The sequence below is a fragment of the Pseudomonas sp. Con_6 genome (assembly GCF_059379395.1).
In genome coordinates, this window is the sequence record NZ_CM182011.1 from 5774899 (window position 1) to 6002230 (window position 227332).

The 227332-nt window shown below is 63.7% G+C and carries 215 protein-coding genes and 1 tRNA gene (2 of these 216 running past the window's edge); 93 read left to right on the forward strand and 123 right to left on the reverse strand.

What is annotated here, in order from left to right; translation table 11 throughout:
• From AC5QPF_RS26045 to AC5QPF_RS26060, 4 genes are all read left to right on the forward strand, one after another.
• On the forward strand, positions 1-1635 hold the 3' portion of the coding sequence (locus AC5QPF_RS26045; RefSeq protein WP_494960532.1) for a 2Fe-2S iron-sulfur cluster-binding protein. 399 nt of this gene lie to the left of the window's left edge; the window shows 1635 of its 2034 coding nt (coding positions 400-2034); its start codon lies beyond the left edge, outside the window; the stop codon is at positions 1633-1635.
• 15 nt (positions 1636-1650) lie between these two features.
• Positions 1651-2115 carry a DUF1348 family protein gene (locus AC5QPF_RS26050; RefSeq protein ID WP_494960533.1) on the forward strand — a complete coding sequence of 155 codons (465 nt, stop codon included), beginning with the start codon at positions 1651-1653 and terminating at the stop codon, positions 2113-2115.
• Positions 2116-2230: 115 nt separating this feature from the next.
• Positions 2231-3124 carry a LysR substrate-binding domain-containing protein gene (locus AC5QPF_RS26055; protein WP_494960534.1) on the forward strand — a complete coding sequence of 298 codons (894 nt, stop codon included), beginning with the start codon at positions 2231-2233 and terminating at the stop codon, positions 3122-3124.
• Positions 3125-3186: 62 nt separating this feature from the next.
• Positions 3187-3816, forward strand: a complete 630-nt coding sequence (locus tag AC5QPF_RS26060) for a hypothetical protein (protein ID WP_494960535.1) — start codon at positions 3187-3189, stop codon at positions 3814-3816.
• A gap of 63 nt (positions 3817-3879) precedes the next feature.
• Here the strand turns inward: AC5QPF_RS26060 and AC5QPF_RS26065 are convergent, their stop codons facing one another.
• From AC5QPF_RS26065 to AC5QPF_RS26090, 6 genes are all read right to left on the reverse strand, one after another.
• Entirely contained in the window at positions 3880-5739 is a 1860-nt protein-coding gene (locus AC5QPF_RS26065; protein ID WP_494960536.1) for an amidohydrolase family protein, read from the reverse strand.
• Between the two features lie 285 nt (positions 5740-6024).
• Positions 6025-7602 carry a glutamine-hydrolyzing GMP synthase gene (guaA, locus tag AC5QPF_RS26070; protein ID WP_316919148.1) on the reverse strand — a complete coding sequence of 526 codons (1578 nt, stop codon included), beginning with the start codon at positions 7600-7602 and terminating at the stop codon, positions 6025-6027.
• 80 nt (positions 7603-7682) lie between these two features.
• On the reverse strand, positions 7683-9152 hold the full coding sequence (gene guaB, locus AC5QPF_RS26075) for an IMP dehydrogenase (protein WP_494960537.1): 1470 nt from the start codon (positions 9150-9152) through the stop codon (positions 7683-7685).
• A gap of 85 nt (positions 9153-9237) precedes the next feature.
• Positions 9238-9795, reverse strand: coding sequence for a sugar ABC transporter ATPase (locus AC5QPF_RS26080; protein WP_494960538.1), 558 nt, complete (start codon positions 9793-9795; stop codon positions 9238-9240).
• Positions 9796-9835: 40 nt separating this feature from the next.
• Positions 9836-10456: a hypothetical protein gene (locus tag AC5QPF_RS26085; protein WP_494960539.1), complete on the reverse strand. Its 621-nt coding sequence runs from the start codon at positions 10454-10456 to the stop codon at positions 9836-9838.
• Between the two features lie 122 nt (positions 10457-10578).
• Positions 10579-11343 carry a TSUP family transporter gene (locus tag AC5QPF_RS26090; protein ID WP_494964251.1) on the reverse strand — a complete coding sequence of 255 codons (765 nt, stop codon included), beginning with the start codon at positions 11341-11343 and terminating at the stop codon, positions 10579-10581.
• 116 nt (positions 11344-11459) lie between these two features.
• Here AC5QPF_RS26090 and AC5QPF_RS26095 point away from each other — a divergent pair, with 116 nt between their 5' ends.
• Positions 11460-12344, forward strand: a complete 885-nt coding sequence (locus tag AC5QPF_RS26095; protein WP_494960540.1) for a LysR substrate-binding domain-containing protein — start codon at positions 11460-11462, stop codon at positions 12342-12344.
• Between the two features lie 51 nt (positions 12345-12395).
• Entirely contained in the window at positions 12396-13175 is a 780-nt protein-coding gene (locus AC5QPF_RS26100; protein ID WP_494960541.1) for a transglutaminase domain-containing protein, read from the forward strand.
• Between the two features lie 137 nt (positions 13176-13312).
• Here AC5QPF_RS26100 and AC5QPF_RS26105 read toward each other — a convergent pair whose 3' ends face one another.
• The 8 genes from AC5QPF_RS26105 to AC5QPF_RS26140 are packed head-to-tail and all read right to left on the reverse strand — an operon-like array spanning position 13313 to position 23660.
• Entirely contained in the window at positions 13313-14533 is a 1221-nt protein-coding gene (locus AC5QPF_RS26105) for a DUF1302 family protein (protein WP_494960542.1), read from the reverse strand.
• A gap of 4 nt (positions 14534-14537) precedes the next feature.
• Entirely contained in the window at positions 14538-17687 is a 3150-nt protein-coding gene (locus AC5QPF_RS26110) for an outer membrane lipoprotein-sorting protein (RefSeq protein ID WP_494960543.1), read from the reverse strand.
• A gap of 29 nt (positions 17688-17716) precedes the next feature.
• Positions 17717-18766, reverse strand: coding sequence for an NAD(P)-binding domain-containing protein (locus AC5QPF_RS26115; RefSeq protein ID WP_494960544.1), 1050 nt, complete (start codon positions 18764-18766; stop codon positions 17717-17719).
• Positions 18767-19111: a phosphopantetheine-binding protein gene (locus AC5QPF_RS26120; protein ID WP_494960545.1), complete on the reverse strand. Its 345-nt coding sequence runs from the start codon at positions 19109-19111 to the stop codon at positions 18767-18769.
• Positions 19108-20886 carry an AMP-binding protein gene (locus AC5QPF_RS26125; protein WP_494960546.1) on the reverse strand — a complete coding sequence of 593 codons (1779 nt, stop codon included), beginning with the start codon at positions 20884-20886 and terminating at the stop codon, positions 19108-19110. The genes AC5QPF_RS26120 and AC5QPF_RS26125 overlap by 4 nt, the downstream gene beginning before the upstream one ends.
• Complete coding sequence (locus AC5QPF_RS26130) at positions 20883-22073, reverse strand: aminotransferase class V-fold PLP-dependent enzyme (RefSeq protein WP_494960547.1); 1191 nt, start codon at positions 22071-22073, stop codon at positions 20883-20885. The genes AC5QPF_RS26125 and AC5QPF_RS26130 overlap by 4 nt, the downstream gene beginning before the upstream one ends.
• 10 nt (positions 22074-22083) lie before the next feature.
• Positions 22084-22443 carry an iron-sulfur cluster assembly scaffold protein gene (locus AC5QPF_RS26135; RefSeq protein ID WP_494960548.1) on the reverse strand — a complete coding sequence of 120 codons (360 nt, stop codon included), beginning with the start codon at positions 22441-22443 and terminating at the stop codon, positions 22084-22086.
• Between the two features lie 32 nt (positions 22444-22475).
• Positions 22476-23660, reverse strand: coding sequence for a LuxE/PaaK family acyltransferase (locus tag AC5QPF_RS26140; protein ID WP_494960549.1), 1185 nt, complete (start codon positions 23658-23660; stop codon positions 22476-22478).
• A gap of 417 nt (positions 23661-24077) precedes the next feature.
• Between AC5QPF_RS26140 and xseA the strand changes: the two genes are divergently transcribed.
• The 4 genes from xseA to AC5QPF_RS26160 all read left to right on the forward strand — a co-directional run bounded on the left by xseA (position 24078) and on the right by AC5QPF_RS26160 (position 30494).
• On the forward strand, positions 24078-25457 hold the full coding sequence (xseA, locus tag AC5QPF_RS26145; RefSeq protein WP_494960550.1) for an exodeoxyribonuclease VII large subunit: 1380 nt from the start codon (positions 24078-24080) through the stop codon (positions 25455-25457).
• 3 nt (positions 25458-25460) lie between these two features.
• On the forward strand, positions 25461-26285 hold the full coding sequence (locus AC5QPF_RS26150) for a peptidoglycan DD-metalloendopeptidase family protein (protein ID WP_494960551.1): 825 nt from the start codon (positions 25461-25463) through the stop codon (positions 26283-26285).
• A gap of 322 nt (positions 26286-26607) precedes the next feature.
• The gene (gene leuA / locus AC5QPF_RS26155; RefSeq protein WP_494960552.1) at positions 26608-28284 is read left to right on the forward strand and encodes a 2-isopropylmalate synthase; all 1677 of its coding nucleotides are present in this window, start codon (positions 26608-26610) and stop codon (positions 28282-28284) included.
• A gap of 302 nt (positions 28285-28586) precedes the next feature.
• Positions 28587-30494 carry a methyl-accepting chemotaxis protein gene (locus AC5QPF_RS26160; RefSeq protein WP_494964252.1) on the forward strand — a complete coding sequence of 636 codons (1908 nt, stop codon included), beginning with the start codon at positions 28587-28589 and terminating at the stop codon, positions 30492-30494.
• 85 nt (positions 30495-30579) lie between these two features.
• On the opposite strand, the gene AC5QPF_RS26165 is transcribed toward AC5QPF_RS26160, so the two are convergent.
• Genes AC5QPF_RS26165 through zwf form a run of 3 tightly spaced genes read right to left on the reverse strand, consistent with a single transcriptional unit; the run spans position 30580 to position 33446 of the window.
• Positions 30580-31257 carry a bifunctional 4-hydroxy-2-oxoglutarate aldolase/2-dehydro-3-deoxy-phosphogluconate aldolase gene (locus AC5QPF_RS26165; RefSeq protein WP_494960553.1) on the reverse strand — a complete coding sequence of 226 codons (678 nt, stop codon included), beginning with the start codon at positions 31255-31257 and terminating at the stop codon, positions 30580-30582.
• A 16-nt stretch (positions 31258-31273) separates the two neighbouring features.
• A complete protein-coding gene (gene pgl / locus AC5QPF_RS26170; protein ID WP_494960554.1) occupies positions 31274-31987 on the reverse strand; it encodes a 6-phosphogluconolactonase in 714 nt (237 codons plus the stop codon).
• Complete coding sequence (gene zwf, locus AC5QPF_RS26175) at positions 31974-33446, reverse strand: glucose-6-phosphate dehydrogenase (protein WP_494960555.1); 1473 nt, start codon at positions 33444-33446, stop codon at positions 31974-31976. Before zwf ends, pgl begins: the two co-directional genes overlap by 14 nt.
• 210 nt (positions 33447-33656) lie before the next feature.
• Between zwf and AC5QPF_RS26180 the strand changes: the two genes are divergently transcribed.
• Positions 33657-34517 carry a transcriptional regulator HexR gene (locus tag AC5QPF_RS26180; RefSeq protein WP_494964253.1) on the forward strand — a complete coding sequence of 287 codons (861 nt, stop codon included), beginning with the start codon at positions 33657-33659 and terminating at the stop codon, positions 34515-34517.
• A 131-nt stretch (positions 34518-34648) separates the two neighbouring features.
• Here AC5QPF_RS26180 and AC5QPF_RS26185 read toward each other — a convergent pair whose 3' ends face one another.
• The 11 genes from AC5QPF_RS26185 to edd all read right to left on the reverse strand — a co-directional run bounded on the left by AC5QPF_RS26185 (position 34649) and on the right by edd (position 46895).
• Positions 34649-35956, reverse strand: a complete 1308-nt coding sequence (locus AC5QPF_RS26185; protein ID WP_494960556.1) for a carbohydrate porin — start codon at positions 35954-35956, stop codon at positions 34649-34651.
• Positions 35957-36010: 54 nt separating this feature from the next.
• Positions 36011-37165, reverse strand: a complete 1155-nt coding sequence (locus tag AC5QPF_RS26190; RefSeq protein WP_494960557.1) for a sn-glycerol-3-phosphate ABC transporter ATP-binding protein UgpC — start codon at positions 37163-37165, stop codon at positions 36011-36013.
• 3 nt (positions 37166-37168) lie between these two features.
• The gene (locus tag AC5QPF_RS26195; RefSeq protein WP_494960558.1) at positions 37169-37999 is read right to left on the reverse strand and encodes an ABC transporter permease subunit; all 831 of its coding nucleotides are present in this window, start codon (positions 37997-37999) and stop codon (positions 37169-37171) included.
• Entirely contained in the window at positions 37992-38900 is a 909-nt protein-coding gene (locus AC5QPF_RS26200) for an ABC transporter permease subunit (protein WP_494960559.1), read from the reverse strand. Before AC5QPF_RS26200 ends, AC5QPF_RS26195 begins: the two co-directional genes overlap by 8 nt.
• A 166-nt stretch (positions 38901-39066) precedes the next feature.
• On the reverse strand, positions 39067-40329 hold the full coding sequence (locus AC5QPF_RS26205) for an extracellular solute-binding protein (protein ID WP_494960560.1): 1263 nt from the start codon (positions 40327-40329) through the stop codon (positions 39067-39069).
• A 133-nt stretch (positions 40330-40462) separates the two neighbouring features.
• Entirely contained in the window at positions 40463-40885 is a 423-nt protein-coding gene (locus AC5QPF_RS26210; protein WP_494960561.1) for a MarR family transcriptional regulator, read from the reverse strand.
• Positions 40885-41751 carry an alpha/beta fold hydrolase gene (locus AC5QPF_RS26215; RefSeq protein WP_494960562.1) on the reverse strand — a complete coding sequence of 289 codons (867 nt, stop codon included), beginning with the start codon at positions 41749-41751 and terminating at the stop codon, positions 40885-40887. The genes AC5QPF_RS26210 and AC5QPF_RS26215 overlap by 1 nt, the downstream gene beginning before the upstream one ends.
• 182 nt (positions 41752-41933) lie before the next feature.
• Positions 41934-43328 (reverse strand): ATP-binding protein, encoded by a 1395-nt coding sequence (locus AC5QPF_RS26220; RefSeq protein ID WP_494964254.1) that lies wholly within the window; start codon positions 43326-43328, stop codon positions 41934-41936.
• 43 nt (positions 43329-43371) lie between these two features.
• Positions 43372-44082 carry a response regulator gene (locus tag AC5QPF_RS26225; RefSeq protein WP_494960563.1) on the reverse strand — a complete coding sequence of 237 codons (711 nt, stop codon included), beginning with the start codon at positions 44080-44082 and terminating at the stop codon, positions 43372-43374.
• An 18-nt stretch (positions 44083-44100) separates the two neighbouring features.
• Positions 44101-45072: a glucokinase gene (locus AC5QPF_RS26230; protein WP_494960564.1), complete on the reverse strand. Its 972-nt coding sequence runs from the start codon at positions 45070-45072 to the stop codon at positions 44101-44103.
• On the reverse strand, positions 45069-46895 hold the full coding sequence (edd, locus tag AC5QPF_RS26235; RefSeq protein ID WP_494960565.1) for a phosphogluconate dehydratase: 1827 nt from the start codon (positions 46893-46895) through the stop codon (positions 45069-45071). The genes AC5QPF_RS26230 and edd overlap by 4 nt, the downstream gene beginning before the upstream one ends.
• A 223-nt stretch (positions 46896-47118) precedes the next feature.
• Here edd and gap point away from each other — a divergent pair, with 223 nt between their 5' ends.
• The 4 genes from gap (at position 47119) to AC5QPF_RS26255 (ending at position 52508) form a co-directional block, all read left to right on the forward strand.
• Entirely contained in the window at positions 47119-48120 is a 1002-nt protein-coding gene (gene gap, locus AC5QPF_RS26240) for a type I glyceraldehyde-3-phosphate dehydrogenase (protein WP_494960566.1), read from the forward strand.
• A 128-nt stretch (positions 48121-48248) separates the two neighbouring features.
• On the forward strand, positions 48249-48767 hold the full coding sequence (locus AC5QPF_RS26245) for a sigma-70 family RNA polymerase sigma factor (RefSeq protein WP_494960567.1): 519 nt from the start codon (positions 48249-48251) through the stop codon (positions 48765-48767).
• Between the two features lie 34 nt (positions 48768-48801).
• The gene (locus AC5QPF_RS26250; RefSeq protein ID WP_494960568.1) at positions 48802-49806 is read left to right on the forward strand and encodes a FecR domain-containing protein; all 1005 of its coding nucleotides are present in this window, start codon (positions 48802-48804) and stop codon (positions 49804-49806) included.
• A 119-nt stretch (positions 49807-49925) separates the two neighbouring features.
• Entirely contained in the window at positions 49926-52508 is a 2583-nt protein-coding gene (locus AC5QPF_RS26255) for a TonB-dependent hemoglobin/transferrin/lactoferrin family receptor (RefSeq protein WP_494960569.1), read from the forward strand.
• Positions 52509-52538: 30 nt separating this feature from the next.
• Here the strand turns inward: AC5QPF_RS26255 and arcD (AC5QPF_RS26260) are convergent, their stop codons facing one another.
• Positions 52539-53966: an arginine-ornithine antiporter gene (gene arcD, locus AC5QPF_RS26260; protein WP_494960570.1), complete on the reverse strand. Its 1428-nt coding sequence runs from the start codon at positions 53964-53966 to the stop codon at positions 52539-52541.
• 415 nt (positions 53967-54381) lie between these two features.
• Here arcD (AC5QPF_RS26260) and arcD (AC5QPF_RS26265) point away from each other — a divergent pair, with 415 nt between their 5' ends.
• The 6 genes from arcD (AC5QPF_RS26265) (at position 54382) to gcsR (ending at position 61248) form a co-directional block, all read left to right on the forward strand.
• A complete protein-coding gene (gene arcD / locus AC5QPF_RS26265) occupies positions 54382-55809 on the forward strand; it encodes an arginine-ornithine antiporter (RefSeq protein ID WP_494960571.1) in 1428 nt (475 codons plus the stop codon).
• A 33-nt stretch (positions 55810-55842) separates the two neighbouring features.
• Complete coding sequence (gene arcA, locus AC5QPF_RS26270; protein ID WP_494960572.1) at positions 55843-57099, forward strand: arginine deiminase; 1257 nt, start codon at positions 55843-55845, stop codon at positions 57097-57099.
• 72 nt (positions 57100-57171) lie between these two features.
• The gene (locus AC5QPF_RS26275) at positions 57172-58182 is read left to right on the forward strand and encodes an ornithine carbamoyltransferase (protein ID WP_494960573.1); all 1011 of its coding nucleotides are present in this window, start codon (positions 57172-57174) and stop codon (positions 58180-58182) included.
• 111 nt (positions 58183-58293) lie between these two features.
• Entirely contained in the window at positions 58294-59223 is a 930-nt protein-coding gene (gene arcC, locus AC5QPF_RS26280; protein ID WP_494960574.1) for a carbamate kinase, read from the forward strand.
• Positions 59224-59283: 60 nt separating this feature from the next.
• Entirely contained in the window at positions 59284-59646 is a 363-nt protein-coding gene (locus tag AC5QPF_RS26285; RefSeq protein WP_494960575.1) for a DUF5064 family protein, read from the forward strand.
• Between the two features lie 93 nt (positions 59647-59739).
• On the forward strand, positions 59740-61248 hold the full coding sequence (gene gcsR / locus AC5QPF_RS26290) for a transcriptional regulator GcsR (RefSeq protein ID WP_494960576.1): 1509 nt from the start codon (positions 59740-59742) through the stop codon (positions 61246-61248).
• Positions 61249-61258: 10 nt separating this feature from the next.
• Here gcsR and AC5QPF_RS26295 read toward each other — a convergent pair whose 3' ends face one another.
• On the reverse strand, positions 61259-62383 hold the full coding sequence (locus AC5QPF_RS26295; protein ID WP_494960577.1) for a DUF3472 domain-containing protein: 1125 nt from the start codon (positions 62381-62383) through the stop codon (positions 61259-61261).
• A 392-nt stretch (positions 62384-62775) separates the two neighbouring features.
• Between AC5QPF_RS26295 and gcvH the strand changes: the two genes are divergently transcribed.
• The 6 genes from gcvH to AC5QPF_RS26325 all read left to right on the forward strand — a co-directional run bounded on the left by gcvH (position 62776) and on the right by AC5QPF_RS26325 (position 69830).
• Complete coding sequence (gcvH, locus tag AC5QPF_RS26300; RefSeq protein WP_494960578.1) at positions 62776-63159, forward strand: glycine cleavage system protein GcvH; 384 nt, start codon at positions 62776-62778, stop codon at positions 63157-63159.
• Positions 63160-63169: 10 nt separating this feature from the next.
• Positions 63170-66025 carry an aminomethyl-transferring glycine dehydrogenase gene (gcvP, locus tag AC5QPF_RS26305; protein WP_494960579.1) on the forward strand — a complete coding sequence of 952 codons (2856 nt, stop codon included), beginning with the start codon at positions 63170-63172 and terminating at the stop codon, positions 66023-66025.
• Positions 66026-66146: 121 nt separating this feature from the next.
• Positions 66147-67523, forward strand: coding sequence for an L-serine ammonia-lyase (locus AC5QPF_RS26310; RefSeq protein WP_494960580.1), 1377 nt, complete (start codon positions 66147-66149; stop codon positions 67521-67523).
• 27 nt (positions 67524-67550) lie between these two features.
• Positions 67551-68675: a glycine cleavage system aminomethyltransferase GcvT gene (gene gcvT, locus AC5QPF_RS26315; protein ID WP_494960581.1), complete on the forward strand. Its 1125-nt coding sequence runs from the start codon at positions 67551-67553 to the stop codon at positions 68673-68675.
• Positions 68676-69031: 356 nt separating this feature from the next.
• Positions 69032-69244: a cold shock domain-containing protein gene (locus tag AC5QPF_RS26320; RefSeq protein ID WP_494960582.1), complete on the forward strand. Its 213-nt coding sequence runs from the start codon at positions 69032-69034 to the stop codon at positions 69242-69244.
• A 97-nt stretch (positions 69245-69341) separates the two neighbouring features.
• Positions 69342-69830, forward strand: a complete 489-nt coding sequence (locus AC5QPF_RS26325; RefSeq protein WP_494960583.1) for an RDD family protein — start codon at positions 69342-69344, stop codon at positions 69828-69830.
• A gap of 87 nt (positions 69831-69917) precedes the next feature.
• On the opposite strand, the gene lptG is transcribed toward AC5QPF_RS26325, so the two are convergent.
• Both lptG and lptF read right to left on the reverse strand, forming a co-directional pair.
• Positions 69918-70979, reverse strand: a complete 1062-nt coding sequence (gene lptG, locus AC5QPF_RS26330; RefSeq protein ID WP_494960584.1) for an LPS export ABC transporter permease LptG — start codon at positions 70977-70979, stop codon at positions 69918-69920.
• Entirely contained in the window at positions 70972-72087 is a 1116-nt protein-coding gene (gene lptF / locus AC5QPF_RS26335) for an LPS export ABC transporter permease LptF (RefSeq protein WP_494960585.1), read from the reverse strand. The genes lptG and lptF overlap by 8 nt, the downstream gene beginning before the upstream one ends.
• Before the next feature lie 291 nt (positions 72088-72378).
• Between lptF and AC5QPF_RS26340 the strand changes: the two genes are divergently transcribed.
• From AC5QPF_RS26340 to rlmF, 5 genes are all read left to right on the forward strand, one after another.
• Positions 72379-73872: a leucyl aminopeptidase gene (locus AC5QPF_RS26340; RefSeq protein ID WP_494960586.1), complete on the forward strand. Its 1494-nt coding sequence runs from the start codon at positions 72379-72381 to the stop codon at positions 73870-73872.
• A 41-nt stretch (positions 73873-73913) separates the two neighbouring features.
• Positions 73914-74342, forward strand: coding sequence for a DNA polymerase III subunit chi (locus AC5QPF_RS26345; protein WP_494960587.1), 429 nt, complete (start codon positions 73914-73916; stop codon positions 74340-74342).
• A gap of 5 nt (positions 74343-74347) precedes the next feature.
• Positions 74348-74713 carry a DNA polymerase III subunit chi gene (locus AC5QPF_RS26350; RefSeq protein ID WP_494960588.1) on the forward strand — a complete coding sequence of 122 codons (366 nt, stop codon included), beginning with the start codon at positions 74348-74350 and terminating at the stop codon, positions 74711-74713.
• Between the two features lie 190 nt (positions 74714-74903).
• Positions 74904-77750, forward strand: coding sequence for a valine--tRNA ligase (locus AC5QPF_RS26355; protein ID WP_494960589.1), 2847 nt, complete (start codon positions 74904-74906; stop codon positions 77748-77750).
• 114 nt (positions 77751-77864) lie between these two features.
• Positions 77865-78821, forward strand: coding sequence for a 23S rRNA (adenine(1618)-N(6))-methyltransferase RlmF (gene rlmF, locus AC5QPF_RS26360; protein ID WP_494960590.1), 957 nt, complete (start codon positions 77865-77867; stop codon positions 78819-78821).
• Between the two features lie 74 nt (positions 78822-78895).
• On the opposite strand, the gene AC5QPF_RS26365 is transcribed toward rlmF, so the two are convergent.
• Complete coding sequence (locus tag AC5QPF_RS26365) at positions 78896-79177, reverse strand: HU family DNA-binding protein (RefSeq protein WP_330074842.1); 282 nt, start codon at positions 79175-79177, stop codon at positions 78896-78898.
• Positions 79178-79587: 410 nt separating this feature from the next.
• Here AC5QPF_RS26365 and yejK point away from each other — a divergent pair, with 410 nt between their 5' ends.
• From yejK to AC5QPF_RS26380, 3 genes are all read left to right on the forward strand, one after another.
• On the forward strand, positions 79588-80595 hold the full coding sequence (gene yejK / locus AC5QPF_RS26370; protein WP_494960591.1) for a nucleoid-associated protein YejK: 1008 nt from the start codon (positions 79588-79590) through the stop codon (positions 80593-80595).
• Positions 80596-80722: 127 nt separating this feature from the next.
• A complete protein-coding gene (locus tag AC5QPF_RS26375; protein WP_494960592.1) occupies positions 80723-81925 on the forward strand; it encodes a DUF2599 domain-containing protein in 1203 nt (400 codons plus the stop codon).
• Between the two features lie 53 nt (positions 81926-81978).
• Complete coding sequence (locus AC5QPF_RS26380; protein WP_494960593.1) at positions 81979-82404, forward strand: hypothetical protein; 426 nt, start codon at positions 81979-81981, stop codon at positions 82402-82404.
• Here the strand turns inward: AC5QPF_RS26380 and AC5QPF_RS26385 are convergent.
• The 15 genes from AC5QPF_RS26385 to AC5QPF_RS26455 form a co-directional block, all read right to left on the reverse strand.
• On the reverse strand, positions 82373-82699 hold the full coding sequence (locus tag AC5QPF_RS26385) for a GIY-YIG nuclease family protein (protein ID WP_494960594.1): 327 nt from the start codon (positions 82697-82699) through the stop codon (positions 82373-82375). The genes AC5QPF_RS26380 and AC5QPF_RS26385 overlap by 32 nt on opposite strands.
• A 44-nt stretch (positions 82700-82743) precedes the next feature.
• Complete coding sequence (locus tag AC5QPF_RS26390) at positions 82744-83214, reverse strand: nuclear transport factor 2 family protein (protein WP_494960595.1); 471 nt, start codon at positions 83212-83214, stop codon at positions 82744-82746.
• 91 nt (positions 83215-83305) lie between these two features.
• Positions 83306-84583: a CynX/NimT family MFS transporter gene (locus AC5QPF_RS26395; RefSeq protein ID WP_494960596.1), complete on the reverse strand. Its 1278-nt coding sequence runs from the start codon at positions 84581-84583 to the stop codon at positions 83306-83308.
• A gap of 15 nt (positions 84584-84598) precedes the next feature.
• Positions 84599-85249, reverse strand: a complete 651-nt coding sequence (locus AC5QPF_RS26400) for an FCD domain-containing protein (protein ID WP_494960597.1) — start codon at positions 85247-85249, stop codon at positions 84599-84601.
• A gap of 208 nt (positions 85250-85457) precedes the next feature.
• A complete protein-coding gene (gene hisC, locus AC5QPF_RS26405; protein WP_494960598.1) occupies positions 85458-86504 on the reverse strand; it encodes a histidinol-phosphate transaminase in 1047 nt (348 codons plus the stop codon).
• Positions 86505-86506: 2 nt separating this feature from the next.
• Entirely contained in the window at positions 86507-87832 is a 1326-nt protein-coding gene (hisD, locus tag AC5QPF_RS26410; RefSeq protein ID WP_494960599.1) for a histidinol dehydrogenase, read from the reverse strand.
• Positions 87833-87957: 125 nt separating this feature from the next.
• Positions 87958-88593 (reverse strand): ATP phosphoribosyltransferase, encoded by a 636-nt coding sequence (gene hisG / locus AC5QPF_RS26415; protein WP_330074852.1) that lies wholly within the window; start codon positions 88591-88593, stop codon positions 87958-87960.
• Between the two features lie 99 nt (positions 88594-88692).
• Entirely contained in the window at positions 88693-89958 is a 1266-nt protein-coding gene (murA, locus tag AC5QPF_RS26420) for a UDP-N-acetylglucosamine 1-carboxyvinyltransferase (protein ID WP_494960600.1), read from the reverse strand.
• 22 nt (positions 89959-89980) lie between these two features.
• Positions 89981-90220: a BolA family protein gene (locus AC5QPF_RS26425; RefSeq protein WP_009398240.1), complete on the reverse strand. Its 240-nt coding sequence runs from the start codon at positions 90218-90220 to the stop codon at positions 89981-89983.
• Positions 90221-90339: 119 nt separating this feature from the next.
• Positions 90340-90642, reverse strand: coding sequence for an STAS domain-containing protein (locus AC5QPF_RS26430; protein WP_494960601.1), 303 nt, complete (start codon positions 90640-90642; stop codon positions 90340-90342).
• Positions 90639-91292, reverse strand: coding sequence for an ABC transporter substrate-binding protein (locus AC5QPF_RS26435; protein WP_494960602.1), 654 nt, complete (start codon positions 91290-91292; stop codon positions 90639-90641). Before AC5QPF_RS26435 ends, AC5QPF_RS26430 begins: the two co-directional genes overlap by 4 nt.
• 9 nt (positions 91293-91301) lie before the next feature.
• Positions 91302-91769, reverse strand: coding sequence for an outer membrane lipid asymmetry maintenance protein MlaD (gene mlaD / locus AC5QPF_RS26440; RefSeq protein WP_494960603.1), 468 nt, complete (start codon positions 91767-91769; stop codon positions 91302-91304).
• A complete protein-coding gene (gene mlaE / locus AC5QPF_RS26445; RefSeq protein WP_458978879.1) occupies positions 91769-92566 on the reverse strand; it encodes a lipid asymmetry maintenance ABC transporter permease subunit MlaE in 798 nt (265 codons plus the stop codon). The genes mlaD and mlaE overlap by 1 nt, the downstream gene beginning before the upstream one ends.
• On the reverse strand, positions 92567-93376 hold the full coding sequence (locus tag AC5QPF_RS26450) for an ATP-binding cassette domain-containing protein (RefSeq protein WP_494960604.1): 810 nt from the start codon (positions 93374-93376) through the stop codon (positions 92567-92569).
• A gap of 158 nt (positions 93377-93534) precedes the next feature.
• Positions 93535-93669, reverse strand: a complete 135-nt coding sequence (locus tag AC5QPF_RS26455) for a hypothetical protein (protein WP_494960605.1) — start codon at positions 93667-93669, stop codon at positions 93535-93537.
• Here AC5QPF_RS26455 and AC5QPF_RS26460 point away from each other — a divergent pair.
• The 10 genes from AC5QPF_RS26460 (at position 93668) to AC5QPF_RS26505 (ending at position 100667) form a co-directional block, all read left to right on the forward strand.
• Positions 93668-94642, forward strand: a complete 975-nt coding sequence (locus AC5QPF_RS26460) for a KpsF/GutQ family sugar-phosphate isomerase (RefSeq protein ID WP_494960606.1) — start codon at positions 93668-93670, stop codon at positions 94640-94642. The genes AC5QPF_RS26455 and AC5QPF_RS26460 overlap by 2 nt on opposite strands.
• On the forward strand, positions 94642-95163 hold the full coding sequence (locus tag AC5QPF_RS26465; protein ID WP_494960607.1) for an HAD hydrolase family protein: 522 nt from the start codon (positions 94642-94644) through the stop codon (positions 95161-95163). The genes AC5QPF_RS26460 and AC5QPF_RS26465 overlap by 1 nt, the downstream gene beginning before the upstream one ends.
• Positions 95164-95171: 8 nt before the next feature.
• On the forward strand, positions 95172-95744 hold the full coding sequence (gene lptC, locus AC5QPF_RS26470) for an LPS export ABC transporter periplasmic protein LptC (protein ID WP_458978883.1): 573 nt from the start codon (positions 95172-95174) through the stop codon (positions 95742-95744).
• Positions 95731-96258, forward strand: coding sequence for a lipopolysaccharide transport periplasmic protein LptA (gene lptA, locus AC5QPF_RS26475; RefSeq protein WP_494960608.1), 528 nt, complete (start codon positions 95731-95733; stop codon positions 96256-96258). Before lptC ends, lptA begins: the two co-directional genes overlap by 14 nt.
• Complete coding sequence (gene lptB, locus AC5QPF_RS26480; RefSeq protein WP_042120746.1) at positions 96258-96983, forward strand: LPS export ABC transporter ATP-binding protein; 726 nt, start codon at positions 96258-96260, stop codon at positions 96981-96983. The genes lptA and lptB overlap by 1 nt, the downstream gene beginning before the upstream one ends.
• Positions 96984-97156: 173 nt before the next feature.
• Positions 97157-98650, forward strand: a complete 1494-nt coding sequence (locus AC5QPF_RS26485; RefSeq protein ID WP_494960609.1) for an RNA polymerase factor sigma-54 — start codon at positions 97157-97159, stop codon at positions 98648-98650.
• Between the two features lie 81 nt (positions 98651-98731).
• On the forward strand, positions 98732-99040 hold the full coding sequence (gene hpf / locus AC5QPF_RS26490) for a ribosome hibernation-promoting factor, HPF/YfiA family (protein WP_494960610.1): 309 nt from the start codon (positions 98732-98734) through the stop codon (positions 99038-99040).
• 12 nt (positions 99041-99052) lie between these two features.
• Positions 99053-99517, forward strand: a complete 465-nt coding sequence (gene ptsN, locus AC5QPF_RS26495; protein WP_494960611.1) for a PTS IIA-like nitrogen regulatory protein PtsN — start codon at positions 99053-99055, stop codon at positions 99515-99517.
• A gap of 3 nt (positions 99518-99520) precedes the next feature.
• Entirely contained in the window at positions 99521-100375 is an 855-nt protein-coding gene (gene rapZ, locus AC5QPF_RS26500; RefSeq protein ID WP_494960612.1) for an RNase adapter RapZ, read from the forward strand.
• A 19-nt stretch (positions 100376-100394) separates the two neighbouring features.
• Positions 100395-100667 carry an HPr family phosphocarrier protein gene (locus AC5QPF_RS26505; RefSeq protein ID WP_494960613.1) on the forward strand — a complete coding sequence of 91 codons (273 nt, stop codon included), beginning with the start codon at positions 100395-100397 and terminating at the stop codon, positions 100665-100667.
• Between the two features lie 75 nt (positions 100668-100742).
• On the opposite strand, the gene AC5QPF_RS26510 is transcribed toward AC5QPF_RS26505, so the two are convergent.
• The 6 genes from AC5QPF_RS26510 to pmbA all read right to left on the reverse strand — a co-directional run bounded on the left by AC5QPF_RS26510 (position 100743) and on the right by pmbA (position 105988).
• Positions 100743-101636, reverse strand: a complete 894-nt coding sequence (locus AC5QPF_RS26510) for a ZIP family metal transporter (protein ID WP_494960614.1) — start codon at positions 101634-101636, stop codon at positions 100743-100745.
• A gap of 11 nt (positions 101637-101647) precedes the next feature.
• Positions 101648-102259 carry a Fe-Mn family superoxide dismutase gene (locus AC5QPF_RS26515; RefSeq protein ID WP_494960615.1) on the reverse strand — a complete coding sequence of 204 codons (612 nt, stop codon included), beginning with the start codon at positions 102257-102259 and terminating at the stop codon, positions 101648-101650.
• Complete coding sequence (locus tag AC5QPF_RS26520) at positions 102259-102720, reverse strand: DUF2753 family protein (RefSeq protein WP_494960616.1); 462 nt, start codon at positions 102718-102720, stop codon at positions 102259-102261. The genes AC5QPF_RS26515 and AC5QPF_RS26520 overlap by 1 nt, the downstream gene beginning before the upstream one ends.
• A gap of 27 nt (positions 102721-102747) precedes the next feature.
• Entirely contained in the window at positions 102748-104124 is a 1377-nt protein-coding gene (locus AC5QPF_RS26525) for a lyase family protein (protein WP_494960617.1), read from the reverse strand.
• On the reverse strand, positions 104117-104518 hold the full coding sequence (locus AC5QPF_RS26530) for a FagA protein (RefSeq protein WP_494964255.1): 402 nt from the start codon (positions 104516-104518) through the stop codon (positions 104117-104119). The genes AC5QPF_RS26525 and AC5QPF_RS26530 overlap by 8 nt, the downstream gene beginning before the upstream one ends.
• Positions 104519-104641: 123 nt before the next feature.
• The gene (pmbA, locus tag AC5QPF_RS26535) at positions 104642-105988 is read right to left on the reverse strand and encodes a metalloprotease PmbA (protein ID WP_494960618.1); all 1347 of its coding nucleotides are present in this window, start codon (positions 105986-105988) and stop codon (positions 104642-104644) included.
• 108 nt (positions 105989-106096) lie between these two features.
• On the opposite strand from pmbA, the gene yjgA reads away from it, so the two are divergent.
• Positions 106097-106618, forward strand: a complete 522-nt coding sequence (gene yjgA / locus AC5QPF_RS26540; RefSeq protein WP_494960619.1) for a ribosome biogenesis factor YjgA — start codon at positions 106097-106099, stop codon at positions 106616-106618.
• Positions 106619-106660: 42 nt separating this feature from the next.
• Here the strand turns inward: yjgA and tldD are convergent, their stop codons facing one another.
• The 8 genes from tldD to mreB all read right to left on the reverse strand — a co-directional run bounded on the left by tldD (position 106661) and on the right by mreB (position 117793).
• Positions 106661-108100 (reverse strand): metalloprotease TldD, encoded by a 1440-nt coding sequence (gene tldD, locus AC5QPF_RS26545; RefSeq protein ID WP_494960620.1) that lies wholly within the window; start codon positions 108098-108100, stop codon positions 106661-106663.
• A gap of 2 nt (positions 108101-108102) precedes the next feature.
• The gene (locus tag AC5QPF_RS26550; RefSeq protein WP_494960621.1) at positions 108103-108954 is read right to left on the reverse strand and encodes a nitrilase-related carbon-nitrogen hydrolase; all 852 of its coding nucleotides are present in this window, start codon (positions 108952-108954) and stop codon (positions 108103-108105) included.
• 9 nt (positions 108955-108963) lie between these two features.
• Positions 108964-112773, reverse strand: coding sequence for a YhdP family protein (locus tag AC5QPF_RS26555; RefSeq protein ID WP_494960622.1), 3810 nt, complete (start codon positions 112771-112773; stop codon positions 108964-108966).
• Positions 112774-112861: 88 nt separating this feature from the next.
• Entirely contained in the window at positions 112862-114319 is a 1458-nt protein-coding gene (gene rng, locus AC5QPF_RS26560; protein ID WP_494960623.1) for a ribonuclease G, read from the reverse strand.
• Between the two features lie 84 nt (positions 114320-114403).
• Positions 114404-115003 carry a Maf family nucleotide pyrophosphatase gene (locus AC5QPF_RS26565; protein ID WP_494960624.1) on the reverse strand — a complete coding sequence of 200 codons (600 nt, stop codon included), beginning with the start codon at positions 115001-115003 and terminating at the stop codon, positions 114404-114406.
• 37 nt (positions 115004-115040) lie between these two features.
• Complete coding sequence (gene mreD / locus AC5QPF_RS26570; RefSeq protein ID WP_494960625.1) at positions 115041-115529, reverse strand: rod shape-determining protein MreD; 489 nt, start codon at positions 115527-115529, stop codon at positions 115041-115043.
• Positions 115529-116560: a rod shape-determining protein MreC gene (gene mreC / locus AC5QPF_RS26575; RefSeq protein WP_494964256.1), complete on the reverse strand. Its 1032-nt coding sequence runs from the start codon at positions 116558-116560 to the stop codon at positions 115529-115531. Before mreC ends, mreD begins: the two co-directional genes overlap by 1 nt.
• A gap of 195 nt (positions 116561-116755) precedes the next feature.
• Entirely contained in the window at positions 116756-117793 is a 1038-nt protein-coding gene (mreB, locus tag AC5QPF_RS26580) for a rod shape-determining protein MreB (protein ID WP_008371426.1), read from the reverse strand.
• Positions 117794-117991: 198 nt separating this feature from the next.
• Between mreB and gatC the strand changes: the two genes are divergently transcribed.
• The 6 genes from gatC (at position 117992) to AC5QPF_RS26610 (ending at position 123179) form a co-directional block, all read left to right on the forward strand.
• Entirely contained in the window at positions 117992-118279 is a 288-nt protein-coding gene (gatC, locus tag AC5QPF_RS26585) for an Asp-tRNA(Asn)/Glu-tRNA(Gln) amidotransferase subunit GatC (protein ID WP_330074881.1), read from the forward strand.
• A gap of 16 nt (positions 118280-118295) precedes the next feature.
• Positions 118296-119747: an Asp-tRNA(Asn)/Glu-tRNA(Gln) amidotransferase subunit GatA gene (gatA, locus tag AC5QPF_RS26590; RefSeq protein ID WP_494960626.1), complete on the forward strand. Its 1452-nt coding sequence runs from the start codon at positions 118296-118298 to the stop codon at positions 119745-119747.
• An 11-nt stretch (positions 119748-119758) separates the two neighbouring features.
• The gene (gene gatB, locus AC5QPF_RS26595) at positions 119759-121204 is read left to right on the forward strand and encodes an Asp-tRNA(Asn)/Glu-tRNA(Gln) amidotransferase subunit GatB (protein ID WP_494960627.1); all 1446 of its coding nucleotides are present in this window, start codon (positions 119759-119761) and stop codon (positions 121202-121204) included.
• A gap of 108 nt (positions 121205-121312) precedes the next feature.
• Positions 121313-121684 carry a septal ring lytic transglycosylase RlpA family protein gene (locus AC5QPF_RS26600; RefSeq protein WP_494960628.1) on the forward strand — a complete coding sequence of 124 codons (372 nt, stop codon included), beginning with the start codon at positions 121313-121315 and terminating at the stop codon, positions 121682-121684.
• Between the two features lie 30 nt (positions 121685-121714).
• Positions 121715-122791 carry a calcium/sodium antiporter gene (locus AC5QPF_RS26605; RefSeq protein ID WP_494964257.1) on the forward strand — a complete coding sequence of 359 codons (1077 nt, stop codon included), beginning with the start codon at positions 121715-121717 and terminating at the stop codon, positions 122789-122791.
• 10 nt (positions 122792-122801) lie between these two features.
• The gene (locus AC5QPF_RS26610) at positions 122802-123179 is read left to right on the forward strand and encodes a carboxymuconolactone decarboxylase family protein (RefSeq protein ID WP_330074885.1); all 378 of its coding nucleotides are present in this window, start codon (positions 122802-122804) and stop codon (positions 123177-123179) included.
• Between the two features lie 25 nt (positions 123180-123204).
• Here the strand turns inward: AC5QPF_RS26610 and AC5QPF_RS26615 are convergent, their stop codons facing one another.
• From AC5QPF_RS26615 to AC5QPF_RS26630, 4 genes are all read right to left on the reverse strand, one after another.
• Positions 123205-124560: an amino acid permease gene (locus tag AC5QPF_RS26615; RefSeq protein ID WP_494960629.1), complete on the reverse strand. Its 1356-nt coding sequence runs from the start codon at positions 124558-124560 to the stop codon at positions 123205-123207.
• Positions 124561-124611: 51 nt separating this feature from the next.
• Entirely contained in the window at positions 124612-125553 is a 942-nt protein-coding gene (locus AC5QPF_RS26620) for an AEC family transporter (protein ID WP_494960630.1), read from the reverse strand.
• A 203-nt stretch (positions 125554-125756) separates the two neighbouring features.
• Positions 125757-126317: a response regulator transcription factor gene (locus AC5QPF_RS26625; RefSeq protein ID WP_458978906.1), complete on the reverse strand. Its 561-nt coding sequence runs from the start codon at positions 126315-126317 to the stop codon at positions 125757-125759.
• The gene (locus AC5QPF_RS26630; protein WP_494960631.1) at positions 126317-127579 is read right to left on the reverse strand and encodes an ATP-binding protein; all 1263 of its coding nucleotides are present in this window, start codon (positions 127577-127579) and stop codon (positions 126317-126319) included. The genes AC5QPF_RS26625 and AC5QPF_RS26630 overlap by 1 nt, the downstream gene beginning before the upstream one ends.
• A 201-nt stretch (positions 127580-127780) precedes the next feature.
• Here AC5QPF_RS26630 and AC5QPF_RS26635 point away from each other — a divergent pair, with 201 nt between their 5' ends.
• On the forward strand, positions 127781-128488 hold the full coding sequence (locus tag AC5QPF_RS26635; RefSeq protein ID WP_494960632.1) for an SIMPL domain-containing protein: 708 nt from the start codon (positions 127781-127783) through the stop codon (positions 128486-128488).
• Between the two features lie 74 nt (positions 128489-128562).
• Here the strand turns inward: AC5QPF_RS26635 and AC5QPF_RS26640 are convergent, their stop codons facing one another.
• Complete coding sequence (locus AC5QPF_RS26640; protein WP_494960633.1) at positions 128563-128892, reverse strand: hypothetical protein; 330 nt, start codon at positions 128890-128892, stop codon at positions 128563-128565.
• On the opposite strand from AC5QPF_RS26640, the gene AC5QPF_RS26645 reads away from it, so the two are divergent.
• The 8 genes from AC5QPF_RS26645 to AC5QPF_RS26680 all read left to right on the forward strand — a co-directional run bounded on the left by AC5QPF_RS26645 (position 128873) and on the right by AC5QPF_RS26680 (position 139411).
• Positions 128873-130498, forward strand: a complete 1626-nt coding sequence (locus AC5QPF_RS26645; RefSeq protein ID WP_494960634.1) for an ABC transporter substrate-binding protein — start codon at positions 128873-128875, stop codon at positions 130496-130498. The two genes, AC5QPF_RS26640 and AC5QPF_RS26645, sit on opposite strands and share 20 nt — an antisense overlap.
• A 250-nt stretch (positions 130499-130748) precedes the next feature.
• Positions 130749-132344, forward strand: a complete 1596-nt coding sequence (locus tag AC5QPF_RS26650) for an ABC transporter substrate-binding protein (protein ID WP_494960635.1) — start codon at positions 130749-130751, stop codon at positions 132342-132344.
• Between the two features lie 77 nt (positions 132345-132421).
• Complete coding sequence (locus tag AC5QPF_RS26655; protein WP_494960636.1) at positions 132422-133798, forward strand: OprD family outer membrane porin; 1377 nt, start codon at positions 132422-132424, stop codon at positions 133796-133798.
• Between the two features lie 60 nt (positions 133799-133858).
• On the forward strand, positions 133859-135454 hold the full coding sequence (locus tag AC5QPF_RS26660) for an ABC transporter substrate-binding protein (protein ID WP_494960637.1): 1596 nt from the start codon (positions 133859-133861) through the stop codon (positions 135452-135454).
• Between the two features lie 71 nt (positions 135455-135525).
• Positions 135526-136536, forward strand: a complete 1011-nt coding sequence (locus AC5QPF_RS26665) for an ABC transporter permease subunit (RefSeq protein ID WP_494960638.1) — start codon at positions 135526-135528, stop codon at positions 136534-136536.
• A 10-nt stretch (positions 136537-136546) separates the two neighbouring features.
• Positions 136547-137464, forward strand: a complete 918-nt coding sequence (locus AC5QPF_RS26670; protein WP_494960639.1) for an ABC transporter permease subunit — start codon at positions 136547-136549, stop codon at positions 137462-137464.
• Positions 137465-137474: 10 nt separating this feature from the next.
• Positions 137475-138443: an oligopeptide/dipeptide ABC transporter ATP-binding protein gene (locus tag AC5QPF_RS26675; RefSeq protein WP_494960640.1), complete on the forward strand. Its 969-nt coding sequence runs from the start codon at positions 137475-137477 to the stop codon at positions 138441-138443.
• A complete protein-coding gene (locus tag AC5QPF_RS26680; RefSeq protein WP_494960641.1) occupies positions 138443-139411 on the forward strand; it encodes a dipeptide ABC transporter ATP-binding protein in 969 nt (322 codons plus the stop codon). The genes AC5QPF_RS26675 and AC5QPF_RS26680 overlap by 1 nt, the downstream gene beginning before the upstream one ends.
• Positions 139412-139602: 191 nt before the next feature.
• Here AC5QPF_RS26680 and AC5QPF_RS26685 read toward each other — a convergent pair whose 3' ends face one another.
• Positions 139603-140517, reverse strand: a complete 915-nt coding sequence (locus tag AC5QPF_RS26685) for a hypothetical protein (protein WP_494960642.1) — start codon at positions 140515-140517, stop codon at positions 139603-139605.
• Between the two features lie 275 nt (positions 140518-140792).
• Here AC5QPF_RS26685 and AC5QPF_RS26690 point away from each other — a divergent pair, with 275 nt between their 5' ends.
• The 4 genes from AC5QPF_RS26690 (at position 140793) to AC5QPF_RS26705 (ending at position 144579) form a co-directional block, all read left to right on the forward strand.
• The gene (locus AC5QPF_RS26690) at positions 140793-141602 is read left to right on the forward strand and encodes a helix-turn-helix domain-containing protein (protein ID WP_494960643.1); all 810 of its coding nucleotides are present in this window, start codon (positions 140793-140795) and stop codon (positions 141600-141602) included.
• Positions 141603-141668: 66 nt separating this feature from the next.
• On the forward strand, positions 141669-143075 hold the full coding sequence (locus AC5QPF_RS26695) for an FAD-dependent oxidoreductase (protein WP_494960644.1): 1407 nt from the start codon (positions 141669-141671) through the stop codon (positions 143073-143075).
• A gap of 26 nt (positions 143076-143101) precedes the next feature.
• The gene (locus AC5QPF_RS26700; RefSeq protein WP_494960645.1) at positions 143102-143443 is read left to right on the forward strand and encodes a cupin domain-containing protein; all 342 of its coding nucleotides are present in this window, start codon (positions 143102-143104) and stop codon (positions 143441-143443) included.
• Positions 143444-143499: 56 nt separating this feature from the next.
• Positions 143500-144579, forward strand: coding sequence for an extracellular solute-binding protein (locus AC5QPF_RS26705; protein ID WP_494960646.1), 1080 nt, complete (start codon positions 143500-143502; stop codon positions 144577-144579).
• A gap of 133 nt (positions 144580-144712) precedes the next feature.
• Here AC5QPF_RS26705 and AC5QPF_RS26710 read toward each other — a convergent pair whose 3' ends face one another.
• Together AC5QPF_RS26710 and AC5QPF_RS26715 are read right to left on the reverse strand one after the other, a co-directional pair.
• A complete protein-coding gene (locus AC5QPF_RS26710) occupies positions 144713-146296 on the reverse strand; it encodes a peptide chain release factor 3 (RefSeq protein ID WP_494960647.1) in 1584 nt (527 codons plus the stop codon).
• 104 nt (positions 146297-146400) lie between these two features.
• Positions 146401-146730: a helix-turn-helix domain-containing protein gene (locus AC5QPF_RS26715; protein ID WP_494960648.1), complete on the reverse strand. Its 330-nt coding sequence runs from the start codon at positions 146728-146730 to the stop codon at positions 146401-146403.
• Positions 146731-147093: 363 nt separating this feature from the next.
• On the opposite strand from AC5QPF_RS26715, the gene AC5QPF_RS26720 reads away from it, so the two are divergent.
• The 4 genes from AC5QPF_RS26720 to AC5QPF_RS26735 are packed head-to-tail and all read left to right on the forward strand — an operon-like array spanning position 147094 to position 150533.
• A complete protein-coding gene (locus tag AC5QPF_RS26720; RefSeq protein ID WP_494960649.1) occupies positions 147094-147807 on the forward strand; it encodes an ABC transporter permease subunit in 714 nt (237 codons plus the stop codon).
• A 13-nt stretch (positions 147808-147820) separates the two neighbouring features.
• Positions 147821-148732: a glycine betaine ABC transporter substrate-binding protein gene (locus tag AC5QPF_RS26725; protein WP_494960650.1), complete on the forward strand. Its 912-nt coding sequence runs from the start codon at positions 147821-147823 to the stop codon at positions 148730-148732.
• Positions 148729-149382 (forward strand): ABC transporter permease, encoded by a 654-nt coding sequence (locus AC5QPF_RS26730; RefSeq protein ID WP_458978925.1) that lies wholly within the window; start codon positions 148729-148731, stop codon positions 149380-149382. Before AC5QPF_RS26725 ends, AC5QPF_RS26730 begins: the two co-directional genes overlap by 4 nt.
• On the forward strand, positions 149379-150533 hold the full coding sequence (locus tag AC5QPF_RS26735) for a betaine/proline/choline family ABC transporter ATP-binding protein (protein ID WP_494960651.1): 1155 nt from the start codon (positions 149379-149381) through the stop codon (positions 150531-150533). Before AC5QPF_RS26730 ends, AC5QPF_RS26735 begins: the two co-directional genes overlap by 4 nt.
• 47 nt (positions 150534-150580) lie before the next feature.
• Here the strand turns inward: AC5QPF_RS26735 and AC5QPF_RS26740 are convergent, their stop codons facing one another.
• From AC5QPF_RS26740 to AC5QPF_RS26750, 3 genes are all read right to left on the reverse strand, one after another.
• Positions 150581-153028: a TonB-dependent siderophore receptor gene (locus AC5QPF_RS26740; protein ID WP_494960652.1), complete on the reverse strand. Its 2448-nt coding sequence runs from the start codon at positions 153026-153028 to the stop codon at positions 150581-150583.
• A gap of 108 nt (positions 153029-153136) precedes the next feature.
• Positions 153137-154108, reverse strand: a complete 972-nt coding sequence (locus AC5QPF_RS26745; RefSeq protein ID WP_494960653.1) for a FecR domain-containing protein — start codon at positions 154106-154108, stop codon at positions 153137-153139.
• Between the two features lie 17 nt (positions 154109-154125).
• Positions 154126-154614, reverse strand: coding sequence for a sigma-70 family RNA polymerase sigma factor (locus AC5QPF_RS26750; RefSeq protein ID WP_494960654.1), 489 nt, complete (start codon positions 154612-154614; stop codon positions 154126-154128).
• A gap of 652 nt (positions 154615-155266) precedes the next feature.
• Between AC5QPF_RS26750 and AC5QPF_RS26755 the strand changes: the two genes are divergently transcribed.
• Positions 155267-156430 (forward strand): type III PLP-dependent enzyme, encoded by a 1164-nt coding sequence (locus AC5QPF_RS26755; RefSeq protein WP_494960655.1) that lies wholly within the window; start codon positions 155267-155269, stop codon positions 156428-156430.
• Positions 156431-156584: 154 nt separating this feature from the next.
• On the opposite strand, the gene AC5QPF_RS26760 is transcribed toward AC5QPF_RS26755, so the two are convergent.
• Positions 156585-157334: a tetratricopeptide repeat protein gene (locus AC5QPF_RS26760; protein WP_494960656.1), complete on the reverse strand. Its 750-nt coding sequence runs from the start codon at positions 157332-157334 to the stop codon at positions 156585-156587.
• A 3-nt stretch (positions 157335-157337) separates the two neighbouring features.
• Positions 157338-158018, reverse strand: coding sequence for a Fe2+-dependent dioxygenase (locus AC5QPF_RS26765; RefSeq protein WP_494960657.1), 681 nt, complete (start codon positions 158016-158018; stop codon positions 157338-157340).
• 210 nt (positions 158019-158228) lie between these two features.
• Here AC5QPF_RS26765 and AC5QPF_RS26770 point away from each other — a divergent pair, with 210 nt between their 5' ends.
• Positions 158229-160583: a TonB-dependent siderophore receptor gene (locus AC5QPF_RS26770; RefSeq protein ID WP_494960658.1), complete on the forward strand. Its 2355-nt coding sequence runs from the start codon at positions 158229-158231 to the stop codon at positions 160581-160583.
• Positions 160584-160688: 105 nt separating this feature from the next.
• Positions 160689-163247: a PepSY domain-containing protein gene (locus AC5QPF_RS26775; RefSeq protein WP_494960659.1), complete on the forward strand. Its 2559-nt coding sequence runs from the start codon at positions 160689-160691 to the stop codon at positions 163245-163247.
• 102 nt (positions 163248-163349) lie between these two features.
• Here the strand turns inward: AC5QPF_RS26775 and AC5QPF_RS26780 are convergent, their stop codons facing one another.
• From AC5QPF_RS26780 to trmJ, 21 genes are all read right to left on the reverse strand, one after another.
• On the reverse strand, positions 163350-164141 hold the full coding sequence (locus AC5QPF_RS26780) for an amidohydrolase (RefSeq protein ID WP_494960660.1): 792 nt from the start codon (positions 164139-164141) through the stop codon (positions 163350-163352).
• Positions 164129-165277, reverse strand: coding sequence for a methionine aminotransferase (locus AC5QPF_RS26785; RefSeq protein ID WP_494960661.1), 1149 nt, complete (start codon positions 165275-165277; stop codon positions 164129-164131). Before AC5QPF_RS26785 ends, AC5QPF_RS26780 begins: the two co-directional genes overlap by 13 nt.
• Before the next feature lie 159 nt (positions 165278-165436).
• Positions 165437-166903 carry a ribosome biogenesis GTPase Der gene (der, locus tag AC5QPF_RS26790; protein ID WP_494960662.1) on the reverse strand — a complete coding sequence of 489 codons (1467 nt, stop codon included), beginning with the start codon at positions 166901-166903 and terminating at the stop codon, positions 165437-165439.
• A gap of 118 nt (positions 166904-167021) precedes the next feature.
• On the reverse strand, positions 167022-168173 hold the full coding sequence (bamB, locus tag AC5QPF_RS26795; protein WP_494960663.1) for an outer membrane protein assembly factor BamB: 1152 nt from the start codon (positions 168171-168173) through the stop codon (positions 167022-167024).
• Positions 168166-168807, reverse strand: coding sequence for a tetratricopeptide repeat protein (locus AC5QPF_RS26800; RefSeq protein WP_494960664.1), 642 nt, complete (start codon positions 168805-168807; stop codon positions 168166-168168). The genes bamB and AC5QPF_RS26800 overlap by 8 nt, the downstream gene beginning before the upstream one ends.
• A gap of 36 nt (positions 168808-168843) precedes the next feature.
• A complete protein-coding gene (hisS, locus tag AC5QPF_RS26805; RefSeq protein ID WP_494960665.1) occupies positions 168844-170133 on the reverse strand; it encodes a histidine--tRNA ligase in 1290 nt (429 codons plus the stop codon).
• Between the two features lie 28 nt (positions 170134-170161).
• A complete protein-coding gene (ispG, locus tag AC5QPF_RS26810) occupies positions 170162-171271 on the reverse strand; it encodes a flavodoxin-dependent (E)-4-hydroxy-3-methylbut-2-enyl-diphosphate synthase (protein WP_494960666.1) in 1110 nt (369 codons plus the stop codon).
• Between the two features lie 3 nt (positions 171272-171274).
• Positions 171275-172318 (reverse strand): RodZ domain-containing protein, encoded by a 1044-nt coding sequence (locus AC5QPF_RS26815; RefSeq protein WP_494960667.1) that lies wholly within the window; start codon positions 172316-172318, stop codon positions 171275-171277.
• Positions 172318-173079 (reverse strand): type IV pilus biogenesis/stability protein PilW, encoded by a 762-nt coding sequence (pilW, locus tag AC5QPF_RS26820; RefSeq protein WP_494960668.1) that lies wholly within the window; start codon positions 173077-173079, stop codon positions 172318-172320. Before pilW ends, AC5QPF_RS26815 begins: the two co-directional genes overlap by 1 nt.
• A gap of 13 nt (positions 173080-173092) precedes the next feature.
• Entirely contained in the window at positions 173093-174235 is a 1143-nt protein-coding gene (gene rlmN / locus AC5QPF_RS26825) for a dual-specificity RNA methyltransferase RlmN (RefSeq protein WP_330074927.1), read from the reverse strand.
• Positions 174236-174263: 28 nt separating this feature from the next.
• A complete protein-coding gene (gene ndk, locus AC5QPF_RS26830) occupies positions 174264-174689 on the reverse strand; it encodes a nucleoside-diphosphate kinase (RefSeq protein ID WP_075806555.1) in 426 nt (141 codons plus the stop codon).
• 91 nt (positions 174690-174780) lie between these two features.
• Positions 174781-174981, reverse strand: a complete 201-nt coding sequence (gene iscX / locus AC5QPF_RS26835) for a Fe-S cluster assembly protein IscX (RefSeq protein ID WP_494960669.1) — start codon at positions 174979-174981, stop codon at positions 174781-174783.
• 14 nt (positions 174982-174995) lie between these two features.
• On the reverse strand, positions 174996-175337 hold the full coding sequence (fdx, locus tag AC5QPF_RS26840; protein ID WP_042120838.1) for an ISC system 2Fe-2S type ferredoxin: 342 nt from the start codon (positions 175335-175337) through the stop codon (positions 174996-174998).
• The gene (hscA, locus tag AC5QPF_RS26845) at positions 175337-177202 is read right to left on the reverse strand and encodes a Fe-S protein assembly chaperone HscA (RefSeq protein WP_494960670.1); all 1866 of its coding nucleotides are present in this window, start codon (positions 177200-177202) and stop codon (positions 175337-175339) included. Before hscA ends, fdx begins: the two co-directional genes overlap by 1 nt.
• 42 nt (positions 177203-177244) lie before the next feature.
• Positions 177245-177766, reverse strand: coding sequence for a co-chaperone HscB (gene hscB, locus AC5QPF_RS26850; protein ID WP_330074931.1), 522 nt, complete (start codon positions 177764-177766; stop codon positions 177245-177247).
• An 8-nt stretch (positions 177767-177774) separates the two neighbouring features.
• Entirely contained in the window at positions 177775-178098 is a 324-nt protein-coding gene (gene iscA, locus AC5QPF_RS26855) for an iron-sulfur cluster assembly protein IscA (RefSeq protein WP_316919268.1), read from the reverse strand.
• Positions 178099-178126: 28 nt separating this feature from the next.
• The gene (gene iscU / locus AC5QPF_RS26860; RefSeq protein WP_003248539.1) at positions 178127-178513 is read right to left on the reverse strand and encodes a Fe-S cluster assembly scaffold IscU; all 387 of its coding nucleotides are present in this window, start codon (positions 178511-178513) and stop codon (positions 178127-178129) included.
• Positions 178514-178559: 46 nt separating this feature from the next.
• The gene (locus AC5QPF_RS26865) at positions 178560-179774 is read right to left on the reverse strand and encodes an IscS subfamily cysteine desulfurase (protein ID WP_494960671.1); all 1215 of its coding nucleotides are present in this window, start codon (positions 179772-179774) and stop codon (positions 178560-178562) included.
• Positions 179775-179816: 42 nt separating this feature from the next.
• A complete protein-coding gene (gene iscR, locus AC5QPF_RS26870) occupies positions 179817-180308 on the reverse strand; it encodes a Fe-S cluster assembly transcriptional regulator IscR (RefSeq protein ID WP_316919270.1) in 492 nt (163 codons plus the stop codon).
• Positions 180309-180474: 166 nt separating this feature from the next.
• Positions 180475-181257 carry a serine O-acetyltransferase gene (gene cysE / locus AC5QPF_RS26875; RefSeq protein WP_494960672.1) on the reverse strand — a complete coding sequence of 261 codons (783 nt, stop codon included), beginning with the start codon at positions 181255-181257 and terminating at the stop codon, positions 180475-180477.
• The gene (gene trmJ, locus AC5QPF_RS26880) at positions 181258-182019 is read right to left on the reverse strand and encodes a tRNA (cytosine(32)/uridine(32)-2'-O)-methyltransferase TrmJ (protein WP_494960673.1); all 762 of its coding nucleotides are present in this window, start codon (positions 182017-182019) and stop codon (positions 181258-181260) included.
• 147 nt (positions 182020-182166) lie between these two features.
• Here trmJ and suhB point away from each other — a divergent pair, with 147 nt between their 5' ends.
• Positions 182167-182982: a type III secretion system regulator SuhB gene (gene suhB / locus AC5QPF_RS26885; RefSeq protein ID WP_042120846.1), complete on the forward strand. Its 816-nt coding sequence runs from the start codon at positions 182167-182169 to the stop codon at positions 182980-182982.
• 182 nt (positions 182983-183164) lie between these two features.
• Here the strand turns inward: suhB and AC5QPF_RS26890 are convergent, their stop codons facing one another.
• The 6 genes from AC5QPF_RS26890 to queA all read right to left on the reverse strand — a co-directional run bounded on the left by AC5QPF_RS26890 (position 183165) and on the right by queA (position 189257).
• Complete coding sequence (locus AC5QPF_RS26890) at positions 183165-183722, reverse strand: glycine zipper 2TM domain-containing protein (protein ID WP_494960674.1); 558 nt, start codon at positions 183720-183722, stop codon at positions 183165-183167.
• A gap of 118 nt (positions 183723-183840) precedes the next feature.
• The gene (gene secF, locus AC5QPF_RS26895; RefSeq protein WP_494960675.1) at positions 183841-184752 is read right to left on the reverse strand and encodes a protein translocase subunit SecF; all 912 of its coding nucleotides are present in this window, start codon (positions 184750-184752) and stop codon (positions 183841-183843) included.
• 9 nt (positions 184753-184761) lie between these two features.
• Positions 184762-186627: a protein translocase subunit SecD gene (gene secD / locus AC5QPF_RS26900; RefSeq protein ID WP_494960676.1), complete on the reverse strand. Its 1866-nt coding sequence runs from the start codon at positions 186625-186627 to the stop codon at positions 184762-184764.
• A 62-nt stretch (positions 186628-186689) separates the two neighbouring features.
• A complete protein-coding gene (yajC, locus tag AC5QPF_RS26905; protein ID WP_494960677.1) occupies positions 186690-187031 on the reverse strand; it encodes a preprotein translocase subunit YajC in 342 nt (113 codons plus the stop codon).
• A gap of 46 nt (positions 187032-187077) precedes the next feature.
• Positions 187078-188193 carry a tRNA guanosine(34) transglycosylase Tgt gene (tgt, locus tag AC5QPF_RS26910; RefSeq protein ID WP_178392087.1) on the reverse strand — a complete coding sequence of 372 codons (1116 nt, stop codon included), beginning with the start codon at positions 188191-188193 and terminating at the stop codon, positions 187078-187080.
• A 14-nt stretch (positions 188194-188207) separates the two neighbouring features.
• A complete protein-coding gene (gene queA / locus AC5QPF_RS26915) occupies positions 188208-189257 on the reverse strand; it encodes a tRNA preQ1(34) S-adenosylmethionine ribosyltransferase-isomerase QueA (RefSeq protein ID WP_494960678.1) in 1050 nt (349 codons plus the stop codon).
• A 111-nt stretch (positions 189258-189368) separates the two neighbouring features.
• Between queA and AC5QPF_RS26920 the strand changes: the two genes are divergently transcribed.
• The 8 genes from AC5QPF_RS26920 (at position 189369) to AC5QPF_RS26955 (ending at position 196263) form a co-directional block, all read left to right on the forward strand.
• A tRNA-Leu gene (locus AC5QPF_RS26920) sits at positions 189369-189453 on the forward strand.
• A gap of 523 nt (positions 189454-189976) precedes the next feature.
• Positions 189977-190195, forward strand: a complete 219-nt coding sequence (locus tag AC5QPF_RS26925; RefSeq protein ID WP_494960679.1) for a hypothetical protein — start codon at positions 189977-189979, stop codon at positions 190193-190195.
• Between the two features lie 93 nt (positions 190196-190288).
• Positions 190289-190672 carry an aegerolysin family protein gene (locus tag AC5QPF_RS26930; RefSeq protein WP_494960680.1) on the forward strand — a complete coding sequence of 128 codons (384 nt, stop codon included), beginning with the start codon at positions 190289-190291 and terminating at the stop codon, positions 190670-190672.
• 262 nt (positions 190673-190934) lie between these two features.
• Positions 190935-191378 (forward strand): hypothetical protein, encoded by a 444-nt coding sequence (locus AC5QPF_RS26935; protein ID WP_494960681.1) that lies wholly within the window; start codon positions 190935-190937, stop codon positions 191376-191378.
• A gap of 433 nt (positions 191379-191811) precedes the next feature.
• The gene (locus AC5QPF_RS26940; RefSeq protein WP_494960682.1) at positions 191812-192054 is read left to right on the forward strand and encodes a hypothetical protein; all 243 of its coding nucleotides are present in this window, start codon (positions 191812-191814) and stop codon (positions 192052-192054) included.
• A gap of 258 nt (positions 192055-192312) precedes the next feature.
• Entirely contained in the window at positions 192313-192816 is a 504-nt protein-coding gene (locus AC5QPF_RS26945; protein ID WP_458978961.1) for a sigma-70 family RNA polymerase sigma factor, read from the forward strand.
• Positions 192816-193739, forward strand: a complete 924-nt coding sequence (locus AC5QPF_RS26950; RefSeq protein WP_494960683.1) for a FecR domain-containing protein — start codon at positions 192816-192818, stop codon at positions 193737-193739. The genes AC5QPF_RS26945 and AC5QPF_RS26950 overlap by 1 nt, the downstream gene beginning before the upstream one ends.
• 73 nt (positions 193740-193812) lie before the next feature.
• Entirely contained in the window at positions 193813-196263 is a 2451-nt protein-coding gene (locus tag AC5QPF_RS26955) for a TonB-dependent siderophore receptor (RefSeq protein WP_494960684.1), read from the forward strand.
• A gap of 111 nt (positions 196264-196374) precedes the next feature.
• Here AC5QPF_RS26955 and pseH read toward each other — a convergent pair whose 3' ends face one another.
• Entirely contained in the window at positions 196375-196929 is a 555-nt protein-coding gene (gene pseH, locus AC5QPF_RS26960) for a UDP-4-amino-4,6-dideoxy-N-acetyl-beta-L-altrosamine N-acetyltransferase (RefSeq protein ID WP_494960685.1), read from the reverse strand.
• 130 nt (positions 196930-197059) lie between these two features.
• Here pseH and AC5QPF_RS26965 point away from each other — a divergent pair, with 130 nt between their 5' ends.
• From AC5QPF_RS26965 to AC5QPF_RS26975, 3 genes are read left to right on the forward strand one after another with little or no spacing between them, the layout of a single operon-like run.
• Positions 197060-197542: a GNAT family N-acetyltransferase gene (locus tag AC5QPF_RS26965; protein ID WP_494960686.1), complete on the forward strand. Its 483-nt coding sequence runs from the start codon at positions 197060-197062 to the stop codon at positions 197540-197542.
• A 33-nt stretch (positions 197543-197575) separates the two neighbouring features.
• On the forward strand, positions 197576-198748 hold the full coding sequence (gene metC, locus AC5QPF_RS26970; protein ID WP_494960687.1) for a cystathionine beta-lyase: 1173 nt from the start codon (positions 197576-197578) through the stop codon (positions 198746-198748).
• A 39-nt stretch (positions 198749-198787) separates the two neighbouring features.
• On the forward strand, positions 198788-199507 hold the full coding sequence (locus tag AC5QPF_RS26975) for an SDR family NAD(P)-dependent oxidoreductase (RefSeq protein WP_494960688.1): 720 nt from the start codon (positions 198788-198790) through the stop codon (positions 199505-199507).
• On the opposite strand, the gene AC5QPF_RS26980 is transcribed toward AC5QPF_RS26975, so the two are convergent.
• A complete protein-coding gene (locus tag AC5QPF_RS26980) occupies positions 199448-199966 on the reverse strand; it encodes a sterol desaturase family protein (RefSeq protein WP_494960689.1) in 519 nt (172 codons plus the stop codon). The genes AC5QPF_RS26975 and AC5QPF_RS26980 overlap by 60 nt on opposite strands.
• A gap of 161 nt (positions 199967-200127) precedes the next feature.
• Here AC5QPF_RS26980 and AC5QPF_RS26985 point away from each other — a divergent pair, with 161 nt between their 5' ends.
• The gene (locus AC5QPF_RS26985) at positions 200128-200535 is read left to right on the forward strand and encodes a Rid family hydrolase (RefSeq protein ID WP_494960690.1); all 408 of its coding nucleotides are present in this window, start codon (positions 200128-200130) and stop codon (positions 200533-200535) included.
• Positions 200536-200600: 65 nt separating this feature from the next.
• Here AC5QPF_RS26985 and AC5QPF_RS26990 read toward each other — a convergent pair whose 3' ends face one another.
• The 4 genes from AC5QPF_RS26990 to AC5QPF_RS27005 are packed head-to-tail and all read right to left on the reverse strand — an operon-like array spanning position 200601 to position 205371.
• Positions 200601-201461 (reverse strand): efflux RND transporter periplasmic adaptor subunit, encoded by an 861-nt coding sequence (locus AC5QPF_RS26990; RefSeq protein WP_494960691.1) that lies wholly within the window; start codon positions 201459-201461, stop codon positions 200601-200603.
• A 10-nt stretch (positions 201462-201471) separates the two neighbouring features.
• Positions 201472-201672: a DUF1656 domain-containing protein gene (locus AC5QPF_RS26995; RefSeq protein WP_458978973.1), complete on the reverse strand. Its 201-nt coding sequence runs from the start codon at positions 201670-201672 to the stop codon at positions 201472-201474.
• A complete protein-coding gene (locus AC5QPF_RS27000; RefSeq protein ID WP_494960692.1) occupies positions 201662-203848 on the reverse strand; it encodes an FUSC family protein in 2187 nt (728 codons plus the stop codon). The genes AC5QPF_RS26995 and AC5QPF_RS27000 overlap by 11 nt, the downstream gene beginning before the upstream one ends.
• Positions 203845-205371 carry an efflux transporter outer membrane subunit gene (locus AC5QPF_RS27005; RefSeq protein ID WP_494960693.1) on the reverse strand — a complete coding sequence of 509 codons (1527 nt, stop codon included), beginning with the start codon at positions 205369-205371 and terminating at the stop codon, positions 203845-203847. Before AC5QPF_RS27005 ends, AC5QPF_RS27000 begins: the two co-directional genes overlap by 4 nt.
• Positions 205372-205550: 179 nt before the next feature.
• On the opposite strand from AC5QPF_RS27005, the gene AC5QPF_RS27010 reads away from it, so the two are divergent.
• Positions 205551-206498 (forward strand): LysR substrate-binding domain-containing protein, encoded by a 948-nt coding sequence (locus AC5QPF_RS27010; protein ID WP_494960694.1) that lies wholly within the window; start codon positions 205551-205553, stop codon positions 206496-206498.
• A 71-nt stretch (positions 206499-206569) separates the two neighbouring features.
• The gene (locus AC5QPF_RS27015; protein WP_494960695.1) at positions 206570-207541 is read left to right on the forward strand and encodes an NAD(P)-dependent oxidoreductase; all 972 of its coding nucleotides are present in this window, start codon (positions 206570-206572) and stop codon (positions 207539-207541) included.
• 115 nt (positions 207542-207656) lie between these two features.
• On the opposite strand, the gene AC5QPF_RS27020 is transcribed toward AC5QPF_RS27015, so the two are convergent.
• Positions 207657-208559 carry an EamA family transporter gene (locus AC5QPF_RS27020; RefSeq protein WP_494960696.1) on the reverse strand — a complete coding sequence of 301 codons (903 nt, stop codon included), beginning with the start codon at positions 208557-208559 and terminating at the stop codon, positions 207657-207659.
• A 134-nt stretch (positions 208560-208693) separates the two neighbouring features.
• Here AC5QPF_RS27020 and AC5QPF_RS27025 point away from each other — a divergent pair, with 134 nt between their 5' ends.
• A complete protein-coding gene (locus AC5QPF_RS27025) occupies positions 208694-209569 on the forward strand; it encodes a helix-turn-helix domain-containing protein (protein WP_494960697.1) in 876 nt (291 codons plus the stop codon).
• A gap of 69 nt (positions 209570-209638) precedes the next feature.
• Here AC5QPF_RS27025 and AC5QPF_RS27030 read toward each other — a convergent pair whose 3' ends face one another.
• The 6 genes from AC5QPF_RS27030 to AC5QPF_RS27055 form a co-directional block, all read right to left on the reverse strand.
• Positions 209639-212032: a TonB-dependent siderophore receptor gene (locus AC5QPF_RS27030; RefSeq protein WP_494960698.1), complete on the reverse strand. Its 2394-nt coding sequence runs from the start codon at positions 212030-212032 to the stop codon at positions 209639-209641.
• Between the two features lie 104 nt (positions 212033-212136).
• Complete coding sequence (locus AC5QPF_RS27035; RefSeq protein WP_494960699.1) at positions 212137-213111, reverse strand: FecR domain-containing protein; 975 nt, start codon at positions 213109-213111, stop codon at positions 212137-212139.
• On the reverse strand, positions 213108-213674 hold the full coding sequence (locus tag AC5QPF_RS27040) for a sigma-70 family RNA polymerase sigma factor (RefSeq protein ID WP_494960700.1): 567 nt from the start codon (positions 213672-213674) through the stop codon (positions 213108-213110). Before AC5QPF_RS27040 ends, AC5QPF_RS27035 begins: the two co-directional genes overlap by 4 nt.
• 4 nt (positions 213675-213678) lie before the next feature.
• Positions 213679-214005 carry a DUF3325 family protein gene (locus AC5QPF_RS27045; RefSeq protein ID WP_494960701.1) on the reverse strand — a complete coding sequence of 109 codons (327 nt, stop codon included), beginning with the start codon at positions 214003-214005 and terminating at the stop codon, positions 213679-213681.
• On the reverse strand, positions 214005-215585 hold the full coding sequence (locus AC5QPF_RS27050; RefSeq protein ID WP_494960702.1) for a PepSY domain-containing protein: 1581 nt from the start codon (positions 215583-215585) through the stop codon (positions 214005-214007). The genes AC5QPF_RS27045 and AC5QPF_RS27050 overlap by 1 nt, the downstream gene beginning before the upstream one ends.
• Positions 215582-215887: a DUF3649 domain-containing protein gene (locus AC5QPF_RS27055; RefSeq protein ID WP_494960703.1), complete on the reverse strand. Its 306-nt coding sequence runs from the start codon at positions 215885-215887 to the stop codon at positions 215582-215584. The genes AC5QPF_RS27050 and AC5QPF_RS27055 overlap by 4 nt, the downstream gene beginning before the upstream one ends.
• Before the next feature lie 171 nt (positions 215888-216058).
• On the opposite strand from AC5QPF_RS27055, the gene AC5QPF_RS27060 reads away from it, so the two are divergent.
• The 4 genes from AC5QPF_RS27060 to AC5QPF_RS27075 all read left to right on the forward strand — a co-directional run bounded on the left by AC5QPF_RS27060 (position 216059) and on the right by AC5QPF_RS27075 (position 220659).
• The gene (locus AC5QPF_RS27060; RefSeq protein WP_494960704.1) at positions 216059-216562 is read left to right on the forward strand and encodes a sigma-70 family RNA polymerase sigma factor; all 504 of its coding nucleotides are present in this window, start codon (positions 216059-216061) and stop codon (positions 216560-216562) included.
• Between the two features lie 44 nt (positions 216563-216606).
• Complete coding sequence (locus AC5QPF_RS27065) at positions 216607-217494, forward strand: FecR domain-containing protein (protein ID WP_494960705.1); 888 nt, start codon at positions 216607-216609, stop codon at positions 217492-217494.
• 207 nt (positions 217495-217701) lie between these two features.
• Positions 217702-220026, forward strand: coding sequence for a TonB-dependent Fe(3+) dicitrate receptor FecA (gene fecA / locus AC5QPF_RS27070; protein ID WP_494960706.1), 2325 nt, complete (start codon positions 217702-217704; stop codon positions 220024-220026).
• Positions 220027-220272: 246 nt separating this feature from the next.
• A complete protein-coding gene (locus AC5QPF_RS27075) occupies positions 220273-220659 on the forward strand; it encodes an HPF/RaiA family ribosome-associated protein (RefSeq protein ID WP_494960707.1) in 387 nt (128 codons plus the stop codon).
• A gap of 110 nt (positions 220660-220769) precedes the next feature.
• Here AC5QPF_RS27075 and AC5QPF_RS27080 read toward each other — a convergent pair whose 3' ends face one another.
• The gene (locus AC5QPF_RS27080) at positions 220770-221141 is read right to left on the reverse strand and encodes a lysozyme inhibitor LprI family protein (protein WP_494960708.1); all 372 of its coding nucleotides are present in this window, start codon (positions 221139-221141) and stop codon (positions 220770-220772) included.
• On the reverse strand, positions 221138-222067 hold the full coding sequence (locus tag AC5QPF_RS27085; protein WP_494960709.1) for a LysR substrate-binding domain-containing protein: 930 nt from the start codon (positions 222065-222067) through the stop codon (positions 221138-221140). Before AC5QPF_RS27085 ends, AC5QPF_RS27080 begins: the two co-directional genes overlap by 4 nt.
• Before the next feature lie 95 nt (positions 222068-222162).
• Here AC5QPF_RS27085 and AC5QPF_RS27090 point away from each other — a divergent pair, with 95 nt between their 5' ends.
• The gene (locus AC5QPF_RS27090) at positions 222163-222636 is read left to right on the forward strand and encodes a DMT family transporter (RefSeq protein WP_494960710.1); all 474 of its coding nucleotides are present in this window, start codon (positions 222163-222165) and stop codon (positions 222634-222636) included.
• 91 nt (positions 222637-222727) lie between these two features.
• Here the strand turns inward: AC5QPF_RS27090 and AC5QPF_RS27095 are convergent, their stop codons facing one another.
• The 6 genes from AC5QPF_RS27095 to cyoB all read right to left on the reverse strand — a co-directional run.
• The gene (locus AC5QPF_RS27095) at positions 222728-223087 is read right to left on the reverse strand and encodes a YkgJ family cysteine cluster protein (RefSeq protein ID WP_494960711.1); all 360 of its coding nucleotides are present in this window, start codon (positions 223085-223087) and stop codon (positions 222728-222730) included.
• A gap of 171 nt (positions 223088-223258) precedes the next feature.
• Complete coding sequence (gene alaC / locus AC5QPF_RS27100; RefSeq protein WP_494960712.1) at positions 223259-224491, reverse strand: alanine transaminase; 1233 nt, start codon at positions 224489-224491, stop codon at positions 223259-223261.
• Positions 224492-224775: 284 nt separating this feature from the next.
• Entirely contained in the window at positions 224776-225663 is an 888-nt protein-coding gene (gene cyoE, locus AC5QPF_RS27105; RefSeq protein ID WP_494960713.1) for a heme o synthase, read from the reverse strand.
• Positions 225664-225674: 11 nt separating this feature from the next.
• A complete protein-coding gene (gene cyoD / locus AC5QPF_RS27110; RefSeq protein ID WP_494960714.1) occupies positions 225675-226010 on the reverse strand; it encodes a cytochrome o ubiquinol oxidase subunit IV in 336 nt (111 codons plus the stop codon).
• Positions 226011-226634, reverse strand: coding sequence for a cytochrome o ubiquinol oxidase subunit III (cyoC, locus tag AC5QPF_RS27115; RefSeq protein WP_330077943.1), 624 nt, complete (start codon positions 226632-226634; stop codon positions 226011-226013).
• Between the two features lie 3 nt (positions 226635-226637).
• Positions 226638-227332, reverse strand: the 3' portion of a protein-coding gene (cyoB, locus tag AC5QPF_RS27120; protein WP_494960715.1) for a cytochrome o ubiquinol oxidase subunit I. 1324 nt of this gene lie beyond the right edge of the window; only the last 695 of its 2019 coding nucleotides appear in the window; its start codon lies off the right edge, out of view — the gene reads right to left on this strand; it ends in the stop codon at positions 226638-226640.

Here is a 227332-nt window from a genome sequence, read left to right on the forward strand (position 1 = left end):
CGTGTCGAGGTCGACCAGAGCTTCGGCAACTGCCCGCGCTATATCCAGTTGCGGGACTTTTCCTTCGCTCGCGAACCGGGACAGCCCTCGGTGGGCGCGGTCGAATCCCTCTCTCGACTCGATGACACGGCACGGCGCCTGATCGAAGGGGCCGACGCTTTCTACGTCGCCTCCTACGCCGATCGCGATGACCGCCGCCAGGTCGACGTCTCCCATCGCGGCGGCAAGCCGGGCTTCGTCCGCGTGGCGCAAGACGGCCTGCTGACCATCCCGGACTTCAACGGCAACCTGTTCTTCTCGACCCTGGGCAATATCCATCTCAACGGCAAGGCCGGGCTGCTGTTCGTCGACTACGACAGCGGCGATGTGCTGCAGATGAGCGGTGATGCCGAGGTCATCTTCGACTCGCCGGAGATCGATGCCTTCCAGGGTGCCGAGCGCCTGTGGAGCTTCCGCGCCCGGCGTATCGTCCGCCGCCCCGGCGGGCTGGCTCTGCGCTGGGCCTTCCAGGAGGACGGCGAAGCCGACAGCTCGCTGATGACCGGCGACTGGAAACAGGCGGGCGAACGTCTGCGTGCGGCCGAACTGGCCACGCACTGGCGACGTTTCACGGTTTCGCAGGTGGTCCAGGAAAGCGCATCGATCCGTTCCTTCCACCTGCAACCCGAAGACGGAGCGGGCGTGCTGCCGCACCTGGCCGGGCAGCACCTGCCGATCCGGGTGCGGATGCCGGGTGCAGACAAGCCGCTGATCCGCACCTACACCCTGTCGACCGCTCCGTCCGACGGTTACTACCGCCTCAGCGTCAAGCGCGACGGGCTGGTGTCGAGCTGGCTGCACGACCATCTGCACGCAGGCGACACCCTGGAAGCCCGCGCCCCGGCCGGCGATTTCATCGTCGATCCAGACAGCCGCCGCCCGTTGGTCCTGCTGGCGGGGGGAGTCGGTATCACACCGATGCTGGCCATGGTCCGTCACCTGGTGTTCGAAGGCCGGCGCACGCAACGGATGCGCCCGGTGGTGTTGTTCTACGCGTCCCGTTCGAAGCACGACCGCGCCTTCGACCGCGAGCTGGCAGAACTGAACGTCAGCGTGATCCGGGTCCTGAGCGACACTCGCGACGCCCGTGAAGGCATCGACTACGACGCTGCCGGGCGGATCGACATGCCGCTGCTGAGCCGTTACCTGCCGTTCGGTGACTACGAGTTCTACCTGTGCGGTTCGCCGTCCTTCAGCCAGTCGCTCTACGACGGCTTGCGTGGCTACGGCGTCATCGACGACCGGATCCACGCCGAAGCCTTCGGTCCAGCATCGTTGAAACGTTCCGGCGAACAGCCGGCAATCGCTCCTGCTGGCCCGCCGCCCGCTACCACATCAATCCCGGTGACCTTCATCGAGTCGTTGAAGCAAGCCCGCTGGGAACCCGGCTCCGGCACTTTGCTGGAACTGGCCGAAGCCCGCGGACTGGAACCCGTATACAGCTGCCGCGAAGGCCACTGCGGCACCTGCAAGACCCGCCTGCTCAAGGGCGCGGTCAGCTACCTCAAGGAGCCCGCCGCCAGGGTTGGCGACGACGAAGTCCTGATCTGCTGCGCGGTCCCCGCCGGCAAGGACCCGATTCAACTTTCACTGTGATCCAGGAGATCTGCCATGTCCCGTCCCCCGCTTCCCCCGTTCACCGAACAGAGCGCCATCGAGAAAGTTCGCCTTGCCGAAGATGGCTGGAACAGCCGTGATGCCGCCAAGGTCGCCCTGGCCTACACCCTCGACACCCGCTGGAGAAACCGTGCCGAGTTCGTCACCAGCCGCGCCGAAGCCGAAGCCTTCCTCACCCGCAAATGGCATCGCGAGTTGGAATACCGACTGATCAAGGAACTCTGGGCCTTCACCGGCAATCGCATCGCCGTGCGCTACGCCTACGAATACCGCGACGACAGCGGCCAGTGGTTCCGCGCCTACGGCAATGAAAACTGGGAGTTCGCCGAAGACGGCCTGATGCGTGCGCGCCACGCCAGCATCAACGAGCACCCGATCAGCGAGCAACAGCGCCAGTTCCGCTGGCCACTGGGCCGCCGTCCGGACGATCACCCGGGCCTGAGCCACTTCGGTTTCTGAAACCGGCACTGGAAGGTACGTGAAAATGGCACATAATCCCGGGCACCCTGAGCGTGTCCCGGGCCTCACCGGAGACATACCCGACAAGCATTCGAAACGAAGGAAACACAGCGCCATGGACCGTTGGCTGGCAATGCGGGTTTTCGTCAAGGTCGCGGAAACCGAAAGCTTCGCCAAGACCGCCCGCGCGGTGCACATGAGCGCGCCGGCGGTGACGCGGATCATCGCCGCGCTGGAGGACCTGGTCGGCGCCCGCTTGCTGGTGCGCACCACCCGCTCGGTAAAGACCACCGAAGCCGGCGCGCGCTACCTCGCCGACTGCCGGCGCATCCTCGGCGATATCGCCGAAGCCGAGGCTGCCGCGGCCGGACACTACAGCGAGCCTTCCGGAACCTTGGCGATCACCGCGCCAATCCTCTTCGGCCAGTTGTACATACTGCCGATCGTCACCGACTACCTCGATGCCTACCCCGGCATGCATGCCCGCACCCTGTTCATCGATCGCCAGGTCAATATCGTCGAGGAAGGCCTCGATGTCGCCTTGCGTATCGGCCATCTGGCGGATTCCGGGCTGACTGCCGTGCGCGTCGGCGCGGTGCGGCATGTGATCTGCGCGGCGCCGGGTTACCTGGAAAAGCGCGGTATCCCGCAAACCCCGGCGGACCTCAAGGAACACCGCATCGTCGCCTCCAACAGCTCATGGGCCTCGCCGGAATGGCGTTTCGCGGGCGGGCAGCGGATCAGCATCGACCCGGCGCTGATGTGCAATACCAACCAGGCGGTGATCGATGCAGCGCGCTCGGGTTGGGGCGTGACCCGGGTCCTGCAGTACCAGGTCGGACCGGCCTTGCTCGCGAGGGAGTTGCAGATCGTACTGGAGGATTTCGAGGAGCCGCCGCTGCCGATTCATCTGGTGTATCCGGAGGGGCGGCAGGCGCCGGCGAAGGTGCGTGCGTTTGTGGATATGGCGGTGGAGCGGTTGCGCGGGGATGCGCTGTTCAGGGGGTGATTCACAACGCTTGGTGGCGTTGTGCCACAGCCTGATAATCACGTAGGATCAGGTGAATCGCTGTGCTCACGCAATTGACGGCACTGCAAATCGATCTTTCACCACGACGTGCCCATGAGGGATACATGCCACGATTTTTAAGCCCTTCAGACGCTCAAGGAATCGAACACCTGCTGGATCTCACGATGGAGGAGATCGACGACGATGACCCGCGCTATGCGGCGCTGTACAACGCCTATAACGCATTCGAACCCCAAAGCAATACTGCGGCCACCATTGCGGAAGTCGTTGCGGCGATTCGCCTGGTCAACAACCAGCGGGCGGACCAGCTCGAAGGGGCCATCTTCGAACGCATCCGCCAGAACAACTACCCCTCGGCCTGGAACACCACGGCCACCCAGGCCAAGGACACTTACGTCACCAACCATCCGGGTGGTAATGCCAGTTCCTGGATGTGTCCGGGATTCGGTCGCGCGACACACCAGGCAACCGTGGCCGACGTGACCATCGACCACATCATGCCGGTGGCACAACATTGGAACCTGACCGGATGCAATACCAGCAGGCTGGCACGGGCGAACTGGTACCAGGACACCACTAATCACGCCTATCTGTGCCGTGCCTGTAACAGCAGGCGTGGCAGCGGCGGCATTCGCTACAACATTGCCGTGGGCGGGGCCTATACCAACTAGGTCCCACCCCGAAACAAAAAGCCCGCATGATTGCGGGCTTTTTGTTTCGGGGTGGGCTGCTGGTCAGGCCGAATGCACCTTGCGCCCGCTCACCCAGGTTTCCTCCACCTGGATATCGCGCATGCCGGCGGCATGGGGGGCTGTCCATTGCAGCGGATCCTTGGCCAGGATCACCAGGTCGGCCTGCTTGCCCGGCAACAGCGAGCCGACCTGATGGTCGAGGTGGCATTGCCAGGCGGCATCGATGGTCACTGCACGCAGCGCCTGGTGTACATCGAGACGCTCATGCTTGTTGAGAATCCGCTTGTGCTCGTGTTCGTCCTGATGATCATCGACAACGGCCTCCATCACCCGGCCAATTGCCTGCTCCATGTAGCGCAGCGGGCCGAACGGGGTGACGAAGCGGTCGCTGTGCAGGCTGATACGCAGGCCACCTTTCAGCGCCGAGGCACAGCGGTCGAGCATATCCGCCCGGTCCTTGCCGAGGATGGTTTTCTGGAACGCCCGGCCCCAGTAACCGACATGGCCAATCAGGAAGCTGGGGGAGATCGCCATGCGCTGCATCAGGGCAATGGCATCGTCGTGCAGCAGCGAGCAGTGCTCGATGCGATGACGCTTCCCAGCCCAGGCCGGCACGCTGTTGAACGGCGGCTCGGGCATCTGTTCCTGATCGGTGGGCACCGTGCAGAGCGCCAACTGATAGGAGGACAGCACGTTGTCGATGGCTTCGTCGCCGTTGGCGTGAGTCAGGATCGGCCAGCCCTTGGCGGCGACATCGGCCATGACATTGGCCAGCTCGCGCACCGGGTTGTAGTTGAACAGGCCATAGGCACCGACGCCCGGTACCTGGTGTTCATGGCAGCATTGGTAGGGCGCGCTTTGCAGCCCGGTAAGCCCCTGGTTCGAGCCGTCGGCGATCAGCTTCATCGCACGCAGCGTGAACAGCTCGTTGGCGTTGCTGTCCAGCTCGGGATGGTAGGACTTCAGCCACATCTTCAGATCGTCGGCGTCGCTGCCATACAGGGCTCCGCCTACCCGCAGCGTCAGCACATGGGTCTTGGCCAGCAGGCGCATCAGACCGATTTCATACTGCTTGCCGACCAAGCCGACGCTCGCATCGAACACCGTGGTGATCCCACGCTTGTTCGCGTCCTTGAACACCTGCAGCAGGTTGCGGAAAAACTGGAACGGCCCCGGTTGAGGCAGCTTTGGGATCATCAGGGCCGATTGGGTTTCGGTCAGGACGCCATTCTTGTAGTCCTTTTCAAGACCGGCCAGCTCCAGGGCCTTGGTGTTCGCATAGCTGATATGACCGGATGCGTTGAGCAGGAAGATCTTCAGCTCAGGCAACTCGGGGTAGAGGCCATCGAGCGTGGGCGCGTCAATGTCCTGCCATTCCTTCATCAACGAAGGATCGACACCGAATCCAGTCACCCACTGCTCAGCTTCGGGCTTGTCTTTCACCGCCTCGGCGGCCTTCACGATTCCGGCCTTGACGTAGGCGATGCTGTATTCCCTGTTCAGGCGCTGGTCCTGGATGGGCGACAGATCGGTCCATCCGGTGATCAATGCGGTGGACATCAGGTGCGCATGGGCATCAATCAAGCCGGGCAGCAAGGTTTCTTCCGGTTTCAGCGGGCGATCGACCGGCTTGTATTGCTGCATCGCCTTGCGCACATCGTCCAGTGCGCCGCTCGCCTTCACCTCACCCTCGGCGATACCAAGGGCCTCGACCAGCAGCCCCGGCCGCTCGGGATCCGGATAGATATTGCCGCCAAAGAAGATCACGGCTTGCTGACCGCCATGGGGCGCCAGGGTCTCGGCCTCGGAGAGCAGGGCTTGCCAGGCTTCGGCAGCGTGCTCGAAGCGCGGCAGCATGTTCGGGGTACAGCAGGCACAGCCGAATTGGGGACTTTGCGACATGGTGATTCCTTTCAGTTTCGGAGGTGGTCCGGGGAATGACGATCAACATCGCATGGCACGGTTTCAGTTCGGTTTCCCCCGCGTCCCGCAGAGCGAAGAGGTCGAGAGGCCGTCCTGATCCGTGCTCGATCGCGGGCTTAACTTAACACCACAAATTATGCAAGTACTCACAATTTGGTCTGTGAACATAGCAATTGCGGACCGAACGCCAGACACAAAAAAACCCGCACTCTGGCGGGCTTTTTTGCACTTCATCGCGTGCGCAGACAGGCTACGCGCGCGGGATCATTCCCACTCGATCGTCGCTGGCGGCTTGCTCGACACATCGTAGGTCACCCGCGAAATCCCCTCGATCTCGTTGATGATCCGGCCGCTGACGGTTTCCAGCAGCTCGTACGGCAGGTGCGCCCAGCGCGCGGTCATGAAGTCCACGGTCTCGACGGCACGCAGGGCCACGACCCAGGCGTAGCGACGGCCATCACCGACCACGCCCACCGATTTCACCGGCTGGAACACCACAAACGCCTGGCTGGTCTTGTGGTACCAGTCGGCCTTGCGCAGTTCTTCGATGAAGATGTGGTCGGCACGACGCAGCAGGTCGGCGTATTCCTTCTTCACTTCGCCGAGGATGCGCACGCCCAGGCCCGGGCCCGGGAACGGGTGACGGTAGACCATGTCGTACGGCAGGCCCAGCTCCAGACCGATCTTGCGGACTTCGTCCTTGAACAGCTCACGCAGCGGCTCGACCAGCTTGAGGTTCATTTCCTCCGGCAGGCCACCGACGTTGTGGTGCGACTTGATCACGTGGGCCTTGCCGCTCTTGGCGCCAGCCGACTCGATCACGTCCGGGTAGATGGTGCCCTGGGCGAGGAACTGGATGTTCTCCAGCTTGCTGGCTTCGGCATCGAACACGTCGATGAAGGTGCGGCCGATGATCTTGCGCTTCTTCTCCGGGTCGGCTTCGCCTTCCAGGTTGCCGAGGAACTGGGCTTCGGCATCGGCACGGATGACCTTGACGCCCATGTTCTCCTTGAACATGGCCATGACCTGGTCACCTTCGTGCAGGCGTAGCAGGCCGTTGTCGACGAAGACGCAGGTCAGTTGGTCGCCGATGGCGCGGTGCAGCAGCGCGGCAACCACCGAGGAGTCGACGCCGCCGGACAGGCCCAGCAGGACGTTGGCCGAACCCACTTGCTCACGCACCTGGGCAATCGCGTCCTCGACGATGTTCGAGGCGGTCCACAGGGCTTCGCAGCCGCAGATGTCGAGGATGAAGCGGGACAGGATGCGACCGCCCTGCTTGGTGTGGGTCACTTCCGGGTGGAACTGCACGCCGTAGTAGCCGCGGGCATCGTTGAACATGCCAGCGATCGGGCAGCTCGGGGTGCTGGCCAGGACGTGGAAGTCTTCCGGCATGCGGGTGACCTTGTCGCCATGGCTCATCCACACGTCGAGGCCAAGAACGCCGTCGTCATCGACGTGGTCTTCGATGCCGTCGAGCAAGCGGCTCTTGCCGACCACGTCGACACGGGCGTAGCCGAATTCGCGCAGCTCGGAGCCTTCGACCTTGCCGCCCATCTGCTCGGCCATGGTCTGCATGCCGTAGCAGATGCCCAGCACCGGTACGTTGAGGTCGAATACGGCCTGTGGCGCGCGCGGGCTGTTGGCTTCGTGGACCGACTCAGGACCGCCGGCGAGGATGATCCCGCGCGGGTTGAAGGCACGAATCGCTTCATCGTCCATGTCGAACGGGTGCAGTTCGCAATACACGCCGATTTCGCGCACGCGGCGGGCGATCAGCTGGGTGTACTGGGAACCGAAGTCGAGAATCAGGATGCGGTGAGCGTGAATGTCGAGGGCCATGACTCAATCTCGTCAGTGGAAATCGGAAACGACGCGGGGCTGTTCGATAACAGCCCCGCTTCAAGGTGTTGCCAGGAGCATCAACCTACGCGGTAGTTTGGCGCTTCCTTGGTGATCTGTACGTCATGCACGTGGGACTCGGCCATGCCGGCACCGGTGATGCGCACGAACTCGGGCTTGGTGCGCATCTCTTCGATGTTGGCGCTACCGGTGTAGCCCATCGAGGAACGCAGGCCACCCATCAGTTGGTGGATGATCGCGGCCAGGGCGCCCTTGTACGGGACGCGGCCTTCGATGCCTTCCGGTACCAGCTTCTCGGCGCCGGCCGAGGAGTCCTGGAAGTAACGGTCGGAGGAACCTTGCGCCTGGGCCATGGCACCCAGCGAACCCATGCCGCGGTATGCCTTGTAGGAGCGGCCCTGGAACAGCTCGACCTCGCCCGGTGCTTCTTCGGTACCGGCGAACATCGAACCCATCATCACGCAGGAAGCACCAGCGACGATGGCCTTGGACAGGTCACCGGAGAAGCGGATGCCGCCGTCGGCGATCAGCGGTACGCCGGTGCCTTCGAGGGCAGCGGCAACGTTGGCGATGGCGCTGATCTGCGGTACGCCCACACCAGCGACGATGCGGGTGGTGCAGATCGAGCCCGGGCCGATGCCGACCTTGACCGCGTCGGCGCCGGCTTCAGCCAGGGCCTTGGCGGCGGCGCCGGTGGCGATGTTGCCGCCGATCACCTGGACTTGCGGGAAGTTCTCTTTCACCCAGCGAACGCGGTCGATCACGCCCTTGGAGTGACCGTGGGCGGTGTCGACGACGACAACGTCAACGCCAGCAGCAACCAGTGCGGCCACGCGCTCGGCGGTGTCCTTGCCGGTACCGACCGCGGCACCGACGCGCAGGCGACCCTGGTCGTCCTTGCTCGCCAGCGGGTAGGCCTTGGCCTTCTCGATGTCCTTGACGGTCATCATGCCCTTCAGGGCGAAGTCGGCGTCGACGATCAGGACTTTTTCCAGGCGGTGCTTGTGCAGCAGCTCGCGGACTTCGTTCTTGTCGGCGCCCTCGCGGACGGTGACCAGGCGCTCTTTCGGGGTCATCACGTCACGGACGGCGATGTCCAGGCGGGATTCGAAACGCACGTCGCGGGAGGTGACGATGCCGACCAGGTCGCCGTTGTGCAGCACCGGCACACCGGAGATGTTGTTCAGGCGGGTCAGTTCGAACAGGTCGCGCACGGTGGCGTCGGCGTCGATGGTGATCGGGTCCTTGACCACGCCGGCCTCGAACTTCTTCACCTTGCGCACTTCGCCGGCCTGCTGCTCGATGGTCATGTTCTTGTGGATGATGCCGATGCCGCCTTCCTGGGCCATGGCGATGGCCAGGCGGGCTTCGGTCACGGTATCCATGGCGGCGGAAACCAACGGAATGTTCAGCTCGATGCCACGGGTCAAACGGGTCTTGAGACTGACTTCGTTGGGCAGTACCTCGGAGTAGCCAGGTACAAGGAGAATGTCGTCGAAGGTCAGGGCTTCTTGGCTGATACGCAGCATCGCGGGGGCTCCCGGGCGGGAAAAATGGAAGCGCGCCATTATACTCATGCGCGCCGATTCGCTCAATGTAAAGATGGGCCTTCGGTCAGTTGCCCGACAGCTTCACCCGCACCACGGCCACCGGCTGGTCGAGCCAGTCGGCGAAGGCGTCGAGGAAGGCCGGCTTGAAACCGGCGTCGGCCCACCCGTTGAAGATGAAGCCCAGGTTGGAAAAGGCACATGGCTGGAGGAACAGGAAGCCGTTGATGTCGTCTTCGTGGGCGCATTCGGGGCAGATGAAGTTGTCGGTCTGCGCCGGCATCCATGCTTCCAGGCTGTCGAACAGGGCCTCGCCGATCTCCTGGCGACACTCCGGGCAGCCCGCTTCTTCGAGAAAACCTTCGTTCGGCGTATAGATGCAGCGCTTGGTGACGACCTCCAGGCCGTTGACCCTTTTTCCGAACGGCAGCAGTTCCGGCCGCTCGACGATCTTGCGCGCACCCTCGGCGATGGCATGGCCCATGCGGTTGCCGGTGCCGCCGCAGGTGCTGAGGCTTTCCTCGACGATCTTCTCGCGCACCAGCCAGCGCAGGATGGCCCGTGCGCGGGCTTCGTGCACGGGGATGGAGGACATGCGGGGAACGATGATGCTCTGGGTGATCATGACGGCGGTCGGATTGGTTCAAAGCGCCAGTCTACCCGAGTCAGCGGCCGGCATCTGACAGGCTCACCTTGAATCTGCCGTTGATGATCTTCAACTCGTAAGGGCGATCGGGACCGATGCCGATCTGGTCGTCGATCTTGTCGACCCGGACCACGACGTCACGCATACGCCCCTCAAGCACACCCTGCTCCCAGTCGTTCATCAGGATGAGCGTACCGCTGAGCACGTCGAAGTCACACAGTACATCGCCGTCGGGGTAGAACGGCGGATTGCGGAAGTACAAACCATAGTTGAGGGCGATCGGAGCATCCGCGCCCAACCCGGCCAGTTTGTAGGAGCCGTTCGGCACATTTTCGAGAAAGGCGACCCCTACCGACTCTTCGTAGGCCTCGTGCGGTGGCGCAGCACGATGGCGTCCGGTGACGAGCTTGCCGGCGAACCCCGGAACATCGAACAGGGTTACGGTCTCGGGCAGGAACGACCGTCGCTCCTCGCCTTCCACCAACTCGAACAGGGCCGAGAAATGGCGGTCGAGGGAGCTGGTGCTGCCCTGTACGGGCTCGCGCTGAGGATCGACCTGCCAGATCCGGTTTTCTCCGACCTTGGACAAGGGGTGCAGCAGGCCGCTACCGTGGCGCACGAACGCTTGAATATCTTTCATCGCAGTAACTCCGGAACAACCCTCTCGATGGTGGAGGGCATGTCCCGGAGTTTAAAAGTCGCACCAGCGGCAACAACTGGCAGAAATACCAGGTAGAGACCGCAACGGCTCTAAATCGACGCTTACCAGGCGGCCTGACTCAGCCAGCGACCGATCAACGCCACGCCGCTGGCCAGCACCAGCCAGGTGACCAGGCGCACGAAGGCTTCCCGGGACATGTTCAGGGTCAGGCGGCGGCCGATACGCAGGCCAAGGAACATCATCGGCAGCAGGCACAGGGCCAGGAGCAGCAACGGCCAATCGGCATAGACCCCGGCAATGAGGAACAGGCTCAAGCGCACCACAGTACTGCAACTGATCAGTGCGCTCTGGGTCGCCCGCGCCTGCTCTGTGGATTCCAGGCGGGCATTGAGGTACAGCGCGTAGAGAAAGCCGCCACTGCCGAACAGGGCGCCGAACAGTCCGCCCACGGTCCCCGCCGGCACCGACCACCCCGCCGCCAGGTTGGCCGGCTTGACCTTCACCGCCAGGCTGTACAGCGCATAGGCCGTGACGAACAGGCCCATCAGCAGCATCAGCACATCGGCGTGCAGGTTGAGCAGGAACACCACGCCCAGGGTGCAGCCTAGCGCCATGAACGGCAGCAGGCGCAGCAGTTCACTGCGCGCCACCGCCTTGCGTGCCGGCAGCCAGTTGCCGAAGGCGGCGACGAAATCCAGCAGCACCAGCAACGGGATGATCCGCGACAGCGGCATGAAATTGATCAGGATCGGCCCGGCGACCAGCGCAGTGCCGAAGCCGGCGATGCCGAAGACCACGTAGGCAGCGGCAACACCCAGCAGGATCGGTAGCCAGTCGAGGGCTGAGAACGGCAGTTGGGCGAACAGGGTCGAGAGCATCCGGGCAGCACCTTGGCAATGTTTTTCAATGCACCTTAACCAGCCGGCAGCCATGCCGACTAATATGCAATTCCGCCATCAGCCATCTCGAAACGGCATAGCTCATGATTTCCACCCGCCAGTTACGCTACTTCGTCGAAATCGCCGAGAGCGGCAGCTTCAGCGCCGCCGCCGAACGCCTGTACATCGCCCAGTCGGCCCTGAGCCGGCAGATCCGCGAACTGGAGCAGCAACTCGATACCGCACTGTTCGAACGCACTGCCCGCCAGCCGCGCCTGACCGCAGCAGGCGCGGCGTTCCTGCCACGGGCCCGCAATCTGCTACAGGACCTGGACAAGGCCGGCGACCTCGCCCGCGCCGTCGGCCAGGGCCTGCGCGGCAGCCTGCGCCTGAGTCATTCCAGCACCGTGCCGTTGACCGGCGCCCTGCTGCAGCGCGTCAGCGGCTACCTGCATGACAACGAGGGCGTGTCCATGGAGATAGCCCAGCTTTCCTCGGAAGGCCAGCTTGAAGAACTGGCCGAGGGTCGGCTGGATATCGGTCTGCTGCGTCTGCCGGTGCTGCGCCAGCATGAAGGACTGTGCGTCGAGCCGCTGCTGGAGGAACCGTTGCTGCTCGCGGTAGCGGAAAACCATGTGCTGGCTGGCAAGACCCGCGTGAAACTCGCGGACCTGCGCGAAGAGGTCTTTATCTCCATCCCCCATCGCCAACGCGGCGGGCTCAGCTACCTGTCGGCAGAGTTGTGCATGGCGGCCGGGTTCTTTCCACGGCCGGCGCGGGTGGTGTCGCGCAAGACCACCCAGTTGCAACTGATCCAGGCGGGGTTCGGCGTCGCACTGCTGCCCCGCTGCATGCAGGACATCGCTCCGGTGTCTCTGCGCTTCATTCCCTTGGACGACCCAGGTTGCGTGAGCACCGTGGCGATCGCCTATCGACGCGATGCCGGAACACTGGTCAGGCAATTCCTGGCACAGATGCGGGCACCTTGACCCTGAAGTAGCTACAGGGTCCACCCTAGGCAGAAACAAGGAGGCTTTGCCATGAACACCCAACAGGATCAGAACTACCTGCAACGCACCGCGATACTCGACTTCGATGCCCCGGCGATCACCAACCTCATCGAGGCCCGTGGCTGGCGCCAACTGCCTGCTGAACAGGCAGCACGGGCCGTGTACGAGTTCTGCCGCGACGAAATCCTCTTCGGCTACAACGCCGGCGCCGACAGCCTGCCCGCTTCGGCGATCCTCGAGGAAGGCCTGGGACACTGCAACACCAAGTCGAACCTGCTCATGGCCTTGCTGCGGGCGCTGGGCATTCCCTGCCGACTGCGCGCGTTCACCATCGACAAACGCCTGCAGAAAGGCGCGATGACCGCATTCGTTTACTTCATGGCGCCCCGGGAAATCCTGCACACCTGGGTCGAGGTCGAGCTGCACGGGCAGTGGGTCGTGCTGGAGGGCGTGATCCTCGATGCGCAGTACCTGCGTGCGGTACAGAACAGGTTCATCAATTGCCAGCATGCCTTCCTCGGCTATGCCGTTGCCACGTCGTCCCTGGCAACGCCGGCAGTGCAGTGGACCGGGCGGGATACCTACATCCAGCGCGAGGGCATCGCCCGGGAACTGGGGCTCTATGCTTCGCCAGATGATTTCTACCGTGAGCACAAGACCAACCTGAGCGGAGTGAAGGGGTGGCTGTACCACAACTTCTTCTACAAGGTGCTCAATGACAATGTGCGGCGGATTCGCGAAGGGGCGCTGGGAGGTGATACGGCCAGTCGCGCTTGCGATCATAGAGAGTCCCGCGACACTTCAAATTGAGGAAACATAGGGCGAATGCCTGACTCGGACCTTGTGGGAGCGGGTTCACCCGCGATTACGGTAGTGAATTCATTATCGCAATCGCGGGTAAACCCGCTCCCACACCGAATGCAGCGCAGTTACGGGTGCGGACAGCCTCAGAACACCAGGCTCACCTCGACAAACTTGACGCTGTTCTTCTCCCTCACCCCGAAGTACGTCTGCCGCGCTCCATGAAAATGATCCACACCCGCCCCCAGCTTCACCGAATCCGTCACTGAATAACTGGCCCGAGGCCGCAACACATAGCTGCTGCCGGTGATATCCACCACCGCCGACAACTCCAGCTTCAACCGCTCGTTGAAGAACATGTCGGACACCCGCGTGGTCATCCCCCAGTCCCGTCTGTCGAACTCGGAATTCAGCCGGTCGACGCCCTCCTCCACAAGCCGCAAGACTCCACTGCCGGCCGGTTCGCGGTAGTCACGGAAAACTCCAAACAGTTGCACGTTGAAGTTCCCCGAATCACCGAAGTTGCGATCCGCTCCCAGAACGATACGGTTCACCTCGCGCCGCTCGTCTCGGCATCCCGAGCAATCCAGGGTCAAGCGCTCATGGGCGAACTCACCACGCATGGTCCACTCCCCCGTCGCCCAGGCGAAATCCGCACCCACCGCGCGCTTGCGCTCGTACGCACTGATAAAGCGCAGCGACGGCGTCAGCACGGCCTGATAGCGCGGCGCCCGCTCGTAGCCATCGAACCAGGACAACGACCAGTCCAGGCTGTCACCGGCATGGTCGAGTTTCAGCGCCGTTTCCAGGGCGTCCGGCTCGTCGCGCTTGTCCAACCGGGCGGGCAGGCTGCCGGTGGGCATGCGGTTGGCGTCGAAGTCCGCCAGCACCGCGGTGAGTGACAGGCTGTCGTCGAAGCCATGACGCACTTGCACGGCGTTGATGCCCATGCGCTGCTCGTCATCTTCGGGCACCAGCAGGGTCAGGTCGCGGGGCGACAGGTAGTCGGTGGGGTTGATCCGGTCCGAGCGCCCCCAGGCGATGATCTGCCGCCCCACCCGCCAGCGCCAGCCGTCGTTGCCGGCCTCGACGTAGCCCTCGCGCAGACGGCCGCTGTAGCCGTCAGCCTTGGCGCTATCGTCGATCCCGGCGCGCGCGGCCAGGACCAGGCGCGCCTGCTCGGCGAGATCGAGGTTCCAGTTGACCAGGCAGGTGCCCTTGGCGATATCCCGACGGTCGTCCAGGTTGCGGTTGGACGACCAGTAGCCGGCCCGGCACTCGCCGAAGGGCAGGTCCTGCGCCCGGCCGGGCTGGCTGAAGGCAGCAGCGCCGGCAGTTGCAATCAACACAAGCAGATGAGCGCGCATGGATTCACTCTTGTCGTTCGAGGTAGCCATTGGTGAAGTAGGCGTCGGCGACCTCGACGTTGGCCTCGAAGCTGTCCATCCGCACCGTGGTCGAGTGGCCGGTCTGGTGGTTGCTGACCTTGACCAGCATTGGCTGGTATTTCTGCCGCGCCGCGTCGACGGTCTTCAGTTCGCTGCTGACGACGGTCTTCTGCAGCGCCTGGGAGGCGTCGTAGAGCTCCGCCTTCAGGGCCACGAACGAGTCGTCGGCGACCCAGCTGATGCGCTTCGAGTAACCAGTGTTGCTGGCGATTTCCGCGGTCTTCGGCAGCGACTCGATGATCCGCACCGGCGTGCCCTCCCAGGTGTCTTCGCGCAGCAGGCGGTGTGTCCAGTCCTGCGGCTTGTGGCCGATCAGGTCGCCGTAGGTCAGGTCGGTGCCGACGAAGCTGCGGTTGTTGTTGCTGCTGGCCAGGCGCCGGGCCTTCTTCAGGGTCGGCAGGTAGACCCAGACATCGTCCTGCGCAGCCTTCTCGATGATCAGCGTGGTGGTGTTGCGCACATCCCCCGGGGACAGGAAGCGGATCACTCGACGGTTGTGCGTGGCGTCGGCCTGGAGCCGCGTCGCGGCGAAGGTCTTGCGCACCCGCTCCTGGCCGGAGGCGTTAGTCAGGGTAAAGGTCGACTGCGCCAGCGAGCTGTCCATGCGGGTCGCCTGGTAGCTGCGCGACATGATTTCGTCGGCATCGGCAGCCCCGGCGAAGGCGCGGCCTGGCTGGACGAGTAAACCGGCAGCAACGGCCAGCACGAGCAGCATGGCCGCTCCGGGAAGTGGTTTCTTCATGGCAGGGTCTCGCAGGAAGGTCGGCGGGAAGGCTTTCATCAGCGCCGGGATCAGCACCAGGGCACACAACGCGCTGACGATCATCGACAGCACGATGAGGAAGCCGAACCAGATATGGATGTAGAAGTTGAACGACAGCATCAGCACCGAGTAACCGCCGGCGATTGCCGTGGCCACGTAGACCACCGCCTTGCCGGCCGTGCGCATGGTTTCCTGCAGAGCCGTGTCGAAATCGTCGACCCGGCGCAGTTCCTCGCGCATGCGATAGAGGATGTAGATGGCGTAGTCGGCGCCGATGCCGATGGCCATGGCCGAGGCCACCGAGTTCGGTGTGTTCAGCGGAATGCCGGTGGCGCCCATCACCCCGAGGTTGACCAGCACCGTGACGGCCAACGGAACCACCAGGTAGATGCCGCCCAAGGGCGAACGGAACACCAGCGCGCCGGCCAGCAGGATCACCCCCATCATTTGCAGGATGTTCATCATCTTGCCGTGCACCAGGGTTTCGCTCAGGGCCGAAGACTGCGGCACGCTGCCACCGATCTGCACCGTCACGCCGGGCGGCAGGCGCTCTGCGACGTAACTGCGGATGATGTCCACCAGACCGGCGGCGTAGGTGCTGCTGTCGTTGCGGGTCCAGACGATCAGGCTGGCATTGCGGTAGTCGTAGTCGATGTAGGCGTCGAAGTCGGTGGGGTCACCGGACATCGAGTACAGCAGCAGGTACTGCGAGACCATGTCCCGGGACTCGGGCACGCGGAAGAAGCCCGGATCACCGGCGTTCATCGACTGGCTCATCTGCTTGATGAAGTCGACGATAGAGGTGGTCTTGCCCACCTCCGGCAAGGTCTCGATGAAGCGCTGGGTGCTCTCGATCAGTTGCAGGGTGCGCGGGTCCTTCATGCTGTCGGCCCGGTCACCCTGGAACACCACGTAGAGGGTGTTGGTACCGGCCAGCTTGCGATTGAGGAAGTCGTCGTCCTGGTACACCGGCAGGCTGCTGCCGAAGTAGCTCTTGGTCGAGTTTTCCTTGTTGAGGAACAGCAGGCCGACCGAGGACAGCAGCGCAGTCGCCAGGAAGGCCGAAAGGATCACACCGCGTCGCCGCAGGATCAGCCGGGTCAATTGCTCGGCCAGGCGGTCCCAGACCCGCGGGCCCTGCCTGACGGCAACGGGCTTGACCGCAGGCGCCGGCAGGTAACTGCGCAGGGCCGGAATGAACGTCAGTTCGATGAACAGCGCGCTGAGGATGCCCAGCCCGGTGAACAGGCCGAAGGTGCGGATGGTGGCGATTTCAAAGGTGACCAGGGAAAAGAACCCCAGCGCCGCCACGCCGCCTGCGGTCAGCATCACCGGCGCGACGCGGCTGAGGGACTGGATGATCGCCTGGTCGTTGAGTTGCTGCGGCGTACCCTTGGCACCGCCCTGGGTCAGCCGGTCGTATTCCTCGTAGTAACGCTTGAGGATCTGTACCGCATGCCCGGCGGCGACCGCCAGGATCAGGATCGGCGTGGTCGCGTTGAATGCATCCATCGGCACCCCGACCGCGCCCATGATGCCCAGGCCCCAGACCACCGCGAGGACCGCAGTGACCAGCGGCAAGACCAGGCCCTGGACAGTCCGGAAGGCTTCCAGGTGGATCAGGCCGATGATCAGCAAGGCAATGGGAAACAGGATGGCCATGCGCTGGGCGAAACGCTCAACCGCGGCGAAGAACACCGGCGAACCGCTGGCGGTGATCTTCAGGCCCTGCGCCTGATGCGTGTCGATGACCCGTTGCACGCCATCCATGATCTTGCGAAAACCGCCCTGGTCGGCATGGATGGCGAACGACAGCGAGACCAGGCTGCCATCCTCGGCGACCAGCGTGCCGCGGTACACCGGGTTGCTCGCCAGGCGCTCGCGCAGCAGGGCAATGGCGTGGTCGTCGACAGGCGTTTCCAGCAGCGGATCAACGCGCATCTCGTCGGCGTCACCGGAAATCGACTTGGCCTTGTTCGCCGTCACGCTCATCAGGGTGTGTGCCTTGACCCCGGGCAGCACGCTGATGTCCCTGGCCAGTGCGCCGAGGGTATCGAGGATCGGCGCCGTCAGCGCGGTGCCGCCATTGGCCGCGCTGATGCCGATCACCACCACGTGCTTGGAACCGAACAGTGATTCCGCCACGTTGGTGCCGATCACGCTAGGGTGCGCCTGAGGCAACATGGTGTTGGGATTGATGACGATCTGCAGGTTCCTGACCTGCGTGGCGAACAGCACCGTGGTCAAACCCAGGACAATAAGAACCCACAACCTGAATCTGACGATCCAGGCAACTGTATTTCCAATCATGATCAACTCATCCTTCAGATGAACTTCGATTAGTCGCCCAGATGCGCCCGGACATGTTCGATGACGGTCGCGGCATCGTCATTAGCGCCGACCACCAGCTCCGAAGCGCGACAACTCAGCCACTTGCGCCCCATCAGGAAAAAGCCCGCCTGAGACGTTCGCCCCTGATGCCCGATCGTGGCGCCAAAGGTCTCTGCGCCGGGCATTTCCAGCCAGCTGATATCTTCCCGATAACCGTTGCACCAGATCACTGCCTGGACCACCTCGGCCCCCTGGTCCTGGAACTTCAGGCCGGTTTCGTCGGCATCGATCGCGCGGTTTTTTATAGCCACACCAAGTTGCGCAAGTTTCCCGTTGTTGGCGCTGGCCACCGGAATGGGATCGCGTTTGCGGAGCATGCCGGCGACCCAACTATCGTGACGCGCGAACAATATTCCCAACTTGCCCAGCCACCAGAACACGTCCTTGCCCAACACCTGGTTGGGCACCAGCTTGCGCTGGCGACCACAGGCGAGCAGCACGCGGTGCCGGCCGGCCAGTTCCTGGGCGATCTGCCGGCCGCTGGCGCCATCACCGACCACGGCAACGCGCGAACCAGCGGGCAGGAAATCCGCATCGTGGAACTGCCCGGCCGTGAGCTGCACGATCTCCGCACCCAGCTTGCGCGCATACTCAGGCACGACTGCGGCCTGATTCGAGCCGGTGGCGTTGATCACGCTGCGGCAGCGCAGCGTGTCGCCGTTGTCGAACTCGGCCTCGAAGCCCCCGCTCACCTGGCGCAGACGCCGCACCCGGGTGGACCAGGACACCTGCACCTGCTTGGCTCGGGCGAAGGCGTCGAGATAGTCGGCAAACTCATGGCCGGACGCATAGCCCTGCGGATCGCCGGGCATCTCCAGATCCGCCAGGCGACAGAACTGACGCGAGGTGAACAGGCGCAGGCTGGCCGGGCGCTGGCGCCAGACCTCCCCGGCGCGCGGACCGGCATCGACCACCCGGTAGCCGACGCCGGCCTGCGCCAACAGGTGCCCGCACAGCAGGCCCGATTGCCCGCCACCGATAACGAGACAGTCGAGCATTCACACCCCCAGCGTGGCTTTCAGGTCCAGGGACTCGCCGGACAGCTCCGACCAGACGAAGCTGGCCAGGGCGCCGACAGTGACGAAGTCATACGCTGCGGTCGGGTCGAGGGCGATGCCGAGGTGCCGCTCCAGCGCCGCGATCAACTCGACCCGGGCCACCGAATCGAGGCCGATGTAGTCGAACGACAGGTTGTCGTGGATCTCCTCGGCGAAATCCGGCTGGTGGACCCGCAGGTAGTCCTGCAGGCGGGTCGTGATCAGTGCCTTGACCGCAGCCAGGCCTGCTTCGCTGGACCACGAGGCATCGGGCAGCGAAGCGCAAACAGTGGATTCGGAATTCATGGCGCGATGGCCTCCAGGCGAGACGGGTTGGATTGGCGGGTGGAGTGGATCAGCAGGCGGTGCTCCTCGATGCTGCCGTCCAGGTAGTGCCTGGCGCACACGTGGCGCTGCACCTTGCCGCTGGAAGTGCGCGGGATCGCGCCCTGGTACAGATAGACGATGTCTTCCAGGCGCACCTCGTGGACGCTCATCGCCGCCGCCCGCAGGTGCCGGCTGAGGGCGGCGAAGTCCAGCGCGGCAGCCTGGCGGTCGCGGCGCGGAAACTCGATATAGGCGACCACCCGTGGCGTTCCGCCGGTCTCCACGGCGAACACGGCGATGGCCGCCTCGCCGGCTACCGGCAGTGCTTCGCGCAGGCTGGCTTCAAGGTCGTGGGGATGAATGTTGCGCCCGCGCAGGATGATCAGTTCCTTGATGCGACCGGCGATGTACAGACTCCCCGCCTGGGTGAAACCCAGGTCGCCGGTGCGCATCCAGGGCCCGCGGCCGCAGGCGGTGGTAGCGGCGAAGGTCGCCGCGCTGGCTTCGGCATTGGCCCAATAGCCCGCGGCGACGCTGGGGCCGGCGAACCATACTTCGCCGCTCTGGCCGTCACCCAGCACGTGCAAGCTGTCGGGATCGACGATCGCTATCTGGTGCTCACACACCACCGGACCGCAACTGACCAGCGCCTGCGGGTCCGGGTCGTCCACATCAGCGGAACGCACCTGGCCGCTTTCCAGCGCTTTGCGCGCAACGTGCAGGACCCGTGGCGCATCTTCGACCTGGCCACCGGAGACGATCAGGGTCGCTTCCGCCAGGCCGTAGCACGGCGTGACCGTGCCGGCCCGCAGGCCATGGCGGGCGAACCTGTCCTCGAAGCCCGCCAGCACCGCGGCACTGACTGGCTCGGCCCCGCAGAAGAGGATGCGCAGAGCCGACAGGTCCAGTTGCGCGGCGCTCACGTCGTCCATCTCGGCCTGCACGCACAGGGCCAAGGCGAAATTGGGTGCTGCAGTCGCCACGGCCCGGTACTGGCTGAGCAGGGTCAGCCAGCGCAGAGGGCGTTGCAGAAAATGCAGGGGCGACATAAATACATAGTGGCCGCCCAACGCGATGGGTTGCAGCAGCGCACCGATCAGGCCCATGTCATGGAATTGCGGCAGCCAGCCAGCACCGACGAACCCCTCGCACAGGCCCGACACTGACTGAATGGCGCGTTCGTTGGCGATCAGTTGCGCATGGCGAATCATCACGCCCTTGGGCACCCCGGTGGAGCCGGAGGTGTACTGGATGAACGCCAGTTGCCCGGGGTCCGGACGTGCCAGAGGCGGAGTGACCTGCAGGGGCTCGTCCGGCTCGCAATGAAACGCCAGAGCAGCACGCTGCTGCCCCAACCCTTCGGCAATCGACGCCTGCAGATCAGCCACGGTCAGCACGGCGACGGCGTCCGCGTTGTCGACGATCTGTCCGAGCCGGGTGTAATGGTGGCTGTTGCGCGCCAGGTTGGCCGGGATCGCTACCGCCCGCGCATAAGCGCAGGCGAAGAAAGCGATGATGAAATCCAGCCCGGTCGGAAACAACAGCAGCACATTGCGCTGCGCCAGCCCGGCCTCCTGCAGCATCGCCGCGTAACGCGTCGCACGCTGGTGCAGTTCGCCATAGCTGAGCACCTGGCGGTCGGTCTCCTTGTGCCCGACAAAGGTGTAGGCCGGCGCCTCGGGCTGGCAGGCCGCGTAGTGGTCGAGGCAGTCGAGCAGGGTCGCGGCGCGGTCCAGCGCAATCGTGCCGTTCATGCCGGCACCTCGCCGTTGATCCGACGCAGCATGCGGATCCCCGCCTCCACCGCAGTGACGAAGCGCTCCAGACTGTCCTCGGTGGTCAGCGGGCCGAGGCTGACGCGCATGGTCGACTGGATCGCCGCTTCGCCGAGCCCCATCGCCAGCAGCACATGGGACAGCGACTTGGCGTTGTTGCTGGAGCAGGCCGAGCCCAGCGATACCTGGATACCGTGCATCTGGTCCAGCAGCGCGGCCAGGGATTCGGCGCGGATGCCGTCGATGCAGACGCTGAGGGTGTTCGGTGCCTGCTTCGTCCGGTCAGCCGAGCCGTTGATGGTGACACCGCGAATCCGCTGTTGCAGTTGCTGGATCAGGTGCTCGCGGTACACGGCCATGCGGGCGATGGTCTCGGGCATGGTCGCCGCCGCCACCTCGGCCGCCACGCCCATGGCGGTGACCAGCGCCGAGGCCTCGGTGCCACCGCGCAGGCCGCCTTCCTGGCCACCACCATGCAGCAGCGGCTCAAGCACCACCCCGCTGCGCAGGTACAGGCCACCGATGCCCTTGGGACCGCAGAACTTGTGGCCCGCAAACGACAGGGTATCGACACCCAGCGCCTGCACATCCACCGGGATCTTGCCGACCGCCTGCACGCCATCGACATGAAAATGGATGCCACGTCCCTGCAGCACCTGGGCGATCTCGCCCACCGGCTGCAAGGTTCCGACTTCGTTGTTCATCAGCATGATCGAAACCAGCCGCGTGTCCTCGCGCAGGGCCTGGCGCACCCGCTCGGCACTGACCAGCCCTTCCCGGTCCGGCGCCAGTCGGGTGACCTCGAAGCCGAAGACCCGCTCCAGGTGAGCGGCGATTTCAAGGATCGAGGAATGCTCGATCGCCGAGATGATCACGTGGGTGGGCCGCGCGACCCTGCCGATGGCGCCGCAAGCGAGCAAAGCCCCCTTGATCGCCCAGTTGTTGGCCTCGGTACCGCCCGAGGTGAACGTCAGCTCGTTCGGCGCGCAGCTCATCAGGCCGGCGACCTGCTGCCGCGCCGTGGCCAGGGCGTTGCGGTTCTGCCGGGCCAGCGTGTAGACGCTCGACGGATTGCCGAAGTGATGCAGGGCCTCGCTCAAGGCGTGGCAGGCTTCTTTGTACATCGGCGTCGTAGCGTTGTAATCGAAATAACCGTGGGTCGACATCCGTTCTTCCTCAGGCGGCGTTGTATTGCCGTAGCCGGGCAAAGAGTGAATTGAGCATTTCCAGGCAATGGTGTTGCGACGGTTCTATTTCGCCCAGCATCCCGGCCATATCGGAACTTTCGATACGCTCGATATCGTCCAGGGACTTACCGTCTATCTGCGCGCAAAATATGTTTCCGGTGGCCAGGGAAGTTGCACAGCCCCACGCTTGGTAACGCACGCCCTGAATAACGTGATCGTTGACCTCGAACTGCACGCGAATGCGATCACCGCATACCGGGTTGCCCAGTTCGATGGCCGCGGCTTGTTCATCAAGTTCGGCGGCATATACAGGGTCGGAGAAGTTCTTGACGATAATGTCGTTGAACATAGATCAATGTCCTTTTGCGAGGTCCATATCCATCAGTTGGCGATCGGGCATACCGAAGGCTGGTCGGAGGTCTGTTCATCCATGGTTTTTTCCAGGTTCACCGCACAGCAACCGAACTCCAGCGAGGACGGTGCACGCATGACGTACTCCATGCGCTGGCCACTGCGACCCGAAGGACTTTCACCCGGCAGCAGGACGACGATGTCCTCGGTCAGGATCATGCCCGGGGTGGCCAGGGCCAGCGGATCGAGGATGCCCAGCACGCCCTTCTCGCCCGCGGCGACTTCACGGCTCAGGTCGTTCATGTCGCGCACGGTGAAGTGCACGTAGGGCGACACGTGCTTGATCTGATGCTCGTCGTCGATGGCCATGACGTTGGATTCCACCAGGGCATAGATGTCTCGCACCGACCCTGGGTCGATGCCGAGGTATTCCTGGCACATCAGGTTGAATTCGCGGCGCGAGATCATCTGCCCGGTAAAGCGCTTCCAGCCGCCGAGGGTGATGACCCGGCTGCCGCGGTCGAGGGTCAGGCGCTGGCCGGTCTGCTTGAGGAACTGCAGCAGGCGATGGATCAGGAACGGCGGGCCGATGATGTGGCGGGTGAACTGGTTTTCCCAGCCTTTGAGCTGCGCAATGGCCTGCTCGGGGACGAAGCGCTCCTGCTTGACCATGAACTCATGGGTGTCGAGCAGGCCGGCGAGCATGTTGAGCGCCTTGATCATGCCCATTTCCGGGATTTCCTCGGTGGACGGGCAAATATAGAGCCCGGCGCCCTTGGAGATGCCGAGGAACTCGCGGTACATCGCATAGATCGCCACCACCGCAACGTCGACGGTCTCGTGGCAACGCCGGGAAATACTCGGGATGCCGCTGGTGCCGGTGCTGCGCATTTCGTGCTCGATCTGCGCCAGCGGCTTGGACAGCAGTTCATGACTGCTGGCGGACTTGAACTTGGCGATCGGCACCAGGGGAATGCGGATCAGGTCGTCGAAGGTGGCGATGGTGTTTTCGTCGATGCCCTTGTTCGTGCAGGCCTGACGGTAATAGGCATTGTTGCGGTAATGGAATCTGAACGCCTCGATGATCAGTGAAGTCTTGATTTCATCGAGCGTCTCCTGCGGCAATCTATAAAGTTCCGAAACCGAGGCGGCGGCCGCTTTAAGCGGATCGATACCCAGTTCTTTCAAACGTGCCGAAAAATCGCTGCTGTTCATGAAGTTCCTCATTTCCATTGATGGTTGTTTCAAAGACACACAAGCGCAGAGAACCGCAGATCGAACGTCGAGGCTTCGATCTTTTGATTGATGTTTTTCCAGCGCGAAACTGTCCGTACAACAGCCCTTTTCAAATCAGGCCGTGTAGTGCGATGACATGCGCAGGTACCCGAAAAACTCAGTCTTCGGGTTATTAACGGGGGGCGTCAGGGATCTTTCATTTCATCAACATCCTTGTTGAAGTTCACAAACCCGGGGCTGGTTTGCGCGGTCCTTTGGTACTTCGATTGGCGGACGATAAACCCTCTAGTGACTACAGAGTCAAGCAATGACTTGGTTGAAAGGCTTTAATGACTCCAGGGTTGCCCCACGTCAACCCACGACACCTTGCCCCGCAATCCTTTATAGTCCCGCCCCATGATCAGAGACCCTTTCGAACGCCTCGGCCTGGACCGTGAAGTCCTCACCGTCAGCCAACTCAACGGCCGCGCCCGCGTGCTGCTGGAAGATGTCTTCAGCAGCATCTGGGTCGAGGGCGAGATATCCAACCTCGCCCGCCCGGCTTCCGGCCATGTCTACTTCACCCTCAAGGACAGCGGTGCCCAGGTGCGCTGTGCGCTGTTCCGCAACAACGCCGCACGGGTGCGCCAGGCTTTGCGCGACGGCCTGGCGGTCAAGGTCCGCGGCAAGGTCTCGCTGTTCGAGGGCCGTGGCGACTACCAACTGATCCTCGACACCGTCGAGCCGGCCGGCGACGGCGCCCTGCGCCTGGCCTTCGAAGCGCTGAAGGAAAAGCTCGGCGCCGAAGGTCTGTTCGCCGCCGAACGCAAACGCGCCCTGCCCGCCCATCCGCAGCGCATCGGCATCATCAGTTCGCCCACCGGCGCGGTGATCCGCGACATCATCAGCGTGTTCCGCCGCCGCGCGCCACAGGTCGAGCTTAACCTGCTGCCCACCGCCGTGCAGGGTCGCGAGGCCATCGGCCAGATCGTCCGGGCCATCCAGAAAGCCGATGCCCAGGGCTTCGACGCGCTGATCCTGGCCCGTGGCGGCGGCTCACTGGAAGACCTCTGGTGCTTCAACGAGGAGGCCGTGGCCCGCGCCATCGCCGCCTGCGTCACGCCGATCGTCAGCGCCGTGGGACATGAAACCGACGTGTCCATCAGCGACTTCGTCGCCGACGTCCGCGCCCCCACGCCGTCCGCCGCCGCCGAGCTGCTGGCACCGGACAGCAGCGACCTGCAACGGCGCCTGGAAAGCCTGCAACGACGCCTGCTGATGCGCATGCAGAGCCGCCTGGCCCACGACCGCCTGCGCCTCGATGGCCTGGCACGGCGCCTGCGCCATCCCGGTGAGCGCCTGCGCCAGCAGGCGCAGCGTCTCGACGACCTCGACATGCGCCTGCGCCGCGCCTTCGAACAGCGCCTGAACCAGCGTCGCGAACGCCTGGCCCGCCTCGACACGCGCCTCGCCGCGCAGCATCCGGGGCGCACCCTGGCCCTGCTCAAGCAGCGTCTGGACAACCTCGCCGAACGCCTGCCCAAAGCCATGCGCGACGCCCTCAAGGACCGTCGCCAACGCCTCCAGGCCCAGGTGCAGATGCTCGAAGTGGTCAGCCCGCTGGCGACCCTAGGCCGCGGCTACAGCATTCTCCTCGACGAGCGTGGCCAAGCGATCCGCAGCGCCGCGCAGACGCAGAACGGCCAGCGCCTGAAAGCCCGCCTCGGCGAAGGCGAGCTGCTGGTGCGGGTCGAGGACAACCACCAGACTCCGGTCACGCTTTCCCTTCTGGACTGACACATGCCACGACTGCTCGTATCCCTGTTTCTGCTCTGCCTCACCTTCGCCAGTAGTGCCCACGCCAGCTACATCACTCGCCAGCTGAACAAGCCGGTGCCCGGCGGCGTCGCCGTGGTCGACCTCGGCCCGTCGGCCCAGCCGCTGGTCGCGCGTTTCGATGGCAAGCCCGTGCTGGTGGTGAAGGAAGGCGCCAACTGGCTGGCCATCGTCGGCCTGCCGCTGACCCAGAAGCCCGGCGCTGCCACCCTGACCCAGGGCAGCCGCAACCTGAGCTTCACCGTGGGTAGCAAGAAGTACCAGGAACAGCACATCACCCTGAAGAACCAGCGCCAGGTCAACCCGAACCCGGCCGACCTCAAGCGCATCGATGCGGAGCTTGCCGAGCAGATCAAGGCCTACCGCAGCTTCAGCCCGGGCACGCCGAGCAACCTGCTGCTGGACAAACCGGTCAACGGGCCGCTGTCGAGCCGCTTCGGTGTGCGTCGCTTCTTCAATGGCGAGGAACGCAACCCGCACTCCGGCCTGGACTTCGCCGTCCCCGCCGGCACGCCGATCAAGACCCCGGCCAACGGCAAGGTGATCCTTACCGGCAACTACTTCTTCAATGGCAACACGGTGTTCGTCGATCACGGCCAGGGTTTCATCAGCATGTTCTGCCACCTGTCGAAGATCGACGTGAAGCCCGGCCAGGTCCTGACCCGCGGTGCGGTGGTCGGCAAGGTCGGCTCCACCGGTCGCGCGACCGGCCCGCACATGCACTGGAACGTCAGCCTCAACGATGCGCGGGTCGACCCGGCGATTTTCATCGGTGCCTTCCAGCCCTGAGCAACAAGCCGAACGGCGCCCTTGCGCCAATCAAAAAGACCGCGCAACCGACGCGGTCTTTTTCGTTTCAGTGCGCGATTAAATGCCGATAAATTGCTGTTTCCGCACATTTCTATCAATTTTTCCGAGGCGCTTGCCATCTTTCACCCCACTGGGTAGGGTTGAGGGCATGAAAACCTTTGAAACGCTTATCCGCCTTCGCCAACACCGCAGCCTTTGCCTGGTCAGTGCACGACTACCAAGCTGAACCGCGTCGCCTCGCCCATCCAAAAATTTTCAGTTTCGGCAGGCCCGTTCCAGGCCGCATTCAAGGATTGCCCACATGACCATGCTCAAAGACCCTTCGAAGAAGTACCGCGCGTTCCCGACCATCGACTTGCCTGACCGCACCTGGCCGTCGAAGACCATCACCCAGGCGCCGATCTGGTGCAGCTCCGACCTGCGCGACGGCAACCAGTCGCTGATCGAGCCGATGGACTCGGAAAAGAAACTGCGCTTCTGGAAGACCCTGGTCAGCGTGGGCGTGAAGGAAATCGAAGCCTCGTTCCCGTCGGCCTCGCAGACCGACTTCGACTTCGTCCGCACCCTGATCGAAGACGGCCACATCCCTGACGACACCACCATCCAGGTGCTGACCCAGGCCCGCGAAGACCTGATCTCGCGCACCTTCGAATCGCTGCGCGGCGCGAAGAAGGCCATCGTCCACCTGTACAACGCCACCAGCCCGTCGTTCCGCCGCATCGTCTTCAACCAGGACAAGCAGGGCGTGAAAGACATCGCGGTGAACGCGGCCAAGCTGTTCGTCAAATACGCGGCCCAGCAGCCGGAAACCCAGTGGACCTTCCAGTACTCGCCGGAAACCTTCAGCGCCACCGAGATGGAGTTCGCCAAGGAAGTCTGCGACGCGGTCATCGAGGTGTGGAACCCGACTCCCGAACACAAGATCATCCTCAACCTGCCGGCCACCGTCGAAGTCTCGACGCCGAACGTCTACGCCGACCAGATCGAGTGGTTCTGCCGCAACGTCAGCCGTCGTGACAGCGTGGTGATCAGCCTGCACTGCCACAACGACCGCGGCACCGGCATCGCCGCCACCGAGCTGGGCCTGATGGCCGGTGCCGACCGTGCCGAAGGCTGCCTGTTCGGCAACGGCGAGCGTACCGGCAACGTCGACCTGGTGACCCTGGCGCTGAACCTGTACACCCAGGGCATCGACCCTGAGCTGGACTTCTCCGATATCGACGGCGTGCGCAAGGTCGTCGAGGAATGCAACCAGTTGCCGGTGCACCCGCGTCACCCGTACGTCGGCGACCTGGTCCACACCGCGTTCTCCGGCTCGCACCAGGACGCCATCCGCAAGGGCTTCGCCCAGCAGAAGGACGACACCCTGTGGGAAGTGCCGTACCTGCCGATCGACCCGGCCGACATCGGCCGCAGCTACGAGGCGGTGATCCGCGTCAACAGCCAGTCGGGCAAGGGTGGTATCACCTACCTGCTGGAACAGGAATACGGCATCAGCCTGCCACGCCGCATGCAGATCGAGTTCAGCCAGGTGGTCCAGGGTGAAACCGACCGCCTGGGCCTGGAAATGACTGCGCAGCAGATCTACAAACTGCTGCAGCGCGAGTACCTGCAAGCCAACTCGCCGTATGCGCTGGTCAGCCATCGCCTGCAGGAAGAGAACGGCCACAGTGCCGTGGAAGTGGAAGTCTCCGGTGAAGGCGAGACCACCCTGCACTGGCGCGGCAAGGGCAATGGCGCCCTGGAAGCCCTGGTGGCCGGCCTGCCGGTCGCCGTGGAGATCATGGACTACAACGAGCACGCCATCGGTGCCGGCACCAATGCCAAGGCGGCGGCGTACATTGAACTGCGTGTGGCCGGCGGTCGTCCGGTACATGGCGTGGGCATCGATGAAAACATCACCACGGCCAGCTTCAAGGCGCTGTTCAGTGCGCTGAACCGCTCGCTGAGCCAGCAGGCCGCCAACAAGGCCGCGTGATGCGCTGAGTCACCTCGCGAATGAATGCCCGCCTATCCAGGCGGGCATTTTTTTGCCTGCGAAAAAGTAATGACCTGGATCAGTTGTTTTATTCATTTACAACTCTTAATAAAAAACCAATCACACTTTTAATACTTCCCTTCTATCGCACGCACCCTGTACGACCGTACTATAATGGCCATGCGCCACTTAACCAATAACAATATCAGTGCGCTATTTATCACCACCCTTGCAAAACTTCATCGGGGACTAGAGACGTGCTGACCAACCTGCCACTTCGCTACAAATTGCTATTGATACTGATATTACCCTTAAGCGGATTCCTTATACTTTCGGCGTTATTCATCTCCAGCAACTTCAAGACCCACAGCGACATGCAAGCCACGGTCGACGCCAGCTCCACTGCGCAAACCCTCAGCGAGCTGATCACTAGGCTGCAGCGCGAACGCGGCGCCAGCGGCGTATTCATCGGCAGTTCCGGCAAGAACATGGGTAATCGCTTAAGCCAGATGCGCCAGGATAGCGATCAAGGCGTAAGGGCACTCTCTACCACGCAGAACAGCGGGACGAAAAAACTGTTGGGCAGCCTGGAAGAGCTGGGACAGTTGCGCTCGCAAGTCGACAAACTGGCAATCAACAGCACTGTTTCCGGCGAGCGCTATACCGCAATCATTCAACGCCTGATCGGTTTTACCCATGAACTGGAAAGCCATGTCAGCGACCCCGCGGTGATACGCGCACTGGGGGCACTCAATCAATTCATCGAACTCAAGGAGCGCGCCGGCCGCGAGCGGGTGTTGTTGGGCCTGGTATTCAGCCAGGACCATTTCGATGCCAACCTGCTGTCGCGCTTCAGTCGCAACCTCGGTGAATACTCCGCCTATTCGGAAGGCTTCCGCCTCAAGGTCCCCGCCAGCCTTCTCGACCAATATGACGCCCGCCTGAGCACCAGTGCCGCCAGCGATGTCAGCCGGCTGCAGCGCATGGCCTTCGAGGTGCCGCTGGGGCAGTCCCTGGCGATTACCCCGGAGTCCTGGTTCGAAACCTCGACCCAGCGCATCGACCAGATGAGCGAAGTGGAAAAGAGCCTGGCGCAAAACGTCAGCGCCCTCGCCCAGGAGGCCCTCGACCGCGCCAGCCAGGCGCTGTGGCTGACGATCCTCGCTGCGCTGGTGGCGCTGGTGGTGGTAGCCATGCTGTCGTGGATCATCATTCGTGCCATCGGCAGCGCCGTGGTCGATATCAATGCCACCCTCAACGGCCTGTCCAACCGCGACCTGACCGTGCGTACCCGCTATCGCAGCCAGGACGAGTTCGGCCAGATCGCCGATAACCTCGATCGCATGGCCCGGGAAATGACCAGCGTCATCGAGGAGATCGGCAGCGCCACCACCCAGGTTGCCACGGCGGCCGAAGAGTCCTCGGCGGTTACCCTGCAGACCAGCCGCAGTGTCGAGCAACAGCGCATGAGCACCGAGTCGGTGGCCACCGCGATCAACGAAATGAGCGCCACGGTGCGCGATGTCGCCCACAGCACCAGCGACGCAGCGGACCTGTCGAAGCAGATCCACGCCAGCACCACCCAGGGCCGCGAGGAAATCGAAGGCACCATCCTGCTGATCCGTGAACTCTCCGGCCAGGCCGAGCAGACGGCGGACATCATCGACAACCTCAAGCAGGAAAGCGACGCCATCACCTCGGTGCTCGACGTGATCCGCGATATCGCCGACCAGACCAACCTGCTGGCCCTCAACGCTGCCATCGAGGCGGCCCGGGCCGGTGACCACGGTCGCGGTTTCGCCGTGGTCGCCACCGAGGTGCGCACCCTCGCCCAGCGCACCCAGGAATCCACCGGCAGCATCCAGCAGATGATCAGCAACCTGCAGGCCGGCTCGGACCGCGCCAACGCCTCGATGCTGAACACCCTGGGCAAGGCCCAGGAAGGTGCGCAGCGCATCGGCCGCGCCGGCGAGCTGCTGGAGCGAATCACCGAGGGCGTCGCCAATATCAGCGACCGCACCTTGCAGATCGCTTCCGCCGTCGAGGAGCAGAGCGCGGTGTCCGAGGACATCAACCGCAACGTCAACGAGATCAACGACCTGGTCATCCAGGTCAGTGCCGGGGCGCAGCAGACGGCCGTGACCAGCCAGGAGCTGGCGCGCCTGGCAGAACATCAGCAGCAGCTGGTGAGTCGCTTCAAGGTGGCGTGACCCAGGATTCGAGCAAGATACCCCAGGCAAAAAAAGGGGCGCCGACCAAGCGCCCCGAACAGCCGTAAAGCACACAACGTAATGGTTATTCGTCGAACATCGCCATCGCCTCGGCGCTGCACTTCTCCACCGCGGCCCAGTCGCCGTTCTTGATCCAGCCACTGTCGAGCATCCAGGTGCCGCCCACGCACATCACGTTGGGCAGGCTCATGTAGCTGTGCAGGTTGTCCGGCTTGACCCCGCCGGTGGGGCAGAAACGCACGTCGGCGAACGGCCCGGCGAAGGCCTTGATCGCTGCCACGCCACCGCTGATTTCCGCCGGGAACAGCTTGAAGCGGCGATAGCCCATGGCATAACCCATCATGATTTCCGACGGCGTGCAGATCCCCGGCAGCAGCGGGATGTCGCTGTCGACGCCTGCCTGGAGAATCTCCCGGGTCACCCCCGGGGTCACCACGAATTGCGCGCCCGCCGCTTCCACCGCGTCGAACTGCGCGCGATCGAGCACCGTACCCGCGCCGACGCACAGCTCCGGACGCTGCTCGCGCAGGACCTTGATGGCCTTGAGGCCGTGCTCGGAGCGCAGGGTCACTTCCAGGGTGCGGATGCCGCCGGCGGCCAGGGCGTCGGCCAGCGGCAGGATATCGGCCTCACGGGCGATGGTGATCACGGGAAGGATGCGCGCCTGGCCGCAGATCGCGTCGATCCGGGTGATTTTTTCAGCCATGGTCAGCAATGGCTTCTGGCGTTCGAGGGTGGTCATGACAGGGGTCCTTGGCTCATGGGCACCAGTAGATGCGCAAAGGGTCGTGAAGGAAGGCGCGAATCGGCATCTGCGCCAGGTCGTCGCCTTCCAGCGCGGCGCGCAGGGTAGCGAGTTTGCCGGCGCCTTGCACGGACAAGGCAGTGAAGCCGGCTGCGGCCAACAGTCGCCGGGTCAGGGTCAGGCGCTGGTGCGGCACGCTGGGCGCCAGCATCGGCAGGCAGCGGCGTTCGCCATCGGCCTGCAGACCTTCCTGCAAGTTGGGGCTTCCTGGGAACAGCGAGGCGGTGTGGCCGTCGTCGCCCATGCCCAGCACCAGCACATCGATCGGCGGCAGCTCGGCCAGGGCCTGGTCGGTCGCCAGCGCGGCGGCGTCCAGGCTGGCGGCGTTGCGGTAGAGGCCGAAGAACCGCGCCTTCGCCGCATTGCCCTGGAGCAGATAACGACGCAGCAGGCCTTCGTTGCTGTCGACATGCTCCACCGGCACCCAGCGCTCGTCGGCGAGGCTGACGGTCACCTTCGACCAGTCCAGCGCTGCCTGCGCCAGGGCCTGGAAGAAGGCCACCGGGCTGCGTCCGCCGGAGACCACCAGCACCGCCCTTCCTTTCGCCGCGATCGCCGCGCGCAGCTGTTCGGCAACGTCCGTGGCCAGCCGCTTCGCCAACTGCTCGGCATTCTTCAGTTCAAGCGCGGTGACCGTCGCCGGCCACTGCAATTCAGATATCGCCATACCAAGACCTCCCATCGCGGGTAATCAGCGCGACCGCCGCCACCGGCCCCCAGGTGCCCGCCGCGTACGGTCGGGGCGCCTCGCCGGATTGTTTCCAGCCGGCGATCAGTTGGTCGCACCATTTCCACGCGTATTCGATTTCATCCTTGCGCACAAACAGGTTCTGGTTGCCACGCATCACCTCCAGCAGCAACCGCTCGTAGGCGTCGGGAATCCGCGCGCTGCGAAAGGTGCTGTCGGAGAAATTCAGTTGCAGCGGGCTGCTGCGCAGTTGCATGCCCTTGTCCAGGCCCTGCTCCTTGGTCATCACCCGTAGCGAAATGCCCTCGTCCGGCTGCAGGCGGATGATCAGCTTGTTGCCGATCTGCAAACGCTGTTCCGCCGCGAAGATGTAGTGCTGTGGCTCCTTGAAGTGGATGACGATCTGAGACAGCTTCTGCGGCATGCGCTTGCCGGTGCGCAGGTAGAACGGCACCCCGGCCCAGCGCCAGTTGCGGATATCGGCGCGCAGGGCGACGAAGGTCTCGGTGTCGCTGTGGGTGTTGGCGTTGTCTTCATCCAGGTAACCCGGTAGCGCACGACCGTCGCTGTGCCCCGCAATGTACTGGCCACGCACCACACGGGTGCCCAAGCCTTCACCGCTGATCGGTGCAAGGGCCTTGAGCACCTTGACCTTCTCGTCGCGGATGCTGTCGGCAGAGAGGTCGCTGGGCGGGTCCATGGCGATCAGGCAGAGCAGTTGCAGCAAGTGGTTCTGGATCATGTCGCGCAGTTGCCCGGCCTTGTCGAAGTAGCCCCAGCGGCCTTCGATGCCGACCTTCTCGGCCACGGTGATTTCCACATGGGAAATCGAGGTCTGGTTCCACTGGGTCTCGAACAGGCTGTTGGCGAATCGCAGCGCGATCAGGTTCTGCACCGTCTCCTTGCCCAGATAGTGATCGATGCGATAAATGCGGTTTTCCGGGAAGAACTGCGCCACCGCGTCATTGACCCGCCGCGACGATTCCAGATCGTGGCCGATGGGCTTCTCCAGTACCACCCGGGTGCGCTCGGCCAGGCCGACCCTGGCCAGGTTCTCGCAGATGCCGCCGTAGACCGCCGCCGGGGTAGCGAAGTAGGCGATCAACGGCACGTCCGGGGCCACCGCCTCGACCAGCGCCGGATAGGCCTGAGCATCGAGAAAGTCCATGTGCACATGGCTCAGCCGTGCAAGGAAACGTTGCAGGACGCTGACGTCGATTTCGTCGGATGCGACGAACTCATGCAGGTGCGCCTCGATCGCCGCCAGGTGCTGCTCCTCGCTGCCGGCCTCGCGGGCCAGGGCCAGCAGGCGGGTCTGCGGATGCAGCAGCTCGGCGCGGTCCAGCTGGTAGAGGGCCGGGAACAGCTTGCGCAGCGCCAGGTCGCCAAGGGCGCCGAACAGGGCAAAGGTGCAGGGTTCAACCGGGATCGAAGACATGTTGTAGGTTCTTTTACCAAGTGGTTGTAGAAATACCGTTTTCGACTGTAGTTATCAAGAACAAATGTAGTAAAAACCACAACATCAGGCATATCGGACAGATTCAAGTGGTGCAGTAACCATGCCATCAGTAGGATACGACCTTGTGACCACGGCCCGCGCTCGCGCGAATCGGCCGACTCCCCGACCGAAGGAACCCCCATGGACCGCGTGCGAAACCTCCTGGAACAGATCCAGGGCCGTCTCGACGAGCTGAACAAGGCAGAGCGCAAAGTCGCCGAAGTCATCCTCCGCAGCCCCCAGCAATCGACCCGTTTCAGCATCGCCGCACTGGCCCAGGCGGCCAAGGTCAGCGAGCCGACCGTCAACCGTTTCTGCCGCTCGTTCGGGGTCAGCGGCTATCCGGAACTCAAGCTGCAATTGGCGCAGAGCCTGGCGAGCGGCGCCGCCTACGTCAGCCGCGCAGTGGAAGCCGACGATGATCCGGCAGCCTACACGCAGAAGATCTTCGGCAGCACCATCGCCTCACTGGACGTGGCCTGCCAGCAACTGGATCCGGCGCTGATCAGCCGCGCCGTGGACCTGCTGATCCAGGCCCGGCAGATCCATTTCTTCGGTCTCGGCGCCTCGGCACCGGTGGCGCTGGATGCGCAGCACAAGTTCTTCCGCTTCAACCTGGCAGTATCGGCCCATGCCGACGTGCTGATGCAGCGCATGCTGGCCTCGGTCGCGCATACCGGGGACCTGTTCGTGATCATTTCCTACACCGGGCGCACCCGCGAGCTGGTGGAAGTGGCGCGTCTGGCGCGGGACAACGGCGCTTCGGTACTGGCCCTGACCGCCGCCAACTCGCCGCTGGCCAATGCCAGCAGCTTGAGCCTGAACATTCCGCTGCCGGAAGATACCGACATCTATATGCCGATGACCTCGCGGATCATCCAGCTGACGGTGCTGGATGTACTGGCCACCGGCATGACCTTGCGCCGCGGGGCGGATTTCCAGCCGCACCTGCGCAAGATCAAGGAAAGCCTGAATGCCAGCCGCTATCCGCTGGATGATGAGTTGAGTTGAAGCCACGACGCGGACTTTGTGGGAGCGGGTTCACCCGCGATTACGGTAGTGAATTAACCTCCGCAATCGCGGGTGAACCCGCTCCCACAGGGTCCGCGTCCGCCTTTATAAGTTTGTAAACTTACTACAAATCAGAACGACGTCTGGATCTTTAGCCCCGCCACCAGCGCGTCGTCCACCTCGTCCACCCCTCCCGGGCTCTTGATGTACTGCAGGTTCGGCCGCACCGTCAGCCAGTTGGTGACATGGAAGCCGTAGTACAGCTCGGCGTTGTACTCGGTGCGCTGGATCGGCATGAACCCCGGGTTGTCATAGTCGTCGATGCCATTGGCCGCATTGAGCAGCTCCGAGCGCTTCTTCACATCGTCATTCACATGGATCCGCGCCACACCGAAGCCGATGTCATCCTTCGGCCGCCCATCGAACGCGCCCTTGTACACCAGCCCGACCTGCTGATAGTTGTCCACCACGTTGGTGGCCTTGTCGTGCACGGTGAAGTTGGCGAACAGGTTCAGCCCGCGATTGGCATCGCCGTTATGCGCGGTGACCTGCTGCTGTGCCACCACCCACCAGCCATGCTTGCTCGAGTGGGTCCGCGACGGGTCCTCGATATCATCGGCCTTGGCGGTGCTGTAGTAGTAGCCCAGCCGGTACTCACCCGGCAGCCCGTTGACCTGCGGCGCCCACACCAGCTCCACCGGCAGGATCATGCCCTTGGTCCCGCTGCCGCTGAGCTTGAAGCCGTTGCCGGTCTCCAGGTTGGAAGGGTTCTGCTCGAACACCCCGACCTGGGCGAAGAACTCCGGCGTGATGTTGTACTTCACCCGCATCGCCCACTGGCTCACCGGCCAGTTGTACCAGATGCCACCGACCCAGTTGCCCACCTGCGAGCCGCAGAACGCCAGGTTCTGGAAGTCGCAAGGGAAGCTGTTGAAGTCCTCGCCCTCGCCGAAGCGCCCGACCTTCACGTCCAGCGCACCGTCGAAGTACTTCTGCTTGACCCACATCTGCGTCAGCCGCCAGGTCTGGCCACGGCCCCAGACTTCCTGCACAGAGCTGAACTGACCGGCGCGCGGGTCGCTGATGCGGTCGTTGGACAGGTTGCGGCCGCTGCGCTCAGTGATCGCCAGCTTGAACTCGGCATCGTTCCAGCCAAGGATCTTCTGCAGGTCGAGCTTCATGCCGAGGGCGAACTGGTCGCTCCAGCGCGCCGTGCGGTCGTCGTTGTAGCCGCCATGCAGGTTGGTCGCCGCCTCGCCGACATAGTCGAGGGTGAAGTCGTAACCCTTTTCCAGCAGTTCGGTACGGGTCCCGCCCCAGTCACCGCTCATCCATTTCGATGAGGGGTCGAAGGCCCCGGCGCCCAGGGCCGAATTGCTCGTCACCGCCACCAGCAAGGCCAGCGGACTCCATCCCAGACTGCGCTTGAAGTACTCCATCCGTTCTTTCCTCGTTTCTTGTTATCGATGGTGATTCATGCACGGCGGCCGAAGTTAACGGCCCTTGAACTGCGCCACATTGCCCGTCGTCGTGCGCGGGTTGCCGATCTGGCCCAGGCGTTCGCCGCTGGCGGCGTCGAACAGCAGCACCCGGGCCGGATCGAATTGCAGGGTCAGGCTGTCACCGACCCGCGCCGGCACATCCGGCGGCAGGCGGCAGCAGACCTTGGTCTGGTTGAGGGTGACGAACAGCAGCAGGTCCGGCCCGGTGGGTTCGGTGACCTGCACTTCGGCACGGATGCTCGGCAAGCCGTTGGCCTCGGCGGGGGCCAGGCCGATCTGTTCCGGGCGGATGCCGAGGATCACGTCGCGATCCTCCAGCCCCGCCTCGCTCAGTCCCAGGGGCAGCTCGCAGCGCGCCTGGCCACTGTCAAGCAGGGCCATCAGGCGCCCCTCTCGGCGTTGCAGGCGCAGCGGGATGAAGTTCATCGGCGGCGAGCCGATGAAGCTGGCGACAAACAGGTTCGCCGGGTCGTTGTAGATCTGCTGCGGCGTGCCGAACTGCTGGATCAGCCCGTCCTTCATCACCGCCACCTTGTCACCCAGGGTCATTGCCTCGATCTGGTCGTGGGTGACGTAGACGGTGGTGGTCTTCAGACGCTGGTGCATCAGCTTGATCTCGGTACGCATCTCCACCCGCAACTTGGCGTCGAGGTTCGACAGCGGCTCGTCGAACAGGTAGATCTTCGGCCGCCGCGCCAGCGCCCGGCCCATGGCCACGCGCTGCTGCTGGCCGCCGGACAGCTGGCCGGGCTTGCGCGCCAGCAGGTGCTCGATCTGCAGCAGGCGGGCGACCCGCGCCACCTCCTCGTCGATGGCCGCCGCCGGCATCTTGCGAATCTTCAGGCCGAAGGCGATGTTGTCGCGCACGCTCATGGTCGGGTACAGCGCGTAGGACTGGAACACCATGGCAATGTCCCGGTCCTTGGGGCTCATGCCGCTGATATCGGCGTCGTCCACCAGGATCGCGCCGCCGCTGATGTCCTCAAGCCCCGCTATGCAGTTCATCAGGGTGGATTTGCCGCAGCCGGACGGGCCGACCAGGATCAGGAACTCCCCTGAATCGATCTTCAGTTCGATGTTCTTCAAGGTATCCGGTAAGCCGCTGCCGTAGCGCTTGTTGACGTTGCGAAGTTCAAGCGTTGCCATGCTTCACCCCTTGACCGCGCCGGCGGTGAGCCCGCGCAGGAAATATTTGCCCGCGAGGACATAGACCAGCAGGGTCGGCAGGCCGGCGATCATCGCCGCGGCCATGTCGACGTTGTATTCCTTGACCCCGGTGCTGGTGTTGACCAGGTTGTTCAGGGCCACGGTGATCGGTTGCGCGTCGCCGCTGGCGAACACCACGCCGAACAGGAAGTCGTTCCAGATCTGGGTGAACTGCCAGATCAGGCAGACCATGATGATCGGCACCGACATGGGCAGCAGGATCCGCCCGAAGATGGTGAAGAACCCCGCCCCGTCCAGCCGCGCCGCGCGCACCAGGGCTTCCGGCACGCTGCAGTAGTAGTTGCGGAAGAACAACGTGGTGAAAGCCAGGCCGTAGACGATATGCACCAGCACCAGCCCGGTGGTGGTACTGGCCAGGCCGAGCTTGCCAAGGGTGAACGAGGCCGGCAGCAGCACGGTCTGGAACGGCAGGAAGCAGCCGAACAGCAGCAAGCCGAAGAACAGCTGCGAGCCGCGAAAGCGCCACATCGACAGCACGTAGCCGTTGAGCGCACCGAGCAGCGTGGAAATCAGCACCGCCGGCACGGTGATCTTCACCGAATTCCAGAAGTAGCCGCCCACCGTGTCCCAGGCCTTGATCCAGCCGATGCCGGTGACCACCTCGGGCCAGCTCAGCAGGTTGCCGGTGCGGATGTCGTCCGGGGTCTTGAAGCTGGTCAGGAGCATCACCAGCAAGGGAACCAGGTACACCGCGCAGGCCGCCAGCAGGGTGGCATAGATGGCGATGCGGCTCAGGCGCAGCGAACTAGTCATGGCGCTTGCCTCGCAGTTCCGAGTAGAGGTACGGCACCAGGATCGCCAGGATCGCGCCGAGCATGAGGATCGCGCCGGCCGAGCCCATGCCCATCTGGCCGCGGCTGAAGGTGAAGGAGTACATGAACATCGCCGGCAGGTCGGAGGCGTAGCCGGGACCGCCGGCGGTCATGGCAGCGACCAGGTCGAAGCTCTTGATCGCAATATGGGCAAGGATCATCAGCGCGCTGAAGAACACCGGGCGCAGGCTCGGCAGGACGATGCGCAGGTAGATGGTCGGCAGACTGGCGCCGTCGACCTGCGCGGCGCGGACGATGGACGAATCGACCCCGCGCAGGCCGGCGAGGAACAGCGCCATGACGAAACCCGAGGCCTGCCACACGGCGGCGATCACCAGGCAGTAGACGACCCGGTCCGGGTCCACCAGCCAGTCGAAGCGAAAGCCCTCCCAGCCCCAGTCACGCAGCAGCTTGTCCAGGCCCAGGCCGGGGTTGAGCAGCCATTTCCAGGCGGTGCCGGTGACGATCATCGACAGGGCCATGGGGTACAGGTAGACGGTGCGGATGAAGCCTTCGCGGCGGATGCGCTGGTCCAGCAGGATCGCCAGGAACACGCCGACGACCAGACTGATGGCGATGAACAGGCCGCCGAACACCAGCAGGTTCTTGCTCGCCACCCACCAGCGGTCGTTGTCCATCAGCCGCGCGTACTGGGCCAGGCCGACCCACTTGTAGCTGGGCATGAAGCTGGAGTTGGTGAAGGACAGCAGCAAGGTCCAGAGGATGTAGCCGTAGAAGCCGACCAGCACGATGAGCATGCTGGGGGCCAGGACCAGTTTGGGCAGCCAGCGCTGGAGGGCGTCCAGGGGGGAGGCTCGCCGGTGGGCGATTGCTGTGGTCATGATCAGGGATCTCCGGTGTCAGACAGGGGCAAGTCAACACACAATTCATTGGTCTGACGGGGACCGGGTGGGAGCGGGTTTACCCGCGATGGCGTCGGTGAATCCACTATCGCAATCGCGGGTGAACCCGCTCCCACAGGGACCGCGTGCACCGCTAGACCTGAGACTACTTGGCCGACTTGATCGCCGAATCCAGCTGCTTCACCGCGGTCTCCGGCGACGCCCCCGGATCATTGAGGAAGTTGGTCACCACATCGAAGATCGCCCCCTGAACCGCCAGGGTCGTGGCCATGTTGTGCGCCATGCTCGGTTGCAGGCCATCACCCGTGGCCGCTTCCTTGAAGTCCGCCGAGGACTTCTGCGTGCAGGCGTCGAACTGGCTCATGTCCATGTCCTGGCGCACCGGCAGCGAACCCTTGTTCTGGTTGAACACGGTCTGGAATTCCGGCTCCAGGGCCACCTTGGCCAGGTCGTTCTGCGCCTTGATGTCGTTGGCGTTCTTCAGCTTGAACATCGCCAGCGAGTCGATGTTGTAGGCGAAGCTGCCCTGGGTCCCGGGGAACGGCACGCACTGGTAGTCCTTGCCTGCCACCTTGCCGGCGGCGGTCCATTCGCTCTTGGCCCAGTCGCCCATGATCTGCATGCCGGCCTTGCCGTTGATCACCTCGGCGGCGGCGATGTTCCAGTCACGCCCGGCGCGGTTGGGGTCCATGTAGGTGCCGAGGCGCTTGAGGGTGGTGAACACCTCGACCATCTTCGCCCCGGTCAGGGTCTTCTCGTCGAGGTCGACGAAGGCGGCGTGATAACCCTTGGGCCCGAGGATGCTCAGAGCGATGTCCTCGAACACCGTGCTGTCCTGCCACGGCTGGCCGCCATGGGCCAGGGGGATGAAACCGGCGGCCTTGAGCTTGTCGGCGGCGGCGAAGAGTTCGTCGAGGGTGGTCGGCACCTTGGCGCCAGCCTTGTCGAACACCTGCGGGTTGATCCACAGCCAGTTGACCCGGTGGATGTTCACCGGCACGGCGACGTAGTGGCCGTCGTACTTCATGATCTCGGCAACCTTCTTCGGCAACAGGTCATCCCACTTGTTCGCGTCGGCCACCTCGTCCAGCTCGGTGAGCAGGCCGAGAGCGCCCCACTCCTGGATATCCGGGCCCTTGATCTGCGCGGCGGATGGCGGGTTGCCGGAGATGGCGCGGGTCTTGAGCACGGTCATGGCGGCGGCGCCACCACCACCGGCGACGGCGTTGTCCTTCCACACGAAACCGTCCTTCTGCACCTGCTGCTTGAGGGTTTCCACGGCGCGGGCTTCGCCGCCGGAGGTCCACCAGTGCAGGACTTCGACGGTGCCGGGATTGTCGGCCAGGGCGCTCAGGGGAAACAGCGAGGCAAGGGAAACGACGGTGGCAAGTCGGGTGATCGCATTCATCGAGAGGAACCTTTCTTGTTGTTATGCCGGGCAAGTCAGGGTGCTTGCGCTTGCATTGGAGTCTAACCAGCCACCGTGGCAGGCAAGTAACGAAGGGATGCGCGAATGTCACCGGGTGGTGACATTCGCGGTTTCAGGCAAAGCGTTCTGCCACCGCCGTCAGCCAGCGGGAGACCACCTGCATTTCCTCGGCGCTGAAGCCCTCGCCCAAGGTGTGGTTGAGCGGCGCCAGTCCTCCATGGGCAATGGCCGCCACCTCGCGACCGTGGTCGGTCAGCCAGAGGCGGTTGATGCGCTTGTCCTGCGCGTCGACGCGGCGCTCAAGCAGGCCGGCGCGGACCATGCGATCGGCGAGTCCGGTCATGGCCGACGGAGCGATATCCAGCTGGCTGGCGACCTCGGTGCTCAGCGCGCCGTCCTGCTTGAGCAAGGCAAACAGTGCACCGGCCTGGACGACGCTGATCCCGGCGCGCTGTTCGGCGTGCTGCTCCAGATGGCGACGAAGGCGTTTCTGCGCGGTGTTCAGGAGCAGGACATAACGACGGTCGTGACTCATCAGGCGCCCTCCCCGACCTGCCGCGCCAGCCAGTCACTGACCTGCGGCCATAGCGTTGCGGCATGGCGATCGCGGAAGAAGCCCAGGTGCCCGATGGACTGGCCCTGGCTGTCTGCCGGGCCGTACTGGCGGCGCTCCAGCGCGCAATTGGCCAGGTGGCCGCTCATCAGATCGATGGCCTCGGGCGGCGCCCAGTGATCGTCATTGAACCCGATGGCCAGCACCGGCATGCGCGGGCGGCGGAAGCGTTCGACGGCGTTCATTGTCGGATCATCGAAGAAGTAATTGGGCAGCGAGGTCCAGCGGCACCACTCGAGCATCACCTGGGCTGGCAGGTCTTCGCCGATACCCAGCTTACGGCCCGGCACATAGCCCATAAGCCGCGCGCAGAGTGGCCCGATCACCTTGAGCAGGGCGGTGACCCGCAGGCGTTCGGCGGTGGGGCGGATAAAGCGCAGGCAGCCCGCTTGCGAGGCGATCATGACCGCGCCGCTGAGCAGGCGGCTGCTGTCGCACAAGCCAATGGCATGGCCGCCGAAGCTGTGGCCGACGGCGAGTAGCGGCAGGTCGGGGAATTCGCCGGCGGCCCAGTGCGTAACCGCTTCCACGTCGAGGTCGGCCCAGGTGCTGAAGCCGGCCTTGACCGCCTTGGCCGGAGTGCCGGCTTGCAGACCGCGGTAGTTGTAGGTCAGGGCGAGGAAACCCTGTTCGGCGAGATGGGTAGCGAAGACGGCGTACATACGCTCGGTCACCCCGGTGGCCGGGTGCAGCAGGACCAGGGCCCTGGCCGTGGCGGGAGTGCCGAACAGGTTGGCGCGGAGGATGAAGCCGTCAGTACAGGGGACCGTGTGGGTGGTTCGGGTCATGGCGGGGCCTGGGGTCGGGATAGGTGTGAAGCTATTATTTAACATGCGAAATAATGACTGGCGAGTCGCGCAACTTGTGCTGATCTTGCGGGCCTCATCGCTGGCAAACCAGCTCCCACAGGTACCGCGCCGCACTCAGGGACATTAGACAACCTGGCTTGCCAGCGATGAGGCCCTGACAGTCACCCGCGATATCGCGGCAAACTCAAGGTCACCCGCAACCCGCCCTCCCGCAGATTCCGCAGACTCACCTCACCCCCATGGCTATGCGCAATATTGCGCGCAATCCCTAGCCCCAACCCATACCCCTGCTGCGTCCCGGCCAACCTGAAATGCGGCTCGAACACCTGTTCCAGCCGCTGCGCCGGCACCCCCGGCCCTTCATCGTCGACATGCAGGACAAAACTGTCCTCGCCATCGAGCAACCGCAAATGCGCCCGCTCGCCATACTTCAAGGCATTGTCGATCAGGTTGCCGATACACCGCCGCAGCGCCAGCGGCTTGCCCGGATACGCCGCCTCGGCCCGTCCGCTGACCGTGACCTGGCCACTGGCAAGGTAGGGCTCGACCAGACACTCCAACACCTGGTTAAGATCGATGGGCTCGATGTTCTCGTGGATATCGGTGTCCTTCACGCATTGCAGCGCGCCCTTCACCAGCATCTCCAGTTCGTCCAGGTCGCGACTGAACCTGGCCTGCACCTGCTCGTCCTCCAGCAATTCCACCCGCAACCGCAGGCGGGTGATGGGCGTGCGCAGGTCATGGGAAATCGCGCTGAACAACTGGCTGCGCTCGGTCAGGTAGCGGCTGATCCGCTCGCGCATGGTGTTGAACGCCCGCGCCACCTCTTCCACTTCGCTGCCACCACCCTCCACCACCGGCTCCACCTCAGCCCCCAGCGACATCTCCCGCGCGACCATCGCCAGACGCTTGAGCGGCCTGCTCTGCCAGTGCACCAGCAGGCCGATGAACAGCAGCAGGAAGAAGCTGGTCAAGCCAATGAACCACAACTGCTGACGCGGCAAGCCCTCGTCTTCGAGGCTGGTGTAGGGCTCCGGCAGCAGCGAGGCGATGTACAGCCATTCGCCCTCGGCCAGGCGGATCTGCGTCACCAGCACCGGCGGCTCCACCGGTTCCAGGGTCAGCGCGTAGTGCGCCCAGGAGCGCGGCAGCTCGTCGAGCTTCAGGCCGCTGTTGAAAATGCGCAGGTCCTGCGGGCTGACGAACTCCACGGAAATCAGCATCTGCTCGCCGAGTCGCTGGCGCAGCACGTCGTCCACGGCCGCGACCACAGCGTCCTTGCGCGGCGTTGACGGCAGGGCCTGCATGTCCAGCGGGCGCTCGTTGAGCGAGACGAAGAAACGCGTGCCGCCCATGCTGCGTAGCTGGTCCAGGGCCAGCGGGCGATAGGCCAGGGGCAACGAGCGGAAGTAGCTGACGCTGGCGCTCATCGAGTGAGCCAGGCTGCGGGCACTGGCCACCAGGCCCTCGCGCTGGCTGGCGCGCAGTTGCGAGAGCCAGATCACGCTCGACAACCCCTGAGCCACCGCCACCACCAGCAAGGTCAACAGGAGCATGCGCCCCAGCAGCGAGCGCGGCAGCGGCAGGCGCCAGCGGCGCTCAGTGCGAGGGCGCAACGCTGGCTGCCAGCAGGTAGCCGCTTCCGCGCACGGTGCGGATCAGACGCGGGGGCTTGTCGGTGTCACGCAGGCGCTGGCGCAGGCGACTGACCGCCATGTCGACGATACGGTCCAGCGGCATCGGCTCGCGGCCGCGGGTGGCGTTGCCGATGGTGTCGCGGTCGAGGATCTGTTGCGGATGGTCGAGAAACAGCTTGAGCAGGGCGAAGTCGGCGCCGGAGAGGATCACTTCCTCGCCGTCGCGGTGGAACAGGCGGTGACTGATCGTGTCCAGGCGCCAGTCATCGAAGGACAGCACCTCGCCACCCGGTGCCTGGAAGCCGGCACGGCGCAGCAGGGCCTTGATCCGCGCCTGCAACTCGCGCGGGCTGAAGGGTTTGCCCAGATAGTCGTCGGCGCCCAGCTCCAGGCCGATGACCCGGTCGGCCTCGTCGGAGCTGGCGGTGAGCATGATGATCGGTACCTGCGCCTGACGCGGATGCTGACGTACCCAGCGGCACAGGCTGAAGCCATCCTCGTCGGGCAGCATCACGTCGAGGATCGCCAGGTCGCAGCCCTCGGCGTCCAGCGCCTGGCGAAATCCCGCGCCATCGGCCACGGCGTTCACCTGAAAGCCGCAGCGACTCAGGTAGGTCTGCAACAGTTCGCGGATTTCCTGGTCGTCATCGACCAGCAGGATCGACTTGCTCATGACGGCATTCCTTGTCGTTCATACCCGGGCAGTGCCGCCCAGTGCCTGCTGCAGCGCCACCCCGGCACCGAGCAGGCCGGAGAATTCGGCGGTCACCAACCATACCGGGATGCCAGCGAAATAGCCGCTCATGCAGCCCTTGTCGGCGAAGCTCTCGGCAAAACCGCTGCGCAGGAACAGACGGCTGAAGCGCGGCACCACGCCGCCGACGATATACACGCCGCCACGACCGCCGAGGGTCAGCACGTCGTTGCCGGCAACGCGACCGAGGAAGCGGCAGAACTGCTCGATGACCGCCAGCGCCACGGGCTCGCCGGACAACGCTGCCTCGGTAATCGCCGCCGGCGTGGCGAGATTCGGTGTGTGCCCGTCCAGGGTGCAAATGGCGTGATACAGGCGCAGCAGGCCGCCACCACTGAGCACGGTCTCGGCACTGACATGCCCGGTATGCTCGGCGATAGCCTGGCGAATCGCCGACTCCCGCGCATCGTTCACCGGCAGATCGACATGCCCGCCCTCCCCCGGCATCGCCAGCCAGCGGCCTTCTTCCAGGCGCAGCAGGCTGGCCACGCCGAGCCCGGTACCGGGGCCGATGATCAACGCCGGGCGGCTCAGGTCGGCCTCGCCGGCGCAGACGCTGACCCGCTCTTCCGGACGCAGCCGGGTCATGCCCAGGGCCATGGCGGAGAAGTCGTTGATCAGTAGCAAGTGCTCGATTTGCAAGGCCGCGCAAAAGGTACTGCGGTTGATCCGCCAGTGGCTGTTGGTGAAGCGGAATTCGTCGCCGGACACCGGCCCGGCCACCGCCAGGCACACCGCTTCCAACTCGCCACGGGCGATGCCCTGGGCTTGCAGGTAGACACCGATCGCCTGTTCCGGACTGCTGTAGTCCGCCGTGGCGAACACCTGCACGTCGTGCAGCGCATCGTCGCGCCAGAGGGCAAAGCGGGCGTTGGTACCTCCGATATCACCGACCAGCGCAACCTTCATTTGCAGCCCTCCAGTGCCTGGGTGAAGGCGCTGGCGCCCTTCTCCGCCGGGCTCAGGGCCTGGCGCATGAAACCGAACAGTTCACGGCCGCAGCCGAGGTCGTTGCCCAGCGGCGCGGGTGGAATGTCGCGGGACGCCAATTCTTCCGCCGACACCCGCACCAGCAGCGTGCCGTCAGTGCCGTCGACGCGCACGATATCGCCGTCGCGCACCCGCGCCAGCGGGCCACCGTCATAGGCCTCGGGACACACGTGGATGGCCGCCGGAATCTTGCCCGAGGCACCGGACATGCGCCCGTCGGTGACCAGCGCGACCTTGAAACCGCGGTCCTGCAGCACGCCGAGGAAGGGGGTCATCTTGTGCAGCTCGGGCATGCCGTTGCAGCGCGGGCCCTGGAAGCGCACCACGGCGACAAAGTCACGTTCCAGTTCGCCGGCCTTGAAGGCGTCGGCCAGTTCCTGCTGGTCGTGGAAGACCCGGGCCGGGGCCTCCACCACCTGGTGCTCGGGCGCCACGGCAGAGACCTTCATCACTCCGCGCCCGAGGTTGCCTTCCATCACCCGCAGCCCGCCTTCCGGCGAGAATGGCCGCGCCACCGGACGCAGGATCGATTCGTCGAGGCTGTCGAACGGCCCGTCGCGCCACACCAGTTGTTCGCCGTCGAGGAACGGTTCCTGGGTGTAGCGACGCAGGCCATGACCAACGATGGTGTTGACGTCCTCGTGCAGCAGCCCGGCATCGAGCAGCTCACGGATGAGGAAAGCCATGCCACCCGCCGCCTGGAAATGGTTGATGTCAGCTTTGCCGTTGGGATAGACGTGGCACAGGGTCGGCACCACCTCGGAGAGGTCGGCCATATCCTGCCAGGTGAGCTGGATGCCGGCGGCCTGGGCGATGGCCGGGATGTGCAGGGTATGGTTGGTCGAGCCGCCGGTGGCGTGCAGGGCCACCACCGAGTTGACCAGCACCTTTTCATCGACGATCTCGCCCAGTGGCATGAAGGCGCCGTTGGCCTTGGTCAGACGGGTGACCTGGCGCGATGCCTCGTCGGTCAAGGCATCGCGCAGCGGGGTGTACGGGTTGACGAAGGACGCGCCCGGCAGGTGCAACCCCATCACTTCCATCAGCAACTGGTTGGTGTTGGCCGTGCCGTAGAAGGTGCAGGTGCCGGGGCTGTGATAGGACTTCATCTCCGATTCCAGCAGCTCTTCGCGGCTGGCCTTGCCCTCGGCGTAGCGCTGGCGCACGTCGGCCTTTTCCTTGTTGGAAATGCCCGACGGCATCGGCCCCCCAGGTACGAAGAGGATCGGCAGATGGCCGAAACGCAGCGCCCCCATCAGCAGGCCGGGGACGATCTTGTCGCAGATGCCGAGCAGAAGCGCAGCGTCGAACAGGTTGTGCGACAGGGCGATGGCGGTGGACATGGCGATCACTTCACGGCTGGCGATGCCCAGCTCCATGCCTGGTTCGCCCTGGGTGACGCCGTCGCACATGGCCGGTACGCCACCGGCGAACTGGCCGACCGAACCGATCTCGCGCAACGCCTGCTTGATGCGCTCGGGGAAATGTTCGTAGGGCTGGTGGGCAGAGAGCAGGTCGTTGTAGGCGGAGACGATGGCCACGTTGGCGGCGTTGGTCAGGCGCAACGTCTGCTTGTCGTCGCTGCCGCAACCGGCGACCGCGTGGGCGAAGTTGGCGCATTGCAGGCGGGCACGCATCGGCCCTTCGCTGGCGGCGCTGCGGATCAGTTGCAAGTAGCGTTCGCGGGTGGGACGGCTGCGAGCGATCAACCGTTCGGTGACCTCAAGAATGCGCGGATGCATGAACTGGACTCCAGGCTAAACGGTGGTGGCGGCGGTCTGGCGATTTCCCCTTCCAAACGATTGCGCCTACGCTCAAGGGTAGGGGGCGAGGAAAGGTTCGACTCACTTGTTTTGTTGTGATCCGAACAAAATACTGCCAGCAGCTTCGCTTGTTTTCTATTTGTTTCCGATTAATCTTGTAATTAAAACAACAAACAGTCAGGACAGCACAAGAGGTGGCCCCATGACTATCCGTATCGCAATCAATGGCTTTGGCCGTATCGGCCGCAACCTGCTGCGCGCACTCTATACCCAAGGCTACCGTCAGGACCTGCAGGTCGTCGCCATCAATGACCTTGGCGACAGTGCGATCAACGCGCACCTGCTCCAGTACGACAGTGTCCACGGCCATTTTGCGGCGACCGTGTCTCACGATCATGAAAGCCTGATGGTCAACGGCGACCGTATCGCGGTCAGCGCGATCCGCAATCCGGCGGACCTGCCGTGGCAGGCCGAGGGCATCGACGTGGTGCTCGAGTGCACCGGTCTGTTCACCGACCGGGCCAAGGCCGCTGCCCACCTGGCCGCCGGGGCGCGCAAGGTGATCATCTCGGCACCGGCCAAGGGCGCGGATGCCACTGTAGTCCATGGCGTCAATCACGACATCCTGCGCGCTTCACACCAGATCATTTCCAACGCCTCCTGCACCACCAACTGCCTGGCCCCGGTGGCCCAGGTGCTGCACCGCGCGTTCGGCATCGAGCAGGGGCTGATGACCACTATCCACGCCTACACCAACGACCAGGTACTGACCGACGTCTACCACAGCGACCCGTTCCGCGCCCGTGCCGCGACCCAGTCGATGATTCCCAGCAAGACCGGCGCTGCCGAGGCGGTGGGCCTGGTGTTGCCGGAACTGGCCGGCAAGCTGACCGGCATGGCGGTGCGGGTGCCGGTGATCAATGTGTCGCTGGTGGACCTGACCGTGACCTTGGGCCGCGAGACCACCGTGGATGAGGTGAATGCGCTGTTCAAGGAGGCCAGTCGCGGGTCGAAGGTCCTGGGGTACAACGATTTGCCGCTGGTGTCCTGCGACTTCAACCACAACCCGCTGTCGGCGATCTTCGATGCCAACCACACCAAGGCCGAGGGGCGGATGCTCAAGGTGATGGCCTGGTATGACAATGAGTGGGGGTTCTCCAACCGGATGCTGGATAACTGCCTGGCGCTGTGGAATGCCCGCTAGAAGGGCCGCACGCGGACCCTGTGGGAGGGTTTTGTGCCGGTGCCAAATAGCGCGCCCACGAACGCCGCGCTTGACCAACAGGGTTGATGATAAGCATTATCATTCACAAATTCCGGTCGAGCACCGCCGTGAGCCATTCCCGATTCAACGCCGTCTTCCTCGCCCAGCGGGTCACCCTCCTTCGTACCTTGCAGCGCATGGTGGATAACCCCAGCACCGCCGAAGACCTGCTCCAGGAAACCTACCTGCGGGTCACCCGCGCCCTCGGCGAGCGGCCCATCGAGCACATCGAGCCCTTCGTCTTCCAGACCGCGCGCAATCTCGCCCTGGACCATCTGCGTGCGCGCCGCGTGCAGGCGCGGACCATGCTCGACGATGTGCCCGAGCAGGTGGTGCACAATGTCGCCGCCCCCACCAGCAGCGCCGAAGACGCCGCCCACGCCGAGCAGTTGCTCAAGCGCCTGAGCAGCTCGCTGTCCCAGCTGACCCCACGCCAGCAACGCATCTTCATCCTCAGCCGCCTGCACGGCGCCAGCTACCTGGAGATCGCCGGGCAACTGGACGTCTCGGCCAGCACGGTGCAAAAGGAACTGAAACTGATCATGGCGATCTGCATGGGTGTGGCCGATCGGCTCAACGGCAACTGACGGCTGCTTGCCTGATCCTGCGTTTGCCCCGATCATGACGCCCCATTACAAGACCGCCGCAGCACCGCAAGGATCTCCCGTGACCGAGCCCGACCCTCATCGCCCAGCGCCGGACCTGTCTGCCCGCGACCAGGCCATGGATGAGGCGCTGGACTGGCTGATCCGCCTGCAATGCCCCACCGACGACGACACCCGCGCCTTCGAGACGTGGCTGGAAGCCGACCCGGCCAATGCCCAGGCCTATGTCGACGCCGAAGCCCTGTGGAATGGCAACGTCATGCGCGAGGCCGCCGTCGACCTCCACGCGCAACACAAACCCTCCCGCCTGCAACGCCTGCGCCCGCACTGGAAACCGCTGAGTGCCGCCGCCGTGGTGTTGGCAGGAATCTTCACCGTGGGCAATCTGCCGGTGCGCATGCAGGCCGATCACCTCACCGTGGTCGGCGAACGCCAGCGGGTGCAACTGGACGATGGCTCGCGGGTTCTGCTCAACACCAATTCCGCGTTCTCCAGCGACATCGACGCGCGTCAGCGGGTCGCCCGCCTGTACCAGGGCGAGGCCTATTTCGAAGTGCCCGGCGGTCGTACCCAGCCCCTCGAACTGCAGGCCGGCCCGCTGCGCGCCAGCGTGCGTGACAGCGACTTCGCCGTGCGCTATCTCGACGGCGAAGCCCAGGTCCGCGTGCAGCGCGGCGACATCGACGTGCTCGCCAGCAGCGACCAGCGCATCCGCCTGAGCAGCGGCGACAGCCTTCGTGTCGGCCGCAATGGCGTGCCCCAGCGCGAACCCGCCAACCTGCAAAAGGACCTGGCCTGGGTCAAGGGTCGGCTGATCTTCGAGAACTGCCCGATGAGCGAAGTGCTGGCCGAGCTGCGCCGCTACTACCCTGGCTGGATCATCAATACCAACGGCCAGTTGGACCAGGTCGCGGTCACTGGCAACTACCGTCTCGATCAACCGCTGGAGGCAGTGCGCTCCCTCGCCCATATCACCTCGGCACGGGTCCAGGAGTTCCCGGCGGTGGTGATTCTCAACTGAGCCGAAAGTTTTTTTACGCGATCCCCTGACGCCGCTCGTCTCGTTATAGCCAATGCAACTGATTCTTATTTTTGAGTCAGACGTGACCTATAACAACGCGCGACAGGGAGCGCCTTTCGATGTCTACCGGATCCACCCGTCGAGTTTCCATCTCCGCACGCAAACCGGGCCTGCAACGCTGCACGCTCTCCCTGTTGACCCTGGCCATGCTTGCCAGCGGCGCCGTCAGCCTGCCGGCCCTGGCCGCCGAGCCTGCGCAGGCACCGACGCAGCGCATGGGTGACTACCGTTTCGCGATCAACCAGCAACCGCTGGTCTCCGCCCTCAACGCCTTCACCACGGTGACCGGCTGGCAGGTCGGCTTCTCCGCCGAGCTGGCCGATGGCGTCGTCTCGCCGGGCGTGCGTGGCGCCCTGCCGCCTGAGCAGGCCCTGCAACGCCTGCTGCTGGGCACCGGGCTGACCTACCGCAAACTGGGCAGCAACAACGTCGCCATCGAGCGCAGCCAGACCCAGGCCATCGCCCTGCAGCAGGTGACCGTCAGCGCCACCCGCAGTGCCCAGGACGTCAGCCAGGTACCGAGCACCGTCAGCGTGCAGACCCGCGAACAGCTCGACCGCCAGAACGTGAAGAACATCAAGGACCTGGTACGCTACGAACCGGGCGTGTCGGTCAGCGGCACCGGCCTGCGCAGCGGCCTGACCGGCTACAACATCCGCGGCATCGACGGCGAGCGGGTGCTGACCCAGATCGACGGCGTGGCCATTCCCGACAGCTACTTCTTCGGCCCCTATGCGCAGACCCAGCGCAACTACGTCGATCCGGAAATCGTCAAGCGCGTGGAAATCCTCCGCGGCCCGGCCTCGGTGCTGTACGGCAGCAACGCCATCGGCGGCGCGGTGAGCTACTTCACCCTCGACCCGGACGACATCATCAAACCCGGGCAGGACGTCGGCGCACGCCTGAAGACGGGCTACAGTTCAGCGGACAACAGCTGGCTGAAATCTGCCACCGTCGCCGGCCGCCAGGGCGAGTTAGACGGCCTGCTGCACCTGAGCCGCCGTGATGGCCGAGAAACCGAATCCTACGGCGAGCACGGTGGCACCGGCCTGTCCCGTACCGCGGCCAACCCGACGGACGCCGAGACCACCAACGTCCTCGCCAAGCTCGGCTGGAACTACGCCGACGACGCCCGCCTGGCGCTGACCTACGAGCACTACAAGGACGATCGCGACTTCAACGAGAAGAGCTCGGTGGGCGGGCCGTTCGGCCCGGCGCCGCAGAACATGTATCTGGCTCGAACCGGTAGCGACGTGGTCACCCGCGAGCGCTTCGGCATCAACCACGAGTTCGGCCTCGACAGCGCCCTGGCCGACCACGTGAAATGGAGCCTGAACTACCAGATTGGCAAGACCGACCAGCGCGTCGCGGAAATCTATCGACCGTTTGTCTATACCGTCGATCGTACCCGCAAGACCACCTACAAGGACCGCCAGTGGATCCTCGATGCCCAGGCCGACAAGGCCTTCAGCATCGGCGACACCGAGCACCTGCTGACCTACGGCGCCACCTTCAAGCGCAACGAAGTGACCGGCGCACGCAGTGGCACTGCCACCTGCCTGACCACCGGCTTCGGCTGCGTCACCGGCCAGCCCAATGCCTCCGGCACACTGCGCGAAGTCAGTGACTTCCCCGATCCGATCGTGAAGACCTACAGCGTCTTCGCCCAGGACGAGATCCGCTGGAACCAGTGGACCTTCCTCCCGGGCCTGCGCTACGACCAGACCCGCCTGGAACCCCACGCGACCGACGAGTTCCTGCGCGCCATCGGCGGCACCGCCGACCCGGTCAACCTCGACGAGAAGAAATGGCACCGCGTCTCGCCGAAGTTCGGCGTGACCTATGCCTTCAACGACAACTACACCTGGTACGGCCAGTACGCCGAAGGCTTCCGCACCCCGACCGCCAAGGCCCTGTACGGCCGCTTCGAGAACCCCGGGGTGGGCTACAGCGTGACCGGCAACCCGAACCTGGAACCCGAGACCAGCAAGAGCTACGAGACCGGACTGCGTGGCAACTTCGACGCCGGCAATTTCGACGTGGCGGTGTTCTATAACAAGTACCGCGACTTCATCAACGAAGACGCCGTGCAAGGCACCAACATCGGCCAGAACTTCGAGGCCAACAACATCAAGCACGCCACCATCAAGGGTGCCGAGTTCAAGGGCCGGCTGAACCTGGATCACTTCGGCGCGCCGACCGGGCTGTACAGCCAGGGCTCGCTGGCCTATGCCTGGGGCAAGAACGAGGACACCGGGGCGCCGATCAATAGCGTCAACCCGCTTACCGCGGTACTGGGCCTGGGCTACGACCAGGACAACTACGGCGGCCTGCTGAGCTGGACCCTGGTCAAGCGCAAGAACCGTGTCGACGACACCACCTTCTACGCACCGGACGGCACCAGCAAACAGTTCAAGACCCCGGGCTACGGCGTGCTCGACCTGACCGGTTTCTACAAGGTGACTGACGACGTGACGATCAATGCCGGCCTGTACAACCTGACCGACAAGAAGTACTGGCAGTGGGATGATGTGCGTGGCTATGACGGCATCGGTGAAGCAGGCGCGACCGCGCCGGCCAACCTGGATCGCCTGACCATGCCGGGTCGCAACTTTGCGATCAATGTGGTGTGGGACATCTGATCTGTCCTTGGGGGCCGCTTGGCGGCCCCCTTACAGGCTCAACACCCCGCTATACAGGCTGAACGCCGCCAACCCCGCTCCCGCCAGCACCGCCGCGAAAATCGCCTTCTCCCAGTGGGTGAACAATGGCAGCCCCTGCTCTCGCTTCGCCCGCGCGAACAGGATCACCCCCGGCGCATACAACAACGCCGACAGCAGCAGGTACTTCAGCCCCCCCGCATACAACAGCCAGATCGCGTAGAGCAGCGCCACCAGCGCCACCAGCAAATCCTTGCGCCGCGTCCCGGCAAAGCCCTCGTAGGTCTCGCCGCGCAGCGCCAGCAACACCGCATAGGCCGCCGACCACAGGTACGGCACCAGGATCATCGACGACGCCAGGTAGATCAGGCTGGTGTAGGTGCCCGCCGACACCAGGGTGATCAGCAGGAACACCTGGATCATGCTGTTGGTCAGCCACAGCGCATTGGCCGGCACCTGGTTGGCGTTTTCGCGGGCGAGAAAACGCGGCATGGTCTTGTCCCGCGCCGTGGCGTAGAGGATCTCCGCGCACAGCAGTGCCCAGGACAACAACGCACCGATCAGCGACACCGCCAGCCCGAGGCTGATCAGCAACGCGCCCCAAGGCCCGACGATATGCTCCAGCACCGAGGCCAGCGACGGGTTGTGTAGCCCGGCCAATTCTGGCTGGGTCATCACCCCCAGCGACAGCACGTTGACCAGCACCAGCAAAGCCAGCACGCCAAGAAAGCCGATCACCGTCGCCTTGCCCACGTCCGAGCGTTTCTGCGCTCGCCCGGAATAGATACTGGCACCTTCGATACCGATGAACACGAAGACCGTCACCAGCATCATGTTGCGCACCTGGTCGAGCACGCTGCCGAAGCTGGGGTTGGCGAGTCCCCAGATGTCGCGGGTGAAGATCTCCACGCGGAACGCCGCCGCGGCGATGACGATGAAAAGGATCAGCGGCACCACCTTGGCCACCGTGGTCACCTGGTTGATGAACGCCGCCTCCTTGATCCCGCGCAGCACCAGGAAGTGCACCGCCCACAGCAGCAGCGAGGCGCAGCCGATGGCCAGCGGCGTATTGCCTTCGCCGAACACCGGGAAGTACAGGCCAAGGGTGCTGAAGAGCAGGACGAAATAGCCGACATTGCCCAGCCAGGCGCTGATCCAGTAGCCCCACGCCGAAGAAAAGCCCATGTACTCGCCGAAACCCGCTTTGGCGTAGGCGTACACCCCGGAGTCCAGCTGCGGCTTGCGATTGGCAAGGCTCTGAAAGACGAAGGCCAGGGCCAGCATACCGATCGCGGTAATCCCCCAGCCAATCAGTACTGCACCGACATCGGCACGTGCAGCCATGTTCTGTGGCAGGGAAAAGATCCCGCCGCCGATCATCGAGCCGACCACCAGCGCGATCAACGCGCCCAGGCGCAGTTTCTGACCCGGCTCGGACATGAATTTCCCCTTTTTATCCGTCACTTTTCAGTTAATTAGCCTGATCACGATTTTGTAAAAAATCCAGGTTATAAGCGCGCCAATTTAATAACAAAGCACTCTAATCGTCCGACAATCCGAACTGAGTTTTGTGCACTAATTCCGCTTCGGCAAGTCTGATTAATATTTTCGACTTAAAAATTTGCCATTCCCCCGAAACGGACTAGCTTCAAAGTTCCCGACGTCTTGCGAGCGATTCTCACCCTTGGTACAGGTACCGCCGTTCAAGGCCTCCAAGGCAGGAGAGAGTATCTTCCGCATGCTCTTTCAGTCATTCGAAAACAATGGAATGTGCCAATGAACTGACCTGAATCATCTTCCGCTATTTGCATGCGCCCTACCCTACAGACTCTCTTTTCCGCAATGGAGCCAAGCCATGTCAGAGGCATCCGGAAAACTTCGACTCGGTGCACTGGTCGCACTCGTAGTTGGTTCGATGATTGGTGGCGGGATCTTTTCCCTCCCGCAAAACATGGCGGCAAGTGCCGATGTCGGTGCAGTACTGATTGGCTGGGCGATCACCGCCGTGGGCATGCTGACCCTGGCCTTCGTGTTCCAGACCCTGGCCAACCGCAAACCTGATCTGGATGGCGGGGTGTATGCCTATGCCAAGGCCGGATTCGGCGACTACATGGGTTTCTCCTCGGCCTGGGGCTACTGGATCAGCGCCTGGCTGGGCAACGTTGGTTACTTCGTCCTGCTGTTCAGCACCCTCGGCTACTTCTTCCCGATCTTCGGTGAGGGCAACACCCCGGCGGCGATCATCGGCGCCTCGGTGCTGCTGTGGGCCGTGCATTTCCTGGTGCTGCGCGGGATCAAGGAAGCAGCGTTCATCAACCTGGTCACCACCGTGGCCAAGGTGGTGCCGCTGGCGCTGTTCGTACTGATCGCACTGTTCGCCTTCAAACTGGACATCTTCACCGCTGACATCTGGGGCACCATGAACCCGGACCTGGGCAGCGTGATGAACCAGGTACGCAACATGATGCTGGTCACCGTCTGGGTGTTCATCGGCATCGAGGGCGCAAGCATCTTCTCGGCCCGCGCGGAAAAACGCTCGGACGTGGGCAAGGCCACGGTCATCGGTTTCATCACCGTGCTGCTGTTCCTGGTCCTGGTCAACGTGCTGTCCCTGGGCATCATGACCCAGCCCGAGCTGGCCAAGCTGCAGAACCCGTCGATGGCCGCCGTGCTCGAGCACGTGGTCGGTCACTGGGGCGCGGTGCTGATCAGCGTCGGCCTGATCATCTCGCTGCTGGGGGCGCTGCTGTCATGGGTGCTGCTCTGCGCGGAGATCATGTTCGCCGCAGCCAAGGACCACACCATGCCGGAGTTCCTGCGCCGCGAGAACGCCAACCACGTGCCGGCCAACGCCCTGTGGCTGACCAACGCCATGGTGCAGGTCTTCCTGGTGATCACCCTGTTCTCGGCCAGTACCTACCTGTCGCTGATCTACCTCGCCACCTCGATGATCCTGGTGCCTTACCTGTGGTCGGCGGCCTACGCCTTCCTTCTCGCCTTCCGTAGCGAGACCTACGAGAACGCCCTGGCCGAACGCAAGAAAGACCTGATCATCGGCGGCATCGCCCTGATCTACGCGATCTGGCTGCTGTACGCCGGTGGCGTCAAATACCTGCTGCTTTCCGCCCTGCTCTATGCCCCTGGCGCGATCCTGTTCGCCAAGGCCAAGCGCGAGGTCGGCCAACCGATTTTTACCAACGTGGAGAAGTTGATATTCGCCGCCGTGATCGCTGGCGCCCTGGTGGCGGCCTACGGTCTGTATGACGGCTTCCTTACGCTGTAACCCCCGTATTTCACACCTTTGGAGGAAATGATCATGTCCACGGATAAAGTTAAGTACGGCGTCCATTCCGAAGCGGGCAAACTGCGCAAAGTGATGGTTTGCTCCCCCGGTCTCGCTCACCAGCGCCTGACCCCGACCAACTGCGACGAGTTGCTGTTCGATGACGTCATCTGGGTCAACCAGGCCAAGCGCGACCACTTCGACTTCGTCACCAAGATGCGCGAGCGCGGTGTCGAAGTCCTGGAAATGCACAACCTGCTGACCGAGACGATCCAGAACCCAGAAGCCCTGAAGTGGATCCTCGATCGCAAGATTACCCCCGACACCGTCGGCGTCGGCCTGACCAACGAAGTGCGCAGCTGGCTGGAAAGCCTGGAGCCGCGACGCCTGGCCGAGTTCCTGATCGGCGGCGTGGCCGGCGAGGACCTGCCGGAGAGCGAAGGCGCCAGCGTGATCAAGATGTACCGCGACTACCTGGGCCACTCCAGCTTCCTTCTGCCGCCGCTGCCGAACACCCAGTTCACCCGCGACACCACCTGCTGGATCTACGGTGGCGTGACCCTGAACCCGATGTACTGGCCGGCCCGCCGCCAGGAAACCCTGCTGGCCAGCGCCATCTACAAGTTCCATCCCGAGTTCACCCACGCCGACTTCGAGGTCTGGTACGGCGACCCGGACAAGGACCACGGCCAAGCCACTCTGGAAGGCGGCGACGTCATGCCGATCGGCAATGGCGTGGTGCTGATCGGCATGGGCGAGCGGACCTCGCGCCAGGCCATCGGCCAACTGGCGCAGTCGCTGTTCGCCAAGGGCGCAGTGGAGAAAGTGGTGGTCGCCGGCCTGCCGAAATCCCGCGCGGCGATGCACCTGGACACCGTATTCAGCTTCTGCGACCGCGATCTGGTCACGGTCTTCCCGGAAGTGGTCAAGGAAATCGTGCCGTTCGTCATCCGTCCCGACAGCAGCAAGCCGTACGGCATGGATGTGCGCCGCGAGAACAAGTCGTTCATCGAAGTGGTCGCCGAATCCCTCGGCCTGAGCAAGCTGCGCGTGGTGGAAACCGGCGGCAACAGCTTCGCCGCCGAACGCGAGCAATGGGATGACGGCAACAACGTGGTGGCCCTGGAGCCCGGCGTGGTCATCGGCTACGACCGCAACACCTACACCAACACCCTGCTGCGCAAGGCCGGTGTCGAGGTCATCACCATCAGCGCCGGCGAACTCGGCCGTGGCCGTGGCGGCGGCCACTGCATGACCTGTCCGATCATCCGCGACCCTATCGATTACTAAAACGTCCATCGCCCCGACCGGGCCTACCCGGCACGGTCGGGGATCGATCACCGAATCCAAGGAGAATCCAAAATGGCGTTCAACATCCACAACCGCAACCTGCTCAGCCTCGAACACCACAGCGAGCGCGAGCTGCGCTACCTGCTCGACCTGTCCCGCGATCTCAAGCGCGCCAAGTACACCGGCACCGAGCAGCAGCACCTGAAGGGCAACAACATCGCCCTGATCTTCGAGAAGACTTCGACCCGCACCCGCTGCGCCTTCGAAGTGGCCGCCTATGACCAGGGCGCCAACGTCACCTATATCGACCCCAACTCGTCGCAGATCGGCCACAAGGAAAGCATGAAGGACACCGCCCGTGTGCTCGGGCGCATGTACGACGCCATCGAGTACCGTGGCTTCAAGCAGGAAGTGGTGGAAGAACTGGCCAAGTTCGCCGGCGTGCCGGTGTTCAACGGCCTGACCGACGAATACCACCCGACCCAGATGATCGCCGACGTGCTGACCATGCGCGAGCACGCCGACAAGCCGCTGCACGACATCAGCTACGCCTACCTCGGTGATGCCCGCAACAACATGGGCAACTCGCTGCTGCTGATCGGCGCCAAGCTTGGCATGGACGTGCGCATCGCTGCGCCAAAAGCCTTGTGGCCGCATGACGACCTCGTTGCGCGCTGCAAGCAATACGCGGAAGACAGCGGTGCGCGGATCACCCTCACCGAGGATCCGAAGGCCGCGGTCAAGGGCGTGGACTTCGTGCATACCGACGTCTGGGTGTCCATGGGCGAGCCGGTGGAAGCCTGGGGCGAACGTATCCAGCAACTGCTGCCGTACCAGGTCAATGCCGAGCTGATGAAGGCCACCGGCAACCCGCGGGCCAAGTTCATGCACTGCCTGCCGGCGTTCCACAACTCGGAGACCAAGGTCGGCAAACAGATCGCCGAGCAGTATCCGCACCTGGCCAATGGCATCGAGGTGACTGACGACGTCTTCGAATCGCCGGCCTGCATCGCCTTCGAGCAGGCGGAAAACCGCATGCACACGATCAAGGCGATCCTGGTTTCGACCCTGGCTGATCTGTAACCCAATCGCTGGCAAGCCAGCTTCCACAGGTCCGGCGCACGCCGCCCCCTGTGGGGCTGGCTTGCCAGCGATGGCGGCCTCCCGTTCAACGAGATTCGAAGGACATTCCCCATGCGTATCGTTGTTGCACTAGGCGGTAACGCGCTGTTGCGTCGTGGCGAGCCCATGACCGCCGACAACCAGCGCGCCAATATCCGCATCGCCACCGAGCAGATCGCCAAGATCCACCCCGGCAACCAACTGGTCATCGCCCACGGCAACGGCCCGCAGGTCGGCCTGCTGTCGCTCCAGGCGGCGGCCTACACCTCGGTCACCCCCTACCCCCTGGACGTCCTCGGCGCCGAGACCGAAGGCATGATCGGCTACATGATCGAACAGGAACTGGGCAACCTGCTGGACTTCGAAGTACCCTTCGCCACCCTGCTCACCCAGGTCGAAGTGGACGCCAAGGACCCGGCCTTCCAGAACCCGACCAAGCCCATCGGCCCGGTCTACTCCAAGGAAGAAGCCGAGCGTCTGGCCAAGGAAAAAGGCTGGGCCATCGCCCCCGACGGCGACAAGTTCCGCCGCGTGGTGGCCAGCCCGAAACCCAAGCGCATCTTCGAGATCCGCCCGATCAAGTGGCTGCTGGAAAAGAGCAGTATCGTGATCTGTGCCGGTGGTGGCGGCATCCCGACCCTGTATGGTGCCGACGGCAAGCTGCAGGGCATCGAAGCGGTGATCGACAAGGACCTGTGCTCGGCGCTTCTGGCTGAACAGCTGGACGCTGACCTGCTGGTGATCGCTACCGACGTCAACGCAGCCTACGTCGACTTCAACAAGCCGACCCAGAAAGCCATCGCCCAGGCCCATCCGGATGAACTGGAACGCCTGGGCTTCGCCGCCGGCTCCATGGGGCCGAAGGTGCAAGCAGCTTGCGATTTCGCCCGTCACACAGGCAAAGTCGCGGTGATCGGCTCGCTGAGCGATATCGAGGATATCGTCAAAGGCACCGCCGGCACCCGGGTCAGCACGGCCTCGCCAGGCATCAGCTATCGTTGAAACCTTGCGGCGGGCCTGCTGGCGGGTCCGCCTGTTTCAACCGTACAAGGAGCGCCTGTCATGGCACAGTTCAACCCCGGTCACCTGCATATCGAGCGTCACGCGCTGAACAAGGACGACCACAGCTACAACATCTGCGTCGATTACGAAGTCACCCAGGATCCCAGGGATGGCAAGGGCATGCAGTTCCGCATGCACGGGAGCATCCAGGACAAGCCGGTGGACGAGAAATTCTTCCTCGCCAAGGACCAGGCCTTCGACTTCGCCCGCTCCATCGACCGCATCGCCAAGCAGTACGGTGTGCCGCCGAAGGCGGTTGTCACTTCCGCACATGACATGTACTACGACGCCATGTTCGAGGACATCCGCAGCAAGCTCGACGTGAAGTCCGGCGACCCGATCAACCCGCAGCACCTGGAATAATCCGCGCGGTTTCACCGCTGGCAAGCCATTCGACCGCCAGGCGGGCGCAAGGCATACTTGCACGCTTCGCCAGCCGTGAACCCCAAGCTCCCCATGCGCATCCACGTCAGCTTCATCGACCGCGTCGGCATCACCCAGGAAGTGCTCGCCCTGCTGGGTGCCCGCAATCTCAACCTGGATGCCGTGGAGATGGTGCCGCCGAACGTCTACATCGATGCACCGACGCTCAACCCCTTCGTCCTCGAAGAACTCCACGACGCCCTGCTCAACGTGCATGGCGTGCAGACCGTGCGCGTGGTCGACATCCTTCCCGGCCAGCGCCGTCACCTGCAACTCGACGCCCTGCTGGCGGCCATGGCCGATCCGGTGCTGGCTCTCGACAGCGCCGGCCACGTGCTGCTGGCCAACCCGGCGCTGATCGCCCTGTGCGGCCAGGAGCCGGCGGGACGCAGCATCGCCGAGCTGTTCGACGCCCCCGAGTTGCTCGCCACCCTGGTCGAACAGGGTTTCCGCCTGCCGATGCGCGAGGTGGTGCTCAACGGCCAGACCCTGCTGCTCGACGCAACGCCGATCACCGACGCCGGCGCCCTGGTCACCCTGTACCCGCCGAACCGCATCGGCGAGCGCCTGTCGGCGCTGCACCACGACCATGCCGAGGGCTTCGACGCCCTGCTCGGCGAGTCACCGGCGATCCGCACCCTCAAGACCCGAGCCCTGCGCGTCGCCGCCCTCGACGCGCCGTTGCTGATTCATGGCGAGACCGGCACCGGCAAGGAACTGGTGGCCCGCGCCTGCCACGCCATCAGCAGCCGCCATGCTGCACCATTCCTCGCTCTCAACTGTGCGGCGCTGCCGGAGAACCTCGCCGAGAGCGAGCTGTTCGGCTATGCCCCCGGTGCCTTTACCGGCGCCCAGCGCGGCGGCAAGCCGGGGCTGATGGAACTGGCCAACCAGGGCACGGTGTTCCTCGACGAAATCGGCGAAATGTCGCCGTACCTGCAGGCCAAGCTGCTGCGCTTCCTCAACGACGGCAGCTTCCGCCGGGTGGGGGGAGACCGCGAGATCAAGGTCAACGTGCGCATCCTCAGCGCCACCCACCGCGACCTGGAAAAGATGGTGGCAGAAGGCAGCTTCCGCGAAGACCTGTTCTACCGCCTCAATGTCCTCAACCTGGAGGTACCGCCGTTGCGCGATCGCGGCCAGGACATCCTGCTGCTGGCGCGCTACTTCATGCAGCAGGCCTGCACCCAGATCCAGCGCCCGCTGTGCCGCCTGGCGCCGGACACCTACCCTGCCCTGCTCGGCAACCGCTGGCCGGGCAATGTGCGTCAGTTGCAGAACGTGATCTTCCGCGCCGCCGCCATCAGCGACAGCAGCCTGGTAGACATCGGCGACCTGGACATCGCCGGTACCTCGATGGCCCGCGAGCACGACGGCGAGGTCGCCAGCCTGGAGCAGGCCGTCGAGGACTTCGAGAAGAACCTGCTGGAAAAGCTCTACGCCGACTATCCGTCGACCCGGCAACTGGCCAGCCGGCTGCAGACCTCGCATACCGCGATTGCCCATCGGCTGCGCAAGTATGGGATTTCCGGGAAGAGCTGAGCACGGGGTTTCACTCCAGTGCCGTCCATCTTGGGGCTGCCACACACGTACCGGCAATGACGGGCGTCCCAGGAGCAACATCCTGCGAGGTTCGCAGGCAGTGTTGCTTGCCCGGGTTGTAAATGACCCGCGTTCCGGAAACCGGCAACCATAGCTGGCTCGAGCTGTTCGCACAGGCGGCCACCACCACTTGTCCATTCGCAGCCACATCCAGGCATTGTGTCCCTTGGCGGGCCTGCAATGCGAAGATGTCGGTCCGATTCAGAAGCTGGTCGGCATTCGCTCCACACTCGCCCAGCCTGGCGTCCTTGCTCTCTCCGGGCAAATCCAGACACTGACCGCTGGTGTCATGCTTCAAGCGGAACGAGGGATGATCAAACATATTGGCGCTGGCCAGGCAGTCCTGCTGCTCGGTGCAAACCGTGCGCGCAATGGCCTTGCAATTGCCATAGGGATAGCTAGTGGTCGACTGCGGGGCGATTTCACCGTTCGCCAACGGCTGGAAAAACACGGCAGCTGTCGACGGTACGGCGGTGCAGGAAGGGTGCTGCTCGTTGCCCTGTGCGAAATCTTCGAGGAACGATACGGTCTGCGCCTTCAAGCGACCCCAGGTATTAGGCGTCTGGATTATCGCGACCCTGGTGGTGACCCCATTACTGTCATCACGTACCGAAAGCTGGAAACTCCCGGGATGGAGGCGCTTCAATAGAAACACGTATTTCACCCCCGGTTTCCATTGATAGACCATCCAGCATTGGACACCCGAACCTTCGTGATTGAAAAAGCCGCAGTTCACCCCCGCCCCCGGAGAGTCCCACCTGATTGCGTTCCAGATCGAAAAGTTGATGCGTTTCTCATTCGTCCTGACCTGCTGCAATCCCGCATAACCTCCATCGCCCCCATGGATATAAAACTGAGTCGCCCAAAAGGTCCGACCGTTGTAACCCGGCTCGGTAGCGATCAGCAGCGGAAACTCCATCTCGTTGTAACCGTCGCTGTTTTCAGGAAACCAGCGATCCACGGCAACCATTCCACCCGCAATGACACGTGGTGAATCAGAAGCTGCCTGGACCTGGAGGCACGATCCGAGCGACAAGGCGAGCAAAAAAGCGAACCAGCAGAAAAATCGATCCATGAGCATGCTCCTGGGAAGTGGGAGATAAGCCGCTGTACTGCTGATTAAGCGCGCTGGTCATGAGCATGCGAGCGTTGCCCGCCGGTGTAAACTGGTAGAACTATCAGGTCGTATCGAATTCAATACACCGTACTGAATTCGATACAAACAATTGTAACGACGCTATAACAAGGCGTTGATCTCGCGAAACATTCTCTGGACGCTACATCTGTATCGTTTTCATTACATCAATTTTCAAAAATGGTCAGGAAAACATAGCCAGACCCCTTATTTACGTGGCTTCCCGCGACATGGCCGCAAACTTGCTATGGAAATTCCAGCCCCGGCCTGCCGTGTTCATCCGGCGGGCCACTACCGCATCCGGCCGCACCGACGGCCTTCGAGGAGTTTCCATGAGCGAGTTGCGTTTTACCGAAGATCACGAGTGGCTGCGTGCCGAAGCCGACGGCAGCGTGACCGTGGGCATCACCGCCTTTGCCCAGAATGCCCTGGGCGACGTGGTCTATGTGCAACTGCCGGAACTGCAGCACTACGCCAAGGGCGCCGAAGCCTCCACCGTTGAATCAGTAAAAGCTGCCAGCGGCGTGTACATGCCACTGGACGGCGATGTGGTAGCGGTCAACGACCTGCTCGACTCCAATCCCGAACTGGTAAACGAAGACCCGCTGGGCGAAGGCTGGTTCTTCCGTTTCGTCCCGGCCGACACCGGCGCCCTCGCCGGGCTGCTGGACCAGGACGCCTACGACCGCCTGCTCAAAGCCAACGACGACGCCTGAGGAGGCCGCCATGACCGTCAATCTCGGCACCGCCAACGAATTCATCGCCCGCCATATCGGCCCACGCCAGGCCGATGAACAGGCCATGCTCGCCACCCTCGGCTTCGACTCGCTGGACGCCATGAGCGCCGCAGTCATCCCCGACAGCATCAAAGGCACCAGCGTTCTCGACATGGGCGCCGGCCAAAGCGAGGCCGACGCCCTCGCCGCGCTGAAGGCCATCGCCGACAAGAACCAGCTGTTCAAGAGCTTCATCGGCCAGGGCTACTACAACTGCCACACCCCGGCACCGATCCTGCGCAACCTCCTGGAAAACCCGGCCTGGTACACCGCCTACACCCCGTATCAACCCGAGATTTCACAAGGTCGCCTGGAAGCCCTGCTGAACTTCCAGACGCTGATCAGCGACCTGACCGGCCTGCCGATCGCCAACGCCTCCCTGCTCGACGAAGCCACCGCCGTCGCCGAGGCCATGACCTTCTGCAAGCGCCTGAGCAAGAACAAAGGCAGCCATGCCTTCTTCGCTTCCGTGCATTGCCATCCGCAGACCCTCGACGTGCTGCGCACCCGTGCCGAACCGCTCGGCATCGAAGTAGTGGTGGGCGATGAACGCGAGCTGACCGACGTCAGCCGCTTCTTCGGCGCCGTGCTGCAGTACCCGGCGAGCAGCGGTGACGTCTTCGACTATCGCGAGCTGGTGGAGCGTTTCCACTCCGCCAATGCCCTGGTCGCCGTGGCCGCCGACCTGCTGGCCCTGACCCTGCTGACTCCGCCGGGCGAATTCGGCGCCGACGTGGCCATCGGCAGCGCCCAGCGCTTCGGTGTCCCGCTGGGCTTCGGTGGCCCGCACGCCGCCTACTTCGCCACCCGTGACGCATTCAAGCGCGACATGCCGGGTCGCCTGGTCGGTGTATCCATCGACCGCTTCGGCAAGACCGCATTGCGCCTGGCAATGCAGACCCGCGAACAGCACATCCGCCGCGAGAAGGCCACCAGCAACATCTGCACCGCGCAGGTGCTGCTGGCCAACATCGCCAGCATGTACGCCGTCTACCACGGCCCGCAGGGCCTGAAGCAAATCGCCGCGCGCACCCACCAACTGACCGCGATCCTCGCGGCGGGCCTCAAGGCGCTGGGCGTCACGGTAGAAACCGCGAGCTTCTTCGACACCCTGACCCTGAACACGGCCGCCGACACCACCGCACTGCACGACAAGGCCCGCGCCCTGGGCTTCAACCTGCGCCAGATCGATGCTGCACGCGTCGGCCTGTCGCTGGATGAAACCAGCCGCCAGGAAGATGTTGAAGCGCTGTGGAGCCTGTTCGCCAACGGCCAGGCCCTGCCGGACTTCGCCGCCCTCACCGCGAGCACCGCAGCACAGCTGCCGGCCGCCCTGCTGCGCCAGTCGGCGATCCTCGAGCACCCGGTGTTCAACCGCTACCACAGCGAAACCGAGCTGATGCGCTACCTGCGCCGCCTGGCCGACAAGGACCTGGCGCTGGACCGCACCATGATTCCGCTGGGCTCCTGCACCATGAAGCTCAACGCCGCCAGCGAGATGATCCCGGTGACCTGGGCCGAGTTCGGCAACCTGCACCCGTTCGCCCCGGCCGAACAGAGCCAGGGCTACCAGCAACTGACCTCCGAGCTGGAAGCCATGCTCTGCGCCGCTACCGGCTACGACGCCGTGTCGCTGCAGCCGAACGCCGGTTCCCAGGGCGAGTACGCGGGCCTGCTGGCGATCCGCGCCTACCACCAGAGCCGTGGCGACGCCCGCCGCGACATCTGCCTGATCCCGTCCTCGGCCCACGGCACCAACCCGGCTACCGCGCACATGGCCGGCATGCGCGTGGTGGTGACCGCCTGTGACGCCCGCGGCAACGTCGACATCGACGACCTGCGCGCCAAGGCCATCGAGCACCGCGAACACCTCGCCGCACTGATGATCACCTACCCGTCGACCCACGGCGTGTTCGAGGAAGCCATCGGCGAAATCTGCGGGATCATCCACGACAATGGCGGCCAGGTGTACATCGACGGCGCCAACATGAACGCCATGGTCGGCCTCTGCGCCCCGGGCAAGTTCGGCGGCGACGTCTCGCACCTGAACCTGCACAAGACCTTCTGCATCCCTCACGGCGGTGGCGGCCCGGGCGTCGGCCCGATCGGTGTCAAATCTCACCTGGCGCCGTTCCTGCCGGGTCACGGGCACATGGACAACAAGCAGGGCGCGGTCTGCGCGGCGCCGTTCGGCAGCGCCAGCATCCTGCCGATCACCTGGATGTACATCCGCATGATGGGTGGCGCCGGCCTCAAGCGTGCGTCGCAGATGGCGATCCTCAACGCCAACTACATCGCCCGTCGCCTGGAAGAGCACTATCCTGTCCTCTACACCGGCAGCAACGGCCTGGTGGCGCACGAGTGCATCCTCGACCTGCGTCCGCTCAAGGACACCAGCGGCATCAGCGTCGACGACGTGGCCAAGCGCCTGATCGACTTTGGCTTCCACGCCCCGACCATGTCCTTCCCTGTGGCCGGCACGCTGATGATCGAACCGACCGAAAGCGAGTCCAAGGAAGAACTGGACCGCTTCTGCAACGCGATGATCCGCATCCGCGAAGAGATTCGCGCGGTGGAGAACGGCAGCCTGGACAAGGACGACAACCCGCTGAAGAACGCGCCGCACACTGCGGCCGAGCTGGTCGGCGAGTGGGCCCACGGCTACAGCCGCGAGCAGGCGGTGTATCCGTTGCCGTCGCTGGTGGAAGGCAAGTACTGGCCGCCGGTCGGTCGGGTGGACAACGTGTTCGGGGATCGCAACCTGGTGTGCGCTTGTCCTTCGATCGAGAGCTACCAGGACGCCTGAGTTCACTTGTCGGCCTCATCGCCGGCAAGCCGGCTCCCACAGGGATCGCATGCACCGCGGCCCCTGTGGGAGCTGGCTTGCCAGCGATAAGGCCCTGAATCACTCCTTGGAGGATCAAGCCATGTCACTGAGCGTCTTCGACCTGTTCAAGATCGGCATCGGCCCCTCCAGCTCCCATACCGTCGGTCCGATGCGCGCTGCTGCGCGCTTCGCCGAAGGGCTGCGGCGTGATGGTCTTCTAACTACCACGCACAGCGTCAAGGTCGAGCTGTACGGCTCGCTCGGCGCTACCGGCAAGGGCCACGGCAGCGACAAGGCCGTGCTCCTGGGCCTTGAGGGCGAGCATCCCGACAGCGTCGACACCGACAGCATTCCCGCCCGCCTGCAGGCCATCCGCGACAGCGGCCGACTCACCCTGCTGGGCGAGCACCCCATCGATTTCCACGAAAAACAGCACCTGGCGATGATCCGCAAGCCGCTGGACTACCACCCCAACGGCATGATCTTCCGCGCCTTCGACAGCGCTGGCCTGCAGATCCGCAGCCGTGAGTATTACTCGGTGGGCGGCGGTTTCGTGGTCGACGAGGACGCCGCCGGGGCCAACCGTATCGTCGAGGACAAGACACCGCTGGCCTGGCCGTTCAAGACCGCCAAGGAACTGCTGACGCACTGCACCACGCAGCACCTGTCGATCAGCCAGGTGATGCTCGCCAACGAAGCGGCCTGGCGTCCGGAAAGCGAGACCCGAGCCGGCCTGCTGAATATCTGGCAGGTGATGCAGGACTGCGTCAGCGCCGGCTGTCGCCACGAAGGCATCCTGCCCGGCGGCCTAAAAGTCAAACGGCGCGCCCCGGCGCTGTACCGCCAACTCAGCTCGAGCCCGGAAGCCAGCCTGCGTGACGCTCTCTCGGTGCTGGACTGGGTCAACCTCTACGCCCTCGCGGTGAACGAGGAAAACGCCTTCGGCGGCCGGGTGGTCACCGCGCCGACCAACGGCGCTGCCGGGATAGTCCCGGCGGTTCTGCACTACTACATGCGCTTCATCCCCGGAGCCAACGAAGACGGCGTGGTGCGCTTCCTGCTCACCGCCGCCGCCATCGGCATCCTCTATAAGGAAAACGCTTCGATTTCAGGCGCCGAAGTCGGCTGCCAGGGCGAAGTCGGCGTGGCCTGTTCCATGGCCGCCGGCGCCCTGTGCGAGGTCATGGGCGGCAGCGTGCAGCAGGTGGAGAACGCCGCCGAGATCGGCATGGAACATAACCTGGGCCTGACGTGCGACCCCATCGGGGGACTGGTCCAGGTGCCCTGCATCGAGCGCAACGCCATGGGCTCGGTGAAGGCGATCAACGCGGTGCGCATGGCCTTGCGTGGCGACGGGCAGCACTTCGTGTCCCTCGACAAGGTCATCCGCACCATGCGCCAGACCGGCGCCGACATGAAAAGCAAATACAAGGAGACCGCCCGCGGCGGTCTGGCCGTCAACATCATCGAATGCTGACACCCCATTGAAACCCAGGAGTACCACATGTCCACCGAAACACTGCTGAAAACCCCGCTGCACGCCCTGCACCTGGAACTCGGCGCGCGCATGGTGCCCTTCGCCGGCTACGACATGCCGGTCCAGTACCCGCTGGGCGTGATGAAGGAACACCTGCACACCCGCGAACAGGCCGGCCTGTTCGACGTTTCGCACATGGGCCAGATCCGCCTGCGCGGCGCCGATGCGGCCAAGGCCCTGGAAAGCCTGGTGCCAGTGGACATCATCGACCTCCCGGTCGGCATGCAGCGCTACGCCATGTTCACCAACGAACAGGGCGGCATTCTTGACGACCTGATGGTCGCCAACCTCGGTGATGGTGAGCTGTTCCTGGTGGTCAACGCCGCGTGCAAGGACCAGGACCTTGCCCACCTGCGCCAGCACATCGGCAGCCAATGCGAGATCGAAGCACTGTTCGAGGAACGTGCGCTGCTGGCCCTGCAGGGTCCGGCCGCGGTCAAGGTGCTGGAGCGCCTGGCGCCACAGGTGGCGAAGATGACCTTCATGCAGTTCGCCCCGGTGCAGTTGCTGGGTGAGGACTGCTACGTCAGCCGCTCCGGCTACACCGGCGAAGACGGCTACGAGATCTCCGTGCCGGCGCACAAGGCCGAGGCCCTGGCCCGCCGCCTGCTGGAAGAACCGGAAGTCGCCGCCATCGGCCTCGGCGCCCGCGACTCGCTGCGCCTGGAAGCCGGTCTGTGCCTGTACGGGCACGACATGAACAGCCAGACCACCCCGGTCGAAGCCAGCCTGCTTTGGGCCGTGTCCAAGCCACGCCGTGCCGATGGCGCGCGCGCCGGTGGCTTCCCGGGGGCTGCCCGGGTCTTCGCCCAGCAGCAGGGTGGCGTAACGCGCAAGCGCGTCGGACTATTGCCACAGGAGCGCACGCCAGTACGAGAAGACGCAGAGATCGTCGACGAGGCCGGTACGGTCATCGGCCGGGTATGCAGCGGCGGCTTCGGTCCAACCTTGGGCGCACCGGTAGCCATGGGTTACCTGGACAGCACGCATAGCGCTCTCGATACCCAGGTCTGGGCGGTCGTGCGAGGCAAGCGCGTGGCGATGAAAGTCAGCAAGATGCCGTTCGTTGCGCAGCGTTACTACCGCGGTTGAGCGCACGACAAAATGTGTCATGGTGCGTTCGGGATATTCGATTTCGAACGCCCTTTCAAACTTTCGAACATGAGCTTGGGCAAGCATCGAAAAAACATCGTAAAAATCCGCCCAAACGCATCTGAAAGGCTGAAAACCAGCGGTCTGCGGGGCTTGTGTTTCCCGGGAGAGTTAGCGTAGAGTCAGCGGACTGTGTTTGCATGGGTCGCTATAGTTCGTGGCCTGGACAGTAGCCTGAGATTCGCTACACAACGTTCGACGTCTCTTACTTTCCTGCAACCCAGCCCAGTACGCTTTCATTACATTTCAATGAAAGAAGCTGTTATCACAATTCAAGTTTCAAAGGAAATTAAGACATGTCTCAACGTCAGAGCGGTACCGTCAAGTGGTTTAACGACGAAAAGGGTTTCGGTTTCATCACTCCTGAGAGCGGTCCGGATCTGTTCGTGCACTTCCGCGCTATCCAGGGCAACGGCTTCAAGACCCTGAAAGAAGGGCAGAAAGTGACCTTCATCGCTGTGCAAGGCCAGAAAGGCATGCAAGCTGATGAGGTCATCGCTGAAGCCTAAGTCTTCGCGATCCCCGAAAGCCCCTGTCAATGACAGGGGCTTTTTTTTGCGCGCAATTCCGTAGAATGCACGTTTTTTGCGCCAGGAGCTTCACCCAATGCCGAAACCACTGCTCCAGCCACAGGGCGACTTCCCGGTTGCCGGACTGGGCCGCCGCCTTGCGGCGATGTTCTATGATTTCCTCCTTTGCGTTGCCCTGCTGATGGTCACCACCCTGGTCTACAAGATGATCCAGATGTCCATCATCGGCGAAACGCAGATGCGGGCAATGACCGAAGCCGGCGCCCTGGACGGCGATCCGCTGCTCTCGACGATCCTGGTGTTCGCCTTGTTCGGCTTCTTCGCCAAGTTCTGGACCCATGGCGGCCAGACCCTGGGCATGCAGGTGTGGGGCGTGCGGGTGCAGAACGCCGACGGCAGCGCCATCAGCCTGTGGCAGGCGTTGCTGCGTTTCGTCGTTTCGATAGGCTCGTGGCTGTGCCTGGGGCTTGGGTTCTTCTGGGTGTTGATCGACAAGCGCAAGCGCAGCTGGCATGACATGTATTCCGAGACGCAACTGGTGCGGATCCCCAAGCGCAAGAAGTGATGGTGTTCTTTCGGGCCTCATCGCAGACAGCAGCAATGAAAAAGCCGACCTCGATGGGCCGGCTTTTTCATTGCTGCGAGAAGCGGATCATCCCGCCCTGCGCAACAACCACACACCTGCCAGCGCACAGATCCCTGCCGGCAGCAGCACCGCCAGCAGCGGCGGGAAGCCGAACACCTGGCTGGATGGCCCCAGCAGGTCCTGGGCGATACGGAACACGAAGCCCACCAGCACGCCAGTGAACACACGCTGGCCAAGAGTCACCGAACGCAGCGGACCGAAGATGAACGAGATCGCCATCAGCACCAGCGCCGCAGTCACGAGCGGCTGCAAGACCTTGGTCCAGAACGCCAACCAGTAGCGATCATTGTTAAGGCCTTGGTCGGACAGGTAGTGGATATAGTCCCACAGCCCGGTGATCGACAGCGATTCCGGTGCCATCACCACGGTATTCAGCAGTTGCGGGGTCAGGGCGACGTCCCAGCGCTCTTCCGGGGTCTTCACCACCTCGGTGTGGTCGCCGCGGAACAGGGTGGTGGTAACGTCGGTGAGCTGCCAGTGATCCTGCTGGTACTGCGCGCGACGGGCGAAGCTGGACGACTGCATATGCCGCTCGCTATCGAAGCGATAACGGGTGACACCCAACAGCAATCCGTTCGGCTGCACGGTGTTGATGTGAACGAATTCCTCGCCCTGACGGTGCCACAGACCGCGCTTGGACGTCTGCGCCTCGCCCCCGCCTTGGGCCAGGGAACGATCGGCCTGGGCCTTGTTCTCGGTAACCGGCGCAACGTATTCACCGATCAGCACGCCGGCCAGCATGAGTACCAGCATCGGCTTCATCACCGCCCAGACGATCCGGCCGATGGACACGCCGGCGGCGCGCATGATGGTCAGTTCGCTGTTGCTGGCCAGGCTGCCGAGGCCGATCAGGCAGCCGATCAGGCCTGCCATCGGCAACATGTCGTAGAGGCGGCGCGGCGCGGTCATGGCGACGAACTGACCGGCGTTCCACAGGGTGTAGGTGTCGCTGATGTCGCTCATTTCATCGATGAAGGCAAACAGGGATGCCAGACCGAGAATGATCCCCAGCACCGCGAGAATCGCCATGAATACACTGCTGCCGATGTAACCGTCGAGCTTACGCACGGGCCACCTCCGCACGACGCGCGCTCAGTTTCAGGCGCAGCGGCTCCCAGTACATGAGCCCCACGCCGATGAGCAGGAACAACCCGTGGACCGGCCACAGGCCCAGAGCCAGCGGGATCTTGCCTTTTTCCAGGGCGCCGCGGGCGGCAATCAGAATCGTCAGGTAAGCCATATACAGAAGAATCGCCGGCAGCAGCTTGAGGAAACGGCCCTGGCGCGGGTTGACGCGTGCCAGCGGCACCGCCATCAGGGTCACGATGAACACCAGCAACGGCAGCGAAAGACGCCACTGCAGCTCGGCGCGCTCGCGCGGGGCATCGCTCTTGAGCAGTTCGGAGGTCGGAATGGCCTCGCGCTCGGTGATGTCCTGGCTGACCTCCGGCTTGGGCAGCAGCACGCCGTAGGTGTCGTACTTGATCGCCCGGTAGTCGGCCTGGCCCGGATTGCCGTCGTAGCGGTAGCCGTTTTCCAGGATCAGGTAGCGGTTGCCGTCGGCCTGCACTTCCTGGCGGCCCTTCTCGGCCACCAGCACGCTGATGCCTCGGTCCTTGCTCTTGTCGGTGGAGAAACGCTTCTCGGAGATGAATACCCCGGCCAGGTTGGCGCGGTCATCCGACAGTTGCTCGGTGTAAGTCACCCGGGTCCCGTCACGCAGGGTCTGGAAGCGGCCCGGCACCAGGGTATCGAACTCGGTCAGGGCGTCCTGCTGGTTGATGATCTGGGCGACCTGGGCGACGCCCTGAGGCGCCAGGCTCAGGCTGATCCAGGCCACTATCACGGCAACCAGCGCGGCCGGCGCCATGGTCATGCGCAGCAGGCGTTGCTGGCTCATGCCGGTGGCGGACAGCACGGTCATCTCGCTTTCCAGGTACAGACGACCGTAGGCCAGCAGGATGCCGAGGAACAGCCCCAAGGGCAGGATCAGCTGCAGGAAGCCCGGCAGGCGATAGCCCATGATCATGAACAGCACGCCCGGATCGAGCATGCCTTGGGCGGCCTGGGCCAGGTATTTGATGAAGCGCCCGCTCATGATGATGACCAGCAGCACGGCGCTGACGGCACTCAAGGTCACGAGGACCTCGCGGGACAGATAACGGAAGACGATCAAACCAGACACTCCTGGGTTGTCAGGCTCGGACAGCCGAACAAGGAAAACGTTGCAACCAACATGAAGATAGTTGCCGGTGCGTCAATGCACCCGGACTTCGAAGTGCGCGCATTATCCTGTGATTGACCCTGCCTGTCACTTGGCACCGCGCAATGCTTGAAAACGGGGTTGTCAGCGGCGGCGCACCGGGCTCAAACTGGCGGCTTTGCGTCTGGCGCGCCACGGGCGGCCAGGTCGCTTCGAGCGCTTGCACAGACAACGCGCACTGACAGTTCATTCGGGGACCCTGACATGGAATTGGTTGTAAAAAGCGTAGCCGCAGCATCCTTGAAAACCGCCACCCTGGTCCTGCCCGTGGGCGAAGGCCGCAAGCTGGGCAGCAGCGCCAAGGCCATCGATGACGCCACCAAGGGCGCCCTGAGCGCCGCGCTCAAGCGCGGCGACATCGCCGGCAAGGTCGGCCAGACCCTGCTCCTGCCAGGCCTGCCGGGCTTGAAGGCGGAGCGCGTTCTGCTCGTCGGCAGCGGCAAGGACGACAGTCTGGGCGATCGCAGCTGGCGCAAGCTGGCCAACGCCGTGCTCGGCGTGCTCAAGAGCCTGGGCGGCGCCGACGCGGTGCTGGCCCTGGACGATATCGCCCTGGTCGGCCGCGACGCCCACTATGGCAAGGCCCGACTGCTGGCCGAGACCCTGCTCGACGGCGAATACGTGTTCGACCGCTTCAAGAGCCAGAAAGCCGAACCTCGTGCCCTGAAGAAAATCACCCTGCTCGCTGACAAGGCCGGCCTGGCCGACACCGAGCGCGCCGTGAAGCACGCCAGCGCCATCACCAACGGCATGCGCCTGACCCGCGACCTCGGCAACCTGCCACCGAACGTCTGCCACCCGAGCTTCCTCGCCGAAGAGGCGAAGAACCTGGGCAAGGCGTTCAAGGGCCTCAAGGTCGAAGTCCTCGACGAGAAGAAGATCAAGGACCTCGGCATGGGCGCGTTCTACGCCGTCGGCCAGGGTAGCGACCAGCCGCCACGCCTGATCGTCATGCAGTACCAGGGTGCGAAGAAGAGCGACAAGCCGTTCGTCCTCGTGGGCAAGGGCATCACCTTCGACACCGGTGGCATCAGCCTGAAGCCGGGCGCCGGCATGGACGAAATGAAGTTCGACATGTGTGGCGCCGCCAGCGTCTTCGGCACCCTGCGTGCCGTGCTGGAACTGCAGTTGCCGATCAACCTGGTGTGCCTGCTGGCCTGTGCCGAGAACATGCCGAGCGGCGGCGCCACCCGTCCGGGCGACATCGTCACCACCATGAGCGGGCAGACCGTGGAGATCCTCAACACCGACGCCGAAGGCCGCCTGGTGCTGTGCGACACCCTGACCTACGCCGAGCGCTTCAAACCGCAGGCGGTGATCGACATCGCCACCCTGACCGGCGCCTGCATCGTCGCCCTGGGCAGCCACACCTCGGGCCTGATGGGCAACAACGACGAACTGGTGGGGCAACTGCTCGACGCCGGCAAGCGTGCCGACGACCGCGCCTGGCAGTTGCCGCTGTTCGACGAGTACCAGGAACAGCTGGACAGTCCGTTCGCCGACATCGCCAACATCGGCGGGCCGAAGGCCGGCACCATCACCGCAGGCTGCTTCCTCTCGCGCTTCGCCAAGACCTACAGCTGGGCGCACCTGGACATCGCCGGTACCGCCTGGATCAGTGGCGGCAAGGACAAGGGCGCCACTGGCCGTCCGGTTCCGCTGCTGACCCAGTACCTGCTCGATCGCGCCAGCGCCTGACCGGATGCCGGCCGGTCCCGTGACCGGTCGGCGACTGCCTGATGAGCCAAGTCGACTTCTACATCCTGCCCACGCCCTCGCCCGCCGCGCGCCTGGACTTTGCCTGCAAGTTCTGCGAAAAGGCCTGGCGCCTCGGGCACCGGGTCTATCTGAACTGCAGCGACAGCGCCCAGCGCGAAGAACTGGATGCACGCCTCTGGGCCTTCAAGGGTGAGGCCTTCGTACCCCACAGCCACGCCGAGGCCGATGCTGCGGCAGCGGTGGCACTGGGCATCGGCGACGACCCCGGCGAACATCAGGACCTGCTGGTGAATCTCGACCTGAAGGTCCCGTCGTTCGCCGCGCGGTTCGCCCGCATCGCCGAAATCGTGATCGAGGATCCGGCGGTTCGCCAGGCGACCCGAGAGAGTTTCCGCTTCTACCGCGAACAGGGCTATGCTCTGCAAGATCACCGCTTACAGCGATTCTGACGACGATGGACAAACGCCCCCCCCTGCCACAATCCGCCCACCTGCTGGACGACCTGGAGTCGATCCGCCAGTTGCTGGGTGACGAAACCCTGCAACCGCCCCTGCTGACCGACACCGTGGAAGAACAGATCCCTCTGCTGCTCGAACCGGCCGAGGAGCTCGCGCCCGCCGAGCCTGCCGCAGCGCCCGTGGAAGAGGTCGATCCACAGACCCGTCGCCAGGACACCCTGCTGCACCTGGACGCCGAGCTGCGTGCCGCAGCGCAGTTGATCATGCAAGACGTGATCGACGATTTCGCCCCGCATATCGAGAACGAGATCAAGCGCCGTCTGGACGCCCGCCTCGAACGCCTGCTCAGCCAGTCTTCCTGATATCGCAAAACCCTGTGGGAGCGGGTTCATCCGCGATAGCGTCGGTGAACTCACTACCGTAATCGCGGGTAAACCCGCTCCCGCAGGGTCCGCGTCGCGCTTTTGAAGCCTCCCTGCTTGTCGCCTCGAACACCCGCCTCCGTTATACTTCCCGGCTTTCCCGAATAAATGCCATAGGGTCCCCCCGCGCATGGATAAGACCTACCAGCCGCACGCCATCGAAACCTCCTGGTACAACACCTGGGAGTCCAAGAATTACTTCGCCCCGCAAGGCGCGGGCGAGTCGTACACCATCATGATCCCGCCGCCGAACGTCACCGGCAGCCTGCACATGGGTCACGGCTTCAACAACGCGATCATGGACGCCCTGATCCGCTTCCGCCGCATGCAAGGCCGCAACACCCTGTGGCAGCCAGGCACCGACCACGCCGGTATCGCCACCCAGATGCTGGTGGAGCGCCAGCTCGAGGCCAAGGGCCAGAACCGTCACGACCTGGGCCGCGAGAAGTTCCTGGAGAAGGTCTGGGAATGGAAGGACCAGTCCGGTGGCAACATCAGCCGCCAGATCCGCCGCCTGGGCTCGTCCGTGGACTGGAGCCGCGAGCGCTTCACCATGGACGACGGCCTGTCCGAAGCGGTCAAGGAAGCCTTCGTGCGCCTGCATGAAGACGGCCTGATCTACCGTGGCAAGCGTCTGGTCAACTGGGATACCAAGCTGCACACGGCCATTTCCGACCTCGAAGTGGAAAACCACGACGAGAAAGGCCACCTGTGGAACCTGCGCTACCCGCTGGCCGACGGCGCCAAGACCGCCGAAGGCAAGGACTATCTGGTGGTCGCCACCACCCGTCCGGAAACCATGCTGGGTGACGCCGCCGTCGCCGTGAACCCGAACGACGAGCGCTACCAGGCCCTGATCGGCAAGTTCGTCGAACTGCCGCTGGTCGGCCGCCGCATCCCGATCATCGCCGACGACTACTGCGACCCCGAGTTCGGTACCGGCTGCGTGAAGATCACCCCGGCCCACGACTTCAACGACTATGAAGTCGGCAAGCGCCACAGCCTGCCGCTGCTGAACATCTTCGACAAGAACGCGATGGTTCTGCCGGCCGCCCAGGTGTTCAACCTCGACGGCAGCGTCAACGAAGCCATCGACGGCAGCCTGCCGCAGCAGTACGCCGGTCTCGACCGTTTCGTCGCGCGCAAGCAGATCGTCGCCGACTTCGACGCCCTGGGCCTGCTGGTCAGCGTCGACGACCACGCCCTGAAAGTACCGAAGGGCGACCGCTCCGGCACCGTCATCGAGCCGTGGCTGACCGACCAGTGGTACGTCTCCACCAAGCCGCTGGCCGAACCTGCCATCGCCGCCGTGGAAGACGGCCGCATCCAGTTCGTGCCCAAGCAGTACGAGAACATGTACTTCTCCTGGATGCGCGATATCCAGGACTGGTGCATCAGCCGTCAGCTGTGGTGGGGCCACCGCATCCCGGCCTGGTACGACGAGTCCGGCAAGGTCTACGTCGGCCGCAGCGAGGAAGAAGTCCGCGCGAAGAACAACCTCGGCGCCGACGTGGTCCTGAACCAGGACAACGACGTCCTCGACACCTGGTTCAGCTCCGGCCTGTGGACCTTCTCCACCCTCGGCTGGCCGCAGCAGACCGAATTCCTCAAGACCTTCCACTCCACCGACGTGCTGGTCACCGGCTTCGACATCATCTTCTTCTGGGTCGCCCGGATGATCATGCTGACCATGCACCTGGTGAAGAACGAGGACGGTACCCCGCAGGTTCCGTTCAAGACCGTGTACGTCCACGGCCTGGTCCGCGATGGCCAGGGCCAGAAGATGTCCAAGTCCAAGGGCAACGTCCTCGACCCGCTGGACATCGTCGACGGCATCACCCTCGACGCCCTGCTGGAAAAACGCACCAGCGGCATGATGCAGCCCAAGCTGGCGGAGAAGATCGCCAAGCAGACCAAGGCCGAGTTCCCCGAAGGCATCGCCAGCTACGGCACCGACGCCCTGCGCTTCACCTTCTGCTCGCTGGCATCCACCGGTCGCGACATCAAGTTCGACATGGGCCGCGTCGAAGGCTACCGCAACTTCTGCAACAAGATCTGGAACGCCGCCCGCTACGTGCTGGACAAGGGCGAGGACTGCGGCCAGAACGGCGAGGCCTACGAGCTGTCGCTGGCCGACCGCTGGATCATCTCGCAGCTGCAGCGCACCGAAGCCGAAGTGACCCGCCAGCTGGAGCAGTTCCGCTTCGACCTGGCCGCCCAGGCTCTGTACGAATTCATCTGGAACCAGTACTGCGACTGGTACCTGGAACTGTCCAAGCCGGTGCTGTGGGACGAGAACGCCCCGGTCGAGCGCGCCCGCGGTACCCGTCGCACCCTGGTGCGCGTGCTGGAAGTGGCGCTGCGCCTGGCCCATCCGTTCATGCCGTTCATCACCGAGGAAATCTGGCAGCGCCTGGCGCCGCTGGCTGGTATCGACGGCAAGACCATCATGCTGCAGCCATGGCCTGAAGCGAACGACAGCCGCATCGACGCCGCTGCCGAAAGCGACATCGAGTGGGTCAAGGAACTGATGCTGGGCGTGCGCAACATCCGCGCCGAGATGAACATCGGTCCGGGCAAGCCACTGCAGTTGTTCCTGAAGAACGCCACTGCCGAAGACCAGCGTCGTCTCAGCGAGAACGAAGCGCTGCTGAAGAAGCTGGCGAAGATCGAGTCGTTCACCGTGCTCGGCGAGCAGGACGAAGCCCCGCTCAGCGCCACCGCGCTGGTCGGCGACCTGCAGGTGCTGGTGCCGATGGCCGGCCTGATCGACAAGGATGCCGAACTGGCGCGCCTGAACAAGGAAATCCAGCGTCTGCAAGGCGAAGTCCAGCGCGTCGGCGGCAAGCTGTCCAACGCCGCCTTCGTCGACAAGGCCCCGCCGGCCGTGATCGACAAGGAGCGCGCCAAGCTGGCCGAGGCTGAACAGGCCCTGGCCAACTTCACCGAGCAGCACGCGCGGATCGCCGCCCTGTAAAGCGACGCGGCCCCTGTAGGAGCTGGCTTGCCTGCTCCTACAGATGAGCGCCAAATCAATCACCCATGCGGTGTTATAGAAGAGCGGGCTTGCCCGCTCTTGGCATTCATGACCATGACCAAACCCGACAAACCCACCCTGCACCCCCGCAACCGCCACCAGGGCCGCTACGACTTCCCGCAGTTGATCAAGAGCAGCCCGGAACTGGCGCGTTTCACCATCACCAACCCCTACGGCAAGCCGAGCATCGACTTCGCCGACCCGGAGGCGGTGCGGGTGTTCAACCGTGCGTTGCTCAAGGCCCAGTACGGTATCCAGTTCTGGGATATCCCCACCGACTACCTGTGCCCGCCGATTCCCGGGCGCGCCGACTACCTGCACGCCCTGGCCGACCTGCTGGCCGAAGAAAACGGTGGGGAAATCCCTCGTGGTGCGCAGGTCCAGGCGCTGGATATCGGTGTCGGTGCCAACTGCATCTACCCGCTGCTGGGCAATTCCGATTACCGCTGGCGCTTCGCCGGCTCGGACATCGACCCGGTGGCCCTGGCCTCGGCCAAGACCATCGTCCAGGCCAACCGCCTCGACAAGTTCATCAGCCTGCGCCAGCAGGGCAATCGCAAGCACATCCTCACGGGCCTGCTGGCCGCAGAGGAACGCTTCGACCTGACCCTGTGCAACCCCCCCTTCCACGCCTCGCGCGAGGAAGCTACCCGCGGCAGTCAGCGCAAGTGGCGCGCCCTGGGCAAGGCGGATCCGAAGCGCAAACTGCCAGTGCTGAACTTCGGCGGGCAGAACAACGAGCTGTGGTGCGAAGGCGGCGAGATCCGTTTCGTCACCCAACTGGTGCAGGAGAGCAAGGCGCTGGGCCAGCAAGTGCTGTGGTTCAGCAGCCTGGTGTCGAAAGCATCCAACCTGCCCGGCATCGAGGCGGCGCTGAAGAAGGCCGGCGCGGTCGAGCAGCGGGTACTGGAGATGGGCCAGGGACAGAAGCAGAGCCGACTGGTGGCCTGGACCTTCCAGGACGCACAGGCGCGCCAGCAATGGTGCCGACAGCGCTTCCAGAACAAGTGAAACGCAAACGGCAGGCATGAAAAAACCGCGTCAGGCTCGCACCCGGCGCGGTTTTTTTTCGAGCGGTCTACAACTTACTTGTTGACTGCGTCGGTCAGCACTTTGGCTGGAACGAACTTCACGACTTTCTTGGCGGCGATTTCGATGGCAGCGCCAGTCGAAGGGTTGCGGCCGGTACGGGCAGGACGCTCGGTGATTTTCAGCTTGCCAATGCCTGGCAGGGTGATTTCGGCGCCGTTTTCCAGTTGATCAGCAACGATCTGGCCCAGTTGCTCCAGAGCATTACGCGCGGTGGTTTTCGGCGCGTCGATAGCTTCAGCGATATCGGCGATCAGTTGGTCTTTGGTCAATGCCATGGTGATGTTCCTTCCCTAATCAAATTCAGTGGGTTTGCAGAGTGCCGCGTCAGCCATCGGTTCCGGCGCCGCGAATTGGCGGTGGCCGGGATACATCCATTTTGCCAATCGCGTATGTAGATACCTAAAAATGCGATTGGTTCGACGGGACGCCAGCGGTCTGCCAGCACTGCGCCGCACGGGGGGCGCAAGACCGGGCAAAACTACCACAGGAATAGATAAATATCCGCTTCGCCTGGCGCAAATCTTCAGGTTTTTCGGGGGTTTACACAAAATATCGCAAAAAACAGAACGAAAAACGAACCTTGCGCCCCCCAACACACCGCAGAACACCGTCCCGACGCCCGGCTGGGTTACACTTGGCAACTTTGCCACGCCCCGCGCCACCCTTTCATCGAGCCGAGAATTCCATGCCGATCCGTCATTGCATCGTCCACCTGATCGACAAGAAACCCGATGGCAGCCCCGCAGTACTGCACGCACGCGACTCGGAACTGGCCGAATCCACTGCCATCGAAAACCTCCTCGCCGACCTCAACGACAGCTACAACGCCAAGCAGGGCAAAGCCTGGGGCTTGTTCCATGCCGAGTCCGGCGCCCATCCGTTCAGCGGCTGGTTGAAGGAATACCTGGACAGCGACAAGACCTTCACCGACTTCAGCCGTGTCGCGGTCGAGCACCTGCAGAAGCTGATGGAAGAGTCCAACCTGTCGGTAGGCGGCCACGTTTTGTTCGCCCACTACCAGCAAGGCATGACCGACTACCTGGCCATCGCCCTGCTACACCACAGCGAAGGCGTAGCGGTGAACGCCGAACTGGACGTGACCCCGTCCCGCCACCTGGACCTGAGCCAGTTGCACCTGGCCGCGCGCATCAATATTTCCGAATGGCGCAACAACCCGAACTCGAAGCAATACATCTCCTTCATCAAGGGCAAGAACGGCAAGAAGGTCTCGGATTATTTCCGTGATTTCATCGGCTGCCAGGAAGGCGTCGATGGCCCGGGCGAGACCCGCACGCTGCTCAAGGCTTTCAGCGACTTCGTCGAAAGCGAGGACCTGCCGGAGGAAGCCGCCCGCGAGAAGACCCAGACCCTGGTCGACTACGCCACCAGCCAGACCCGTGCCGGCGAACCCGTGACGCTGGAAGAACTGTCCGGCCTGATCGACGAAGACCGGCCGAAAGCCTTCTACGACCATATCCGCAACAAGGACTACGGCCTGTCGCCGGAGATTCCGGCCGACAAGCGCACCCTCAACCAGTTCCGCCGTTTCACTGGCCGTGCGGAAGGCCTGTCGATCAGTTTCGAGGCGCACCTGCTGGGTTCGAAGATCGAATATGACGAAGAGGCGGGAACCCTGATCATCAAGGGCCTGCCGACCCAGCTCACCGACCAGTTGAAACGGCGCAAGGACTAAACCGCTGATCCGAACTGACATTTTTGTCAGTAGCGAGGGATATTTCTGACTGTTTAGCCTGAACGTGTCGCCCCGGTGCCTCCGCAAGCCGGGTGCTCCACAACAAGGTGCAGCCATGAAAAGGTCCATGACATTCCCGGGATACCTGCTGGTCGCCCTGTCACTCACGACAGGTATCGTCCAGGCCGGCCCGGGAGAAGACACGACCCGGTCACTGAATGATCGCTATCGCAATACCGCCCGCAATTGCGGGGCTGATTCGATGCCCGCGTTCCTTTGCAGAGGCGTGATCATCCGTGCCACGGCCGCGGCGAAGTTCTGGGTGCCGCAGGAAAAGAACATCACCAGTGGCGCCATCTCGGCATCCTTCCTGGGCAAGGACGCCAGGTTCCCTCAATTGGCCTGGCGTCGAGACAACGGCTTCACCTTGTACCCGGTGCTCGCCAACCCGAGCCCGAACAAGACCTACGAGGTGCTGTGCTCTTTCCCGAGCGATGCCGGTACCGACGGGCGAGCGGGCCAGGGTTGCACCGATCATTCGGGCTCGGCGACGGTCGAGGACTACTGCGATCTCATGGGCATCAAGACCGCCCAGGAGTGGGTCAAGCGCTTCGGCAGCACGGCCTCGAACCATGTCGACCTGTGCGCTTTCGACGTCCGCGACCGGCGCAATGCCTTCGCCGGCCCGGCCTTCATGGCCAGCATCGAAGCCCGCAACCTGGCCGGCACCTCGCTGTTCAAGCTGCAGAATGAACTGCGCATCGCTACCTGGAAAAACAATCCACCTATCGAGCCGCCTGTCGAAAGCACCTTCTACACCACGCCGCCAAGCTCCGAGACCTCGGGCCTGGAGAACGCCAGAGCCAACCAGATCGAGTGGTGGCTCGCGACCAGGCGCTACCTGCCACTGGTGAAACTGGACCTGCCGCAGACCATGACAGCCGATGCGCTGTTCAGCTACAAGCCAGACGACCAGGCCATCCAGCCCACCACCGGCCCCAACAGGTGCGGCAAGTACTTCGACAGTGCGCGCTTCGTCGACCTGCCCGGCTCGCCCGGCAAGAAAAGCCTGGTCGTGGTGCCCAGCGCCTGTGGCCGGGAAGCCAGGGACGACCAGACCAACAACTTCTTCAACGAACTGGTCGCCCTCTACTACCGCAATCCGGCCTGGCAAGGCACATCGGCCAGCAACCCACAGAACATCCTGAGCATGCGTCGGCAACTGACCTGCCATTTCGTCTATCGACGCTACGCCCCGGAATGGACGCTGGAGCCTCATCGGCCCCTGATCGGTATCCAGGAATCAGGTGCCAAACAGTGCGACAACTGAACCGGTCACCAAGGACTGACCCGGCTCACTGTCTCCGTCAGCAGGAGGTCATCATGAACACCACCAACCTCTCATGGATTGCCTTGAGCGTAGCCATCGCCGCAGTACCCCTGGAACACGCCAACGCCGACCCGGATTGTTCCGACCCTATCCTCGAAGCGAATTGGACTACAGAGAAAGTCGGCGGATACTTCGCAGGCTCCTACCCTAGCCTGCAGATCAAACTGGACTACGCTGGCTGCACGTACGGGCCAGAGGACACCGAGGAAATCTTTCAGCAACTCCTCAAGGAGCATGAGCAAGATCCTGAATGGACCAGCCCCAAGCTGACTGCCACCCAGATGCGCGACAGCGTCAGGTTCCAGCTGGAATGCCAACTGAGCCAGTCACCGATCCCCGCCCCGATCACCCTCGAACCGAGGCGCCAGGGCGTCTCGCTGGATGCCTTCAAGAAGATGAAAGACTGCAACACGCCGTGACGGCAACGTCCTGCTGCACTGTGAAGGAGGCCACCAGCGCCTCCTTCGCGCTTTTGCGCAGGGCCTTTATCAGTCGCTCATGGCGCAGCGCCTGGGACTTGTCCGGCCATTGCTCCACATACACCAGGGCCACTGCCGGACTGGTGCTGAAATAGCGGGCCCCCTGGCCTTTCTGGTGGGCGACGAAACGTCGCTCGGGGTTGTCGCTGATTCCGCAATACAACGAACCATTGGCGGCGCGCACCAGGTAGACGTACCAAGGTTTGTCGACAACGTTAGTGGCAGGTTCAGTCACGATGAAATGAATAGTCTGACGGCGGGAGCCGACAGCTTACCGCCTCAGCGCCCGCCCTGGAACGCGCGCAGGCCCTTGAGCGCCTGCTGACCCACCTTGTCGCGCAAGAACGGCGTCCAGCCCAGCAGCAGGCCAGGCGTACCCAGGGCCTGGCGGGACCAGCGCCAGAAGTCGAACACATCGTGATGCTCGACGATCAGACCATCGCGGATCACGAAGGCGGCTCTAATATCGTTGACCACAACGCGACCGGTCTGGCTGAACAGGTAGGTCGCCACCCAGTGCGCCGAACCGCCGCGGTCATCGGCGCGAACGCTGTCGAAGATCAGCGAAAAGTCCTTGGCGCGACTGGTGAGCATGCGCCACATATCGCCCGCGTCCTTGCCACGCAGGGTGCCGAACGCGGGATCGCTGAAGACGATGTCGGGGCTGTAGCACGCCACCATGGCCTCGGCGTCAAGGCGCTGGAAGGCCTGGTAGAAACGGGTGATCAGGGCACTGTTGGCATCGCTCATGAGGGGTTCCATCACCGGAAGGCTGAGCGCTGCACGATAGTCCGGCTGAGGGCACAAGGCCAGCGCCATCAACCGGACGAATGGTACGCCCTCAGATGCGCTCGCTGGTCACCTGCACATGCAGCGAGCGTCCGGCCTTGAGGCCGAAGCCGATGGCACCGGCGCCGAGCACCGCGAAGATCCAGCCCACAGCGTCCCACCCCCCGGTCAGGTCGTGCACCAGGCCCACCGCGAAGGGCCCTGCCGAGGCCAGGGTGTAGCCGACACCCTGGGCCATGCTCGACAGGTTGGCGGCGACATGGGAGTCCCGGGAGCGCAGCACGATCAGGGTCAACGCCAGGGCGAAAGTACCGCCCTGGCCGATGCCGAGCACCACCGCCCAGCCCCACAGGCCACCGAGCGGCGCATACAGGCAGCCGAACAAGCCGGCCAGGGTCAGCACCATCACCACCACAATGGCCAGGCGCTGGTCCTTGCCGCGGGTCGCCAGCATCGGCGCGGTCAGGGCGCTGACCAACTGCACGATCACCGAGCCGGACAGCACAAGCCCGGCCTCAGTCGGACTCAGGCCGCGACCGATGAGGATCGACGGCAACCAGCCGAACACGATGTAGGCCAGCGACGATTGCAGGCCCATGTACAAGGTCACCTGCCAGGCCAGTGGATCGCGCCACAGGCCGCGCACGCGGAACGCCGCGTGATGGGCCCCGTGACCTTGCCGGGCCTGCGGCAGCCAGAACAGCGCCGCCACCAGCGCCGGCACCAGCCAGAAGCCCAGCCCCAGCGCCCAGTTGTCACCGAAGGCGTGACTCAAGGGCACGGTCGCCCCCGCCGCCAAGGCCGCTCCAAGGCACAGAGCCATGGTGTAGATGCCCATCAGCAACCCGGCATGGGCCGGGAAGTCGCGCTTGACGATACCCGGAAGCAATACGCCGATCACGCCGATGCTGGCGCCAGCGATGAGGCTGCCGACGAACAAGCCGACGCTGCCGAAGGCGCTGCGCAGGGCAATGCCGCCAGCGAGACAGAGCAGGATGCCGAGGATCACCCGCTCGCTGCCGAAACGCCGGGCCAGTGCGGGGGCCAGCGGGGCGAACAGGCCCAGACAGAGCACTGGCAGGGTCGTCAGCAGACCGGCCTGGGAGCCACTCAGGCCGAGGCTGCGGGATACATCGCCCAGCAGCGGCGCCATGCTCGACAGCGCTGGCCGCAGGTTCAGCGCCACCAGCACCAGGCCGAGCAACAGCAGCCAGGCCTGTGGCAAACGGGAAGGAGGTTGAAGCGCGGCATCGTCGGCTTCGGCATCGATCAGCAATTCTTCAAGTACGGGCCCGTGGGGCGCTGGCTTGGTATGGAGGTCTTGGCCCATGGCAGTCTCGAAAATTCAGGGTTCATTGATCAACGTCCGGCTCAGGGCCTTGGCCCGTTCCGGATCTTGTTGTTCGACGGCCTCGAGGATCGCGACATGCAGATCGAAAACCGCCTGGTCGCGCGGCAACCGGCTCATGCTCTGTTCCAGCTTCATCGCCACCACGCTGGAGAAATAGCGGTACAGCTCGCTCAGGGCGGGATTGTGGGCGGCGTCCACCAGGCGCTGGTGGAAGGCCAGATCGCAGCGGATGTAGTCGCCCAGGTCACCGTGGAAGTGCGAACCACTGTGGTGCAAGGCTTCACGAAGGCCGAGCAGGTCCTGCTCGGTGCGGCGCAAAGCAGCCAGGCCGATGGCTTCGGCTTCAAGCAAGTACCGGGTTTCCCGAGCGTGTTCGAGGCTGCAGCCGGAGAGCGCCTGCATCGCCGAGAGCGGATCGGAAGCGGTGCGCAGGTAGCTGCCATCGCCCTGGCGCACTTCCACCAGGCCGCTGAAGACCAGCACACGCATCGCTTCGCGCACGGTGTTGCGGCTGATGCCCAGTTCGGCAGCCAGCTCCGGCTCGGTGGGCAGGCGCTGGCCGACAGTCCAGGCCCCGTTGGTGATGCGTTGGCGGAGTTGATCGACGGCTTGTTCGACCAGGGAGCGTTTGATGAGTTGGGGCATGCGCGGCTTACATCCAATCATCGGATGAATTTAGAAAGGAGAAGGGTAACTGGTTGTTTCAACAGAATGCAAACCTGAGGGAGACTGGGTGTTCTTGAAGGGCCTCATCGCTGGCAAGCCAGCCACAGGTTTCGCGGTGCTTGCGATTCCTGTGGCAGCCTGTAACAGGTCCCTGTGGGAACTGGCGTGCCAGCGATTGGCCTCTGGATCAGTTCAAGGCGTCGAGCAACGCCTGGTTCTGCTCTTCTGTACCGATGGAGATGCGCAGGAACTGATCGATCCGCGGCAGCTTGAAGTGACGCACGATCACGCCCTGTTCACGCAGAGAGGCAGCGATCCCGGCAGCATCCTTGCCCGGATGCCGGGCGAAGATGAAGTTGGCCGTCGACGGCAGAACCTCGAAACCACGGGTATTCAGCTCGGTCACCAACTTCTCGCGGCTGGCGATGACCTTGTTGCAGGTCTCCTCGAAGTACGCCTGGTCTTCGAATGCGGCGGTCGCACCGACAATGGCGATACGGTCGAGCGGGTACGAGTTGAAGCTGTTCTTCACACGCTCCAGCGCCTCGATCAGGTCCGGATGGCCCACGGCAAGACCAACCCGCAGGCCTGCCAGGGAGCGCGACTTGGAGAGAGTCTGGGTCACCAGCAGGTTCGGGTAGCGGTCCACCAGGCTGATGGCGGTCTCGCCACCGAAGTCGATGTAGGCCTCATCCACCACCACCACGGACTCGGTGTTGGCCGTGAGCAGTTGCTCGATGGCCTCCAGGGCAAGCAGGCAGCCGGTCGGCGCGTTCGGGTTGGGGAAGATGATCCCGGCGTTGGCGCGGCGGTAGTCATCGACGCGGATCTGGAACTGATCGTCCAGCGCCACCGGCTCGAACGGAATGCCATACAGGCCGCAGTACACCGGATAGAAGCTGTAACTGATATCCGGAAACAGCAGCGGCGCATCGTGCTGGAACAGGCCGTGGAAGATGTGTGCCAGCACCTCGTCCGAGCCGTTGCCGAGGAAGACCTGGTTCGGCTGGACGCTGTAGTAGCGGGCCACGGCCTGCTTGAGCAGGTCACTGTTGGGGTCCGGATACAGGCGCAGGTTATCGTTGAGTTCGCCGCGCATGGCCTCCAGCGCCTTCGGCGACGGACCGTACGGGTTCTCGTTGGTGTTGAGCTTGACCAGTTTGGTCAGCTTCGGCTGCTCGCCCGGCACGTAAGGCACCAGGTCCTTGACGAAGGGACTCCAGAATTTACTCATGTTCAGTTGCCCTCTTGGTCGGCAAGGATGCGGTATTCGGCACTGCGCGCGTGCGCGCTGAGAGATTCGCCACGAGCCAGGACCGACGCGGTTTTGCCCAGCTCTGAAGCGCCCTGTTCGGAGCAGAAGATGATCGACGAACGCTTCTGGAAGTCATACACCCCCAGTGGCGAGGAGAACCGCGCGGTGCCGGAGGTCGGCAGAACGTGGTTCGGACCTGCACAGTAGTCGCCCAGCGCCTCGCTGGTGTGGCGACCCATGAAGATCGCACCGGCGTGACGGATCTTTGGCAGCCAGGCCTGTGGATCGGCCACCGAAAGCTCCAGGTGTTCAGGCGCGATGCGGTTGGCGACTTCCATGGCCTGGTCCATGTCACGTACGTGGATGAGCGCGCCACGTCCGTCGATGGAGGTGCGGATGATCTCGGCGCGGTCCATGCTCGGCAGCAGCTTGTCGATGCTGGCGGCGACGCGTTCGAGGAAGTCGGCATCCGGGCTGACCAGGATCGACTGGGCGTCCTCGTCGTGTTCGGCCTGGGAGAACAGGTCCATGGCGATCCAGTCCGGATCGGTCTGGCCGTCACAGACCACGAGGATTTCCGACGGGCCGGCGATCATGTCGATACCGACCTGGCCGAACACATGGCGCTTGGCAGTCGCCACGTAGATGTTGCCCGGGCCGACCACCTTGTCCACCTGCGGCACGCTCTCGGTACCGTAGGCCAGGGCCGCGACCGCCTGGGCGCCGCCGATGGTGAAGACGCGGTCGACACCGGCGATGCAAGCCGCCGCCAGCACCAGCTCGTTGACCTCGCCACGCGGGGTCGGCACAACCATCACCACTTCACCGACGCCGGCGACCTTGGCCGGAATCGCGTTCATCAGCACGGAAGAGGGGTACGACGCCTTGCCGCCTGGCACGTACAGGCCGGCGCGGTCCAGCGGGGTGACCTTCTGGCCAAGCACGGTGCCGTCAGCCTCGGTGTAGCTCCAGGAGTCCTGCTTTTGCCGCTCGTGGTACAGGCGCACGCGCTCGGCAGCCTTTTCCAGGGCTTGGCGCTGCTGCGCAGTGATGCGGGTCAGAGCCAGTTCCAGGCGCTCGCGACCGAGGATCAGGTCATCGATGGACTTGGCGTCGACGCCGTCGAAACGCTGGGTGAACTCCACCAGCGCCGCGTCGCCGCGCTCGCGCACGGCCTTGATAATGTCGAGGACCCGCTGGTTGACCGCGTCGTCGGACACGCTTTCCCAGCTCAGCAGATGATCCAGATGTCGGGCGAAATCCGGGTCAGCGGCATTGAGTCGGCGAATTGCAGTGGACGTGGTCATAGCTAAAGCCTCGGTAATTGGCGAATGGTTCAGGCGCCCTGAAGCTACCAGTCCATCCGCGCGGGCACCCGAGGTATTTGGCTATGACGCGGATAGACGGGCGCGACACGAAGTCGCGCACAAGGTCAGCCGCGGTGTCGCGACTCCACGGCCTGACGCAGGGTGTCGATCAGGCTCTGGATCCGGGCGTGTTGCATCTTCATCGATGCCTTGTTGACCACCAGACGGGAGCTGACGGTCGCGATGAGTTCCTGGGGTTCCAGGCCATTGGCGCGCAGGGTGTTGCCGGTGTCGACCACGTCGATGATCTTGTCGGCGAGGTTGACCAGCGGTGCGAGCTCCATGGAGCCATAAAGCTTGATGATATCGACCTGGCGGCCCTGCTCGGCGTAGTAGCGCTTGGCTACGTTGACGAATTTGGTGGCGACCCGCAGGCGCCCCTTGGGCTCCGGCGCGCCAATGGCACCGGCGGTCATCAGCTTGCAGCGGGCGATGTTCAGGTCCAGCGGCTCGTACATGCCCTGGCCACCGTATTCCATCAGCACGTCCTTGCCGGCCACACCCAGATCGGCGGCGCCATGCTCGACGTAGGTCGGCACGTCGGTGGCCCGCACGATCAGCAGGCGAACGTCGTCCTGGGTCGTGGGGATGATCAGTTTGCGGCTCTTGTCCGGATTCTCGGTCGGAACGATGCCCGCTTCCGCCAGAAGCGGCAGGGTATCGTCGAGAATGCGGCCCTTGGACAGCGCGATGGTCAACATGGGAAACGTCGGTCCTTATGCGGCTTGAAGCCGCCGGGGGCAACCAGGGCCCGCGGCGGCGTTGTTCAATTCGTGGCGCGTCCCTGCGCCATCAGCAGACTAGCCCGGTACGCGACGGATCTTCGCGCCCAGCATCTGCAGTTTTTCCTCGATGCACTCGTAGCCACGGTCGATGTGGTAGATGCGGTCGATCAGGGTATCGCCTTCGGCCACCAGGGCCGACAGTACCAGGCTCGCGGAAGCCCGCAGGTCGGTCGCCATGACAGGCGCGCCCTTGAGTGCCTTGGTGCCGGTGACGATGGCGGTGTTGCCTTCGACCTGAATCTGCGCGCCCATGCGGTGCATTTCGTAGACGTGCATGAAGCGGTTTTCGAAGATCGTCTCGATCACCGCGCCGGTGCCTTCGGCAATGGCGTTGAGGGAGATGAACTGTGCCTGCATGTCGGTCGGGAACGCCGGGTACGGGGCAGTACGCAGGTTGACGGCTTTCGGCCGCTTGCCATGCATGTCCAGCTCGATCCAGTCTTCGCCGGTGATGATCTCGGCGCCGGCTTCCTTGAGTTTCTCGAGGACGGCTTCGAGGATGGTCGGATCGGTGTCCTTGACCTTGACGCGACCGCCGGTGACGGCAGCGGCGACCAGGTAGGTACCGGTCTCGATACGGTCCGGCATCACGCGGTAGGTGGCCGAGCCCAGGCGCTCGACGCCATCGATGGTGATGGTGTCGGTCCCGGCGCCCTGGATCTTCGCGCCCATGGCAATCAGGAAGTTGGCCAGGTCGACCACTTCCGGCTCGCGCGCGGCGTTCTGCAGGACGCTGCGGCCCTTGGCCAGTGCGGCGGCCATCATGATGTTCTCGGTACCGGTCACGCTGACGGTGTCGAAGAAGAAGTGCGCGCCGCGCAGGCCGCCTTCAGGGGCCTTGGCCTTGATGTAGCCGCCTTCCACTTCGATCTTGGCGCCCATGGCTTCCAGACCGCGGATGTGCAGGTCGACCGGACGCGAGCCAATGGCGCAACCACCGGGCAGGGCCACTTCGGCCTCGCCGAAACGGGCGACCATCGGGCCCAGGACCAGGATCGAGGCGCGCATGGTCTTGACCAGCTCATACGGCGCGACCAGGGTCTTGATGGTACGTGGGTCGATTTCCACCGAGAGCTTCTCGTCGATCACAGGTTCGATGCCCATGCGACCGAACAGCTCGATCATGGTGGTGATGTCGTGCAGGTGCGGCAGGTTGCCCACGGTGACCGGGCCGTCGCACAGCAGGGTAGCCGAGAGAATCGGCAGGGCCGCGTTCTTCGCGCCGGAAATACGGATTTCGCCGTCGAGGCGAACGCCGCCAGTAATAATCAGTTTGTCCATTTGGAATCTCGCGCCAGTTGGCTCAGGTGCGCTCAGCCCAGGCTGCGCTGCTGAAAAATTTCATGGTAACCGCGTGAATGCGGCCGTCGGTGATCCACGGATTAAGGTGAGCGTAGATCTGCTGCTGACGCTTGACCGGGCTCAGGGCCGCGATTTCGTCGCTGATCACGTTCAACTGGAAGTTGCAGCCTTCGCCCTCAACTTCGACCCGGGTTCCCGGCAACTTTTCTTCAAGGAAGTTCTTAACTTCTACGGCCTGCATGCTCAACCTCAATCGGCGCCCTGTGCGCGCGGGTCGGCCATCATACAAAAAAGCCCCTCGCCTGCGAACCCCGTAAACGAGGACTCTGACAGAGGGGCTTCGGTTATTTCACACAATCATTAAAACGCGAGGATGTCGTCCAGCCCGTAGACCTCGGCGATCTCTCGCATGCCGTGAGGCATACCGCGCACCTCGCAGCCCTTGCCCGCTGCCTTGGCATCGCGCATGAACGCCAGCAGCAGGGACAACCCGACGCTGCTGGACTGCTCCACCGCAGCGCAATCGAGTACCAGCGCGCTGGCCGGACTCGAGGCGATCAGCGCCGCGCCCTGCTTGCGCAGGTCGGGGCCCGAACGGTAATCAAGGGTGCCAGCCAGGCTGAGAACGCCCGGCTCGGCCAGTTGCACGCTGCCTACGCTCATTGCGCCTGCTTCTCCGCCGCGTCCTCGGTGACCGCCTTGGCCTTGGCGACTTCGCCGGCCCAGTTGTCGATGGTCTTGTCGAGGTCATTGCCGTTGCGCTGCATTGCATCGGCGAACTGGTCGCGGAACAGCTTGCCGATGTTGATGCCATTGACGATGACGTTGCGCACTTTCCACTCACCCTGCAGCTTCTGCAAGGTGTAGGACACCGGGTAGACCGCACCGTTGGTGCCGGTGACTTTCATGCCGACGGTGGCGCGATCGCCGTCCTCGGCCTTGGCCGGATCGACGGTGATGCCCTGGTTGTTGTACTCCAGCAAGGCGTTGCCATAGAACTGCATCAGGCTGCGCTTGAAGTTTTCCTGGAAGCGCTTCATCTGGTCAGGCGAGGCCTGGCGCGAGTACTTCACCGTCATGATGCTTTTCGAGATGCCGTCGGCATCCACCACCGGACCGAGAATAGTGTTCAGCGCATCGTAGAACTGGCTCGGGTTGGCCTTGTATTGCTCCTTGTTGGCCTTGAGATCGGCCAGCAGTTGCGTGGTGGTGCCCGAAATCACGTCATGGGCCGATTGGCCCGGTGCCGCCAGAGCCAGCATCGGCAGGGCCGCCAGCAGTACCAGCAGGCCGCGTCGCAGGATCGAAATCATGGAAACTCCTTATTTAGCTTCTTTGCCTACGGTATTGAGCAGGAACTTGCCAATCAGATCTTCCAGTACCAGCGCCGACTGGGTGTCGTGGATGGTCCCGCCATCCTTGAGCACGGTGTCTTCACCGCCAACGCTGATGCCGATGTACTTCTCGCCGAGCAACCCGGCGGTCAGGATCGATGCGGTGGAGTCGGAGGGCAGGTTGTCCACGCTCTTGTCCAGTAGCAACGTCACCCGACCGGTGTAGGTCTCGCGATCCAGATCGATGGCAGTGACCTTGCCGATGGTCACACCAGCCATGGTCACTTTTGCTCTGACAGTCAAACCGGCGATATTGTCGAAATTCGCATAAAGTTTATAGGTATCGCTGCTAGGGCTGGCGGACAGGCCGCTGACGCGCAGGGCCAGCAGGATCAGCGCCAGGATCCCGGCCAGGAGGAACAGGCCGACACCGATTTCCAGGGTGCGGTTTTGCATCAGAAATCTCCAAACATCAGGGCGGTCAAAATGAAGTCCAGGCCGAGCACTGCCAACGAGGCATAGACCACGGTCCTGGTGGTGGCACGACTGATCCCCTCTGAAGTGGGCTCGCAGTCATAGCCTTGGAATACGGCGATCCAGGTCACGACGAAGGCGAAGACGATGCTCTTGATGACACCATTGAGCACGTCGTCGGTGAAGGACACGCTGTTCTGCATGTTGGCCCAGAACGAGCCTTCGTAGACGCCCAGCCAGTCGACCGCGACCCACGAGCCGCCCCAGATGCCGACGACACTGAAGATCATCGCCAGCAGCGGCAGGGAGATGAAACCGGCCCACAACCGTGGCGCAACGATGTACTTGAGCGGATCGACCCCGATCATTTCCAGGCTGGACAGTTGCTCGGTGGATTTCATGTTGCCGATCTCGGCTGTCAGCGCCGAACCGGCCCGCCCGGCGAACAGCAGCGCGGTCACCACCGGCCCCAGCTCGCGCAGCAGGGTCAGGGCGACCATCTGCCCCACCGCCTGCTCGGAACCGTACTTGGTCAGGATGCTGAACCCCTGCAGGGCCAGGACCATGCCGATGAAGATGCCGGAAACGACGATGATCGCCAGCGACAGCACACCCACCGAGTAGAGCTGGCGCACCAGCAACTGAAAGCCGCCGCCAATGCCGCCGCGCCCGACGAGGGCATGCAGCAGGAACAGGCAGGAACGCCCCATGACCGCGACCACGTCGATGGCCGAGCGGCCAAAACGGCGGATACGTTCGAGTAAGGATTTTCTGCGCATCTAACGCTTCCCCAGCAGATCGGCGCGATAGTCAGGCGCAGGAAAATGGAAAGGCACCGGTCCGTCCGGGTCGCCCTTCATGAATTGGCGGATGCGCGGGTTGTCAGAGTCCATCAGCTCTGCCGGAGTGCCCTGGCCGAGCACCTGGCCGTCGCCGACGACATAAATGTAGTCGGCGATGCTGGCGGTTTCCGCCAGGTCATGGGAGACCACGATGCTGGTGATACCGAGGGCATCGTTGAGCAGGCGGATCAGACGCACCAGCACGCCCATGGCGATCGGGTCCTGACCGACGAACGGCTCGTCGTACATGAGGATCTGCGGGTCCAGAGCGATCGCCCGAGCCAGGGCCACGCGGCGCTTCATACCACCGGAGAGTTCGTCAGGCATCAACTCGATGGCGCCCCTCAGGCCCACTGCCTGGAGCTTCATCAGAACGATGTCGCGGATCATTTCCTCGGAAAGCTTCGTATGGACGCGCAACGGGAAGGCGACGTTCTCGAACACGTCGAGGTCGGTGAACAGCGCGCCACTCTGGAATAGCACACCCATTTGCTTGCGTGCGTCGAACAGGTCGCTGCGCGACAGGACCGGCAGGTTTTGCCCGGCGACCCAGACTTCGCCACTGGCAGGTCGCAATTGTGCGCCCATCAGGCGCAGCAGCGTGGTTTTGCCACAGCCGGAAGGCCCCATGATGCCAGTGACTTTGCCCTTGGGAATGCGTATGTCGACATTATTGAAGATGCTGCGCGAACCGCGTTTGAAGGTGAGCCCCTTCAACTCGACCGCGTAGGCGTTATCAACGCTCATCTAGACTCCTTGCGATGCAGCCTTGTCGCTCTGACGCACGCCCCCTTCGTGGAGACACGCAGCTATCGAGCGGGCCGAACTGGTGGCGAACTATAGCACCGCTGACAAGCCCTTCCCAAGGCCATAACGCGGCCTGTTCAGGCCCGGTACAGGCATTTTCATGCCATCGTGCAACGGAACCGCGCCGCGGCAAAACGCTCCAACAGGCTGCCTGCGGCCAATCCGCAGGTGAGGCTTTCGCGCATTACCGCTATAATCGCGACCTTTTCATCAGGCAAACCGATTTCCGACATGAGCCAATCCACCGACCTGATCCAATCCGCACAACGCACCATCCGCCTCGAAATCGAAGCGGTAGAAGGCCTGCTGGCCCATATCGACGCCGATTTCGTCAAGGCGTGCGAACTGATCCTGGGCAGCAAGGGCCGCGTTGTCGTGGTAGGCATGGGCAAATCCGGGCACATCGGCAACAAGATCGCCGCGACCCTGGCCAGCACCGGGACGCCGGCGTTCTTCGTCCATCCCGCCGAGGCAAGCCACGGCGACATGGGCATGATCACCCGGGACGACATCATCCTGGCGCTCTCCAACTCCGGCTCCACCGCCGAGATCGTCACCCTGCTGCCGCTGATCAAGCGCCTGGGCATCAAGCTCGTCAGCCTCACCGGCAACCCCGAGTCGCCGCTGGCCAAGGCCGCCGAGGTCAATCTCGACGCCCGCGTGGCCCAGGAAGCCTGCCCGCTGAACCTGGCCCCGACCTCCTCGACCACCGCCGCACTGGTATTGGGTGACGCCCTGGCCATCGCCCTGCTCGAAGCCCGTGGCTTCACCGCCGAGGACTTCGCCTTCTCGCACCCGGGCGGCGCCCTGGGCCGCCGCCTGCTGCTGAAGGTCGAGAACGTCATGCACGCCGGCGACGAGTTGCCGCAGGTGCAACGCGGTACCCTGCTCAAGGACGCCCTGCTGGAAATGTCGCGCAAGGGCCTGGGCATGACCGTAGTGGCCGAGGCCGACGGCAGCCTTGCCGGGATCTTCACCGACGGCGACCTGCGCCGCAGCCTCGACCGCAACATCGATGTGCACAAGACCCTGATCGAAGAGGTCATGACCGTCCACGGCAAGACCGCCCGCGCCGAGATGCTCGCCGCCGAGGCCCTGAAGATCATGGAAGACCACAAGATCAGCGCGCTGGTAGTCGTCGACAAGGCTGACCGTCCGGTCGGCGCCTTGAACATGCACGACCTGCTGCGCGCCGGAGTGATGTGATGAATACCCTGTTGCAACGCGGCAAAGCCATCAAGCTGGCGGTCTTCGACGTCGACGGCGTTCTCACCGACGGCCGCCTGTATTTCCTCGAAGACGGCAGCGAATTCAAGACCTTCAACACCCTCGACGGCCAGGGCATCAAGATGCTGATGAACTCCGGCGTGACCACCGCGATCATCAGCGGACGCAAGACTCCCGTGGTAGAGCGTCGGGCGAAGAACCTCGGCATCCCGTACCTGTACCAGGGCCGCGAAGACAAACTGGTGGTGCTGGACGAGCTTCTCGCCCAGCTCGGCCTAAGCTATGAGGAAGTCGCCTACCTGGGCGACGACCTGCCCGACCTGCCGGTGATCCGCCGGGTCGGCCTGGGTATGGCAGTGGCCAATGCCGCGGCGTTCGTCCGCGAGCACGCCCACGGCGTGACCCAGGCTCGCGGCGGCGAAGGCGCGGCACGTGAATTCTGCGAACTGATCCTGCAAGCCCAGGGCAACCTGGAAGCAGCAAACGCCCACTACCTGTAGAGCACGTCATGTTCAGCAAGAAGATTCGCAATATTGCGCTGTTCAGCGTGATCGCCGCACTTTTCGCGGCGATCGGCTACTGGAACATCGTCCCCGAGCGCTTCCTCGACCAGCCGGTCGCGCAGGTCGACGAAAGTGCCATCGACTACTACGCCATCAACGCCCACAGTGTGCAGTTCCTGCCCGACGGCAAGCTGCAGTACGAAATGACCGCAGACAAGGTCGAGCACCTCAAGGCCAGCGAAGTCACCCTGCTGACCAAGCCGGACCTGCAGATGTACCGCGGCACCACCTTCCCCTGGCACGTACAGAGCGAACGTGGCGAGGTCAACCCGGACGGCACCGAGGTAGAGCTGATCGACTCCGTGCGCGTGGCCCGCACCGACGAGCAGAATCGCACCACTATCATCACCTCCAGTCGCATGACGGTATTCCCGCAGAAGCAATATGCGCAAACCGAGCAAGACGTTAGAATCGACGGCGCCGGTGGCGTGACTACGGGCAAGGGAATGAAAGCGTATTTGAAAGACGGCAGGATGGACCTGCTGTCCAACGTAAGAGGACAGTATGAGGCTCGTTAAAACCCTCCCTTATTTGCTCAGCCTGAGCGCGGCACTGGGAAGCGCGAGCGCTTGGTCCCTGCCCAACGATCGCGAGCAGCCCGTTCGCATCCAGGCCGACAGCGCCCAGATGGACGACAAGAACAAGGTCGCCACCTATACGGGCGACGTGATCATCACCCAAGGCTCGATGATGATCAAAGGCAACGTCGTGACCGTGACCCTGAACCAGGCCGGTGACATCGACACCGCCACCTCGGTTGGCAACCTGGCCTATTTCGAGCAGCAGCAGAATCCCGGCAAGCCAGACAAGATGCAGGGCTATGCCAAGCAGATCCAGTACCAGGCCGGCAAGGACCTGATCATCCTCACTGACCAGGCCCGGGTGATCAACGCAGGCAATACCACCGAAGGCGAGAAGATCGTCTACAACTCGAAGACCCAGGTCGCTACCGCCGGTCGTGGCGGCAAAGACATCAAGACGCCACGTCAACGTATCGACATGGTGATCCAGCCGAAGAAGAAGGCCGAGTAATGGCAACTCTCAAAGCCCAGCACCTGGCCAAGAGCTACAAGAGCCGGCAAGTCGTGCGCGACGTCAGCCTGTCCATCGACAGCGGCCAGATCGTCGGCCTGCTCGGCCCCAACGGCGCTGGCAAGACCACGTGTTTCTATATGATCGTCGGCCTGGTCCAGGCCGATCAGGGCCGCGTGCTGATCGACGATCTGGATGTCAGCCACCAGCCGATGCACGGTCGCGCACGCGCCGGTATCGGCTACCTGCCACAGGAGGCCTCGATCTTCCGTAAGCTGTCTGTGGCGGACAACATCATGGCGATCCTGGAAACCCGCAAAGACCTGGACCGCGACGGTCGACGCAAGGAGCTGGAAAGCCTGCTGCAGGAGTTCCACATCAGCCATATCCGCGACAACCTTGGCATGAGCCTGTCCGGCGGCGAACGTCGTCGCGTGGAAATCGCCCGCGCCCTGGCCACCGCGCCAAAGTTCATCCTGCTCGACGAACCCTTTGCCGGTGTCGACCCGATCTCGGTCGGCGACATCAAGCAGATCATCCATCATCTGAAGGCCAAGGGCATCGGCGTGCTGATCACCGACCACAACGTCCGTGAAACCCTGGATATCTGCGAAACCGCTTACATCGTCAACGATGGCCAACTGATCGCCGAAGGCGATTCGGAAACCATCCTGGCCAACCAGTTGGTGAAAGAGGTCTACCTCGGCCACGAGTTCCGCCTGTAGGCCAAGTACCGGAGTGACTGAGCGCTGGCATTCAGCCATTATTGCGGCTTAATTGTTACAGCGCTCTAGGCAAACGCATCAATTTCAGGCATATATCTTGCTTAAAATTGGCGCCCCGCGCCGTGTAGTAGATGGCGCATGCGCGCCGGCGAATAAGGTGTTAAGCCCCAGCCATGAAACCATCGCTCGTCCTAAGAATGGGCCAGCAACTGACGATGACCCCGCAGTTGCAACAGGCCATCCGACTGCTCCAGCTTTCCACGCTGGACCTGCAGCAGGAAATCCAGGAAGCCCTGGAGTCGAACCCGATGCTCGAACGCCAGGAAGAAGGCGACGACTTCGATAACAGCGACCCCATGGCCGACAACGCCGAGAGCAAACCGGTCGCGGAAGCGCAGGAAAGCAGCTTCGAGCAATCCGCGCCCAGCGCGGAAAACCTCGAGGAAGGCGAATGGAGCGAGCGCATTCCCAATGAGCTGCCGGTTGACACCGCTTGGGAAGACATCTACCAGACCAGCGCCAGCAGCCTGCCCAGCAACGACGATGACGAGTGGGACTTCACCACCCGCACCTCCGCAGGCGAAAGCCTGCAGAGCCACCTGCTCTGGCAGTTGAACCTGGCACCAATGTCGGACACCGACCGGCTGATCGCCGTCACCCTGATCGACTGCATCAACAACCAGGGCTACCTCGACGAGACCCTGGAAGAAATCTGCGACTCCTTCGACCCCGAGCTCGACATCGAGCTGGACGAGGTCGAAGCCGTCCTGCACCGCATCCAGCAGTTCGAGCCCGCGGGCATCGGCGCACGCAACCTCGGCGAGTGCCTGTTGCTGCAACTGCGCCAACTGCCACCCAACACGCCATGGATGAGCGAGGCGCAGCGCCTGGTCAGTGACTACATCGACCTGCTCGGCAGCCGCGACTACAGCCAGTTGATGCGCCGCATGAAACTCAAGGAAGACGAGCTGCGCCAGGTCATCGAGCTGGTGCAGAGCCTGAACCCGCGCCCCGGCTCGCAGATCGAGTCGAGCGAGCCGGAATACGTGGTCCCCGACGTGATCGTGCGCAAGGACAACGAGCGCTGGCTGGTGGAGCTGAACCAGGAAGCGGTGCCGCGCCTGCGGGTCAACCCGCAGTACGCCGGCTTCGTCCGCCGCGCCGATACCAGCGCCGACAACACCTTCATGCGCAACCAGTTGCAGGAAGCGCGCTGGTTCATCAAGAGCCTGCAAAGCCGCAACGAGACGCTGATGAAGGTGGCGACCCAGATCGTCGAGCACCAGCGCGGTTTCCTCGACCACGGCGACGAGGCCATGAAGCCGCTGGTCCTGCACGACATCGCCGAGGCGGTGGGCATGCACGAATCGACCATATCCCGGGTGACCACACAGAAATACATGCACACCCCCCGCGGGATCTATGAGCTGAAATACTTTTTCTCCAGTCACGTGAGCACCTCCGAAGGCGGGGAATGCTCGTCCACTGCCATCCGCGCGATCATCAAGAAACTGGTTGCCGCGGAAAATCAGAAAAAGCCATTGAGTGACAGCAAGATCGCTGGTTTACTGGAGGCACAAGGCATCCAGGTAGCACGTCGCACCGTCGCCAAGTACCGCGAGTCCCTCGGTATCGCACCATCGAGTGAACGCAAGCGATTGATGTGACCTTCCCTGAGATGTGCCATCGCAATTCAGTGGCAGGCGCAACACCTGCCTCTTTATGCACGGCAACAAAGGAGAAGCAGTATGCAAGTCAACATCAGTGGACAACATGTAGAAGTCACCGAGGCCCTGCGTACCTACATCGGGGAAAAACTCGCCCGGCTCGAGCGCCACTATGACCGCATCACCAATGTGCAGGTGATCCTCAAGGTCGAGAAGCTGGAACAGAAGATCGAGGCGACCTTGCAGATTCCTGGCGGTGAAGTGGTAGCGAATGCAGAGCACGAAGACATGTATGCCGCCATCGACCTCCTGACCGACAAGCTCGACCGCCAACTGAAAAAACACAAGGAAAAACAGCAAAGTCTGCTGCAAGGTGCAGCCGCCCGCTGATCCCCCTCATCCATGATCCGACTTGAATCCATTCTGACCCCCGGCCGTTCCCTCGTGAACGTGCCGGGCGGCAGTAAAAAGCGCGTACTCGAACAGATCGCCAACCTGATCGGGAAGGAAGTTCCCGAACTGGACACCCAGGACGTGTTCAAGAGCCTGATCGACCGGGAGAAACTCGGCTCGACGGGCTTCGGCAATGGCATCGCCATTCCACACTGTCGCCTCAAGGGCTGCACCAGTCCGATCAGCGCGCTGCTGCATCTGGACGCCCCCATCGATTTCGACGCCATCGACGGCGCACCGGTAGACCTGCTGTTCGTGCTGCTGGTACCGGAAGCCGCCACCGATGCACACCTCGAGCTGCTCCGCCAGATTGCCAGCATGCTCGACCGCAAGGACGTGCGTGACAAGCTGCGCGCCGCCACCAGCAGCGCCGCCCTGTACCAGGTTGTCCTGGACGAACAGAACGGAAGCTGAGCCATGCGCCTGATCATTGTCAGTGGCCGTTCCGGATCCGGCAAAAGTACGGCCCTCGATGTCCTTGAAGACAATGGTTTCTACTGTATCGATAACCTCCCCGCCGGCCTGCTTCCGCAGTTGGCGGAGAGCGCATTGATCAATACCGAATTGCTGCAACCGCGAGTGGCGGTGTCGATCGACGCCCGCAACCTGCCCAGTCACCTGACGCGATTCCCCGAGCTGCTCGACGAAGCCCGTGCCCGCCACATCCAGTGCGATGTGCTGTACCTGGACGCCGACGAGGAAACCCTGCTCAAACGTTTTTCCGAAACCCGCCGCCGCCACCCGCTGACCAACCCGGACCGTTCCTTGGCCGAAGCAATCCGGGTCGAGAGCGAGCTGCTCGGGCCCATCGCCGACCTGGCGGACCTGAAGATCGATACCACCAATCTGAACCTCTACCAGTTGCGTGACTCGATCAAACTGCGCCTGCTCAATCAGCCGGAACCCGGCACGGCTTTCCTGATCGAATCCTTTGGTTTCAAGCGAGGCATGCCGGTGGATGCTGACGTGGTGTTCGACGTGCGCTGCCTGCCGAATCCCTACTGGAAGCCGGAACTGCGCGAGCACTCGGGCCGGGATCAACCGGTCATCGACTACCTCGCCGCGCAACCGGACGTGGAAGAAATGTTCCAGGACATCTCCTCCTACCTGCTGAAATGGTTGCCGCGCTTCGCCGCCAGCAACCGCGCCTACGTGACCGTCGCCATCGGTTGCACGGGCGGTCACCATCGCTCCGTCTACCTGACCGAACGCCTGGGCCAGTTGTTGCAACCCATCTTGAAGAATGTTCAGGTCCGTCACCGCGACCTCTAGCCCACAGGATCCCCCCGCGATGCCCGCAATCGAAATCGAGATCATCAACAAGCTGGGGCTGCATGCCCGCGCCGCCGCCAAGTTCGTCGGCGTGGCCGGGAAGTTTCCCTGCACGATCAAGGTTGGGCGCGCACCGGACAAGCTGGTGGACGGCAAGAGCATCATGGCGGTGATGATGCTGGCGGCTGGCAAGGGCACCAAGGTGCATCTGCTGACCGAGGGCGAACAGGACCAGGCCGCGCTGGATGGACTGATCGAACTGATCAACAACCGGTTTGACGAAGGCGAGTGATCGCCTGTAACGAAAAGCCCGCCGATTGGCGGGCTTTTTCATGCAGTTCTATAACATGCGCAGTCGATGGCAGGGTCAGGACAACGCCGTATCCATCACCATCATCAAGCAAAACCCGACACACAGCCCCAGGCTCGCCAATCGATGATGCCCATTGGCCCGCGATTCCGGAATGATCTCCTGGGTTACCACCAGCAACATGGCCCCTGCCGCAAAGGCCAGGCCCAGTGGCAGCGCCAGCTCGGCCAGCCTCACCAGCCAAGCACAGATCACGGCCGCCGCCGGCTCCACCAGCCCCGACGCTGCGCCAATCAGGAACGCCTGGAAGCGCGCCATCCCTGCGCCAGCCAACACCAGCGCGATGACCAGGCCTTCCGGCACGTCTTGCAAGGCGATGCCCATCGCCAGGCTGTCGGCATCAGACATGCCACCGCCGGCTGATACGCCGATGGCCATGCCCTCCGGGATGTTGTGGGCGATGATCGCGATGACGAACACCCAGATCCGCGCCGGCACCACCGGCTGGCCAGCGGATGCCACCAGCGCCTCCGGAGAAGCACCGGCTACCTTGCGATCCAGCAGGTAGAGGCAGAAGGCGCCGAACAGCAGGCCGAAGCTGATCAAACCACCTGCACCCCACTTGCCGAAACCAACAACCTGGGCGGCATCCAGTCCCGGGATGATCAGTGAAAACGCCGTGGCTGCCAGCATCACGCCAGCGCCAAAACCCAGCAAGGAGTCGGCCAGAGCCACTGGCATGTTGCGGATCACCAGCACCGGAACAGCACCCAACGCGGTTCCCAGGGCACACAGGGCACCGCCCTCCAGCGCGCGCAGCATGCGCGGCTCGAGGTCGAGCCAAGCGATAGCCTGGACCAACAGCAAGGCGGCACCCACCAACAGCAGCAAGGTACCCAGGGCAAGACGGAACAAGCGGACACTGCCTATGGACAAGACATCCGAACGCATCCGTCTGTCACTCAGGCCAGGGCAGCGACGTAGCGCCGTTCGACTTCAGCCCAGTCGACCACGTTATAGAAGGCGTTGATGTATTCCGGACGACGGTTCTGGTAGCGCAGGTAGTAGGCGTGCTCCCAGACGTCCAGGCCCAGGATCGGCGTGTTGCCGTTCATCAGCGGACTGTCCTGGTTGCCGCTGCTTTCCACCACCAGCTTCTTCTCCGGAGTAACGCTCAGCCACGCCCAGCCACTGCCGAAGCGGGTCAGCGCGGCCTTGGTGAAGGCATCCTTGAAAGCTTCGAAGCCACCCAGTTGCCCATCGATGGCCTTGGCCACCGAACCTTGTGGCAGACCGCCGCCGTTCGGCGCCATCACGGTCCAGAACAGGGTGTGGTTGGCGTGCCCGCCGCCCTGGTTGATCACCGCCGCATGCAGGTTCTGCGGCAGTTGCTTGACCGCGGCCACCAGCTTCTCCACCGGCCACTCGGCAAACTCGGTGCCGTCGATGGCCGCGTTGAGGTTGTTGATGTAGGTCTGATGGTGCTTGGTGTAGTGGATCTCCATGGTCTGCGCATCAATGTGCGGTTCCAGGGCATCGTAGGCGTAAGGCAGTGCAGGCAAGGTATGTGGCATCAGTGGATTCCTTGTTGGAAGGCTTGGGTGATCACGGGGTCCTGACCGGCCAGCACACCCGGCTGCGGTTCCTGCCGGTACAGCAGGCGCGCGGTGCGCGGGTACTGGCCGTACTCGCTGATGAAACTCAGGAGTTCGGTGTAGGTCTTTCCGCTCTGGCGCAGGGCTGCTTCACGCAGCCCCTGGGACAGGCGCATGTCCTGGCTGGCACTGAGCAGCCGCTGGTGGATCGCGCAGAGATATTCGGCGCTCTCCTGCGGCTGCTTCAGGCGCAGGTGCAGGTCCGCCAGGTTGTGATGGGAAATCACGCAGGCGGCCACCGCTTCGTCGGCGTCATGCCAGCGTTCGAAAAGCACCTGGGCCAGCGCCAGGGCCTGCAAGTACAACTCGCGGGCATCGACCAGATCGCCCTGGTTGAACAGGCGGTTGGCAATTTCGGTGGTACGTTTCCAGTGCTGCATGGCGAACCTCCAAAACGGTGGGCGGTATCAGATACCGCCAGCGGTGAGCTTCTCCGGATCCAGCAGGACTTCCAGCTGGGTGCGCGACAGCTCCGTGTGTTCCAGGGCCACGTCGATGATCGGACGGCCCTGCTTGTAGGCGGTCTTGGCGATCTCGGCAGCCTTCTGATAGCCGATGATCGGGTTCAACGCGGTGACCAGGATCGGGTTGCGCGCCAGGGCTTCCTTGAGTTTCGGTTCGTTGACCTTGAAGCTGGCGATGGCCTTGTCGGCCAGCAGGCGGCTGGCGTTGGCCATCAGCTCGATGCTTTCCAGCAGGTTGCGAGCGATGACCGGCAGCATCACGTTCAGCTCGAAGTTGCCCGACTGGCCAGCGACGGCGATGGTGGCGTCGTTGCCGATCACCTGGGCAGCGACCATGGCGGTGGCTTCCGGGATCACCGGGTTGACCTTGCCCGGCATGATCGAGGAGCCCGGCTGCAGACCTTCCAGCTCGATCTCGCCGAGGCCGGCCAAGGGACCTGAGTTCATCCAGCGCAGGTCGTTGGCGATCTTCATCAGGGCCACGGCAGCAGCCTTGAGCTGGCCGGAGACGGCGACGGCAGTGTCCTGCGAGCCGATCAGGGCGAACAGGTTCTCGCCCGGCACGAAGTCGACCTTGGTCAGTCCGCTCAGTTGCTTGGCGAACAGCGCAGAGAACTCCGGGTGGGCGTTGATGCCGGTGCCGACCGCGGTACCGCCCTGGGCCAGGGCCTGCAGGCTCGGCAAGGTGTTCTCCAGGTGGCCGATGCTGGCCTTGACCTGCTGAGCCCAGCCACCGAGGACCTGGCTCATGCGCACCGGCATGGCGTCCATCAGGTGTGTACGACCGGTCTTGACGAACGGATGGACCTGCTCGGCCTTGGCCTCGATCACCTGCACCAGGTGCTTCAGCGCCGGCAGCAGTTGCTCGTGCAGGGCCAGTGCGGCGCTGACGTGGATGGTGGTGGGGATGATGTCGTTGCTGCTCTGGCCGCAATTGACGTGGTCGTTGGCATTGACCTTGTCGCCAGCGACGCGGCTGGCCAGGGTGGCGATCACTTCGTTGGCGTTCATGTTGGAACTGGTGCCGGAGCCAGTCTGGAACACATCCACCGGGAAGTGCTGCATGAAGTCACCAGTAAGCAGTTGCTCCACTGCGGCGACGATCGCCTCGCCCTGGGCCGGGGTCACCTGCTCCAACTGCACGTTGGCCTTGGCCGCGGCAGCCTTGGCCAGCAGCAGCGCACGGATGAACTGGGTCGGCATGCGTTGCTGGCTGATCGGGAAGTTGTTGACCGCGCGCTGGGTCTGGGCGCCATACAGGGCCTCGGCCGGCACCTGCAGCTCACCCATGCTGTCACGCTCGATACGGGTATTACTCATCATCAAGTCCTTGCATCAGTTCAGCGGAAGAAATCGAAGGCAATAGCGTGCAGTTCGCCAGTTGCAGGGCCAGCGGCTGCCAGCGCTGGCCTTGCTCACCGCCATCGAGCTTGCGCAGTTGCAGCAATGGCCGCCATGCCTGGTCCAGGCACAGGCAGCGCCAATGCCACGGCAACATGCGGTCGCAGGCGGTATCGAGCAGAAGACGGAAAGAAGTCAGGGCCACGGTCCACGCCGATGTATCGGTACAGCAGACCAGGTAGCGTCCTTCAGCGAGGTAGTGTTCGATCAGGCGCGGCTCATCGGGCTCCAGCGCGCAGCGGATACGCCGGCTCAGCCAGCGCCAGTTTTCGAGGTAGGGCAATTCGTGAAGGACGGATTTCATGAAGAACATCACCACCAAGATAATGATATTCATTATTAATTGATAAATAGAATCAGTTCAACAGACTTTTTTGCAGGCAAGAAAAAGCCCGGCACAGAGGCCGGGCTTTCGGGTGACAGGTGAAATGCAGGATCAGCTGCCGGCGACCGTCATCCGCTCGATCAGAATCGAGCCGGTGTGGATGTTGCTACGGGTTTCCAGATCGCTGCCGATCGCCACAATCTGCTGAAACATGTCTTTCATATTGCCGGCGATAGTCACTTCCTGCACGGCGAACTGGATCTCTCCGTTTTCCACCCAATAGCCCGCCGCGCCGCGGGAATAGTCTCCGGTCACCATGTTCAAGCCATGGCCCATCAGTTCGGTCACCAGCAGCCCTCGGCCCATGCTCCGGATCAGCGCTGCCTGGTCCTCGACGCCGTGGGTGACGAACAGGTTGTGCACGCCACCAGCGTTGGCCGTGCTCGGCAGCCCCAGCTTGCGTCCCGAGTAGGTGCCCAGTACGTAGGACACCAACTGGCCATTTTCGACGAACGGCTTGGCATAGGTGGCCAGACCGTCGCCATCGAAGGCCGCACTGCCCAGTGCGCGCGGCAGGTGCGGGCGCTCGTCGAGAGTCAGCCAGGTCGGAAACAGGCGCTGACCGATGGTGCCTTCGAGGAACGACGACTTGCGGTACAGGTTGCCGCCGGAAATCGCCGACAGGAAACTACCGAACAGTCCGCCAGCCAGCTCCGCAGAAAACAGCACCGGCACCTCGCAGGTCGGTACCGGACGCGCGCCCAGGCGGCTGGCCGCACGCTGCGCGGCGCGCTTGCCGATGCTCACCGGGTCGGCGAGCAATTCGCCCTGCCGACTGACGTCATACCAGTAGTCACGCTGCATCTGCCCGTCGCCTTCGGCGATCATCACGCAACTCAGGCTGTGTCGGGTCGAGGCGTAGCCGCCGATGAAACCGTTGCTGTTGCCGTACACGCGGCAACCCTGGTGGGTATTCAGCGTGGTGCCATCGGCATTCTTGATCCGCGTATCGGCCTCGAACGCCGCCGCTTCGCAGATCAGCGCCTTCTCGATAGCCTGCTCCGGGGTGATGTCCCAGGCGTGATAAAGATCGAAATCGGCGATATCGCGGGCCATCAGCGCCGGATCGGCCAACCCGGCGCAATCGTCTTCTGACGTATGTTTGGCAATGGCCAAGGCAGCGGCAACAGTTTCGCGAATCGCGTCGGCGCCACTGGCCGAGGTACTGGCCGAGCCCTTGCGTTGACCCACGTAGAGGGTGATGCCGAAGCCCTGGTCGCGGTTGAACTCCACCGTTTCCACTTCGCGCTGGCGCACCGAGGTCGACAACCCCTGCTCCAGCGACACCGCTACTTCACAGGCACTGGCGCCCTGGCGTTTCGCTTCGGCGATGATCTGCTCGACCTGCTCCTGCAAGGCCGGCAGGGCTTGCGGACCTACGCTCTGGACTGCACTCATGGTTTTCTCCACTCAAATACGGCGTTCGGCGAGGGTCATCGAGCGACCGGGCCGGACAAGCGGCCCCCGACTGGTTATCATGGCGGCGTTTCTCAGCGGACTGCCCCCATGGTTGATTCTTACGATGCCTTCGACGAAGGCGAAAAAAGCAAAACCCAGATCAAGCGCGAACTTCAGGCGTTGGTGGATATGGGCGAGCGCCTTACCACGCTCAAGCCCGACACCCTGGCCAAACTGCCCCTGACCGACGAGCTGCGCGCAGCCCTCGAAGAGCACAAACGGCACACGGCCAACGAAGCGAAGCGACGTCACCGTTCGTTCATCGGCAAGCTGATGCGCGACCAGGACCTCGACGCGATCAACGCCCTGCTCGATCAACTGGATGCCTCCAGCCGCCAGTACAACGAGCGGTTCCACAACCTGGAACGCTGGCGTGACCGCCTGATCGGCGGCAGCGACGACGTGCTGGAGAAGTTCGTCCAGGAATACCCGGACGCGGACCGCCAGCAACTGCGCTCGCAGATTCGCCAGGCCCAGCACGAGGCGAAGACCAACAAGCCGCCAAGTGCCGCACGCAAGCTCTTCAAGTACATCCGCGACCTCGACGAAACCCAGCGCGGCCTGCGCTGAGTTGCCGTACCGGGCAGGCGCCCTGCCCGCCCGGTGTCACCTTCATGCGCCCGTGCCACCCACGGTGATCGCATCGATCTTAAGGGTCGGCTGGCCCACACCAACCGGCACCGACTGCCCATCCTTGCCACAGGTCCCGACACCGCTGTCCAGCGCCAGGTCGCGGCCAACCATGGACACCCGGCTCATGGCTTCCGGACCGTTGCCGATCAGGGTCGCCCCCTTCACCGGCGCGGTGATCTTGCCGTCCTCGATCAGGTACGCCTCGCTGGTGGAGAAGACGAACTTGCCGCTGGTGATATCCACCTGGCCGCCGCCGAGGTTGGCGCAGTAGAGGCCGCGCTTGACCGAGGCGATGATCTCCGCGGGGTCGCTGTCGCCGGCGCGCATGTAGGTGTTGGTCATGCGTGGCATCGGCAGGTGCGCGTAGGATTCGCGGCGACCGTTGCCGGTGACCGCCATGCCCATCAAGCGTGCGTTTAGCTTGTCCTGCATGTAGCCAACCAGCTTGCCGTTCTCGATCAGGGTGGTGCATTCAGTCTTGGTGCCTTCGTCGTCGACGCTCAACGAACCGCGGCGCCCTTCCAGGGTGCCGTCATCGACGATGGTGCACAGGCTCGACGCGACCATCTCGCCAATTCGCCCGCTGTAGGCCGAACTGCCCTTGCGGTTGAAGTCACCTTCCAGGCCATGACCGACCGCTTCGTGCAGCAGCACACCGGACCAGCCGGAGCCCAGTACCACCGGAAGCGTGCCGGCCGGGGCCGGAACCGCTTCCAGGTTGACCAGGGCCTGGCGCAGCGCCTCGCGGGCGAAGCCCATGACGCGATCTTCGGTGAAATAGCGGTAGTCGGTACGTCCGCCACCACCATGACCACCGCGCTCGCGACGGCCGTTCTGCTCGACGATCACGCTGACGTTGAAGCGCACCAGCGGACGGATATCCGCCGCCAGGCTACCGTCAGCCGCGGCGATAAGGATGCGCTCCCAGACCCCGGCCATGCTCACGCTGACCTGCTGGATACGCGGGTCGAGGGCACGGGTGGCGACGTCGACACGCTTGAGGAGCTCGACCTTTTCCGCGCGGCTCAGGACGTCCAGCGGATTGTCCGGTGCATACAGCGCAGTGACCGACTGGCTCTTGAAAGCCTGCACCGTACCGTTCTGCCCGGCCCGGGAAATCGAACGGGCGGCGCGGGCGGCGGAAGTCAGCGCTTCGAGATTGATCGCATTGCTGTAGGCGAAGCCGGTCTTCTCGCCGGACTGGGCACGCACGCCCACGCCCTGGTCGAGGTTGAAGCTGCCTTCCTTGACGATGCCGTCTTCCAGCGCCCAGGACTCCGAGATCTGGCCCTGGAAATACAGGTCGGCCGCGTCGATGCCCGGACCGGCCAGTTCGCCCAGCACGCTTTGCAGGCTGTCGAGGGTCAGGTCGCCGGGGGCCAGCAGTTGCTCGCTGACGCTTGTTAACAACTCGCTCATAGTCACTCCGAGAGGTGCGCGGGCCGCAATGCGTCCCGCGAGAAAAAGCGCCGGTGCAAAGTCACCGGCATCCGCGCCCTGATGGACGCCTGTTCCGCGCTATCGCGCGTGGCCAGCAGCACCGCTTCACCGCGATCCTGCTCGGCGAGGATCCGTCCCCAGGGATCGACGATCGCCGCATGTCCGTGGGTTTCCCGCGGTCCCGGGTGCATCCCGCCCTGGGCGGCAGCCAGCACGTAGCACTGGGTCTCGATGGCGCGGGCGCGGATCAGCACTTCCCAGTGCGCCGCGCCGGTCACCGCGGTGAACGCCGCCGGGGCGCTGATCAATTCGGCTCCGGCCTCGCGCAGCGCACTGTACAGCTCCGGGAAGCGCAGGTCGTAGCACACACTCAGGCCCAGCTTGCCCACCGGAGTATCGGCCACCACCACCTGCGCGCCATGGGCGTAGTCATCGGACTCGCGATAGCGGCCACGGTTGTCGGCAACGTCCACATCGAACAGGTGCAACTTGTCGTAGCGGGCGACCAGCTCGCCGTGCTCGTCCACCAGCAGGGAGCAGGCATGGGCTTTGGCCTCGGGCCGGTCGACGGGCGGCAGCGGCAAGGTGCCCGCCACTATCCATAACCTGAGGTCGCGGGCAGTCTGTTTCAACCACGGCAGGATCGGGCCTTCGCCGAGCGCTTCGGCCAGGCCGATCGCAGCGCTGTCGCGGCGGCCCATGGCAGCGAAGTTTTCCGGCAGTACGGCGAGCCGTGCGCCCTGGCTGGCGGCCTGTTCGAGGAGGACGCGAGCGCGGAGCAGGTTGGCCGCGATATCGTCCTGGCTGATCATCTGAATGACGGCGCTGGTCATGTCCACGCTCTACCTGGATTTTTCGAAAGGTTTCACAAAGGTGATTTTAGGCTCTTTAACCGGACCTTCGACCCGATAGTTGACGCTGGCATAGCGCGCCACCTTGTCACCCAGCAGGCGGTCGACCAGGAACAGCGCCCCGCCGATGGCCGGCGCACCAACGATCAGCGCCGCCAGCGGCAGGTTGTTGGTCACCGGCAGGGCCACCGCAAGGTTGGCGTCGATGCGGTCACGAACCATGTCCAGGGTGCCGTCCAGCTCGAAATTGCTCGACGGGCCGGTCATCGCGATCGGGCTGCGGGTCACGTAGACACCGTCGCTGGCCACCAGCAGGCCCTTGACCCGGTCGTAGCTCAGCCCCTTGTCGAACAGGTCGGAGAAGTCCAGCCGCAGGCGCCGGCCGATCGAGTTGAAGTTGAGCAGCCCGAACACCCGCAAGGCCTGGGCGCCGCCTTCAACTTCGACAAACTGGCCGCTGCGCAAAGTGGCGTCCATGGTGCCGGAGAAGCGCTTGAGGCTGATCCAGGCAGGGGAGCCTTGCCAGCGGCCATCGACATCCATTTGGAATTCGCGGCTAGTGACCGATGGCGCGAAGTTCCAGGCCTTGAGCACATCCCCAAGGTTCTTGCCCTCCAGACGCCCCTTGAACCAGCTGCTGCTGGCGCCCGGCACACCTTCCCAACCGCCGGAGCCATTGACCAGCAGGCCATTGAGATTGAGATCGAGGTCGTTGAGGGCGAGACCTTTCGGGGTCGGGCGCAGCTTCAGCGACCAACTGCCCAGCAGCGCATCGCCACGGAACAGTTTGGCAATACTCACGTCCAGCGCTGGAATGTTGCGCGGATCAACCGAGGCCAACGGGTCCGGTGCATCGGGGGAGGCTTCCTCGGTCGGATCCGGCGCAGGCAGGTGCAGGGTCTGCAAATTGATGGCGATAGGCGCGGCCTTGGCATCGGGAATCCGCGCATTGCCGATGACTTCCTGGCTATCCAGGCGCAGGTCCCAGTTGTCGCTGTTGCGGCCCAGGCGCACCACCGCCTGGTTCAGTTCGACGCTGTAGGCCGTGAGCTTGCCGATACTGAGGTCGATATCACGGAGGATCTGCCGGGCACTGCCGCCCGGGTCGTCGCCGGCATAGTTGCCAGCCTTGTTCTGCCAACCCTCCACATCCAGTTCGGCGAGCTTGCCCCTTACCCGCAGGCCCTGACCCGACGGCAGTTGCGCAGTGCCGCCGCCCAGCAGCAGCTCGCCTCGCACCTGCTCGACCTTGCCCGCCGGGGCGGCCATAGCCAGGCTGGCAAGATCGGTGTAGGCCACATCGATGCGCCGCTCGCTGCCTTGCAGGTTCATGCGGAACTGGCTGGCTCGGGTGTCGTTGGCGGCCTTGCCGAAAGGCGCGGGCAGGTCGATGGCCAGGCCCTTGAGCGTGGAATCGACGCTGAGCTGGTTGTTGCTGCCCAACGACACCTGCAACTGGTAGGGCATCTCCCCCGACACTGGCAGCGGCTGGTTGAACTGCAGCCAGTCGGTCAGAGACTTCAGCGCGATCTGTCCCTTGGCGGCGATACGGGTCTGCAACTGGCCGGGCTTGCCCTCGGCGAAGATTTCCGCGGTGACCGGCTTGCCGAATGCCGTGGTAGCGATGTTCTTGCCGCTCAGCCCCTTGTCCAGGTCAAAGCGGAAATCACCCTTCAGTTGAGTCAGTTCGAGCACCGGTTCGCTGAGCTTCAGCCGTGCGCCCTCGGTCTGGAAATCCACCACGACCTTGGGCATCGTGTCGTGCGCCAAGGGGATGTCCAGCTTGAGCGCCCCCTTCAGGTCGCCCTCGCCTTCCCAGCCGGCGAAGGTCGCTGCCGTGCCGATCGGGGCTTCCTGGAGGATCTTCACGCCATCGCCGAGGGTGCCATCGAAGTCGCCATCGACCAGCAGATGACTGTGCTCACCGGCCGGTACATGGGGAATATCCACCAGCACGTCACTGACCCTGGTATTCAGCATCTGACCTGTGCTGGCCTTGATCCGCACGCCGTGGTCATCGATGAATACGTCGCCATTCACCTTGCTCAATTGCGGCCAGCCCGGCTGGAAGTCCAGGGTGGCGTCCTCGACCTTGAAGAACAGGGTGATGCTGCGGGCATGGTCCGGCGCACCGTGGTTCAGCGAGCCCTGGTACTGGAAATAGCCCTCGTCGACCTTGCCCTTGAGGATGGCGGTACGCAGCCAGTGCGCCACGTCGGGGCTGAGCACTTCGGGCAGGTACTTGCCGGTGTAGCGGCCATCGCCGTCGACCAGACCGACCCGCAGGTCCATGTAGTCCTCGCTGCCTTCAGCGAACAGCAGACGGATCAGGAAGTCACCGGCGATATTGCCCTCTTCGCCCAGCACCTTGAGATAAGGCGCGATCAGGGTGAAGCCCTCTTTGTCCAGCTTCCAGGTGAGCTGGGCGTTGGCTTTCAGGTAATGCCAGGGATCAGCGAAGATCGGCACCAGATGCAGCATGAATTTGTCAGTATCCAAGCGCAGTTCGCCATGCCCCAGGTCGCCGCTGATGCTGCCGCTGACATTCCCCGCCGCTGGCGCGCCGTGATAGGCATCGAAGCCGACGCGATCGAGGTTGGCGGCGAAGCTAAACAGTCGGTCGCCTTCGACCTGCGGGCGGATATCCAGCAGGACATTGCGCAATCCGCCCGTTACCTTCAACCCGTCGACCACCGCCATGCCTTGCTTCGGGAGAGGGCCGAGGGCCTGGATCACCGGGGTCAGGGGCGTCAGGTCGAGCCGGTCGGCCTGGATGCTCCACAGCTCGCCGTCCTGTTCGTCATGGCGCTGGCGAATCTGCACATGGGATTCCCAACGGGTCTTGCCAAGGCTCAGGGCCAAGGAATCGAGGGTGATGTCCAGGCCCTGCTCACCACGGCGTAGCCAGGCATTCAGGGCCACGTTATCCAGGCTTACCGGTTTGCGTTCGGCGTAGGCGGCGCGCACTTTCGGCGCGTTCAGGCGCAGTGTCGCGCTTTGCAGTCGGCCCTTGCTCCAGTCGATCCAGACTTCACCGCCGGCCCTTGCCTCGGGAAGCTGCCATTGGCCAAGCAGGCGCGCCGGCAGCCACTTGGCCCAGTCGCTCTGCGGCAGGCTGAGATAGCCTTCGACCTGGCCGTCGCGCCATTGCGAGGCGCGGATCCGGCTTTTCAGGCTGAGCGCCATGGGCTGGCCGTCCGGCAGGGTCAGACGCGCGTCGAGGCGCTGGCGCACGCTGCCGGTCTGCAGGCTCAGGCCGACATAGGTCAGGGTCAGGGGCTCGTGACCGAAGGGCTCCAGGGTGACCTGGCTATCGAGAAGGGAAACCTTGCCCACCACTTGTATGCGCCGCAGTACCTGCTCGACATCCAGCGGCTGGTCGTCCTGCACCGGCAGGCCCTTGAGCGCCCAATGGCCGTTCTCGTCCTCGTGCAGGTTGAGCTGCAGGCCGCCCAGTTCCACCCGGGCCAGGCGCACTTCGCGATGAGTGAGGCTGGCCCACAGGTCGGGCACCACCTTGACCGCGTCCAGGCGCAGCGCCGAATTGCCTTCGCCGACCTGCACGTCGCGCACCACCAGGATCGGCGCCAGGCCGCTCCAGCGCCCTTCCAGCGCACCGATGTGCAGCGGCATGCCCAGCGCGGCTTCGGCCTTGTCCTGCACTTCGCCACGGTATTCGGCAACCAGCGGGATCAGCTCGCGGCTCAGGCTGACGTAGAGCGCCACCAATACCGCCAGCAGCGCACAGGCACCCAACCCCCAGCGGGTCAATGCAGCCAGAACGCGGATCAGACGCTCCATTGCAGTGGCCCCCCGAGTCGTCCTGTAACTATGGCCCGACGTAACGGGTTTGCCAGCGCCAAGGCGGCGATCGAAGCTTCAGAACGAATCAGAGCAGCACCACGTCGTATTGTTCCTGGGAATACATGGACTCCACCTGGAAGCGAATGGTTCGCCCGATAAAGGCTTCGAGTTCGGCGACGTTCCCCGACTCTTCATCCAGCAGGCGGTCCACCACCTTCTGATTGGCGAGCACCCTATAGCCTTCGGCCTGATAGGCCCGTGCCTCGCGCAGGATTTCCCGGAAGATTTCGTAACAGATCGTCTCGGGGGTCTTCAGCTTGCCACGCCCCTGGCAACTGATGCACGGCTCGCAGAGCACCTGCTCCAGGCTTTCCCGGGTGCGCTTGCGGGTCATCTGCACCAGGCCCAGCTCGGTCAGGCCGATGATGTTGGTCTTGGCGTGGTCGCGCTCCAGCTGCTTTTCCAGGGTACGCAGGACCTGGCGCTGGTGCTCCTCGTCTTCCATGTCGATGAAGTCGATGATGATGATCCCGCCGATATTGCGCAGGCGCAGTTGGCGGGCAATGGCGGTGGCGGCTTCGAGGTTGGTCTTGAAGATGGTTTCTTCGAGGTTGCGATGACCGACGAAGGCACCGGTGTTGACGTCGATGGTGGTCATGGCCTCGGCCGGGTCCACCACCAGGTAGCCACCGGACTTCAACGGCACCTTGCGCTCCAGGGCGCGCTGGATCTCGTCCTCGACCCCGTAAAGGTCGAAGATCGGCCGCTCGCCCGGGTAGTGCTCCAGGCGATCGGCGATTTCCGGCATCAGTTCGGCGACGAATTGCGTGGTTTTCTGGAAGGTTTCCCGGGAGTCGATGCGGATCTTCTCGATCTTCGGGTTGACCAGGTCGCGCAGGGTGCGCAGGGCCAGGCCAAGGTCCTCGTAGATTTCGGTCGGTGCGCCGACAGTCTTGATCTGCGCACCGATCTGGTCCCAGAGGCGACGCAAGTAACGGATGTCCATGAGGATCTCATCGGCTCCGGCGCCTTCGGCGGCGGTGCGCAGGATGAAGCCGCCGGAATCCTGGATGTTCTCCTGGGCAACACAGTCGCTGACCACCTGTTTCAGGCGTTCGCGCTCGGCTTCGTCCTCGATCTTCAGGGAAATGCCGACATGCTTGGTGCGTGGCATGTACACCAGGTAGCGCGATGGGATCGACAGTTGGGTAGTCAGGCGCGCGCCCTTGGAGCCGATCGGGTCCTTGGTCACCTGCACCACCAGGCTCTGGCCCTCATGGACCAGGGCGCTGATGCTTTCCACGGTCGTGCCTTCGCGCAGGGAGATTTCCGAAGCATGGATGAACGCCGCACGCTCCAGGCCAATGTCGACAAAGGCAGCCTGCATCCCCGGCAGCACGCGAACCACCTTGCCCTTGTAGATGTTGCCGACGATGCCGCGGCGCTGGGTGCGCTCGACATGCACTTCCTGAAGGACACCGTTTTCCACCACCGCCACGCGGGATTCCATCGGGGTGATGTTGATCAGGATCTCTTCACTCATGGCAGGCTCTCGTCAAAGGGTCTTCAGGTAATCATGGATCGCCCGGCGGTGGCTGGCGAGCAATAAACGGCGGTCAGTGCATCCTCACGCAATACCTTGCCAGCAGGGAATACCAAAGCGCGCCAGCAGTTCGGCCGTCTCGGCGACCGGCAGGCCGACCACACCGGAGTAGCTGCCCTGCAACCCCTGCACAAACACAGCGCCTAGGCCCTGGATGGCATAGGCGCCAGCCTTGTCTTGCGGCTCGCCACTTGCCCAGTAGGCCTGTGCGCGGGATTCACTGATGGGATTGAAGGCGACGCGGCTGGTGATGCACAGGCTTTCCGTGTGCTGGCCATCAGTGACGGCGACAGCGGTCAGCACTTCGTGCTCGCGTCCGGAGAGGGCGCCCAGCATGGCCAGGGCGTCGTCGCGATCGACCGGCTTGCCGAGGATGTGGCCGTCGAGCACGACAGCGGTGTCGGCACCGAGCACGGCCAGAGGTTCGCGGGTGCCGCTAGCGGTGAGCAGGGCCAACCCGGCGGCGGCCTTGCCCCGGGCCAGGCGCTCGACGTAGGCGCCAGCCTGTTCGCCGGGCCGTGGGGTTTCGTCAATGGATGCACTGACAACGGTGAAGGGAATGCCGATCTGCGTCAGCAGCTCACGACGGCGCGGCGAACCGGAGGCCAGGTACAGCGGGGTCATGTTGACGTCTCCCTGTCAGCGTCGAAACGCGGATGGTTCAGTAGATGCTCAGGCGACTGCGCAATCCGCGCAAACCGAAGCTGATCCAGGGCCAGAGCAAGGCGCTGGTGACCGCAGGCCAGATCAGCGCCAGGGTCGGCTGGCGATTGCCGGTCAGCGCGCTGAGCCACAGCTGCACCAATTGCGCGACCCCGAAGACCACGAGGATAGTCAGGCTCTGCTGCCACATCGGGAACATTCGCAGGCGTTGTTGCAGGCTGAGCACGAGGAAAGTGATCAAGGTCAGCACCAGGGCGTTCTGCCCCAGAAGGGTACCGTAGAGCACGTCTTCGCACAGGCCGAGCAGAAACGCGGTAGTCATGCCGATCTTGTGCGACAGGTTGAGCGTCCAGAAGGCCAGCAGCAGGGCCAGCCACAGGGGACGGAAGATATCCATGAACGGCGGCATCGGCCACACGCTCAGGAGCAGGCCGATGAGGAAGGTCAACCAGACCACCCAGCCATTCTTGCCATGGGTACTGACCATCAGTGTCTCTCCCGGGAAGGGGTCGTTGCCGTTCCACGGTTCGCCGCAGCGGCAGCGGGGGCTGGCGCAGGTACGGGCGTGGCTGCCGGGGCGTGTGGCGCGGCCGGGGTGGTGGCTGCGGGAGTAGCGGGCGCCGGAGTGTTCGCCGGGGCAGGATGGGCAGGGTCGACCTGGGCCGGGGACACCGGATGGTCCGCTTCCTGCGCCTTGACCGCGTCGCTGGCGCGCTCTTCCGGGGTACGGCTGTCGGAGAACACCAGCAGCAGGTAGCGGCTACGGTTCAGCGCCGCTGTCGGCACTGCGCGAACGATGGCGAACGGCTGGCCGGAGTCGTGAATCACTTCCTTCACCGTCGCCACCGGATAGCCGGCGGGGAAACGCTGGCCAAGACCAGAGCTGACCAGAAGATCGCCTTCCTTGATGTCGGCAGTATCGGCGACATGACGCAGTTCCAGGCGCTCCGGATTGCCGGTACCGCTGGCAATGGCGCGCAGGCCGTTGCGGTTGACCTGCACCGGGATGCTATGGGTGGTGTCGGTGAGCAGCAACACCCGCGAGGTGTACGGCATCAGCTCGACCACCTGGCCCATCAGGCCGCGAGCGTCGAGCACCGGCTGTCCAAGGACCACGCCGTCGCGCTCGCCCTTGTTGATGAGGATACGGTGGGTGAAGGGGTTCGGGTCCATGCCGATCAGCTCGGCGACCTCGACCTTCTCGTTGACCAGCGCCGAGGAGTTGAGCAACTCGCGCAGGCGTACGTTCTGCTCGGTCAGCGCCGCCAGCTTCTGCAAGCGACCTTGCAGGAGCAGGGCTTCGGTCTTGAGTTTCTCGTTCTCGGCGATCAGTTCGGTGCGGCTGCCGAACTGGCTGGCCACGCCCTGCCACAAACGCAGCGGCAGGTCGGTGATCGTGTAGGACTGCATCAGCACCTGGGACATCTGGCTGCGCACGGGCTGAAGCACGGTAAAGCGGGCATCGACCACCATCAGGGCGATCGACAGCACGACCAGCACGAGCAGGCGCACGCCCAGCGACGGGCCTTTGGCGAAAAGCGGTTTAATGGGCCGCTCCTCGTGGTCGACGGTTCAGCAGGTCATTCATACGGCAACGCACCGGCCTGGCTTGCGGATGGGGGGAATGGACGTCCACAGGGACGTCAGCCCGGGTTCGGACAGCACTGCGCAGGCTAGCCGAAAACCGGGCGACGGGGAGGCAATCCGGCGAAATCACTCGCTGGAGAGCAGATCCATGGTGTGTTTGTCCATCATTTCCAGGGCGCGACCGCCACCACGGGCGACGCAGGTCAGCGGGTCCTCGGCAACGATCACCGGCAGGCCGGTTTCCTGGGCCAGCAGCTTGTCGAGGTCGCGCAGCAGGGCACCACCACCGGTCAGCACCAGGCCACGCTCGGCGATGTCCGAGGCCAGTTCCGGAGGCGATTGCTCCAGGGCGCTCTTGACCGCCTGGACGATGGTCGCCAGGGATTCCTGCAGGGCTTCGAGAACTTCGTTGGAGTTCAGGGTGAAGGCACGTGGCACGCCTTCGGCCAGGTTACGGCCGCGGACGTCGACTTCGCGCACTTCGCCGCCCGGGTAGGCGGTACCGATTTCCTGCTTGATGCGCTCGGCGGTGGATTCGCCAATCAGGCTGCCGTAGTTGCGGCGCACGTAGGTGACGATGGCTTCGTCGAAGCGGTCGCCGCCAACCCGGACGGATTCGGCGTAAACCACGCCGTTCAGGGAGATCAGTGCGATTTCGGTGGTACCACCACCAATGTCGACGACCATCGAACCACGGGCTTCCTCGACCGGCAGGCCGGCACCGATAGCGGCGGCCATTGGCTCTTCGATCAGGAACACTTCACGGGCACCGGCGCCCAGGGCCGATTCACGGATGGCACGGCGCTCGACCTGGGTCGATTTGCACGGTACGCAGATCAGCACGCGCGGGCTTGGCTGCAGGAAGCTGTTCTCGTGAACCTTGTTGATGAAGTACTGCAGCATCTTTTCGCAGACGCTGAAGTCGGCGATCACGCCGTCCTTCATCGGACGAATGGCAGCGATGTTGCCCGGGGTACGACCGAGCATGCGCTTGGCTTCGGTACCGACCGCTACGACACTTTTCTGGTTGCCGTGGGTACGAATGGCCACGACAGAGGGCTCATTCAGGACGATACCGCGCTCACGCACGTAAATAAGGGTGTTGGCAGTGCCCAGGTCGATGGAGAGATCGCTGGAAAACATGCCACGCAGTTTCTTGAACATGGGAAAGGGACCCTGGCAACGCGTGGGTAAAAAAGTGCGGCAAACTCTAACAATGGCGGGGATTTTGGGCAAGGCGCCAATATGTTAAATTGGCGGTTTTTCCGAGCAGGCCAGCACACGATCGGGCCTTATGACCGCGTGTACACCGGCATGTTCCTCTGCGCGGACAATTCCGTTTTATTTCCCCAGGAGATCCCCATGGCGCTTGAACGCTGCGACGTGGAAAAGATCGCTCACCTGGCCCGCCTGGGCCTGGACGAGGCTGATCTGCCACGCACTACCGATGCCCTGAACAGTATTCTGGGACTGGTCGACCAGATGCAGGCCGTCGACACCACCGGCATCGAGCCTCTGGCCCACCCACTGGAAGCCAGTCAGCGCCTGCGCGCCGACGTTGTAACAGAAAGCAACCATCGCGACAGCTACCAGGCCATCGCCCCGGCGACGGACAGCGGCCTGTACCTGGTTCCAAAAGTCATCGAGTAAGGGAATAGCGCCTGCCATGCATCAACTTACCCTGGCCGAGATCGCCCGCGGACTCGCCGACAAATCGTTTTCCTCCGAAGAGCTGACCCGTGCCCTGCTGGCGCGCATCCACCAGCTCGACCCGCAGCTCAACAGCTTCATCAGCGTCACCGACGACCTGGCCATCAGCCAGGCCAAGGCCGCCGATGCCCGCCGTGCCGCTGGCGAAACCGGCGCCCTGCTCGGCGCGCCGATCGCCCACAAGGACCTGTTCTGCACCCAGGGCGTACGCACCAGTTGCGCCTCGAAGATGCTCGACTCGTTCGTCGCGCCCTATGACGCCACCGTGGTCAGCAAGCTGGCGCAAGCCGGCACCGTGACCCTGGGCAAGACCAACATGGACGAGTTCGCCATGGGTTCGGGCAACGAATCCAGCCACTACGGCGCGGTGAAGAATCCATGGAGCCTTGAGCACGTGCCGGGCGGTTCGTCCGGTGGTTCCGCCGCAGCCGTGGCCGCGCGCCTGCTGCCGGCCGCCACCGGCACCGACACCGGCGGCTCGATCCGCCAACCTGCCGCACTGACCAGCCTGACCGGCCTGAAACCGACGTACGGTCGTGTTTCGCGCTGGGGCATGATCGCCTACGCCTCCAGCCTCGACCAGGGCGGCCCGCTGGCACGCACCGCCGAGGACTGCGCCCTGCTCCTGCAAAGCATGGCCGGCTTCGATCCAAAGGACTCCACCAGCATCGACGAACCGGTGCCGGACTTCAGCGCCAGCTTGAACACCTCGCTGCAGGGCCTGCGCATCGGCCTGCCGAAGGAGTACTTCGGCGCCGGCCTCGACCCGCGTATCGCCGATCTGATCCAGGCCAGCGTCAAGGAACTGGAAAAGCTCGGCGCGGTGATCAAGGAAATCAGCCTGCCGAACGTCCAGCACGCCATCCCGGCGTATTACGTGATCGCCCCGGCCGAGGCCTCCTCGAACCTGTCGCGTTTCGACGGCGTGCGCTTCGGCTACCGCTGCGACAACCCGAAAGACCTCACCGACCTGTACAAGCGCTCCCGTGGCGAAGGCTTCGGCAGTGAAGTGCAGCGCCGCATCATGGTCGGCACCTACGCCCTGTCGGCCGGCTACTACGACGCCTACTACCTGAAGGCGCAGAAGATCCGCCGCCTGATCAAGAACGACTTCATGGCCGCCTTCGAAGGCGTCGACGTGATCCTCGGCCCGACCACGCCAAACCTGGCCTGGAAGATCGGCGAGAAGAACGCCGACCCGGTCGCCGCTTACCTGGAAGACGTCTACACCATCACCGCCAACCTCGCCGGCCTGCCGGGCCTGTCGATGCCGGCCGGTTTCGTCGACGGCCTGCCGGTCGGCGTGCAACTGCTGGCCCCGTATTTCCAGGAAGGCCGCCTGCTCAACGTCGCGCACCAGTACCAGCAGGTCACTGACTGGCACACCCGCGCACCTAACGGCTTCTGAGGGACAGACACATGCAATGGGAAGTTGTCATCGGGCTGGAGATCCATACCCAGCTCGCCACCCAGTCGAAGATTTTCTCCGGCAGCGCCACCACCTTCGGCTCCGAGCCGAACACCCAGGCCAGCCTGATCGACCTGGGCATGCCCGGCGTACTGCCGGTGCTGAACCAGGAAGCGGTGCGCATGGCCTGCATGTTCGGCCTGGCGATCGACGCCGAGATCGGCCAGCACAACGTGTTCGCGCGCAAGAACTACTTCTACCCGGACTTGCCCAAGGGCTACCAGATCAGCCAGATGGAATTGCCGATCGTCGGCAAGGGCCACCTGGACATCGCTCTTGAAGATGGCACCGTCAAGCGCATCGGCATCACCCGTGCGCACCTGGAAGAAGACGCCGGCAAGAGCCTGCACGAAGACTTCAGCGGTTCCACCGGCATCGACCTGAACCGCGCCGGCACCCCGCTGCTGGAAATCGTTTCCGAGCCGGAAATGCGCAGCGCCAAGGAAGCCGTGGCCTACGTCAAGGCAATCCACGCGCTGGTGCGCTACCTGGGCATCTGCGACGGCAACATGGCCGAAGGCTCGCTGCGCTGCGACTGCAACGTGTCGATCCGGCCGAAGGGCCAGGTCGAGTTCGGCACCCGCTGCGAGATCAAGAACGTCAACTCGTTCCGCTTTATCGAACGCGCGATCAACAGCGAAGTGCAGCGCCAGATCGAGCTGATCGAGGACGGCGGCAAGGTCATCCAGGAAACCCGCCTGTACGACCCGAACAAGGACGAGACCCGCTCCATGCGCAGCAAGGAGGAAGCCAACGACTACCGTTACTTCCCCGATCCGGACCTGCTGCCGGTGGTGATCGAGTCGGCCTACCTGGCGGACCTGCGCACTACCCTGCCGGAGCTGCCGCCACAGAAGGTCGAGCGCTTCCAGAGCCAGTACGGCCTGTCGGCCTACGACGCCAATGTGCTGGCCTCCAGCCGCGAGCAGGCGGAGTACTTCGAAAAGGTCGCGGCCATCGGCGGCGACGCCAAGCTGGCGGCCAACTGGGTCATGGTGGAACTGGGCAGCCTGCTGAACAAGCTGGGTGTCGAGATCGACCAGGCGCCGGTCACTGCCGAGCAACTGGGTGGCATGTTGCTGCGTATTCGCGACAACACCATCAGCGGCAAGATCGCCAAGACCGTGTTCGAAGCGATGGCGGCGGGTGAAGGTGATGCCGACCAGATCATCGAGAGCCGCGGCCTGAAGCAGGTCACCGACAGCGGTGCGATCGAGAAGGTGCTGGACGAGATGCTCGCGGCCAACGCCGAGCAGGTCGAGCAATACCGCGCCGCCGATGAGGCCAAGCGCGGCAAGATGTTCGGCTTCTTCGTCGGCCAGGCAATGAAAGCGTCGAAGGGCAAGGCGAACCCGCAACAGGTGAACCAACTGCTCAAGAGCAAGCTCGAAGGGTAACCGCGTTGCCTCCATCGCTGGCTAGCCAGCTCCCACAGGGTCGGCGTACACCGTACCTGTGGGAGCTGGCTTGCCAGCGATAGCCCCACCACGGAGCATCAGACATAAATGTGGCGTCCTTTAAGCGCCCTCGCGCTGTTCACTCTCCTCGCCGGCTGTGCCAGCCACGACATCGACCCACGCGGCTACGATGAAACCGGTACCGCCTCCTATTACGGCTCGCGCCATCACGGTAAACGCACCGCCAGTGGCGAAGCCTTCGACCAGCACGGCCTGACCGCCGCTCACCGCAGCCTGCCGTTCGGCACCCGGGTCTTGGTCACCAACCTGAAAAATGACCGCAGTGTCGTGGTACGCATCAATGATCGCGGCCCGCATACCCGCGGCCGCCTGATCGACCTGTCACGCGCCGCGGCACTAAGCCTGGATATGCTCCGTAGCGGAACGGCGCGAGTCCGGGTACAAAGCCTGAGCGACTGACCCCGTTTACGGAGCACGACCATTTTCGACCTGGCCGCCTTACCCACCTTCAGCCTCCTGCAACTGTGCAGCGGCCTGATCCTCCTGATTCTCGGTGCCGAGCTGCTGGTGCGCTCCGCCCTGCGCATCGCCGCCAGCCTGCACGTGCGCCCACTGATCATCGGCCTCAGCCTGGTGGCCTTCGGCAGCAGCGCGCCGCAGCTGACCGTCAGCCTGCAGGCCGCCTACACCGGCGCCCCCGACGTGGCGGTGGGCAGCGTGATCGGCAGCAATATCTTCAACATCCTGGTGATCCTCGGCCTGGCCGCGCTGATCATCCCCTTGCGGGTCTCGCGCCAGCTCGTACGCCTGGATATCCCGCTGATGATCGGCGCCAGCCTGGCGGTGTACCTGCTGGCCCTCAACGAAGTGCTTGGCCGCTGGGAAGGCGCCCTGCTCCTCGCCGGCCTGATGGCCTACCTGGCGATGCTCTGGCACCAATCACGGCACTACGCCCGCACCTACCCGGCGCCAAACCCGCGAGTCGATCGCGGCGTCGGCTTCTGGTTCGGCAGCCTGCTGCTGATGGCCCTCGGCCTGGGCCTGCTCAGCCTGGCCGGACACCTGCTGCTGGAGGCTGCGGTGGAGGTGGCGACGGACCTGGGCCTGTCCGAGCGGGTCATCGGCCTGACGGTGGTCGCCGTCTGCACGTCCTTGCCAGAACTCGCCACCTCTCTGATCGCCGCCATCCGCGGCGAGCGGGAGATCGCCGTGGGCAACGTGATCGGCAGCAATCTGTTCAACCTGTTGGCCGTGCTCGGCCTGACTGCAGTGCTGGCCCCGGAACCGCTGTCCATCTCGCCCAATGCCCTGGATTTCGACCTGCCGGTCATGCTCGGCGTCGCGGTACTGACTCTGCCGGTGTTCTACTCCGGCTACCGGGTGACCCGCGCCGAAGGGCTGGTCTTCCTCTGCCTGTATCTAGCCTATGGCCTGCACGTGGTGGCCTTCACCACCGGCATGCCCCTGGCTAACCGCCTGGAGCAACTGATGTTGTTCTATGTCCTGCCGGTTCTCGGGCTGTTGCTTGGCTACACGACCTTGAGAGCCTGGCGTCGTCAACACTAAGGAAAACAAGATGGGCGATACGAAGAAAACCGGCGAACAGGTTCGCCGCCAGGTCATGGGCGATGTGTTCGTCGACCGCGCGCTGGGCAACGCCACCGAGTTCACCGCTCCGCTGCAGGAGTTCGTCAACGAGCACGCCTGGGGCAGCGTCTGGAGCCGCGAAGGCCTGCCGCTGAAGACCCGCAGCCTGATCACCCTCGCCGCCCTGACCGCGCTCAAGTGCCCGCAGGAACTCAAGGGCCACGTGCGTGGAGCCCTGAACAATGGCTGTACGGTGGAAGAGATTCGCGAAGCCCTGCTGCATTGCGCAGTCTATGCGGGCGTACCGGCGGCGATCGATGCGTTCCGCGCGGCCCAGGAAGTGATCGACGCCTGGCAACAGGGCTGATCGAACACTTCCCGGAACGGGGTCGTCAGGCGCGACGACCCTTGGTCAGCTTGAACACCACGAACAGCACCGCCAGCCACACCGGGATCAGCTCCACGGAGATGCTGATGCCTTCGGTCTGCCACATGATCACCAGGATAAAGGCCAGGAAGGCCAGGCACAGGTAGTTGGTCAGCGGGTAGCCCAGGCTCTTGTAGAAGGTCTCATGCCCCTGCGCAGCCTTGGCCTTGCGGAACTTCAGGTGGGTGATGCTGATGATCCCCCAGTTGATCACCAGCGACGACACCACCAGCGCCATCAGCAGGCCGAAGGCCTCGCGGGGCATGAAGTAGTTGATAAGCACGCACAAACCGGTGGCCAGCGCGGAAATGCCCAGCGCTGCCAGCGGCACGCCCTTGGCGTTGACCTTGAGCAGCGACTTCGGCGCATCGCCCTGGGTTGCCAGGCCGAACAGCATGCGGCTGTTGCAGTACACGCAGCTGTTGTACACCGAGAGCGCGGCGGTCAGTACCACCAGGTTGAGCACCGTGGCGACGACGTTGCTGTCCAGGTCATGGAAGATCATCACGAACGGGCTGCCGCCATCGACCACTTTCTGCCACGGGTACAGGGCCAGCAGCACGGCCAGGGCGCCCACGTAGAACAGCAGGATGCGGTAGATCACCTGATTGGTCGCGCGCGGGATGCTGTGGCGCGGGTTATCGGCTTCCGCAGCGGTGATGCCCACCAGCTCCAGTCCGCCGAAGGAGAACATGATCACCGCCATGGCCATCATCAGGCCGGTGACGCCGTTGGGGAAGAAGCCACCGTGCTGCCACAGGTTGGCGACGCTGGCATCAGGACCACCGGTGCCGCTGATCAGCAGGTAACCGCCAAAGCCGATCATGCCGAGGATCGCTGCGACCTTGATCAGGGCGAACCAGAACTCCATCTCGCCGTAGACCTTCACCTGGCTGACGTTCATCAGGTTGATGATGACGAAGAAGATCGCCGCCGTGGCCCAGGTCGGGAACTCCGGCCACCAGTACTGCACGTAGATGCCCACGGCGGTCAGTTCGGCCATGCCCACCAGCACGTACAGCACCCAGTAGTTCCAGCCCGACATGAAACCGGCGAACGGCCCCCAGTAGCTGTGGGCGAAGTGGCTGAAGGTCCCGGAAACCGGCTCTTCCACCACCATTTCGCCGAGCTGGCGCATGATGAAGAAGGCGATCAGGCCGGCGATGGCGTAACCCAGCAGTACCGACGGTCCGGCCATCTGGATGGTCTGGGCGATACCCAGGAACAGGCCGGTGCCGATGGCCCCGCCCAGGGCAATCAGCTGGATATGGCGATTTTTCAGGCCGCGATGCAAACGCTCGGGCGTGATCTGGTCTTGCATGAAATGTCCTCAGACGTGAGACGCAGTGTTCGTATTATTTTTCCGCAGCATCTAGATCCATCCTCCCCACTGCAAGAGGAAGATTCCGATGTTGGTTGTCAGAGCCGCCGCCAATGTGGTGATGACAATGATCGACGCCGCCAACTCGTGATTGCCATTGGCCGCACGGGCCATGACATAACTGGCCGCCGCCGTGGGGCTGCCAATATAAAGGAACAGGATGCCCAGTTCCGCACCGCGAAAACCGCATAGCCAGCCGCCGAAGGTAAATACCAGGGGCAACCAGACCATCTTCACCAGGCTCGCGCTCAGAGCCATTCGCCCGCTGGCGCGCAACGACGCCAGCGACAGCGTGCCGCCAATGCAGATCAGCGCCAGCGGCAGGGTCATCTGCGCGACGTAGTCGGCGGAGGTCAGCAGCCAGTTGGGCAAGCCCACCTTGGCATAGGCCATCGGGGTCGCCAGCAGCACGCTGATGATCAGCGGGTTGCGCAGGATGCTCTTGCAGATGCTCCACGGATCGGACTTCACCGTCGGGCTGTACACCGCGAGGATCACCGACGACAGCGAGTTGTAGAGCAGGATCACCAGCCCGGCGAGGATCGCCCCGAGGGAAATGCCGTAGTCGCCGTACATGCTGGCCGCCAGCGCCAGCCCCACCACCCCGTTGTTGCCACGGAACGCGCCCTGGGTGTAGATGCCGCGATCTTCCCGGGGGCAGCGCCAGATGGCAATCAGCCAGGCCAAGGCGAAACTGCCGAAGGTGGCGGCGATGAAGTACAGCAGCAGGCCGGGTTTTACCGCAGCATCGAGGTCGGCGTGGTAGATGCCGAGGAACAGCAGCGCCGGCATGCAGACGTTGAACACCAGCGACGAGGCGGTCTGGATGAAGTTGTCGTTGATCGCGTCGATGCGGCGCAGCAGCACGCCCATGAACAGCATCGCGAAGACCGGTGCGGTGATGTTCAGGGTCTGGATAAAGAGGGCGAGCATGCGGGAGGATTTCCGTGGGCCTGTCGTTAGGTGGCTAATGATACGCCAGTGCAAGGCTCAGGGATGGGGGTTTGTGGATGAAATGCAGTAATTTCGCCGATCTTGAGGGCCCTATCGCAGGCAAGCCACACAGGGTCCGCTGTGCATGCGATCCCTGTGGGAGCTGACTTGCCAGCGATAGGGCCCTCAAGGCAATGAAGGATTCAGCGACGAACAGGCCGCTTCTGCAGCTTGCGCTGCAACGTCCGCCGGTGCATGCCCAGGGCCCGGGCCGTAGCGGAGATATTGCCTTCATGCTCGGTCAGCACGCGCTGGATGTGCTCCCACTGCAAACGGTCCACCGACATCGGGTTTTCCGGCACCAGGGTATCCAGGTCGGCATGCTCGGAGGCCAGCGCCGCCAGCACGTCATCGGCATCCGCCGGCTTGCACAGGTAGTTGCAGGCGCCGCGCTTGATCGCCTCCACCGCCGTGGCGATGCTGGAGTAGCCGGTGAGGATCACCACCTTCATCTCCGGGTCCAGCTCCAGCAGCTTGGGTAGCAGCACCAGGCCCGAGTCGCCTTCCATCTTCAGGTCCAGCGTGGCGTAGTCCGGCACGTCCTGCTGAGCCAGGACCAGGCCCTCCTCCGCCGAACTCGCGGTGCTGACGCGGAAACCGCGGCGGCTCATGGCGCGTGCCATCACCCGGGTAAAGGTCGCGTCGTCGTCGACCAGCAGCAGGTGCGGCAGTTCTTCGCCTTCAACCTGGATTTCATCAGTCATCACACGTCTCCTCGTGCGTCACGGGGCAAGCGCAGCTCGGTAAGCGTACCGCCTTCTTCGTGACTATAGAGTTTTACCGAGCCACCAGCACGGGTAACGCTGGCCTTGCTCAGGAACAGGCCAAGGCCGAAGCCCTTGCCCTTGGTGGTAAAGAAAGGTTTGCCGATCTGTTCGGCGATGGCCACCGGCACGCCGGGGCCATGGTCGCGGATGCTGATGACGATGTCAGAAGCATCCCAGTCCAGGTGCACTTCCAGGCCCTCGGGGCAGGCGTCGGCAGCGTTGTTCAGCAGATTGAGCAGGGCCTGGGTCAGGTCCGGCGGCGGCGCCAGGTGCGGGATCAGGCCCTGCCCGAGGCGCTGAAAGCGGTAGCTGGCTTCCGGGCGCATCAGGTGCCAGCGGTTCAGCGACTCGTCGAGCCAGAAGGTCACCGGCTGCTGTTCCACCACCATGCGCCGGTTGGCCTCGGCGGCGCGCACCAGTTGCTGCAGGGTGTGCTTGCACTGCTTGACCTGTTCCTGGAGCACCGCCAGGTCGTCCTGCAGCAGCGGGTCGGTATGATCCTGGCGCATCTCGTTGATCAGTACGCTCATGGTCGCCAGCGGCGTGCCCAGTTCGTGGGCGGCGCCGGCGGCCTGGGTGGCCACGGCCAGCAGTTGCTGGTCGCGCAGGCCTTCCTCGCGGCGCTGGGCCTGCAATTGTTCCTGGCGGCGCAGTTCCTCGGCCATCTTCGCAGCGAAGAAAGTGATCACCGCCGCGGCCAGGGCGAAGCTCAGCCACATGCCGTAGATCTGCATCTTTTCCCGGGCCATGGGGAAGGTATCCAGAGGATAGAACTGCACCAGCAACAAGGTGTAGGCCACCAGTGCGATGCCGGAAAGGATCAGCGAATAGATCCAGGGCAAGGTCACTGCGGCGATCGCCAGCGGCACCAGATAATAGGAAACGAAGGGGTTGGTCGAACCGCCGGAGAAATACAGCAAGGCACTGTGGATCAGCAGGTCACAGGCCAGTTGCACCGCGTACTCCAGCTCGGTGACCGGCAGCGAGGCACGCAGGCGCAAGGCGGTGACCAGGCACAGGACCATGGAGAAACCGAGGGTGACGCTCAACGCCAGCCAGGGCAGTGGCAGCAGATCGGTCCAGTAGGCGACGCCGACCGAGCCGGCCTGGGCGGCCAGTACCAAGGTGCGGATGAACGTCAGGCGCCAGAGGTTTTGACGGGTAGCAGACAGCATTTGCATAGTGACCGGGGCAAGCATGAGCGCTCCTGATGAGGGCTCCAGGTAAACCCCGGCGAGTATACGCCAAGCGGCTCCCAGGGCTGCAGCGATGCGGCAACTCGCCACACCGCAACGGGTTAAATGATGGCTAAGTGGAACCTTAGTGCTACTTTCAAGGTCGGATAGGGTCTGCGTGGCACAGGATCGTATCGGCCACGCCCATTTTTCAAGGAGTCGCACATGCATACCCCACGCCGTAGCGCCAAAGCCCTGCTGGCTGCCAGTGTCCTGGTCAGCCTTCCCGTTCTGGCGGACGAGCCGCGCTACAACCAGGTTTCCCTGCGCGCCGAAGCGAGCAAGGAAGTCGCGCGCGACCTGATGGTCGTGACCCTGTACAGCGAAGCGCAGAACAGCGACCCGGCCAAGCTGGCCGCCGAGATCACCACGACCCTGAACAAGGCTCTGGAGCAGGCGCGCCAGATCAAAGACGTGAAGATCAGCCAGGGCAGCCGCAACGCCTATCCGATCTATGACGACAAGGGTCAGAAGATCACCGGCTGGCGCGAGCGCGCCGAGCTGCGCCTGGAGAGCGGCGACTTCCCGGCCCTGTCCAAGCTCACCGGCGAGCTGCTGCAACAGCTGAAGATGGGCGGCATGGACTTCGCCATCGCCCCGGCCACCCGCAAGGCCAGCGAAGATGCACTGATCAAGGACGCCATCGATGCCTTCAAGGCGCGCGCGCAGATCACTACCGAGGCACTGGGTGGCAAGGGCTACAAGGTGGTCAGCCTGAACCTCAACAGCAGTGGCTATCCACACCCCTATGCACGGGCACCGATGATGATGAAAGCCAGCATGGATGCCGAGGGCGCGGCGGCGCCGCAGGTCGAGGCGGGGACCACCGAGGTCAGCGTCAATGCCGATGGCACCATTGAAGTGCAGATGTAACCAAACTTGGGGCCTGCCTCGCAGGCCCCTTCTCACTGTCGGAACGAGCTTGCTCATGGAGGACCGCAAAGCGGTCACCCACCCTCCCGGATCTTGATCCAGCGCACCTGGCGCACTCCCCCCCGCCCGCTATCCTTCATGCGATGCAGGCACCGGAAAACTCCTACCCCGCACAGCTTTTTACCCACAAACTTCGGGGAAAATTCCTCGCGCAAACGTTTAAATATCTGAAAATTACAAGAATGCGACATTCCTGTACGACCGTACCACCATTTCACAGTTTCCACGCTTCGACCTGTTGCAACCGGTACAGCGCCTGCATAAGTATCCTCGGGTCGGCTCACGAGGCCGCCCTCAATCAAAAATGACAACAATGAGGCCACCATGCTGAAAACCGCAGTCATTCCGTTCCTCGTCGGCGCAGGTCTGCTCGCCGCCACCCCCGCCGCACAGGCAGCTTCCAACCTGGTGTATTGCTCCGAAGGCAGCCCCGCCGGCTTCGATCCCGCCCAGTACACCACCGGAACCGACTTCGACGCCTCGTCCGAAACCGTCTTCAACCGCCTCGCCCAGTTCGAGCGCGGCGGCACCAAGGTCATCCCTGGCCTGGCCACCCGCTGGGACGTCTCGGACGATGGCCTGACCTACACCTTCCACCTGCGTGAAGGCGTGAAATTCCACACTACCGACTACTTCAAGCCGACCCGTCCGTTCAATGCCGACGACGTCCTGTTCACCTTCAACCGCATGCTCGACAAGGAGCTGCCGTTCCGCAAGGCGTACCCCACCGAGTTCCCGTACTTCACCGACATGGGCATGGACGCGAACATCAAGAAGGTCGAGAAGATCGACGACCACACCGTCCGTTTCTCCCTCGCCGAAGTCGACGCCGCCTTCATCCAGAACATCGCGATGAGCTTCGCCTCGATCCAGTCCGCCGAATACGCCGACCAGTTGCTCAAGCAGGGCAAGGCCGCGGACATCAACCAGAAGCCCATCGGCACCGGTCCGTTCGTGTTCAGCAAGTATCAGAAGGACGCGCAGATCCGCTTCAAGGGCAACAAGGACTATTGGCAGCCGGGCGAGGTGAAGATCGACAACCTGATCTTCGCCATCACCACCGACGCCTCGGTGCGCATGCAGAAGCTGAAGAAGAACGAGTGCCAGGTCACCCTGTTCCCGCGTCCGGCCGACCTCGAGGCGCTCAAGGCCGACCCGAACCTGCAGATGCCATCCCAGGCCGGCTTCAACCTCGGCTACATCGCCTACAACGTGATGGACAAGATCAAGGGCAGCAACGAGCCCAACCCCATGGCCCAGCTCAAGGTCCGCCAGGCCCTGGACATGGCGGTGAACAAGCAGCAGATCATCGATTCGGTGTACCAGGGCGCCGGGCAGATGGCGGTCAATGCCATGCCGCCGACCCAGTGGTCCTACGACGAAACCATCAAGGGCACCGCCTACGATCCGGAGAAAGCCAAAGCCCTGCTCAAGGAAGCCGGGATCAAGGAAGGCACCGAGATCACCCTGTGGGCCATGCCGGTGCAGCGCCCGTACAACCCCAACGCCAAGCTGATGGCCGAGATGATCCAGTCGGACTGGGCCAAGATCGGCATCAAGGCACGCATCGTCAGCTACGAATGGGGCGAGTACATCAAGCGCGCCAAGGACGGCGAGAACGGCGCCATGCTGATCGGCTGGAGCGGCGACAACGGTGACCCGGACAACTGGCTCGGCACCCTGTACGGCTGCGACGCGGTCAACGGCAACAACTTCTCCCACTGGTGCAACACCGACTACGACAAGCTGGTCAAGGACGCCAAGCGCATCCCCGACCAGGCCAAGCGCACCGAGCTGTACAAGCAGGCCCAGCACATCCTCAAGGACCAGGTGCCGATCACCCCGATCGCCCACTCCACGGTCTACCAACCCATGCGCAAGAACGTCGATGACTTCAAGATCAGTCCGTTCGCCCTCAACGACTTCAATGGCGTCAGCCTGAAGCCGTGACCGCAGGCGCGGTCCCGGTCACGCACCGGGACCGTACGGGACGCCATGAGGCGACCTGTGGATCAGTCATCAGCTCACTGCTGAAATTTCCACAATTCACTCAGAAACCTCCTACCCCAATTTGCACCTTGTGTACCTCGTCGGACGCCCTTCCCCCACTTACCTTGGGAAGGGCGCCGCGACGCGTGAGCGAGGATTCCTCATGTGCCGCGGAAACTTCCAAACAACGACGACAAGACAGGGAATTCCCATGCGTATGACGTCTCTCTTCGCCGCCTTGCTCGGGGCGGGCCTGCTGGTCCATTCGCCCCTCGGCCTGGCCAAGGGCAACCTGGTGTTCTGCTCGGAGGGCAGCCCTTCCGGCTTTGACACCGCGCAGTATCAGAGCGGCACCGACAACGACGTATCCGAACCGCTGTACAACCGGCTGGTGGAGTTCGAACGCGGGGCCACGGTGGTGGAACCATCGTTGGCCACCGACTGGAGCATTTCCGAGGATGGCCTGGTGTACACGTTCAACCTGCGCCCGGGTGTGAAGTTCCACAGCAACCCCGGTTTCACCCCGAGCCGCGAGTTCGACGCCGACGACGTAGTCTTCACCTTCAACCGCATGCTCGACCCGACCCACCCCTTCCGCCTGGCCTATGGCACGGTGTTCCCGTACTTCAACGCCATGGGCATGGACAGGACCATCGCCAAGGTGGAGAAGACCGGTCCCATGACCGTGACCTTCACCCTCAACCACCCCGACGCAACCCTGCTGCAGAACCTTGCCATGAGCTTCGCCTCGGTGCTCTCCGCCGAGTACGCCGAACACCTGCTGGCCCGCGGCACCCCGTCGGACATCACCCACAAACCCATCGGCACCGGTCCCTTCGTGTTCACCCGCTACCAGAAGGACACCCAGATCCGCTATCGCGGCAACACCGAATACTGGGCCCCGGACCAGGTCAAGCTGGACAACCTGATCTACTCCATCAACGTCGATCCATCCGTGCGCGTGCAGAAACTGCGCAAAGGCGAATGCCAGGTGAGCATCCACCCGCGTCCCGCCGATCTCGAAGCGCTGCGTCGCGACGAGACCATCAACCTGATCGAGAAACCCGCCTACAACCTCGGCTACATCGCCTACAACACCCGGCACAAACCGTTCGACCAGCTGGAAGTGCGCCAGGCCCTGGACATGGCGGTCAACAAAGAGGCGATCATCAAGACCGTGTTCCAGGGCGCCGGCCAGGTGGCGGTGAACACCATGCCGCCGACCCAGTGGTCCTACGACGAGAGCGTCGCCGACGCCCCCCGCGACCTGGAAAAAGCCCGGCAAATGCTGCGCGATGCCGGGGTCAAGGAAGGCACCGAAATCACCCTCTGGGCCATGCCCGTGCAACGCCCCTACAACCCCGACGCACGCCTGATGGCGCAGATGCTTCAGGACGACTGGGGCAAGCTCGGGCTCAAGGTCAACATCGTCAGCTACGAATGGGGTGAGTACCTCAAGCGCGCCAAGAACGGCGAGCACGATACGCTGCTGATCGGCTGGACCGGCGACAACGGCGATCCCGACAACTGGCTTGGCACCCTGTACAGCTGCGACGCCATCGGCAGCCACAACCACTCCATGTGGTGCGACCCGGAATACGACGCCCTGATGAAAAAGGCCAAGGGCACCAGCGACCGCGAGCAACGCAGCGAGCTGTATCGCCAGGCCCAGCACTACATCAAGCAGAACGTGCCGATCACCCCGATCGCCCACTCCACCGTCAGCCAGCCCGTGAGCACGCGGGTGCAGGACTACCGGGTGAGCCCCTTCGGCAAGACCACGTTCCGCGACGTCGGCATCGATTGAACCCGCGCCGCGACCACGACCGCCCGGCTCACGAGATCCGGCGGTCCCCCGACAAGAACAAGAAAGGAAACACCGCCTTGAAACGCATCACTACCGTAATCACCCTGTCCCTTGCCAGCCTCGGTGGCCTGGCCCAGGCCAAGTCCGTCGACCAGAGCTACCTGCCCTTGAGCCTCAAGGAAAACAGCGCCCAGGCCGAGGCCAACGGCTTCATCGAAGACCAGCGTCTGTCCGGCTCGACCCGCAACTGGTACGCCCGGGAACGGGCCACCAAGGGCCCGCTGTTCCGCTACTACAAGAGCGACGGCAGCCGCCACGACAGCCACAGCCGGGACAACTGGGTGCAGGGCACCATCCTCGACTACAGCTCGGGGTTCACCCAGGGCACGATCGGCTTCGCCACCCAGGTCGCCGGCTACAATGCCATCGCCCTGGAGCGTGGGCGCGCCGCAGTCGCCGGGCCGAACAACCGCACCCTGACCCACAGCGACGGCGACGTCATCGGCCAGTGGAGCAAGCTCGGCCTGGCCAACCTGCAGGCGCGGGTGTCCAACACCACCCTCACCGCCGGGCGGCAGTCGATCAACACCCCGGTGTTCGCCTACATCGGCAACCGCGCCCTGCCATCCAGCTTCGACGGCGTCAGCCTGCACAGTGCCGAGTTCGACAACCTGTCCTTCGACCTCGGCAGCTTCAGCCGTGTCTCGACCCGCACCGAGCAGGGCCGCAGCCGCTTCACCACGGAGTACTCCGCCATCGGCGCGAACGCTGATCGGGTCAGCCTCGCCGGCCTCAACTACCAGCCGCTGCGCAGCCTGACCACCAGCCTGTACCTCGGCCATGTCGAGGACATCTGGAACCAGTACTACTTCGGCGCTTCCCATGAACTGGGAGACCGCGGCGTACTGGGCCTGACCACCGGCCTGAACTACTACCGCACCCGCGATACCGGCGCTGCGAAGCTTGGACCGATCGACAACGACACCTTCAGCCTCTCGTTCACCCTGGCGCACCAGGCCCACAGCCTGACCCTGGCCTACCAGAAAGTCAGTGGCGACGAGTACTTCGACTACGTGCACGACACCAACGCGATCTTCCTCGCCAACTCGCTGTTCTCCGACTACAACGGGCCCAACGAGCAGTCGCTGCAGTTCGGCTACGCCATCGACCTGGCCGGCTACGGCGTGCCGGGCCTGCGCCTGAACGCCTATACCGCCCGTGGTTGGGGCATCGACGGTACCCGCTACAAGGGCAACGGCTACGATGTACGCAACCTCGACGGTGAACATCACCGGGAATGGTCCCTCGGCGCCAGCTACGTGGTGCAAAGCGGGGCGCTGGCCGACACCAGCATCCGTGCCTACTACACCGCACACCGCGCCAGCCGGGCACAGATCGACGGCAACGTCGACGAGTTCCGCATCGTGACCACCGTGCCGTTCAACATTCTCTGAGCAGGTGCCGGGTGGCGATCCTGATCGCCGCCCGGCCAGGCACCGACAAAGGACATCCCGATGAAAAACCTCAGGTTGCACGCCGTCGCAGCAACGCTGCTGCTCACCGCCTCGGCAAGTCTCTGGGCCCGGCCGCTGGTGGTATGCACCGAAGCCAGCCCGGAAGGCTTCGACATGGCGCAATACACTACTGCGGTGACCGCAGACGCCGCCGCAGAAACCATTTTCAACCGCCTGGTAGACTTCAAGCCCGGCACCACCGAGATTCAGCCTTCCCTGGCCGAGCGCTGGGAGATCAGCGACGACGGCCTCACCTACACCTTCCACCTGCGCCAGGGCGTGAAGTTTCACACCACGCCCTGGTTCACCCCCACCCGCGAATTCAACGCCGACGACGTGCTGTGGAGCTTCCAGCGCCAGCTCGACCCCAAGCATCCCTGGCATGACAAGACCAGCATCGGCTTCCCGTACTTCGAGGGCATGGGTTTCCGCACACTGCTCAAGCGCGTGGAGAAGACCGGCGACCACACCGTGGTCTTCACCCTGACCCAGCCGCAGGCACCGTTCCTGCGCGATCTGGCCATGGCCTTCACCTCGATCTACTCCGCCGAGTACGGCGACCAGTTGCTCGCCGCCGGACGCACCGGCGACCTCAACAGCAAGCCGGTGGGCACCGGTCCGTTCATCCTCCAGCGCTATATCAAGGACGCCCAGGTCCGCTACAAGGCCAACCCGGACTACTTCCGCGGTGCACCGCCGAGCGAAAGCCTGGTCTTCGCGATCACCACCGACAACAATGTGCGCCTGCAGAAGCTGCGCGCCAACGAATGCCAGGTCGCGCTCTATCCCAAGCCTGACGACGTGCCGTCGATCAAGCAGGACCCGATGCTCAAGGTGGTCGAACTGGAGGCGCTGATCATCGGCTATGTGGCCATGAACACCGAGCATCCGCTGCTCAAGGACGTGCGCGTACGCAAGGCCATCGACATCGCCTTCGACCGCCAGAGCCACGTCGACCAACTGTTCGGCAAAGACAACGCACTGCTCGCGGTGAACCCCTATCCGCCGACGATGATGGGATACAACCACGACAACCGGAACCCGCCCCGCGACCTCGACAAGGCCCGCGCCCTGCTCAAGGAAGCCGGCGTGCCGGAGGGCGCCACGCTGACCCTGTTCACCCGCAACGGCGGCGGCATGACCAACCCCAATCCACGCCTAAGCGCCGAGATGCTCCAAGCCGACCTCAAGCAGATCGGCCTGAAGCTGGATATCCGCGTCATGGAATGGGCAGAGATGCTACGCCGGGCGAAGAACGGCGAGCACGACCTGGTGTCCACTGGATGGGCCGGCGACAACGGTGACCCGGACAACTTCCTGACCCCGCTGCTCAGCTGCGAGGCGGTGAAGAATGGCGAGAACTATGCTCGATGGTGCAATACGAAATTCGATGCGCTGATCACCCAGGCCCGCCAGGTGATCGACCCGAAACAACGGGACGCGCTCTATAACGAGGCCCTGGCCGTGTACGATGCGGACCGGCCATGGATAACCATGGCCCATCCGAAGATGTTCACGGCCATGCGTCGGAACGTCGAGGGCTACATCATCAGCCCTTTGACCAATAACAACTTCGCCACTACCGCGGTGAAGTAGAACAAGAACGCCCGCTCACCCCACCAGGGCACAAGCGGGCACGCCTGACGGCTGACGAGGAACACCAGAAGATGTTGAGTTTCATTGCCCGGCGTCTGGGATTGCTGATCCCGACCTTTTTCGGCATTACCTTGCTGACCTTCGCACTCATACGGCTGATACCGGGAGACCCGGTGGAGGTGATGATGGGCGAGCGCAGGGTCGACCCTGAAATGCACGCACAGGCCATGGAACGGCTGGGCCTGAACAAGCCCTTGCCCGAGCAGTACCTGGATTATGTCGGCAAGCTGTCCCAGGGCGACCTGGGCGAGTCCCTGCGCACCCGCGAGAGCGTGTGGAACGAGTTTCTCGCGCTGTTTCCCGCCACCCTCGAACTGGCCATCGCCGCCCTGCTGTTCGCCGGCGTACTCGGGGTGCTGGCCGGGGTCATCGCCGCGCTCAAGCGCGGTTCGCTGTTCGACCACGGGGTGATGGGACTGTCCCTCACCGGCTACTCCATGCCGATCTTCTGGTGGGGGCTGATCCTCATCATGTTCTTCTCGGTGAGCCTGGGCTGGACTCCTGTTTCCGGGCGCATCGACCTGCTCTACGACATCGAGCCGAAGACCGGCTTCATGCTGATCGACACCCTGCTCAGCGACGAGGAAGGCGCGTTCAAGGACGCCCTGATGCACCTGATCCTGCCGGCCATCGTCCTGGGCACCATCCCGCTGGCGGTGATCGCGCGGATGACCCGCTCGTCGATGCTCGAAGTGCTGCGCGAGGACTACATCCGCACCGCCCGGGCCAAGGGCCTGTCTCCGGCGCGGGTGGTGTTCGTGCACGGCCTGCGCAACGCGCTGATCCCGGTGCTGACGGTGTTCGGCCTGCAGGTCGGCACCCTGCTGGCCGGCGCGGTGCTCACCGAAACCATCTTTTCCTGGCCGGGCATCGGCAAGTGGCTGATCGAAGCCATCGGTGCCCGTGACTACCCCGTGGTCCAGAACGGCATCCTGCTGATCGCCTGCCTGGTCATCCTGGTCAACTTCGTCGTGGATATCCTCTACGGCCTGGCCAACCCACGCATCCGTCACCAGCGCTGAGGCCATCGTCATGAATACTCCCGCTCCAACCCCGGCCCCGGCAATCGACCAGAGCCTGCTCTACCCCTCGCCCTACAAAGAATTCTGGCAGGCCTTTTCGCGCAACAAGGGCGCGGTGGCCGGCCTTGCGTTCATGTGCCTGATCGTCTTCTGCGCGCTGTTCGCGCCGTGGGTAGCGCCGCACCATCCCAGCGAGCAATACCGCGACTTCCTGCTGACCCCGCCGGTCTGGCTGGAAGGCGGGAACTGGCAGTTCATCCTCGGTACCGACGAACTCGGCCGCGACCTGCTCTCGCGGCTGATCCAGGGTTCGCGCCTGTCGCTGCTGATCGGCCTGTCGTCGGTGGTGATCTCACTGATTCCAGGGATCATCCTCGGCCTGTTGGCGGGCTTCTTCCCGCGCATGCTGGGCTCGTCGATCATGCGCCTGATGGACGTGATGCTGGCCCTGCCGTCGCTGCTGCTGGCGGTGGCCATCGTCGCCATCCTCGGCCCTGGCCTGGTCAACACGGTGATCGCCATCGCCATCGTCTCGCTGCCCTCCTACGTGCGCCTGACCCGTGCCGCGGTGATGGGCGAACTCAACCGCGACTACGTCACCGCCGCGCGCCTGGCCGGTGCCAGCCTGCCGCGACTGATGTTCGTCACCGTGCTGCCCAACTGCATGGCACCACTGATCGTGCAGGCGACCCTGAGCTTCTCCTCGGCGATCCTCGACGCCGCCGCCCTGGGCTTCCTCGGCCTCGGCGTACAGCCGCCGACCCCGGAATGGGGAACCATGCTGGCCTCGGCCCGCGACTACATCGAACGTGCCTGGTGGGTGGTGAGCCTGCCTGGCCTGACCATCTTGCTCAGCGTGCTGGCAATCAACCTGATGGGCGACGGACTGCGCGATGCGCTGGACCCGAAACTCAAGAATGCCGCCTGAGGAGAAGCCCATGTCACTTCTGCAAATCCGCAATCTCAACGTGCGCTTCGGCGATGCCACGGCCGTACCGGTGGTGGACGGTCTCGACCTCAGCGTGGACAAAGGCGAGGTCCTGGCCATCGTTGGCGAATCCGGTTCCGGCAAGTCGGTGACCATGATGGCGCTGATGGGCCTGATCGACCCGCCCGGGCGCATCAGTGCCGACGCCCTCACCTTCGACGGCCACGACATGCTCACGCTCAGCGGCCGGCAACGGCGCAAGGTGGTGGGCAAGGACATGGCCATGGTCTTCCAGGACCCCATGACCGCCCTCAATCCCAGCTACACCGTGGGCTTCCAGATCGAGGAAGTGCTGCGCCAGCACCTCGGCCTGCGCGGCAAGGCCGCCCGCCAGCGTGCCTTGGAGCTACTGAAGAAAGTCGAAATCCCGGCCCCCGAGAGCCGCCTCGACGCCTACCCGCACCAGCTTTCCGGCGGCATGAGCCAACGGGTGGCGATCGCCATGGCGATTGCCGGCGAACCCAAGCTGCTGATCGCCGACGAACCCACCACTGCCCTCGACGTGACCATCCAGGCGCAGATCATGGAACTGCTGCTGAACCTGCAGAAGGAGCAGGACATGGCGCTGATCCTGATTACCCACGACCTGGCCGTGGTGGCCGAGACTGCGAAACGGGTGTGCGTGATGTACGCCGGCCAGGCCGTGGAAATCGGCCAGGTGCCCGAGCTGTTCGAGGTACCGGCGCACCCGTACAGCGAAGCGCTGCTCAAGGCCATTCCCGAGCACAGCCTGGGTGCCGAGCGCCTGGCCACCCTGCCTGGCATCGTGCCCGGCCGCTATGACCGGCCCAGTGGTTGCCTGCTTTCGCCGCGCTGCCCCTATGCCCGCGACAACTGCCGCCAGCAACGTCCTGGCCTCGATCCCCAGGCCCACAGCCTGGCGCGCTGCTTCTATCCGCTGAACCAGGAGGTGGCGTGATGAGCGTTGTCCTGACCGCCCGTGATCTCACCCGTCACTACGAAGTCTCCCGTGGCCTGTTCAAGGGCCATGCCACGGTGCGCGCGCTGAATGGCGTGTCGTTCGAACTGGAGGCCGGCAAGACCCTGGCCGTGGTCGGCGAATCCGGCTGCGGCAAGTCGACCCTGGCCCGGGCCCTGACCCTGATCGAGGAGCCGTCGTCCGGCTCGTTGCAGATCGCCGGGCAGGAGGTGAATGGCGCCAGCAAGCAGGAGCGCAAGCAACTGCGCCGCGATGTGCAGATGGTCTTCCAGAGCCCCTATGCCTCGCTCAATCCGCGGCAGAAGATCGGTGACCAACTGGCCGAGCCGCTGTTGATCAATACCTCGCTGTCCAAGGAGCAGCGCCGTGAACGGGTGCAGGCGATGATGCAGCAAGTCGGCCTGCGGCCTGAGCACTACCAGCGCTATCCGCACATGTTCTCCGGCGGTCAGCGCCAGCGCATCGCCCTGGCCCGGGCGATGATGCTGCAACCCAAAGTGCTGGTGGCGGACGAGCCGACCTCGGCGCTGGACGTGTCGATCCAGGCCCAGGTGCTGAACCTGTTCATGGACCTGCAGAAGGAGTTCAACACCGCCTACGTGTTCATCTCGCACAACCTGGCGGTGGTGCGGCACGTGGCGGACGAGGTGCTGGTGATGTACCTGGGGCGGCCGGCGGAGATGGGGCCGAAGGAGGATATCTACAACAAGCCGTTGCACCCCTATACCCAGGCGCTGCTGTCGGCGACGCCGACCATTCACCCGGACCCGCTGAAGCCGAAGATCAAGATCGCCGGGGAGTTGCCCAATCCGCTGAATCCGCCTGATGGCTGTGCGTTCCACAAGCGTTGTCCGCATGCGACGGAACGCTGTGCGAAGGAAGTACCGGCGTTTCGGCAGGTGGAAACGCGGCAGGTGGCGTGTCATTACGCCGAGCAGTTTCTCTAGATCGATGTAGCCTCATCGCTAGCAAGCCAGCTCCCACAGGGACCGCGTTTGTGGGAGCTGGCTTGCCAGCGATGAGGCCCTTGAGGTCAATGCATAAACAAAGCGATCAGGATAATCACCGGAATCGGCACACCCAGCATCCACAGCAGTAAAGAGCGCATAACGTTTCTCCTTGTTCTTCGTTCAAAGACTCAGTTCATCGACACGGTACGTTGACGCCCCGCATAGTCCGTGGCGGTTCCTTCAAGCCAGATCACCCGATCCCGCTGACGACCACCCCAGAGCGCCGCCAGGCTGGCGAAGAACGCCCCGCACAGCAGCGCGACGAAGGTCCACAGTGAAGCCCATGCCGCCGCCTTGGTCGCCGCATCGGCAGCCTTCTGTGCATCGACCTTGGCTTGCTGTACCTGCGCCATCACCTGATCCACCCGCGTCTCGGCTTCGGCCTGGCTCAGGCGGGTACGCTGCGCTACCACCTGGGCGAGGTAGGTACGATCCTCCGGCGACAGGCTGCCGCCCTGCATCACACCGCGCGCCAGAATGCGACTGGCCACGCCATTGGCCGCATCGTCGCTGACCGCGGTAGGGCCTTCGCTGCGGAACAGGGTATCGACGAAGTAACCCATCGGATCATTGTTGTTGGTGCTCGCCGCTGCTGCGGTACCGGCACCCGCCGCTACCGCAGCAGCACCGGCCTGGGCACCCGCGCTGGCAAGACTGCCTGCCGTGCCCAACACCAGCATCGCCGCCACCAGGGTGGCCACGGCCCAGGCCAGGAAGCCATGGGCGGTATCGCGAAAATACACTTCGTCGCCATGCAGGTTGGCCCATTTCACCCGCAACCGACCGGCGATGTAGCCACCGAGACCGGAAGCGATGATCTGGGTAACCAGCAGCCAGATGATGGTGGAGATGCCCAGGGCCTTGGCGCTGGCACCCTCGTCGGCCCACGGAGACGTGGCGGCAAAGCCCAGTCCCGCGCCGAGGATCAGCAGGACCAGGGACAACGCCGCCGCCGCCGCGGCACCGGCGAAGATGGCAGCCCAGGACACGCCTGAGCGGTTGGGGGCTTCTATAGCAGCAGAGGAATACTCGGTAGTGATCATGGGTTTTCGCCTTGTTCGGGTGGAGGAAATCCATTCGCAAGGCAAGCGGTGCAGTGGATGTGCCAACTGTGACAAAAGATGACATCCAAAAAAATCAATGAGTTAGGCGAAATACCTGTCTGAGGACCGTGCAGAATGCGCGATTGCCCCTTCGCGTTCAGTGTGTTCTGCAAGGGCCTCATCGCCGGCAAGCCAGCTCCCACAGGTACCGCATGCACCACAAACCCTGTGAGAGCTGGCTTGCCAGCGATAGGGCCCTCAAGCACTATCGAGCAATGACTGCCCACCTCGTCCCCGACGGCCCCAACCAGACTCCGCTCACAGCCGACACCGTGCTGCGCTACCACCTGTGCTGGAAGCACCGCGACCTCGACGGCGTCATGGCCCTCTACCACCCGGCCATCGAGTACCACGACTTCTTCCAGAACCGCATCCTCGGCTACGCCGAACTGCGCGACTACGTGAAGGCCTGCCTGCCCCACGAAGCCGGCGAGGACATCGTCCACAGCGACCGCATCCGCGTCGACGGCTGCACCGCCTTCATCCAGTACCAGGTCACCGTGCAGGGCGGCGAGGGCCTGGTGGCCTTCCAGTCCAGCGAGGCGATCACGGTCAGGGACGGACTGATCTGGCGAGTCAACGAATACGCCACCCTGATCCGCCAGAACGGCAAGGCCGGTACCAGCGGCGGCCCACGCCCGGCCACCAGCCGTCTGGGCCTGTCGCCGCGACAACTGAGCACCATGGCCCAGGACCTGGAGCATTACTTCCAGCGCCAGCGCCCGTATCTCGACCCGGAACTGGACCTGCAACGGGTGGCCAATGAAAGCGGCTACAGCCGCAACCAGATTTCCTACCTGCTCAACCAGGTGCTCGGCCAGAGCTTCTACCGCTACGTCAACCAGGCCCGCCTGCAGCACCTGCTCGGCGGCCTGGACGGCACCGCTAGCGCAGCGCCCATCGACGAACTGGCCTTCGATGCCGGATTCAATTCCCTGTCTGCCTTCTACAAGTGCTTCCGCGAACACACCGGCCTCTCGCCCAAGGCCTATGTGAAGCAGATTTCCCTGCGTGCACGCACGTAAGACAACCCGCCCCGCCCGCCACTAGGATCGACGCCAGACCTTTTCGCGGATGTGGAGCAGTACCCGATGCAAGCCTGGCGCACGATAAGCCTGTGGATGGACCAGCTCGACGAACAGATCGAGCCACGCCCGGCGTTGAGCCAGGATCTGGATGTCGATGTGTGCATCATCGGCGCCGGCTACACCGGCCTGTGGACCGCGTACTACCTCAAGCAGCAGGCACCGCACCTGAACATCGCCATCATCGAGGCGAAATTCGCCGGCTTCGGCGCCTCCGGCCGCAACGGCGGCTGGCTGATGGGCAACATGCTCGGCGACGACCGCCTGCTCGCCACCCTGTCCCCGCAGCAACGCCGGGACAGCATCGACCTGCTCCACGACATTCCCGATGAAGCCCGCCGCGTGCTCGACCACGAAGGCATCGACTGCGACTACCGCAAGGGCGGCGTGCTGTATTGCGCGGCGCGCTACCCGGAACAGGAAAAGAGCCTGCGCGAGTGGCTCGACGACCTGTACCGCCAGGGCATGACCGCCGACGACTATCGCTGGCTGCGCCCGGAAGAGCTGGAGGGCCAACTGCGGGTCAGCAACGCCTACGGCGCGATCTTCAGTCCGCACACCGCCACTATCCAGCCAGCGAAACTGGCCCGCGGCCTGGCGCGAGCGGTGGAGCGCCTGGGCGTGAAGATCTACGAAAACACCCCGGCCATCGACTGGCAGCCCGGCCAGGTACGCACCCCACAAGCGACGATCCGCAGCCACTGGGTAGTCCCCGCCGTCGAGGGCTACGCCGCCAGCCTGCCGCCGCTGGGCAAGCACCAGTTGCCCGTGCAGAGCCTGCTGGTGGCCACCGAGCCGTTGGCGGAGTCGGTGTGGGACGAGATCGGCCTGAAGGAAGGCCAGGCCTTCAGCGAAAACAGCCGGCAGGTCACCTACGGTCAGCGCACCCGCGACAATCGCCTGATGTTCGGCGCCCGCGGTGGCTATCGCTTCGGCGGACGGCTGCGCGAAGACTTCAGCCTCACCCCCGGCGAGGTCGAGCTGCGCCGCTACCTGTTCGGCGAGCTGTTCCCGCAACTGAAGAACGTGCGCATCACCCATTCCTGGGGCGGCAACCTGGGCATGGCCCGGCGCTTCCGCCCGCACATGCTCTGCGACCGCCAGCGCGGCATCGCCCTGTCCGGCGGCTACGGCGGCGAAGGCGTTGGCGCCACCAACCTCGGTGGACGCACCCTCGCCGCGCTGATCCTCGGTCAGCACAACGCCCTCACCGCGCAGCCCTGGGTCCACGACAACCGGGCGCTGTCCAGCCTCGCCAGCTGGCCACCGGAACCCTGCCGCTGGCTCGGCTACAACGCCATCATCCAGAGCTTCGTCTTCGAGGACCGCACCCTGGCCAGCCCCGCCAGCCCACCCTGGCGCCGGCGCATGGCCAGCAGCCTGGCGGACTTCATGCAGAGCTTCATGAATTGACTTCGTACACAGAGGAACCCGCAGTGATGAGCATCACCCAGTTCAAACATACCGATAGCGTTGCCCTGGAAACGTCCAGCCCGGTCGCCGTGCCGCTCGGCGAGCCCGTCGCGGTGACCTCGGTCACCTGCGTCGAACGCAGCGACGGCGTGGAAACCGGCATCTGGGAATGCACCCCGGGGCGCTGGCGGCGGCAGATCATGCAACAGGAGTTCTGCCACATCATCACCGGCCGCTGCACCTTCACCCCCGACGGTGGCGAGCCCCTGACCATAGAAGCCGGAGACGCACTGATGCTACCGGCCAACAGCACCGGCATCTGGGACATCCAGGAGACCGTGCGCAAGACCTACGTATTGATTTTCTGATCCGCTGATCGCCTGCCGCCTTCGATAACAACAGCTCAAAGAAAGGTACCCCGGACATGCGCAAGCTTTTCATTGCACCCCTGATGCTGGCCGCCAGCGTGGCCAGCGCCGCCGACTCGGTGAAGATCTACAACTGGTCCAGCTACATCGCCCCGGACACGCTGAAGAACTTCCAGCAGGCCAGCGGCATCGTGCCCACCTACGACGTCTTCGACAGCAACGAAACCCTCGACGGCAAGCTGATGACTGGCAACTCCGGCTACGACGTGGTGTTTCCCTCCAACCACTTCATGGCCCGGCAGATCCAGGGCGGTGCCCTGAAGAAGCTGGACAAGAGCCAGTTGCCCAACTGGAAGAACCTCAACCCGGTGCTGCTCAAGGCGCTGGAGGTCAACGACCCGGGCAACCAGCATGGCTTCCCGTACCTGTGGGGCAGTACCGGCATCGGCTACAACATCGACAAGGTCAAGGCGGTGCTCGGCGACAACGCACCGGTGGACTCCTGGGACCTGATCTTCAAGCCCGAGTACATCGGCAAGCTGAAGAGCTGCGGCGTCGCGGTGCTGGATAACGGCCCGGAGTTGCTGCCGATCGCCCTGCACTACCTGGGCTTGCCGCATCACAGCCAGGATCCCAAGGACTACGAGAAAGCCAAGGACCTGCTGATGAAGGTGCGGCCGTACATCAGCTACTTCCATTCGTCGAAGTACACCGGCGACCTGGCCAATGGCGACGTATGCGTGGTGGTGGGTTTCTCGGGGGACGTGCTGCAGGCGAAGAACCGTGCGGAGGAAGCGAAGAACGGGGTGAAGGTGGGCTATTCGATTCCCAGGGAAGGCGCGCCGATGTGGTTCGACATGGTGGCGATGCCGGCGGATGCGCCGGACGAGAAGGCGGGGTATGCCTACATGAACTACCTGCTGCAGCCGGAGGTGATGGCCAATATCAGCGACTTCGTGCAGTACGCCAACGGTAACCAGCAGGCGGATGCGCTGGTGAAGCCAGAGCTGAAGGCCAACCCGATGATCTATCCGAAGGACGAGGTGATGGACAAGCTGTATGCACTGGAAGCGATGCCGGCGAAGATCGACCGGATCCGGACCAGGATCTGGACCAGTATCAAAGCCGGTAACTGATCCGATTGTTGTGGGGAATTCACCGGCCTCATCGCTGGCAAGCCAACTCCCACAGGGTTCAGCAGCGCCGCGGACACTGTGGGAGCTGGCTTGCCAGCGATGAGGCCGGCAGCCCTCCCACAGGTCTCAAGGATCAGTGATGCTCACGAGTAGCGCGGAATTTCACATCCGGCCAACGCTCTTCCATCAGCGACAGGTTGACCCGGGTCGGCGCCAGGTAGGTCAGGTGACCGCCGCCGTCCACCGCGAGGTTTTCCATGGCCTTGTTCTTGAAGTCTTCGAGCTTCTTCTTGTCATCGCAGGCGATCCAGCGCGCCGACCAGACGGTGATCGGCTCGTAGGCGCACTCGACCTTGTATTCCTCTTTCAGGCGGCTGGCCACCACATCGAACTGCAGCACTCCGACGGCGCCGAGGATGATGTCGTTGCTGCGCTCGGGGAAGAACACCTGGGTCGCGCCCTCTTCCGCCAGCTGCTGCAGGCCCTGGCGCAGTTGCTTGGATTTCAGCGGGTCCTTCAGGCGCACGCGGCGGAACAGTTCCGGGGCGAAGTGCGGGATACCGGTGAAGCCCAGGCTCTCGCCTTCGGTGAAGGTGTCGCCGATCTGGATGGTGCCGTGGTTGTGCAGGCCGATGATGTCGCCGGCCCAGGCTTCCTCCAGTTGCTCACGCTCGGAGGAGAAGAAGGTCAGCGCGTCGCCGATGCGCAGGTCCTTGCCGGTGCGCACGTGGCGCATCTTCATGCCCTTCTCGTACTTGCCCGAGCAGATGCGCATGAAGGCGATGCGGTCGCGGTGCTTGGGGTCCATGTTCGCCTGGATCTTGAACACGAAGCCGCTGAACTTCTCTTCCACCGGCTCCACGCTGCGCTCGTGAGCGACACGGGCCAGCGGGCGCGGCGCCCAGTCGACCACGGCGTCGAGGACATGGTCGACCCCGAAGTTGCCCAGCGCGGTACCGAAGAACACCGGGGTCAGCTGGCCGTTGAGGAACTCGTCCTGGTTGAACTCGTGGCAGGCGCCCTGCACCAGTTCCAGTTGCTCGACGAAGCTGTCGTACTGGTCGCCCAGGTGCGCGCGGGCCTCGTCGGAATCCAGCTTCTCGATGATCTTGGCTTCGGTGCGCTCGTGACCGTGGCCCGGGGTGTAGACCACGATGTAGTCCTGAGACAGGTGATAGACACCCTTGAAGTCCTTGTAGCAGCCGATCGGCCAGGTGATCGGCGCGGCCTTGATCTTCAGGACTGCTTCGATCTCGTCGAGCAACTCGATCGGGTCGCGGATGTCGCGGTCGAGTTTGTTGATGAAGCTGACGATCGGCGTGTCGCGCAAGCGGCAGACGTCCATCAGGGCGATGGTCCGCGGCTCTACGCCCTTACCGCCGTCGAGCACCATCAGCGCCGAGTCGACGGCGGTCAGGGTACGGTAGGTGTCTTCCGAGAAGTCTTCGTGGCCCGGGGTGTCGAGCAGGTTGATCATGTGCTCGCGATAGGGGAACTGCATCACCGAGGTGGTGATGGAGATACCACGCTGCTTCTCCATTTCCATCCAGTCGGAAGTGGCATGGCGGTCGGACTTGCGCGACTTCACCGTACCGGCGACGGCAATGGCCTTGCCCATCAGCAGGAGCTTCTCGGTGATGGTGGTCTTACCGGCGTCGGGGTGGGAAATGATTGCGAAAGTGCGGCGCTTCGCGACTTCGGCGGCCTGTTGGGTCATGGGAAATCGCCTGACTGGGGATTGAAAAAAGGGGCCGTATCATACCTGAAGTCGGGCGGGGACCAAAATCGGGTCCCCTGATATGGATACCAAAGCGCGCAAATCTACTCGGCAGCCGCCGGGCTGTCAGTGAAACCCTGTAGTTTTACCGGCGCACGACCCGGCATGCAGGCAACCAGCTCCAACCGTCCCCCCAGCGCCTCGACATAACCGCGCAGCGTTGAAATCAACATGTCGCTGCGGTTCTCCACTTTGGAAACATTGGCTTGGCCCATTTCCAATCGCTCGGCAAGGCTTTCCTGGGTAACGTCCAACTGCCGGCGCAAAGCCTGCAGGGTCAACTCCTCGCGAATCAGCTCACGAGTTTGCCCCTCTACCCATGCCCTGCGCTCTGGAGAAAGGCTGTCCATCAAATCATCAAGTGTCATTGCCATTTTCCCGGCACCTCCTTCCAGGTACAGAGGTAATGCTGCCCCTCGCGACTAACGGCCCAACAGCAGGTAATTCAACGCCTCCCCGTAAGAATCACGCTTATTCCTCGTGCGAAATTTCGAACACCCGGGAGATTAGCGCTGGCCAAATGCCGCATCAGATGGGAACCTTTAAAGCGATGGAGGCGTCCATTCCCCTGCAATGACCGTTGGTCGGGGGTGGTTTCACCGGCAACACGAGCCTGACGGGGCTTCGCTCATGGCGCGCATTTTTTGGCCGCCGCTTTTCGCACACGGATCGCCCGTCGCCTGGAATGGCGACACCACGGCATCCGTGCGCCGACGATAAAAAAGGAGTCCATGCCTATGGCTGTACGCTATGGCAAGGGGCTGATGGGATGGGCCGCCGCGCTCGTCATCCTGGCCCTGCTGATCCACTGGATCGGCATCGATACGATCGCGCACTACCGCGCCGATCTCTGGTTCTACCTGCAGGCACACCTGATGCTGGTGCTGCTGTCGATGGTGGCGGCGCTTGCCGTGGGTATCCCCGCCGGCATTGCCCTGAGTCGACCGCACCGGGTCGACCGCGCCGAACGCTTCATGCAGGTCTTCAACATTGGCAACACCGTTCCTCCCCTCGCCGTCCTCGCCATCGCCCTGAGCATCCTCGGCATCGGCGCCGGCCCCGCAATCTTCGCGCTGTTCCTCGCCTCGTTGCTGCCCATCGTGCGCAACACCTACGAAGGCCTGAAAAACGTCCCCGCCTCGCTCAAGGAAGCCGCCACCGGCATCGGCATGACCCCGCGCCAGACGCTGTACCAGGTCGAGTTGCCCAACGCTGTGCCGATCATCGTCGGCGGCGTGCGCGTGGCCCTGGCGATCAACGTCGGCACCGCGCCGCTGTCGTTCCTGATCGGCGCCAACAGCCTGGGCAGCCTGATCTTCCCCGGCATCGCCCTGAACAACCAGCCACAACTGCTGCTGGGCGCGGCCTGCACTGCGGCCCTGGCCTTGCTGCTCGATGCGCTGGTCAGCCAGTGCAGCCGCCGCTGGCTGGAACGCGGCCTGACTCACTGACCGAGGAACACGCATGAAACGAAGAATCGCCTTGCTCCTGGGCGCGGCCCTGCTGTTCGCGGGATTTGCCCAGGCCGCCGACAAACCGCTGATCCGCATTGGCGCGCGGGTGTTCACCGAGCAGACCGTGCTCGCCGAAATCACCGCGCGCTACCTGCGCCAGCACGGCTTCGAGGTCAGCGTCACCGGAGGCCTCGGCAGTAGCCTGGCGCGCAGTGCCCAGGAAAGCGGCCAGCTGGACATGGTCTGGGAATACACCGGCGTGTCTCTGGTGTCCTACAACCATATCGACGAGCGCATGCCCAGCGCCGAGGCCACCTACGCCCGGGTCAAGGAGCTGGACGCGAAGAAGGGCCTGGTCTGGCTGGCGCCGTCGAAGTTCAGCAACACCTACGCCCTGGCCCTGCCGCGCAACATCGCCGAGCAGTACCCGCAGGTGAGCACCATCAGCCAGCTCAACCAGGTGCTGCGCGACGAAGCGGGCAAGACCCACGTCCTCGCCCTCGACACCGAGTTCGCCAACCGCCCGGACGGCCTCGCCGGCCTCACCGAGACCTACGACCTGCAGTTCACCCGCAAGGACATCCGCCAGATGGACGCAGGCCTGGTCTACACCGCCCTGCGCAACGGCCAGGTGTTCACCGGCCTGGTGTACACCACCGACGGCCGCCTCAGCGCCTTCGACCTGAAACTGCTGGAAGACGACCGCCGCTACTTCCCCGACTACACCGCCGCCCCGGTGGTGCGCAAGGCCGTGCTCGAAGCCCATCCCGAGCTGGCCACCCTGCTCAAGCCACTGGCCGAGCAACTGGACGACGAGACCATGCGCCAGCTCAACGCCAAGGTGGACGTCGAGCACCAGAGCCCGGGCAAGGTGGCCGACGACTTCCTGCGTGAGCATCCGCTGCAAGGAGGTGCGCAATGAACCTGCTGGATACCTTCGCCCACCTGGACTGGGCACAAGTGCTGCACCTGACCGGCCAGCACGTGACCCTGGTGGGCATCGCCGTCGGCCTGGCGATCCTGGTGGGTGTGCCGCTGGGCATCCTGATGACCCGCTTCCCCAGCCTCGCAGGCCCCTTGCAAGCCAGCGCCACGGTGCTGCTGACGGTGCCGTCGATCGCCCTGTTCGGCCTGCTGCTGCCGTTCTACTCGAAGTTCGGCCAGGGCCTCGGCCCGCTGCCGGCGATCACCGCGGTGTTCCTCTATTCCCTGTTGCCGATCATGCGCAACACCTACCTGGCCCTGACCAACGTCGAGCCGGGTATCCGTGAAGCCGCCCGCGGCATCGGCATGACCTTCGGTCAGCGCCTGCGCATGGTCGAGCTGCCGATCGCCGTGCCGGTAATCCTGGCCGGTGTGCGTACTGCCGTGGTGATGAACATCGGCGTCATGACCATCGCCGCCACCATCGGCGCAGGCGGTCTCGGCGTACTTATCCTGACCTCCATCAGCCGCAGCGACATGTCGATGCTGCTGGTCGGCGCCGTGCTGGTGAGCCTCCTGGCCATCCTCGCCGACCTGCTGCTGCAAGCCCTGCAACGCTCGCTGACTCCAGAAGGACTGCTCAAATGATCGAACTCCAGAATCTCTCGAAAACCTTCCAAAGCAACGGCAAGGAGGTCAAGGCAGTCGATTCGGTCAGCCTGACCGTCAACGAAGGCGAGATCTGCGTCTTCCTCGGCCCGTCCGGCTGCGGCAAGAGCACCACGCTGAAGATGATCAACCGCCTGATCGAGCCCACCTCGGGCAAGGTGCTGATCAACGGCGAAGACACCACCGGCCTTGACGAAGTGACCCTGCGCCGGCGCATCGGCTACGTGATCCAGCAGATCGGCCTGTTCCCCAACATGACCATCGAGGAAAACATCACCGTGGTCCCGCGCCTGCTGGGCTGGGACAAGCAGAAATGCCATGAGCGCGCCCGCGAGCTGATGAGCATGATCCGCCTGGAGCCCAAGCAATACCTGCAGCGTTATCCGCGAGAACTGTCCGGCGGCCAGCAGCAGCGCATCGGGGTAATCCGTGCCTTGGCTGCCGAGGCGCCACTGCTACTGATGGACGAGCCATTCGGCGCGGTCGACCCGATCAACCGCGAGATGATCCAGAACGAGTTCTTCGAGATGCAGCGGGCGCTGAACAAGACGGTGATCATGGTTAGCCACGACATCGACGAGGCGATCAAGCTGGGCGACAAGATCGCTATCTTCCGCGCGGGCAAGCTGATTCAGCTGGATCATCCGGATACCCTGCTGGCGCATCCGGCGGATGAGTTCGTCAGCAACTTCGTCGGCCAGGACAGCACGCTCAAGCGCCTGCTGCTGGTACGTGCCGAAGACGCGGCGGACAACGCGCCGTCGGCCAGTCCGCAGATGCCGGTGGCGGAGGCTCTGGAGCTGATGGACGAGCATGATCGCAAGTACGTGGTGGTGACCGATGGCGACAACCGTGCGCTGGGTTATGTACGCCGCCGAGATTTGCATCGCCAGCAAGGCACCTGCGCCGACTTCCTGCGCGAGTTCAATGCCACGGCGGCGCATGACGAGCACCTGCGCATCCTGTTGTCGCGGATGTACGAGTTCAACCGCGCGTGGTTGCCGGTACTGGATGGCGAGAAGGTGTTCCTGGGCGAGGTGACCCAGGAATCGATCGCGGCGTACCTGAGTTCGGGGCGCTCGCGTGGGGGCAAGACCAGTATCGTTTCCCCGGCTGAAACTGCTATGTAACGGCTGATGGCCCTATCGCTGGCAAGCCAGCGATAGGGCCCTGAAGGTCAGAACCCTACACTGGCCTGCACATAGAAGGTCCGCGGTTCACCCAGGTAGATCCCCGAGTTGTTGTCGCTGGACCGCGTGTAGTACTGCTTGTCGAAGATGTTCTTCACCCCCGCCCCCAGCTTCAGGTTCGACAGTTCCTTGCCGAAGTCATACCCGCCACGGGCACTCCAGGTCACGTAGCCCGGAATGTCGCCGTACTGCCCATCGGCACTCGGCGTGGTGATGTAGTTGCCGGTGAAGCTGCCATCGGCATTCATCCCGGTACCCGGCGCGCGCTGCTTGGATTGAGCGAAGGCGTCCAGGTTCCAGGTCCAGCGATCCACCTGGTAACGCAAACCGGCATTGACCACCTGACGCGAGTAGAACGGCAGGTCGCGGCCCTTGAAGCCGGGAATGTCGCCTTCATAAGTCGCGCGGGTGTAGGTGAACCCGGCATTCGCACTCAGGCCATCCAGGCGCGAGTCCAGCCCCGACAGATCGTAGTGCACCGACGCCTCGATCCCCTGGTGCTTGGTCGCGCCAAGGTTGGTCCAGCCGACATCATTGCTGATGTACTGCAGTTCATCATCGAAGTCGATGTAGAACGCCGTCAGCTCGCCACCCCAGGTACCGTCGTTGTAGCGGGTACCGATCTCGTAGGTCTTGGCCTTTTCCGCCTCCAGGCCGTTGGCGGTCGAATTACCGATCCCACCCTGCCCCAGCTGGAAGTACTGCAGGCTGCCGAACGAGGTCTCGTAGTTGGCGAACAGCTTCCAGGCATCGGACAGGTGGTACATCACGCTCAACGCCGGCAGCGGCTCGTTGCTGGTCACGCTGCGGTTCTTCTCCTGGACCCGCACGCCATTGGTACCGAGCACTGGCCGCTCGTGCCAGTCGGTATTGATGTGCTCGAAGCGCACGCCCGGGGTGATGGTCCAGTTGCCAATGTCGATCTTGTCGTCGATGTAGTAGGCGCTGGCCTCGGTGCCGCCAGTGCGATCCTGATAGATGTGGCCATCGGAGGTCGGGGTGACGGTCGGCACATTGTTGACCAGCGCCAGGCGGCTGGCCTGCTCGTGCATGGCTTCCTTCAGGTAGCGATAGCCGACGCTGACTTCCTGGGTCGCGGGACCGGTGAAGAAGATCCGCGACACCCGCGGCTCGATCGCGAAGGTGTGGTAGCTGCGCGGGTACGAGCTGAGGGTCTTCTGGTCGCGGGCGGCGATGGTGCTGCCGCGGAAGCTGTCGGTGTAGTAGGTCTGCACTTCGAACTGAGTGAGGTCGTCGATCTGCCGCAGGTACTTCAGCGACACGTCCTTGCGCCGGCCGCTGAAGTTGTCGTAGTCGCGGTCGGACTGGTACGGGTCGGCGTCGAACCGGGCCTGGGTCAGGCCGCCGGGCATGTCGGCCTTGCCGTCGTAGTAGTGGAAGTTCAGCGACAGCTCGTCCTGCTCGGTCAGGTCCCAATGGGTCTTGAGCAGCACATCGTCGATATCGTTGTCGTTGTTGCTGCTGCGGTAGCCGTTGCCATTGACCCCGGAATACAGCAGCGCCGCACCGAGGCCGTTGTCGGCGGTGCCGCCGATGAAGGCCGACTCGATATGCTTCCAGCCGCCGTGACGGGAAGTCTCCAGGGTGGTGCCGATTTCACCGGTGGCCTCCTTGGGAATGGCGCGGGTGACGAAGTTGATCACCCCGCCGACGTTCTGCGGTCCGTAGCGCACGGAACCGGCGCCGCGCACCACGTCGATGCTGTCGAGGTTGCCGGAGGAGATCGGCGCCATGGAAAGCTGCGGCTGGCCATAGGGAGCGAAGGCCGCCGGGATGCCGTCGATCAGCACCGTGGAGCGTGGCGACAGGCGCGAGGTCAGGCCGCGCACGCCGACGTTGAGCGACAGGTCGCTGCCGCCGGTGCCGTTGGAGTCCTGCACCTGCACCCCGGGAATACCCTTGAGCACGTCACGCACGTTCATCGCGCCCTGCTCCACCATGGCCTCGCGGCGCACCACGGTGCGTGCGCCGGCATGGTTCTGCACCACGCTTTCCTGGGCGTCGCCGAGCCAGTCGCCAATCATGCTTACCGAGGTCGGCGCCAGTTCCAGGGTGCCGCTTGCAGCCTGGCTGTCGGCCTGGGCCAAGCGCAGGACCACGGTGCCCTGGGAGATCTCGTAGGTCAGCCCGCTGCCCTGCAGCAAGGCTTGCAGCGCCTGCTCCGGCGACAGCTGGCCGGACACCGCCGGGGCCTGCTTGCCGGCCACCAGGTCCGTGCTGAAGAACAGCTGCAACGAGGTCTGCTGACCCAGCTGGTTCAGCGCCGTGGCCAGCGACTGAGCCTGGATCTGGATGTGGGTCGAGGTCGAGTCGGCGTAGCTGTTGCCGATGCCGGCACTGACCGCCAGGGCCAGCGCCAGGGGCAGCCAGCGCGAGGGGCTGGCGGAACGCGGGGAACGCTTGTTGTTGTTCACGTCTTCGAGAGGTCCTGAGGGGCGGATCGGGATCAACTGCCTGCGAATGAAAATGCGTGGCAATTACAGGTCGGGCAGGAAGACGAACAACTCGGAAAATACCTGAATCTATTTCGCGATTATTTCGTGAGAGCCATCGGCACGAGCGACTACAGTGACCGGCAGGATGCTTGGCAAGGCCCGTAGCAGAGCGTCCGTGTCGTCGACACGGAAGGTGCTGCTGAGGCGCAGCGCGGCAACTTTTGGCGCCACTTTCAGCGGCTGCTGGCGGTAGCGCGAAACTTCTTCGGCCACCTGCGCCAGCGAGGCGTCGTTGAACACCAGCTTGCCGGAGCGCCAGGCGGTGAGCGCGGCGGCGTCCACCGCATAGGGCGCGGCGACGGCGCCACGGGCATCGATATGGGAACCGAGGCCGGCGCTGAGCAAGGCTTTCGAATCTCCCTGGCCCTGCACCCGTACCGAGCCCTGCTCCACCGCGACGCGGGTCTGCGCGGGATCGCGGCGTACATCGAAACGGGTTCCGGTAACGGTGACCGTGCCATTACCGGCATCCACAACGAAAGGCCGGCTGGCGTCATGGGCGACGCTGAACATCACTTCGCCCTGCTGCAGGTGGATATCCCGCTGGCCGGCGCTGAAGCGCACATCGAAGCGGGTGCGGCCGTTGATCTCCAGGTGCGAACCGTCGGGCAACTCGACCTGACGGCGCTCGCCCAAGGCGGTTTCGAACTGTGCGGAATAATTAAAGCGATGTTGATGCCAGCCGAACCAGCCAAGGCCCACTGCCGCGGCGACCACGCTGGCGGCAAGTGCCTGCTTGAGGAATCGACGGCGCGGCAATTGATGAACCGGGTCCTCGACGCACAACCGTTGCAGACGCTCACGGGGCAACAGGTCGCTGGCCCGCCACAGGCTGGCCAGCAGCTCATACTCGTCGCGGTGAAGGGGATCGGCGACCAGCCAGGCCTCGAAACCCGCCTGCTGTTCGGCCGACAGCGGCGCATCCTGGACGCGGGCGAACCATTCGGCCGCCTGCTCGCGCACGGCCTGGTGCGGCCCGGGACTTGCGCCCTGATTCATGAATACATTCGCCTGACTCATCTCGTCGACACATCCAGGTGCTCGCGCAGATGACGGAGCGTGCGGATCATATACTTTTCGACCATGTTCTTGGTCAATCCCATGCGCTCAGCGATCTCCGCCTGGGTCAGCCCCTCCAGCTTCTGCCAGACGAACACCTTGCGGCAGTTCAGCGGCAGCTCGGCCAGGGCGCGCTCGATGCGGTCCGCCAGTTGCAGCGCACTCATGTACGCCTCCGGGTCGTCATCGACCGACGGGCTGAGGTCGAGGGCCTGTTGTTCCAGGGACTGGCGCCGGTCTTCGCGGCGATAGCCATCGACGGCGATATTGCGCGCGGTCTGGTGCAGGTAGGCACGCGGCTGCTCGACCTCGTCCTGCCCGCTTTCCAACACCCGCACGAACGCATCGTGTGCGAGATCCTCGGCCTGCTGGCGATTGCGCAGCTTGCGCGTCCAGGTGCCGATCAGCTCGTGGTAGTGGTCGAGGAAGCCTTTGGGTCGAGACACGGTGCGAAGGTCATCGTCAGGCGGTGGGAAGGTGCGCGAATAGTAATGTTTCTTATTAAGAGCGGCAAATGCGGCGTCATCTCGTCCGATCGAAGGCTGGCGGCAAAAATTTTTCCGCGCAAAACACCCACGCCAAGGGTGGCCATAAATATGAACAGTCATGGCCACTGACCTGCAACTTCCGGCTGCACGACAGACGGTCGTTTTTAATCAATGAAAGTCATTTCGTGGCGAAACTCGGCGAATGAATCAGTTGTGGGACAAGTTCGGCAAACTTCGGCAAATCGCCAGCTATTCCACAATTCTTTACGCTCGGGCGATTCGAAGGAACATATGGCTGTCACCTGAGTCGGTTATCAAGGAAACACGTCGACAACAGGCTGCCGAGGAGTACGAAAACGCGACATTTTTAGTTGATCTTGAACCCCTCAGGTCCTAAAGTTCGCGCCGAACGTCCATGCTGGAAACGATCCATCCGGCTCAAGTACTGACGACGAGACAGCAAGGTCACCCGTGGAGCAAGTTATCGCGCGCGGTTGACCTTTTTGCTTTCGGCGACATGCCTTGGGAAGTAGGCGAACCAAAGTGGGGATACGGAGGGCGTTCAGTTGCAGCCACTTATTCATTCAGTTTGCCCATGGAGTCCCATCGTATGTCGATTCAGGTCGAAGACTACTTCGCGCGCGAAACCTTCCAGAAAATGAAGGCGTTCGCCGACAAGCAAGAAACCCCGTTCGTACTCATCGACACCCAGATGATCAGCCAGGCCTACGACGACCTGCGCGCCGGCTTCGAATTCGCCAAGGTCTACTACGCGGTCAAGGCCAACCCGGCGGTCGAGATCATCGACCTGCTGAAGGAAAAGGGTTCGAGCTTCGACATCGCCTCCATCTATGAGCTGGACAAGGTCCTGAGCCGTGGCGTCGGCCCGGAGCGCATCAGCTACGGCAACACCATCAAAAAGTCCAAGGACATCCGCTACTTCTACGAGAAGGGCGTGCGCCTGTACGCCACCGACTCCGAAGCCGACCTGCGCAACATCGCCAAGGCCGCCCCGGGTTCGAAAGTCTACGTGCGCATCCTGACCGAAGGCTCCACCACTGCCGACTGGCCGCTGTCGCGCAAGTTCGGCTGCCAGACCGACATGGCCATGGACCTGCTGATCCTCGCCCGCGACCTGGGCCTGGTGCCTTACGGCATCTCCTTCCACGTCGGCTCGCAGCAGCGTGACATCTCGGTGTGGGATGCCGCCATCGCCAAGGTCAAGGTGATCTTCGAGCGCCTGAAAGAAGAAGACGGCATCGAGTTGAAGCTGATCAACATGGGTGGCGGCTTCCCGGCCAACTACATCACCCGTACCAACAGCCTGGAAACCTACGCCGAGGAAATCATCCGCTTCCTGAAGGAAGACTTCGGTGACGACCTGCCGGAAATCATCCTCGAGCCGGGCCGTTCGCTGATCGCCAACGCCGGTATCCTGGTCAGTGAAGTGGTGCTGGTGGCGCGTAAATCCCGTACCGCCGTCGAGCGCTGGATCTACACCGACGTGGGCAAGTTCTCCGGCCTGATCGAAACCATGGACGAAGCCATCAAGTTCCCGATCTGGACCGAGAAGAAAGGCGAGGCCGAAGAAGTGGTCATCGCCGGCCCGACCTGCGACAGCGCCGACATCATGTACGAGAACTACAAGTACGGCCTGCCGCTGAACCTGGCGATCGGCGACCGCCTGTACTGGCTGTCCACCGGTGCCTACACCACCAGCTACAGTGCAGTCGAATTCAACGGTTTCCCGCCGCTGAAGGCTTACTATCTGTAAATGAAGAAAAGGGGCTGAGAGATCAGCCCCTTTTTCTTTGTGCGCTTGAGGACCTCATCGCGGGTGAACCCGCTCCCACAAGGTCTGCACAAATCTTGAGTTCACCGCTATCCCTGTGGGAGCGGGTTTACCCGCGATAGGGCCCCCAAGGCCACTACCCCAGCTCAGCCAAACGAGCCCGATAAGCCCCCGCCATCGCCCGCACCTCGGCTTGAGGCGCCTGCTCCAATGCCGGCCCGGCCACCCGCAGGAAATTCGCATTCCCGCCCTCCAGCGCCCGCTGCAACCACACCAGCGCTTCCTCAAGCTGCCCCTGCCCCGCCAGCATCGCCGCATGGCTGAACTGCCCGCGGAAATCCCCGCCCTCGGCCGAGCGCCGGTACCACTCCCGCGCCCTTGGCAGGTCCGCCTGGCAATGCAGGCCCTCTTCCAGATAGCGACCCAGCAAGTTCATCGACTTGGCATGCCCCATCTGCGCCGCGCGCCGATAACAGGCCAGCGCCAATTGATGATCCAGCGCCACTCCCCGCCCGGTCGCCAGCAGGTTGGCGAGATTATAGATGCCCCAGTCCAGCCCGCCGTTGGCCGCATGCCGGTAATGCAACGCAGCCTGCGCCGCATCCGCCTCCCCGCCCCAGCCATGTTCGAGACAACGCCCGAGCATATTGTGCGCCATCAGGCTGCCGCCATTGGCGGCAATGCCGAACCAGCGCCGGGCCAGGGCCGGATCCTTTTCGATCCCGCGTCCGTCCAGGAGGATCTGCCCAAGCAGCGCCTGCGCCTCCACCACGTTCTGCCCCGCCGCCATCAACAAGGCCTGGGCGGCCTTGGCCGGGCTCTCTTCGAACATCTCGCCGAACTGGTCGCTGCCGACCATTTCCTCACGCCGCAACTGGAACGCCATGCCTCAGACCTCGACCCAGCGCCGCAGCAGGTTGTGGTAAGTGCCGGTGAGTTGCAGCAGCGCCGGATGCTCCGGCACATCGGCGGTGAGTTGCTGGATCGCACTGTCCATCTCGAACAGCATCGCCCGCTGGCTGTCCTCGCGGACCAGGCTCTGGGTCCAGAAGAACGCCGCGTAACGGGCGCCACGGGTCACCGGGTTGACCCGGTGCAGGCTGGTACCCGGGTACAGGACCATGTCCCCCGCCGCCAGCTTGACCCGCTGCAGGCCGTAGGTGTCCTGGATCTCCAGTTCGCCACCGTCGTAATCCTCGGGGTCGCTGAAGAACAGGGTCGAGGACAGGTCGGTACGCACCCGCTCCACACTGCCGCGCGGCTGACGTACCGCGTTGTCGATGTGGAAACCGAAGTTGCCACCCTCGCGATAGCAGTTGATCAGCGGCGGAAACACCTTGTGCGGCAGCGCCGCGGACATGAAGCGCGGGGTGTTCCACAGACGCTCGATCATCGCCGTGCCGATTTCCTTGGCCAGCGGATGTCCCTCGGGCAGTTGCAGGTTGTGCTTGGCCTTGGCCGACTGGTAGCCGGCCGTGATCTTGCCGTCAGCCCAGTCGGTCTGCTCCAGCGCCTCGCGGATACGCAGCACTTCCTCGCGATTGAACAGCCCGGGAATGTGTAAAAGCATGGCGGTCTGGCACCTGAGCAGAAAAGGATGCCAATGGTATTGATTCCTATCTGCCAGCCACAAGCCCCGTCCGAGGGGTGGACGTTGATCCTTGGCAAAAATTCGTGAAAAAGATGTAAAGAATGTAAATGCCAGTTCTTCTCAATTGTGAGTGTCTATCACTTGCTCTTATATTCCGCCCCCTCGAAACCTTGGGAGGGGGTCCACCTGATGTCGCGTCAATTCGTACCAGCCACTGTCAGTTCACCACGCTTGCTCGCATCCGCCATCGGTGTCGCCATCACCGCAACGTCCGCCGCACACATGGCTTACGCCGACGAGCCCGTCGCTGCCAGCAAGAAGGATGGTTCGATCGCCCTCGATGCCACCAGCATCACCGGCCAGGCCGAGCAGGCCAGCACCGACTACAAGGTGGAACGCGCTTCCTCGCAGAAGTACACCGCGCCGCTGGTGGACACGCCGCGTTCGGTGACCGTGATTCCGCAACAGGTCCTCAAGGACACCAATGCCCTGACCCTGCAGGACGCCCTGCGCACCGTGCCGGGCATCACCTTCGGTGCCGGTGAAGGCGGTAACCCGCAAGGTGACCGGCCATTCATCCGCGGCTTCGACTCGCAGAGCGATACCTATATCGACGGCGTGCGCGACACCGGTGCACAGACCCGCGAAATCTTCGCCGTGGAATCCATCGAAGTCAGCAAGGGCCCGAACTCCGCGATCGGCGGCCGTGGCGCGGCCGGTGGCAGCATCAACCTGGTGAGCAAGAAGGCGCACCTGGGCAACTCCCTCGATGGCGGCTTCACCTGGGGCTCCGACCAGACCCAGCGCTACACCTTCGATGGCAACTACCAGTTCAGCGACACCGTCGCCGGCCGCCTGAACCTGATGAGCCACGAAAGCAACGTCGCTGGCCGCGACAAGGTCAACTACGATCGCTGGGGCATCGCGCCGTCGCTGGCCTTTGGCCTGGGCACCGACACCCGCGTCAACCTCGACTGGTACCACGTCGAAAGCGATGACCTGCCGGATTCCGGCATTCCCTACTCGATCCCGGCCGCCGGCAGCACCGCGCGCACATCGGCACACCCGAGCAAGCCGATCGACGGTGGCGACAGCAGCAACTTCTATGGCCTGACCAACCGCGATTTCCGCAAGGCGCGCACCGACATCGCCACCATCGCCATCGAGCACGACCTGAGCGACGCACTGACCATCAAGAACACCCTGCGCCACGGCAACTCGATGCAGGACTACATCCTCACCCAGCCGGACGACAGCCAGCGCAACGTCAACAACGGCAGCGTGTGGCGCCGGGCCAACACCCGGGTGGGCAACACCGCCACCACCACCAACCAGACCGACCTGTTCGGCGACTTCTACATCGCCGGCTTCAAGAACAGCTTCTCCACCGGTATCGAGCTGAGCCGCGAAGAGAGCAAGCGTTCGGCCTACAACGTCAACACCGACACCACGCCGCTGACGCCAATCACCACAGCCACCCCGTCCAGCACCAACTGCACCGTGGGCACCATTGCGTCCAGCGGCTACAACTGCACCTCGCTGAGCAACCCGAACCCGGACGATCCGTGGAACGGTGCGATCTCGCGCAACTACGCCGGTACCACCACCAAGAGCAAGACCCGCGCGATCTACGTGTTCGACACCCTGGAGCTGACCCCGCAGTGGCTGGTCAACATGGGCCTGCGCTACGACCACTTCGAAACCGAGTACCGTACCTACACCGCCAACGGTGCCACCAGCGTCAGCACCAAAGGCGTGCGTGCCGAAGGCGAGGACACCAGCGAGTTCGTCACCGGCCAACTGGGCCTGGTGTGGAAACCGGCAGACAACGGCAGCATCTATGTCTCCTACGCCACCTCCGCGACACCGCCGGGCGCCATGCTCGGCGAAGGCCAGGAAGGCAACCTGCTGCCTAACAGCACCGATCGCAGCGGCAACCTGCTGGGCAGCGACATGGAGCCGGAAGAAACCACCAACTACGAGATCGGTACCAAGTGGGACCTGCTGGACAACCGCCTGTCCCTGACCGGCGCGATCTTCCGCACCGAGAAGGACAACGCCCGCGTCCAGGTCGATGCCACCACCTACGAGAACGTCGGTACCACCCGCGTCGACGGCATCGAGCTGTCGGCCAGCGGCAAGATCACCGACAAGTGGCAGGTCTTCGCCGGCTACACCTACCTGGAAGGTCGCCAGATCGACGGCGGTGCCGTGAACAAGGCCTACGATGGCAACCAGTTGCCTAACCTGCCGAACAACGCAGCCAGCCTGTGGACCACCTACCAGGTCACGCCGAAGCTGACCATCGGCGGCGGCGCCTTCTACACCGACGAGGTCTACGGCAGCGTGGCCAACACCACCATGGTCGACAGCTACGTGCGCTACGACGCCATGGCCGCCTACAAGCTGAGCAAGAACGTCGACTTGCAGCTCAACGTGCAGAACCTGACCAACGAGGTCTACTACGACAAGGCGTACAGCACCCACTTCGCCAACCAGGCGGCGGGTCGTACCACCCTGCTGACCACCAGCTTCCACTTCTAAGGGTCGCTTCCGGTCAAGCCCCGCTCATTCAGATGAGCGGGGCTTTTGTGTATCAAGGCATAATGCGCGAGTAATTCGCATTCCCAGAAATATCAGGTGGTCGCTGTGCTGAAAAAGACGTTGTTCCAACTGCACTGGTTCTTCGGCATCACGGCCGGCCTGGTGCTGGCGCTGATGGGCATCACCGGGGCGGCCTATTCCTTCCAGGACGAGATCCTCCGGGCCATGAACCCGCAGGTGCTCAAGGTCCAGGTACAGGACGGCGGCGTCCTCGCCCCGGCCGAGCTGGTGCGCCGCGTCGAGGCCACCGAGGGCAAGAAGGTCGCCATGCTCTGGATCGAGACCCACAGCGATGCCGCAGCGCGGGTGTTCTTCACCCCGCCGCCGGGCGAGCGCCGTGGCCAACTGCGCTATGTCGACCCGTACACCGGTGCGTTCCAGGGCGACGTGGTCGGCCTGGACTTCTTCAACCTGATGCTCAACCTGCACCGCTTCCTCGCCATCGGCGATACCGGCCGGCAGATCACCGGCGCCTGCACCCTGATCCTGGTGTTCTTCTGCCTCTCCGGCCTGTACCTGCGCTGGCCGCGCCAGGCGCTGAACTGGCGGGTCTGGCTGACCCTCGACTGGGCCAAGAAGGGCCGTGCGTTCAACTGGGACCTGCACGCCGTGTTCGGTACCTGGTGCCTGTTGTTCTATCTGCTGTTCGCCCTCACCGGGCTGTTCTGGTCCTACGAGTGGTACCGCGAAGGCCTGAACAAGCTGCTGGCGGACAAGCCGCCGGCCGGCCAGGAACAGAAGCGCGGCGAAGGACGTCGCGGCCATGGTGGCCCGCCCAAGCCCGATGCCAACGCCCCGGCACTGGTGGTCGACTACGACGCCATCTGGGCCAGCCTGCAACAGGCCGCCGGCCCCGGCCTGGCCGCCTACAACCTGCGCCTGCCACCGGCGGGCGGTCAGCCGGCGATGCTCTTCTACCTGCTGGACGACGCCGCCCACGAGCGCGCCTTCAACACCCTGACCCTCGACCCGGCCACCGGCAAGGTCAAGCGGATCGAGGTGTACACCGACAAGTCGTTCAAGGCGCAGTTGCTGGCCAGCGTCTACGCCCTGCACGTGGGCAGCTATTTCGGCCTGCCGGGACGGATCATCGTGTCCATCGCCAGCCTGACCATGCCGCTGTTCTTCGTCACCGGCTGGTTGCTGTATCTCGATCGTCGACGCAAGAAGCGCCAGGTCCGTGCCGCGCGTAGCAGCCTGACTTCGGGTGGCGAACAGAAGGACAGCTGGTTGGTGGGCTTCGCCAGCCAGAGCGGTTTCGCCGAGCAACTGGCCTGGCAAAGCGCCGGGCAACTGCAGGCCGCTGGCCTGCCGGTGCGCGTGCAATCGCTGGCGAGCCTGAGCGAAGACGACCTGCGTCAGAGCCAGCGTGCGCTGTTCGTGGTCAGTACCTTCGGCGATGGCGAAGCACCGGACAGTGCCCGCGGTTTCGAGCGCAAGGTGCTGGGCCAGCCATGGTCGCTGGAAGGCCTGAACTACTCGTTGCTGGCGCTCGGCGACCGCCAGTACCCGCACTTCTGCGGCTTCGCCCGGCGCCTGCACGCCTGGCTCGGCGAACGCGGCGCCCAGGCCCGTTTCGCCCCGGTAGAAGTGGACAGTGCCGACCCGGCAGCCCTGCAACGCTGGCAGCAACAACTGGCCGAGTTGAGCGGCAGTGTCCATGTGCCCGCCTGGCAGGCACCGAGCTATGAGTCCTGGACCTTGAACCGTCGCGAACTGCTCAACCCGGGCAGCCAGGGCCTTCCGGTGTTCCTGCTCGGCCTGAATCCACCGTCAGCGGTGCAATGGGATGCCGGCGACCTGGTAGAGATCCTGCCACGCCAGGCGCCCCGGCGTATCGAGCAGTTCCTCGCCGGCCTCGGCCTGGATGCCGATGCCGTGGTCCAGGTGGACGGCTTGCGCGAGCCGCTGTCCGTGGCCCTGGCCAGCCGGCAATTGCCGGTCGGTCGCGAGCATCTGGTGGGGCTGCATGCCCAGGCGCTGGTGGATGCCCTGATTCCGCTGGATGCCCGTGAGTACTCCATCGCATCCATCGCTGCCGATGGCGTACTGGAACTGATCGTGCGCCAGGAACGGCACCCGGACGGGTCGCTGGGTCTGGCGTCGGGGTGGCTGACCGAGCATATGGCGCTGGGCGGCACGGTGAGCCTGCGCCTGCGCCGCAACAGCGGCTTCCACCTGCCGGCGGAACCGGCGCCGATGATCCTGATCGGTAACGGTACCGGGCTGGCGGGCCTGCGTAGCTTGCTCAAGGCGCGCATCGCCAGTGGCGAGGAGCGCAACTGGCTACTGTTCGGCGAACGTAATCGCGCGCAGGACTTTCTTTGCGGGGATGAATTGCAGGGCTGGCTGGCAAGCCGTGATCTGGCACGGCTGGACCTGGCGTTCTCGCGGGACCAGGCGGAGAAGGTGTATGTGCAGGACCTGCTGCGCGAGCAGTCGGGCAAGTTGCAGCACTGGCTGGACCAAGGCGCTGCGATCTATGTCTGCGGGAGTTTGCAAGGCATGGCGGGGGGTGTGGATGCTGCGCTCAACGAGTTGCTGGGCAGTAGCAGGGTCGAGGCGCTGATCGAGGAAGGGCGTTATCGGCGCGATGTCTATTGAGGTCTTGAGGGCCTCATCGCGGGCAACGCCCGCTCCCACAAGGACCGCGTGTGCCGCGAAACTTGTGGGAGCGGGCGTTGCCCGCGAGAGGCCCTCAAGCCATCAATGCAGTTCGAAACTGTCGGCATCCAGGTTTGCCGGAAACTTCGTGCGGTAGGCCGCCAGGTCCGCCGCACTCAGTTCCACGGTAAACACCCCGTCCGCTTCCCCCGCGCTCAGCAGGCTTTCACCCTGGAAATCCAGCACCTGGCTGTCGCCGCTATAGGCAAAGCCCTTGCCATCGGTGCCCACCCGGTTCACCGCCGCCACATAGCACAGGTTCTCGATCCCCCGCGCCGGCAGCAACCGGTTCCAGTGCAGACGCCGCGCCGCCGGCCAGTTGGCGGTATACAGCAGCAGGTCGGTGTCCTGGGCATCACGGCTCCACACCGGGAAACGCAGGTCGTAGCAGATCAGCGGCCGCACCCGCCACCCCTTGAGCTCGAACTGCACCTGGCGCTCGCCCGGGGTGTAGTGCTTGTGCTCGCCGGCCATGCGGAACAGGTGGCGCTTGTCGTAGTGCAGGATCTCGCCATCCGGTCGCGCCCACAGCAGGCGGTTGCGATGGCTGCCATCGGCGGCCTGGATGATCACGCTGCCGGTGATCACCGCGTCGATCCGCGCCGCCTGGGCCTTGAGCCAGGCATAGGTCGGCCCGTTCTCCGGCTCGGCCAGGCGCTCGGATTCCATGGAAAAACCGGTGGTGAACATCTCTGGCAGGATCACCAGGTCAGCACCGCGGGCCTGGTCCAGCAGGGTTTCAAAATGCTCGTAGTTGGCCTGGCGGTCCTGCCAGATCAGGCTGGTCTGGACCAGGGCAACTTTCAAATCAGGCAGGCTGCTCAGATCGCGCATAGTTTCTCCGCTGCCTCGCGCAGCGTCTCCTCGCGTTTTGCAAAACACAGGCGCACCAGGCGCTGTTCAGGAATGGGTTGCTGGTAGAACACCGACACCGGGATGGTCGCCACGCCGTGTTCGCGGGTCAGCCACAGGGCCATGTCGACATCGTTCAGGTCGGGGCGGATCGCCGAGTAGTCCACCAACTGGAAATAGGTGCCGGGCGACCGGCGGAAGCTGAAGCGCGACGGCGCCAGCAGGTCGCAGAACAGGTCGCGCTTGGCCTGGTAGAACCCTGGCAGTTCGTCGATGTGTTCGGGATGCTCGGCCATGAAATCGGCCAGCGCCCATTGCAGCGGGGTCACGCCGCAGAAATTGACGTACTGGTGAATCTTGCGCATTTCCGCACTGAGGGCCGGCGGCGCGATCACGTAGCCGGTCTTCCAGCCGGTGACGTGGTAGGTCTTGCCGAACGAGCTGACTACGAAGGCGCGCTGATACAAGGCCTCATGGCTGAGCACGCTGGCATGGGCAACGCCGTCGAACACCAGGTGCTCGTAGACCTCGTCGCTGATCAGGTAGATATCGCGGTCGGCGATCAGGGCCGCCAGTTGGTCCAGGTCGGCGCGGGTGATCAGCGCGCCGCTGGGGTTGTGCGGCGAGTTGATGATGACCATGCGCGTCTTCGCGCTCAGGGCATCGCTGAATTTCTGCCAGTCGATGCTGAAGTCCACCGGATCCAGTTGCACATGCACGCAGCGGCCACCGGCCAGCTCCACGGACGGCTCGTAGCTGTCGTAGCTAGGGTCGAAGACGATCACTTCGTCACCGGCGCGGATCACCGCCTGGATCGCACAGAAGATACCTTCGGTCGCCCCTGGGACGATGGTCACTTCGCTGTCGGCATCGACGCTGACGCCATAGTGCCGGGCAATCTTCGCCGCTACCTGCTGGCGCAACGCTGGCAAGCCGGTCATCGGCGAATACTGGTTGTGCCCTGCACTGACATGCCGTCCTACCGCATCGAGCAGGGCCTGCGGGCCATTGAAGTCGGGAAACCCCTGGGACAGGTTCAACGCGCCGGTCTGCACGGCGAGCTGAGACATGGTGGTGAAGATGGTCGTGCCGACATTCGGCAGCTTGCTGCTGATCATGAAACCCTCTTTCCTGCGGACCCGGCCCAAGGGCGGTAGACCACCGAGCATAGCGGATCGACGGATCGGGAAAAAGGTTGTAACACACGGCCAGCGGGGGGCGCTGACCGGGATCAAGAAGTGCGGCGGCGCAGGATTCGACCCTGCGCCGCCACGTGCTTACTTGCGCTTGTCCTTGCGCTTCTTCTCGGCTTTCTTGTGGTGCGACATCAGCCGGCGCTTCTTGTTGACCTGGCGGTCGGTGAGGGTGTTCTTGTTGCCCTCGAACGGGTTGTCGCTGCCCTTGTACTCGATGCGGATCGGCGTGCCGACCAGCTTCAGCACGCGGCGGTAGGTGTTTTCCAGGTAACGCGAGTACGAGCGCGGGACCTTCTCCACCTGGTTGCCGTGGATCACGATGATCGGCGGGTTGGCGCCACCCAGGTGGGCATAACGCAACTTGATGCGACGGCCGTTGACCATCGGCGGCTGGTGCTCGCTCACCGCGTCTTCGAGAATCTGGGTCAGGCGGCTGGTCGGCCAGCGGGTAACCGCCGACTTGAACGAGTTCTGCACCGACTGGTACAGGTTGCCGACGCCGGTGCCGTGCAGGGCCGAGATGAAGTGGATGTCGGCGAAGTCGACGAAGAACAGCCGGCGCTCGAGCTCGGTCTTCACGTAGTCGCGCTCGCCCGGTTGCATGCCGTCCCACTTGTTCAGGGCGATGACGATGGCACGACCGGCCTCGAGGGCGAAGCCCAGCAGGTTGAGATCATGGTCGACCACGCCTTCGCGGGCATCCATGACGAAGATCACCACGTTGGCGTCCTTGATCGCCTGCAGGGTCTTCACCACGGAGAACTTCTCGACTTCCTCGTGGATCTTGCCGCGTTTGCGCACCCCGGCGGTGTCGATCAGGGTGTACTTCTCGTCGTTACGCTCGAACGGGATGTAGATACTGTCACGGGTGGTGCCGGGCTCGTCGTAGACCACCACGCGCTCTTCGCCAAGCATGCGGTTGACCAGGGTCGACTTGCCAACGTTCGGGCGGCCGATGATGGCGATCTTGATCCCATCTTTCTCGCTCGGACCAGGAATGCGGGTGGCTTCCTCGCCTTCGGCGACGTTCTCGTCAAGGGACTCTTCTTCGGCGTCGCGCGGCACGTCACCGAGGACGATTTCCATCATCGCGTTGATGCCACGGCCCTGGGAGCCGGCCACCGGGATGGCGTTGCCCATGCCCATCGGGGCGAATTCGGCGCGGGCGGTGTCCGGATCGATGTTGTCGACCTTGTTCGCCACCAGGAACGACTGTTTATTCCGCTTGCGCAGGTGCTCGGCGATCATCTGATCGGCAGCGGTCAGACCGGCACGGGCGTCCACCAGGAACAGCACGTAGTCGGCTTCCTCGATGGCCATCAGCGACTGCTCGGCCATTTTCTCGTCCATGCCCGCCTCGTCACCGGTGATACCGCCGGTGTCGATGAGGATGTAGGAACGGCCCTGCCAGCGCGCTTCGCCGTACTGGCGGTCACGGGTCAGGCCCGAGAGATCGCCGACGATGGCGTCGCGGGTCTTGGTCAGGCGGTTGAACATGGTGGACTTGCCGACGTTCGGGCGACCCACCAGGGCGATTACGGGAACCATGCGGCTCTCCATTTGCGTAAATTCAGAAAATACAAAGGCCGCTGCGAGGCAGCGGCCGAAGTTCGGGGCGTCGTCTCACGACGTCGCAGCCCGGGGCCCGAAGGCCCCAAGCATAGACTTACTTGATGGTCAGCGCCTCAAGGGTGCCGCTGTTGCCATACACGTAAATCATGTTGCCATCGACCAGCGGACGGGCGCGCAGGCCGTCGCTGTCAATGCGCTCGCGGCCGACGAAGCGGCCGTCCACCTGACTCAGCAGGTGCAGGTAACCTTCCAGGTCACCGACTGCCACGTAGCTGGAGAAGACTTCTGGCGCCGACAGTTGACGACGGGCCAGTTGGTCATTGCTCCACAGCGCCGAGGACGAACGCTCGTCGATCCCTTCGACGGTGCCCGAGGCCTCGCTCACGTAGACGTTGCCGAAGCCCTGGGCGACGCCAGTGTAGCTGGAGGCATCGCGCTGCCACAGCACGCGGCCGCTTTCCAGGTCCAGGCCGGCGACGCGGCCCTGGTAGGTGGCGACGTACAGGGTGCCACCGGATAGCAGCAGGCCGCCGTCGATGTCCACCACGCGCTCCAGTTCCGAACGACCTTGAGGTACCGCTACGCGCTGTTCCCACACCGGCACGCCGTTGCTGGTATCCAGGGCGATGACCTTGCCGCTGGACAGGCCAGCGACCGCCAGGCGGTTGGTCACGATAGGTGCGCCGGTACCGCGCAGGGTCAGTACGGCAGGGGTACTGTCGTAGATCCAGCGGCGGTCGCCGGTGGCGGCGTCGAGGCCGATCACGCGGTCGTCCTGGGTCTGCACCACGACGATGTCACCATTGGTCGCTGGCGGGGCCAGCACTTCGCTGGTGACCCGCGCGGTCCATTTCTGTTCGCCGGTGCTGGAATCCAGGGCAATGACCTCACCCTTGAGGGTACCCAGCAGGACCATGCCATAACCCACGCCAACGGCGCCGGAGATCGGCTTTTCCAGATCCTTCTTCCACACCACGTCGCCGTTCATGCGGTTCAGCGACATCACCACGCCGGTTACGTCAGAGGCGTAGATGCGGTCGTTCTCGATGGCCGGCACCAGCATGTTCCAGGTGTCGCCCTGACCGTCACCGATCGAACGGCTCCACTGCTTCTGCAGGACCACTTCCTCGGTGAACTTGGTCAGCTCGGCCGGTGGCAGTTCCTTCTTGCTGTTGCTGCTGCAACCCGCGGCCAGGATGGCCAGGGTCAGCACTGCTGCATGTTTCCAACCGATCACGTCACGCATCCCCTTTGGCCAGGTCGTCGAGCTTGAGTTGCAGGCCACCTACCGCGTCGTCATCGGACAGCGCGGCCTTGGCCTTTTGATATGCAGCATGAGCATCATCGGTGCGGCCCAACTGCACCAGCAGGTCGCCCTTGAGCTCCTCGCGGGTGGCGACGAAGGCCTTGTCGGTATCGCCGTCGAGCAGCTTCAGGGCCTCGTCGGCCTTGTTCTGCGCAGCCAGCACGCGGGCCAGGCGCTGACGGGCAACTTCGCCCAGGGTCGCGTTGGCCGGCTTGTCGTAGATGCTTTTCAGCTCGGCAGCGGCATCGTCCAGCTTGCCGCTGTCCACCGCGACCTTGGCCACGAACAGGCTGCCGTACTGGGCGTAGGCGGTACCGCCGAACTCGCTCTTCAGCTTACCCGACAGCTCGGCAACCTTGGCCGCGTCCGGCGTGCCGGTCGGCGTCAGCGAGGTCTCCAGCAGGGCCTGATACAGGTTCGAAGCGCCTTGCGACTGGTTGGTCTGGTACTTGTGCCAGGCCTGCCAGCCGAACACGATCACCAGGGCCAGGAGGCCGCCGGTTACCAGTGGCTTGCCGTTGCGCTCCCACCAGTCCTTGACCGTGGCCAGTGTTTCATCATCGGTACTCGACACCCCAATACTCCTTTCGACAATTCGGCTGTGGGCGCTTCACGCCTGCGCGAGGGAAGCTTCCAGGTGCTCGGCCAGAGCATCCCAGGCAATGTTCTGTTGTTCACCCTGACCACGCAGGGGTTTGAAACCTACCACTTGTTGGGCCAGTTCGTCCTCTCCGAGGATCAAGGCGTACAGAGCGTTACTCTTGTCGGCCTTTTTGAACTGGCTCTTGAAGCTGCCGCCGCCGGCATTGACCTGCAGGCGCAGGTTCGGCAGGCGGTCGCGAAGTTTTTCGCTGAGCTGCAGGCCAGCCAGTTCGGCTTGTTCACCGAAGGCGCAGAGGTAGACGTCGACCTGGCGGGAGATCGACTCCGGCACCAGTTCCAGGGTTTCCAGGAGCAGGATCAGGCGCTCGATGCCCATGGCAAAACCGACGCCCGTGGTCGGCTTGCCGCCCATCTGCTCGACCAGGCCGTCGTAGCGGCCGCCGGCGCAGACGGTGCCCTGGGCGCCGAGCTTGTCGGTGACCCACTCGAACACGGTCTTGCTGTAGTAGTCGAGGCCACGCACCAGCTTGGTGTTGATCACGTACGGGATGCCGGCGGCATCCAGGCGCGACTTCAGGCCTTCGAAGTGAATGCGGGATTCTTCGTCCAGGTACTCTTCCAGCTTCGGCGCACCGACCAGGGCGGCCTGAGTCTTGGCGTCCTTGCTGTCGAGGATGCGCAGCGGGTTGGTTTTGAGGCGGCGCAGGCTGTCTTCGTCCAATTGGTCGAGACGGGCGGAGAGGAACTCCACCAGCGCTTCGCGATAACGGGCGCGGGCTTCGCTGGTGCCGAGGCTGTTCAATTCCAGGGTTACCGCGTCGCGCAGGCCGAGCAGGCCCCACAGGCGCCAGGTCAGGGCGATCAGTTCGGCGTCGATATCCGGACCGGCAAGGTTGAACACCTCCACGCCAATCTGGTGGAACTGGCGATAACGGCCCTTCTGTGGACGCTCGTGGCGGAACATCTGGCCGATGTACCAGAGTTTCTGCACCTGCTCGTTACCGCTGATGCCGTGCTCCAGCACAGCGCGTACGCAGGCCGCGGTGCCTTCCGGACGCAGGGTCAGGGAGTCGCCGTTGCGGTCGTTGAAGGTATACATCTCCTTCTCGACGATGTCGGTGACTTCACCGATGGAGCGCTTGAAAAGCTCGGTAAACTCGACGATCGGCGTGCGGATCTGGCGATAGCCATAGGTATCCAGCAGACCTGCCACGGTGCCTTCAAAATAGCGCCACAGGGGCGTCTGCTCGGGCAGGATGTCGTTCATGCCACGGATGGCTTGCAGCGATTTGCTCACGAAAAATCCTTAACGAAATCTGTAGCGGTCAACCGCGGGCAATCAGTGCCGCGTCGGCCTCGGCCTTCTCGGCCGCTTTCTGGCGAATGAGCTTTTCCAGGTCATCCACCAGGTTGTCATTGGTCAGCTTCTGCGCCGGTTTGCCGTCGATGTAGATCAGGTTCGGCGTACCGCCGGTCAGCCCTACATGGGCTTCCTTGGCTTCGCCAGGACCGTTGACCACGCAACCGATCACCGCCACGTCCATCGGCACCAGCAAGTCTTCCAGACGGCCTTCGAGCTCGTTCATGGTCTTGACCACATCGAAGTTCTGCCGCGAGCAGCTCGGGCAGGCGATGAAGTTGATGCCCCGGGAACGCAGGTGCAGCGACTTGAGGATGTCGTAGCCGACCTTCACTTCCTCGACCGGATCGGCCGCCAGGGAGATGCGGATAGTATCGCCAATCCCGTCGGCGAGCAGCATACCGAGGCCGACTGCCGATTTCACCGTACCCGAACGCAGGCCACCAGCTTCGGTGATGCCCAGGTGCAGCGGCTGGATGATCTGCCTGGCCAGCAGGCGGTAGGCCTCGACGGCCATGAACACGTCGGAAGCCTTGACGCTGACCTTGAAGTCCTGGAAGTCCAGGCGATCGAGGTGCTCGACATGGCGCAGCGCCGATTCCACCAAGGCGGCCGGGGTCGGCTCGCCGTACTTCTTCTGCAGGTCCTTCTCCAGCGAGCCGGCGTTGACGCCGATGCGGATCGGGATGCCACGGTCGCGGGCGGCATCGACCACGGCACGGACGCGGTCTTCGCGGCCGATGTTGCCCGGGTTGATGCGCAGGCAGTCCACCCCCAGCTCGGCCACACGCAGGGCGATCTTGTAGTCGAAATGGATATCGGCGACCAGCGGTACGCTGACCTGCTGCTTGATGCGACCGAAGGCTTCGGCGGCATCCATGTCCGGCACCGACACGCGGACGATGTCGACGCCAGCATCGATCAGGCGGTTGATCTGCGCCACGGTGGCGGCGACGTCGTTGGTATCGGTGTTGGTCATGCTCTGGACGGCGATGGGTGCATCGCCGCCGACAGGCACGTTACCGACCCAGATTTTCCGGGATTCGCGACGTTTGATCGGAGATTCGCCGTGCATGACTTATTGTCCCAACTTCAGGCGAGCAGTCTCGCCACTGGTGAACGGAGCGATATCGACAGCCTGGCCGTTCCAGCTGACCTGCGCGCCACGGGCAACGCCCAGGCGCACAGCGAACGGCGGCTTGCCGGCGAGTTCGAGGGATTCACCCTTGCGCTTGATACCGCTGTACAGGACCTTGCCGTTGCCGTCGGTGACCGACGTCCAGCAATCGGCGGTGAACTGCACGTGCAATTGGCCGCTGCCGGCAGGAGCCACGACAGGGGCAGCAGGTGCCGGAGCAACGGCAGCAGGCGCGGCGGCGACCACTGGAGCGGTCACCGGTGCCACAGGTGCGACCGGCACGGCAGGGGCTGGCGTGGCGGCAGCGTGGGCAGCAGGGGCAGTAGCAGCGCTTGGTGCAGCCGGAGCGACGGTAGCGGCTGGCGCGCTGGTTACCGGTGCCGCCGGAGCTTGTGGTGCAGCTTCGGCCATCGGCAACGGCTCGCTGGCCGGCGCAGCGGCTTCAGGTTGTTCGCCCGCGGTCACGGCCTGGTCTTCCGGCTCGTCCAGCGGATGGATCTGGGTGGTACCGTCGGCGCTCTCCACCTCGATGTGTTCCGGCGCGAGGTTGAACAGTTCCTTGCCGGCATTGCCGCTCTGGTCTTTCCACCAGACGAAGCCACCACCGACCACCACCACCAGCAGCAACAGGCTGACGATGCGCAGGATATTGTGGGAAAGGCGGACCGGTTCCTCGATGCGGCCGAGGGCGTGCACGTCGCTGCCCTGGGCGTGGGTGCCGGTGTAGCCGTCGAAGGACTGCACCAGGGCGGCCTGGTCCATGTCCAGCAGCTTGGCGTAGGCACGGATATAGCCGCGGGCGAAAGTATGCCCCGGCAGCTTGTCGAAGGCGCCGTCTTCGAGGTTATTGAGGGAACTCACGGTCAGATTGAGCTTGCGGGCCACTTCGCCCTGATCCCAGCCCCGGCTTTCGCGGGCCTGACGCAGGGTTTCACCGGGATTCTCACGAGTCGCTGCTGCTACTTCGGGATGCGCCGCTTTCATCATTGCTCCGACAGGTATTGCTGATATTCCGGCGTACCGGGATAAAGTCGTTGTAATTGCAGGCCCAGCTCAAGGGCCTTGGTCCTTTCTTCGAAGACCGTTGCCAGGCGACTGCCAAGCAACAGGCTGCGGGCGCTCGGTTCACTCAGACGGTCATGCCGGTCGTAGAAATCACGAGCCGGTACATAATGCCTGTCTTCGTAAGACATCTCAGCCATTTCCAGCAAGGCCTTGGGCTGCTGCTGGTTGAGACGCAAAGCCTTTTCCAGGTATTCCCGCGCCTGGTCGCGCTGCCCCAGCTTCAAGGCGGTCAGACCGAGGTTCTCGAACACCCGCGACCGCTCAGGATACAGGGTATCGGCGGACGCTTGGCGAAACATCTGCTGCGCCTGGGCATATTGCCCGTTGGCGAAGAGAAAACTGCCGTAGTTGTTGCGGATCCGCGCATCGTGCGGTTGTGCCGAGAGCGCCTTGCGAAAATGCGCGTCCGCCAGGGCCGTCTCGCCCTCACGCTGAAACACCAGGGCCAGGGCCGCATTGGCCTGCGCGTCACCGGCGCCGAGCTCGAGGGCTTTCTTCAGGGGAATCTTGGCCCGTTCGGCCTGCCCTTGTTGCAGATAGCCCAGCCCCAGCTGTACATAAGCTTGGCGAGCCTCGTCACGCGCCTTGCCGCTGACCTGCGCAGCGGAACCACCGGAACTGACACAGCCGCACAGCAGCGTCGTCAACAGAACAAGCGGCAGCGCGGCGCGCAGGGTCATGGCGATCCTCGTCTCAGTTGCCCGCCACGCCGCTGGAATCGGCGTCGGCGTTGAGTTGCCGCACGGCGATGTAGCGCTCACTGCGACGGGTACGGTCCATCACCTGACCGACCAGCTGACCACAGGCGGCATCGATGTCTTCGCCACGGGTGGTACGCACGGTCACGTTGAAACCGGCATGGTGCAGGTGGTCCTGGAAACGGCGGATGGCGTTGTTGCTCGGACGCTCGTAGCCGGAGTGCGGGAACGGGTTGAACGGGATCAGGTTGATCTTGCACGGTACGTTCTTGAGCAGCTCGGCCATTTCCACGGCGTGTTCGAGCTTGTCGTTGACGTCCTTGAGCAGGGTGTACTCGATGGTCAGCACGCGCTTCTCGCCCAGCTCGGACATGTAGCGCATGCACGAGTCGAGGACCACCTTGAGCGGGTACTTCTTGTTGATCGGCACCAGTTCGTTGCGCAGCGCGTCGTTCGGCGCGTGCAGCGACAGGGCCAGGGAGACGTCGATGTGCTTGGCCAGTTCATCGATCATCGGCACCACGCCGGAGGTGGACAGGGTCACCCGGCGCTTGGAGATGCCATAGCCGAGGTCGTCCATCATCAGGTGCATGGCGGCGACCACGTTGTCGAAGTTCAGCAGCGGCTCGCCCATGCCCATCATCACCACGTTGGTGATGGCGCGGTCGATGGTGGCCGGCACGGAGCCGAACGACTTGTTGGCAATCCACACCTGGCCGATCACTTCGGCGGCGGTGAGGTTGCTGTTGAATCCTTGTTTGCCGGTGGAGCAGAAACTGCAGTCCAGGGCGCAACCGGCCTGGGACGATACGCACAACGTACCGCGCTTGCCCTGGGGGATGTACACGGTTTCGACGCAACTGCCGGAGGCAACGCGTACCACCCATTTACGGGTACCGTCGGACGAGATGTCCTCGCTGACCACTTCCGGGCCGCGAATTTCGGCACGTGCCTTGAGCTTTTCGCGCAGGGCCTTGCCGACGTTGGTCATGGCGTCGAAATCATCGACGCCAAAGTGGTGAATCCATTTCATTACCTGGCCGGCACGGAAGCGCTTCTCCCCTATCGAGTCGAAGAACTTTTCCATTTCCGGCTGGGTCAGCCCCAACAGGTTGATTTTGTCGGTAGATGTCGTCATGGATTCACCCTCACTCGTCAGCCGTGGCTTAGCGAGTGGTTACCTCGGTAGCTGCGAAGAAGTAGGCGATTTCGCGAGCAGCAGCGGCTTCGGAGTCCGAACCGTGGACGGCGTTGGCGTCGATGGACTCGGCGAAGTCGGCGCGGATGGTGCCGGCAGCAGCTTCTTTAGGGTTGGTAGCGCCCATCAGCTCACGGTTGCGAGCGATGGCGTTCTCACCTTCCAGAACCTGAACGACAACCGGACCGGAAGTCATGAAGGCAACCAGGTCGCCGAAGAAGCCGCGCTCTTTGTGCTCGGCGTAGAAGCCTTCAGCTTCGGCCTTGGACAGTTGCTTGATTTTCGAGGCAACGATTTTCAGGCCGGCGTCTTCGAAGCGGGTGGTGATCTTGCCGATCACGTTCTTGGCAACGGCGTCAGGCTTGATGATGGAGAAAGTGCGTTGAACAGCCATGGTGTAACTCCAGAAACAGTAAGTGATGCGAAAAATTAAACCCGCGAATTATACGCGGGTTCCGGGGGATTGCCTAACCTGCCGAGTGCGCTCAGTCGGCTTCTTCGATCCAGGCAGCCTGGATGGCTTCCAGGACCTTCTTGCCACCGCGGGCCGGATCGTCGCTGAATTCTGGCAATGCCAGCACCCAGCGGTGCAGATCGACGAAGTTCACGTAGCGAGGATCGACTTCCGGCTTGCTTTCGGCAAGCTGGATAGCAATTTCAAGTACATCAACCCATTTCAGGCTCATGTCGGCTCCAGGGATCAGTGCGGCGCTTCGGCGGCGTGGTTGAGCGAGTACTTAGGAATCTCGATGGTCAGGTCTTCGTCGCCGACCTTTACCTGGCACGCCAGGCGCGACTGCGCTTCCAGGCCCCAGGCCTTGTCCAGCATGTCTTCTTCGAGCTCGTCCGCCTCTTCGACCGAATCGAAGCCCTTGCGCACGATGCAGTGGCAGGTGGTGCAGGCACACACGCCGCCACAGGCGCTTTCGATCTCGATGTGATGGTCATGTGCCAGCTCGAGAATGGAAGTCCCCGGTGCTGCCTCGACGGTCAGGCCGTCCGGGCAGAACTTCTCATGGGGCAGAAATGTTACCTGCGGCATCAGTTATCCTCGATCTCATTCAGGTTGCGCCCGGCCAGTGCGGCTTTTACCGTCGAATCAAGGCGCCGGGCGGCAAAGGCATCGGTCACCTGCGACAGACGCTTGGTCTGCTGCTCGATGGCCGCGCCATCGGTGCCGTTCATCAAGTCACGCAATTCTTGCATCTGGTATTCGATCGCCAGGCGCTCGTCGGCGCCCAGCAGGCGCTCGCCATCGGCGTCCAGGGCGCCCTGCACCGCTTCGAGCAGGCGCTCGGCGTCGACCTGGTGCTCGCGCAACTGACGCGCGGCTTTGTCGTTGCCGGCATGTTCGAAGGAGTCCTTGAGCATGCGGGCAATCTCGCCGTCGGTCAGACCGTAGGACGGCTTGACCTGAATGCTCGCCTCCACGCCCGAACCCAGCTCCCGCGCCGAAACGCTGAGCAGGCCGTCGGCATCGACCTGGAAGGTCACGCGGATCTTCGCCGCGCCGGCGACCATGGCCGGGATGCCGCGCAGTTCGAAGCGCGCCAGGGAGCGGCAGTCGCTGATCAGTTCGCGCTCACCCTGGAGCACGTGGATCATCATCGCGGTCTGGCCGTCTTTGTAGGTGGTGAATTCCTGGGCGCGAGCCACCGGGATGGTGGTGTTGCGCGGAATCACCTTCTCCATCAGCCCGCCCATGGTTTCCAGGCCGAGGGACAACGGAATCACGTCGAGCAGTAGCAGCTCGCCGCCTTCACGGCGGTTACCGGCCAAGGTATCGGCCTGGATCGCGGCGCCGATGGCGACCACCTGGTCCGGGTCGATATCGGTCAGCGGCTGGCGGCCGAACAGCTCGCCCACGGCAGTGCGCACGCGCGGCACGCGGGTCGAACCACCGACCATGACCACGGCGCTGACTTCCTCCAGCTCGACCCCGCTGTCACGCACGGCGCGACGGCAGGCCTTGAGGCTGCGGGCGATCATCGGCTCGATCAGGGCGTCGAAGGCGACGCGGGTCAGCTCGGCTTGCCAGTCGCCGTAGCTCACGCTGACGGCTTCGGCGTCGGTCAGCGCTTCCTTGGCGGCGCAGGCGGTTTCCAGCAAGCGGCGCTGGGCGCTCGGATCGAGGTCGGACGACAGGCCCGCGGACTGGATGATCCAGCCGGCGATGGCGTGGTCGAAATCGTCGCCGCCCAGGGCAGTGTCGCCGCCGGTGGCCAGGACTTCGAAGACCCCGCCGGTCAGACGCAGGATGGAAATATCGAAGGTACCGCCGCCCAGGTCATAGATGGCCACCACGCCTTCGGCGTTCTGGTCCAGGCCGTAAGCCACGGCGGCGGCGGTCGGTTCGTTGAGCAGGCGCAGGACGTTGAGGCCGGCCAGACGCGCGGCGTCCTTGGTGGCCTGGCGCTGGGCATCGTCGAAATAGGCCGGGACGGTGATCACCGCACCCACCAGCTCGCCACCCAGGCTGTCCTCGGCGCGCTGGCGCAGCACCTTGAGGATGTCCGCCGAGACTTCCACCGGGCTTTTCGGGCCCTGGACGGTGTCGATGAACGGCATGTGGGATTCGCCACCGACGAAGCGGTACGGCAGTTGCTCGCCCAGTTGCTTGACGTCTGCCAGACCGCGGCCCATCAGGCGTTTGACCGAGAGGATGGTGTTCAGCGGGTCGGCCGACGCAGCCTCGCGGGCGGCATGGCCGACGTCCATGCGGTCGGCGTGGTAGCGCACTGCGGACGGCAGGATGACCCGGCCTTCGGCGTCGGGCAACGGAGCGGAAAGACCACTGCGCAGGGCAGCGACCAGTGAATTGGTGGTGCCAAGGTCAATACCCACGGCCAGACGGCGCTGGTGGGGTTGCGGGCTCTGACCGGGTTCGGCGATCTGCAGTAGGGCCATGCTTATCTGAATACCAAAGGTGTCGCCAAGGGCGGCACCGGGTTAATCGTCGAGGCGCTCTTCCAACTGGCGCACTTCGTAGGCGAGCTTGTCGAGGAACTGCATGCGGCGCATCAGGCGCTCGGCCTGTTCACGCTGCGCGGCATCGTTCCAGCAGGCGGCGAACTCCTCGTTGAGGGCTTCCTGGGCGACTTTCAGGCGGCGCTTGAATGCGGCCACGCCATCAAGGTCGGCACTGTCCTGCAGGTCTTCGAGCTCTTCGCGCCATTGCATCTGCTGGAAGAGAAACTCTGGATCGTGGACGGTGACTTCCTGCGGCACTTCGTGGCCGCTGATCGCCAACAGGTAACGCGCCCGACGGGGCGCGCTCTTGAGGGTCTGGTAGGCCTCGTTGAGACCGGCGGAACGCTCCAGCGCCAGGCGCTGCTCGCGTTCGCTGGCGTCGGCGAAGCGGTCCGGGTGCACGGCGCGGGCCAGCTCGCGGTAGCGAGCGGCCAGCTGGTCCAGATCCAGACGGAAGTCCGGCTGCAGGTCAAACAGGGCGAAATGACAAGGAGTACCCACGCGCAGCCTCAGACGTTGAAGCTTTCGCCGCAGCCACACTCACCGCGCACGTTGGGGTTGTTGAACTTGAAGCCCTCGTTCAACCCTTCCTTGACGAAGTCCAGCTCCGTGCCGTCGAGGTAGACCAGGCTTTTCGGGTCGATGATGACCTTCATGCCATGGCTCTCGAAGACCTGATCTTCGTCATTCGGCTCGTCGACGAACTCCAGCACGTAGGCCAGACCGGAGCAGCCGGTGGTACGGACGCCCAGGCGAATGCCGTCACCTTTGCCGCGTCCTTCGAGGGAGCGCCGCACATGGTTGGCGGCGGCTTCTGTCATGCTGATAGCCATCGGGACTCCTTGACCTGCAACAGGCGGGTTAGATCAAACCTTTCTTCTGCTTGTAATCGCGAACGGCCGCCTTGATGGCGTCCTCGGCGAGTACCGAGCAGTGGATCTTCACCGGCGGCAGGGCCAGTTCTTCGGCCAGCTGGGTGTTCTTGATGGTTTCGGCTTCGTCCAGGGTCTTGCCCTTCATCCACTCGGTGGCGAGGGAGCTGGAGGCGATGGCCGAACCGCAGCCGTAGGTCTTGAACTTGGCGTCTTCGATGACGCCCTGCTCGTTGACCTTGATCTGCAGGCGCATCACGTCGCCACACGCTGGAGCGCCGACCATACCGGTACCGACATCCGGGTCCTCGGCGTTCATCTTGCCGACGTTGCGTGGATTTTCGTAGTGGTCGATGACCTTTTCACTGTATGCCATGGTGCAATTCCTTCCTCATCAGAGAGCCGCTCTTGCCGGCGACTACTTAGTGCGCAGCCCACTCGATCTTGGAGATGTCGACGCCGTCTTTGTACATGTCCCACAGCGGCGAGAGTTCACGCAGCTTGGTAACGGCCTCGCACACCTTCTGCGCGGCGTAGTCGATTTCTTCTTCGGTGGTGAAACGGCCGAAGGTGAAACGGATCGAGCTGTGCGCCAGTTCGTCGTTGCGGCCCAGGGCACGCAGGACGTAGGACGGCTCGAGGGATGCCGAAGTACAGGCAGAACCGGACGAAACGGCCAGGTCCTTGAGCGCCATGATCAGCGACTCGCCTTCGACGTAGTTGAAGCTCAGGTTCAGGTTGTGCGGGATACGGGCGGTCAGGCTGCCGTTGACGTACAGCTCTTCCAGGCCCTGGACCTGCTTGAAGAAGCGGTCGCTCAGTGCCTTGATGCGCACGTTCTCGCTGGCCATCAGTTCTTTCGCCACGGCGAAGGCTTCGCCCATGCCGACGATCTGGTGGGTAGCCAGGGTACCGGAGCGCATGCCGCGCTCGTGACCGCCGCCGTGCATCGCCGCTTCCAGACGTACGCGAGGCTTGCGGCTGACGTACAGCGCGCCGATACCTTTAGGGCCGTAGGTCTTGTGGGCGGAGAAGGACATCAGGTCGACTTTCAGTTTCTGCAGGTCGATCTCGACCTTGCCGGTGGACTGCGCGGCGTCGACATGGAACAGCACGCCGCGGGAGCGGGTCAGTTCGCCGATGGCAGCGATGTCGTTGATGGTGCCGATCTCGTTGTTCACGTGCATGACCGAAACCAGGATGGTGTCTTCACGCAGCGCGGCTTCGACCAGTGCCGGGGTGATCAGGCCGTCTTCGCCCGGCTCCAGGTAGGTAACCTCGAAGCCTTCACGCTCCAGTTGGCGAGTGCTGTCCAGGACCGCCTTGTGCTCGATCTTGGAGGTGATGATGTGCTTGCCCTTGGAGCCGTAGAAGTGCGCAACGCCCTTCAGCGCCAGGTTGTCGGATTCGGTGGCACCGCTGGTCCAGACGATTTCGCGTGGATCGGCGTTGACCAGGTCGGCGACCTGGCGGCGGGCGTTCTCGACCGCTTCCTCGGCTTTCCAGCCAAAGACGTGGGAGCGCGACGCCGGGTTACCGAAGTTCCCGTCGACCAGCAGGCATTCGCTCATCTTCTGGGCGACGCGTGGGTCGACCGGAGTGGTCGCGGAATAATCGAGGTAGATCGGCAACTTCATTGAATATCTCCTATCAGGCAGGCGCGTCGCTCGTCGGTACGGTTATTCGACGGCGGACGTTTCAATCTTGTCCAGATGCGGGGCACGGCCGGCGATGCGACGCAGGTCCTGGCGCTGGGCGACTTCCTGGACCTCACGGCGGGTCACGAGGTCGGCCAGGCTGATTCCGCTGAGGAATTCGTGGATCCGTGCGCTCAGGTCGCACCACAGGTGGTGGGTCAGGCAGGTATCGCCGGCATGGCAATCACCGAGGCCCTGGCAACGGGTGGCATCGACCGATTCATTGACCGCATCGATGACCTGGGCGACCTGGATGCTTTCCATGGTCCGCGACAGCTGGTAGCCGCCACCTGGACCGCGAACGCTGGACACCAGGTTGCTGCGGCGCAGCTTGGCGAACAGCTGTTCCAGATAGGAAAGGGAAATGCCTTGGCGCTCGGAGATGTCGGCCAGGGAGACCGGCCCATTTTGCGCGTGCAGTGCCAGGTCGAGCATGGCAGTCACGGCGTATCGGCCTTTGGTAGTCAGTCGCATGGCTATTTGATACCACGGAGGTTACGGAATGTGTGCGAGTATGCGATTCCCGAGCATTTAAGTCAACTATAAGACCTACTGCTTTAGTCGGGTTTGCGCCTGAACGGCGGCGCAGATCATAGCAAAGTCGGGGCGTGAGCACACGCCCCAATGTGCCGGACGGCTGTCAATGCGTCGCCGCGTCGCTTCGCACCTCGCCTTTGACGCAGGCGAAGTCTTCTTCATGCAAGGCAGGCAGCTCCTTGGCGCAGTAGTCGCTGCCGAGCTTGGTCAGGGCGCCGCACATGTCTTCCAGGCGACCGTCGACCGCCTGCAGGTGGTCGAGCAACTGACCGATGGCGCGAGCCACCGGGTCCGGCATGTCTTCGCTGACGCCGTAGGCATCGAAGCCGATCTTCTCGGCCATGGCCTTGCGCCGGGCTTCCTGCTCGCCATCGCTCTTGACGATGATGCGCCCCGGAATACCCACCGCAGTGGCACCGGCCGGTACCGCCTTGGTCACCACGGCGTTGGAGCCGATCTTGGCCCCGGCGCCGACGGTGAACGGGCCGAGCACCTTGGCACCCGCCCCCACCACCACGCCGTCCTCCAGGGTCGGGTGGCGCTTGCCCTTGTTCCAGCTGGTGCCGCCCAGGGTCACGCCCTGGTAGAGGGTGACGTCATCGCCGATCTCGGCGGTTTCACCGATGACGATACCCATGCCGTGGTCGATGAAGAAACGCCGGCCGACCTTGGCCCCAGGGTGAATCTCGATGCCGGTCAGCCAGCGCCCGAAGTTGGACACCAGGCGGGCCAGCCACTTCCAGTCTTTCTTCCACAGGCAGTGCGCCGCGCGGTGCAGCCAGATCGCGTGCATCCCCGGGTAGCAGGTCAGCACCTCGAAGGCATTGCGCGCCGCCGGGTCACGGTGGAAAACGCTTTGGATATCTTCACGCAGACGCTCGAACATCTATTGATCCTTCCGCTTGTGCGCATCGCCCCGGGCCGCTTTCTGGGTTTCGGTGAGGATGCCGCGCAAAATACTCATTTCCGAACGATTCACCGCGCTGCGCCCGAACAGGCGCCGCAGTCGCGGCATCAGGTGCTTGGGTTTGGCCGGATCGAGGAAACCGATCTGCACCAGGGTGCTTTCCAGGTGGCCGTAGAACCGCTCCATTTCATCCATGGTGGCCAATTCCTCGACCGCCTCGTCCTTGTCCGTCGTGACCGTTGCCGGCGTTCCAGCCAGCCAGGCCATGCGCACTTCGTAGCTCAGCACCTGCACCGCCGCCGCCAGGTTCAGCGAGCTGAAGTCCGGGTTGGAGGGGATATGCACGTGGTAGTGACATCGCTGCAGCTCGTCGTTGGTCAGGCCGGCGTGTTCACGACCGAAGACCAGCGCAACCTGCTCGCCTTGCGCCGCGCGCTTGACCGCTTCGGCGCCACATTCGCGCGGGTCGAGCATCGGCCAGGGCAGGCTGCGGCTGCGGGCGCTGGTGCCGACCACCAGGGTGCAGCCGACCAGGGCGTCCTCCAGGGAAGCGACCACTTGCGCGCCGACCAGCACATCGTCGGCACCAGAGGCGCGAGCACTGGCTTCAGGGGAAGGGAAATCCGCCGGATCCACCAGCACGAGGCGCGACAGTCCCATGTTCTTCATGGCACGCGCAGCCCCGCCGATGTTGCCGGGATGACTGGTACAGACCAGGACGACACGAATATTTTCCAGCACGTCGGGCGCTCACAGGCATCAAATCAGGGGGGAGCAAATCTTACAGAAGCGACGGGCGTAACGCCACGTAAGCAAATGTTGCCCTTCTGCCCCGGAAGTTTTCTGTTAGAATGTTCGGCTTTCTTTAACATCTCAGGTGAAACGTCCATGCAGCCCATGCTGAATATCGCGCTGCGCGCCGCCCGCAGCGCCAGCGAACTGATTTTCCGCTCAATCGAACGCCTGGATACCATCAAGGTTGATGAGAAGGACGCCAAGGACTACGTCTCCGAGGTCGACCGCGCAGCCGAGAAGGTCATCATCGATGCGCTGCGCAAGGCGTATCCAACCCACGCCATCCAGGGCGAAGAGACTGGTCTGCATGCCGGCAGCGGCGAAGGTGAAGACTACCTGTGGATCATCGATCCGCTGGACGGCACCACCAACTTCCTGCGTGGCGTTCCACACTTTGCTGTCAGCATCGCCTGCAAATACCGCGGCCGCCTGGAACATGCCGTGGTCCTCGACCCGGTTCGCCAGGAAGAATTCACCGCCAGCCGTGGCCGTGGCGCCCAGCTCAATGGCCGTCGCCTGCGCGTCAGCTCGCGCACCAGCCTGGAAGGCGCCCTGCTGGGTACCGGCTTCCCGTTCCGCGACAACCAGATGGAATACCTGGACAACTACCTGGGCATGTTCCGCGCTCTGGTCGGCCAGACCGCCGGCATCCGCCGCGCCGGTTCCGCCAGCCTCGACCTGGCCTATGTGGCTGCCGGTCGTTTCGATGCGTTCTGGGAGTCGGGCCTGTCCGAGTGGGACATGGCTGCGGGCGCGCTGCTGATCCAGGAAGCGGGCGGCCTGGTGAGCGACTTCACCGGTGGCCATGACTTCCTCGAGAAGGGTCATGTGGTTGCCGGCAACATCAAGTGCTTCAAGGCTGTGCTGACCGCTATCCAGCCGCACCTGCCGCCTTCGGTAAAGCGCTGAGTTTCGCCTGAAATGAAAAAAGCACCTTTCGAGGTGCTTTTTTTGTGCCTGCAATTCAGGGAGCGTTGTGTTGACTGGACCGGCCTCATCGCGGGCAACGCCCGCTCCCACAGGGATAGCGTGCGCCGCCAGACCTTGCGGGAGCAGGCGTTGCCCGCGATGAGGCCATCAACCACACCAACTTACTGAGCAGGCTGCCCCGGCTGGGCCTGACCCAGAATCAGGTTGCCCTGCTTGTCCAGCGGGATCTGCGAGCCTGGATCACGATCCATGCGCACCTGACCCACCTTGTCACCAATCGAATACTTCACGTCATACCCAACCACCTTCTCGCTCACGTCATTCACCGTGTTGCAGCGCGTCTGGGTGGTGGTGTACGTATCGCTGTTCTGCATGTGCTCCTGCACCTTGTTGCCGGCATAGCCGCCGCCAACTGCACCGGCCACCGTGGCGATCTTCTTGCCGGTGCCGCCGCCGATCTGGTTACCGAGCAGGCCACCGGCCAGTGCACCGACCACGGTCCCTGCGATCTGGTGCTGGTCCTGCACCGGCTTCTGCCGGGTGACCGTGACGTCCTTGCAGACTTCCCGTGGCGTCTTGACGGTCTGCTTGACCGGTTGCACGCCCACGACCTGGGCATACTCCGGACCATTGTTGACCAGGCTGTAGGTGGCCACAGCACCTCCGGCAGTCACACCGACAGCACCCAGTACCGCACCCACGAGCATCGACTTGTTCACGTGAACCTCCTGATTTACCTGCGGAATTCACCGCGCTTCTCCCAGCCTTGGAGCAAAAAAAAGGGCGCGAGTTCAATACTCGCGCCCTCCTCTTCCGCCAACGGCGTTGGAAAAAGCCTTATGGACGGTCGTCCACACCGTCGGTTTTCGCCGGCGGAATCAGGTCTTCACTGGTCAGGTTCAGCCAGATCAGCACCACGTTGGCGATGTAGATCGACGAGTAGGTACCCGCCAGAACACCGATGAACAGCGCCAGGGAGAAGCCGTACAGGTTGTCGCCGCCGAAGATCAACAGGGCAGCGATGGCCAGCAGGGTCGACACCGAGGTGGCCACGGTACGCAGCAGGGTCTGGGTGGTCGAGATGTTGATGTTCTCGATCAGCGACGCCTTGCGCAGCACGCGGAAGTTCTCGCGGACCCGGTCGAACACGACGATGGTGTCGTTGAGCGAGTAGCCGATGATCGCCAGCACCGCCGCCAGTACCGTCAGGTCGAAGGTGATCTGGAAGAACGACAGGATGCCCATGGTCACCACCACGTCGTGGATCAGCGAGACGATCGCGCCCACGGCAAACTTCCACTGGAAGCGGAAGGCCAGGTAGATCAGGATCCCGCCCAGCGCCAGGAGCATGCCGAGGCCGCCCTGGTCGCGCAGTTCCTCACCCACCTGCGGACCGACGAACTCGACGCGCTTGACCGTGGCCGGGTTGTCGCCGCCCACCTGTTTCAGCGCCGCGGCAACCTTGTTACCCAGTTGCGGATCATCGCCCGGCATGCGCACCAGCAGATCGGTGGTGGCGCCGAAGCTCTGCACCACGGCCTCGTGGAAGCCGGACTTGACCAGCTCTTCACGAACCTGGCCCAGGTCGGCCGGACGCTCGTAGGTCAGCTCGATGAGCGTACCGCCGGTGAAGTCCAGGCCGAAGTTCAGACCCTTGTAGAACCAGCTGCCCAAGGCCAGCACGGTAAGGAGCATGGTGACGGCGAACGCAACGTTGCGCACGCCCATGAAGTTGATCGTACGTAGCATGGCAGCCCCTTAAACCCACAGCTTCTTGATGTCACGCCCACCGTAGATCGAGTTGACGATCGCACGGGTAACCAGAATGGCGGTGAACATCGAGGTGAAGATACCCAGCGACATGGTGACAGCGAAGCCCTTCACCGGGCCGGTGCCCATGGCGAAGAGGATGCCGCCCACCAGCAGGGTGGTCAGGTTGGCGTCGAGGATCGCCGTGTAGGCGCGGTCGAAACCTTCGTGGATGGCGCGCTGCGCGGACATGCCGTTGGCCAGCTCCTCGCGGATCCGCGAGAAGATCAGCACGTTGGCGTCCACCGCCATGCCCATGGTCAGCACGATACCGGCGATACCCGGCAGGGTCAGGGTCGCACCCAGCAACGACATCAGCGCCAGCAGCAGGACCATGTTGCCCGCCAGGGCGACAGTAGCGATCAGGCCGAAGAAGCGGTAGATGGCGATGATGAACAGCGAGACGAACAGCATGCCCCACAGGGAAGCATCGATACCCTTGGTGATGTTGTCGGCACCCAGGCTCGGGCCGATGGTGCGCTCTTCAGCGAAGTACATCGGCGCGGCCAGGCCACCGGCACGCAGCAGCAGGGCCAGCTCGGACGATTCACCCTGGCCGTTCAGGCCGGTGATGCGGAACTGGCTGCCCAGCGGCGACTGGATGGTCGCCAGGCTGATGATCTTCTTCTCTTCCTGGAAGGTCTGGATCGCCACATCCTTCTCGACGCCGTCCACCGTCTGCTTCTCGTAACGGGTGATCGGACGCTGCTCGATGAAGATCACCGCCATGCTGCGACCGACGTTGCTGCGGGTCGCGCGGCTCATCAGCTCGCCGCCGTGGCCATCGAGACGGATGTTCACCTGCGGACGGCCGTGCTCGTCGTAGCTGGCCTGGGCGTCGGTAACCTGGTCACCGGTGATGATCAGGCCACGCTCGACCAGGGCCGAACGCCCGCCTTCACGGAACTCGAACTGCTCGGTGGTGGCTTTGGACGCACCAGGCTCGGCGCCCAGGCGGAATTCCAGGTTGGCGGTCTTGCCGAGGATACGCTTGGCTTCGGCAGTGTCCTGCACGCCCGGCAGCTCGACCACGATGCGGTTGGCACCCTGGCGCTGTACCAGCGGTTCAGCGACGCCCAGCTCGTTGACGCGGTTACGTACCGTGGTCAGGTTCTGCTTGATGGCGTATTCACGGATTTCCGTGATCTTCGCCGGGGCGATGGCCAGACGCAGCACCGACAGCTCGTTACGCTCGGTGGTGGTCAGCTCGAAATCGTTGAAATTCTTGCGGATCAGGCTGCGAGCCTGCTCGCGGGTCGCGTCGTCGGAGAAGCCCAGCTGGATGCCACCATCCTGCTGCGGCAGGCTGCGGTAGCGGACTTTTTCCTTGCGCAGAAGGCTCTTCACTTCGCCTTCGTAGACTTTCAGGCGCGCGCTCATGGCCTTGTCCATGTCCACTTCCAGCAGGAAGTGCACACCACCGGACAGGTCCAGGCCCAGCTTCATCGGGTGTGCCCCGAGGTTACGCAGCCATTGCGGAGTGGTCGGGGCCAGGTTCAGCGCCACCACGTAGTCATCGCCCAGTGCCTTGCGCACAACGTCCTTGGCCGGAAGCTGGTCTTCCTGCTTGGTCAGGCGCAGCAAAGCACCCTTGCCGTTCACGCCCAGGCTGGCGCCCTTGACTGCAATCCCTGCATCGGTCAGCGCCTTGCTGGCGCGATCCAGATCGGCCTGGCTGACCTGCAGCGCGGTGCTCGCGCCGCTGACTTGCACTGCCGGGTCGTCAGGATAGAGGTTGGGAGCGGAATAAATAAAACCGATCACCAGTACGACCAGGATCAGTGCGTATTTCCATAGAGGAGTTTTGTTCAGCATCACGCCGCCCGTTCAAGACGCGGGGCGCCTTGCGCGCCCCGTCGATTGGTGAAAAACGTAACTCAGATCGCTTTCAGCGTGCCCTTCGGCAGGGTGGCCGCGATGGCGCCCTTCTGGAACTTCAGTTCGACCGAGTCGGACACTTCCAGAACCACGAAGTCATCGCTGACCTTGACGATCTTGCCGGCGATGCCGCCGTTGGTGACGACTTCGTCACCCTTTTGCAGGCTACCCAGCAGGTTTTTCTGCTCTTTGGCACGTTTGGCCTGTGGACGCCAGATCATCAGGTAGAAGATGACCAGGAAACCGACCAGGAAGATCCATTCGAAACCGGTACCGGCCGGGCCGGCAGCAGCGGCAGGGGCTGCGGCGTCCGCGTAAGCGGCAGGGATCAGAAAGCTCATTTAGCACTCCAGTTTGCAGAAGTTGTATTTGTCGGATGACAGAACATCAATCCAAAGGCGGTACGGGAAGTCCGCGTTTGGCGTAAAAGGCGTCGACAAAGGCGGCCAATGTACCCTGTTGAATAGCCTCGCGCAAACCAGCCATCAAGCGCTGGTAATGACGCAAGTTATGGATTGTATTCAACATGGCGCCGAGCATTTCCCCGCATTTATCCAGGTGGTGCAGATAGGCACGGGAGAAGTTCTGGCAGGTGTAGCAGTCGCAGGTCGGATCCAGGGGCGAATCATCGTGACGATGGAACGCGTTGCGGATTTTCAGCACGCCGGTATCGATAAACAGATGACCATTCCTCGCGTTACGAGTCGGCATCACGCAATCGAACATGTCGACACCGCGGCGCACACCCTCCACAAGATCCTCTGGCTTGCCAACACCCATAAGGTAACGAGGTTTGTCAGCCGGCATCTGGCCGGGCAGGTAGTCCAGCACCTTGATCATCTCGTGCTTGGGCTCGCCCACCGACAGGCCGCCGATGGCCAGGCCGTCGAAGCCGATCTTGTCCAGGCCTTCCAGGGACCGCATGCGCAGGTCCTGGTGCATGCCGCCCTGGACGATGCCGAACAGCGCCGCGGTGTTGTCGCCGTGGGCGTTCTTCGAGCGCTGGGCCCAGCGCAGCGACAGCTCCATGGACACGCGCGCCACGTCCTCGTCGGCCGGGTACGGGGTGCATTCGTCGAAGATCATCACCACGTCGGAGCCCAGGTCGCGCTGGACCTGCATCGACTCTTCCGGGCCCATGAACACTTTCGAGCCGTCTACCGGGGAGGCGAAGGTCACGCCCTCCTCCTTGATCTTGCGCATGGCGCCCAGGCTGAACACCTGGAAACCACCCGAGTCGGTGAGGATCGGGCCTTTCCACTGCATGAAATCGTGCAGGTCGCCGTGGGCCTTGATCACCTCGGTGCCCGGGCGCAGCCACAGGTGGAAGGTGTTGCCGAGGATCATCTCGGCGCCGATGGCCTCGATGTCCCGTGGCAGCATGCCCTTGACCGTGCCATAGGTGCCCACCGGCATGAAGGCCGGGGTTTCCACGGTGCCACGGGGGAAGGTCAGGCGGCCGCGACGGGCCTTGCCGTCGGTGGCCAGCAACTCGAAGGACATACGACAGGTGCGACTCATGCTTGATCCTCGGGGCCGCGTGGCGCCGGATTGCGGGTGATGAACATGGCATCACCGTAACTGAAGAAGCGGTACCCGTTGTCCACGGCGGCGGCGTAGGCGGCCATGGTTTCCGGGTAACCGGCGAAGGCCGAAACCAGCATCAGCAGCGTGGACTCGGGCAGGTGGAAGTTGGTGACCAGGGCATCGACCACATGGAACGGCCGGCCCGGGAAGATGAAGATATCGGTGTCGCCGCTGAACGGCTTGAGCACCCCATCCCGCGCCGCGCTTTCCAGGGAGCGCACGCTGGTGGTGCCCACGGCGACCACGCGACCACCGCGGGCCCGGCAGGCGGCCACGGCGTCCACCACATCCTGGCCGACTTCCAGCCATTCCTTGTGCATGTGGTGGTCTTCGATGCGCTCGACGCGCACCGGCTGGAAGGTGCCGGCGCCGACGTGCAGGGTGACGAAGGCGGTGTCGACGCCCTTCTCGGCGATCTTCGCCAGCAGGTCCTCGTCGAAGTGCAGACCCGCAGTGGGTGCCGCCACGGCACCGGCGCGCTCGGCGTAGACCGTCTGGTAACGCTCGCGGTCAGCGCCCTCATCGGGGCGGTCTATATAAGGAGGCAGCGGCATGTGGCCGACGCGGTCCAGCAGCGGCAGCACGTCCTCGGCGAAGCGCAGTTCGAACAGGGTCTCGTGGCGCGCCACCATTTCCGCTTCGCCGCCGCCGTCGATGAGGATCTGCGTGCCTGGCTTGGGCGCCTTGCTGGCGCGCACGTGGGCGAGGACGCGATGGCTGTCCAGCACGCGTTCGACGAGGATTTCCAGCTTGCCGCCGGAGGCTTTCTGGCCGAACAGGCGGGCCGGGATGACCCGGGTGTTGTTGAACACCATCAGGTCGCCGGGGCGCAGGTATTCCAGCAGATCACCGAAATGCCGGTGCGCCAGGGCGCCGCTCGGGCCATCGAGGACCAGCAGCCGGCTCGCCCGGCGTTCGGCCAGGGGATGGCGGGCGATCAGGGAATCGGGGAGTTCGAAGGAAAAATCGGCGACGCGCATGGCAATGGGTACGGGTTCGACAGGGCCGGGAAGTTTAGCCGAAAGCGGAAAAATTGACCATGAAAGCTGATTGACCAACGGTAGGGGCCTCTTTATACTGCGCCGCCACAAGCCCTGATGGCGGAATTGGTAGACGCGGCGGATTCAAAATCCGTTTTCGAAAGGAGTGGGAGTTCGAGTCTCCCTCGGGGCACCAAGATCCAGAAAAAGCCGACTTTTTAGTCGGCTTTTTTGTGCCTGGGATTTGGGACTGAATTGAAATCATCCAAGCGACGCATATCGGTGTAGGAGCGGATTCATCCGCGATCGGCGGCGAAGCCGTCGTAAAACCTGAGTCCCGGCTCGACCTGACACCCAGAGATCTCCACCAAGCCCTCCCCGTCATACCCTCCCTACCAGTCCTCACCTGCATGCCCCTGTCCTTGTGGAAGTCCACCCAACCCTGTGGGCTTCTCTGCCTCACAGAGAACATAGGTCGAGAGCTCGACGCGGACCTTGTGGGAGCGGGTTCACCCGCGATTGCGTCGGTGAATTCACTACCGAATCGCGGGTAAAACCGCTCCCAGGTCCCCGCCAAATCATTGAGTTAAGCGTTGCTTGCGAAGCACCGCAAAGCGGCACCCGGCTTCCCACCAATCCAAAACAAATACCAGCAATGTGCTAGCATCGCCCCATACCCGGAAGGACCCGAATCAATCACTCAGTAAAGGAATACCCCCATGAAAGACTTCGTCATCAGCGTCAACAACACTGTCCTCTACATCTCTCTCGGCGTCATCTGGCTGTTCTCCATCGTCGCGCTCTTCACCAGCGGGTTCCTGCCAGCGCTCGGGATTTTCGTGGCTGGCACGCTGACGTGGTGCATCGTTTCCGGGTTCTGGTTTGTTCAATCGGCTACTTATGAAGAGCTGCGTAAGCTGAACGCTGGCAAGAACTGATTTACGACCCAGAGGAATCAGCGTCGTCCCATTCCTTCGCTGAACTCGACCTCGTTCCCACGAACATAGTGTTTACGACAAGGATCTATGCCAATGGCTGCAAGAAGCGTTGAAGTCCATTTTGAGAACTACCTGGACACTTCCCTGACAATCACCCCGGAATCTCAGGTCCTCGACCACGGAATCTGGACCACCATGCCGCCGCTGAAAATCCCGAAGGCGGACAGGGGCGTACCTGGCAAGGGCGAATGGCAAAGCGAATCCGACGGGCTGGCTACCGGTACGGAGGGACACTGCATCTACGCGTTCTACGATGCGGCTGTCGAAGAAATCTTCTACATCAGGATCCATTGGAACGACCCGTTTGTCGGAACCAACACCTACGATATCCATACAAACAGCGATGCGATCAATGTTTCCTATCGTGGAGGCGCGGGTGATAACTCCAGTGTGACGTTCAAGATCGCCAAAAAGTAAGGCTGCAGACACGCCTACCCAACTGGGAAAAGCCGCCGGCACTCGCTGAGCGGCTTTGTTATTTCCAATCGATCTGCTGACGGTTGCGATAGAGCTTCACGGCCCCGACCGATACTGGGAATATCTTGAAGAGGTCACTTTCTGAGTAGCATTATTGAAATGCTCCAATCAACTTGTCGCCTGGCGCAGGCAGTCAGAATTTCCTTGGCACGCAGCGCGAGCTTTAAATACGAATAGTGTGGCGCGCGTTTAGGCAGAATCTATGGACGACAGAATCAAGAAAATTGACTCACCCGAGAAGTGTGAGATTTTTGCAAAGAACGCGACTGAGAAGGGACGCCAAGACTTGGCTAATGAAGCGATCCTTCGTGCCACAGAGCTCCGAGCAGAATCATACGGCGCCTCTACTCAAGCGGAGAAGGAAGCGCTGCAAGCCATCTACGCATATGAGGAAACCTTACGTGCCAAGAACGGAAAGAAAACTCGCGCTACTCGCACATGGCAGATGATTGAGAGGCACGGGATTGTCGAGTCTGTCAATCGAGCAGTGTGTCGTCCGATAGAAACCCAAGGGTACAAAGCACTGCTCGAGATGGGTCTAGGAGATTTCGCGTTTGAAGCGGTCATTCTCAGATACCCGACAGTATTTTCTACAGAGGCGGTTCGGATTTCTAAAGAACGGCTTTCAGGTTGGGAACGGACCTGAGCACCGGTTTAAAGCAATCGCCGTAATCAGGTCCAGACAAAAAGCTCAGCATCTCGACTTGTGACCATCTTCCGAGTTGGATCCTACGGCGGAATGCTTTCGATATGCGGGAACCTGTCGCATACAGCTACGAAACTTCCCCCATTTCCGGCTTTCTTGTAGGCAATTTCCCAAGCATACTCCCCAACCCCGCCTGGCGGTTGCGTCCTGTGGAAACGCTGCCTAATCTCCGTCGGTCGTTGCCAAATCAACGACCGGATTAGCAGTCCGAACACACCGGTTCGCACCAGCTCCTGTTATGGCGGCTGTACGTGTGGGCACCCTGTGGTGCGCCGGGTTTCTCCTGTGTCTCGGTCTGCTAACCCTCGTACAGTCGCCACCCTTCGTTTAGCGGCGAAATGTGGCGACGCCGATTCACCACAGGAGAACCACTATGAATAAAATCGTCCCCGATCCACCCCCGATCCTTTGTGTCGGACCCAACCTTTCTCACCATGAAGCCATCGGTCACTCAGAAAGCTACCTCGCCGACGCGATCGCGGTGCTGAAACTCTTGCCTTCCCAACCCACCACCATCGACCAGATCCGTCTCGCCGATGCGATTCGCTTTCTGCGCGTCAGCAAAGCGATGCTCACGCTAGCCCAGGCGAAAACCACGATGACCGTTCCGATCTGAGGCGAGCCCCACTGCGGGCATGGTCCGCAGTGGGGCTCTGTGGCTTCCGGATCTCAAGGGTGTCAGGGAAATTAGGGATTCAGGTTTTACGACGGCTTCGCCGCCGATCGCGGGTGAACCCGCTCCCACACCGATCGCGCCGCTCACTCGATCGTGATTCATTCCGCAAAACCAACTACATCAACTCGTCACATCACGAATTGATTTGATAATCGTTATCAATTAACGTGCCGCCATCCAAACCGAGGACTGCACGCGATGCATGACGATCTGAGTCAGGTCTACGCCGAGCACAACAGCTGGCTCAAGCAGTGGCTTTACCGCCGCCTCGGTTGCTCTGCCCAGGCGGCAGATCTGGCACAGGACACCTTTCTGCGCATCCTCCAGGCCCAGCAAAAGGCCGGTGCCCGCCTCAGCCTCGAGAAACCCCGCGCCTACCTCGCCACCGTCAGCCGCCGCCTGGTCTACGACCATTTCCGCCGCCAGTCCCTGGAACGCGCCTATCTGGAAATGCTCGCGCAACTGCCCGAGGTCTTCGCGCTCTCGGAGGAAGATCACTACTGCCTGCGGGAAACCCTGCAGCAACTGGACGCCCTCCTCGACACCTTCAAACCCGTCGTGCGCTCGGTCTTCCTGCTGGTGCAACTGGAGGGCCTGACCTACGTGCAGGTCGCCCAGCGCCTGGGAATCGGCGAACGCACCGTGAAGCGCCACATGGCCAACGCCCTCGAAGCCTGCATCCTCTGTGACGACGATTTCTGATGTCCGCCGAACCCGCCCGCATCGCCCCCGAAGTCGCCCGGCAAGCCGCCCGCTGGCACATGCTGATGCTCGACCCAGGCACCAGCCCCACCCAGCGCGAGGCCTGCGCCCGCTGGCGTGCGGCCGCGCCGGAGCACGAACGCGCGTGGCAGAAGGCGCAACGGGTACAAGCCCGCCTCGGCCTGCTGCCGCCGCAACTGGCCATGGGCACGCTGAACCGCGAACGCCGCCAGGTGATGAAGCAACTGCTGGTGCTGGCCCTTGTCGCGCCCGCCGGTTACGTGGGCTATCGCCAGGTATCACCGGCCGGGGACTACCGCACCGCCACCGGTGAACGCCAGCGCCTGGAGCTGGCAGACGGCACCGTGCTGCAACTCAACACCCAGACCACAGTGGACGTGGACTTCGACGACCACCAGCGCCTGATCACCCTGCGCCGCGGCGAAATCCTCGTGGACAGCGGCCACGACCCACAGCATCGCCCACTGCGCGTAGTCAGCGAACAAGGCGTGATGGAAGCCCTGGGCACCCGCTTCCTGGTCCGCCAGCGCGACGGCCGCACGCAGTTGAGCGTGTTCGAAGGCGCAGTGCTGGTAACACCGACCAACCAGCGCGTCGACGCCGGCCAGCAAATCCTCTTCGACGGCCGCAATCCATCCAGCACCACCCCCGCCCGCGAACAGGACAGCCAGTGGACCCGCGGCCAGCTCATCGTCGAGGAAATGCCCCTGCGCGATTTCCTCGGCGAACTGGGCCGCTACCGCAGCGGCTGGCTGCGCTGCCAGGACGCGGTGGCGCCGCTGCTGATCAGCGGCACCTTCCAGCTCGGCAACACCGACGCGATCCTCGCCGCCCTGCCCGCCACGCTGCCGGTGCGGGTCGGCTACCGGACCCGCTACTGGGTCACCATCACGCCGCGTTAATGAGAATTGGCCCCTTTTCCGTCGTCGTCAGTCCTTGTCTGTGAAACTGCCAACACATAAGGACAATCCCTCGATGATTCGCGCCGCGTCACCCCATCCGCGCCAGCTGCTCGCCCTCAGCCTGCTGACCCTCGCCCTGCACGGCATCGCGCCGGCTGCCAACGCTGCCCCCGCGTCGGCCCCCCACAGCTACAGCATCGGTGCCGGCAGCCTGGCCCAGGTGCTGGCGCGCTTTGCCAGCGAAGGCGGGATCACCCTGCAATATTCGCCCGCGCTCACCCAGGGCCTGAGCAGTCCCGGCCTGTCGGGCAGCTATGGCATCGAGGACGGTTTCCACACTGTCCTCACCGGCAGCGGCCTGCGCGCGGTGCTGCGTGGCGATGGCGTGTACGGCCTGGAGCCCCTGCCCCTCGGTGGCTCGGCGCTGAACCTGGAACCCTTGAACATCGACGGCCGCTCGATCAGCGCCACCACCGAGAACTCCGGCAGCTACACCGCCAACGCGGCCACCATCGGCAAGTCCACCCACCGCCTCAAGGACATCCCGCAGTCGGTCACCGTGGTCACCCGGCAGATCATGGACGACCAGCGCCTCGACACTCTCGACGACGTGCTGGAGAAAACCACCGGCATCACCACCTTCCAGAGCCCGTCGGGCGGCAAGTACATCTACTCTCGCGGCTTCGAGGTGGAGACCATCCAGTACGACGGCGTGCCGCTGGACCGCCGCTACTACGCGATCGGCAGCAGCTTCACCTCCGACACCCTGCTCTACGACCGCGTCGAGGTACTGCGCGGCGCCAACGGCCTGCTGCAGGGCAGCGGCAACCCCGGCGCGGCGATCAACCTGGTGCGCAAGCGGCCGAAGGCCGAGCCGTCCCTGTCGGTCACCGCCAGCGCCGGCTCCTGGGACAGCTACCGGCAGACCCTCGACGCCAGCGGCCCGCTCACGCCCGACGGATCCCTGCGCGGACGCCTGGTGGCCGGGCATGAAGACCAGGACTACTTCTACGACACCGCCGAAAGCCGCAAGAACGTGCTCTACGGCATCCTCGAATACGACCTCGCCGACAGCACCACCGTGGCCGCCGGCGCCAGCGTCGAGGACCTGCATTCGACGCCGTTCTTCAGCGGCCTGCCGCGCAACAAGGACGGCAGCGCGGTCAACGCCGGACGCTCGACCTTCACCGGCGCCGACTGGAACAAGTGGGACAACAAGCAGGTGACCTACTTCGCCGACGTCACCCACGACTTCAACGACGACTGGCGCCTGAAGGCCTCCGGCAGCTATATCCGCGAGACCAACTACATCCTCTACAGCTTCGGCCGTGGCGCGGTGGACCCGGCCACAGGCGACGGCATGCGCTCGCGGGCCTATCTCTACGACTTCGAGAACGTGAACAAGGGCGCCGACATCAACCTCACCGGCAAGTGGCGCGCTTTCGATCTGGAACACGAAGTGGTGGTCGGCGCCAACGCCAGCGACCTCAAGACCGACGACCTGCAAGGCGGCCTGCTCAACCTCGGCGCCATCAACCTGTACGACCCGGTGTCGCCGCAGCGCCCGACCATGGAGCAGTTGCTGGGCACCACCTACGCCGGCACCTCCACCGGCAAGATCCGCCAGAACGGCCTCTACGGCGTGGTGCGCTACAAGCTCATCGAGCCACTGACCCTGGTGCTCGGCGGGCGCAGCAGCAACTACCAATACGACTACGAACTGCATCGCTTCAACACCGGCTCGCCGAAGCCCGCGCATTCGAAGCACACCGGCGAGTTCACGCCGTATGGCGGCCTGATCTATGCGCTGAACGATCAATGGTCGGTCTACGCCAGCTACGCCGATATCTTCAAGCCGCAGACCGAGCTGGACGTCAATAGCGCCGCGCTGGAGCCGATGGAAGGCGCCAACTACGAGCTCGGCCTGAAGGGTGAGTTGCTCGATGGTCGGGTCAACACCAGCTTCGCCCTGTTCCAGATCGACCAGGAAAACCGTGCGGTGTACAACAGCGGCGCGAACTGCGACGACTGCTACGTGGCAGGCGGCAAGGTACGTACCCAAGGCTTCGATGCCGAGGTCAGCGGCGAGGTGCTGGATGGCCTGCAACTGTTCGCCGGTTACACCTACACCCACACCGAGTACCGCAACGATCCGAACGATGACGTCTCGGCGGCCGGTGCCGCGTTCAACACCTACACCCCGCGGCACCTGCTGCGCTTCTGGGCGGACTACACCCTGCCGGGCGAGCTGGAGCAATGGAGTGTCGGCGCTGGCGCGAATATCCAGAGCCGCAACTACCACAGCAACTTCGGTGGCACCGATGGCGTCGGCGATATCGAGCAGGCGGGATATGCGGTGTGGAATGCGCGGGTGGCGTACAAGATCAACAAGAACTTCAGCGTCGCGCTGAATGGCAACAACCTGTTCGACAAGAAGTACTACTCGACGATCGGGTGGTTGTATGCGGCGAACCACTATGGGGATCCGCGCAACTATACGGTGACGTTGCGGGCGGATTTCTAAAGGATCCGACGTTGCGGCGATGGGGTTGCTGAGGGCCTCATCGCGGGCAACGCCCGCTCCCACGGGTTTCGGGGCCAGCCACAAGATCCGGGGCCGTGGAGAGTCAATGAATCATGCGTTGCGCGACAACCGCCCGATCAGCCCAAGCATCCCCGGCCGCTGCGCCAGCCACTCCCCACGGGTAATCCCCAGCAGCACCACATCCAGCCGCACGCCATCCTTGAGAATGTTCTCCCGCCGAACACCCTCGATCGCGAAGCCGAACTTCTGGTGCATCTTCACCACCGCCGCATTGCTCGCCAGCACTTCGCAGTTGAGCTTTTCCAACCCCACTTCATTGAACGCATGATCCAGCAACCAGAACTCCACCACGCTGCCCAGGCCTTTGCCCTGCAACGCCGGGTCCAGGTAAAACGCCCAATCGGCCGAGCGATGAGCCAGGTTGATGGCATTGAGCGAAACAATGCCCGCCACCGCAGCGTCGTGCATCACCACGAACACCCGCTGCCGCGCGTTGCCCACCAGGCTGGCCAGCCAGCGCGCATGCTCGTCCGGGGATATCTCGTGGTCGCTGTACATGAAGCGACGCACGTCCACATGGTTACGCAAGACGCGCACCTGATCGCGGATCGCCGGGTCGGCGTCGAGGATGTCGCGAAACTCCATAGGGGGTACCTGCTTGGGATCATTCCGGCGAGGAATACGCGTCGTGCAGCGCCGTCTGAAAAAGAATCCAGCCTATACAGTGAACCGCTGAATTACCATGGCCAGACTTCCCTCTCCACAGGAGCCTCTCATGCTTTTCCGTCACCCCACCCCACGGGACGCCGAGCGCTGCTACGACATCGAGATCGGTGCCTACGAAGGCGACGAGGCGGCCACGCTGGAGAAGATCCGCACCCGCATCGCGCAATACCCGGCCGGCTTCCTGATCCTGGAAGCTGACGGCCACATCGTCGGCTTCATCAACAGCGGCTGCGCCCATGACGTGGTGATGTCCGACGAGGCCTTCAAGGAGCTGGTCGGCCACGATCCGGCGGCGCCCAACGTGGTGATCATGTCGGTGGTGGTCGATCCGGCCCATCAGGGCAAGGGCTATGCAAAGCAGTTGATGAACGAGTTCATCCGCCAGATGAAGGCACTGGGCAAGACCAGCATCCACCTGATGTGCAAGGAGCAACACGTGGAGCTGTACCGCCGGATGGGCTATGCCTATGTCCGCCCCTCGCCGTCCGATTACGGCGGCATGGCGTGGCATGAGATGCTCATGCCACTCTGACGATCGACGCCCACCGGACACTGGATTTGCGAGATGAAAGAGACCGACACCGAACTCTCCCTGGCCACCCGCCTCACCCGCCTGGGCCGCGACCACGAGCTGCAGCAGGGCTTCGTCAACATGCCGGTTTACCGGGGTTCCACCGTGGTGTTCAAGACGCTGGCGGACCTGGAACAGGGCAATGCACGCTTCACCTACGGCACCCTCGGCACGCCTACCATCGAGGCGCTGGAAAACGCCTGGAGCGAAATTTCCGGGGCCGCCGGCACGGTGATTTCGCCCTCCGGCCTGGGCGCGCTGGCACTGGCCCTGCTGACAACCCTGAAGAGCGGCGACCACCTGCTGATGCCCGATTCGGTGTACCGCCCGACCCGTCGGCTGTGCACCAACCTGGTGGAAAAATTCGGCATCGAGATCAGCTACTACGACCCGCTGATCGGCGCCGGCATTGCCGGGCTGCTGCGCGACAACACGTCGACCATCTTCCTTGAATCGCCGGGCTCGCAGACCTTCGAGGTGCAGGACGTGCCGGCGATCACTGCGGTGGCCAAGGCCCGCGGGATCAAGACCATCCTCGACAACACCTGGGCCACGCCGCTGTTCTTCCGCGCTCACGAACATGGCTGCGACCTTTCGGTGGAGGCCGGGACCAAGTACCTGGGCGGGCATTCCGACTTGCTCATGGGGCTGGTCAGCGCCAATGCCGAAACCTGGCCGCAACTGCGCAAGACCTACGATGCGATGGCCATGCTGCCCGGCGCCGAGGACTGCTTCCTGGCCCTGCGCGGCCTGCGCACCATGCACCTGCGGGTGCAGGAAGCGCAGCGCCGCGGACTGGAAATGGCACAGTGGATGGCGCAGCAGCCGGAGGTGCTGACGGTGTTGCACCCGGCGTTCGAAAGCTGCCCGGGACACGCGTTCTGGAAGCGCGACTTCAAGGGCTCCACCGGACTGTTCTCGGTGATCCTCAAGCCCGGCTACGACAAGCGCCAGCTCGCCCACATGCTGGATAACCTGGGGATCTTCGGCATGGGTTATTCGTGGGGCGGCTTCGAAAGCCTGATCATTCCCTTCGACTGCCGCGACTACCGCACCGCGACCGTCTGGAACCCGGATGGCCTGGCGCTGCGCCTGCAGATCGGGCTGGAGGACATGGACGACCTGAAGCGCGACCTGCGCGCGGGGCTGGATCGGCTGGGGCAGTAGGTCCGCGTCGTGGTTTTGAATTCACACAGGAGTGCAGCGATGAAAATCATGGTGATCGGCGCCAGCAAAGGCTTGGGCAAGGCATTGATGGAGGGCCTGGGCGACCCCGGCGACACACTGATCGGCGTATCCCGCACCCGGCCGACAGATCTGGCGACACGCCCCGGCATCGACCAACTGTGGCTCGAAGCCGATCTCGGCAACCCGCGCCAGGCCGCCGACCTGCTGGCCCACTGCGCCAGCGAAAGCGGCCTGGACACCCTGGTCTACAACCTCGGCATCTGGGAAGACCGGGCCTTCGACGAGGCCTACGACTTCCTCGACGACCGCGACGAACAACTCCAGCGCATCGTCGACTGCAACGTCACCGCCCCGATCCTGCTGATCAAGCACCTGCTGCCGGTCCTGCTGCGCAGCGACCGCCCGCGCATCCTGCTCACCGGCTCCACCTCCGGCCTGCCGCAGAGTGGTCGTCCGGAAGTCACCTTCGGCGCCAGCAAGTTCGCCCTGCGCGGCATGGCCGATGCCCTGCGCGAGGGCTATCGCGACCGGCGCCTGGGCGTGACCTGCCTGAACCTGGGTTACCTGAACACCGAAGATGGCTTGAGCGTGCCCCGCGATGAAGCCGAACGCCGCGGCGACGGCGAGCTGATCCCGGTACATGACGTGGTGCAGGTGGTGCGGATGGCGCTGAGTCTGTCAGCCGCGAGCTTCGTCAAGGAAATCACCCTGCCGGCGATCCTCGACCCGCGCTTCTGACTCGCGCCTCTCGCGCAGCTGGCGCTTGATCACGTCCACCGGCGGCGCATACAGGAAGCCGAACGACACGCTGTTGCGCCGCCCCTTCACCGCGTGATGCATCAGGTGCGCCTGATACAAGCGGCGCAGGTAGGGATGGCGCGGTTTCGGCCGGGTCGGCCAGTGGCGGTGGACGATGCCGTCGTGGATCACCACGTAGAGAATGCCGAACGCCGCCACCCCGGCGCCGATCCACTGCAACGGATCGTGCCCGGCATTGCCCAGCACGATCAGGGTGATTGCCACCAGGGCGAGGATCACCAGGTACACATCGTTAGTCTCCAGCACGCCCAGGTGCGGCTCGTGATGCGAGCGATGGAGAAACCAGCCGGGACCGTGCATCACGTACTTGTGCGCAAGGAAGCCGACACCCTCCATGGCGACCAGGGTGCAGAGGAAGATGGCGAGGTGGATGAGCATGCGGTGCCGGTATCGGGAAAGTGTGCGCGTCAGAGTAGGGGAAGTGGCGGGGAGAATCCATGACGGGATTGTCATGGAGGACAGGCGGGGAAAAGTCGCTTGACCTCAACCTAAGTTGAGGTCCGAAACTCCCCCGCACTTTCGTCCTACGGAGTTTCGCCATGACCTCTGCTTTCCAGCTGTCCAACCCAGAAGGCCTCTACGACCCGAGTGGCAATGCCTATTCCCATGTCGCCGAGGTGAAGGTCGGGACCCGCCTGTTGTTCATTGCCGGGCAAGGGGGCGAGGACAGCAGTGGTGCCTTGTCGACGGATTTCTCCGAGCAGGCCCGGCAAGCGCTGGAGAATGTGCAGACGGCGCTGGCCTCCAAGGGTGCGGGGATCGGCGATGTGTTCAAGCTGACTTTGCTGATCGTCGATCACTCGGAACAGAAGCTGCGCCAGTGGGTGGCGGTGGCGGGTCGGGTGTGGGAAGGGAGGATGGCGCCGACCTGCACGCTGATTCCGGTGCCGCGGCTGGCGCTGGATGGGATGCAGATCGAGATCGAGGCCGTGGCGGTTGGGGCCTGACACTGGCTTCGATGCCTGACTTTCAGGGCCTCATCGCTGGCCTGCCAGCGATGAGGCCCTGAAAGTCACTGCACCTGCGGCCGCACCACCACTGTACAAGTAGTCCCCGCCGCCAGCAGGAAACCTTCCGGCACTTCATCGATATGAATCCGCACCGGCACCCGCTGGGCCAGCCGTACCCAGTTGAACGTCGGGTTCACGTCGGCAATCAGCTCGCGGCTCTCGGGGTTGTCGCGGTCATAGATCCCCCGCGAAATGCTCTCCACATGCCCGCGCAGCACCTCGCCGCTCATCATCTGCAGCTCGGCCTGGTCGCCCACCTTCACATGGGGCAGCTTGGTCTCCTCGAAGAAGCCATAGACCCAGAACGAATCCCGGTCGACCACCGCCATCTTCGGCTCGCCGGTACGCGCGTAGTCTCCGCGATGCACATTGAGGTTGGTCACGTAGCCATCCACCGTGGCCAGGATCTCGGTGCGCTTCAAGTCCAACTGCGCCGCCGCCAGTTGCGCCTGGGCCTGCTGGTAATCAGCCAGCGCCGAATTGGCGATATTGCTGGCGTCATCCCGGTTCTCCTTGGAGATCACCAGGTTGTCCATGTCCGCACGGCGGCTGGCATTGACCTTGCGCATTTCCCAGGTGGCCTTGCGCGAGGCCACCAGCGCCTCGGCCTGGCGTACAGCGACCTCGTAGTGTTCAGGGTCGATACGCATCAGCACGTCGCCCTTCTTCACCAGTTGGTTGTCCTTCACCGGCACGTCCACCACGTAGCCGGGCACGTCGGCGGCAACGTTGATGATGTCCGCACGCACCCGGCCGTCACGGGTCCAGGGCGTGGTCATGTAGTTGATCCACAGCTGCCGGCCGATCACCACGGCGGCGGCCAGCACGAGCAAGGTGGCGATCAGGCTGAAAAACTTCTTCATCGACGGGGTCTCAACGGTAGACGGTCAGCGCCATGGCGCCGAACAGGCAAAGGAACAGGCACAGGCGCAGCAAGGCCGGATGCCAGAAAAAGCGGTAGCCATCGATGCTCGCGATAAAGCGGTCCAGCCCCCAGGCAAGCCCCGCCGCGAACAGGAACATCAGGGTCACGGTGGGCATGTACAGACCATGGAAGGCGATTTCACGAAGCATGCGGCAGTCCTTGCACCGCGCCGAGTTCGGCCAGCGGCGATTGTGGGTCGAGCAGGGAAGTACGGATGAAGTGCAGGTAGCTCTGCACCCGGCGCAGCGCCGAGGTGTCGAAGTGGCGGGCAAAGGGTTCGTCGGTGGCCTGCACGCGGCTGATCGCATGTTCCACTGCCACCAGTGCGCGCTCGTGGTTGCTCGCCGACGGCTGCAGGAACAAGCGCGCCAGCGCCCGGCCCATGACCCGGATGGCCTGGCGCCACGGCTGCGATTCGGCGTAGGACGGGTGCACCGGCAGGATCGCCTGTTCCTTGCGCAGCTCGATGATGGCGTGACCGATCTCCAGCACCACGAACATCCAGCGCAGCAGGCGGCTCTGCACCTGCGGCTGGCCCACCGCCAGGCCGTAGGCCTGATGCAGCAGGTCGCGGGTGCGGCTTTCGAAGCCGGAGCCGAGTCCACGCAGGCGCCCGCTGATGGCGAACAGCACTTGCTCGCGCAGCTCCTGCTCCAGGCGGCTCCACAACCAGCGACTGTTGGGCGGCAGGATGATCGCGCCCGCTGCGGCACAGACCAGCATGCCCATGACCATGCCGATGTAGTCGTTGACGTAGGTGTAAGGGTTGTACACGGTCAGGTTGTTCGGCACCGAGCCGATGGCGAAGAACACCAGCAGGCCGATGCCGTACCCGGCGTAGGCCGGGCGCGAGGCGAGGAAGGCACCGAGCATCAGCACCGGCGCCAGCACCAGGCACAGCAGCGGGAAACCGTCGATCCAGGGGAAGACGAAAAAGGTCTCGAAGAAGCCGACGAAGGCGCCGAACAGGGTGCCGCAAGCCATCTGGAAGGACATGCGCTTGGGATTCGGCGACGCCGCCGACAAGCCCACGGTGACCGTGGCGATCAGGGTCATCATGCCGCCACTGGGCCAGTCGCTGAGCAGCCAGAAACTGCCGAGCAACAGCAGCACCGCCGCAGCGCGCACCCCGGCGGCGGCGGACACCAGCCAGCTGGTCTGCGCCACGTAGGGTTCGTCCCACTGCTCGCGCTCGTGGTTGTGCGCGGCCAGCGAAGCGTGGGTCTCGGCGTAGTTGTGCATGTCGTCGACGAAGCGGTAGAGCAGCTCGTAGGCGGTGTGGAAATCCAGCAGGTCGGACTCGCTCGGCCCGGTCTCCTCGTAGGCCGCACGCAAGGCGCGGACCTGCGCCGGCAGACCTTCCTTGTACACCGCCAGCTCCAGGGTCAGGCGCAGCGCGTCGGCATCGGTGAGGGCGCGGCCGACATAGGGGTCGAGCAGTTCGGCGAGGGTCTTGAGCCCCGGCTCGATGGCGCTGACGATCTGCAACGGCCCACGCAGGCGCAGGCGTTCGAGCAACTGGTGCAGGGCGTTGTAACGGGTGGTGATGGCCATGAACTCACTGTTCATGCGCATCAGGCGGCCGCTGCGCCGACGCATGTGCGGGTCTTCGAAGGTGGTGACGCTACGCAGGCTCTCCAGGCCCACCGCCTCGGCGATGAAGCGCACGTTGCTGGTCTCCAGGCGATCGCGCTGGCTGTCGCCGCGCAGGCCTTCCACCACCACCCCGGCGAACACGCCGAAGCGCTGGTAGAGCGCGTTGCGCATCGCCGCACTGGCCGACTGCGGCAGGATCGCGGCGCTGACCATGGTCGAGACGAAGATGCCCAGGCCGATCTCCAGCACCCGCCACACCGCAGCCATGAAGGCCTGCTGCGGCTGGTCGAGAATCGGCAGGCCGATCATCGCCGCCGTGTAGCCGGCCAGCACGAAGCCATAGGCGCGGAAGGTGCGATACCGCATCGCCCCCGCCGAACACAGGCCGACCCACAGCGCCAGGCTGGGCAGGAACAGCTCGGTGTTCTGCGGAAAGATGGCGATCAGCGCCACCATCATCGCCGAGCCTGCCAGGGTGCCGAGCACCCGGTAGAAGCTCTTGGCGAACACATGCCCGCTCTGCGGCTGCATGACGATGAACACGGTGATCATCGCCGTGCGCGGCTGCGGCAGTTCCAGGCGCATGGCCAGCCACAGGGTGACGAAGGCGGCCGTCAGCACCTTGAAGATGTAGACCCAGGTCACACCGTCGGTGCGCGCCCATTCGAGGAAACCGCGGCGCCACTCCAGGGAGGCGAGCCAGCGTAGCGGCAAGGCCAGTGCGTTCATTGGTCGTGGCCGGGTTTATCGAAGATCGCCAGGGTTTTCGGCGTCGGCGGCGCTACCTGCCGCTCAGCGTCAGGCACATCGGCGCCCGCACCCAGACCACCGCCCAGCGCCGTGACCAGCCCGGCATGGGCACTCAGGCGCGCGGCCTGGACCTGCTGCTCGATCATCTGCTGCTTGAACAACAGGGTCTGGGCGTTGAGCACGTTGAGGTAGTCGGTGAGGCCACGCTTGAAGGCGATCATGGCGATGTCATAGGTCTTCTGCGCCGAGGCCACGGATTCGGCGGCGAAGTGCGCCTGCTCCTTCATCGACTCGCGGCGGATCAACTGGTCGGAGATGCCCTTGAGCGCGTCGACCACGGTCTGGTTGTAACGCGCCACGGCGATGTCGTAGCCGGCCGAGGCGACGCCGAGCTGCGAGCGCAGGCGGCCGCCGTCGAAGATCGGCAGGCTGATGGCCGGGCCGACGTTGTAGTTGAACTTGCGACCCGTGAGGAATTCCAGCGGACCGCCGCCGGTGGCCATGAAGCCGAGGCTGCCGACCAGATCGACATTGGGGAAGAAGCCGGCATGGGCGACATCGATGCCACGGGCCTGTGCCGCCACCTGCCAGCGGCTGGCGACCACGTCCGGCCGCTGGCCGACCAGTTCGGCCGGCAACGCCGACGGCAGTTTCAGCGGCGCGCCGAGGGCCAGTTGCGGACGCTGCAGTTGCGCCCCCTCCCCCGGCCCCTTGCCGGCCAAGGCCGCCAGTTGGTTGCGCGCCAGGGCGATTTCCTCGTTGAGGGCATCGAGTTGGCGATGGGTTTCCGGCAGCGGCGTCTGCGCCTGGCTCACTTCAAAATGAGTGCCAATGCCACCGGCCAGGCGCCGTTCGGCCAAGGCCAGGATCTGTTCCTGCTGGGCCAGTTCGGCCTTGACCACATCGCGCTGAGCGAAGTGCAGCGAGAGCTGGATGTACACGCGGACCACATTGTTCTGCAGCTCCAGCTGCGCCTGGCGGGCCTGGGCCACGCTCATGTGGGCCATGTCCACGGCCTGCTCGCTGGCGTTTTCTTCGCGGCCCCAGAGGTCCAGGGCGTAGCGGAAGCCGAGCGCAGCGTTGTTGTCCCAGGTGTTGGCGCCAGACAGCGCGCCAGGGCCGTAGAACTGGTCTTCCGGCCAATTGTGGCGTTTGAGGGTGGCATCGCCGTTGACCTGGAGTTTTTCCGCCGACTCGATTACCCCGGCCATCGCCCTGGCTTCACGCACCCGCGCCGCGGCCATGGCCAGGCTAGGGCTGCCGGCGAGGGCCAGGGTCATCCAGCGGTCCAGCTGCGGATCGCCATAGGCGCGCCACCACTGCTGGTCGGGCCAGTGGGCGTCACGGGCGGCGTCTTGTATCGCCGCGTCGGTGGTCAGGGAATTGTCTTGCAGCGTCTTGCTTAGCGGGGCAATGCCCCAGGTTCCGATACAGCCGCTCAAGGTCAAGCTAAGGGCACAGACACTGAGCGCATTCAGCGCTCTGATGATGCGACGCGGCACAGCTGCGAATTCCCGACGTAGGTGGATGAGGCTGGGCAATTCTAGGGGGCCGCCGCGGTGGCGATAAGCGTGCTTTCCTGCGAATCTTTGTTACCAAAACGGCGATAATCCGGCTTTAGTCGGAAGACCGGCTCAGTTACTTCATGTCACAATTCAGTCGTCTTCTTTGAGAGCGCCCCATGGACACCCTGCAAAACATGCGTGCTTTCAGTTGTGTGGCCCAGGTCGGCAGTTTCACTGCCGCCGCCGTGCAACTGGATACGACCACCGCGAACGTCTCGCGGGCGGTTTCCAACCTGGAAGCACACCTGCAAACCCGCCTGCTCAACCGTACCACCCGGCGCATTGCCCTGACCGAAGCCGGCAAACGCTACCTGATGCGCTGCGAGCAGATCCTCACCTATGTCGAGGAAGCCGAGGCCGAGGCCAGCGACGCCCACGCCCGCCCGGCCGGGCAATTGAAGGTGCATTCGATGACTGGCGTCGGCCAGCATTTCGTCATCGACGCCATTGCCCGCTACCGCCAGACCCACCCTGACGTGACCTTCGACCTGACCATGGCCAACCGTGTGCCGGACCTGCTGGACGAAGGCTACGACGTGTCCATCGTGCTCGCCACCGAGCTGCCGGACTCCGGATTCGTGTCGCAGCGCCTGGGCATCACCTACAGCATCGTCTGCGCCTCGCCCGAGTACGTGGCCGAGCACGGCGTGGCGCAGAAACCGGCAGACCTGCTCAAGCACGCCTGCCTGCGCATGGTCAGCCCGGTGATCCCGCTGGAGAAATGGCTGTTCGACGGTCCGGAAGGCCAGGAAGTGGTGAACATCACCCAGGCGCCGTTCCAGGTGAACTCCGCCGATGCGATGAAAGCGGCAATCCGCAGTGGCATGGGGGTTGGCGTGCTGCCGATCTACTCGGCCATCGACGGCCTGCGCGACGGCACCCTGGTGCGGGTGATGCCGGCCTACCGCCTGCAGGAGCTGAACCTGTACGCCATCTACCCGTCGCGGCAGTACCTCGACGCCAAGATCAAGACCTGGGTCGAGTACCTGCGCAATTCGCTGCCGGAGATTCTCGCCGCCCACGAGGCTGACCTGAAAACTCACGAACTGCGCGTGGCCAACTAAATCTTTGTGCCGGGCGTGGCGAGAATGATAGGTTGCTACCCATTCTCCCCCGCCCCGCAGAGATTTCGCCGATGAAAAAGACGGTACTGGCCTTCAGCCGCATCACCCCGCCCATGGCCGAGCGCCTGCAGCAAGACTTCAACGTCATCATCCCCAACCCGAAGAACGGCGATATCGCCGCCCAGTTCGACGAAGCTCTGCCCGAAGCCCACGGCCTGATCGGTGCCGGGCGCAAGCTGGGCGAGGCGCAACTGCACGGCGCGCTGAAGCTGGAAGTGGTGTCCAGCGTCTCGGTGGGCTACGACAACTACGACGTGGCCTACCTGACCCAACGCGGCATCGCCCTGACCAACACCCCGGACGTGCTCACCGAAAGCACCGCCGACCTCGGCTTCAGCCTGATCATGAGCAGCGCCCGGCGTATCGCCGAGCTGGATGCCTGGACCAAGGCCGGCAACTGGAAGGCCACCGTGGCGCCGTCGCACTTCGGCTCCGATGTGCATGGCAAGACCCTGGGCATCGTCGGCCTCGGCAATATCGGCGCGGCGGTGGCGCGGCGCGGGCGTTTCGGCTTCAACATGCCGATCCTCTATAGCGGCAACAGCCGCAAGGCCGAGCTGGAACAGGAACTGGGCGCGCGCTACGTCAGCCTGGAGCAGTTGCTGGCCGAGGCGGATTTCGTCTGCCTGGTGGTGCCATTGAGCGCCCACACCAAGCACCTGATCGGCGCCGAGCAACTCAAGCAGATGAAGCGCAGCGCCTTCCTGATCAACATTTCCCGTGGTCCGGTGGTGGACGAGGCGGCGTTGGTAGAGGCGCTGCAGAACGGCACCATTCGCGGTGCAGGCCTGGATGTGTACGAGAAGGAGCCGCTGGGCGAGTCGCCGCTGTTTTCGCTGAGCAACGCGGTGACCCTGCCCCACGTCGGCTCCGCGACCGCCGAGACCCGCGAGGCCATGGCCAACCGGGCGATCGACAACCTGCGTGCCGCCTTGCTGGGTGAGCGGCCGCAGGACCTGGTGAATCCTCAGGTCTGGAAGTAGACCTTCAGGGCCTCATCGCGGGCAACGCCCGCTCCCACAAGTATTGCGGTGCACGCGATACCTGTGGGAGCGGGCGTTGCCCGCGATGAGGCCCTTGAGACCACCAGAAAACCTTCTACCTCAACACCGCTTCAGCAGCCACCACCTTGGCCTTCGGCTTCCTGAACACCAGCACATTCCCAGCCATCACCAACACCAGCCCTGCCAGCGCCGGCGCCGTCCACTGATACCCCTCCACCACCGCCGACACATTCAGCGCCACCAGCGGGAACAGCACGGTGCAATAGGCTGCGCGCTCCGGCCCCATGCGCCCGACCAGGGTCAGGTAGGCGGTAAAGGCGATCACCGAACCCGGCACCGCCAGGTACAGCAGCGAACCGATGTACTGCGCACTCCAGTCCATGCCGAACGGCACGCCACTGACCAGGCAATACAGCCCCAGCATCGTCGCCCCGTACAGCATGCCCCAGGCATTGGTGGTCAGTGGCCGCAGCCCGGCCTTCTGCTGCACGCTGGACAGCATGTTGCCCGCAGAGAAGCACAGCGTCCCCGCCAACCCGAGGCCAAGCCCGAGCAAGGTCTCATGGCTCGCGGCCTGCCCGGCCAGCTCCGGCCAGAACAGCAACCCCAGCCCCGCCAGCCCCATCGCCCCGCCCAGCAGCACGTTGGCGGCGATCTTCTGCCCGAAGAACACCCGCGCATTCAACGCGTTCCACAGGGTCGCAGTGGAGAACACCACGGCGATCAGCCCGGTGGTGACCCACTGGCTGGCGGTGAGGAAGCAGATGAAGTTGACGCAGAACAGGCACAGCCCCTGAGCCACGCAGACCAGGTGCCCACGGCGGTTCATCGGTTGCAGCTTGCGGCTGAGCAGCAGAAAGGCGAACAACACCAGCGCCGCCAGAGCGAAGCGGTAGACGATGGACGCGGGGATGGCGACCACGCCCAGTTGCAGTTTCAGGGCGATCCAGGTGGTACCCCAGATCAGCACGGTGAGCAGGTAGAGCGACAGGTTCATGGCGAAGACTCCTACGGTTGCCTTCAGTCTCCGGCCGCGCACGAGTCAGGCGCTTGCACAAACTTGCGCTTTTGTCGGGCGGCGGGCTGTCAGACCAATTCCCAAGGCGTAGGATGGCGTCGGAGGTAGCCATCATGACCGTGCTCGACCAGTTGCAAGTGTTCAGATCCATGAATGCGTCGCCCCATGCCCGCCTGGAAAGCAGCGCGCTGCTGGGCGACGGCATCGCGGCGGCGTTATGGAGCAACCGTCATGATGCCCGCGACTATGAATCCCCAAGCCACCACACTCTGTCCTGCTACATCGCCGATGGTACTGGCACCTTTCGCCGCGGCCAGCCGGAGCGCAAGGGAGCGCCGGACAAGCTGTGCGTGATGCCGGCGGGCTGCGTGTCGAACTGGATCGTCAACGGCAGCATCCGCCTGGCGCACCTGTACATCAGCGAGGAACAGTTCGCCCTTGGTTGCGTGACCCTGCTCGACCGCGAGCCACGGGAATTGCAATTGCGCGAGGCGGACTTCCTCGAAGACCCGCAGCAGGCTGCGCGCTTTCGCCAGTTGATCACGCTGAACTGGAGCGAGCCCGGCGAGCGCCTGCTGACCAGCAGCCTGGCCCACGACATCCTCGGCCACGCGATCCTCAGCCAGGTCGGCCTGCGGGCGGGGCTGAAGCTCAAGGGCGGCTTGGCGCCTCACCAGCGACGGCAACTGGTGGACTACATCGATACACACCTGGAGCAATCCATCGGGCTGACCGAGCTGGCCGGGTTGTGCAGCCTGTCGGAGTATCACTTCGCGCGGATGTTCCGCCACAGCTTCGGCTTGCCGCCACACCAATATCTGCTGGCGCGACGCCTGGCCAAGGCCCGTGAGCTGCTGGCGGGCAGCGGGTTGCCGCTGGGTGAAGTAGCGCTGGCGTGCGGGTTTGCCAGTGCCAGTCATTTCAGCAACCGCTTCCGCCAGGCGTTGGGGGCGACACCGGGGGCGTATCGATTGGCGTTGCGCAGCTAGTTTCTGAAGCGCCGCCGATCGCGGATGAGTCCGCTCCCACACCGACCGCGGTGCACCTGACATCAGTAGTCAGAACTCCAGCGTGCTCGACAGGCTCACCTGCCGCGAATCGCCGATCGCCACGAAATACCGGTTCACCGCCGAGGTGTAGTAGGTCTTGTCGAACAGGTTCTTCACGTTCAACTGGAAACGCACCTTGTGCTCGTCCAGCTTCGTTTCATAACTGGCGAAGGCATCCGCCACCGTGTACGACGGCAGGTCGAAGTCATTGACCGGGTTGCCCGCCCGCTCACCCACATAGCGCGCCCCCGCGCCCATCCGCAGGCGGTCACCGCCGAATACGGTGCCGACGTCATACACCGCCGACAACGAACCACTGTGCCTGGCCACGTTCTGCAGACGATTGCCCTTGTAGTCCGGGTCCTTGGTCACTTCTGCGTCGGTGTACGCGTAGCTGCCCATCAGGCTCCAGCGCTCGCTCAGCTGGCCGCTGACATCCACTTCCAGCCCTCGCGATTTCACCTCGCCCGCCGCGCTGTAAACAGTGTCGCCGGTCGAGGTATCGAAGTTCGACACCAGCACATTGCGCTTGGTGATATCGAACAAGGCCACGGTGGCACTCAGCGACTCAGGCAGGTCCAGCTTGGCACCGACCTCCCAGGCCTTGCCTTCCTCCGGCGCGATCGCCGAGTCGAGTACCAGGCCACCCGTCAGCGGCGCAATGCTGGAGTTGGGCTTGAACGATTCGCTGTAGCTGCCGTACAGCGACAAGGTGTCGTCGACCTTGTACACCACCCCGGCATGCGGCACCCAGGCCTGGTCCTTGTTGTCGGTGTTGGCCTTGAACGGTCGGCCACGACCAGCGTACTGGTCATAAGTCTGCCAGCGCGCACCGGCCACCAGGATCCAGTGGTCGTCGAGGTGCAGCGAATCCTGGAAGAACAGTGCATCGTTGCGTAGCTTGTCGGTCTGCGCACTGTCGCTGGCACGCACGGTGGTGCCCTCGACTTCACGGCCATACACCGGGTTCAGGTAGCTGAAGGTGCTGCGGCTGGTCTGACGGATCAGGTCCGAGCGATAGATCTTGCGGTACTCGCTGTCGAGGCCGAACAGCAGGTCGTTCTGCAACCCGCCGATCTGCACCTTGCCGTCGAAACTCAGGGTGGCGAAGCGATCGGTGCTGAGCGAACCATGGGTGCCGTCGATGCTGCGGGTCAGGGTGCCATTGGTGGCGTTGACGCCGGTGACGCGCACCTGGCTCGCATCATAGGTCTCACGGTTCCAGCTGTAGCCGAAGTGCGCCTTCCAGTCGTCGTTGAACTGATGATCGACCTCCAGGCGATACAGGTCCGAACGCCCTTCCATATCGTTGAACGGCTCGTCGAGACGGCGCTCGGCGGGGATGTTCAGCGGGCGGTTGGTGCGCGGGTCGATGGCGGTACCCCGGTCGAACGGGTAGACGAACTCGCGGTGCTCATAAGCCAGCTGCACCTGGGTGTTCTCGCCATACCAGGCCAGCGACGGCGCCACCAGCGACTCACGGTGCACGCCGTAGTTGCGCCAGTAGTCCTCATCTTCATGGTCCAACACCAGCCGATAGGCCAGGCCGCTGTCGCCCAGCGCGCCGGTGCTGTCGAGGCCGCCACCGCTGCCGTTCTTGCCTTCGCCATAGGTCGAGCCACGCAGGTTGAGAGCGTTGTAGCTCTGCAACTGCGGACGCTTGCTGACCACGTTGATCACCCCGCCCGGGTCCTGGATGCCGTACAGCAGAGACGCCGGGCCCTTGAGCACCTCGACCCGTTCGGTGGTGGCATTGAGGCTGCGGCCCTGCACGATGGGCATGCCGTCGCGCATGATCGAGCCGTCGCGGTTGTCGCCGAAGCCGCGCTTCATCACGGTGTCGGACGTGCCGCCGAAGTTGTTGCCCTGGGTGATGCCGCTGACGTTGTACAGGGCGTCGTCGAGGTTGCGCGGGGTCTGGTCCTTGAGCACCTGCTCCGGCACCACGTTGATCGCCTGCGGGATCTCCATGCTCGACGCCGAGCCGCGCATGATCGAGGTGCTTTCCGGCTGGCGATAGCTGCCGACGCCATTGGCCTGCGAGGTGATGCTGGTGGCATCGAGGTTCAGCGCGCCGGCGTCACGGGCCAGTGGCTCCAGAGTCAGGGTGCGGGCATTGACGCGCCGGTAGGCGAAGCCGGAGTTCTGCAGCAGGCGCTGCAGGGCCTGCTCGGCGCTGAGACGACCACTGACCGCCGGTGCCTGCAGGCTCGGCAGGTCGACGGTGTAGACCACGCTGAGGCCGGTGATCCGACTGAAATCGCTGAGCGCCTGGGGCAGCGGTTTGGCCGTCAGGTCGAAGGCGTACACCTGCTCGACCTGCTCTGCCGCGAATGCAGGCAATACGCCGGCGACCGCCAAACCGATTGAAAGACTGTGAACCACCGCCGACCTTGCACGCATGCCGATGAACCTGTGAGAGAACTGTATTAATGCGAATAAATCGCACTTCCACTCACTACACGGATGCCGTCGCGAAGTACCTCACCGATTTTTGAAAATATTTTTCAACGCAGCAGGGTGACCCGGCCCAACAAGGTATGGCGCTGGAAGCCGGCCACCGCGCCGAGAGCATCGAGGGCCGCGAGCGGGTCGTCGGCGGGGAAGCTGCCGCTGATCTTGCGCGCGCCCAGGTCGCCGTCGAGCAGGAGGATCCGGCCGGGGTAATAGCGGGCCAGGTCGTCCACCACCTGCCGCAGCGGCACCTGGTAGTAGTTCAGCCAGCCCTGGCGCCAGGCCAGGCGGCTTTCGCTGTCGACGCCGTGGACGTTGCCGACGTGACCCTCGCGGTAATCCACCTGCTGGTTGGCGGTGAGGATCTGTGGTGGCTCACCGTTGGCCGCAGTGACACCGACGCGCCCGGACAGCACAGTGACCTCCGCCCCGCCGCCCTGCCGACGCACTTCGAACTTCGTCCCCAACACCTCGGTGCGCCCACCCTCGGCCTCGACGATGAACGGCTGGCCGGTGTGGGTGACCTGGAAGAACACCGCGCCACGCTGCACTTCGATGCGGCGCTGGCCGTTGCTGAAGTCGACCTTGATGGCAGTATCGGCATCCAGGCTCAGCTGCGAGTTGTCCGCCAGGGTCACTTCCCGGACCTGCCCGACCGCCGCCACATAGTCCGCGCCGAAATCCCGCAACCAGTCCGTCGGGTGCCAGCCGGCACCGATGCCGAGCATCAGCAGCACCGAGGCGGCCACCGCCAGGCCGCCCAGCTTGCGCCAGGGCGACGCGGCTGGACGCTCCATGGCGCGCAGGTAGGCCTGCAACACGCGGTCTTCTTCGACGACCAGCCGCGCCGCCGCTGCCTCGCTGTGCTGCCACAGGTCCTGGGCCGCGCGGTACGCCTGGGCATTGGCCGGGTCGCTCAGCAGCCAGCGCTTGAACGCCGCCCCATCGGCCAGCGCCGGCTGGCCATTGATTCGGACCAGCCAGTCCAGTGCAGTCTGCTGCTGTTCGGCAGTGATCGAGGCATTCATCGCGGCGCGCTTCCTGGCTTGCGGGGCTGTTCGAGGTCCGCGGCGATGCTCGCCTTGCAGACTTCGAGGGCGCGCATCATATGTTTTTCCACAGCGCTTTGGGACAGGTTCATGACCTTGGCGATCTCGCCATAGGTGCGCCCGTGGATGCGGTTGAGCAGGAAGATATGCCGGGTGCGCTCAGGCAGTGCGCGCAGCGCCGCCTCGATCCGGCGCAGGTCGCTGTCGGCTTCCAGCGCGGCCTGGGGCTCGCTGTCCAGCGCTTGCTCCAGCGGTTCGGGCAGGCTGTCGTTGACCCGCTCCCGCGCGCCTTCGCTGCGCAGGTGGTCGATGGCGATATTGCCGGCGCAGCGCATCAGATAGCTGTCCAGCGACTCGATCTCCACCTGCGGCCGGCGCCAGAAGCGCAGGAACAAATCCTGCACCAGGTCCGCCGCCGTCGCCCGGCAGCCGACCCGCCGGCTCACCAGCCTTTCCATGCGACCGCGCTGGGCCAGGAACACCTGGAGAAAGCGGGCGCGGGCCGAGGCGTCGCCAGGGGGCGGGTCGAAGGGCTCGTTCATCGCGTCAGATCAGTCCCAAAGCGCAGAACGGCGCCAGCAGCAGGCTGGCGAAGGCCAGGCCGAGCAGCCAGCGCGGTCGGTACGGGAGCAGGAACACCCACAGGCACAGACCGGCCATGAGCATGCCAAACAACTCGACCAGGCCCATTGCCCAGCCGCTGTGGTTCACCGCAGCGCCCAGGGCCAGGGCCATCAGCAGCCAGCCGACGACGCGCAGGCCAAGCAGTTGCTCCGCCCGGGGCTTGCGCCCGAGCAGTTCGCTGAAGTGTTTGTCCATGGCCAGGCACAACGCGGCGCAGCCCGCGAAGGCGAACAGCGTGATCGCCAGCATCAGCTCGTCTCCGCTTCAGTGGTGAGCGCGGGTGCCGCCTTGGCCGGCTTTGGGGCGCGCTTGGGCGCCTGTACCGGCGGCCGCAGCATCTTGCCGGCGGCCCAGGCGAGGAACAGACCGCAGCCGAGGGCGGTCAGGTCGAAGCCGGCCATGACCCAGTCGCCCGCCATGATCGAATGATTCAGGCCCTGGCCAGTGGTGACGGCATTGAGCAGCGGCAGGCCGGCCCAGAGCAGCGCTGCCAGCGCCAGTTGCTCGCCCCAGGCGCGCCGGCCCTTGCGCAACACCGCGTGCAGCAACGCGGTCAGCCAGACGCCGAAGAACACGTTGATCTCCCAGTCCGAGCGCCCCTCCAGCGCCACCGGCAACAGCCGGTTGGCCCAGAAGAAACCGGCCACGGCGAGGATCAGTCCGCTCATGCTGGCAATGTTCAGCACCTCGACCAGGCGCAGTTCGAACGGCTGCACCCCGCTCTTGGCATGCTTGAGCTGGCGCTTGCCCAGCCACATCACCAGGCCGGTACCGATCACCGCAGTGCCGGCCAGGCCGAAGAAGAAGTACAGCCAGCGCAGCAACGGCCCGGCGAACTCGCCCATGTGCAGGCCGTAGAAGCCGCCGGCGATGATCCCCGGCGCATGCTCGGGTCGCGCGCTCCAGGCCAGCGAGCCGTCGGCGTGGTCATAGCGCCAGCCGGCGCCGCGCTGCACGGCGATGCGCTCGTGACCGTCGGAAATGAATAGCACCTGGGCGTTGCGGTCGCCCGGACGCTGCACGTCGAGCCAGATGATCCGGCTCTGGGGGGCCTGCTGTCGGACCTTGGCATAGAGGGTCGTCATGTCCGGCAGCGGCGCCGCCTCGCCGGAGGCCTTGAGGGTTTCCCGCGGCCCGAACACGTCATTGAAGAAAGCCTGCTGGTTGCTGCCATAACTGGCGAGGATGCTCGCCGGCATGACCATGTACATGAAGATCACCAGGCTGCTATAGCTGATCATCAGGTGGAACGGCAGCACCAGCACGCCGATCGCGTTGTGGCCGTCGAGCCAGGAGCGCTGGCCCTTGCCGGGGCGAAAGGTGAAGAACTCCTTGAAGATCTTCTTGTGGGTGATGATCCCGGTGACCAGCCCGAGCAGCATCATCAGCGCGGCGAAGGTGGCCAGCCAGCGGCCCCACGGATAGGGCATCTCCAGCTCGAAGTGGAAGCGGTAGAAGAACTCGCCGCCAAGGGTCTGGCGGGCGGTGATTTCCTCGCCGGTCTGCGGGTCGAGGGTCTTGCGGGTGATACCACGCGGGCCGTCGCCGCCGCGCCAGCCCACGCCGATAGCCGGGGTGCGCTCGTCAGGGAGCTGGATGAACCAGCTCGGCGCGCCTGCGGCATGGCGCTGCAGATAGTCCTGGGCCTTGGCCAGGCTGGCGGGGGTATCGAGCGTGCGCAGCGGCAGCTCCGGCTGGCTCCAGCGGGTGATTTCCGGCTTGAAGTAGGACAGGGTCCCGGTCAGGAAAATCGCGAACAGCAGCCAGCCGAAGATCAGCCCGGCCCAGGTGTGCAGCCAGGCCATCGCCTGACGGAAGCCTTCTTTCATGGCTTGGCCATCCAGTACATCACTCCATTGATTGCCGCCAGCACCAGAGCGGGCAGCAGGATCCCCGCCCATGCCCGACCGGCGCTACGCGCGGCGAAGGCCCAGATGAACGCACCGATGTAGAACAGGAAGGAACTCATCATCCCGGTCAGCACCGATTCGACCCGCGAAAGCGGCAACGACTGGCTCAAGCACACGCTGGCCATGGACGCCAGCAGGTAGCCACCCAGCAACGCGGCGAGACAGCGGGAGGTCACGGCCAGGCGATAACTCAGGGGCAGCCCGGCGGCTTTGCTCTTCATGCGGGAAACATCCAGGGCGGGAAAGGCCGCCAATATAAATGATAGGTATTCTCACACGCAAAACTGTCTGACGGGCCGACTGTCATTGTCCGATTGCCGATGCGCGGTTTTCCCACATACAATGCGAACAATTCTTATTCTTTTGCGCATCCCCGGCGCCGGAGTGTTCAGGTGCCCAGCGCCCCTCCCGTTCTTTCGACTGCGGTGGAAGGTCTCTACCATGCCCATCATTCCTGGCTGACCGGCTGGCTGCGGCGGCGCCTGGGCTGCCCGGACAACGCCGCCGACCTGGCCCAGGACACCTTCATGCGCCTGCTCCAGGCCCGTGAAGCGCCGGTGCTGAACGAGCCACGGGCGTTCCTCACCACCGTGGCCAAGCGCGTGCTGTTCAATCACTACCGCCGCCAGGAGCTGGAGCGCGCCTACCTCCAGGCCCTGGCGCAGTTGCCGGAAGACGTGGCGCCATCAGAAGAGCACCGGGCAATCATCTTCGACACCCTGCTGGAGCTGGACCGCCTGCTCGACGGGCTGCCCGCCCAGGTCAAGCGCGCCTTCCTGCTGGCCCAGGTCGACGGCCTGACCTACAACGAAATCGCCACGCAGCTGGGCATCTCCCTGGCCACGGTGAAACGTCATCTGAACAAGGCGGCCATGCGCTGTTACTTCGCCCTGTGAACCACGACACGCCCGGTTTCTCCCCCCGCGTGGCCGAGCAGGCCGTGCATTGGCTGATCGAATTGCAGGGCGGCAGCCTCGATCACCGCCAGCAACTGGCAATGGAGCGCTGGCTGCAGGCCAGCGAAGAACATCGCCAGGCCTGGGCGCATATCCAGCGGGTCAACCAGCGCCTGAGCGGGCTGTCGTCGCCGCTGGCCCATGCCACCTTGCAGGCGCCCGCCTCGGCCGGTCGTCGTCGCGCCCTGAAGATGCTGTTGCTGCTCGGCGCCGGCAGTGTCGTGGGCCTGGGCATGCAGGCCAGCGACGGCCTGCCGCCGTTGCTGGCGGACTATCGCAGCCCACTGGGACAGCGTCGGCAGATGCATCTGGACGATGGCAGCGAACTGCACCTGAACACCGCCAGCGCCGCCGACGTGCGCTTCGACGCCGGGCAGCGCCTGGTGCATCTGTTGGAAGGCGAGTTGCTGCTCAGCGTGGCCGAGGATCACCGGCCACTGCGGGTACTGACGCGGGATGGGCGGCTGGATCTGTCGGCCGGGCGGTTCAATGTCCGGCAGTGGCCACGGCATAGCGGCGTGGCGGTATTCCAGGGGCGCGCAAGCTTCGGCGGGGAAGCGCTGGAAAGCGGACATCAGGCGCGCTTCGACGATGCTGGCTGGAGCGTGCGCACGCCGCTGGATGCCAACAGCGGGGCGTGGGTCGACGGCATGCTGGTGGCGGCGCACATGCCGCTGGCGGAGTTCCTCGAAGAGCTGGGACGTTATCGCCGCGGACAGCTCAATTGCGACCCGGCGGTGGCGCGGTTGCTGGTGTCGGGGAGTTATCCACTGGCGGACAGCGAGCGAATTCTTGATCTGCTGGAGGTGGCGTTGCCGGTGCGGGTGAAGCGCTTTACGCGGTATTGGGTCACGGTGGAAGCCAAGGCCTGATGCAGTGCCCTTCCGGGCCTCATCGCGGGCAACGCCCGCTCCCACAAGGTCCTCATGCGCCGCTGAACTCGTGGGAACGGGCGTTGCCCGCGATGAGGCCCGAGAGACCGACACAAATATCATTTTCAAACCCGTGAGCCGTTTTCCCAACCTCGCGTGACAGAGAAGACAGAACCCTTCCATTCCGCTCTTCTCAAGGATCCCCCGATGCCCTTCCGACCGAGCCCGCTGGCCCTCGCCCTGCTGCTGTCCTTTGCCAGCGTCGCCCCGCTGCACGCCGCCGAAGCCCCCGCGCGCACCTATCACATCGCCCCGATGCCGCTGGAAAGCGCCCTGAACCAGTTCGGCCGCGACAGCGGCGTGCTGATCTCCTTCGGTTCGCAAGTCACCCAAGGCCTGCAGAGCCACGGCCTGAGCGGCGACTTCACCCCGGCCCAGGGCCTCGCCGCACTGCTCGAAGGCACCGGCCTGCAAGCCCGCGCCGAAGGCGACAATGCCTTCAGCCTGCAACCCGCAGGCAACGCCGCCAGCGCCCCGGTCGAGCTGGGCGCCTCCAGCGTGGTCGGCGACTGGCTTGGCGACGCCCAGCAGGACAACGTCTTCGAACACGCCGGCGCGCGGGACGTGATCCGCCGCGAGGAATTCGAACGCACCGGCGCCAGCAGCGCGCGGGAAGTGCTCAACCGCATCCCCGGCGTGAATGCCCCGGAAAACAACGGTACCGGCAGCCACGACATGGCCCTGAACTTCGGCATCCGCGGCCTCAATCCGCGCCTGGCTTCGCGCTCCACGGTGCTGATGGACGGCATCCCGGTGCCCTTCGCGCCCTACGGCCAGCCACAGCTGTCCTTCGCCCCGATCAGTCTGGGCAACATGGACGCGGTGGACGTGGTCCGCGGTGGCGGCGCGGTACGCTACGGCCCGCAGAACGTCGGCGGCATCGTCAACTTCGTCACCCGCGCCATCCCCGACGAACCCACGGTGAAGGCCGGCCTGCAGACTCAGACCAGTCCGTCGTCCAGCCATGACGGCTTCAAGAGCAGCGCCAACCTGCTGGCCGGCGGCACCGCCGACAACGGCCTCGGCGGCGCCCTGCTGTACTCCGGCACCCGCGGCGGCGACTGGCGCGAGCACAGCGACACGCAGATCGACGACCTGATCCTCAAGGGCAAGTTCCAGATCGACGAGGCCAACAGCCTGCACGCCATGGCCCAGTACTACGAGGGTGAAGCACAGATGCCCGGCGGCCTGAGCGTGGCCGACTACAACGCCGATCCGTACCAGTCGACCCGCCTGGTCGACGAGTTCTGGGGCCGCCGCACGATGTTCAACGCCGGCTACGACTACAAGGAAGGCGAGCGCCAATTCAGCGTCAACAGCTTCTTCACCAAGACCCTGCGCAGCGGCTACCTGCGCCAGGGCAGCTCGATCTCGCTGTCGCCGCGCGAATATTGGGTGCGTGGCATCGAGACCCGCTTCACCCAGGGCTTCGCCCTCGGCGAAAGCCATCACGAAGTCGGTCTCGGCTACCGCTACGTCAACGAGGCCGGGCACGAGCTGCGGTTCATGGAAGCGGTCAGCGCCAACCGCCTGCCGACCACCGCGAGCCGCAACGACCGCGACACCCGTGGCGCCACCGAGGCCCATGCGCTGTTCCTCGATGACCGCATCGACATCGGCCAGTGGACCCTCACCCCGGGCATCCGCTACGAGATGATCGACTCGCGGCAGAACAACAACCTCACCGGCAAGGACTACCAGGGCAGCTACAACACCGCCCTGCCCGCCCTCAACGTGATGTACCACCTGAGCGACAGCTGGAACCTCTACGCCAACACCGAAGGCTCGTTCGGCAGCGTGCAGTACAGCCAGATGCCCAACCGGGTCGACCAGGGCGAAGTGAAGCCTGAAAAGGCGCGCACCTGGGAAATCGGAACCCGCTACGATAACGGCAACTTGCAAGCAGAAGCCGGCCTGTTCCTGATCAACTTCGACAACCAGTATGAGAGCAACCAGACCAACGACAGCGTGATCGCCCGCGGCGAAACCCGGCACCAGGGCCTGGAGACCAGCGTGAAATATGCGCTGGATGACGTAAGCCCGGCGCTGGCCGGTTTCGATGTGTACGCCAGTTATGCCTTCATCGACGCCACCATCCGCGAGGACGGTGCAAACAAGGGCAACCGCGTGCCGTTCTCGTCGCGACACAAGGGCACGCTGGGCGTGGGATACACCGAGGGTCCGTGGAAGCTCAACCTGGACAGCACCTGGCAGAGCGACCAGTTCGCCGACAACGCCAACACCTCGCAGGAAAGCGCCGATGGCAGCACAGGCAAGATCCCAGGCTACATGCTGTTCAGCAGCCGCGCGGCATATGACTTCGGGCCGCAGTTGTCGAACCTGAACGTGGCGGTAGGGGTGAAGAACATCTTCAATCGCGAATACTTCACCCGATCGTTCGATGACAACAACAAGGGCAAGTACGTGGGGGAACCGCGGACGGTTTATCTGCAGACTTCAGTGGCGTTCTAAGCAGTTTTGGGCCGCTTTGCGGCCCTTCGCGAGCAAGCTCGCTCCCACAAGGGAGATGGGGGGGGGCGACTTATCCCCCTGATCCTAACCCTGTTTCCCAGCCAACTTGAAACAAAATATTTTTATTTTTTAGGGGGTTGAAATCTTTGTCGAACTGCCTGACCTTGTAGTCAAGAGGCGATGATTTCCACGGGAACCTCTCCCCTCATCAGTCTCTTGCGAGCTAGCTGAATAAGGATTGGAATCATGCAAATCCAGGTCAACAGCGACAACCATATTCAAGGCAACATCCGGCTGGAGCAGTGGGTACGCAGCACGGTGGAAAGCACGCTCGAACGCTACGACGATTGCCTGACCCGCATCGAAGTGCATCTGCGGGACGAGAACGGCGACAAGCCCGGCCCGCACGATAAACGCTGCCAGATGGAGGCACGCCCAAAAGGCCATCAACCGATTTCCGTTACTCACAAGGCCGCTTCGCTGGAACAAGCCATCGAAGGTGCCGCACAGAAACTGAACAACGCCCTGGAACACCTTTATGGCAAGCTGCGCAGCAAACGCGCGGTGGCCGAGCAGAACAGCAGCGCCAATGACGCGCTGCTGCAGGAGGAATTCCTGGAGCGGCTGGGCTGAAACACACCAGAACCAGAAATGCGAGATGGTAGAAGCCCCGGGTCCCAAGGACCCGGGGCTTTTTATTTGCACATCTGATGGCCAACCTCGCACCCTGTGGGCGCTGGCCTTCAATGGCTTTGCAGCTTCTCCAACTCATCGGCTCGCTGCTTGGTCATGTCCACCTCACACCCCGCCCCATTGAGCTGGTCGATAGTCCCGCCCGTCAGCCCGTAATACATCCCGCAATTGGCATCCCGGTACTTCACCCACGCTCGCTGGGCCTCGCGCAGCTTGTCCTGCTGCGGTTGCTCGAGGCTGCCCATGGCGCTCTTGTAGGTCTGGTTCAGCCGGACGTCCTGGCGCTTGAGTTCGGCACCGGAACAGTCGCGCATGGCCATCGTGGTATTGGCGGTCTTCATGCATTGGCTATAGCTGTCGGCCTGGGCCAATTGGCTGGCACCCAGCAGGACCAGGGCACTGGCAAGGATTCTCGGATTCATCGGCTAACTCCATGTCGTGGTTGAACGGATTCAAGCTGGCATGCGCGCATCACCTGCCCGCGCAACCAGCGATGGGCAACGTCGCCCTCGCGGCGTTCGTGCCAGGCCTGCTGGAAATCGAAGGCCCGAATTGGCAAGGGCGGCTCGAAGCAGCGCAAGCCCTGCGGCGGACGCAATACGCTACGGCGGGCCACGGTGAGCACAAGGTCGGTGCCGGCGATCACCTCGGTGGCTGCCGTCCAGTGTGGCAGCGCCAGGGCAACTCGGCGTTGTTCACCCAGCGCGGCCAGGGCCAGGTCAATCTCGTTGTCGGCCCCCGGACGCACCGCTACCAGCACGTGGGGCCGCGCCAGCCACTGCGCCAGGCTCAGACCGCCACGGGCCGGCAGGGTTTCGCGATCAGCCAGGCAGGCGAAGCCCTCCACGAACAGGGTCTGCGCGCGCAAAGGCTCGGCGAGGTCGGGAAACACCGCCAGGGCCAGGTCCACCTCACCATCCATCAGTTGGCTGAGCATGGCCTCGCGGCTGCCCTGGGTCACCACCAGGTCGATACCCGGCGCAGTTTCGCGCAGCTCACGCATCAGGCGCGGCAGCACCACACGCGCACCGTAGTCGGACATCGCCAGGCGAAAGCTGCGTCGCGCCCGGGCAGGATCGAAACCGGGGCTGCTGAGCAGCGCGTCCAGCTGTTGCAGTGCTTCCTGCAACGGCTGCACCAAGGCCAGGGCGCGCGTGGTGGGTTGCAGCCGGCCGCCGCGGCGTACCAGCAACGGGTCGGCGAAGATCTCGCGCAACTGCGCCAGGGCATGGCTCACCGCCGGCTGACTGCGGTGCAGGCGCAGGGCGGCGCGGGACACATGCTGCTCGGCCAGCAGGGCGTGCAAGGTCAGCAGCAGGTTGAGGTCAATGCGACGCAAATCATCCATTTAGCGAATAGTCCGTGTATTGAATCCGAATTTCCATCCAACGCGTGAATAACCAAGACTGCCTCATGCCTGTCATGCGTATCAAGGAGTCCACCGTGAATGTGAATTTTGCCCCTGCTGTAGTGCTGTTGCCGCTGATCGCCCTGCTCGCCGGTGCCGCCGTGCCATTCCAGGCGGGCGGCAATGCCGCGTTGGGACGTCTGCTCGGGCATCCGTTGTGGGCGGCGCTGGTGTCGTTGTCGGTGAGCGTGGTGCTGGTGTTGCCGGCGCTGTGGTTGATGCGTGCGCCAATGCCGCAGCTAACCGCACTGGCGAATGCGCCATGGTGGGCGTGGTTCGGTGGGGTAGCCGGGGTGGTCTATATCACGGCGGCGCTTATCCTCACGCCGAAGCTGGGCGCGGCGGGGTTCATCGTCTGCGTAGTGGCCGGGCAGGTGTTGTCGTCGCTGGCGATGGACCACTGGGGGTTGATGGGGTTGCCGGAGCGGCCGGTGAACCTGCTGCGGCTGCTGGGGGTGGGGTTGATCGTGGTGGGGATGCTGGTGGTGCAGTGTGGGACTCGGCGCTGAGAGGATCGCGGCCTTTCTAAGGCAAAAGGCCGCGTAGGCGTAAGTCATTTGTCACGCCCGTTTGAGCCAGAGAAGTGCTCGAGGAACCCCGTCAGGCTGCCGTGGCGCCAAAGTCGAACGGCTGCAACGGCAGCAAGCCATGGGCCGCACGGGCATCGTCGCAGCGCTGATTGTGCTCGCCGTACTCCCAGGACGCTTCGAACTCCCGACAGGGGGTCGAGCGCTGCTCGTACATGTTGCAACTGACCGCCCTGCCCACTTCCCCGCTCAGGGAGATGCAGCGCGAAGGCTTGGCATCGGTGCCGATCATCGCAACCCGATGCGGAGTAATCTGAACCACCAGGTCGTCCGGTACGCAACCACCGGCCGAGGCGCATTCACCCCAGAAAAAGGAAACACGGAAATGCGCGCAGCAGGCGCCGCAACTCAAGCAAGGATGGCTGTCGGACATGATGTCGGGAGGGGGGAGAATTGTCGTTATGGGGAGAGTCCCGTCGCCAATTCTATGCAACGGCACGCCGTTGAGAAGGGGGTTGCGAAAAGAAAGTTTGGCGCCCGACCGGCGGAATGAAAAAAGCCCGAAGCGCCCGTATCACGGGGGCTTCGGGCTTTCGGCAAGACCTCAGGCCTTGACCGGTTTCGTGGCCTTCGGCGGCTCGATGCCGTCGGCACGGAACATCTGGCGGATACCGCGTACCGCCTGGCGGATCCGGTCCTGGTTCTCGATCAGGGCGAAGCGTACGTGGTCGTCGCCGTAGTCACCGAAACCGATGCCCGGCGACACACAGACCTTGGCCTCGGCCAGCAGCTTCTTGGAGAACTCCAGCGAGCCCAGGTGCGCATACTGCTCGGGGATCTTGGCCCAGACGTACATCGACGCCTTGGGGTTCTCGACCATCCAGCCGGTCTCGTGCAGACCCTTGACCAGCACGTTGCGGCGCTGGCGGTACTGCTCGGCGATGTCCAGCACGCACTGCTGGTCGCCTTCAAGGGCGGCGATGGCCGCGACCTGCAGCGGGGTGAAGGTGCCGTAGTCGTGGTAGCTCTTGATGCGCGCCAGGGCGCTGACCAGCTCCGGGTTGCCGACCATGAAGCCGATGCGCCAGCCGGCCATGTTGTAGCTCTTGGACAGGGTGAAGAACTCCACCGCGATGTCCTTGGCACCGGGCACCTGCATGATCGACGGGGCTTTCCAGCCGTCGTAGACGATGTCGGCATAGGCCAGGTCGTGGATCACCAGCACGCCATACTGCTTGGCCAGTTCCACCACCCGCTCGAAGAAGTCCAGCTCCACGCACTGCGACGTAGGGTTCGAGGGGAAGCCGAGGATCATCATCTTCGGTTTCGGAATGGATTCGCGGATGGCCCGTTCCAGCTCGGCGAAGAAGTCCACGCCAGGCACCAGCGGTACCGAACGCACCTGGGCGCCGGCGATCACCGCCCCGTAGATATGGATCGGGTAGCTGGGGTTGGGCACCAGCACCGTGTCGCCGTGGTCCAGGGTTGCCAGCATCAGGTGAGCCAGGCCTTCCTTGGAGCCGATGGTGACGATGGCTTCGCTTTCCGGGTCGATCTCGACCTTGTAGCGCTCCTCGTACCAGCGCGAGATCGCGCGGCGCAGACGGGGGATGCCTCGGGAAGTGGAATAGCCGTGGGTGTCCTCGCGCTGGGCGACCTGCACCAGCTTCTCGACGATGTGCGGCGGCGTGGCCCCGTCGGGGTTGCCCATGCTCAGGTCGATGATGTCCTCGCCACGACGGCGCGCGGCCATCTTGAGTTCGGCGGTGATGTTGAAGACGTAGGGGGGGAGACGATCGATGCGCGCAAAGCGGCGCGGCGAACTGGAGTCGGCCATGCTTTCCTCGGAGACGTAAGCGCCCGGAACCGTCCGAGCGACGTTGGCCACTGCGGTGGCCGAGGGAGAATGTAGGGCCGGTGGTGGATGGATGTAAAGCGATATTTCCTGACTCTGTTTTTGTCTGTACCGGCCTCATCGCGGGCAACGCCCGCTCCCACAAGGTTCGGAGTCGCCTGGAACCTTGTGGGAGCGGGCGTTGCCCGCGATGAGGCCGGAAAGGCAGAAACAAAAACGCCCCGGAACCTCTCGGCTCCGGGGCGTCTTCGTCAGACCTTGCGTACTCAGTGCACGTAGGTCATCAGCACATCGACCGGCGAACGGGTATCCACCGACATCATCACGCTCAGGGCAGTGATGGTGAAGATGGAGAAGGCGAACACCTTGCGCGCCCACAGGCGGTCATCGGTCACCTTGTTGCCGCGCAGTGCCATGTACAGCCAGTACAGGCCCATGGCAGCGGCGACGGCCAGGTAGCCCAGGCCCGCGTAGCCGCCGACGGTAAGCATCAGGGTCGCGACGATGAACGCAACGATGTACCAGATGATCTGCTTCTTCGCCGCCTGCACGCCACGCTCGACCGGCAGGACCGGGATCGACGCAGCGCGGTAGTCGTTGAAGCGGAAGATCGCGATGGCATAGGAGTGCGGCATCTGCCACAGGCTGAACATCACCAGCAGGGTCAGCGCTGCCAGGTCGAACTGGCCGCTTACGGCGCAGTAGCCGATCACCGGAGGCATGGCACCGGACAGGCTGCCAACCAGGGTGCCGTGCACCGACTTGCGCTTGAGGTACAGGCTGTAGAAACCGACGTAGATGATGAAGCCGATCAGGCCGCACAGCGCTGCCAAGGCATTGGCCTTGAAGTACAGCAGGCCGAAGCCTGCGACCCCGAGCAGGGTCGCGTAGGCCAGCGCCACGGGCGAGGAAATCGCGCCCTGCACCATCGCACGGTTTTTCGTGCGCTCCATCTTCACGTCGATGTCACGGTCGATCCAGTTGTTGAAGACACAACCGGAGGCGACCACCAACGAAGTACCGATCACCGTGGCGAGGAACAGCATGAAGTCGACATGCCCTTGCGCGGCGAGGAAGAACCCGCCCGCTACCGACAACACGTTGCCGAAAATGATTCCCGGCTTGGTGATTTGAATGTAGTGCTTAAGGGACATGCCGCCTTACCTCACTTCGCCATCATGCTGGTGTGGATGCTGAACATGATCCACAGGGACAGGCCGACCAGCAGTGCAATCACCAGCGCCGTGAACAGGAACGACGTCACGCTGGAGCGTGCCGCTTTCGAACCATCCAGGTGCAGGAAGTAGTACAGGTGCACGACGATCTGGATCACGGCGAAGCCGATGATGACCAGCAGGGTCATGTCCTTCGGCAGGCTCGGGTTCATCACCAGGTAGAACGGGATGACCGTCAGGATCACCGACAGGATGAAACCGATGCCGTACGACTTGACGCTGCCGTGGTTGGCTTCGTCGTGACCGTGGTTGTTTGCGTTAGCCATTTACAGAACCCCCATCAGGTACACGACGGTGAACACGCAGATCCAGACCACGTCCAGGAAGTGCCAGAACAGGCTCAGGCAGCTCATGCGGGTCTTGTGGGTGTTGGTGATGCCGTGCTTGTTGATCTGATACATCAGGATTGCCATCCAGATCAGACCTGCAGTCACGTGCAGACCGTGAGTCCCCACCAGGGCGAAGAAGCCCGACAGGAAGCCGCTGCGGCTCGGGCCGAAGCCTTCGCTGATCAGCAGGTGGAACTCGTTGACTTCCATGCCGATGAAGCCGGCACCGAGCAGCCAGGTGACGGCCAGCCAGGCCAGTACGCCACCCTTGTTGCCCTTGTACATCTGCAGCATCGCGAAACCGAAGGTGATACTGGAGAACAGCAGCAGCGCGGTCTCGCCCAGTACGTAGTTCAGCTCGAAGATGTCATGACCCGACGGGCCGCCGGCGAAGTTACCGGACAGCACCGCGTAGGTCGCGAAGATCGACGCAAACAGGATGCAGTCGGTCATCAGGTACAGCCAGAAACCGAAGACGGTCATCTCGCTGCTGTCGTGGTGGTGATCGTCATGCCCATGGTCGTGACCATGGACATCTGCGTTGATTACATGACTGGACATTGATTACACCCGCTCAAACGATTCGACACGTGCACCGGCAGGCGCACCAGTGGCCAGACCCAGGGCTTTCATGCGCTCACCTTCGATGCGCGCAACTTCCTCGGCCGGAACCATGTAGCCCTGGTCGTCACGAGCAGCGTGGCGAACGAAGACTGCAACGGTGGCGAACAGGCTGACACCGACCAGCCACCAGATGTGCCAGATGAAGGCAAAGCCGAAGATGGTCAGGAACAGGCCCATGAACACACCGGTGGAGGTGTTGTTCGGCATGTGGATCGCTTCGTACTTGGCCGGAACCTTGTACGCAACGCCGGCTTCCTTGGCTTCGTGCCAGGCGTCCAGGCCCACTTTCTCAGGCATGGTGGCGAAGTTGTAGAACGCTGGTGGCGACGAAGTCGACCATTCCAGGGTACGGCCGCCCCATGGGTCGCCGGTCACGTCCAGGTTGTCCTTGCGATCGCGGATCGACACGTACAGCTGGATCAGCTGGCAAGCGATACCGAACAGGATCAGCACGGCGCCGACCACGGCAACGTACAGGTACGGTTCCCAGGCAGGGTTGTCCGAGTGGTTCAGACGACGGGTCATGCCCATGAAGCCCAGGGCGTACAGCGGCATGAATGCCACGTAGAAGCCGGAGATCCAGAACCAGAAGGCAGCCTTGCCCCACTTCTCGTTCAGGGTGAAGCCGAAGGCTT

Bases quoted from the DNA above. Each gene is read 5' to 3' on its own strand.
- AC5QPF_RS26785 (WP_494960661.1), bottom strand. From the start codon at position 165,277: ATGATCAGCAGCAAGCTGCCGAATGTCGGCACGACCATCTTCACCACC.
- AC5QPF_RS27055 (WP_494960703.1), bottom strand. From the start codon at position 215,887: ATGAAGAGCAAAGCCGCCGGGCTGCCCCTGAGTTATCGCCTGGCCGTG.
- AC5QPF_RS26095 (WP_494960540.1), top strand. From the start codon at position 11,460: ATGATTTCCACCCGCCAGTTACGCTACTTCGTCGAAATCGCCGAGAGC.
- mreD (WP_494960625.1), bottom strand. From the start codon at position 115,529: ATGGTCAGTACCCATGGCAAGAATGGCTGGGTGGTCTGGTTGACCTTC.
- AC5QPF_RS26505 (WP_494960613.1), top strand. From the start codon at position 100,395: ATGCCCGCAATCGAAATCGAGATCATCAACAAGCTGGGGCTGCATGCC.
- AC5QPF_RS27050 (WP_494960702.1), bottom strand. From the start codon at position 215,585: ATGAAAGAAGGCTTCCGTCAGGCGATGGCCTGGCTGCACACCTGGGCC.
- AC5QPF_RS26940 (WP_494960682.1), top strand. From the start codon at position 191,812: ATGAATAAAATCGTCCCCGATCCACCCCCGATCCTTTGTGTCGGACCC.
- AC5QPF_RS26695 (WP_494960644.1), top strand. From the start codon at position 141,669: ATGCAAGCCTGGCGCACGATAAGCCTGTGGATGGACCAGCTCGACGAA.
- xseA (WP_494960550.1), top strand. From the start codon at position 24,078: ATGATCAGAGACCCTTTCGAACGCCTCGGCCTGGACCGTGAAGTCCTC.
- AC5QPF_RS26255 (WP_494960569.1), top strand. From the start codon at position 49,926: ATGTCTACCGGATCCACCCGTCGAGTTTCCATCTCCGCACGCAAACCG.
- AC5QPF_RS26355 (WP_494960589.1), top strand. From the start codon at position 74,904: ATGGATAAGACCTACCAGCCGCACGCCATCGAAACCTCCTGGTACAAC.
- AC5QPF_RS26950 (WP_494960683.1), top strand. From the start codon at position 192,816: ATGTCCGCCGAACCCGCCCGCATCGCCCCCGAAGTCGCCCGGCAAGCC.
- AC5QPF_RS26395 (WP_494960596.1), bottom strand. From the start codon at position 84,583: ATGGGCCAAGACCTCCATACCAAGCCAGCGCCCCACGGGCCCGTACTT.
- AC5QPF_RS26350 (WP_494960588.1), top strand. From the start codon at position 74,348: ATGGACAAACGCCCCCCCCTGCCACAATCCGCCCACCTGCTGGACGAC.
- guaB (WP_494960537.1), bottom strand. From the start codon at position 9,152: ATGCTGCGTATCAGCCAAGAAGCCCTGACCTTCGACGACATTCTCCTT.
- der (WP_494960662.1), bottom strand. From the start codon at position 166,903: ATGGTTCCCGTAATCGCCCTGGTGGGTCGCCCGAACGTCGGCAAGTCC.
- AC5QPF_RS26275 (WP_494960573.1), top strand. From the start codon at position 57,172: ATGGCGTTCAACATCCACAACCGCAACCTGCTCAGCCTCGAACACCAC.
- AC5QPF_RS26225 (WP_494960563.1), bottom strand. From the start codon at position 44,082: ATGAGCAAGTCGATCCTGCTGGTCGATGACGACCAGGAAATCCGCGAA.
- AC5QPF_RS26295 (WP_494960577.1), bottom strand. From the start codon at position 62,383: ATGGATCGATTTTTCTGCTGGTTCGCTTTTTTGCTCGCCTTGTCGCTC.
- AC5QPF_RS26115 (WP_494960544.1), bottom strand. From the start codon at position 18,766: ATGCTCGACTGTCTCGTTATCGGTGGCGGGCAATCGGGCCTGCTGTGC.
- AC5QPF_RS27025 (WP_494960697.1), top strand. From the start codon at position 208,694: ATGACCGTGCTCGACCAGTTGCAAGTGTTCAGATCCATGAATGCGTCG.
- mreB (WP_008371426.1), bottom strand. From the start codon at position 117,793: ATGTTCAAGAAACTGCGTGGCATGTTTTCCAGCGATCTCTCCATCGAC.
- AC5QPF_RS26935 (WP_494960681.1), top strand. From the start codon at position 190,935: ATGGACGACAGAATCAAGAAAATTGACTCACCCGAGAAGTGTGAGATT.
- AC5QPF_RS26770 (WP_494960658.1), top strand. From the start codon at position 158,229: ATGTCGCGTCAATTCGTACCAGCCACTGTCAGTTCACCACGCTTGCTC.
- AC5QPF_RS26130 (WP_494960547.1), bottom strand. From the start codon at position 22,073: ATGTCGACCCACGGTTATTTCGATTACAACGCTACGACGCCGATGTAC.
- rapZ (WP_494960612.1), top strand. From the start codon at position 99,521: ATGCGCCTGATCATTGTCAGTGGCCGTTCCGGATCCGGCAAAAGTACG.
- AC5QPF_RS26555 (WP_494960622.1), bottom strand. From the start codon at position 112,773: ATGGAGCGTCTGATCCGCGTTCTGGCTGCATTGACCCGCTGGGGGTTG.
- lptA (WP_494960608.1), top strand. From the start codon at position 95,731: ATGAGGCTCGTTAAAACCCTCCCTTATTTGCTCAGCCTGAGCGCGGCA.
- AC5QPF_RS26705 (WP_494960646.1), top strand. From the start codon at position 143,500: ATGCGCAAGCTTTTCATTGCACCCCTGATGCTGGCCGCCAGCGTGGCC.
- AC5QPF_RS26125 (WP_494960546.1), bottom strand. From the start codon at position 20,886: ATGAACGGCACGATTGCGCTGGACCGCGCCGCGACCCTGCTCGACTGC.
- gap (WP_494960566.1), top strand. From the start codon at position 47,119: ATGACTATCCGTATCGCAATCAATGGCTTTGGCCGTATCGGCCGCAAC.
- AC5QPF_RS26730 (WP_458978925.1), top strand. From the start codon at position 148,729: ATGAACCTGCTGGATACCTTCGCCCACCTGGACTGGGCACAAGTGCTG.
- AC5QPF_RS26815 (WP_494960667.1), bottom strand. From the start codon at position 172,318: ATGAAAGCGGCGCATCCCGAAGTAGCAGCAGCGACTCGTGAGAATCCC.
- pilW (WP_494960668.1), bottom strand. From the start codon at position 173,079: ATGACCCTGCGCGCCGCGCTGCCGCTTGTTCTGTTGACGACGCTGCTG.
- AC5QPF_RS26390 (WP_494960595.1), bottom strand. From the start codon at position 83,214: ATGAGCGATGCCAACAGTGCCCTGATCACCCGTTTCTACCAGGCCTTC.
- AC5QPF_RS26230 (WP_494960564.1), bottom strand. From the start codon at position 45,072: ATGAAGGTTGCGCTGGTCGGTGATATCGGAGGTACCAACGCCCGCTTT.
- gatC (WP_330074881.1), top strand. From the start codon at position 117,992: ATGGCGCTTGAACGCTGCGACGTGGAAAAGATCGCTCACCTGGCCCGC.
- AC5QPF_RS26620 (WP_494960630.1), bottom strand. From the start codon at position 125,553: ATGCTCGCCCTCTTTATCCAGACCCTGAACATCACCGCACCGGTCTTC.
- AC5QPF_RS26345 (WP_494960587.1), top strand. From the start codon at position 73,914: ATGAGCCAAGTCGACTTCTACATCCTGCCCACGCCCTCGCCCGCCGCG.
- AC5QPF_RS26625 (WP_458978906.1), bottom strand. From the start codon at position 126,317: ATGACTGATGAAATCCAGGTTGAAGGCGAAGAACTGCCGCACCTGCTG.
- pseH (WP_494960685.1), bottom strand. From the start codon at position 196,929: ATGGAGTTTCGCGACATCCTCGACGCCGACCCGGCGATCCGCGATCAG.
- AC5QPF_RS26105 (WP_494960542.1), bottom strand. From the start codon at position 14,533: ATGCGCGCTCATCTGCTTGTGTTGATTGCAACTGCCGGCGCTGCTGCC.
- AC5QPF_RS26400 (WP_494960597.1), bottom strand. From the start codon at position 85,249: ATGCCCCAACTCATCAAACGCTCCCTGGTCGAACAAGCCGTCGATCAA.
- AC5QPF_RS26780 (WP_494960660.1), bottom strand. From the start codon at position 164,141: ATGCGCGATCTGAGCAGCCTGCCTGATTTGAAAGTTGCCCTGGTCCAG.
- gcvH (WP_494960578.1), top strand. From the start codon at position 62,776: ATGAGCGAGTTGCGTTTTACCGAAGATCACGAGTGGCTGCGTGCCGAA.
- arcD (WP_494960570.1), bottom strand. From the start codon at position 53,966: ATGTCCGAGCCGGGTCAGAAACTGCGCCTGGGCGCGTTGATCGCGCTG.
- AC5QPF_RS26635 (WP_494960632.1), top strand. From the start codon at position 127,781: ATGCATACCCCACGCCGTAGCGCCAAAGCCCTGCTGGCTGCCAGTGTC.
- AC5QPF_RS26050 (WP_494960533.1), top strand. From the start codon at position 1,651: ATGTCCCGTCCCCCGCTTCCCCCGTTCACCGAACAGAGCGCCATCGAG.
- leuA (WP_494960552.1), top strand. From the start codon at position 26,608: ATGACCATGCTCAAAGACCCTTCGAAGAAGTACCGCGCGTTCCCGACC.
- arcD (WP_494960571.1), top strand. From the start codon at position 54,382: ATGTCAGAGGCATCCGGAAAACTTCGACTCGGTGCACTGGTCGCACTC.
- AC5QPF_RS26610 (WP_330074885.1), top strand. From the start codon at position 122,802: ATGGGCGATACGAAGAAAACCGGCGAACAGGTTCGCCGCCAGGTCATG.
- cyoD (WP_494960714.1), bottom strand. From the start codon at position 226,010: ATGGCTAACGCAAACAACCACGGTCACGACGAAGCCAACCACGGCAGC.
- zwf (WP_494960555.1), bottom strand. From the start codon at position 33,446: ATGTCTTCGATCCCGGTTGAACCCTGCACCTTTGCCCTGTTCGGCGCC.
- AC5QPF_RS26680 (WP_494960641.1), top strand. From the start codon at position 138,443: ATGAGCGTTGTCCTGACCGCCCGTGATCTCACCCGTCACTACGAAGTC.
- AC5QPF_RS26465 (WP_494960607.1), top strand. From the start codon at position 94,642: ATGAATACCCTGTTGCAACGCGGCAAAGCCATCAAGCTGGCGGTCTTC.
- AC5QPF_RS26645 (WP_494960634.1), top strand. From the start codon at position 128,873: ATGCTGAAAACCGCAGTCATTCCGTTCCTCGTCGGCGCAGGTCTGCTC.
- AC5QPF_RS26865 (WP_494960671.1), bottom strand. From the start codon at position 179,774: ATGAAGTTGCCGATCTACCTCGATTATTCCGCGACCACTCCGGTCGAC.
- AC5QPF_RS26365 (WP_330074842.1), bottom strand. From the start codon at position 79,177: ATGGCATTGACCAAAGACCAACTGATCGCCGATATCGCTGAAGCTATC.
- AC5QPF_RS26215 (WP_494960562.1), bottom strand. From the start codon at position 41,751: ATGACCCGAACCACCCACACGGTCCCCTGTACTGACGGCTTCATCCTC.
- AC5QPF_RS27000 (WP_494960692.1), bottom strand. From the start codon at position 203,848: ATGAACGCACTGGCCTTGCCGCTACGCTGGCTCGCCTCCCTGGAGTGG.
- AC5QPF_RS26430 (WP_494960601.1), bottom strand. From the start codon at position 90,642: ATGAGCGTAGGCAGCGTGCAACTGGCCGAGCCGGGCGTTCTCAGCCTG.
- ndk (WP_075806555.1), bottom strand. From the start codon at position 174,689: ATGGCTGTTCAACGCACTTTCTCCATCATCAAGCCTGACGCCGTTGCC.
- AC5QPF_RS26715 (WP_494960648.1), bottom strand. From the start codon at position 146,730: ATGGCAATGACACTTGATGATTTGATGGACAGCCTTTCTCCAGAGCGC.
- AC5QPF_RS26455 (WP_494960605.1), bottom strand. From the start codon at position 93,669: ATGTCGGAAATCGGTTTGCCTGATGAAAAGGTCGCGATTATAGCGGTA.
- AC5QPF_RS26110 (WP_494960543.1), bottom strand. From the start codon at position 17,687: ATGATTGGAAATACAGTTGCCTGGATCGTCAGATTCAGGTTGTGGGTT.
- mlaE (WP_458978879.1), bottom strand. From the start codon at position 92,566: ATGCGCAGAAAATCCTTACTCGAACGTATCCGCCGTTTTGGCCGCTCG.
- AC5QPF_RS27030 (WP_494960698.1), bottom strand. From the start codon at position 212,032: ATGCGTGCAAGGTCGGCGGTGGTTCACAGTCTTTCAATCGGTTTGGCG.
- AC5QPF_RS26510 (WP_494960614.1), bottom strand. From the start codon at position 101,636: ATGCGTTCGGATGTCTTGTCCATAGGCAGTGTCCGCTTGTTCCGTCTT.
- AC5QPF_RS26930 (WP_494960680.1), top strand. From the start codon at position 190,289: ATGGCTGCAAGAAGCGTTGAAGTCCATTTTGAGAACTACCTGGACACT.
- AC5QPF_RS26100 (WP_494960541.1), top strand. From the start codon at position 12,396: ATGAACACCCAACAGGATCAGAACTACCTGCAACGCACCGCGATACTC.
- AC5QPF_RS26600 (WP_494960628.1), top strand. From the start codon at position 121,313: ATGTGGCGTCCTTTAAGCGCCCTCGCGCTGTTCACTCTCCTCGCCGGC.
- AC5QPF_RS26745 (WP_494960653.1), bottom strand. From the start codon at position 154,108: ATGAATCAGGGCGCAAGTCCCGGGCCGCACCAGGCCGTGCGCGAGCAG.
- AC5QPF_RS26190 (WP_494960557.1), bottom strand. From the start codon at position 37,165: ATGGCAACGCTTGAACTTCGCAACGTCAACAAGCGCTACGGCAGCGGC.
- AC5QPF_RS26205 (WP_494960560.1), bottom strand. From the start codon at position 40,329: ATGAATGCGATCACCCGACTTGCCACCGTCGTTTCCCTTGCCTCGCTG.
- alaC (WP_494960712.1), bottom strand. From the start codon at position 224,491: ATGGCCGACTCCAGTTCGCCGCGCCGCTTTGCGCGCATCGATCGTCTC.
- AC5QPF_RS26765 (WP_494960657.1), bottom strand. From the start codon at position 158,018: ATGCTTTTACACATTCCCGGGCTGTTCAATCGCGAGGAAGTGCTGCGT.
- AC5QPF_RS26065 (WP_494960536.1), bottom strand. From the start codon at position 5,739: ATGTCGCAAAGTCCCCAATTCGGCTGTGCCTGCTGTACCCCGAACATG.
- AC5QPF_RS26955 (WP_494960684.1), top strand. From the start codon at position 193,813: ATGATTCGCGCCGCGTCACCCCATCCGCGCCAGCTGCTCGCCCTCAGC.
- metC (WP_494960687.1), top strand. From the start codon at position 197,576: ATGAAAGAGACCGACACCGAACTCTCCCTGGCCACCCGCCTCACCCGC.
- AC5QPF_RS26460 (WP_494960606.1), top strand. From the start codon at position 93,668: ATGAGCCAATCCACCGACCTGATCCAATCCGCACAACGCACCATCCGC.
- AC5QPF_RS26140 (WP_494960549.1), bottom strand. From the start codon at position 23,660: ATGAACAGCAGCGATTTTTCGGCACGTTTGAAAGAACTGGGTATCGAT.
- AC5QPF_RS26210 (WP_494960561.1), bottom strand. From the start codon at position 40,885: ATGAGTCACGACCGTCGTTATGTCCTGCTCCTGAACACCGCGCAGAAA.
- arcA (WP_494960572.1), top strand. From the start codon at position 55,843: ATGTCCACGGATAAAGTTAAGTACGGCGTCCATTCCGAAGCGGGCAAA.
- cyoC (WP_330077943.1), bottom strand. From the start codon at position 226,634: ATGTCCAGTCATGTAATCAACGCAGATGTCCATGGTCACGACCATGGG.
- AC5QPF_RS26675 (WP_494960640.1), top strand. From the start codon at position 137,475: ATGTCACTTCTGCAAATCCGCAATCTCAACGTGCGCTTCGGCGATGCC.
- AC5QPF_RS26925 (WP_494960679.1), top strand. From the start codon at position 189,977: ATGAAAGACTTCGTCATCAGCGTCAACAACACTGTCCTCTACATCTCT.
- hisD (WP_494960599.1), bottom strand. From the start codon at position 87,832: ATGACCACGTCCACTGCAATTCGCCGACTCAATGCCGCTGACCCGGAT.
- AC5QPF_RS27015 (WP_494960695.1), top strand. From the start codon at position 206,570: ATGAAAAAGACGGTACTGGCCTTCAGCCGCATCACCCCGCCCATGGCC.
- AC5QPF_RS26755 (WP_494960655.1), top strand. From the start codon at position 155,267: ATGTCGATTCAGGTCGAAGACTACTTCGCGCGCGAAACCTTCCAGAAA.
- AC5QPF_RS26615 (WP_494960629.1), bottom strand. From the start codon at position 124,560: ATGCAAGACCAGATCACGCCCGAGCGTTTGCATCGCGGCCTGAAAAAT.
- rlmF (WP_494960590.1), top strand. From the start codon at position 77,865: ATGACCAAACCCGACAAACCCACCCTGCACCCCCGCAACCGCCACCAG.
- AC5QPF_RS26165 (WP_494960553.1), bottom strand. From the start codon at position 31,257: ATGACCACCCTCGAACGCCAGAAGCCATTGCTGACCATGGCTGAAAAA.
- AC5QPF_RS26055 (WP_494960534.1), top strand. From the start codon at position 2,231: ATGGACCGTTGGCTGGCAATGCGGGTTTTCGTCAAGGTCGCGGAAACC.
- gcvP (WP_494960579.1), top strand. From the start codon at position 63,170: ATGACCGTCAATCTCGGCACCGCCAACGAATTCATCGCCCGCCATATC.
- AC5QPF_RS26630 (WP_494960631.1), bottom strand. From the start codon at position 127,579: ATGCTTGCCCCGGTCACTATGCAAATGCTGTCTGCTACCCGTCAAAAC.
- lptC (WP_458978883.1), top strand. From the start codon at position 95,172: ATGTTCAGCAAGAAGATTCGCAATATTGCGCTGTTCAGCGTGATCGCC.
- AC5QPF_RS26980 (WP_494960689.1), bottom strand. From the start codon at position 199,966: ATGCTCATCCACCTCGCCATCTTCCTCTGCACCCTGGTCGCCATGGAG.
- AC5QPF_RS27010 (WP_494960694.1), top strand. From the start codon at position 205,551: ATGGACACCCTGCAAAACATGCGTGCTTTCAGTTGTGTGGCCCAGGTC.
- AC5QPF_RS27040 (WP_494960700.1), bottom strand. From the start codon at position 213,674: ATGAACGAGCCCTTCGACCCGCCCCCTGGCGACGCCTCGGCCCGCGCC.
- AC5QPF_RS26720 (WP_494960649.1), top strand. From the start codon at position 147,094: ATGGCTGTACGCTATGGCAAGGGGCTGATGGGATGGGCCGCCGCGCTC.
- gatA (WP_494960626.1), top strand. From the start codon at position 118,296: ATGCATCAACTTACCCTGGCCGAGATCGCCCGCGGACTCGCCGACAAA.
- AC5QPF_RS27095 (WP_494960711.1), bottom strand. From the start codon at position 223,087: ATGTCCGACAGCCATCCTTGCTTGAGTTGCGGCGCCTGCTGCGCGCAT.
- queA (WP_494960678.1), bottom strand. From the start codon at position 189,257: ATGCGCGTCGCCGATTTTTCCTTCGAACTCCCCGATTCCCTGATCGCC.
- hisC (WP_494960598.1), bottom strand. From the start codon at position 86,504: ATGAGTAAATTCTGGAGTCCCTTCGTCAAGGACCTGGTGCCTTACGTG.
- AC5QPF_RS26120 (WP_494960545.1), bottom strand. From the start codon at position 19,111: ATGAATTCCGAATCCACTGTTTGCGCTTCGCTGCCCGATGCCTCGTGG.
- suhB (WP_042120846.1), top strand. From the start codon at position 182,167: ATGCAGCCCATGCTGAATATCGCGCTGCGCGCCGCCCGCAGCGCCAGC.
- yajC (WP_494960677.1), bottom strand. From the start codon at position 187,031: ATGAGCTTTCTGATCCCTGCCGCTTACGCGGACGCCGCAGCCCCTGCC.
- AC5QPF_RS26380 (WP_494960593.1), top strand. From the start codon at position 81,979: ATGAACACCACCAACCTCTCATGGATTGCCTTGAGCGTAGCCATCGCC.
- AC5QPF_RS26670 (WP_494960639.1), top strand. From the start codon at position 136,547: ATGAATACTCCCGCTCCAACCCCGGCCCCGGCAATCGACCAGAGCCTG.
- rlmN (WP_330074927.1), bottom strand. From the start codon at position 174,235: ATGACGACATCTACCGACAAAATCAACCTGTTGGGGCTGACCCAGCCG.
- AC5QPF_RS26220 (WP_494964254.1), bottom strand. From the start codon at position 43,328: ATGCTCCTGTTGACCTTGCTGGTGGTGGCGGTGGCTCAGGGGTTGTCG.
- lptB (WP_042120746.1), top strand. From the start codon at position 96,258: ATGGCAACTCTCAAAGCCCAGCACCTGGCCAAGAGCTACAAGAGCCGG.
- arcC (WP_494960574.1), top strand. From the start codon at position 58,294: ATGCGTATCGTTGTTGCACTAGGCGGTAACGCGCTGTTGCGTCGTGGC.
- AC5QPF_RS26435 (WP_494960602.1), bottom strand. From the start codon at position 91,292: ATGATTTCGATCCTGCGACGCGGCCTGCTGGTACTGCTGGCGGCCCTG.
- AC5QPF_RS26520 (WP_494960616.1), bottom strand. From the start codon at position 102,720: ATGCAGCACTGGAAACGTACCACCGAAATTGCCAACCGCCTGTTCAAC.
- pgl (WP_494960554.1), bottom strand. From the start codon at position 31,987: ATGGCGATATCTGAATTGCAGTGGCCGGCGACGGTCACCGCGCTTGAA.
- AC5QPF_RS27085 (WP_494960709.1), bottom strand. From the start codon at position 222,067: ATGGATGATTTGCGTCGCATTGACCTCAACCTGCTGCTGACCTTGCAC.
- AC5QPF_RS26685 (WP_494960642.1), bottom strand. From the start codon at position 140,517: ATGATCACTACCGAGTATTCCTCTGCTGCTATAGAAGCCCCCAACCGC.
- murA (WP_494960600.1), bottom strand. From the start codon at position 89,958: ATGGACAAACTGATTATTACTGGCGGCGTTCGCCTCGACGGCGAAATC.
- tldD (WP_494960620.1), bottom strand. From the start codon at position 108,100: ATGAGCGAGTTGTTAACAAGCGTCAGCGAGCAACTGCTGGCCCCCGGC.
- AC5QPF_RS26320 (WP_494960582.1), top strand. From the start codon at position 69,032: ATGTCTCAACGTCAGAGCGGTACCGTCAAGTGGTTTAACGACGAAAAG.
- guaA (WP_316919148.1), bottom strand. From the start codon at position 7,602: ATGGCCCTCGACATTCACGCTCACCGCATCCTGATTCTCGACTTCGGT.
- tgt (WP_178392087.1), bottom strand. From the start codon at position 188,193: ATGTCCTTCGAGTTGCTGGCCACCGACGGCAAGGCCCGTCGCGGCCGC.
- AC5QPF_RS26660 (WP_494960637.1), top strand. From the start codon at position 133,859: ATGAAAAACCTCAGGTTGCACGCCGTCGCAGCAACGCTGCTGCTCACC.
- AC5QPF_RS26325 (WP_494960583.1), top strand. From the start codon at position 69,342: ATGCCGAAACCACTGCTCCAGCCACAGGGCGACTTCCCGGTTGCCGGA.
- AC5QPF_RS26485 (WP_494960609.1), top strand. From the start codon at position 97,157: ATGAAACCATCGCTCGTCCTAAGAATGGGCCAGCAACTGACGATGACC.
- AC5QPF_RS26725 (WP_494960650.1), top strand. From the start codon at position 147,821: ATGAAACGAAGAATCGCCTTGCTCCTGGGCGCGGCCCTGCTGTTCGCG.
- yejK (WP_494960591.1), top strand. From the start codon at position 79,588: ATGCCGATCCGTCATTGCATCGTCCACCTGATCGACAAGAAACCCGAT.
- AC5QPF_RS26640 (WP_494960633.1), bottom strand. From the start codon at position 128,892: ATGACTGCGGTTTTCAGCATGGTGGCCTCATTGTTGTCATTTTTGATT.
- AC5QPF_RS26135 (WP_494960548.1), bottom strand. From the start codon at position 22,443: ATGTTCAACGACATTATCGTCAAGAACTTCTCCGACCCTGTATATGCC.
- gatB (WP_494960627.1), top strand. From the start codon at position 119,759: ATGCAATGGGAAGTTGTCATCGGGCTGGAGATCCATACCCAGCTCGCC.
- AC5QPF_RS26085 (WP_494960539.1), bottom strand. From the start codon at position 10,456: ATGAAAGATATTCAAGCGTTCGTGCGCCACGGTAGCGGCCTGCTGCAC.
- AC5QPF_RS26525 (WP_494960617.1), bottom strand. From the start codon at position 104,124: ATGAGTAATACCCGTATCGAGCGTGACAGCATGGGTGAGCTGCAGGTG.
- cyoE (WP_494960713.1), bottom strand. From the start codon at position 225,663: ATGTCCCTTAAGCACTACATTCAAATCACCAAGCCGGGAATCATTTTC.
- AC5QPF_RS26665 (WP_494960638.1), top strand. From the start codon at position 135,526: ATGTTGAGTTTCATTGCCCGGCGTCTGGGATTGCTGATCCCGACCTTT.
- cysE (WP_494960672.1), bottom strand. From the start codon at position 181,257: ATGTTCGAGCGTCTGCGTGAAGATATCCAAAGCGTTTTCCACCGTGAC.
- AC5QPF_RS26690 (WP_494960643.1), top strand. From the start codon at position 140,793: ATGACTGCCCACCTCGTCCCCGACGGCCCCAACCAGACTCCGCTCACA.
- mlaD (WP_494960603.1), bottom strand. From the start codon at position 91,769: ATGCAAAACCGCACCCTGGAAATCGGTGTCGGCCTGTTCCTCCTGGCC.
- gcvT (WP_494960581.1), top strand. From the start codon at position 67,551: ATGTCCACCGAAACACTGCTGAAAACCCCGCTGCACGCCCTGCACCTG.
- AC5QPF_RS27080 (WP_494960708.1), bottom strand. From the start codon at position 221,141: ATGAATCCGAGAATCCTTGCCAGTGCCCTGGTCCTGCTGGGTGCCAGC.
- fdx (WP_042120838.1), bottom strand. From the start codon at position 175,337: ATGCCGCAGGTAACATTTCTGCCCCATGAGAAGTTCTGCCCGGACGGC.
- AC5QPF_RS27045 (WP_494960701.1), bottom strand. From the start codon at position 214,005: ATGCTGGCGATCACGCTGTTCGCCTTCGCGGGCTGCGCCGCGTTGTGC.
- AC5QPF_RS27075 (WP_494960707.1), top strand. From the start codon at position 220,273: ATGCAAATCCAGGTCAACAGCGACAACCATATTCAAGGCAACATCCGG.
- AC5QPF_RS26995 (WP_458978973.1), bottom strand. From the start codon at position 201,672: ATGCTTCGTGAAATCGCCTTCCATGGTCTGTACATGCCCACCGTGACC.
- AC5QPF_RS26990 (WP_494960691.1), bottom strand. From the start codon at position 201,461: ATGAAGAAGTTTTTCAGCCTGATCGCCACCTTGCTCGTGCTGGCCGCC.
- AC5QPF_RS26735 (WP_494960651.1), top strand. From the start codon at position 149,379: ATGATCGAACTCCAGAATCTCTCGAAAACCTTCCAAAGCAACGGCAAG.
- hpf (WP_494960610.1), top strand. From the start codon at position 98,732: ATGCAAGTCAACATCAGTGGACAACATGTAGAAGTCACCGAGGCCCTG.
- AC5QPF_RS26450 (WP_494960604.1), bottom strand. From the start codon at position 93,376: ATGAGCGTTGATAACGCCTACGCGGTCGAGTTGAAGGGGCTCACCTTC.
- pmbA (WP_494960618.1), bottom strand. From the start codon at position 105,988: ATGAGTGCAGTCCAGAGCGTAGGTCCGCAAGCCCTGCCGGCCTTGCAG.
- fecA (WP_494960706.1), top strand. From the start codon at position 217,702: ATGCCCTTCCGACCGAGCCCGCTGGCCCTCGCCCTGCTGCTGTCCTTT.
- AC5QPF_RS26425 (WP_009398240.1), bottom strand. From the start codon at position 90,220: ATGCAGGCCGTAGAAGTTAAGAACTTCCTTGAAGAAAAGTTGCCGGGA.
- yjgA (WP_494960619.1), top strand. From the start codon at position 106,097: ATGGTTGATTCTTACGATGCCTTCGACGAAGGCGAAAAAAGCAAAACC.
- AC5QPF_RS26250 (WP_494960568.1), top strand. From the start codon at position 48,802: ATGACGCCCCATTACAAGACCGCCGCAGCACCGCAAGGATCTCCCGTG.
- AC5QPF_RS26150 (WP_494960551.1), top strand. From the start codon at position 25,461: ATGCCACGACTGCTCGTATCCCTGTTTCTGCTCTGCCTCACCTTCGCC.
- AC5QPF_RS26985 (WP_494960690.1), top strand. From the start codon at position 200,128: ATGACCTCTGCTTTCCAGCTGTCCAACCCAGAAGGCCTCTACGACCCG.
- secF (WP_494960675.1), bottom strand. From the start codon at position 184,752: ATGCTACGTACGATCAACTTCATGGGCGTGCGCAACGTTGCGTTCGCC.
- AC5QPF_RS26650 (WP_494960635.1), top strand. From the start codon at position 130,749: ATGCGTATGACGTCTCTCTTCGCCGCCTTGCTCGGGGCGGGCCTGCTG.
- iscA (WP_316919268.1), bottom strand. From the start codon at position 178,098: ATGGCTATCAGCATGACAGAAGCCGCCGCCAACCATGTGCGGCGCTCC.
- ispG (WP_494960666.1), bottom strand. From the start codon at position 171,271: ATGCACGGCGAATCTCCGATCAAACGTCGCGAATCCCGGAAAATCTGG.
- AC5QPF_RS27035 (WP_494960699.1), bottom strand. From the start codon at position 213,111: ATGAATGCCTCGATCACTGCCGAACAGCAGCAGACTGCACTGGACTGG.
- hscA (WP_494960670.1), bottom strand. From the start codon at position 177,202: ATGGCCCTACTGCAGATCGCCGAACCCGGTCAGAGCCCGCAACCCCAC.
- ptsN (WP_494960611.1), top strand. From the start codon at position 99,053: ATGATCCGACTTGAATCCATTCTGACCCCCGGCCGTTCCCTCGTGAAC.
- iscU (WP_003248539.1), bottom strand. From the start codon at position 178,513: ATGGCATACAGTGAAAAGGTCATCGACCACTACGAAAATCCACGCAAC.
- gcsR (WP_494960576.1), top strand. From the start codon at position 59,740: ATGCGCATCCACGTCAGCTTCATCGACCGCGTCGGCATCACCCAGGAA.
- AC5QPF_RS26200 (WP_494960559.1), bottom strand. From the start codon at position 38,900: ATGACCACAGCAATCGCCCACCGGCGAGCCTCCCCCCTGGACGCCCTC.
- AC5QPF_RS26945 (WP_458978961.1), top strand. From the start codon at position 192,313: ATGCATGACGATCTGAGTCAGGTCTACGCCGAGCACAACAGCTGGCTC.
- AC5QPF_RS26700 (WP_494960645.1), top strand. From the start codon at position 143,102: ATGAGCATCACCCAGTTCAAACATACCGATAGCGTTGCCCTGGAAACG.
- AC5QPF_RS26975 (WP_494960688.1), top strand. From the start codon at position 198,788: ATGAAAATCATGGTGATCGGCGCCAGCAAAGGCTTGGGCAAGGCATTG.
- AC5QPF_RS26760 (WP_494960656.1), bottom strand. From the start codon at position 157,334: ATGGCGTTCCAGTTGCGGCGTGAGGAAATGGTCGGCAGCGACCAGTTC.
- AC5QPF_RS26310 (WP_494960580.1), top strand. From the start codon at position 66,147: ATGTCACTGAGCGTCTTCGACCTGTTCAAGATCGGCATCGGCCCCTCC.
- AC5QPF_RS26195 (WP_494960558.1), bottom strand. From the start codon at position 37,999: ATGACTAGTTCGCTGCGCCTGAGCCGCATCGCCATCTATGCCACCCTG.
- iscR (WP_316919270.1), bottom strand. From the start codon at position 180,308: ATGCGACTGACTACCAAAGGCCGATACGCCGTGACTGCCATGCTCGAC.
- AC5QPF_RS26185 (WP_494960556.1), bottom strand. From the start codon at position 35,956: ATGGAGTACTTCAAGCGCAGTCTGGGATGGAGTCCGCTGGCCTTGCTG.
- AC5QPF_RS26285 (WP_494960575.1), top strand. From the start codon at position 59,284: ATGGCACAGTTCAACCCCGGTCACCTGCATATCGAGCGTCACGCGCTG.
- edd (WP_494960565.1), bottom strand. From the start codon at position 46,895: ATGCATCCGCGCATTCTTGAGGTCACCGAACGGTTGATCGCTCGCAGC.
- bamB (WP_494960663.1), bottom strand. From the start codon at position 168,173: ATGCGTGACGTGATCGGTTGGAAACATGCAGCAGTGCTGACCCTGGCC.
- AC5QPF_RS26375 (WP_494960592.1), top strand. From the start codon at position 80,723: ATGACATTCCCGGGATACCTGCTGGTCGCCCTGTCACTCACGACAGGT.
- AC5QPF_RS26080 (WP_494960538.1), bottom strand. From the start codon at position 9,795: ATGATCACCCAGAGCATCATCGTTCCCCGCATGTCCTCCATCCCCGTG.
- secD (WP_494960676.1), bottom strand. From the start codon at position 186,627: ATGCTGAACAAAACTCCTCTATGGAAATACGCACTGATCCTGGTCGTA.
- AC5QPF_RS26565 (WP_494960624.1), bottom strand. From the start codon at position 115,003: ATGACCCCGCTGTACCTGGCCTCCGGTTCGCCGCGCCGTCGTGAGCTG.
- AC5QPF_RS27020 (WP_494960696.1), bottom strand. From the start codon at position 208,559: ATGAACCTGTCGCTCTACCTGCTCACCGTGCTGATCTGGGGTACCACC.
- AC5QPF_RS26340 (WP_494960586.1), top strand. From the start codon at position 72,379: ATGGAATTGGTTGTAAAAAGCGTAGCCGCAGCATCCTTGAAAACCGCC.
- AC5QPF_RS26710 (WP_494960647.1), bottom strand. From the start codon at position 146,296: ATGACCCAACAGGCCGCCGAAGTCGCGAAGCGCCGCACTTTCGCAATC.
- AC5QPF_RS26550 (WP_494960621.1), bottom strand. From the start codon at position 108,954: ATGACCAGCGCCGTCATTCAGATGATCAGCCAGGACGATATCGCGGCC.
- iscX (WP_494960669.1), bottom strand. From the start codon at position 174,981: ATGAGCCTGAAATGGGTTGATGTACTTGAAATTGCTATCCAGCTTGCC.
- rng (WP_494960623.1), bottom strand. From the start codon at position 114,319: ATGAGTGAAGAGATCCTGATCAACATCACCCCGATGGAATCCCGCGTG.
- hisG (WP_330074852.1), bottom strand. From the start codon at position 88,593: ATGTTGACCATCGCGCTGTCCAAGGGCCGCATTCTCGACGATACCCTG.
- AC5QPF_RS26965 (WP_494960686.1), top strand. From the start codon at position 197,060: ATGCTTTTCCGTCACCCCACCCCACGGGACGCCGAGCGCTGCTACGAC.
- AC5QPF_RS26515 (WP_494960615.1), bottom strand. From the start codon at position 102,259: ATGCCACATACCTTGCCTGCACTGCCTTACGCCTACGATGCCCTGGAA.
- AC5QPF_RS26530 (WP_494964255.1), bottom strand. From the start codon at position 104,518: ATGTTCTTCATGAAATCCGTCCTTCACGAATTGCCCTACCTCGAAAAC.